Here is a 226082-nt window from a genome sequence, read left to right on the forward strand (position 1 = left end):
GACGCCCATTTGCTGACACTCTCGCCCCAGCGCTTCCCCCATCTGATGCACCAGCTCCACGTCCCAGCTACAGGCCAGACTGGAACCGTTTGGAAAGCAGGTCGCCGGTAGCGAAGTGCTGAATAGCGCCTCGCTACCCCCTTTCGCGACAGGCTCTTCCGCGCTGGCCTGGTCTGCGGTTTGGGTGATGACCGAGATAAAATCATCCATACTCCACTTTTCCCGGCCATCAATCTGCGCACTACTGTAGCGCACGCCGTAGGTGCCGTCGGTCATAATGATATCTTCGATACCGTGCTGCGGCAGCGAGGCGGTGCGCCACAGACCGCTGCCGGTCAACAGCGCTACTTTCTCTTCCGCGCTCATCGCGGCAAGGGTGGTGTTAAAATCGTTACTCATCTCTCTGACTCCCTGAGGTTAAAGCGCGTTCTGTTTACGCAGGCTGATCTTTTGCACAATATCGCGATAGCTTTTTTCATCCAGCGAATAGCAGGCGACAAAGAGGGCGCTGAGGGCAAACATCGCGCCGGGGAATAGCGTCATCAGTACGTTAATGCCGTTAATCGCGCTGGCGGTAATGTTGCCCGCGTCATAGTGGTAATAGTCCAGCATCCAGCCCGCGCAGCCGCCGCCGATGGCCATCGCTATTTTGGTAATGAAATTAAAGAAACCGTAAATTGCGCCTTCGGTGCGCACCCCATGGTGCCACTCGGCATATTCCACGGTATCGGCAATCATTGACCACATTGAAACGAAACCCATCCCCAGCGTAATACTGTACAGACACACGCCGGTCATGATCAGCCAGATATTGTCGCCGGCAATAAAATATTGCATCAGTACGCCCACAACGCCGATCGACAGCGCCACCAGCGTCATTTTCTTTTTACCTATCAACGCAATGATTTTTTCCGAAATAACGGTACCGACAATATAAGCCGCCGACTGAATCATAAAGAAGGTTGAGGTAAAACCTTCGCTACCAATTATATATTTGATAAAGTAAATAGCGATCGCCATCCACACGGTATAGGCAATATAAAAAAAGACGGTGAACATCGAGAGGTTAATTAGCGGCGCGTTGCCTGCCACCGCCTTCAACATTTCCCGCAGCGTCGGCGCCGGAGTCTCTTCCTCTTCTTCACCAACGCGCTCTTTGGTCATCCCGAAGCAGGCAAGGAACAAAAACGTCGCCAGCAGCGCAAAGCAAGAGACGGCGAAGACGTACCCCAGCTGTTTATCGCTAAACGGGGAAATCAGCCTGTCCGCGGTAGTGGACACAATGAGATAGCCAACAATCGCCAGGACAAACCGGTATACCGACAGCGATGAACGGGAGGCTTCATGCTGGGTTAAACGGTTGGTCAGCGCCGAATAAGGCGTATTTACCGCCGTATAGGCCAGGCAATAAATAGTATAGGAAATCAGTGCGAAGTAGAATTTGGCCTCACCGCCGAAAGGCACAAAGCAGAGCACCGTTAAGAAGCCGAGCGGAATTGAACCATACAACAACCAGGGTCGAAGCTTACCGTAGCGGCTGTGGGTTTTATCGATGGCAAAACCAATCAGAATATTAAATGCCGCATCAACCACGCGGGCAATAACAAAGATCAGGCTCGCCTGTACGGCGCTAATGCCGTAAATATTGGTATAGAAAAAAAGTAAAAACAGAGAAACGAAACCAAAGGATAAATTAGAGGCGAAATCGCCAAAACCGTACCCTATTTTTTCTTTAACGCCGATAACCACATAGCTTGCCGAAAGTTTTCCTGCTGTTTCCATTTTAGGCTACCTGTTAATATAATCAGTGGCCTCAGTATATGGCGTCGCCTGGCGCGCCGCTTTGCGTTATTTGTCCGGGCATTTCCTGTTTTTTGTCTTTATGCAGAAGTGTGAAAGGAGTCACAGGAGGGAGAATTCCGGCGGTGACCGCCGGAACTGGAATAATTAACCGTTACCGTTATTACGGCTGCTGGAACGACGGTTGTTATTATTATTGCTCACCTGGCTGTGGCGCTTAACCGCGCGGCGAATCTGATTGGCCTTCATACGACGGCGATCTTTTTCGACGGCGACCTTAGAGGTGGTTTCCGGCGTAAGCTCGACCAGCTCACGCAGGTAGTTAGTTTGCGCCAGGTCCAGCTCGGTGTAGCCGCCGCGCGGCAGGCCTTTCGGCAGTAGAATATCACCGTAGCGCACGCGGATCAGGCGGCTGACCTGTACGCCAACGGCTTCCCACAGGCGGCGAACTTCGCGGTTACGTCCTTCGGTGAGCGTGACGTTATACCACTGGTTAATCCCTTCGCCACCGGTAAACTTGATGGTTTTGAACGCTGCCGGGCCGTCTTCCAGCTGCACGCCGCGAGAAAGCTGGCGCAGCTTGTCATCATCTATCTGGCCAAACACGCGCACTGCGTATTCACGTTCCACTTCGCGGCTCGGGTGCATCAGGCGGTTCGCCAGTTCACCATCGGTGGTAAACAGCAGCAGGCCACAGGTATTCACGTCCAGACGACCAACGGCAATCCAGCGCGCGCCGCGCAGCTTTGGCAGACGATCGAACACCGTCGGACGTCCTTCCGGGTCGTTACGGGTGCAGAGCTCACCCTCCGGCTTGTAGTAGGCCAGCACGCGGCAAATCTGTTCCGCAGACTCTTTCACCGAGATCAGGTGACCGTCGATACGAATTTTTAAACCCGGGACAATTTCAACGCGATCGCCAAGGGTGGCGATTTTGCCATCGACGCTGACGCGGCCAGCTTCGATTTTGGCTTCGATTTCACGGCGGGAGCCGTGGCCAGCGCGGGCCAGCACTTTTTGTAATTTCTCGCTCATTGAGCTTCCTTAAGGTGTCGCCTTCCCAGGCGTCTGGTATACTTCGAAAAACAGGACGTGAGGCAAAATGAAACCTAACACCCTGTTCTGTAAAATTTTTTTGCATCAGCGCGTGCCGTTATCTATGTTGCAACAGCAGACATAACAGAGACACGCCTTCTCGCGTGGGCGAACATGGTACACGAACTTTAAGATGAATGCTTCTTTGCGTTACGAGCATAGCACAACTTACCGCGCACCTCCGTCCGGGCGCATGGCGCGCTGATGGAAGCCAGGTAGCACAATAGGGTCTTTTGCAGAGGATGAACCATGAAAAGGCGCGCGGCATTGCGCCGCGTTGAACGGCGGCAAATAAAAGCGGCGAGCGGGGATTCATTACATGACGATTCCTTCCATGGAAACAGGCGTCATTACAGGAACGGCGTCACGTCCCCGACACCTTCACGCACTACGACCGGCGCGTCTTCGGTAAGATCGATAACCGTGGTCGGCTGCTGGCCCAGATAGCCGCCGTGAATAATCAGGTCCACCTGCTTCTCCAGACGATCTTTGATCTCTTCCGGATCGGATTCGGTAAAGTCGCTACCTGGCAGCATCAAGGAAGTGGAAAGCATTGGCTCACCCAATGTTTCCAGCAGCATCTGCGCAATCGGGTTGGACGGCACGCGCATCCCGATAGTCTTACGCTTCTCCTGCAACAGGCGGCGCGGGACTTCTTTGGTGCCCTTGAGGATGAAGGTGTAGTTACCCGGCGTATTGTTTTTAATCAGACGAAAGGCCACGTTATCGACGAATGAATAGGTCGATAGCTCGGACAAATCGCGGCACATCAGAGTAAAGTTGTGACCGTTTGGCAAATTACGGATCCGGCAAATCCGTTCCATCGCGCCTTTATCTTCAATTTTACAGCCTAAGGCATAACCGGAGTCGGTCGGATAGACGATGACCCCGCCTTTACGCACAATGTCCACCGCCTGGTTAATTAACCGCGCCTGCGGGTTTTCCGGATGGATATAAAAAAACTGGCTCATATTTCCCTCTCAATTTTGTTCTACGGCCACTTCCCAACTGCGCCAGATCCCTTCTACGCCCGCGGGCAGCCAAAGTTTACGGCCCAGTTCGATCCACGGACAGGGCTGATGAAAATCAGACCCCTGCGAGGCATCCAGGCCATACTGCACGGCGTAAGCGGCAAGCTGAGCGCGCTCGTGCGGCGCCTGTTGACATTGCGCCACCTCCATCGCATCCCCGCCCTGTTCGCTAAAGTGGGCCAACAGACGTTTCAACCACTTGGCGGAAAGGTCATAGCGCCCGGGATGGGCAATGACCGCCTTACCGCCAGAATGATGAATGACATCAATCGCTTGTTTTATTGTACACCACTGAGGCGGAACGTAACCGGTTTTCCCGCGCGCCAGATACTTCTTAAAAACGTCAGCCATGTTGTTGGCATAGCCGGCCTCCACCAGAAAACGGGCAAAATGGCCGCGCGTCACTGCACCGCCGTCCGCCAGCTTCAGCGCCCCTTCCCAGGCCCCGGGGATCCGCGCTTTTTCCAGCCGCTCGGCAATCTGCTGGCCCCGCATCTGGCGACGCGCTTTCTGTTCATCAAGCAGCGCGGTCATCGCCGGATGGCCGATATCGATATTCAGCCCGACAATGTGAATTTCATGATTTTCCCACAATGTGGAAATTTCCACCCCGGTAATCAGCGCCAGCGGTAAGCCGGCGCGTTCAATTTCAGCCTGAGCCGCGGGAATTGCCGCCACGGTATCGTGGTCGGTAATCGCCAGGGTGCCGACGCGCATCTGGTGGGCGCGATGGACAAGTTCTTCTGGAGTCAGACGCCCGTCAGAGGCGATAGTATGGCTGTGCAGGTCGTAAATCACTGCGTAATTGGTGTTGCTCAAGATGACTCCTGCTGGACATGAACCTGTACCCGTCATACTTTAAGTCACAGGCAGATTGACTGTGATTCTGCAGCTTAAGTGATTCAGGATATCAATAAGCGCATCATCATACCGACTCAGAGAGAAAATCTGCAAACAGGGGTTGACTTTAATCTCCCGGACTAGTTAACTAGTACGCAAGTTCACATGAAGGGGTATTAACGATGAAAACGCAATTTATCACTCTGCACGGCTGGTGGCGCACCTCCTGTTATCGGGCGGCGTGATCGCGTTTTGCACTCAGCATACAGATACCCGGCCCGCCAATGAGCGGGCTTTTTATTGGACAAATTATTATAGCGAACAGGCGACAACAATAATGCAAACATCAAAACCGGCACTTGAGCTTCTCACCAGCGACGCCATCTATCGGGAAAACCCCACGGCATTGTTCCACCAGATCTGCGGCGCGCGTCCAGCCACCCTACTGCTGGAATCCGCTGATATCGACAGCAAGGATGATTTAAAGAGCCTGCTGCTGGTGGACAGCGCCCTGCGCATTACCGCACTTGGTGACACTGTCACTATTCACTCATTGTCCGCCAACGGTACGGCGCTGCTGGAACTGTTGGATAGCGCCCTGCCCGCTGGCATCAATAATCAGCGTCAGCCAAATAGCCGGGTATTAACCTTCCCGCCGGTCAGCGCGCTGTTAGATGAAGATGCCCGCTTATGTTCACTCTCGGTCTTCGATGCTTTTCGCCTGCTGCAGGAGCTGGTTACCGTTCCGCAGGACGAGCGCGAGGCCATGTTCTTCGGCGGCCTGTTCGCCTATGACCTGGTCGCCGGTTTTGAAGACCTGCCATCGCTGGAAAACGACACCGCCTGCCCGGATTACTGCTTCTATCTCGCGGAAACGCTGCTGGTTATCGACCATCAGACCAAAAACACCCGTATCCAGGCGAGCCTGTTTACGCCGTTGGAAAGCGAAAAGCAGCGTCTGCTTGAGCGGATCGCTCAGCTTCGTCAGCAGCTGAACGAGCCGCCGCTGCCGCTGCCGGTGACTACGGTTGCCGAGATGCGCTGCGACTGCGACCAGAGCGACGAAGAGTACGGCGCCGTGGTGCGTAAAATGCAGCGCGCCATCCGCGCGGGCGAGATTTTTCAGGTCGTGCCGTCGCGCCGCTTCTCGCTGCCCTGCCCGTCGCCGCTCGCCGCTTATGATGTGCTGAAAAAAAGCAATCCGAGCCCGTACATGTTCTTTATGCAGGACAACGATTTCACCCTGTTCGGCGCTTCTCCGGAGAGCTCTCTCAAGTATGACGCCACCAATCGCCAGATTGAAATCTACCCGATCGCCGGTACCCGCCCGCGCGGCCGTCGCGCCGACGGTTCGCTGGATCGCGATCTCGACAGCCGCATTGAGCTGGAGATGCGCACCGACCATAAAGAGCTCTCCGAGCATCTGATGCTGGTCGATCTTGCGCGTAACGACCTCGCGCGCATCTGTACGCCGGGTAGCCGCTACGTCGCCGACCTGACCAAAGTCGACCGCTACTCCTTTGTGATGCACCTCGTCTCCCGCGTGGTTGGCGAGCTGCGCCGCGATCTTGACGTTCTGCATGCCTACCGCGCCTGTATGAATATGGGCACCCTCAGCGGGGCGCCGAAAGTGCGCGCCATGCAGCTTATCGCCGCCGCTGAAGGCAAACGCCGCGGCAGCTACGGCGGCGCGGTGGGCTACTTTACCGCCCACGGCGACCTCGATACCTGCATCGTTATCCGTTCCGCCTACGTGCAGGATGGCGTCGCCACCGTCCAGGCCGGCGCCGGTATCGTGCTCGACTCCGTTCCCCAGTCAGAAGCGGATGAAACCCGTAATAAAGCTCGCGCGGTGCTGCGCGCTATCGCCCAGGCCCACCACGCGAAGGAGATTTTCTAATGGCCGACATTCTGCTGCTCGATAATATCGATTCTTTTACCTATAACCTGGCAGACCAGCTGCGTTCGAACGGCCATAACGTGGTGATTTACCGCAACTCCGTCCCGGCGCAGGCGCTGATTGAGCGCATCGGCACGATGAAAAACCCGGTACTGATGCTCTCTCCCGGTCCGGGGACGCCGAGCGAAGCCGGCTGTATGCCAGAGCTGCTAACCCGCATGCGCGGCAAGTTGCCGATTATCGGTATCTGCCTCGGCCACCAGGCGATTGTCGAAGCCTACGGCGGCTACGTCGGCCAGGCCGGCGAAATCCTCCACGGTAAGGCTTCCAGTATTGAACATGACGGACAGGCGATGTTTGCCGGTCTGAGCAACCCGCTGCCGGTGGCCCGCTATCACTCGCTGGTGGGCAGCAATATCCCGGCAGGACTCACCATCAACGCCCACTTCAACGGAATGGTGATGGCGGTGCGTCACGACGCGGATCGCGTCTGCGGCTTCCAGTTCCACCCTGAGTCAATTCTGACCACCCAGGGGGCACGCCTGCTGGAGCAAACCCTGGCCTGGGCGCTGCAGAAGCTGGAGCAGACCAACACCCTCCAGCCGATTCTGGAAAAACTGTACCAGGCCGAAACCCTGAGCCAGCAGGAGAGCCATCAGCTGTTCTCTGCCGTGGTGCGCGGTGAAGTCAAACCCGAGCAGTTGGCCGCCGCGCTGGTGAGCATGAAGGTGCGCGGTGAGCATCCGCAGGAAATCGCTGGCGCCGCCACCGCGCTGCTGGAAAACGCCGCGCCGTTCCCGCGCCCGGACTACCCTTTTGCCGACATCGTTGGTACCGGCGGCGACGGCAGCAACAGTATCAATATTTCGACCGCCAGCGCCTTCGTTGCCGCCGCCTGCGGCCTGAAGGTCGCGAAGCACGGCAACCGCAGCGTATCGAGTAAATCTGGATCGTCCGACCTGCTGGCGGCATTCGGTATCAACCTCGATATGAATGCCGATAAATCTCGCCAGGCGCTGGATGAACTGGGCGTTTGCTTCCTGTTCGCCCCGAAGTATCACACCGGTTTCCGTCACGCGATGCCGGTCCGTCAGCAGCTCAAAACCCGCACCCTGTTTAACGTGCTTGGGCCGTTGATCAACCCGGCCCACCCTCCTCTGGCGCTGATTGGCGTTTATAGCCCTGAACTGGTGCTGCCGATTGCGGAAACCCTGCGCGTGCTGGGCTACCAGCGCGCCGCGGTGGTGCATAGCGGCGGTATGGATGAAGTATCGCTGCACGCGCCGACGGTGGTCGCGGAACTGAACAATGGCGAAATCAAGAGCTACCAGCTGACCGCCGCCGACTTTGGCCTGACGCCTTACCATCAGGAGCAGCTGGCAGGCGGCACGCCGGAAGAAAACCGTGACATTCTTACGCGCTTGCTACAAGGTAAAGGCGAGACCGCTCACGAAGCCGCCGTTGCCGCCAACGTCGCCATGTTGATGCGTTTACATGGATACGAAGATCTGAAGGCCAACGCGCAGCAGGTCATCGATGTGCTGCACAGCGGAGCGGCCTATGACAGAGTGACCGCATTAGCGGCAAGAGGGTAAATAATGCAGACCGTTTTAGCAAAAATCGTGGCCGACAAAGCGATTTGGGTAGAAGCCCGCAAACAACAACAACCGTTAGCCAGTTTTCAAAATGAAGTGGTACCGACGCAGCGCAATTTTTATGACGCCCTCGCCGGAACCCGCACCGCGTTTATTCTCGAGTGCAAAAAAGCCTCGCCATCAAAGGGGCTGATTCGCGATGATTTTGACCCGGCGGCCATCGCCGGCGTCTACAAGCACTACGCCTCGGCTATCTCGGTGCTTTGCGATGAGAAATATTTCCAGGGCAGCTTCGACTTTCTGCCGATCGTCAGCAAGGTCGCGCCACAGCCGATTTTGTGTAAGGACTTCACCATCGATCCTTACCAGATTTACCTGGCGCGCTACTACCAGGCCGACGCCTGTCTGCTGATGCTTTCAGTGCTGGATGATGAGCAGTATCGCCAGCTCTCTGCCGTTGCGCATAGCCTGAACATGGGCGTGCTGACCGAAGTGAGCAATGAAGAGGAGCTGGAGCGCGCGATTGCGCTGAAGGCGAAAGTGGTGGGCATCAACAACCGCGATCTGCGCGATATGTCGATTGATCTCAACCGTACCCGCACCCTGGCGCCTAAGCTCGGTCATGAGGTCACGGTGATCAGCGAGTCCGGTATCCATACCTATGCAGAAGTGCGTGAACTAAGCCACTTCGCCAATGGTTTCCTGATTGGCTCAGCGCTGATGGAGCACGCCGACTTGAACGCCGCCGTGAAGCGCGTGCTGCTCGGCGAGAATAAGGTCTGCGGCCTGACCCGCCCCCAGGATGCTCAGGTGGCGTATGAATCCGGCGCGATCTACGGCGGCCTGATTTTTGTCCCGACGTCGCCGCGAGCGGTGAATGACGCTCAGGCGAAAGCCGTCATCGATAGCGCGCCACTGAGCTACGTCGGCGTGTTTCGCAATACCCCGGTGGCGGAAGTTGTCGCCCGCGTGGAAAATCTGAGCTTAGCCGCGGTACAGCTGCACGGCAGCGAAGACCAGGCCTATATTGATACCCTGCGCGCCGAACTTCCGGCAACGGTGCAAATCTGGAAGGCCCTCAGCGTCGGCGAAACCCTACCGCAGCGCAATCTGCATCACGTCGATAAATATATTTTCGACAATGGTCAAGGCGGCACCGGCCAGCGTTTCGACTGGTCGCTGCTGCAAGGTCAGGACCTGCGGAACGTTCTGCTGGCAGGCGGCCTCGGTGCCGATAACTGTGTGGAAGCCGCCAAAAGCGGCTGTGCCGGACTCGATTTTAATTCAGGCGTAGAGTCGCAGCCGGGTATTAAAGATGCCAGCAAACTGTCCTCTGTATTTCAAACGCTGCGCGCATATTAAGGAGCAATAATGAGTACTTTACTGAACCCCTACTTTGGCGAATTCGGCGGGATGTACGTTCCGCAGATCCTGATGCCCGCCCTGCGCCAGTTGGAAGAAGCGTTCGTCAGCGCGCAGAAAGACCCGGCATTCCAGGCTGAATTTACCGACCTGCTGAAAAACTACGCGGGTCGCCCGACGGCGCTGACCAAATGCCGGAACCTTACCGAAGGCACCCGCACCACGCTGTATCTCAAGCGTGAAGACCTGCTGCACGGCGGCGCGCATAAAACTAACCAGGTGCTCGGCCAGGCGCTGCTGGCGAAACGGATGGGTAAAACGGAAATTATCGCCGAAACCGGCGCCGGCCAGCACGGCGTTGCCTCTGCGCTCGCCAGCGCCCTGCTCGGCCTGAAGTGCCGTATCTATATGGGCGCTAAGGATATCGAACGCCAGTCGCCGAACGTTTTCCGCATGCGCCTGATGGGTGCTGAAGTGATCCCGGTACATAGCGGTTCTTCTACACTGAAAGACGCCTGCAATGAGGCCCTGCGCGACTGGTCCGGCAGCTACGAAAAAGCCCACTATATGCTCGGCACCGCCGCCGGTCCGCACCCGTTCCCGACCATCGTGCGTGAATTCCAGCGCATGATTGGCGAAGAGACCAAAGCGCAGATCCTCGAGAAAGAAGGTCGCCTGCCGGATGCGGTTATCGCCTGCGTCGGCGGCGGATCGAACGCCATCGGCATGTTCGCCGACTTTATCGACGAAACCGCTGTTGGCCTGATTGGCGTGGAGCCGGCAGGTCACGGTATTGAGTCCGGCGAGCACGGCGCGCCGCTGAAGCACGGTCGGGTGGGTATCTACTTCGGTATGAAATCGCCGATGATGCAAACAGAAGAGGGGCAGATTGAGGAGTCCTACTCCATCTCCGCCGGACTGGACTTCCCGTCAGTAGGGCCGCAGCATGCGTATCTGAACAGCATTGGCCGCGCCGATTACGTGTCAATTACCGATGACGAAGCGCTGGATGCCTTTAAAGAACTCTCCCGCCATGAGGGGATTATCCCGGCGCTGGAGTCCTCCCATGCCCTGGCGCACGCGCTGAAAATGATGCGTGAAAACCCGGAAAAAGAGCAGCTGCTGGTGGTTAACCTCTCCGGCCGCGGCGATAAAGACATCTTCACCGTACACGATATTTTAAAAGCGCGAGGGGAAATCTGATGGAACGTTATGAGACGCTGTTTGCACAACTGAAAGCTCGCCGGGAAGGCGCGTTTGTTCCCTTCGTCACCCTCGGCGATCCGAATCCGGAACAGTCGCTGAAAATTATCGATACGCTGATTGAAGCGGGCGCCGACGCGCTGGAGCTGGGCATTCCCTTCTCCGACCCGCTGGCTGACGGCCCGACGATTCAGGACGCCACCCTGCGCGCATTTGCCGCAGGCGTCACGCCCGCCCAGTGCTTTGAAATGCTGACAGCAATTCGTCAAAAGCATCCGACCATCCCGATCGGCCTGCTGATGTACGCCAACCTGGTCTTCAGTCCGGGCATTGATGAATTCTACGCCGCGTGCGAACGCGCAGGCGTCGATTCCGTACTGGTCGCCGATGTCCCCGTGGAAGAGTCCGCGCCGTTCCGCCAGGCCGCGTTGCGCCATAACATCGCGCCGATTTTCATCTGCCCGCCGAATGCCGATGACGATCTGCTGCGCCAGATCGCCTCTTACGGTCGCGGTTATACCTACCTGCTGTCGCGGGCGGGCGTGACCGGTGCGGAAAACCGCGCCGCGCTGCCGCTGCATCATCTGATTGAAAAGCTGGCCGAGTACCACGCCGCGCCGCCGCTGCAGGGTTTTGGCATCTCGGCGCCGGAGCAGGTGACCGCGGCGATTGACGCAGGCGCAGCCGGCGCGATTTCCGGCTCTGCCATCGTCAAAATCATCGAGCGGAACGTGAACGACCCGCAGGCTATGCTCGCCGAACTGAAAGCCTTTGCGCAAAGTCTGAAGGCCGCCACCAAAGCCGCGTAAGCTAGTCCGCCGTCCGGTCCCGCGCCGGGCGGCTATTTCTGCTGCAAGCTGCCGGCATAGACAAAATAGCGCCAGCACATCATCTTGCGTCCACCCCGCCAGCACCTCATTCATCAGCCGCGTTCTTGCTTGCGCAATGCGTGTAATCATCTCCTGGCCCGCTTCGCTGAGCGTCACTTCGCTAATCCGCCGGTCTTTCGCATTGGGCTGCTTTCGCGCCAGCCCCAGGGCTTCCAGCTTTTTCACCTGCCCTTTCCGCCGCCGATATTGCTCTGAGCGGTACTGCGCTCCGCGCCGCTGCAGCTGATGGGCAGCGATATTGGCAGCCTATCAATGTCCCAGCGGCTGACCGCTACGGGCGGGTTTACCATCGCCACCACTCCCCAGATCGCCACGGCGTGGCCTCAGGATAACCGCCAGAAACGCACCATTTTTATCGTCGATTAAAAAATGATTCCGCACAAAAGTTGGGGTTGATATATTAAATGAGAAATATTATCTTTCTCATTACCGAATGGTTGAGTAATCAACTCAGGTATTCGGTACGACATTGCTCACATTGCTTCCAGTATTTTTGCCCGCACTTGTGCGGGCTTTTTTTATGGCTGCCGACATACTCTGCGCACCAGTTGCCTTAGCCAGCGATGCGCTAATTCATGCTGCTGGCGAGGATGCCACATTTGTGACACCGTTATCTCCGGCACGCTCACCGGGAGAGGAAAACCGATCATCTCTTTTCCCGCCGCGCTCCGCAGACAGGAGGCCGGGACAACGGCGATAAGTTCAGAATCCCGGGCAACGGCCAGCGCGGCGGAAAAAGCAGGCACCACCGCGGCAATTCTGCGGCTCATTCCACATGCCGCCAGCGCTTCATCAACCGGCCCTCGGATCGCCCCGCGACGGGAGGCTATGACGTGCCCTACGGAAACAAATTGTTCTCGCGACAGATCGGCAAAGGCGGCTAACGGGTGTGTTTTGGCCAGTGCGGCGACAAAGCGATCGCGAAACAGCGCCTGCAGGCGGATCTCAGGCCCCATATTTTCAAGTACGCCAATTTCCAGGTCCACCATCCCCTCGCGTAGAAATCGGGCATTTTTCTCCGACTTCGCGGCAAACTCCAGCGTCACACCCGGCGCTTCTTGTGCGACAGCGTTCACCAGCGCCGGGCCAAAAACGTCTATAAATCCCTCATTGGTACGTAACGTAAATCGCTTCTCAAGGGTCAATAAACTCAGCGGCGCAGGCGAAGCATTGAGCACCGCGCGCATCTCAGTGACGACGTTTTTTGCCCGCGCCTGCAGACTTTCCGCATGGGGAGTCAGCACCATTTTTCGCCCGGCTCTGACCAGTAGCGGGTCGCCGGTTACCTGCCGTAAGCGCGCCAGCGTACGGCTCATCGCCGACGGGCTAAGCTCAAGCCGCTTTGCCGCCCCGGCAACGCTCTTCTCGCTCAACAGCACATCCAGCGCAGCCAGTAAATTAAAATCGGGATCGGTCATCTTTTCTCCATTCCAGGATATGGCGTCTGATGCACCTTATTATTGCAAATGCTGCGCCTTCCGCCTGCTACAGCACCAGCCTATATTTATCCCATCATTTATTTAAGCCGGAGGATACCAATGGCCGCTTCCACTAAAACAGTATTGATCGCGGGCGCTTCACGCGGGCTTGGGCACGCCATGGCTGAACAGTTTCTGCGGCATGGCTGGCAGGTCATCGGCACCGTGCGCGATCTGTCGCAAACCACGCCGCTGCACCATCTGGCTCGAGCATATCCTGGACGGGTTCGTATTGAGGCGCTGGATATTTGTGATAATGACGGGATCGCGGCGCTGCGCGAAGCGCTTAGCGATAGCGTACTGGATATGCTATTCGTCAACGCGGGCACCACCAACCGCGATCCGACACAAACTATCGGCGAAATCGCGACGGAAGAGTTTATTCATGTCATGTTGACCAACGCGCTCGCGCCAATGCGGGTAATAGAAAGTCTGCAAGATGTCGTGTTACCGCAGGGACTGATTGGCGTCATGTCCTCAGGGCAAGGCAGTTTGAGCAATAATACCGGCGGGCAGCGCGAGTTGTACCGCGGGAGTAAAGCCGCGCTGAATATGTTTATGCGCAGCTTTGCCGCTCGCCCTGCCTGCGTATCGCATCCGCTGGTGGTCATGGCGCCGGGCTGGATCCGCACGGCCCTCGGCGGCGAGAGCGCCCCGCTTACCATTGCAGAGACCATCCCCTCGCTGGTGAACGTCCTGCTGGAAAAACAAAATCGTCCCGGATTAGAGTATTTGGATTATCGAGGATGTCGGGTGCCGTGGTAATAGTTTTATGCGTATTAATGGCGTGCTGACGAGTTCAGGGCAGTCAATTTTCGTTTTTTACGCTATTACCCCCGATGACGGAGAATTTCCGCGTCCGTCTCGCTTGGTGTGGGCTGGTCATGCGTTTTTCTGGTCGCTCCTGAGCTAAAGCCCGGCAGGAGTGGTATTATTCATGGCAGAAAAAACAGGCACAACGTCAACCGGGGAGCGATTTATGCACGAAGAAGTACCTCTGAAATATTACGACATTGCGGATGAGTATTCGACCGAGTCCGCCGAGCCCGTGAGCGAGTCGGAACGCGATCCTCTGGCGCGCTATTTCCAGCTGTTGATTACTCGCCTGATGAATAACGAAGAAATCAGCGAGGAAGCGCAGGGAGAGATGGCCGTACAAGCGGGCATCGATCGCCAGCGCATTGATGACATCGCGGTATTTCTGAATAAATGGGGTAATGAGTAGTCGTTGCTGCGGCCGACCTGGGGATACTTAGGGAAATCCGCCACGCGTCAGAAAGCGTAATAAAGCTGGTCACGATGACCAGCTTTATCAGGGACTTTAGAACCGGTATCCGGCCGAGAACATAAACACCCACGGATCCAGACGGATACTGTCGTGCTGCTGCGCGCCCGCCAGCTTATAGTTGGCGGTGGTATCGATATCCATGTACCACACCGACATGTTAATCAGCCAGTCGCGGTTAATCAGATAGTCCATCCCCACCTGCCCTGCCGCTCCCCAGGAGTCTTTCAGGCTCAGGTCAGAGATACCGGTTTTTTTACCCGTATCGTTCACGCTTTCGTCGAAGAAGGTCGTGTAGTTGATACCCGCGCCAATGTAAGGACGCAGTTTGCTGCTCGAATCGCCAAAGTACCACTGCGCCATTAACGTCGGCGGTAAATGATGAACGGTTGCAATATTGCCGGTTGCCGCGGTCCCGACTTTATGCCGGAACGGCGTAGCGGCCAACAGTTCAACGCCTATGTTATCGGTTGCCATATAGGTGAATGTCAGACCCAGTTGCGTATTGTTGCTGACGTTAAAGCCCCCCAGGCTGCCTAACGTACCGCCCGCGCCTTCGGTCGGCCTGACCGTGGCCGAACCCGCGCGAATAAAAAATTCCCCGGCTTCATGCGCCCAGACGCTGCTGCCGGAAAGACTGCTCAGAATAACAACCGCCGCTGCTAACTTTTTCATACCCACTTCCTCGTTATGGTTATTCAGCGCAAGAATATACATACAAAGAGGTATGCTTGATCCAACATAGATCACATTAAGTGGGCAAATTTAACATTTATTGATCCAGATTAATTTTCACTTTCTCAATACAATCAGTGATAAGCGTGTGATATCAAGTTTCTTCATTTATGGTACTCCGAACAGCGCTTCGCTGATTTCCTCTTCTATTTACAAAGATATACTTAGCGCGCAGCAGCAGAGACTGCTACCCCGCCGCGATTTGCGGTACAATCGCCGGCTAGTTAACACCTGCAATACTCAAGGAGAATGCATGTCTATCACGGCGAAGTCCGTCTACCGTGACACCGGGAACTTTTTCCGCAATCAGTTCGTTACTATCCTGCTGATTGCGCTGCTATGCGCGTTCATTACGGTAGTACTTGGCCATGCCTTTTCACCCAGTGAAGAACAGCTGTCGATATTAAGCCAGGGCGATAGCCTGGCGGGTAGCGGCGGGCTGTTTGAACTGGTCCAGAGCATGACGCCTGAGCAGCAGCAAATCCTGCTGCGAGCCTCTGCGGCTTCCACTTTCTCCGGTCTTGTGGGCAACGCCATCCTTGCCGGCGGCGTTCTGCTCATGATTCAAATGATCTCCGCCGGTCAGCGGGTCAGCGCCCTGCGCGCGATCGGCGCTTCCGCGCCGGTGCTGCCAAAGCTGCTGCTGCTGATCCTGCTGACGACGTTTATCGTGCAGATGGGGATGATGCTGGTGGTGGTGCCTGGCGTCCTGCTGGCTATCGTGCTCTCTTTCGCACCGGTTATGCTGGTGCAGGATAAAATCGGCATCTTCAGCGCCATGCGTGGCAGTATGCGTCTGGCCTGGGCCAACGTGCGTCTGGTGGCGCCGGCGATTATCGGCTGGCTGCTGGCGAAAACGCTGCTGCTGCTGTTTGCATCCAGCTTCGCGGTCCTGACGCCGAACGTTGGCGCGGTGGTAATAAATACCCTCAGTAATCTGATCTCTGCATTGTTGCTGATCTATTTATTCCGCTTGTATATGCTTATTCGCAACTAACTTAATCCGGGGCGGGCTATTTCTGCCCCGATCTGAACGACGGAATCGATGTATGAAGCAGTTTCTGGATTTTTTACCGCTGGTAGTCTTCTTCGCATTCTACAAGCTATATGATATTTACGCCGCGACAACCGCGCTGATTATCGCCACCGCCATCGTGCTGATCTACAGCTGGGTACGCTATCGCAAAGTCGAAAAAATGGCGCTCATTACCTTCGTGCTGGTCGCCGTGTTCGGCGGATTGACTATCTTCTTCCATAACGACGAGTTTATTAAATGGAAGGTAACGGTTATCTACGTGCTGTTCGCCAGCGCGCTGCTGTTTAGCCAGTGGGTGATGAAGAAGCCGCTGATCCAGCGCATGCTGGGGAAAGAGCTGACGCTACCGCAGCAGGTGTGGTCGCGCCTCAATCTGGCCTGGGCGGTATTTTTTATTCTTTGCGGACTGGCCAATATCTACATCGCTTTCTGGCTGCCGCAGAATATCTGGGTCAACTTCAAGGTCTTCGGCCTGACCGCGCTGACGCTGGTCTTCACTCTGCTGAGCGGCGTTTATATCTATCGCCATATGCCACAGGATGACAACCACTAAGCTGCCATTCTCCCGGCACGCAGCTTTGCGTGCCGTCTCCCCCTTGATCCACTGTTATGCTCTCTGAACAGGATTAAAAAACCGTTTTCTTCATAATATCTACCGGATCACGGAAAGTTGCGGCAATTGTGAGGATTTTGTGGAGATTAACGCACTGTTATTGTAATGATAATTATTATCATTGATATTCTCGATCTCAATTTAACCCGATTTTATAGGGATATTTATCATGAGACCGCAGAAACAGCACATAACCACTCCTCTAGCACTGGCCATAGCAGGCTTGTTCAGTCCGGCTGGCTTTGCCGAAGAAGTGGAGCAGGATACCGAAACCATGGTGGTACGGGGAACCGCCGAAGAGGCGCTGAAGCAGCAGCCGGGCGTCTCGATCATCACCGCGGAAGATATTGCTAAAGCTCCCCCGGTTAACGATCTCTCAGAAATCATCCGTAAAATGCCCGGCGTAAACCTGACCGGCAACAGCGCCAGCGGCAGCCGCGGCAACAATCGTCAAATAGATATTCGCGGTATGGGGCCGGAAAACACGCTGATCCTTATTGATGGCGTGCCCGTCACCTCCCGCAATTCTGTGCGCTATAGCTGGCGCGGCGAACGAGATACCCGCGGCGACAGCAATTGGGTGCCGCCGGAAATGGTGGAACGCATTGAAGTTCTCCGCGGCCCTGCCGCAGCGCGCTACAGCTCAGGCGCCGCGGGCGGGGTGGTCAATATCATCACCAAACGCCCCACCAACGACTGGCACGGCTCGCTTTCGCTTTATACCAATCAGCCGGAAAATAACAAAGAAGGCTCCACTAACCGGGCTAATTTCAACCTTAACGGACCGCTGGCCGGGGACGCCCTGACCATGCGTTTATACGGCAACATTAACAAAACCGAACCCGACGCCTGGGATATTAACCGCGCGCAAAATGGATCTTATGCCGCGGGCCGTGAAGGTGTGCGCAACAAAGATATTAACGCCCTGCTGTCATGGAAAGTCACGCCGCAACAGATTATCGATTTTAGCTACGCTTATAGTCGGCAGGGCAATATCTATGCCGGCGATACCCAGTATAGCAACAGTAATATGAGCCCCAATGGCCTGGTAGATACCCTCTACGGTCAGGAAACAAACAGGATGTATCGACAGACCTGGGGGCTGACCTATAACGGGATATGGGACTGGGGCCAGTCAAAGGCGGGCGTCTACTACGAAAAAACCAACAATACTCGCCTGCAGGAGGGCACCACCGGCCGCGTTGAAGGGATGATCAACAGCGATGTCTATGACACCAGCCGCCTGGAGTCATGGCGCTCAACCGCAGAGGTGAATCTCCCCTTCACTGGCTCGCTGAACAGACCCTCACTCTGGGCATGGAGTGGAATCACGATGAGCTGAACGATCCGGCGTCGATGCAGGCCACCACCACCACGGATGCGCTCCCCGGGGTTTCCGGCGATCCTTCACAACGCAGCCCTAAAAACAGCGCCACCCTGACCGGTATCTATCTCGAAGACAATATTGAAGCGACGCCGGGCACCAATATTATCCCGGGTCTACGTTTCGACTATCATAACGACTTCGGCAGCAACTGGAGCCCGAGCCTGAACCTGTCGCAGGATCTGGGGGATATGTTTAAGGTCAAAGCAGGTATTGCCCGGGTATTTAAGGCGCCGAACCTGTATCAGTCCAGCGAGGGGTATCTGCTTTCTACGCGGGGCAACGGCTGCCCGATAAGTATTGCCGATGGCAACTGCTATCTTTTGGGAAACCCGGACCTCGATCCGGAAATCAGCATCAATAAGGAGATTGGCCTTGAGTTTAACCTGAACGGTTATAACGCCGGCGTCACCTGGTTCCGCAACGACTACAAAAACAAGATCGTCTCCGGCACCGAGATACTGGGTAATACCGCTACCGGGGCGAATATCCTGCAGTGGGAGAACGGCGGGAAAGCGGTCGTCGAAGGCCTTGAAGGCACGCTGCTGGTTCCGGTCATTGCCGATACGCTCAGCTGGCGCACCAATGCCACTTATATGATCAAATCGGAAAACAAAGATACCGGAAACCCGTTATCCGTTATTCCGAAATACACCATCAATACCCTACTTGACTGGCAGGTAACCAGCAAGTTTTCGGCGAACGTCAACTGGACCCTGTACGGTCGGCAGAAACCGCGCGAATACGCGGAAATTCGTAATGAAAATGGGGTGCTGGCCACCAATGAAGTCGGTTCCTATTCCGTGGTGGGTATCGGCGGCAACTATCAGCTAATGAAAGACCTGCGCCTGAACGCCGGGATTAGCAACCTGTTCGATAAGCAAATTTATCGTGAAAACGAAGGCGCTTCGACCTACAACGAACCGGGTCGCGCCTATTACGCTGGCGTCACGATCTCGTTCTGACCCCTCATGCCCGCTATCGCGGGCGTATTCCCTATTTTCTCAGCGTCCTTTTCATAGTAGCATCGCGCCTGATCATCTTTGACTAGTACAGAGTATAGAATGACAACAACAGATCTTGCGCCGAAGGGCGAATTGGTTTTACGCACCCTGGCGATGCCGGCGGACACCAACGCTAACGGCGATATTTTCGGCGGCTGGCTGATGTCGCAAATGGATATTGGCGGCGCCATTATGGCCAAAGAGATTGCCCACGGCCGCGTCGTGACCGTCCGCGTCGACGGCATGACCTTTTTACGCCCGGTGGCAGTTGGCGATGTCGTATGCTGCTACGCCAACTGCGTGAAGCGCGGCAATACATCGATAACCATTAATATGGAAGTGTGGGTCAAGAAAGTGTCGTCTGAGCCTATCGGCCAGCGCTATAAAGCGACCGAAGCGCTGTTTATCTACGTCGCGGTAGATAATCAGGGCAAGCCTCGCGCCCTGCCCGCCCTGTAATGCAGCCGGCCCGGCACAACCGGGCCGGTCGTTTACAGAAAACCGAGTAAAGAGAAGAAGAAGTAGCCCAGTACAATAATGACCACCGGCAAAACGTAAAGCGGAAAATACTGCACCAGGATGGTATGACGCGGCACCACCACACGTTCGGAGATTTGCTCGCGCGTCAGCCCTTCAGCCCCTTTTGCCTGCTCCAGAATCAGCTGATCCTCCACGCCTTCGCGCAGAAATTTAGCCTGGCGCCCCATCCGCGCCCCGGACGCCTGCAGCGCCATGCCGACAAACACCAGAATATAGATAATCCAGAAGCCAATGTTCATACCGTGCTTAAAGTCCGGCAGCGGCGAGTTGTACCAGAAGAAATTGAGGAACGGCGTATTAAAACGCATCATCTCAATCATTACATGGGCGAAGTCCATCATCACCGCGTCAATGCCCGGTTTTTTCTCACTGTGCTCGTACATAAACTTCAGCACGGAAATCAGCGTCGAGATAACCGCCGGGATAAATACCACCCACCCCAAAATACGTTTAAGTACTGCAATGCGTCCAGCTTGTTGATACGTCATGGGTTCCCCTTGTTAAGACGCCTATCCACTCTAAGTCTACCTTCGTCGGCGAATTTCGCCCAATAATGCGCGGTATGATATACCATGAGTGCCGATTCGTTATCTATTTACGCTACAAGGAGAGGGACTTATGTCAGCCAGGCGCCAGATTCACGCCGCGATTTTTGATATGGATGGGTTACTGATTGATTCCGAGCCGCTATGGGATAAAGCCGAACTGGAGGTGATAGCAAGCCTGGGGGTGGATATCAGCCGCCGCCATGAAATGCCAGATATTCTGGGCCTGCGCATCGATTTAGTCGTCGACCTGTGGTTTGCCCAGCAGCCGTGGAAAGGCCCGGATCGCGCGGAAGTCACCGCGCGGATAATCAATCGCGCCATCCAGCTGGTGGAAGAAGCGCGTCCGCTTCTCCCCGGCGCGCGCGAAGCGGTGGCATTGTGCAAAGCCCAGGGGCTAAAAATCGGCCTCGCGTCAGCATCGCCGCTGCGGATGCTGGAAAAAGTCCTCGCCATGTTTGAACTGCGCGACCAGTTTGACGCCCTCGCTTCCGCCGAAATGCTGCCGTTCAGCAAACCGCATCCGCAGGTGTATCTCAACTGCGCCGCCAGTCTTGGCGTCAGCCCAATGAACTGCGTGGCGCTGGAAGACTCGGTCAACGGCATGATTGCCAGCAAAGCAGCGCGGATGCGGTCTATCGTGGTACCGGAAGCAGAAAACAGCCGCGACCCGCGCTTCGTGCTGGCTGACGTGAAGCTTGCTACGCTTGAGTCCCTCACGCCGGGCGACCTGCTCGGCTAATCCTGTCTGTGATGATGGGATAGCGGTATCATCCTATCATCACAAAAATAAAACACCGTTTCATTTTTAATTGTTTTTTCCTCTTTCGCCCTCTATGCTTATCTCAACGGCGTTATTTGACGCATGAAATCAGCATACAGAGGTGCATATGGTACTGAACGCCTTTGACCTTGCGGGCAAGGTCGCCATCGTGACGGGTTGTGATACCGGGCTGGGCCAGGGAATGACTTTAGGCCTTGCCCAGGCCGGGTGCGATATCGTCGGCGTGAATCGCCGGATCCCCCATGAAACCGCAGAAAAGGTGCAGGCGCTGGGCCGCCGCTTTACCGCTATCCAGGCCGATCTAAGCCGGCAGGATGAGATTGAAGATATAGTGACTCAGGCTGTGGCCGCCATGGGCCGGGTAGATATTCTGGTCAACAATGCGGGAACCATCCGTCGCGCCGATGCGCTCTCCTTTAGCGAAAAGGACTGGGACGACGTGATGAATCTGAATCTGAAATCGGTGTTCTTTCTTTCCCAGGCGGTTGCCCGGCAGTTTATTCAGCAGGGTGATGGCGGAAAAATCGTGAACATTGCCTCCATGCTCTCTTTTCAGGGCGGTATTCGGGTGCCATCCTATACCGCATCAAAAAGCGGCGTACTGGGCATTACCCGCCTGATGGCCAATGAGTGGGCCGGGCATCACATCAACGTTAACGCGATTGCGCCGGGGTATATGGCGACCAATAATACCCAACAGCTGCGCGATGACGCCGAGCGTAGCAAAGCGATCCTCGACCGTATTCCGGCCGGGCGCTGGGGGATTGCGGATGACCTACAGGGGCCGGTCGTCTTCCTCGCCTCCAGGGCGGCGGATTACATCAGCGGCTATACCCTGGCGGTGGATGGCGGCTGGCTGGCGCGCTGATGGTTTTGTGACAAAGAGTTACACCGTCACCTCTTTCGCACACTGTATAAAAACCCTATACTGTATGAATTGACAGTTTAGGGTTTTTATCATGACGGCGGAAGGCCACCTTCTCTTTTCTATCGCCTGCGCGGTATTTGCGAAAAATGCGGAATTAACGCCCGTGCTGGCCCAGGGCGACTGGTGGCATATTATTCCTTCCGCCATCCTGACCTGTCTGCTGCCGGATATCGATCACCCAAAGTCATTTCTCGGCCAGCGCTTGAGCTGGATATCAAAACCGATAGCGCGCGCCTTCGGCCATCGCGGCTTCACCCATAGCCTGCTGGTGGTTTTTGGCGCGGTCGCGATTTTCTCATTGAAAGTGCCAGAAAGCTGGATAGTTCCGGCAGATGCGGTTCAGGGGCTGGTTCTGGGCTATCTCAGCCATATTCTCGCCGACATGCTCACCCCGGCGGGCGTTCCGCTGCTCTGGCCCTGCCGCTGGCGTTTTCGTCTGCCTCTCCTCGCGCCGCGCAAGGGCAATCAGCTGGAGCGTGCACTGTGCATGGCGCTGTTCATCTATGCCGTGTGGATGCCGCAAAACGTTGCCGAAAACAGCGCCGTTCGCTGGTCATCGGATATGATTAATTCGCTGCAAACCACCTTTAATCGCTTTATTAGCCACCAGACTGGACGATAAACCAGCGAATTATTCAATTGGTTATAATCAATTCCATTTGAATATAAGTAACGAATTACGCCTTCTGCTACCCTTGCCGTCATAAGAGTTGGTTATTGACCAACCCGGTGATAAAAGTTATCAGGAGAACGGGGATGAACTTTCCATTAATAGCGAACGTTATCGTGTTCGCGGTTTTACTGTTGGCGCTGGCCCAAACCCGGCATAAACAGTGGAGCCTCGCTAAAAAAGTGCTGGTCGGTCTGGTGATCGGCGTGGTCTTTGGCCTGGCGCTACAGCTGATCTATGGTTCCGACAGCCAGGTGCTGAAGGATTCTATCCAGTGGTTCAATATCGTCGGTAATGGCTATGTTCAACTGCTGCAAATGATCGTTATGCCGCTGGTTTTCGCCTCGATTCTGAGCGCGGTCGCCCGCCTGCATAATGCTTCGCAGCTGGGTAAAATCAGCTTCCTCAGCATCGGTACCCTGCTGTTCACCACGCTGATTGCGGCGCTGGTCGGGGTGCTGGTGACCAATATGTTTGGCCTCACCGCCGAAGGACTGGTTCAGGGCAGCGCGGAAACCGCCCGCCTCAACGCCATTCAGAGCAACTACGCCGGTAAAGTCGCGGACCTGAGCGTCCCGCAGCTGATCCTCTCTTTTGTGCCGAAAAACCCGTTTGCCGATCTGACCGGCGCGAACCCGACGTCGATTATCAGCGTCGTTATCTTCGCTGCGTTCCTCGGCGTCGCGGCGCTGAAACTGTTGAAAGATGACGTCGCGAAAGGCCAGCGCGTACTCACCGCCATCGACACGCTGCAGAGCTGGGTGATGAAGCTCGTACGCCTGGTGATGCAGTTAACGCCGTACGGCGTGCTGGCGCTGATGACCAAAGTGGTTGCGGGCTCTAACCTGCAGGACATCATCAAGCTCGGCAGCTTCGTTATCGCCTCTTATATTGGTCTGGGCATCATGTTCGTTGTGCACGGTCTGCTGCTGGCGGTGAACGGCGTGAGCCCGCTGAAGTACTTCCGTAAAGTCTGGCCGGTACTGACCTTCGCCTTTTCCAGCCGCTCCAGCGCCGCGTCGATTCCGCTGAATGTGGAAGCGCAAACGCGTCGTCTGGGCGTGCCGGAGTCTATCGCTAGCTTCTCCGCATCGTTCGGCGCCACCATCGGCCAGAACGGCTGTGCGGGTCTTTATCCGGCGATGCTGGCGGTAATGGTCGCACCGACAGTCGGTATTAACCCGCTCGATCCGCTGTGGATCGCAACGCTGGTGGGCATCGTGACCGTCAGCTCCGCCGGGGTCGCGGGCGTAGGCGGCGGCGCGACCTTTGCCGCCCTGATCGTCCTGCCGGCGATGGGCCTGCCGGTCACGCTGGTGGCGCTGCTGATCTCGGTGGAGCCGCTCATCGATATGGGCCGTACCGCGCTGAACGTGAGCGGTTCTATGACCGCCGGTACCCTGACCAGCCAGTGGCTGCGTCAAACCGATAAAACCATTCTCGATAGCGAAGAAGATGCGGAGCTGGCGCACCGCTAAGCTGATGCAATCTTCAGGTTATCAAAAAAAACCGCTGAAATATCAGCGGTTTTTTTATTTCCCCTGCAGCCTCAGGAGTCGATTTCCCCTTCCTGCCTCATCTGCGTCGCCCAGCGCTGCGCCGCTTCCGGCACGTTAAACGGCGGGGAACGGCGAAAATGTTCGTCTATCAGCACAAAGGCAACGTACTTACCTCGCAGAGCCCAGACGTCGCGAAAACCATCCATTTTGACGGCGTGTTCCGGCGGCGCAGGTTCCACTCGAGGCACGTAGCTAATGACCTGACGATTTTGTTGGCGAAGTGGTTTCATCACAAATAGATTCACTAAACACAGCGGGAAACGGAAACCCTTATCATAGCCGAAAGCGCCCCCTTTCGTCGCCCCCTGCTTGCGACCCTTTAGTAGCAAAACTCCTATAAAAATATGTTCTTGAAATGATGTTCTACAATTAGAAGGGTTTTGGTTTAGCAATGACCATTTTCAGCAATGAAAGCAGGAGCAAGCAATGTCTGATAAACACTCTAACCCACAACCCCATCAATCGCCGGTTCACGATGACCGGGAAGCAAAACCTGGTCTGGATGCCTTGGCTCCCGAAGACCAAAACTGGCGGCCCACGCCGCATCCGACAGCCCCTGGCGAAGAGCCGACCGCGCCGGGCAGTATGAAGGCCCCGGATACGCACAGCGAAAAGCTTGATGCCCTCGAAAAACATCGCAAAGGCGGTGAAGATTATGCGCTCACCACCAACCAGGGCGTTCGCATCGCTGACGATCAAAACTCCCTGCGCGTAGGTAAACGCGGCCCCACGCTGCTGGAAGATTTTATCCTACGTGAAAAAATCACCCACTTCGACCACGAGCGCATTCCGGAAAGGATCGTCCATGCCCGCGGCTCCGCTGCGCACGGCTATTTCCAGGCGTACAGCGATTTAAGCGACATAACCAAAGCCGATTTCCTCTCCAGCCCGGAGAAAAAAACGCCGGTCTTCGTCCGCTTTTCAACCGTACAGGGCGGCGCAGGCTCCGCCGATACGGTGCGCGACATCCGCGGTTTTGCCACCAAGTTTTATACCGACGAAGGGATTTTCGACCTGGTCGGCAACAACACGCCGATCTTTTTTATCCAGGACGCGATCAAGTTCCCTGATTTCGTCCACGCGGTCAAACCCGAGCCCCACTGGGCCGTCCCGCAGGGGCAAAGCGCGCACGACACGTTCTGGGATTATGTCTCGCTACAGCCGGAAACGCTGCATAACGTGATGTGGGCGATGTCCGACCGCGGACTGCCCCGCAGCTACCGCACGATGGAAGGGTTCGGCATCCACACCTTCCGCCTGATTAACGCGCAAGGTAAAGCCACCTTCGTACGTTTTCACTGGAAGCCGGTCGCGGGCAAAGCCTCCCTGGTATGGGACGAGTCGCAAAAGCTGACCGGTCGCGATCCCGATTTCCACCGCCGTGATTTATGGGAAGCGATTGAAGCCGGCGATTATCCTGAGTATGAGCTGGGCTTACAGCTGATCCCGGAAGAGGACGAGTTTGCTTTTGATTTCGATCTACTGGATCCCACCAAGCTGATTCCGGAAGCGCTGGTCCCGGTGCAGCGCGTCGGTAAGATGGTCCTCAATCGCAACCCGGACAACTTCTTTGCCGAAAATGAGCAGGTGGCCTTCCATCCAGGGCATATTGTTCCGGGGATAGACTTCAGCAACGATCCGCTACTGCAGGGCCGACTCTTCTCTTATACCGATACGCAGATTAGCCGCCTCGGCGGACCTAATTTCCATGAAATCCCGATCAATAAACCCACATGCCCGTACCATAATTTCCAGCGCGACGGGATGCACCGGGTGGATATTGATACCAACCCGGCAAACTACGAGCCCAACTCCATTAATGATAACTGGCCGCGGGAGACGCCGCCGGCCGCTAAACGCGGCGGCTTTGAATCCTATGCCGAGCGGGTTGACGGAGAAAAAATTCGCCAGCGCAGCCCCTCGTTTGGCGAGTACTACTCTCAGCCCCTGCTGTTCTGGCGTAGCCAGACGCCTATTGAGCAGCAGCACATTATCGACGGCTTTAGCTTCGAACTGAGCAAGGTCGTCAGGGAGTGGATCCGCGAGCGGGTGGTCGATCAGCTGGCGCATATCGACCTGCAGCTGGCTCAGGCGGTGGGTAAAAATCTGGGGATTGAGCTCACCGACGAGCAGCGCAGCATAACCCCGCCACCGGATGTTAACGGCCTGAAGAAAGATCCGACCTTAAGCCTGTACGCCATTCCCAGCGGCGACGTTAAAGGCCGGGTAGTGGCGGTACTGCTTAACGATCGGCCGGTCGCGAAAGAGCTGCTGGCGCTGCTGAAGACGCTGAAGGCGCACGGGGTACATGCCAAACTGCTCTATTCCCGAATGGGTAAAGTGAAGGCCGATGACGGTAGCGAGCTGCCGGTGGCCGGAACCTTTGCCGGGTCGCCCTCGTTAACCGTCGATGCGGTTATCGTTCCCGGCGGCGATCTGCAAAGCCTGAGCAACAACGGAGATTTCCACTATTACCTGCTGGAAGCTTACAAACACCTGAAGCCAATTCTTCTGGCAGGCGATGCCCGGCAGTGTAAAGCGCCGCTGCAGATCGCCAGCCAGGGTGAAGAAGGCGTTATTGAGACGGATTTCATTGATAGCCAGGCGATGGATGAGCTAATTACCCTGATGGCGGCACATCGGGTGTGGTCAAGAAGCGCCAAAATCGCCGCGATCCCGGCGTAAAAGAGAAGCCCGGCAGAAATGCCGGGCTTTTGACTTGCCTTTATACATCGCGATAGGTTCCGAGCCGGTAACCGCGCCCGGCGATCGCCGATTTCAGCGACTCGCTCGTCAGCACATCCAGCTCGGTCAGACGCGGATAGCAATAGGCGCTGCCCATAATCGTGTTATCCACGAACGCCGGGTGGCACATTACCTCCAGAGACGTCTCACCGCGGTGGATAGAGGCATCCAGGGTTTGCAGAAACAGTGCTTCCGAAACCCCTTCCCCGTAAAACTCACTGGCGAACCCTTCACTGCTGCGCGCCGCATCCTGCGCTAAACCTGACAGCGTCGCCAGCTGTCGGTCGATCCGCAGCGCCACCCCTTTCTCACGCGCAAAGGCCGCGACGATGGGGTAAATCTGCGCAATCATGTGCACATGGTGATGGCTGTCGATATGCGTCGGCTCATGGCCAAACAGCTCGACAAAGCGCCGGTACTGGCACTCCAGTTCGTGCGCGATTTCATCCAGCGGCAGGCTATCCTCTTCCGCCATCTGCCAAATCCACTTACCGAGACGGCCTTGGCGGGTTAATCCCGGCATCGCCGACAGCGGTTCGCCCAGCGTCAGGACAAAGTGCATCCCCACCGCCAGCTCAGGGATGCAGCGGCTAAGCTGGGCAGCATGGCCGATCGCCGCGCCGTTGACCAGCGCCGTCGTGGAGGTGACCAGACCGTTCTTGCAGGCTTCGATAATGCCGTAGTTTTGCCCTTTGCTGAGGCCAAAATCATCGGCATTGACGATTAACACGCGTTCCATGAGCCGCTCCCGTTACTGTTTCAGTTTTTCGATAGTCGCCGCAAAGTTTGGCAGCCACTGCTCGTGCGCAAGGATCATCTCACGCGCCAGCTTCTCGGCGTCACGATCGGAGTGGATCAGCGGGCTCAGGTTAAGCGCCAGCAGCACGTCATCCAGTTTACCGCTGATTGCCGCTTCGCTGGCCGCGACTTCAAAGCCTTTAATGGTGTAAATCAGTCCCAGCACTTTTTCGTCGAAATGCGTGATGCGCGGCGTCGGTTTGGCACCATCGCGACCCAGCGTACAGGTCATCTCGACCGCCCAGTCGGCCGGGATGTTATCCACGTGGCCATGGTGCGGCACGTTCACGTAATGCTCGGCCTGCTTATCATTGTAAATGGCGTTAATCACTTCACAGGCGGCGTCGGAATAATAGGCCCCGCCGCGCTGCTCCAGCTCTTTTGGTTTAACGTTCAGGTCCGGATCTTTGTACAGCTCAAACAGCTGTTTCTCAACCTTCTGCACCACCTGCGCGCGGGCGCCGCCTTTGTAGTACTCGCCCATTTCAATCGCCAGCATCTCTTTTGGCTTAAAGTAGTAGAGCAGATAAGAACAAGGGATCAGGCGCAGCGATCGGAGCAGCCCTTCGCTAAACGGCAAATCAAAGATATTTTTCACCGAGTTTGCGCTCAATCGACCCGACGCTACGCCGTCAAGCAGCTCGTCAAAGCGTGAAACGCCGTTGACCAGTACATCGCGAACAAACACCAGATGGTTCAGACCAAACAGATCGATATTAAGCTCATCGCTCGGAGTCAGCTTCAGCACGTCGGTGATAAACATCTTCATGCCGATAGGAATATTGCACACGCCGATAAAGCGCTTAAAGCCGGTATGACGATAAACCGCTTCGGTCACCATGCCCGCCGGGTTGGTAAAGTTAATCACCCAGGCGTTAGGACAGACTTCCTGCACATCTTTCACAATGTCAAAAATGACCGGAATGGTGCGCAGACCTTTAAACAACCCACCCGCGCCGTTGGTTTCCTGGCCTAAATAGCCGTGGCTCAGCGGAATACGCTCATCCTTTTCGCGCGCCTTAAGCTGGCCGACGCGCAGCTGGGTGGTGACGAAATCTGCGCCTTCCAGCGCCGCGCGGCGATCGAGGGTCTTGTAGACTTTCATCGGGACGCCGGCTTTTTCTACCATGCGCTGGCACAGCGCGTGGATAATATCGAGCTTTTCCTGCCCTTCCGCAACGTCCACCAGCCACAGTTCGCTGATCGGCAGTTCATGATAACGCTTCAGGAATCCTTCCAGTAATTCCGGGGTATAGCTGCTGCCGCCGCCAATAGTCACTACCTTCAATTTCTGGCTCATCTTTTTCTCCCTTGCGGATAGCGCGTATACGGCACCCGCTCTCCGTTTAAATACGGACAGTTAATTTGAATATTTAGACCGCGCGGACTAATCCGCGCCCGGTTAATTAATACTGGTGAGGTGTTTCCGATAGCTGCTGGGGGTAAAGGACGTCAGCTTCTTGAATGTTTTAATAAACAGACTTGGGCTACTATACCCCGACTCATAGGCGATATCGGTCACCGAGTAGTTGGTTATCTCCAACTGTTTTTTGGCGAAGTTGATGCGAATATCGTTAATCATCTGCATCGGCGTTTTGGCGTAATAACGCTGGGTTGCGCGGGTTAAGTATTCCTGAGTTTTCCCGGAAAGCTCGACCATATTTTCCAGCGCCCCCTCACCAAATTTAAGCTTATCGTGCATACCCTCGACGGTATTTTTCAACCACTGCGGAATAACATCTTCGGTAGGCTCTTCACGATAGTGCCGCAAACGATTCAGGGTGTAAAAAGACACCAGCTCGATAAATTCGTCGAATTCAGTTTCGCGAAAATTCAGTGATGCAATAACCGACTCAATATAACTGAGAAAAGTACTTTTAACGGCATAGACCTGTGAGGCGACCAGACCAAACGGCAGCAGCGGCAGATAGTGTTTCTCAAAGAAACTTTTGCTGATGCCAACGTTAAGAATGCGCGTCGCGCCAAATTCATAAAAACTCTGGTGATGCGACCCCATTGGGATGAAAACAAAATCCCCGCGCTCCAGCAGCACCCGCTTACCATTAATAACCTGATAATAGCGCCCGGTTAAAACGATGGTGTACTCGTAGTAATCATGCTGGTGAAGCCCGCTTACGCTCTCCGTTTTGTTATAGATGACCACATGAAAGTTCTTGCCGTTAAAGAGTTGTTGCTCCCGGGCGGTACTGATTTCAGTGGTCATCATCTTTGGCTGCCTCATCGTGTCGATGACCTATTGTACCTTCTCGTGCAGCTCAATCAATTCGGCAACCAGCTCACGAGCCAGCATTGAGGTCATCAGATGATCCTGCGCATGAACCAGCACCAGGCTCACCTTCATTTTGCCTTCTCCCTCATCGCTCTCAATCAGCTGCGTCTGCACAAGGTGCGCTTCGCTCAGCGCCATACGCGACTGTTCCATCATCGCTTTCGCCGCCGCGAAATCTCCCTGCTTAGCCTGCTTCAGCGCGGCATAAGCCAGGCTGCGCGCTTGACCGGAGTTGATAATCAGCCCCATCACCACCTCTTCGAGGTCGTTTACCGCGGTCTCTTCTGCTGCGATGTTATCCAGATCAAACATAATGACTCCCTTATTTCCAGGACGGTACGGGAAAACTCCCGTACCGCTCAATATTAGAATTTCAGTGCGTTAGCGATATCTTCTTCGCTCTCTTCCTGCTCAATGACGCCCTGCGCTTTGTTGGAAATCACCACAAACGGCAGGTAGACCAGGGTGGATACGGCAAGGTTGAACAGGGCCAGCAGCAGGGCCGCGACGCTACCGTTGGTGTTAAAGAAGGCGCCTAAACCGGTCGGCATGGTCCACGGCGCGATATTGGTAATCGGCGGGATGATGCCGAGGGTGTAAGCCGTCATGGTGATGGCCGCCAGCAGAGGCTGAATCAGAATGAACGGGATAAACATCACCGGGTTCATAATGATCGGCAGACCGAACAGGATTGGCTCGTTAATCTGGAAGATGCCTGACGGCAGCGCCAGTTTCGCCACCTGACGATGATCCTCACGACGTGAAGCGATAAAGATGGCGATGATTAAGCCCAGAGTCGCGCCGGTACCGCCAAGGAATATGTAGGAATCCAGCATCGGCTTGGCCCACATATGGAAGCTCTTACCCGCGGCCAGCGCGGCCTCTACAGAACCGTACTGCTGATAGGTTGCGATGTTTTCCAGCGCCCACGGCGTCATGATCCCGCTATCCAGCGCTGACAGCGCCAGTGACCCGTGTACGCCGAAGAACCACAGCAGCGAGGTGAAGATAACGTATGCCCAGCCTACGACGGCGCCCATTGAAGCCAGCGGCGTGGAGATCGTGTCCATGATGATCTGGTGGAAGTTAGTCCCCCAGTGGGTCAACGCCCAGGAGATAATCCCCATAATAGAGAGGATAATAAACGCCGGGATAACCGCCGAGAATGAACGGGAAACGGAGGCCGGTACGCTGGAAGGCAGCGTGATCACCCAATTGCGATGAACGATAAAGGTGAACATCTCGGCAACGACCAGACCGATGACAATACCAGAAATGATATTGGCGCCGCCTAACCAGTTTGCGCCCACGGCATAGGCTTCACCGACGCTATAAGGCGTAACGGTCATAAATGCCGCAACCGCCAGCAATCCGGCCGCCATTGGGTCAACTTTACGCTCTTCAGCTAAAGCCGAACCAATAAAGAAAGGCGCCATCAGCGACATAATGCCGAGCGTACCGTTATAAACGTTACCGCCGATAGCTTTAAAACCGTTCAGTGTTTCGATTGTCGAGGCATCCAGACGAATGCCCATTGAATAAAAGAATGAACCGTCGCCAAAGCTCAAAAATACGTTATTAATTAAAACAAACATCGCCCCTGCTAACGTCAATGGCATTAACTTAATAAAGCCGTTTTTAATTGCATTGACGTGGGGCTGCCTTCCTATTTTGACGGCAAAAGGAAGGAGTACCTTTTCAAGCGAGTCAATCACTTTACTCATAATAAATACCCTTTAAGGCCGCAATATAATCATTGCGGCAATGATAGATGAAATTACTCATTGACGGGAAAATAAACTCTGGGTATTTCGGACAGCAAGCAGCTAAAACACACCCTCACGAAATTTTAACCGCTGCCATCCGAAATATGTCGAGTTTTAAAATAAAAATTATTGTGCAGCCGCTTTCTTAATGGCCGCAACGGCCGCTTTCAGAACACCTAAACCATCGATCTTACCGTACAAAACGGAATCAATGACTTCTACGGGTTTATTGGGCAGTAAACGCTGAATATCCGGCAGCATATAGGAAATTTGTGGGCCTAATAATACGACATCGGCATCAGGACCTTTTTCACCGGCTAAGGTCTCCGGAAATGCTTCAATAATCACCGGCACTTCATACTTCTCGGCCTGGGCGCGCATTTTCGATACCAGCAGTGATGTCGACATCCCGGCAGAACAGAACAGGTAGATATGTTTCTTTTCCATGAACGCTTCCTCAATTTGTGTGACCCGGTCCTCTCCGCATCATCGATGCCTGAGAGGCGGTAAGAGATGTTTCTTTGAATTAGTATTGTTTATGCATTGAGTATACGGCATCGTTCACCGCCAGGATAATTCCTCCTTGAACAGAATTGTCTCTCATTGACCTCGCGTTTTGACTGCCTTCACATTTCCCTCAAATAATTCGCGCAATTAAATAAGCATCAGAGTTCACAAAAAAGCCCGACCAATGGTCGGGCTTACGTAGAAATCAGCGTTATGTCAGGGATACTACTTGCTGTTGCGCGGGTCGGTATCGTACTCGGCACAGGTCTGATAACCGGAATTTATCACGTGGCCAGTATCGTCCAGAGCGACAAAGTAGGTTTCAATTTTACCATCGCGTTGACCCAGGATGTATGTCTGGCAGGTACCGCGCGCGTGGATCATGGTAACTTCTGATGAAGGTTTACCGGCAATCTGCGCAACCTGGGCGCGACTCATACCTTTTTTAACGTCTTTGACCACCGGCTGAGTGAACTGATCTTTGGTACGGTCATAGGCCGTACAGCCTGCCAGCATGGTCAATACTGCTGCTGCGCCCAGAAATCCTGCAAAATGCTTGTTCATGTTCCATCCTCTTTTTTTTGGCGTGTTAATAAGCCTGGAATAAATATCTTTATTTTTCAAGCCGAAGGTGGAAATGAAACGAAATTAAGAGCTTTCCAATAATAAATCCCCTCTTGTTGAGGTTGCCTGCTTTTGCTTCACTCAAAATTGTGATCCTTGTCGTTTTACCGGCAAAGAGGTAGGTTAAACCCCTGCTGATTGGCAAACAGATTCACTTCCCGGAGGGCGCAATGACGCTACAACAAGAGATTATTCAGGCGCTGGGCGCAAAACCCCAGATCGATGTCGAAGCCGAGATACGCCGCAGCGTAGATTTTTTGAAATCCTACCTGCAAAAATACCCCTTTATCAAATCGCTAGTCCTCGGCATCAGCGGCGGCCAGGACTCTACGCTCACCGGTAAACTGTGTCAGTTGGCCATCAACGAACTGCGCGCCGAAACCGGCGACAGCAGCCTGCAGTTTATTGCCGTGCGCCTCCCGTACGGCGTGCAGGCGGATGAACAGGACTGCCAGGACGCTATCGCTTTTATTCAGCCGGACCGCGTATTAACGGTCAATATTAAGGGCGCCGTGCTGGCCAGCGAGCAGGCGCTGCGCGAGGCCGGGATCGAACTTAGCGACTTTGTTCGCGGTAACGAAAAAGCCCGCGAACGCATGAAGGCGCAGTACAGCATTGCCGGAATGACCCATGGCGTGGTGGTAGGCACCGACCATGCGGCGGAAGCGATCACCGGGTTCTTCACCAAATACGGTGATGGCGGTACCGATATTAACCCCATCTTTCGCCTCAACAAACGCCAGGGTAAACAGCTGTTGGCTCATTTAGGCTGTCCGGAGCATCTGTATAAAAAGCTGCCGACCGCCGATCTTGAGGACGACCGCCCCTCCCTGCCGGACGAAGTGGCGCTGGGCGTGACCTACGAAAATATTGATGATTATCTGGAAGGCAAAGCGCTGGATGAGAAAATTGCGAAAACGATTGAAGGCTGGTATTTGAAAACCGAGCATAAACGCAGACCGCCGATTACCGTCTTCGACGACTTCTGGAAAAAGTAATTCGCCTCTCCCCCTCCGCCCCGACCCGGTTCGGGGCGATTTTTTATCCTTTTCGCCTCTTCCTTCGACTGCTATACTGGATAAATAACCAGCACCAGGAGCAAAAGTGGCAAGAAGGCAATCCGCCCCGCGTCTCGAATTTGAAGCGGCGGCAATTTATGAGTATCCCGAACATCTGCGTCCGTGGCTTGAGGCTTTGCCCAGGCAGCCGGGGGTGTATTTGTTCCATGGCGAAAGCGATACCCTACCGCTCTATATAGGGAAAAGCGTGAATATCCGCAGCCGGGTGTTGTCGCATCTGCGCACGCCCGACGAAGCGGCGATGCTGCGCCAGTCCCGGCGTATTACCTGGCAGCGGACGGCTGGTGAACTCGGCGCGCTGTTATTAGAAGCGCAGCTGATTAAAGAACAGCAGCCGCTATTCAATAAACGACTGCGGCAAAACAGGCAGCTGTGCTCGTTACGCCTTGCTGACGACCGTCCTCAGGTGGTTTACGCCAGTGAGCTGGATTTCTCGCAGCAAAGCGATCTCTTTGGCCTGTTTGCAAATCGCCGCGCGGCGCTGCAGGCGTTGCAAAAAATCGCCGATGAGCATCGCCTTTGTTACGGATTAATGGGCCTTGAACCGCTCAACCGCGGGCGCGCCTGCTTCCGCTCCGCTCTGGGCCGCTGCGCGGGGGCCTGCTGCGGGAAAGAGAGCGTTGAAACGCACCATCAGCGGCTGCGTGAGAACATGCAAAAGATGCAGCTGGTGTGTTGGCCGTGGGCCGGAGCGATCGCACTGGAAGAGCGCAGCGAGGATATGACCCAATACCACATTATTCAAAACTGGCTGTGGCTCGGCGCGGTAGAGTCCCTGTCACAGGCATCATCGCTCACGCGCCTGTCGGCCAAATTTGACCATGACGGGTATAAAATATTGTGTAAGCCGCTGCTCAGCGGCCGCTATAAGCTCCATCCTCTGTGAGGTGAATGTCAGCCCCGATGCGCTATCGGGGCAATTACCAGCCACCACCGCCACCGCCGCCCGAGCCGCCTCCGGATGAACCGCCTCCGGAGGAACCGGAGCCACTGTAACCGGAACCTGATGATGAACCACGTCCTGAACCGCTATCCGGCGTCGACATAGAGGCGGTTCGGCAGGCTTCGCTGAAGTGGTGGACGCTTCCCCAGTCGGCGTCGGCAAACGCATGCGACATGGCGCCTGTACTACTCAGGTAGTGGGCAAAGGTATTTGCCCATGTTTTCCCTACGCCAAGCGCCAGAGCAACCGGCAGCAGCGCTTCAAAATGGGAAATCATCTGCTCAGGCGGATAGATAATTTGATAACGATGCTTTTCGGCGGTACCCAGATAGCGCATCAGTCCTTTCGCGATAGCCAGTTCATCAAGCCCGCGCTGCGTATAGCGCGGCGTTTTCCAGGCAACGAAAACGCACAGCGCGAACGCGGCCATAAGCGCGCCAATGTATCCTGACGGAAGCTGGGTGATGGGCAGTATACCAAAGAGAAAAATCCCGCCTCCCAGCGTCGCGAAGGGGCCGAAGATCGCCAAAAAAAAGAGCGGCACCGGCCCCCAGGCACGCCACATCTCCCGCGGGCGGCATATAAAACGCAGCAAACAGGTGAGCATCGCTCCGCCGAACAGCATAAAAACTGCGGCCGGTATCGTCAGCAGCGCGGCCTCCATATTAACCCAAAGGCCGCAGACCACCGGCACCAGCAGCGCGATATAGATACAGCGCCGCAGCGGCTGCCCCCATTTGCGAAATAATTTATCCCGCTGCGCTTCACAACGCTTTTCCTGCTCTTCACGCGCTGTCTGCATCGGTCGCTGATGGGCCTTGCTGAGATCGATATTTTTTTGTTTACCTTTAAAAAGCGTACTTAACAGCTGCCTGTCATCATAGTTTAATTGCCGGTTTCCCTCGACGGGCAAACGGGTCAGCCGCTGTTTTACGCCGGCGTTCGCAAGCCACGGGTTAGGGGTGTGTTGACTGTCCCCGCTGACCGCCATTCCGCGTTTAGCCACCAGCGCTAATAAATCGCTACTAAAAGCCACATCATCATATTTACGCCGGGTGATAAAACGCAGGTAGCCCGGAGACATGCCGGGGGGCGGCGAATAAAGCGCAACGACCGGCGGCATTTTTAGCCCGGCTTTGGTGACGTGTTTTCGCCACCACATCAGGTAATAAGCGGCCATCAGCAGCAGAGGTAGCCAGACTACGCCGGTTTTTAGGGTGGGGATAAGTAGATGCACCAGCGGCAAAGCCGCCTCCGGCGCCGGAGCGTCAGCAAGGATCGACCGAGGCCAGGTATAGACCACAGTCAGCCCCTCCCCCCGCGCCAGAGGCCGCAGGGTGCGGACACTACCGTCAGGAAGTATCTGCGCATTGTGTTCTTTCGCCCCTGCGACGCCGGTATAAACATCAAGCGATCGCAGTCTGGCGTCCTTAGCGTTAGCGTTGAGGTTTCCAGCGGCGTCCGGGAGGTCAAGATGAAAGCTGGCCTCGCTGATAGGCCACGCCCAGTCGTTGCCCGTCACGTTCCAGTAAAGCTCATCCCACTCGGGGAAGCGGCTGAAATGGTTGCTGATTTGATAGCGAATTTCGTAGTTATAGATCCCGGGTTTCAGGACCCGTTCACCGCTGCCAATGCGTACCGTCAGGTTTTTTTCTGCTTCATCAAGGCTAAACGGTTCAGGCACGCCATCGCGCGACACCGACTCGATCGCATAATACACGCGAAAGATCTTGCCGTCCTGACGGTTCCAGGTGAGGGGCAGCGTACGGAAAATCCCCCGCCGAATCTGCCTGCCCAGAGAAAGTACTTTGATATTTTCTCGCATCTCCATGCTACCGTCCGGGTTAAAGCGCGCCCGGGCATCGAAAGAGAGGATATGTTCATACGCTGGAATAGCGTCAGCAGGAAGCTGGGAGGCATCCTTGATGATGATCATATCGTCGGCGGCAAAAGCCGCGCTGATGTTCAGAAGCAGCAGCAGGACGAGGGGGCGCAACCCCCGAAAAAGTAAATTCGCCATTTAATCACGCCATCCGCGGTAACTTAGCTTCTTCCGGTGAGTCAAGTTCAAAGAATGCTTCTGCTTTAAAATTAAATAACCGCGCCAGCAGCAGGCTGGGGAAAGACTCGACCAGGATATTGAAATCGCGCACCGAGCCGTTGAAGTAGCGACGAGCCATCTGCAGCTGCTCTTCTATTTCGCTGAGCGATTGCTGTAAAGCAAGGTAGTTTTCGCTGGCTTTAAGTTCTGGATACGCTTCGCCGAGCGCGAAAACGCGCCCTAGCGTGCCAGAGTACTGGCGTTCGCTGTCGGCGATTTGTCGGGTGCTGCCGACCAGTTCGCCACGCTGGCGGGAGATCTCTTCCAGCAGTTCTTTTTCATGCTGCGCATAGCGTTTCACCAGGCTCAGCAGATTCGGCGCCAGGTCGTGGCGACGCTTAAGCTGTACGGCAATACCGCTCCAGGCTTCGTCTTTAAAACGTCGCAGGGAGATAAAGCGGTTATAGGTCATTACGACCCAAATGAGGACGACAACGAGTACGGCGAGGCCGATATACATTTCCATATGCGAGATCCATGAGCAGAGTAGGCTTTAGACCAGGACACCTGAGTCCTTGGCGATCGTTAAGGCACTCATACTGGCACATTCGTCCCTGCCGGGTAAATCAGGTTTCACGATGGACTTTTAGCAGATAAGAAAAAACCGCCGGCCCTGCCCAAAGCCTGTTGGCGTTATTGGGCAAGACCGGCGGTCTTAAGTCAGCGCGCTGAGTTATTCAGCTGGTGCAGGCATTTTACCTTCCGGCGCTTTACGATCTGTCAGATGCTTCTCAAAATTGGCATTGAACTGTTTTTTCTGTTCCGGCGTCAGGATGTTGTAAATCTTGTTCTGGGTTTCCAGACGCGCCAGCGCCATCTCTTTATGCTGGGCCTCCATCTTATCAATCTGCGCTTCCGCTTTTGCCTTATCGAAGGTATCGCTGGCTACCAGCTCATGCATCGCGCGGCGCTCATCCAGGGATGGACGTTTCATGTTGTCGCGCTGGTTCTTCATGATGTCGCGGATTTGCGTTCTCTGCGCATCGGTCAGGTTCAGACCTTTAAACATCATTTCGTGCGGGCCGCCAGGTCCGCGCTTATGATGCATCATCGGCGCGTTATCGGTTGGGGTAGCCGTAGTGTCAGCCGCGTGGGCCAGGTTAGCCGCGCCCAGAGCCAGAGTAGAGGCAACAAACAGTGCTGTAATCTTCTTCATCGTTCAATCCTTACTTTGCGTTATTCTTACGGCGCGTTGCCGTGTTGACGAGATTAACTTTACGACGTTTATCGTCAATTAATCAGAGCAAGCGTAAAACATTGAAAGTGTAAAAAACATTTTCTCGCCAATTATGGAGAAAATAAGGAAAATGAGGAGACAAGTGTCAGAAAAAATAAATAACAGGCTGTTTTACCGAGAAATTATGGAGATTATAAATCAGCAGAGATTAAAAACAAAGCATTTAACCAGGAATAATCTGCAATCAATGGACAGAGCACGAAAAAATAAGATGACAGTGGAAAAATAAAAACCGAAATAAACGCCGCCGCCCGGACGGGCGACGGATTCACTGGAAGCGCTGCAGCATCAGCCCGGCGCGCTGGCCCAAGGCGACGCTGGGATTGGGGAACAGAATGTACTCTTGCTCCCCTTCCACCACATAGCGAGTGTCGCCATCCTCAGCAAGCAGCGTCCCGGCGGCAAACGGCGTAAAGTTCAGCGTCTGCGCCGACATATGCAGCTGGAACCTGTCGCTGCTGCGGGTGATTTGCTGTACCACCCTGTAGCGCAGCGGCGTGTGCTCAGCTTCCAGCGTCACCTCCCCCGCCAGCAGCAGCGACAGCGCGCGTTGAGTCGCCGCGAACAAGCGCAGATCGTTTTCGCCAAAAGGTAGCGCCTTACCGAGCTCCAGCGTGCAGGAGCGCGCGCCGAAGCGTTCGCAGCTGAAATGGGTAAAGGTCCCGCCCGGCTGCTGATGAAACACCAGCGCCTCCAGCCCTGCCGCCCCCAGCCAGCGCAAAAACGCTTCATCCCATGGGGTATCCCGCGCCGGCAGGACACCAAAGCGGGTATGCAGCGAACCGCGTATGGCGGTATGTAAATCCAGGTGCCAGCGCTCGCCGGACGTCCCGGCATAAAATCGCGCCAGCGCATGCTCCAGCTGCCGGGCGCGAACGGTTTCATCGCTGGCGCTAAAAGCGCGCCATCGCTCGCCGAACATACGGTTGATATCGCTATGCAGATAGCGCTTGTTGGCCCTTAACGCCTGAGGGTTACCGAAGATAACCAGCAGCCGCCAGCGTAGCGGCATTTCCCCACGAAACAGCTGTCGCAGCAGGAGATCGGTGATTTCGACCGGCGCGGTTTCATTGCCGTGAAGTCCGGATGACAAAACCAGCGACCGATCGCAGGGCTCATGGGGAACGAGCTGCAGAATGCCGCAGTCAATCCAGTGCCAGCGAAACTGTGCGGTTTGGCCATGAAAATGGTGGGGCAAACGCCCCGCCAGAGTGAGTGCCAGAAAGTCGTCCACGACGCCTCCTTATTATTGCTGGAACGGATACACTGAGCCCAGGCACAAGATCTGCGTTAAATGGTCGAGCGCTTCGCGGCCTTCACGCAGAAGCTGCGGATCCGCGAGATCGGCCTGGGTCAGGCGATCGCGATAGTAGCGGTCTACCCAGTCATTCAGGGTGGCGAATAGCGCATCGTTCATCATCACCGCCGGATTCACCGCCTGTCGCTCGTCCTCAGTCAGCACTACCCGCAGCCGCAGGCAGGCCGGTCCGCCGCCGTTGGCCATGCTTTCGCGCAGATCGTAAACCTGCAGCTCATCGATCGGGTTATCGCCTTCCACCAGTCGGTTCAGGTAGCGCCAGACGCCCGGGTGTTCCTGCGCCTCCAGCGGCAGAATCAGCCGCATCCCACCCTCCCGTTTGCTCAACAGCTGACTGTTGAACAGATAGGTCGCCACCGCGTCTTCTACCGAAACCTGGCTTGCCGGTACGACGAGCGGCGTAAATCCGGGAACCTGCTGCGCCAGCTGCTGCAGGAGCTGCGGCTGGTCAACAAACGCCTGCTCGTGACAAAACAGCACCTGCTGATTGCTTACCGCAATCACATCGTTATGAAACACGCCTTTATCAATCACCGCCGGATTTTGTCGGGCGAAAATCACCTGCCGGGGATTGACCTGATTCAGGCGGGCAACGGCCTGGCTGGCCTCGAGCGTCTGCCGCGCCGGGTAGCGCAGCGGATTATCTTCGCCCCCCTGCTGGCGGCCGTAAATAAACAGCTGCACGCCGGGCGCGCCGTAGTCGCCGCCGAGGCGGTTATGGTTTGCCGCCCCTTCGTCGCCGAACAGCGATACCTGGGGCAACGCGCCGTGGACGGCAAACCGCTGCTCATCGGGGAAAATCGCCTTTAGCAGCGCTTCGGTGGTCGGCGCTTCGCTGGCGCGGTGGAATTTATCGTTCAGGTTTGCGACGGTCAGATGCACCCGGCCATCCAGCGAGTCGGCTGAGGGCGAGACCGTGGCGGCATTGGCGACCCACATCGATGACGCGGAGCTGACCGCCGACAGCAGTTCCGGCGCCTGGCGCGCCGCCTTTTCCAGTACCTGCTCATCGCTGCCGTCAAAACCAATCTGGCGCAACAGCGGAATGTTTGGCCGCTCCTGCGGCGGGATCAGCGCCTGCGGATAGCCCGCATCCGCCAGCGCTTTCATTTTCTTCAGCCCCTGCTTTGCCGCCAGCTGCGGGTTAGACACCCGATAGCGGTGTTTTGTCGAGGCTTCGTTGCCGAAGGATAAGCCCGCATAGTGGTGGGTCAGGCCCGGCAGCCCGTCAAAGTTCACTTCCCAGGCTTTCATTGGGATGTCTCCTGACGAAAATTCAGCCCCGGGCTGAGGGTAGCCGGTAGCGACAACTCCGGCGATTCCAGGCTGGCCATCGGCCAGGCGCAATAGTCCGCAGCGTACCAGGCCCCCGGACGATGGTTGCCGGAAGCGCCGGTACCGCCGAACGGCGCGGTGCTGGCGGCGCCGGTCAACGGTTTATTCCAGTTAACGATACCGGCCCGCGCCTCCAGCAGCAGCTGGTCGAATTTGTCGCGTTCGGCGGAGATCAGCCCGCAGGAAAGCCCGAAACGGGTCGCATTAGCGAGGGCAATCGCCTCATCAAAATGGTCATAGCGCCAGACGCAGAGCAGCGGGCCGAAGACCTCTTCGTCAGCCACCTGTGCAACTTCGCCCATGTCGATAATGCCCGGCGTCAGCAGCGAGGTTCCGGCCTGCAGCAGGCGCGGCTCCAGCAGGGTTTTGCCGCCGCTGGCCACGTGTGCCAGCCAGGCTTGATGCACCTTTTGCGCCGCCTGCGCTGAAATTAATCCGCCAAGAAACGGCTGGGGCTCGGCGTCCCACGCGGCGGGAATCAGCGTTTGTGACACCGTCACAAGACGTTTAAGAAACGCATCGCCCGCCTCGCCGCGCTTTACCAGTAGCCGACGCGCGCAGGTACAGCGCTGTCCGGCAGTAATAAAGGCCGATTGAATCGTCAGATGCACGGCGGCATCAATATCCTGAGGATCATCCACGATCAGCGGGTTGTTGCCGCCCATCTCGAGGGCAAGAATTTTTTCCGGCTGCCCGGCAAGCTGGCGATGAAGCTGAAAACCGGTAGCAGAGCTGCCGGTAAACAGCAGGCCGTCGATATCCGCCTGGCCGCTCAGCGCCTCGCCGGTTTCCCGTCCGCCCTGGAGCAGGTTAAGCACGCCCGGGGGCAGGCCGGCTTCGGCCCATAGCTTCACCACCGCCTCGCCGCTTTGCGGCGTCAGCTCGCTGGGTTTGAATACCACGGTATTCCCCGCCAGCAGCGCCGGAACGATATGACCGTTAGGCAGATGCCCGGGAAAATTGTAGGGGCCAAATACCGCCAGCACGCCGTGCGGACGGTGGCGTAGCGTCGCCTCGCCGTCCGCCATCGCGGTCTGCGCTTCTCCAGTACGGCTATGGTAAGCGTTCACCGAAATGGCGATTTTATTGATCATCGCGGCAATTTCCGTTGCCGCTTCCCAGCGCGGTTTGCCGGTCTCCCCGGCGATAACCGCGGTTAATTCGCTTTTGTTCGCTTCCAGTAGCGAAGCAAACTTTTCCGCGATCGCTTTCCGGGCGGCAAACGGCTGACGGGCCCAGGCGGGAAACGCCGCACGCGCCGCGCTGACCGCCAGCGCAACCTGCCCGGCATCGGCATCGTTGCCCTGCCACAGCAGCGCCTGGCTTACCGGGTTATGTTTACTACGGGCCGGGCCGCGACCGCTTTGCCAGTCGCCGTTAATCCATAAACTCATGATTTTTTCTCCTCGGGGCACAAACGAACCAAGCGAATCTGGTCGCCGGGGTGGCATTTCAGGGCATCCAGCTCGCGCGCGCTTAGCACCAGGCGGTCGCTCTCCGGGTCGGCGTAAACTAACATGGCGCGAAACTGCTGGTACTGCTCATTGGCCACCAGGCACGCTGGCCACTCGCCCGGCGCGGGCTGGCCTTCGGCGACGGTGACCAGCCGACTTTTGCGAATAGCCCTCACCCGGTCAATTTCGCATTCCAGCGTCGGGCCGCCGTCAAAAATATCGACGTAGTTGAGATAGCGGAACCCCTCTTTCTCCAGCACCGCGCGGGCCGGGGCGGTTTGCGGATGGACCTCACCGATGACCGCTCGCGCCTCGTCGCTTAAAAAGTCGATATACAGTGGATGCTTCGGCATCAGGGCGGCGATAAACGCTTTTTGCCCGGTACCACACAGATAGTCGGCGCGGGAGAACTCCATCGCGAAGAAGCGCTTTCCAAGACTCTCCCAGAACGGCGAGTAACCGTGTTCGTCGATGACGCCGCGCATTTCCGCCACGACCTTTTCGTTGAAACGTTCGCGAAAAGCGGCCATAAACAGAAAGCGTGATTTCGACAGCAGGTAGCCGTTGCCCTCTTTCCGCCATTTTGGATCCAGGAAGAGCGTGCATAGCTCGCTGCTGCCGGTATGATCGTTACTCAGGAACAGCGTCGGCAGGGCGTTGTAGACGTTAAGCTCTTTCGACGCGTGCACCTGGGTACCAACGCGATAGTTGTACCAGGGGTCGTTAAGCCCAACGGCCACCTCAATGGCGCAAATTCCCGCCACCGCGCCGCTGGCGCAGTCCTCAAGAACGAAGACATACCCCTGCTCGCTTTTGGGCAGCTCGCCGCGCCAGGTCATCTGCGAACGTTCAATGCGCGCGGCCAGCGTGGCTTCATCAGCCGGCAACGACGTCAGGCCGCCGCCGGTCTCTCCGGCCAGGGTCAGTAGCCCCGGCAGATCGCCTTTTTCTACCGGACGGATCACCATCATGATGAGACTCCCGCGAGAAAGCGTTTGCAGGCCAGCTCGAAACGATCCAGACCGCTGTTAACCTCGTCCTCGCTGATAATCAGCGCCGGAGCGAAGCGCACCACGTTGGCGCCGGCAATCAAAATCATCAGCCCCTCTTCCGCCGCCTGATTGCTGATAGCCTTCGCCTTGCCGGCATACTCGTCCTTCAGCACGCAGCCGATAAGCAGCCCCAGGCCGCGGATCTCTTTAAACAGGCCGTAACGCGCGTTGATCGCGTTGAGCCGTTCGCAGAACCACTGATGGCGCTGCTTAACACCATTGAGAACCTCGCGGGTGTTGACGATGGCAAACACTTCCCCCGCCACCGCGCAGGCCAACGGGTTACCGCCGTAGGTGGTGCCGTGGGTACCGACGGTCATCACGCTGGCGCAGCGCTCCGATGCCAGTAGCGCGCCAATCGGGAAACCGCCGCCCAGCGCCTTGGCGGTGGAAAGCAGGTCCGGCGTCACGCCGTAGTGCATATAGGCGTACAGCTCCCCGGTGCGGCCGACGCCGGTCTGGACTTCGTCGAAAATCAGCAGCGCGTTGTGCGCATCGCACAGTTCACGCAGGCCGCGCAGGAAGTCCGCATCCGCAGGCACGACGCCGCCTTCACCCTGCATCGGTTCAACGATCACCGCGCAGGTATTGTCGTCGATCAGCGCCTTTGCCGAATCGAGATCGTTATAGATAGCGTGCTGAATCTGCGGCGGCAGCGGCGCAAAATCCTGCGAATAGGCCGGCTGGCCGCCCGCGGAAACGGTAAACAGCGTGCGGCCGTGGAAGGCATTTTTGAACGCCACGATGCCGCTTTTCTCACTACCGAAACGATCATGGGCATATTTGCGCGCCACTTTTAGCGCCGCTTCGTTGGCTTCGGCCCCGGAGTTACAGAAAAAAATCCGGTCGGCAAAAGTGGAGTCAATCAGCTGTTTAGCCAGACGCAATACCGGTTCGTTGGTGTAACCGTTGCCGGTATGCCAGAACTTTTCCGCCTGCCCGGTCAGCGCTTTAACCAGCCGAGGATGAGCGTGGCCGAGGGCGTTCACCGCAATGCCGCCGGCAAAATCGATATACTCTTTTCCCTGCTGATCCCACAGGCGTGACCCCTCGCCGCGTACCGGAATAAAAGCCGCTGGCGCGTATACAGGCATCATCCATTCATCAAAGTTGCTACGCGTAATTGACTGAGACATATCGACCTCTTCCGGTAAATAAAAAGTTTAAATAATGTTAATGAATATGGTTAGTACGCTGTAAATGTAGATTGCACGGTTCGTGCCAGCCAGAGGTAAAAATGCATAAATCGAGGTCGATAACGAAATATCAATAAGTTACGAAAGACCGTTATTCACATAAAATGCATAAAAAGTGAATAAAAATGCTAAAAGAGGCTTTTGCAGTGGAATAAAAAGAAAGATTATGCAGGGGTAAGATATAATTCTGTAATTGTGATCCTTGACGAAATTTATCGGCAATAATCGCCCTTTTTTGGCGCAGCGCGTTCCAGAATGGTGCACAGTTTGTGCAAACAGGCTACCAACCGCTGCAATCGGCAGAATAAAGCGCCTTTGCGCAGCCAGCCCGGCGAATTTCTGCTACCATCCCTGCACTATTCACCTTGCACAGTGGCAGCGACTATGAAATTTGTCTCTTTTAATATCAACGGCCTGCGTGCCCGCCCGCATCAGCTGGCCGCCATCATCGATAAACACCAGCCCGATGTCATCGGCCTACAGGAAACCAAAGTCCACGACGACATGTTTCCCCTCGAAGAGGTGGCGAAGCTGGGCTACAACGTCTTTTATCACGGGCAGAAAGGCCACTACGGCGTCGCGCTGCTGACCAAAGAGACGCCGATCGCCGTGCGTCGCGGTTTCCCGAACGATGGTGAAGAGGCCCAGCGCCGCATCATCATGGCGGAAATCCCTTCCCCGTTTGGCAACCTGACGGTGATTAACGGCTATTTTCCGCAGGGCGAAAGCCGCGATCATGAAACCAAATTCCCGGCGAAAGCGGCGTTTTACCAGAACCTGCAAAACTACCTCGATACTGAACTGAATAAAGAGAATCCGGTGCTGATCATGGGCGACATGAATATCAGCCCCACCGACCTTGATATCGGCATCGGCGAAGAGAACCGTAAGCGTTGGCTGCGTACCGGCAAATGTTCATTCCTGCCGGAAGAGCGCGAATGGATGGAGCGCCTGCTGGGCTGGGGCCTGGTGGATACGTACCGCCATGCGAACCCGCAGGATAACGAGCACTTCTCGTGGTTCGACTATCGTTCTAAGGGCTTTGACGATAACCGCGGGCTGCGCATCGACCTGCTGCTGGCAAGCACCCCGCTGGCGCAGCGCTGTGTCGAAACCGGCATCGACTACGAAATTCGTGGAATGGAAAAACCCTCCGACCACGCGCCGGTATGGGCGACCTTTAAGGTCTAAACCGCCGCGTCATCAGGCTCACTGGCCCGCAGAGCCTGAGCCATATCAAAAAAGCCGCCGTCAGCGATTGTGAACGGCGGCAAACTATTATACTGTCGCGCGCACTTTTGACCGCCGCGCAATACAGGAGAACCCAATGCAAAAGAAGCCGTCATAAAGCAGAGTATAAGCTGCTTTTTGTTGTGGTCGTATTGAGCATTGTCGCCTGTATTATTCAGCAGTCGGGTTTTGCCGAGCTGGTTACCCATTTTGACCGTCTGCGCGAGGCCATCCGTCAGAGCGGCGCCTTCGGCTATACGCTCTATATTCTGCTGTTTATCGTCGCCACCCTGTTTTTAATACCGGGCTCTATTTTGGTGATTGCCGGCGGAGTCATTTTTGGTCCGCTCGCGGGGACCTTGCTATCGCTGCTGGCGGCGACGTTCGCCTCTTCCCTGTCGTTTCTGTTCGCCCGCTGGCTGGGCCGCGAGCTGCTGCTTAAATACATCGGGCAGACGACGATATTTCAGGCCATTGAAAAAGGCATCGCCCGTAGCGGCGCCGATTTTTTAATTCTGACCCGGCTCATCCCGCTGTTTCCCTATAATATCCAGAACTACGCCTATGGCCTGACGGCGATTCCGTTCTGGACGTTTACCTTTATTTCCGCCCTCACCACCTTGCCCGGCATATTTATCTATACGCTGATGGCCAGCGAGCTTATTCGCGAGGGTGTCACCCCCCTGTTTGTACTGAAACTGACGCTCGCGGGGCTGGCCTTATTTGCCCTGATTCAGGCGGCGAAAAGCTATGCCCGCTATCGGCGGATCGCTACGCCACGTTTACGGTCTAACGATGAAAAATAGCAACGCGCTCTCGCGGATAGCCATTGGCATTACGCTGCTTGCGTTTCTGCTGGCATGGTGGCTGATACCCGGCGTAGATGGGTTTATGCAGCGCAGCCTCGCGGCCTTTGCCACGCTCGATCAGCAGGCTGTTGAACGCTTTATCGACGCCTGGGGCCCGCAGGCGGCGCTGGTCTCCTTCGCGCTGATGATTCTGCAGGCGATTATCGCCCCGCTTCCCGCCTTTCTGATCACCTTTGCCAACGCCTCCCTGTTCGGGGCTTTCTGGGGCGGCGCGCTGTCGTGGGTAAGCGCTATGGCCGGGGCGGCGCTGTGCTTTTTTATCGCCAGAGCGCTTGGCCGAGAGGCGGTGGAAAAACTCACCGGCAAAAATGTATTACAGAGTATGGATGGCTTTTTTACCCGCTATGGCAAACACACCATATTAATCTGCCGTCTGCTGCCCTTCGTGCCATTCGATCCGGTGAGCTACGCCGCCGGGCTGACGTCAATGCGCTTTCGCCACTTTATGCTGGCCACCGGCCTCGGCCAGTTGCCCGCGACGATAGTTTATTCGTGGACCGGCAGCCTGCTGTCCGGCAGCACCTTCTGGCTGGTCACCGGTTTATCAATCCTGTTTGCGCTGGCCATTGTGGTGGTGGTCGCGAAAGCGCTCTATCTTGAACAACAAAAGAGGCGTTCACGATGAGCTTACCCCCTCTGAAGTCCATTCCGCTGATTCTTCGCCCGCAGGCCTGGCTGCATCGCCGCCACTACGGCGAGGTACTCAGCCCTATCCGCTGGTGGGGCCGTATTCCGCTGGTGTTTTACCTGGTGTCGATGTTCGTCGGCTATCTGGAGCGTAAGCGTTCGCCCCTCGATCCGGTGCTGCGCTCGCTGGTCAGCGCCCGCGTCGCGCAGCTGTGCCTGTGCGAGTTTTGCATTGATATCACCAATATGAAGCTGGCGGAACGCAGCGGCGGCAGCGATAAACTGCTGGCGGTCGCCGAATGGCGGGACAGCGCGCTATTCAGCGAGCGCGAGCGGCTGGCGCTGGAGTATGCCGAGGCGGCCAGCATGACGCCGCCGGTGGTCGACGATGCGCTGCGCGACAGGCTGGCAGGTCAGTTTGACGCCCGCACGCTCACCGAACTCACGGCGCTGATCGGTTTACAAAACCTGTCGGCGCGCTTTAATTCAGCCATGGCAATCCCCGCCCAAGGATTGTGCCGGATCCCAACCGATTCAAAACCATAAGGAGCGGTTATGCGCAGTATGTTGGTCTTCGCTTTACTGTTGCTCTCCCCGCTGGCCGCCAGCGCGGGATGGCAATCCACGCTACAAGAAGCCCGCGGCCAGACGGTGTGGTTTAATGCCTGGGGGGGCGATCCGGCGGTTAACCGCTATCTCGACTGGGTCAGCGGTGAGGTGAAGCGCGATTACGCTATCGACCTGCGCATCGTGCATATTGCCGATGCCGCCGATGCGGTCAAGCGCATCCAGAGCGAAGCCCGCGCCGGACGCAGTCAAGGTGGTTCCATCGATCTGCTGTGGGTAAATGGCGAGAACTTCCGCACCCTGAAAAACGCCAGTCTGCTGCAAACCCGGTGGGCGGAAACCCTGCCCAACTGGCGCTTCGTTGATACGCAAAAGCCGGTGCGCGAGGATTTCTCCCTGCCGACCGATGGGGCGGAGTCCCCGTGGGGCGGCGCGCAGCTCACCTTTATCGCTCGCCGTTCACAAACACCCAACGCGCCGCAAAATCCGCAGGCGCTGCTGGCTTTCGTCGCCGCGCATCCCGGCAGCGTCACCTATCCGCGTCCGCCGGATTTTACCGGTACCGCGTTTCTTGAACAGCTGCTGCTGACGCTGACCCCGCGGCCCGACGCGCTGCGCCAGCCGCCTGAGGAGGCCACCTTCGCCGCCGTGAGCGCGCCGCTGTGGCACTATCTTGACCAGCTTCACCCACTGCTATGGCGCCAGGGCCGTGACTTCCCGGCTTCGCCCGCCCGCATGGATGCCATGCTGAAGAGTGGGACCCTCAGGCTGTCCATCACCTTTAACCCGCTGCACGCGCAGCAAAAAGCGGCCAGCGGTGAGCTACCCGAAGACAGCTACGGCTTCGGCTTCAGCCAGGGGATGCTCGGTAATGTCCACTTTGTGGCGATCCCGGCCAATGCCCGGGCGACGGCGGGGGCGAAAGTGGTGGCGAATTTCCTGCTCTCGCCGCAGGCCCAGCTGCGCAAAGCCGACCCGGCGGTATGGGGCGACCCCAGCGTGCTGGATCCAGCGAAATTAAGCGACACTGAGCGGCAGGCCCTTAACGCCGTTGTGCCGCAGAATATGCCGCCGATGCTGGGTGAACCGCACGCGGCCTGGGTAGAAGCGCTGGAGCAGGAATGGCTGCGCCGCTACGGCACACACTAAGGCTGCTGATCTGGGCCGCCATCGCGCTGATCTATCTGCCGCTGCTGCCGGCCGCTGGGCTAATGGCGCTTCCGGCGCTTCGCCTCTCCCTCTGGCAGTCGCTGTTTGCCGACCCGCAGTTTGGTCAGGCGCTGGCGGCGACTCTCGTCTCAACCTTGCTGTCGGTGGGCGGCGCGCTAATTATCACGCTCACCGTCGCGGCCGCGCTCTGGCCGTCGGGCGGCTGGCGACGGCTGGCGGCCAGGCTTCCGTTGCTGCTGGCGGTGCCCCACGTGGCCTTCGCTACTGCCGCCCTGCTGCTGTTTGCCGAAGGCGGCTGGCTCTCTCGCCTTTTCCCGCTCCTTAACCCGCCGATCGACCGCTACGGCATCGGACTGGGCCTGACGATGGCGATTAAAGAGAGCACGTTCCTGCTGTGGGTGGTTTACGGTCTGCTGGGTGAAAAACGCCTCGCCGGACAGGCAACGGTATTAAAAAGCCTCGGCTACGGACGCTGGCAGTGCCTGAAGTGGTTGGTGTTACCCACCCTGCTTCCGGCGCTGTCGATAGTGCTGCTGGCGACTGCCGCCTGGAGCCTTTCGGCGGTCGACGTCGCGCTGGTGATCGGGCCGGGCAACCCGCCGACCCTGGCGGTGCTTGCCTGGCAATGGTTAAGCCAGGGCGATGAGCACCAGCAGGCGAAAGGCGCCCTCGCCAGTCTGATACTGCTGCTGACCCTCGCTATGATGACGCTGGGGGCATGGGGAGTCTGGGGTATCTGGCGACGACGGATCCCGCCGGTTAAGGGGATCCGTCGCCCGCAGCCGCGGGCGCTAGCCGGGAAAAGCTTCGCCCTTCTTCTACCGCTGTGTGGGGTGGCCTGCGCCCTGCTGCTTGCCGCGGCGGCGCAGACTAGCCTGCCGGTCCAAGATAGCGTCGGCAACAGCCTGTGGCTTGGGCTATGCTCAGCATCGATCGGCGTGGTCATCTGTCTGCTATGGCTGGCGCTGGGCCCCTCCCGCTTCGGCGAATGGATCTGGCTGCCGCTGATTTTACCGGCGCTGCCGCTGGTGGACGGTCAATATCAGCTGGCGCTGTATACGTGGCAGGACGGCGAATGGCTCACCGTTTTATGGGGGCATTTGCTGTGGGTCGTACCGTGGATGCTGTTTATTCTGCGTCCCGCGTGGCGCGCTCGCGATCCGCGCGCGGAGCTCGTCGCCCGTACCCTCGGCTGGCAACGAGGCCGCATCTTCTGGCTGGTCACGTTACCCGCTCTGACCCGTCCGCTGCTGACGGCGCTGGCGGTGGGCTTTTCGGTAAGCATCGCGCAATATCTGCCGACGTTATGGCTGGGAGGCGGACGGGTTGTGACCCTGACCAGCGAAGCGGTGGCGCTGAGCAGCGGCGGCGATACGTCCACCCTCGCCGCGCAGGCGCTGTGGCAGTTGCTGTTACCGGCGCTGTTTTTTGCCGCCACCGCGCTGCTGGCCTGGCTGATCGGCCGATATCGACAAGGATTACGCTAATGTTGATCGTCAAAAACCTTACTCTGCGCCTCAAAGAAGAGCCTCTGCTGCGCAACGTCGATTTTTCCGTTGCTCCCGGCGAGGTCCTGACCTTGATGGGGCCATCCGGTAGCGGCAAATCAACGCTCTTCTCCTGGATGATCGGCGCGTTGGAAGAGAGCTTCCACGCCGCGGGCGAACTGTGGCTGGATAATCAGCGCTGCGACAGTTTACCCACCGAGCGGCGCCGTATCGGCATTCTGTTCCAGGATGCGTTGCTGTTCGACCACTTCAGCGTCGGGCAAAATCTGCTGCTGGCGCTTGCCTCTGACGTTAGCGGCCCACAGCGCAAAGCCCGGGTCGAGCAGGCGCTGGAGCGCGCCGGTCTGGCGGGATTCTATACTCGCGATCCGGCGACGCTTTCCGGCGGCCAGCGGGCGCGGGTCAGCCTGCTGCGTGCCCTGCTGGCCAGGCCGCGGGCGCTGCTGCTGGATGAGCCATTTAATCGCCTCGACGTTGCGCTGCGCGCCGATTTTCGCCGCTGGGTGTTCAACGAACTCGCGCGGCAGGCGATCCCCGCGGTGCTGGTCACGCATGATGACCAGGATACGCCCTCCGGAGGGCGCTGCTTGCATATGGGGATCTGGCAATGAAAGCCTGCGCTATCGCAAAGAATTCTCCGCTTATAACGCGGAGAATTGCCGCTCAATTTTCTACTGTCGGGCATTTCGATGAAACGTGTTTCTCAACTGACCGCACTCGCCCTGCTGATGGGGCTTGCTGCCGCTTCCACCTCCGCCGCTGAAACTATGCCAACGCTAACGCTTTCCACGCTGCAACAGCACAATGGCGTCGCCATTGATACGCGTCTTAGCGCTTTCTATAACGGTTGGCCGCAAGGCGCCAATGGCCCTCAGGGCCATGAACCGCAGGCGCTCAACCTCGCCGCCGGCTGGCTTAGCGCAATGACCGACGAACAGCTGGGCGCCTGGGCTAAGCTGCACAATCTGCAGGCCTCAACGCCAATTGCGCTGTACGGCGATGCCGACGACAACGCGAAAGTCGCGGCGCGCCTTAAGGCCGCAGGTTTCACTCATCTCAGCTCGCTTGACGACGCCCTGAGCCAGGCAGAGCGCCTGCAGAAGCTGCCGCACTTTGAACAGCTGGTGTATCCGCAGTGGCTGCACGACCTCCAGCAGGATAAACCGGTCACCGCCGCGCCTGCCGGACACTGGAAGGTGTTCGAGGCCGCCTGGGGCGCGCCGAAGTTTTATCTGCTGAGCCATATTCCGGGCGCCGGGTATATCGATACCAACGAGGTGGAGAGCGAGCCGCTATGGAACAAAGTCTCCGACGCGCAGCTTAAAGCGATGCTGGCAAAACACGGTATTCGCCATGACACCACGGTGATTTTGTACGGTCGCGACGTGTATGCCGCCGCCCGCGTGGCGCAGATCATGCTTTACGCCGGAGTGAAGGATGTGCGCCTGCTCGACGGCGGCTGGAAAACCTGGTCCGACGCCGGGCTGCCGGTCGAGCGCGGAACCCCGCCGAAGCAGAAGCCCGAGCCGGAGTTCGGCGCGCCGATCCCAGGTCAGCCGCAGCTGATGCTCAATACCGAGCAGGCTCGCGCCCTGCTGCACCGTCAGGACGCCTCGCTGGTGAGCATTCGTTCCTGGCCGGAGTTTATCGGCACCACCAGCGGCTACAGCTATATCAAGCCGATGGGGGAAATTGCCGGCGCCCGCTGGGGCCATGCCGGAAGCGACTCCACCCATATGGAGGATTTCCATAATCCAGACGGCACCATGCGTAGCGCAGATGATATCGCCGCGATGTGGAAATCATGGAATATTCTGCCAAACCAGCAGGTCTCTTTTTACTGCGGTACCGGCTGGCGCGCCTCAGAAACCTTTATGTATGCCCGGGCGATGGGCTGGAACAACGTCTCGGTCTACGACGGCGGCTGGTACGAGTGGAGCAGCAACCCGGAAAACCCGGTCTCGCGCGGGGAACGCGGCCCGGAAAGCAGTATGTAATTCGCCTGTTGACCATATGAACCGCCGGGAAGCATTCGTCCCGGCGTATTTCCCGAAGACGGCGCTGGCGCACCGGACCGCTGACGACTGCGGCACCGTAGCCCGGCTAAGCGCAGCGCGAGCCGGGAAAAACCTGCCCATCAATCTCTGACCTGCTTCAGGGTCAGGTATCCGCTCCACACCCGCGTAAAGGTCGTCAGCCAGCACAGCGCGCCAAAAATCCACGCCAGCCACGCAAACCACGCCGGGAACAGGCAGCTCAGCACAAACAGCGCGATAGTTTCCGTCCCTTCCGTCAGCCCGCCAAGGTAATAAAACGATTTATGGGCATAGCCCGGATTATCGATCTGATGCTTAGCCGCCAGCGCGGCAAAGGCGAGAAAGCTGCTGCCGGTGCCGATAAACGCGAATAGTAGCCAGCCGCCCGCCAGCGCGTTGTGCGCCGGATCGGCAAGAATAAAGCCAAACGGCACCAGAGCGTAAAACAAGAAATCGAGCGAAATATCGAGAAAACCGCCAGCATCGGTCAATCCGCGTCGCCGGGCCAGCGCGCCGTCTAAGCCGTCCAGCAGGCGATTGAGCACGATCGCCGCCAGCGCCGCCGGATACCAGCCCAGGGCTAAAAACGGCAGCGCCAGCACGCCAATCGCAAAGCCAAATAGCGTCAGGCCATCGGGAGAGATAGCCGGACGATCCAACAAGCCGGCGGCAGCGTTAAGGACAGGTTTCAGGCGGGGATGCAAATGACGGTCAAGCACAAAGTCTCTCCAGCGGATTCAGGGTTGTTTGACGGGGACAAGGACGGTGATAATAGGCCATTATCCCGTACAGAACGATGATTCACATGCTAAAAACCCTTGATGTTGTTGCCGCCATTATCGAACGCGATGGGCAAATTCTGCTGGCGCAGCGGCCGCCCCACGCGGATCAACCGGGAATGTGGGAGTTGGCCGGAGGAAAAGTCGAACCCGGCGAAACCCAGGCCCAGGCGCTGGCGCGTGAGCTCCAGGAAGAGCTGGCGATCGACGCCTGGCCGGAATGCTATATCGCCAGCCATCAGCGCGAAGTTTCCGCCCGCCTGATTCATCTTCACGCCTGGTGGGTTCCACATTTTCACGGTGAACCCAGCGCCCGCTACCACAGCCAGCTGCGCTGGTGTTCACCGCAGGAGGCGTTAACCTTTCCTCTTGCGCCAGCCGATATTCCCCTGCTCGAAACCTTTATCGCCCAGCGCGCCGCTCTCCATTCCCGCTAATTTTGTCAGGTGGTTGTCATCGCTTTTGATTATGACCACCGCCTGATTATAAATTTTGCTTTCTGAACAATTTTTCCTTGCTTAACTAACGATTTCCGATGGTATAGTCGGAAAATCGGCTTTTTCAAGGGCCGAATCATAATAAATAGACGCAACCACAACCATAAGGGGAACTTATATCTATGGATCAGACGTGCACTCTGGAAGGTTTTCTCGCCCGCGTTCAACAGCGCGATCCAAATCAAACTGAATTTGCTCAGGCGGTCCGCGAGGTGATGACCACCCTGTGGCCATTCCTTGAGGAAAATCCGCGCTATCGTCAGATGAATTTGCTGGAACGTCTGGTTGAACCGGAGCGTGCTATCCAGTTCCGCGTCGTTTGGGTTGATGACCGCAATCAGGTTCAGGTTAACCGCGCCTGGCGCGTGCAGTTCAACTCCGCCATCGGCCCTTATAAGGGCGGCATGCGTTTCCACCCCTCCGTAAACCTGTCGATTCTGAAATTCCTCGGTTTTGAACAAACCTTCAAAAACGCTCTGACCACCCTGCCAATGGGCGGCGGTAAGGGCGGCAGCGACTTCGATCCCAAAGGCAAAAGCGATGGCGAAGTGATGCGTTTCTGTCAGGCGCTGATGACCGAACTCTATCGCCACCTCGGCCCGGATACCGACGTGCCGGCCGGTGATATCGGCGTGGGCGGTCGTGAAGTGGGCTTTATGGCCGGGATGATGCGTAAGCTCTCCAACAACAGCGCCTGCGTATTCACCGGTAAAGGTCTCTCCTTCGGCGGCAGCCTGATTCGTCCGGAAGCCACCGGTTATGGTCTGATTTACTTCACCGAAGCGATGCTTAAGCGCCACGGTTTGGGCTTTGAAGGGGCTCGCGTCGCGGTGTCCGGTTCGGGCAACGTGGCGCAGTACGCGATTGAAAAAGCCATGGAGCTCGGCGCACGGGTGATTACAGCTTCCGACTCCAACGGTACCGTGGTTGATGAATCTGGCTTCACCAAAGAAAAACTGGCGCGCCTGATCGACATTAAAGAGCGCTGCCACGGCCGCGTGGCGGATTACGCGCGCGAGTTCGGCCTGACCTACCTTGAAGGCAAACAGCCGTGGTCCGTGCCGGTGGATATCGCTCTGCCATGCGCCACGCAGAACGAGCTGGACGTCGACGCTGCCCGTCAGCTGATTGCCAACGGCGTGAAGGCCGTCGCGGAAGGCGCCAACATGCCAACCACTATTGCGGCGACCGATCTATTCCTCGAAGCGGGCGTGCTGTTCGCGCCGGGTAAAGCGGCGAACGCCGGCGGAGTAGCCACTTCAGGTCTGGAAATGGCGCAAAACGCCGCCCGCATGGGCTGGAAAGCGGAGAAAGTGGATGCCCGTCTGCACCATATCATGCTGGATATCCACCACGCCTGCGTTGAATACGGCGGTGAAGCGAAGCAGACCAACTACGTACGCGGCGCGAATATCGCCGGTTTCGTGAAGGTCGCCGACGCAATGCTGGCGCAGGGCGTTATTTAAGTCCACTCGCTGAATGAACCCGGTATATGGGTTCGGCGCATAATTGAAAAACCCCGGCTTCCCGGGGTTTTTTATTGCGGGCTTTCCGCTGCGGGGCCGGAGGCGGATTTTTTATCTTTCGCTTTGGCTCGGCCTTTCCCCTTACTAAAGCTTTTCTTGCCGTCGCCCGGCGCCACAATGCCGCGGAAGCGGCGTACCGGCGTGCTCCTGGCCTGGTCGATAAGCTGGAACAGGGTACCGACCAACGGCTGCATAAAGTCCTGATAGCGGCACTGCTTCTCGCTGATTTGCGTCAGAATCGACTCCCAGTGGGCGGTCATATCCGGACGCGTCGCCATTTCAGGCAGCGAATGGAACAGCGCCTTCCCGGCGTCGGTAGAGTGGATATAGCGCCCTTTTTTGGTTAAGAAGCCGCGCTTGAACAACAGTTCGATAATCCCGGCGCGGGTCGCCTCCGTACCGAGGCCGTCCGTTGCGCGCAGGATCTTCTTCAGGTCTTTATCCTGCACAAAGCGGGCAATACCAGTCATCGCCGATAGCAGCGTCGCATCGGTAAAATGACGCGGCGGCTGGGTCTGCCGCTCCACCACTTCGCCTTTTTCGCACAACAGTTCGTCATTCTTTGCCACCACCGGCAGCGGCATGCCGTCATTCTCTTCATCGCGCTCTTTATTGCCCAGCAGGGTTCGCCAGCCCGCTTCCGCCAGAAAACGCGCTTTGGCCACGAACTTGCCGTTGGCGATATCAAGATCGATCTGACATTTGCGGAACACCGCATCCGGGCAGAACTGCATCAGATACTGGCGGGCAATCAGGCCATAAACCTTCTCTTCGTTGTCGCTGAGCTTCACCTGTGAACTGCGGGCGGTCGGAATAATCGCGTGGTGGGCATCGACCTTTTTATCGTCCCAGCAGCGGTTGCGGATCTCCGGATCCACCACCGGCTGCGGCAGCAGATCCGCCGCGTGCACGCTGATGGCGTTCAGCACCGCATGGCGGCCGGCAAAATGCTCTTCCGGCAGGTAGCGGCTATCCGAACGCGGATAGGTAATCAGCTTATGGGTTTCATACAGCTTCTGGCAGATATCCAGCACGTTCTGCGCGCTAAAACCAAAGCGTTTCGCGGCTTCAATCTGCAGCGCCGAGAGGGAGAACGGCAGCGGCGCTGGCTCAGAGTCCCGCTTATCGTTATAAGCGGTGACCGTCGCCGGCTGGCCCTCAATGCGCTTGACGACGTGCTCGGCAAGCGAGCGATGCAGCAGTCGCCCCTCTTCATCCTGGTACGGCTCGCAGGCCTCGCTGGGCACCCAGGTGGCGACAAAACGCTCATCCTTGGGGGTAACGATATGCGCCTTTACGTCGAAGAAGTCTTTGGCGACGAAGTTTTCAATTTCTTCATCGCGGCGTACCACCAGGCCAAGCACCGGCGTTTGCACGCGCCCGACCGAGAGCACCCCCTGATAACCCGCGTTACGGCCAAGGATAGTGTAAGCGCGGGTCATATTGATCCCGTACAGCCAGTCGGCGCGGGCGCGGGCAAGCGCCGAGACGCACAGCGGAACAAATTCGCTGTTGGCGCGCAGGCGGTTAATCGCCCGCTCCACCGCCTGCGGGTTAAGATCGTTTATCAGACAGCGCTGCACCTGCTGACGCTTTTCCGGCGCCAGCTGCAGATAGTCAAGTACCTCATCCACCAGCAGTTGCCCCTCTCTGTCCGGGTCACCTGCATGAATGACTTCCTGCGCATCGCCGAGCAAACGCTTAATCACATTAAGCTGTTTGGTCACCGAGGGCTTAGGCTGGAGCTGCCACTTTTCCGGCACGATCGGCAGGTCGAGCAGGTTCCAGCGCGCATAGCGCGCATCATAGACGTCGGGCTGGGCCTGCTCCAGCAGGTGGCCAATGCACCAGGTGACCACCTGCCCGTTACCGCACTCAATATAGCCGTCGCCTTTGCGATGCGGTTTTGGCAACACCTCGGCGATGGCGCGGCCGAGACTCGGTTTTTCTGCAATAAACAGCCGCATGAAATCAACGGATCTCAATCATGGGGCGTCCGCCGCGGGCGGTAACCAGCTCGCCGATAGCGCTAAGCGTGATACCAAATTCAGCGGCGGCAGCCTGCACCTCAGCTTCGGCTTCCGGCGTTACCGCCAGCAGCAGACCGCCGGAGGTTTGCGGATCGCACAGCAGATCGCGCCACTCTGGCGGCATTTCGCCCATCAGATGACCGTAGCTGGCGAAGTTACGCCCGGTACCGCCCGGCACCGCCCCTGCCGCGATGTAGGCTTCGACGCCGGGTAATTTCGGGATATCGGCATAGGTAAGCTGCGCCTGTACGCCCGCGCCGCGGCACACTTCGCTGAGGTGGCCCAGCAGTCCGAAACCGGTGACGTCGGTCATCGCCTTCACGCCGTCAATGTTGGCGAACGCCGAGCCGACGAGGTTCATCTGGCACATGGTTTCCGTCGCCAGCCCCTGGTGCTCAGGCTTCAGCAGCGACTTTTTCTCCGCGGTGGTCAGCACGCCAATACCCAGCGGTTTAGTGAGATACAGCTTGCAGCCGGCCTGCGCGGTGCTGTTTTTCTTCACCCGCTCGGTCGGAACGACGCCGGTCACGGCAAGCCCGAAGATGGGTTCCGGAGCGTCAATGGAGTGACCGCCGGCAAGCGCGATCCCCGCCTGCTGGCAGGCAAAGCGCCCGCCCTCAACCACCTGACGGGCAATTTCCGGCGCCAGGGTATTGATGGGCCAGCCGAGAATAGCGATCGCCATAATCGGCTTACCGCCCATGGCGAAAATATCGCTGATGGCGTTGGTCGCCGCGATGCGCCCAAAGTCGAACGGGTTGTCGACGATCGGCATAAAAAAGTCGGTGGTGCTGACGATCGACGTACCGTTGCCGAGATCGTAGACGGCGGCATCGTCGCTGGTTTCGTTGCCCACCAGCAGATTCGGGTCGATAAATTTGGCCTGGTCGCTTTGCAGGATAGTTTCCAGCACCTTAGGGGAAATTTTACACCCGCAACCGGCTCCGTGGCTGTATTGCGTTAAACGAATGGCTTGCTCGCTCATGGACATCTCCTGTCATTGCAATCCCGCTATGGTAGCGCCCAAATGGCGGAGTGGTAAGTGCGACAGTCCGAAATCGCGTATGGTTGCTCATTAAGCAGACAAAAAACCGATTTTGCGATGCGGCCCCGCTTTTTCAACGTGATTTTACCCTTTACTAAAAAATGACAGAAATATGACAAGCATAAATTCTGTTTTCTCTGGACATATAACAACGTAAGGAAGTTTTCATGAAAAAGCGTGTTCTCGCCGTTTGCCTGGCCAGTCTCTTCTCCCTTAACGCTTTCGCCCTGGTTCCCGCCGGTAACGACGTCACCACCAAACCCGATCTCTACTACCTGACCAACGCCCAGGCCATCGACAGCCTGACGCTGCTGCCGCCGCCGCCGGAAGTGGGCAGTATCGCGTTTTTGAACGATCAGGCGATGTACGAGAAAGGCCGTCTGCTGCGCGGCACCGAGCGCGGTAAGCTGGCGGTTGAAGACGCCAACCTGAGCGGCGGCGGCGTCGCCAACGCCTTCTCCGGCGCCTTCGGCTCGCCCATTACCGCCAAAGATGCGCCCGAGCTGCACAAGCTGCTCACCAATATGATTGAAGATGCCGGCGACCTGGCGACGCGAGGAGCAAAGGAGAAGTACATGCGCATTCGCCCATTTGCGTTTTATGGCGTCGCCACCTGTAACACCAAGGAACAGGATACGCTGTCGAAAAACGGCTCCTACCCCTCCGGCCACACCTCTATCGGCTGGGCCACCGCTCTGGTGCTGGCTGAGATTAATCCCCAGCGGCAAAATGAAATCCTTAAGCGCGGATTTGAGCTCGGCGAGAGCCGTGTGATCTGCGGCTATCACTGGCAGAGCGACGTAGATGCGGCGCGTATCGTCGGTTCGGCGGTCGTCGCCACGCTGCATACCAATCCGGCCTTCCAGCAGCAGCTGCAGAAAGCGAAAGAGGAGTTCGCGAAAAGGCAGAAGTAAAGTCGTCGCCGTTAAAAACCCGTAAGCGGCGCCTGAAACGCCTGGACTACGGGTTCCCAGCCGTTCGCGGTTTGGTAGCCCGGACAGGTGCGCCAGCACCGCCTACGGGAAAGGCGTCAAGTCTGATACACCAGCGCTGCATCCACCCGGCTCTCGCTGCGCTTAGCCGGGCTCCCCCCCTAGGCGGCGGTGAGCCGGGACCGCCCGGCATGATGAGAACGGACTCAGAAGCGCGTCACGAACGGCGCGGTATCCGGCAAAGCGATGGTTGTTGACGCTTTGAGCTGCGGGGTCCCCAGATAGAGAAATCCCACTATTTTATCCTGTTCGCGGCAGGCAAATCCTTCGCGTACAACCGGGCTTTCGGTTAACGCGCCGCTGCGCCAGATGCCGTTAAACCCCTGCGCCACGGCAGCCATCTGCATGGCCATCACCGCGCAGCCCGCCGACATCTCCTGCTCCCATTTGGGTACTTTTGGATGATCTTCACAGCGCGCCACCACCGCAATGATCAGCGGCGCGCGAAACGGCGCGCTGCGGGCTTTTTCAATCGCTTTTTCATCTCCACCTGCCGCCACCGCGCCTTTTTCCAGCAGCTGGCTGAAGCGCTCGCGCCCTTCATCGGCAATAATGAAGAAGCGCCACGGCTGTAGCGTCCCGTGGTCCGGCGCGCGCAGGCCAGCGCGCAGGATGTTTTCCAGCTGTTCGCCCGCCGGAGCCGGGTCGGTCAGACGTGAAGCGCTGCGGCGATTAACCAGTAGTTCGAGAGCATCCATCTGTATAACTCCTGTGATGTGATTTTTCACAAAATTAACATGAGCAAGGATTTTGTTACAGCCCAACGGGTGATTCCTGCTGACAACCGACGGCACTCTCATTAGGATAGCCAGACGCGGCGGCCCCTGCGGCTCGCCCATTTTTGATTATGGTTAGGGAGAATACATGCGAACTCTTTGGCGACTGCTCGCCGGATTTTTTAAATGGACATGGCGCGTGCTCAATTTCATTCGCCAGCTCGCACTGAACGTGGTTTTCCTGGTGCTGGTGCTGGCCTGCGTCGGCATCTGGGCCCAGTTCAGCAGCACAACGGCAGAGCACACTACCCGCGGCGCGCTGCTGCTGGATATCACCGGCGTGGTGGTCGATAAACCCTCGGCCAGCAGCAAGCTTGGCGTGATTGGCCGCCAGCTGTTTGGCGCCAGCTCCGATCGCCTGCAGGAAAACTCGCTGTTCGATATTGTGCAGACGATTCGCCAGGCGAAAGACGACCGCAATATCACCGGTATCGTGCTGGATCTGAAGAACTTTGCCGGCGGCGATCAGCCATCAATGCAGTATATCGGTAAAGCGCTGCGCGAATTCCGCGATAGCGGCAAGCCGGTATATGCCATCGGCAGCAGCTACAGCCAGGGTCAGTACTATCTCGCCAGCTTCGCCAATAAGATCTGGCTTTCGCCGCAGGGCGAAGTAGACCTGCACGGCTTCGCGACCAACGGCCTGTACTATAAATCGCTGCTCGACAAGCTCAAAGTATCGACCCATGTGTTCCGCGTCGGCACCTATAAGTCAGCGGTAGAGCCGTTTATCCGCGACGATATGTCTCCGGCGGCGCGCGAAGCGGATAGCCGCTGGATCGGCGAGTTGTGGCAAAACTACCTCAACACCATTGCCGCCAACCGCCAGATCACCGCACAGCAGTTGTTCCCCGGCGCTCAGGGCGTGATTGACGGCCTGCGTAAAGTCGATGGCGACACGGCTAAATACGCGCTGGATAACAAGCTGGTTGACGAGCTGGGCACCTCAACCGAGGTCGAGAAAGCGCTGACTAAGCAGTTTGGCTGGAGTAAAGCGGATAACAACTACAGCGCGATCAGCTATTACGATTACAGCGTCAAAACGCCTGCCGACCAGGGCTCCGCGATTGCGGTTATCTTTGCTAACGGCGCGATTATGGATGGCGAAGAAACGCCGGGTAACGTCGGCGGCGACACCACCGCCGCGCAGATCCGCGACGCGCGCCTGGATCCGAAAGTGAAAGCGATCGTGCTGCGGGTTAACAGCCCTGGTGGCAGCGTCAGCGCCTCAGAAGTGATTCGCGAAGAGCTGGCGGCAGCGAAAGCAGCCGGAAAACCGGTTGTGGTATCGATGGGCGGCATGGCGGCCTCCGGCGGTTACTGGATCTCCACCCCGGCGGATTATATCGTCGCGAACCCCAGCACCCTTACCGGCTCTATCGGTATCTTTGGGGTGATTAATACCGTCGAAAATACCCTCGGCTCGATTGGCGTCCATACCGACGGCGTGGCAACCTCGCCGCTGGCCGATGTTTCCACCACCAAAGCGCTACCGCCGGAAGTGCAGCAACTGATGCAGCTCAGCATCGAAAACGGCTACAAGCGCTTTATCACCCTGGTGGCGAACGCGCGTAAGAGCACGCCGGAGAAAATCGACCAAATCGCTCAGGGCCACGTCTGGACCGGTGAAGATGCAAAAGCAAACGGTCTGGTCGACAGCCTTGGCGACTTTGACGACGCGGTGGCAAAAGCCGCCGAGCTGGCGAAGCTGAAACAGTGGCATATCAACTATTATCAGGAAGAGCCGACCTTCTTCTCGATGGTCGTCGATAGCCTGACGGGTTCCGTTCGCGCGGCGCTGCCGGCAGCGGTACAGGCGTATCTGCCCGCACCGGTCGCCGCGGCGGCCAATGCGGTGAAAGCCGAGGGCGATAAGCTGGCGGCATTCAACGATCCGCAGAACCGCTACGCCTTCTGCTTAACCTGCGCCAATATTCGTTAATCCTCTGCCGCCCCATTCCGTGGGGCGGCATTTACTTTATTTTTTCTTCCGCCCCTCTATACTGCGCCTGTCTACGTTTAACCTAAGCGATGCTATGCAGAAGAAATCTATTTACGTTGCCTATACCGGCGGTACCATTGGTATGCAGCGTTCTGAACACGGCTATATCCCCGTTTCCGGCCATTTACAGCGCCAGCTGGCGTTGATGCCCGAGTTTCACCGCCCGGAGATGCCGGACTTCACCATTCATGAATACGCCCCGTTAATGGACTCTTCCGATATGACGCCGGAAGACTGGCAGCATATCGCCGACGATATTCGCGACCATTATGACCAGTACGACGGTTTCGTGATCCTCCACGGCACGGATACCATGGCGTTTACCGCCTCGGCGCTCTCCTTCATGCTGGAAAATCTGGGGAAACCGGTTATTGTGACAGGGTCACAAATCCCGCTCGCCGAGCTGCGCTCTGATGGCCAAATCAATCTGCTCAACGCGCTGTACGTCGCCGCCAACTACCCGATTAACGAAGTGTCGCTGTTCTTTAATAACCGCCTCTACCGCGGTAACCGCACGACGAAGGCCCATGCCGATGGCTTTAACGCCTTCGCATCGCCAAACCTGGCGCCGCTGCTGGAAGCCGGTATCCATATTCGCCGGCTCGGCACGCCTCCCGCTCCGCACGGTAACGGCGAACTGGTAGTTCATCCCATTACGCCGCAGCCGATTGGCGTGGTGACAATTTATCCCGGCATTTCCGCCGACGTGGTGCGCAACTTCCTGCGCCAGCCGGTCAAAGCGCTGATCCTGCGCTCCTATGGCGTCGGCAACGCGCCGCAGAACGGCGAGTTTATTCAGGTCCTGACCGAGGCCAGCCAGCGCGGTATCGTGGTGGTTAATTTGACCCAGTGTATGTCCGGTAAGGTCAATATGGGCGGCTACGCCACCGGCAACGCGCTGGCGCAGGCTGGCGTGATTAGCGGTTTTGACATGACCGTTGAAGCCACGCTGACCAAGCTACACTATTTGCTGAGCCAGGATCTGGACGTGGCGTCTATCCGTGACGCCATGCAGGAGAATCTGCGTGGCGAACTGACACCCGATGAGTGAGGAGGAGCACATGACCCAACGCGCGCTGCTACTGGTCGATTTACAAAATGATTTTTGCGCCGGCGGCGCACTTGCCGTCCCGCAGGGCGACAGTACGGTGGACATCGCCAACCGGCTTATCGACTGGAGCCTGGAACGAGGCGAAACGGTGGTTGCCAGCCAGGACTGGCACCCGGCGAATCACGGCAGCTTTGCCAGCCAGCATCAGGTTGAGCCCTATACCCAAGGCGAGCTTGACGGCCTGAGGCAAACGTTCTGGCCGGATCACTGCGTGCAAAATAGCGAAGGCGCGGCGCTGCATCCGCTGCTCAAAAAGCAGGATATTGCCGCCGTATTCCACAAAGGCGAAAATCCGGCCATTGATAGCTACAGCGCCTTTTTCGACAACGGTCACCGGCAGAAAACCCGGCTCGATGCGTGGCTGCGCGAGCGTGAAATAAACGAGCTAACGGTGCTGGGGCTCGCCACCGACTACTGCGTCAAGTTTACCGTGCTCGACGCCCTGACGCTGGGTTATATCGTCAACGTCATAACCGACGGCTGCCGCGGGGTGAATATTCAGCCACAGGATAGCAATCTGGCGTTTATGGAGATGGCCGCCGCGGGGGCAACTCTCTATACCCTTGACGACTGGCTGGAAACCCACGCATAAAATATGCCGACGGGCATTGTCCTGTCGGCGCGTTATCTCAGGCCAGAGCGGAAATCTCTTCCAGCGACGCGTTGCGCGTTTCGATGCCAAAACAAAACAGAATCAGCGCGCAAAGCGCCGCATCACGCCTGGGATAATAAAGCCCCTACTCGGGTCATTGTTAGTCTCATTTTGCGTCATGTTCTGCATCCTGGCTTTTACTCCGAAGTGAACCTCATCGCACTACCGCTTCGCTAATGCAGCCGTGAACCGCTTCGCATTTTTGCACAGCGGAAGATGCTAGCCTGCACGAGCTGTTTTTTTCGCCACGCCATTTCCGTGGCGTGTTTGTTTTTCAATGTCACTTTTAAGTCAAGTCAAAGAGGATCCGCTATGAAACTTTTGCCTTTGCTGGCAGCTTTACCCCTGCTCTGCGCGAGCGTTGTTTCCGCTAACACGCTGATGTCCGTCGGTTACTTTAACGGCGGCGGCGACGTCACTGCCGGTCCCGGCGGCGATATTGATAAACTGGACGTACGCCAGATCACCCATCTCAACTACTCGTTTGGTCTGGTCTATAACGACGAGAAAGACGAAACCAACGCGGCCCTGAAAGACCCGGGCAAGCTGCATCAGATTTGGCTGTCGCCGAAAGTACAGGCGGATTTGCAGAAAATCCCCAGCTTGCGCCAGCAGAACCCAAGCCTGAAAGTGTTGCTTTCCGTCGGCGGCTGGGGGGCGCGCGGATTCTCCGGCGCAGCGGCAACGAAAGACACCCGGGCGGTGTTTATCCAGTCGGCGCTGGCGATCATTGAAAAATACGGCCTCGATGGCATCGACCTCGACTGGGAGTATCCGGTCAACGGCGCCTGGGGGCTGGTCGCCAGCCAACCGGCCGATCGCGATAATTTTACCGCCCTGCTGAAAGAACTGCGTGCGGCGGTAGGGAATAACAAACTGGTGACCATCGCCGTAGGCGCAAACGCGGAGAGCCCAAAAAGCTGGGTGGACGTCAAAGCTATTGCGCCATCGCTCGACTACATCAACCTGATGACCTATGACCTGGCCTACGGCACCCAATACTTCAATTCCAACCTGTATGATTCAACCCGCTGGCCGACGGTCGCTGAAGCAGATAAGTACAGCGCTGACTTTATAGTGAACAACTACCTTGCCGCTGGTCTAAAACCGAGTCAGATGAACCTGGGGATTGGTTTCTATGGACGGATACCAAAACGCGCCGTCGAACCGGGTATTGACTGGAGCCAGCCGGACGCGCAGAAAAACCCGGCCACCCGCCCCTACTTCGCGGCTCAACAGATTGAGCTGTTCGAATCGCTGGGCGTCGATCTGACCAAAGACACCTATGTGAAATATAACGATATCGTGGCGAAGTTAATCAACGATCCGCAGAAGCGCTTTACTCAGCATTGGGATGATGAAGCGAAGGTGCCGTGGCTATCGGTACAGTCCGCCGACGGTCAAGCCCTCTTTGCGCTTTCCTATGAAAACCCGCGCTCGGTAGCCATCAAGGCCGACTATATCAAGAGCAAGGGTCTGGCGGGCGCAATGTTCTGGGAGTACGGCGCGGATGACCAGAACCAGTTGGCGAAACAGCTGGCCGAGTCATTGGGGATCAAACGCTGAACTGCGCGGTGTCAGCGCGTGCACAATAGGTTATGATAACCGCATTCCGCTGCGCCAGCTCCGGCGCAGCTTTTCATTTGCAACAGAAGGCATGGGTATTATGGCTTATATCCCGAAAAACTACGCCCGTCTGGAAGTCGGTTACCGCGAAAAAGCGCTGAAGCTCTTCCCCTGGGTCTGCGGACGCTGCTCGCGTGAGTTTGTCTATTCAAACCTGCGTGAGCTGACGGTGCACCATATCGATCACGATCACTCCAATAACCCGGAAGATGGTAGTAACTGGGAGATGCTGTGCCTGTACTGTCACGATCATGAGCACTCAAAATATACCGAAGCCGATCTGTACGGTTCGACGGTGGTCGCTGGCGAAGATGCGCAGAAAAGCGTCGGCGAAGCGAAATATAACCCCTTCGCCGATCTTAAAGCGATGATGAATAAGAAGTAACGCGGTGACGCATCAAAGCCCGGCGCGCATCTGGCCGGGCTGACGCAGGCCTTTTCAGGCTCAGGATTTAAAGGTCGCGATAGGCTGCGGCGTAATGCCAAAGTCAACTTTCAGCTGCTGTTTACTTTTCATCACCATCTGCCCATTGGTATCAATGGTCATATGCTGTGCGTCAACGTTGTAGCGCGCCTGCCAAAGCATCACCAGCTGCAAGCAATTCTCTTTCTGTTCGTCAGTCAACGCCACGCCGTCCGGCCATTTACCCAACTCCACCGCTGTTGCCAGGCGCTGATAAACTTCCGGCGTCATACCGTCAATAATCCGATCGATTTCCATCTTCCGTTATCCCCGTTTGGAATAATTTGCTGAATCGTTTTTTCAACCCTTAATTTGCTCACCGTTTTCATCATTGGTGAAGCTTAACGAGGCCGAATTAACGCAAAAACGTTCTCCGGTGGGCTGAGGGCCATCCGGGAATACGTGCCCAAGGTGAGCATCGCAGTTTCCGCAGCGGATTTCCGTGCGCTGCATACCGTGGGAGTAATCATTTAGGTAGCGGATTGCGTCATCACTGACGGGCTCATAAAAGCTCGGCCAGCCGCAGCCGGAATCATACTTGGTTTGCGAGTGGAACAGCGCGGCATCGCACACCAGGCAGTGGTAGACGCCATCGCGTTTATTGTGCAGCAACCGCCCGGTGAACGGCGGTTCAGTACCGTGATTCTGCGTCACGTAAAACTGCATCTCGCTCAAATTTTTTTTGAGCTCGTCCGAAGAGGGTTTATTCGACATTGACTTGCTTCTCGCTGTGAAAGGACAACTTTTCACGTCAATTCTAACAAAATATTAACAATGAAGCGTGCACTTTTGTTCTAAACTTAGGCGACGCCAAAAGGCAGCCACACAATTGTGATGAACATCACATTTTTATCTTCAATGACCTTTAAAATTCCGGGCGCAGCCCCCATATGGAATTGGGCTCAAAGGGAAAGTGGGATAAATCGACCGCGCAAAGGCATGCTCTGGATTGATTTGTCGCAATGATTGACACGATTCCGCTTGACGCTGCGTAAGGTTTTTGTAATTTTACAGGCAACCTTTTATTCACTAACAAATAGCTGGTGGAATATATGACTATCAAAGTAGGTATCAACGGTTTTGGCCGTATCGGTCGCATTGTTTTCCGTGCTGCTCAGGAACGTTCTGACATCGAGATCGTTGCAATCAACGACCTGTTAGACGCTGACTACATGGCTTACATGCTGAAGTATGACTCCACTCACGGCCGTTTCAACGGTACCGTTGAAGTGAAAGACGGTCATCTGATCGTTAACGGTAAAAAAATCCGTGTTACCGCTGAGCGTGACCCGGCTAACCTGAAGTGGGACGAAGTGGGTGTTGACGTTGTTGCTGAAGCAACCGGTATCTTCCTGACCGACGAAACCGCTCGTAAACACATCACCGCTGGCGCGAAAAAAGTCGTACTGACTGGCCCGTCCAAAGACAACACCCCGATGTTTGTTAAAGGCGCTAACTTTGACAAATACGAAGGCCAGGACATCGTTTCCAACGCATCCTGCACCACCAACTGCCTGGCTCCGCTGGCAAAAGTTATCAACGACAACTTCGGCATCATCGAAGGTCTGATGACTACCGTTCACGCAACCACCGCGACTCAGAAAACCGTTGATGGCCCGTCTCACAAAGACTGGCGCGGCGGCCGCGGCGCAGCTCAGAACATCATCCCGTCCTCTACCGGCGCTGCTAAAGCTGTAGGTAAAGTCCTGCCAGAACTGAATGGCAAACTGACCGGTATGGCGTTCCGCGTTCCGACTCCGAACGTATCCGTTGTTGACCTGACCGTTCGTCTGGAAAAAGCTGCTTCTTATGAAGAAATTAAGAAAGCAATCAAAGCTGCTTCTGAAGGCGCAATGAAAGGCGTTCTGGGCTACACCGAAGACGACGTTGTATCCACCGATTTCAACGGTGAAATCTGCACTTCCGTATTCGACGCCAAAGCGGGTATCGCTCTGAACGACAACTTTGTGAAACTGGTTTCCTGGTACGATAACGAAACTGGTTACTCCAACAAGGTTCTGGACCTGATTGCTCACATCTCCAAATAAGTTGAGATGAGACAGTAATCTGTAAGAGCGACTTCGGTCGCTCTTTTTTTTGTCTGAAGATAAAGGATTGCGTAATGATTAATAAAATTTTTGCCCTCCCGGTTATCGAACAGCTTACCCCTGTACTTTCCCGCCGCCAGCTTGATGACCTCGAGCTGATCGTCGTTGACCATCCGCAGGTGAAAGCGTCCGTGGCTTTGCAGGGCGCTCACCTGCTCTCCTGGAAGCCCGCGGGTGAAGAAGAAGTCCTGTGGCTCAGCGGCAATACGCCGTTTAAAAACGGCGTTGCCCTGCGCGGCGGCGTGCCGATTTGCTGGCCGTGGTTTGGTCCTTCTGCTCAGCAGGGTCTGCCCTCCCACGGCTTCGCCCGCAATCTGCCCTGGGCTCTGAAAGGGCATGATGAAGATGAAAAAGGCGCGGTGCTGACCTTTGAATTGAAAAGCAGCGACGCTACCCGCCAGTACTGGCCGCACGAGTTCACCCTGCTGGCGCGTTTTAAGTTGGGCAAAACTTGCGAAATTGAGCTGGAAGCGCACGGCGAATTTGAAACCACGTCTGCCCTGCATACCTATTTCAACGTCGGCGACATTGCGGCAGTGAAGGTCAGCGGTCTGGGCGACCGTTATGTTGATAAAGTGAAAAACGCGGAAGAAGGCGTATTAAGCAACGGCACAGAGACTTTTCCCGATCGTACCGACCGCGTGTATCTGAATGCCGAAACCTGCAGTGTGATTCACGACGATGCGCTGAGCCGCAACATCGACGTGACCCATCATCACAACAGCAACGTAGTGGCCTGGAACCCGGGTCCGGCGCTTTCCGTCAGCATGGGCGACATGCCGGATGATGGCTACAAAACCTTCGTCTGCGTAGAAACCTGCTGCGTGACCGAAACCCAGAAGGCCAGCGAAGAGAAACCTTCGCGCCTGGCGCAAACCCTCCGCGTGGCGAAACGCTAACGCATAGCAGGATAGCGAGCGGGTTAACATCGTGCTGCCGGGCGGGGGCTAACGCCTTGCCCGGCATACGCGACTGATTGTGCTCGTATTTGGCCGAACGTAGAGTTGGGCTTTCCTTTACACCATATCCAGCGGCGTTTTTCTGGCCGGCGCCGGGTAAGCTTTATCCAGAAGCGCAAGCTCCTCGTCGTTCAGCACCATATCCAGCGCCGCGGCATTCTGCGCGACATGCTCAATGCTCGACGCTTTCGGGATCGCCAATACCTCCCGGTGGCTAATCACCCACGCCAGCAGAATCTGCGCCGCGGTCACGCCCCGCTGCTGCGCAATATTTTTCACAACGGTATGATTTAAAAGTCCATTGCGCAGGCGACCAGCCTGAGCCAGCGGGCAATACGCCATTACCGGCAGCCGCCGCTGCTGGCACCACGGCAGCAGGTCATACTCAATACCGCGGGAAGCCAGATGATAGAGCACCTGATTGGTCGCGCACCGTTCGCCGCCCTCCACCTGCCAGAGCTGATGCATATCATCGTTATCGAGATTCGACACGCCCCAGCGGCGAATTTTACCCTGCGCAACCAGCGCTTCCATGCCGGCAACCGTCTCCTCTAGCGAATAATCTCCGCGCCAGTGCAGCAGGTAAAGATCCAGATAGTCGGTATTGAGGCGGCGCAGGCTGGCCTCGCAGGCGCTGGCTATTTTGCGTCCACCAGCATTCCATGGGTAGACTTTAGACACCAGCACCACGCGATCGCGTTGCCCGCGAATCGCCTCGCCGACGACCTCTTCAGCGCCGCCGTCGGCGTACATTTCCGCCGTATCGATAACCGTCAGGCCAAGATCGATGCCCGCGCGCAGTGCAGCCACCTCCTGCGCGCGCAGCGCTGGGTTTTCACCCATATACCAGGTCCCCTGCCCAATAACGGGAACCGCCGGATGCTCGCCAAAATGAATGGTCCTTTCTGCCATCGCTACCTCCCGTAAATGATTGCACCACCATAATGCAAAACAGGGCGAAACGCCCTGTTTTGATGCACAAATTGCCCTGTAATAAAGCACTATCAGAAGGAGTAAGTGATCCCGGTAGAAATCAGGCCGCTCCAGGATTTGTCCACCATCGGGCTATCGGTGATTTCATCGGACAGACGGGTATAGCGCGCCACGCCGTATACGCTCCAGTCGCCAAGGAAACGATAGTTTGCCGACAGCTCGAGGTACGGGTTCCAGCTGCTGTCCGGATCGTAGCTGCGCATGCCGCTGCGATTCGACTCATGTTTCGAAACACCATAGTAGTACTCGTTCTGGTTGTCACTGTTCCACTCCACGCCAATACCCGGCGTAAGCGTCAGGTTGCCGTTGGTATAGCGATACAACCAGGCCAGATCCCATACGATACCGTTGCTGTTATCGAGGGTGTCCCCGGACAGCGCGGTGCGCAGGAAACCGTACTGCGTATAGTGTTCGTAGGAGAGCCCCGCCATCACCGTGGATTTACGTTTATCCAGACGACGCATCTGCTGGCTATCGCTGTCGCCAGGCTTAAAGTACATCGGCGACCAGTACGCGGTCACAGAGAGCTTGTCATTGGTATCATTCCACAGGTAGTAACCACCACCTAAGCCGCGAAACCAGAAGTTATCGCTCTCATAATTAATAACGGGCACCGGGTAAACATCAGCATCATATTGCTTGTAGGGATGTTCGACGACACCCACACCCGCCCCTAAAGTGAACTTCCCTTCAGCGTGTACGGCGGATGCTGAACTCGCAATCAACACACCAAGTGCCAGAAGTTTGATTTTAGTCACGATCCATATTCCTGTTGTCAAATAATCAGCGCAGGCAGTTTAACGTTGTATACGTCATGCCTCAAATTCTTTACCAGTCATTACACTGAACTCATCATTTTCTCATCGTCAGATGACTACAAGCTGACACCTGAATGACAGCGCCATGACGCCGCAGGACAAGAGGTGCAAAAAAGAGACCGTTTTCCGGATGAGTTATTGATATGTCATTGAAATTGATTTTCTACGCCATGCAAGTTTTCCAAATGCATCTACGCTTTAATTTAGAAGAAGTAAATGCGGGGCACGTTATACAGATACTTCGCCAACCTGGCATAAGGGTTGCTGGAGTATCAGAGAGCGCTATGCAGCTTACCTCTTCCGGGGGCTCCCACTATTCATATGAACGGCTCTCAACCTGTGCTAAAAACGAAAGGACGGCATGCCATGAATATATTCGATCACTATCGCCAGCGCTATGAAGCTGCCAAGGACGAAGAGTTCACACTGCAGGAGTTTCTTACCATCTGTCGGCAAGATCGCAGTGCTTATGCTAACGCAGCAGAAAGATTGCTGATGGCCATCGGTGAGCCGGTCATGGTCGATACGGCCCTGGAACCCAGGCTATCCCGTCTCTTTTCAAACCGGGTCGTGGCACGCTATCCGGCCTTTGAAGAGTTTTACGGGATGGAAGATGCCATTGAGCAAATTGTTTCTTATCTGAAGCACGCCGCTCAGGGGCTGGAAGAGAAGAAACAGATTCTGTACCTGCTGGGACCCGTGGGCGGCGGTAAATCATCGCTTGCCGAACGCCTGAAGTCCTTGATGCAGCGTGTCCCTATCTATGTGCTTAGCGCAAACGGAGAGCGCAGCCCGGTCAACGACCATCCGCTGTGTCTGTTCAACCCGCAGGAGGATGCGCAAATCCTCGAAAAAGAGTACGGCATTCCAAACCGCTATCTGGGGACGATTATGTCGCCGTGGGCGGCCAAGCGCCTGCATGAATTCGGCGGCGACATCACTAAGTTCCGCGTGGTGAAAGTGTGGCCGTCAATTCTGGCGCAGATCGCCATCGCCAAAACCGAGCCCGGCGACGAGAACAACCAGGACATCTCCGCGCTGGTCGGTAAAGTGGATATTCGTAAACTGGAGCACTACGCGCAGAATGACCCGGATGCCTACGGCTACTCCGGCGCTCTGTGCCGCGCCAACCAGGGGCTGATGGAATTCGTCGAGATGTTTAAAGCGCCTATCAAGGTGCTGCATCCGCTGCTGACCGCCACGCAGGAAGGCAACTATAACGGCACCGAAGGGATCTCCGCCCTGCCGTTCAACGGGATCATCCTCGCCCACTCCAACGAATCGGAATGGGTGACCTTCCGGAATAACAAAAACAATGAGGCCTTCCTCGACCGCGTGTATATCGTCAAGGTGCCTTACTGCCTGCGTATCTCAGAAGAGATCCGTATCTATGAAAAACTGCTTAATAACAGCGAACTGACCCATGCGCCTTGCGCGCCGGGAACGCTGGAAACGCTGTCGCGCTTCTCGATTCTGTCGCGCCTGAAAGAGCCGGAAAACTCGAGTATTTACTCAAAAATGCGCGTCTATGACGGCGAAAGCCTGAAAGACACCGACCCGAAAGCGAAGTCCTATCAGGAGTATCGCGATTATGCCGGCGTCGATGAAGGGATGAACGGCTTGTCGACCCGCTTCGCGTTCAAAATTCTGTCGCGGGTCTTTAACTTCGACCACGCCGAGGTGGCCGCCAACCCGGTGCATCTGTTCTACGTTCTGGAGCAGCAGATCGAGCGCGAACAGTTCCCGCAGGAACAGTCAGAACGTTATCTTGAATTCCTGAAAGGCTATCTGATCCCGAAATACGCCGAGTTTATCGGCAAAGAGATCCAGACCGCCTATCTTGAATCCTACTCTGAGTATGGGCAGAACATTTTCGACCGTTATGTCACCTACGCCGACTTCTGGATTCAGGATCAGGAATACCGCGACCCGGATACCGGCCAGCTGTTTGACCGCGAGTCGCTGAATGCGGAACTGGAAAAAATCGAGAAGCCCGCCGGGATCAGTAACCCGAAAGACTTCCGCAACGAGATAGTCAACTTCGTGCTGCGCGCCAGAGCGCACAACAGCGGGCGTAATCCAAACTGGACCAGCTACGAGAAGCTTCGCACGGTTATCGAGAAGAAAATGTTCTCCAATACCGAAGAGCTGTTGCCGGTGATTTCCTTCAACACCAAAACGTCAACCGATGAGCAGAAAAAACACGATGACTTTGTCGACCGCATGATGGAGAAAGGCTATACCCGTAAGCAGGTTCGTCTGCTGTGCGAATGGTATCTGCGGGTACGTAAATCATCCTGATAGACCGGCCCGGCAGCTAACCGCTGTCGGGTTAATAATAACTGCGAAGACCCAATGACATTCAGCGACGGGCTATTTTCCGCGCCTGAATGGCCGGGGCATAGTTGGCAAATGCAGTACAGGAGGGCATATGACCTGGTTCATAGACCGACGCCTGAACGGGAAAAATAAAAGCGCCGTCAATCGGCAGCGCTTTCTGCGCCGCTATAAAGCGCAGATAAAGCAGTCGATCTCCGAGGCCATCAACAAGCGCTCGGTGACCGATATTCAGAGCGGAGAGTCCGTCTCCATCCCAACGGACGATATTAACGAACCGATGTTTCATCAGGGACGCGGCGGCCTGCGCAATCGCGTACACCCCGGTAACGATCACTTTGTACAAAATGACCGTATCGAACGCCCTCAGGGCGGCGGTGGCGGTGGCGGCAGCGGTCAGGGGCAAGCCAGCGCCGACGGCGAAGGCCAGGACGAGTTTGTCTTTCAGATTTCGAAAGACGAATATCTCGATCTATTGTTCGAAGATCTCGCCTTGCCAAATTTGAAGAAAAATCAGCAGCGTCAGCTGACGGAGTATAAAACCCATCGCGCGGGCTATACCGCTAACGGCGTTCCCGCCAATATCAGCGTCGTTCGCTCGTTGCAGAACTCGCTGGCTCGGCGCACGGCGATGACCGCCGGTAAACGCCGGGAGCTGCACGCGCTGGAAGAAGACCTCGATACCATTAGCAAAAGCGAACCGGCGCAGCTGCTGGAAGAGGAGCGGCTGCGCAAAGAGATAGCCGAACTGCGGGCGAAAATCGACCGCGTCCCGTTTATTGATACTTTCGATCTACGTTACAAGAACTACGAAAAACGGCCAGAACCGTCCAGCCAGGCCGTCATGTTCTGCCTGATGGACGTCTCCGGCTCCATGGACCAGGCGACCAAGGACATGGCAAAACGCTTTTATATTCTGCTGTATCTGTTCCTCAGCCGGACCTATAAAAACGTCGATGTCGTTTATATCCGCCACCATACGCAGGCTAAAGAGGTCGATGAACACGAATTCTTTTATTCGCAGGAAACCGGCGGCACGATTGTCTCCAGCGCCCTGAAGCTGATGGATGAAGTGGTTAAAGAGCGCTATGACCCGGCGCAGTGGAATATCTACGCCGCACAGGCCTCGGATGGGGATAACTGGGCGGACGACTCACCGCTGTGTCACGAACTGCTGGCGAAGAAAATCCTGCCCGTGGTGCGCTACTATAGCTATATCGAGATAACCCGTCGGGCGCACCAGACGCTGTGGCGGGAGTACGAACACCTGCAGTCGACCTTCGAAAACTTTGCTATGCAGCATATTCGCGACCCGGAAGATATTTATCCGGTATTCCGCGAACTGTTTCACAAGCAGACCTCAAAAGCGGACGGTTAAACTTTTCCCGACAGCCAGCACAGACGCTGGCTGTTTTTTACCCCGCCTTACCCGGCCCGCCCCTGTTGCAGGGTGCCGGGATCAATCTCCGACATAATCAGGTCGGGTAAGCTCTCCAGCTGGTGCACCTTGCCGCACTTAACGATGATCTGCCGCGCCTTGTCGTATCCCGGCGCCCAGAGTCGATTATTCATCCGCACATCTTTATAGACCGCAATAAGCGGTTTTTTCCACGCTGCCGCCATATGGACCACCGAGGTATCCGGCGAGATAACTAAATCGGACTGGGCAATAAGCGCCATGCAGTGATGCAGCGTTTTAAACGGGTTCACGCAGACCTTTTCCGCAAGGGGAATGCGGATTTCATTGCGGTGATCGAGCAGGATGATGTTGACGTCGGGATAATCCTGACACAGCCTGGCGATAAGCGCTGCCAGCTGCGCCTGCGACATACTACGGTCCTGATGTCCGGCAAAAATATTAATCACCACGTTACGCCCGTTCAGCGCCGCCAGATATTCGCGAACCTGCTGATTAACATCCTGCGGGATATGCAGGTCATAAGAGTGGAGATATTTCTTATCCAGCTGCAGATAATCAGCGATGATCGAAAATGTCTTGCTGACGTGCCAGTTTTCACAGTCAAAATCAAAAGACCGGGTATAGTGATTGATGGAAGGCCATTTATTAAATCCCAGTACAACCCTGGGTTTTATCTGCCGTAAAAGCAGCATCCGGTGTACCGGAATATCAAACAGCGACGGGTCAATTACAACATCGTACTTATTATTCGCAAGCTCATTAATAACGGAGCGAGGAACATTATGGGTAAATTTGCGCAAATAATCCGCCGATTCAACATTATCAGCCTCATAGATATGGCGAATACGCGGGTTATGGCGCATGACCTGGCTATTCGATTTGGTCAACAGAAAGTCAACGGTCATTCCGGCCTCATGGAGGCATTTAACCAGCGCTGAGTCTACCACCACGTCGCCGATCGCCCCTTCATTACGCATTAGCAGTACCGTTTTGACAGAGGTTAAATCAGCTTCGCGGCGCACCCGACTATCCCAGAACGCTTTAGCGATATAGACTCGCAGGATATTGCGCATTTTCTTAAAAAAATAATTACGACGCCTGTTTAGCTCCCTTATTTTTTTAAACTTCCGGGGGGATGCCTGCACCGCTGAGTTTTCCATCATCATAACCTCATTACCGCTATCAAAAGTACCGCCTGTTACCCTGCTAAGGACTGGTGAAAATAAGAAAAGTTCGCTTGATAATTAACATTATTTCATTTTTAGCGGCGACAGGATAGCCGCAGGGGGATTATTGCAGCATATTTTATTGAGAACAAAATGAGTGAAAAATGGATTTAGTCGAATATTTACGATAGCAATATAACTTAGCACCCTTATATTTAATAGGCTATTTATCATCATAACCGTCCGGTCATGACGCATGACGATGCTGGACAGGCGACCAGTATGCTTATCATCGGTCATGGCGCCACCGGGCCACGCATGGTAGAATCATCTTAATTGTGCTGGCGAAATTATCATCATGAAATTACAGAATAAATTACTCCGTTATTTCATTTCTGCGGGGGTGGTTGTCCTGACATCTTCATTTCTGGTGTATGAATTAGTCGCCAGTCATCGGGATATGTCAGAATACATGCGATATATCGTCGAAAAGGGCGAATCCGCCTTTCTGTACGATAAATATCAAAACCAGCTCGTGATCTCCCAGTTCTCGCGAAAGCTGGATACGCAGCCGACTGCTGAAAAAGCCCAACGGGCCTGCGCCAGCGTCGAGAACAATGGTAAAGTCTTCGGCCTTAATATCGCCGGGCATACCTTCCCCGGACTTCACGGTACGCTCAGTACCACTCAGGCGTCATGCGGGCCGTGGATTAACGATCTGCCGGCGCTGCAAGCATTTGATGCTGCTATCGCCCAAAGTAATATGAACTCAGCGTTAAATGCGGCGACATTCAAATCTGACAAACGTTTCCGCTACTATCTTGATTTAGATAATAAGTATGCTTATTTCTATTCACCGATTGAGATAAATAGCAGCCCAGTCGCGAACTGGAATTTTCTTCACGACAGCAAGCTGGGCATCACTCAGAACAGCCTTAACGGTTTACTTCGCGGCCGCACGCTGATTTCCAGCATCTATGCTGACGCGTTAACCGGGCAGAATATTTTGTCATTTTTAACCCCGGTTTATCATCGGGATCGGCTGAAGGGCATCGTGATGGTGGATGTCACTCGCCATGATATTGAGAAACTTCTTTATACCGCCGACCGCCCTTTGGTCTGGCGCTATCTCGACATCACGTTAACGGACTCCGACTCAACATCTGAAATCCGCGTACACCGCAGCAATACGCATTTTTTCAGCTATGCCCACCATAGCCAGAAGGTGGCGGAAAACCTGCATATTGCGCTGTCGCTGGATATGACCTATTTTCTGCTTAGCTCCTGGAAGCTATTCCTGTTTTACCTGATATCTACCGGCGTTTTACTGCATCTGGTACGTATGCACTTTCGTCTGTATATCGACGTTTTCAAAGAAAACATTAGTGATTCTTTAACCGGTCTCTACAACCGAAAAATTCTCTCCTCGCTGCTGGAATCGCGTATGCAAAAGCTCACAGAGCAAGGGGTGAATATCGTGTTTATGGCGCTGGACTGCGACCGGCTAAAATACCTTAATGACACCTGGGGGCACGACGAAGGCGACCGCGCGATTGTGCTGCTCGCGCAGTCCATTTCCGCCGCCATCCGTAAAAGCGATTACGGCATCCGTCTGGGCGGCGATGAGTTCTTCCTGATCCTGATCGATTATGAGGAGCAAGAGGCGCAAAATATCCCTGCGCGTATTCGCCAGCACCTGAGGGCAATTGATATTAACCGGCGCGTTAATTTCTCATGGGGCGCCTGTAGCATGGCGCCGGGGGATAGTCTGGGCGACGTAATGAAAATCGCCGATGCCCGGCTGTACGAAAATAAAAAGCAAAAAAAACACGCTTACCCGGGGCGAGAGGATTAATCTTGAGGTTTTATTGTGAAGGAAAAAATCGACATGAACGCGCCAGTAAAAGTGAGTATTCATCAGCAGCTGTTGGCGCTGCTTAACCGCGACCATGCCCGCTACCGGGTCGTGGAACATGAAGCCGTCGGAAAGTGTGAAGCCGTGTCGAAGATCCGCGGCACCGCGCTGGGTCAGGGAGCCAAGGCGCTGGTATGTAAAGTGAAAGGGCATGGCGTTAATCAGCACGTTCTGGCTATCCTCGCCGCCGATCTGCAGGCGGACTTAGCCCGGCTCGCCGAATACATCGGCGGCAGTAAAGCCTCGCTGGCCAGCCCGGCGGAAGTTGACGCCCTGACCGCCTGCGCGTTTGGCGCCATTCCCCCCTTCACTTTCCATCCGGACCTGCGGCTGGTCGCCGATCCGCTGCTGTTTGCGCGTTTCCCGGAAATCGCCTTCAACGCCGGGCAGCTTGATAAGTCCATCATCCTTGATACCGCCGACTATCTGCGCATTGCCCGTCCGGAACTAACCGCGTTTCATCGCCAGGCCTGATTGTCCCCCTGCTACGATAAAGCCGGCGGTTGCAATCGCTCGTGCAGATGCCTCAAATCGCGAGTCTGCGATAAAAATCCTGTTTACTTACGCGATTATGCGTAGAGTAAACGGGCTTTTCTTTTTTTTATTTTTGGCAAGGACCTCTGCACATGCTCGACACCACCCTGTTAATACTGCTGGGCCTGGCGGCGCTCGGCTTTATTAGCCACAACACCACCGTTGCTATTTCAATCCTGGTTTTAATTATCGTTCGCGTCACCCCGCTCAACACCTTCTTTCCGTGGATTGAAAAACAGGGGCTGACCATCGGTATTATTATCCTCACCATCGGCGTGATGGCCCCCATTGCCAGCGGCACGCTGCCAGCCTCAACGCTGCTGCACTCCTTTGTAAACTGGAAGTCGCTGCTGGCGATTGGCGTGGGGGTATTTGTTTCCTGGCTTGGCGGGCGCGGCGTGGCGCTGATGGGCTCACAGCCGCAGCTGGTGGCCGGACTGCTGGTCGGCACCGTCCTCGGCGTCGCCCTCTTCCGCGGCGTTCCGGTTGGCCCGCTGATCGCCGCCGGGATCATTTCGCTGTTTATTGGGAAGTCGTAGCCAGGCTGGCAAGATAGCGGCCCGGGGTTTGCCCTAGGCCCTTTTTAAACATGGTAATAAAGGCGGTGGTAGAGTCATAGCCCAGGCTCTGCGCCGTCTGCTGTACCGTCTGCCCGCGGATCAGCATCTGCAGGGAGAGAATCAGCTGCAGCTGATGTCGCCAGCGGCGAAAGCTTAAGCCAGTCTCACGCACCACCAGCCGCGCCAGATTGCGTTCGCTCATGGCGAATTCCGCCGCCCACTGCGCCAGCGTTTGCCAGCGCGCCGGGTCGACGGCCATCGTGTCCACCATCTGACGAATTTTTGGATGCCCGGAGACCGGGAGCTGCAGGTGTTCCTGCGGCTGCTGGGGAAGCTCATCGAACAGCACCTGCACCAGGCGGTTCATTGCCGGTTTAGCGAGTTCGGCCCTGCCGCGCTCGGCCATCACGAGGATAAGCTCGCGCACCAGCGGCGAAATCTTTAGCGTGCAGCAGCAATCTGGCATCGGCGCCGCGTCGGGTTCAATAAACAAAAAGCAGACCTGCGCCTCCGGCGTCGCCCGATTGCTGTGCGGCACCTGTCCCGGCACCCACACCGCGTACTGTGGCGGCACCATCCACATCGCGTTATCCACTTCGCAGGTCAGCGCCCCGTGAAGCGCGAGGATAAGCTGCCCTTTGCGGTGCTGATGGCGCGGAATGTACTGTTCATCAGCGACAACCTGAATACGAAAAGCCGCCGCTGCTTCGTGGCCGCTGTCCGGGTCGTAGCCGTCAAGGCCCAGTCCGATCATAAGAATGTCCGATTTTAGCGATAATCTGTCATTTTAGCTTGATTTAAACAGAGGACAAACAGGCTATTGTAACCGCCTCGTATTCTAGTTTGAGATAGCCATGAATTCCGCTTCACTTTCTGCCGGTCGCCGTAATCTTGTATTGATTGCCGGTATTCTGCTTATCGCCACCACCTTACGCGTTACTTTTACCGGCGCCGCGCCACTGCTTGACGCCATTCGCAGCGAATATGGCCTCACCACCGCGCAAACCGGTCTGTTAACCACTCTGCCGCTGCTGGCCTTTGGCCTGGTCTCGCCGCTGGCGGCGGGGGTCGCCCGCCGCTTCGGCATTGAACGCAGCCTGCTGCTGGCGCTGATCCTGATTTGCCTCGGTATTGCTCTGCGATCTCTACCCATGGTCACGCTGCTGTTTATCGGCACCGCGATTATCGGTTGCGGCATCGCGCTGGGGAACGTTCTGCTACCAGGGCTCATTAAGCGTGACTTCCCGCAGCACGTCGCCAAAATGACCGGCGCTTACTCTCTCACCATGGGCGGGGCAGCGGCGCTGGGTTCGGCAATGGTCGTTCCCTTGGCTTTCGCCGGGCTGGGCTGGCGCGGCGCGCTGTTGATGCTGATGGTATTTCCGCTGCTGGCGCTGTTTATCTGGCTGCCGCAGTCGCGCAGGCAAGTCACCGCGCCGTTGACCGGGTCCGGCGCCATCCACAACCGCGGGATCTGGCGATCGGCGCTGGCCTGGCAGGTGACGCTGTTTCTCGGGATTAACTCGCTGGTCTACTACGTCATCATCGGCTGGCTGCCCGCCATTCTGCAAAGCATTGGCTACAGCGAAGCGCAGGCGGGCTCCCTGCACGGGCTGCTCCAGCTGGCAACCGCCGCGCCGGGGCTGGCGATCCCGTTAATACTTCATCGGCTGAAAGATCAGCGTGGTATTGCGGTACTGGTCGCCCTGATGTGCGCAGTCAGCGCGCTCGGGTTATGGTTTTTACCCGGCCAGGCGGTGCTGTGGACGCTAATCTTCGGCTTCGGGTCCGGCGCGACCATGATTCTCGGCTTGACCTTTATCGGTCTGCGGGCCAGCTCAGCGCACCAGGCTGCCGCGCTGTCCGGCATGGCGCAGACGGTGGGCTATTTGCTGGCCGCCTGCGGGCCGCCGGTGATGGGGAAAATTCATGATGCCAACGGCGACTGGCATATCCCGCTGATCGCCGTGGCGTTGATTTCAATTGCGATGGCGGTATTTGGCGCGCTGGCCGGTCGCGATCGAGAGATTAACCGCTAGCGATACCGATGTCCGGCGACTGCTGCCGGGCGTTCGCTCACTGACTTGCCGCACGTAAAAACGCGTGAACCAGTGGCGCAGGTCTGCCTTCCAGCGCGTTGCGCTCGTGCTGGAATAACGTGGCGACAAAGAACGGATGGGTCACCAGTTCCACCGCCCGAATCTCGCCGTCATCATCCCAGCCCGTGACCCGCAGGTCGCCCTGCTCCAGCTCGCGGGCAAAATCGTCGGCAATCCCGTAGCTACAGTGATAACTCTCTTCAATGGTGTCGCGGCCATAGGCGCGGGAGATAAGCGTATTGGCGCGCAGTTCAATATTGTCCGACTTTTCCACCAGCGAGCAGCTTAACGGCGCAATCACCATCCGCCCTTCGGTATCGGTTTCGGCATGCGCGGCATCCTGCCAGCCCATAACGTTGCGCGCATATTCAATAATCGCGTGCTGGAAGCCGCCGCAGGTGCCAAGGAACGGAATACCGTTTTCCCGGGCGTGGCGAATGGCGATAAAGGCGCCTTCGACGTTTTTATAGGGGCTGGCGGGAACCACCCAGATAGCATCGTAATCGGCAAGGTCATCAGCGGATTTTATCTCACTGGTGGACAGCCAGTCATAGCGCAGCGGCAGCTCCAGTACGGCAGCGGCATCATCAATCGCCAGCGGAATCGCTTTATGGGCAACGACGTCGGGGTTGTAATCACCAACCAGGGCAATACGCAGGGGGGAGTTCATAGCAGGATCCTTATGTCATAGCGATTATCAGGCAACACAAGGAGCCTCAGGTTAGCGATCTCCGCGGCAGAACACAATCCTTATTTTGTCTGCCCCTGAACGCGGGTAATTTACTCTGACTGGCGTTATGGTATAGGGCAAACAAATGGCTACGGATGCACGATGAAGGACAAAATTCTGGTTAGCGCCTGCCTGATGGGCTTTCAGGTTCGTTATAACGGCAGTCACAAAGCCCAACTGGCTAACGCGCTGTCTCGCTGGCAGAGCGAGGGGCGGCTGGTCACCCACTGCCCGGAGCTGGCTGCCGGATTGCCCATCCCCAGGCTACCGGCGGAGATTCTTGACGCGCAAGGAGCGGACGTTATGCGAAATCGTGGGCAAATTGTCGAAAGCGACGGCCAGGACGTCACCGCGCACTATCAGCTGGCTGCCTGGCTGGCGCTAAAAGCCGCGCAGGAGGAAGGCTGTACCGCGGCGTTGCTCACCGATGGCAGCCCAACCTGCGGCAGTCAGTTTATCTATGATGGTACCTTTAAGGGACAGCGCAAACCCGGAGCCGGCGTTGCCGCCGCCCTGCTTCGCGAATACGGGATAACGGTATTTTCCGAGCAGCAGCTACCGCAGCTGCTTGCCTGGATGAAACAAAGGGAGAGTGACGATGATTCAATGTAAACGGGTTTATGACCCGCAGGAAGAGAGCGACGGCTACCGGATACTGGTAGACCGCCTGTGGCCGCGCGGAATAAAAAAAGAGGCGCTCAATTACGCTGAGTGGTGCAAAACCCTGGCGCCATCGACAGATTTACGTAAGGCTTTTCACGGCGAGACGCTCGATTTTGCCCACTTTAGCCAGCGCTATCGCCAGGAGCTTGAGGCCCATCGTGATGAAGGCGAGCGCCTGGCCGCGCTGGCCCACCGGCAGACGCTGACGCTGCTCTACGCGGCGAAAAACACCCGGCAGAACCATGCCCAGGTGCTTGCTGACTGGCTGAAAGCGCTATGACTTAGCCGGATGATCTCGGCGCCAGAGCTCCCATTCGTCTATCGTTTCCCCGCCGGGAAGTTTGCACTCGGTGCGCACGCCCTGCGGGCTTTGAATGGGAACCTGTTTCCCGCCCAGTTGCTGACAGTAAACCGAAGCCGGGTTAGCCATCCCTACCGGATGTGCTGGTTGTGTCGGCTGAGTCTGCGCGCATCCGGCAAGCGCCAGTGGCAGCATCAGTATCATCCCCTTCATTTCTGCTCCTTAATTGATGAAAACGTTTTTTCGTCCCGAATCTCCACTGTTTCTCCATTTTAGCTGCACTTTTGCATCGTAGAGTAGCCCTGTTCTCGAACTGACCAGAGAACAGATCATTCCATAATCAATGAGTTTTCCCCGTCGCCCCCGACGGGGCTTTTTTCCCGCCGCGGATGCAGGTATTCTCCTAACAGATGTGTTAAATTTTGTGTATCTCTGTTAATTCTGCGCTGATTGTTGTTTAGCATAGCTTGCTGGTAGTTACGATTAGCGTTCGGGAGCCGTATTCCTCATGTCCGATTTTATTCTCGCTCGCGTGACGCAAACGCTCGCCAATGAACACTCCCTCGAAACTTTGGTGCGACAGCTGCTTGAGATGCTGGAGCTTGTTACCCGAATGGAATCCACCTACCTGACGCGTATTGACTTCGACGCGCAGCGACAGCTGATTATGTATGCGCATAACAGCAGCGAAATGCAGATCCCCGAAGGGTTCTCCGTCCCATGGAACGACTCGCTATGTAAACGTGCGCTCGACGAGCGTTGCCTTTTCAGTAACGATGTCGCCGAACGCTGGCGTTCGTGTATCGCCGCGCAGGATTTGGGCATCGCCACCTTTTTCAGCATTCCTGTGCGTCTGACCGACGGCTCATTATTCGGCACGCTGTGCGCCACTAGCCGGGTAAGACAGCCCTATAACCTTGAGGGTGAGCAGGTTATGAATTTATTCGGCAACCTCATCGCCCACTACGTGGAAAAAGAGTCGCTGGTGCAGCAGCTTCGTTCCGCCAACGTCGCGCTTGAAATGCACTCGTACACCGATGAGCTCACCGGTTTACCGAATCGCCGCTCGCTGTTTAAGTATCTTGCCGCGCAGTTTCCACGGGCCCGCGAACAGGGGCGCAGCATGCTGCTGATTTTTATCGATCTCGACGATTTTAAAGCAATCAACGATCGATTCGGCCATCCGTGCGGCGATAGCTTTCTGATTCAGGTTGGCGAACGTCTCGCGGCTCACGTGCGCAGCGGCGACATTGTCGGCCGTCTCGGCGGCGATGAATTTTTAATTGTCGGGCCGGGCTGTGAATTAGCCGACCAGCAGGAGTATATCCCCGCGTTACGTCAAGCGCTGACGGGGATCTATTTCCTTGGCGAGCACCGAATTAACTACCCGGGCGCGAGCTTTGGCGTTATTGAGGCCGACCCGCAGCAGATTGACGTAGAACAGGCGCTACGCGCCGCCGACGACGCGATGTATCTGGATAAGCAGTCTCGTCGTCAGGGAAGATTTTTTCATATTGACTAATCTACGGTGAAATCCCGTATGATATTCGCCACGAATCGCACTTACAGGGGCTCAATCATGAGACTGGGTATTCTTTTTCCGGTGGCTATTTTTATCGTCGCCGTTGTTTTTCTGGGCTGGTTTTTTGTCGGCGGCTATGCGGCGCCAGGCGGAGCCTAATGAAAAAAAGCACCATTATTATGCTTATTGTCGCCATCGTCGCCCTGGCGGGAACGCAATTGGGCTGGTGGTAAATCCAGGAATATTCGCGCGACTCTTCGGCAAGGATTGCAGAGTTATCTCATCTACTCAATAACTTAAAAGAATACACTCACATCATCAGCCGATACCGCATGGCCGTTTCTGCGGACGGATTTAACTGGAGAAGTGAGAAATGAAAAAACCGATCGTGTTGCCGTTGATTCTCGCGCTTTGCACGTTGTTATCGGGATGTATTGTCGACCCAAGCTATCACCACCATCGCCACCATCATCATGACGACAGAGACTGGCGATAAAGCGGAAAACATCATAAGGCGAACTTCGGTTCGCCTTATTGCATGGGATCAGTCGCGACGGTCGGAACCTAAAAAGAGGAAGCCCAGCGGGATGGAGAACAGCAAGGTAAATACAATGCTATAAACCGTAACCATCGCCCCCTGCAGGAAGAACATTGACGTCGTCCACTCTGAGTACGGCATATTGTATTCGCTCACCACGCCGCCGAAGGTCGCACGCCCAACCACGATAAGCGCAATGGCGAATATCGCCGCTATCGACAAAAAGAACTTCTTGCTGTTTTTATTGCTGGTGAGTTTCTGCAGAATCATCCGGGTTCCCTTTTTTCTGAGCGATAATCGGCTGTATATGTAACACCAATGCAATCAAAATTGAAGGAGTTTTGTTACAAGGCAGAGTCAATCGCTATCGGGCCGGTCGCGCGTCCCGGCCGCAACGATTACGACTGCAGCGTCGCCAGACGGGCGGCAAAACCGACAAACACAAGGCCAATCAGACTGTTGCCGATTTTCGCCAGTTTCTTTTTCGTCTTCACGTAACGGGTGACGAACGAGCCGGAGAGGATCAGAAAGCTCATATAGATGAAGCTAATAATCTCCAGGGTCAACGCCAGGATAAAGAACGCCAACCCGGGCGTTTTGGCGCTGACGTCAATAAACTGCACGAAGAATGAGACATAAAAAAGAATGGCCTTTGGATTCGTCAGGCTGAGCGTCAGCGAACGTTTAAGAATCGCGCTCCCCGGCTCGGAATCAGAAGACGAATGACCATCACGCTGGGTTAATACCGCGTAGAGCATCTTACCGCCCATCCACAGGAGATAAATCGCCCCCAGGTATCGAACGATATTGAACAGTACAGGCGTGGTCTTGATAAGCGTCGCAACCCCGGCAAAAGCCAGGAACATCAGCACCGCATCACCGATAAATACGCCAGCGGCCGCCAGATACCCTTTCCTGACGCCGTGGGCGACGCCGGTCTTGAGGACAAAAAAGGTATTCGGGCCGGGAACCAGGATGATAAAGATAGCCCCAACCAGGTAGGTCAGGTAATTCAGTACACCAAACTCAGCGAACACAACGCACTCCTTCGCTTACAACAAAATATGATCCCGCGCACGTTAACGCAACCGGGACCATTTTGAAAGCGCCGCGAGTGCGGATGCCTTAATAGAGTGAAGTTTCACCCAGCGGACGGGTTTTAAAGCGGCGGTGAACCCACAGATACTGCTCCGGCGCGCGCAGGATTTCTTTCTCAATAACCTTGTTGATATAGCTCGCCGCATCCTGTTTATCTTCACCAGGATAGTCGCTCATTACGTCGCTGATATGCAAGCTATAACCCCGACGGTCCGCTTTACGCACCATGCTGATGGTGAGCATTCTCGCTCCCGACAAACGAGAGAGCACGTAGGTGCCGTTGGTCGTTGCGGCCTGCTGTACCGAGAAGAACGGGGCAAATACGCTCCCCTTCGGACCATAGTCCTGATCCGGCGCAAACCACACCGCTTCACCCGACTTTAGGGCATGCACCAGACCGGATAAATTACGACGATCGATCATCGCCTTGTTCGAGCGCAAGCGACCGCGCGTCTGCACCCACTCCATTAACGGGCTATTGTGCGGACGGTAGGTCGCCATCATCGGACGACACAACCCCATTGTACGGCCGCCCAGCTCAAGAGACATAAAGTGGACGCCGACAACCATCACGCCTTTTTGTTCGCTCAGGGCATTGTTGAGATTAACCATGCCTTCGACGTCAAACCATTTCTTGACGCGTTCGTCGCTCCAGAACCATGCCATACCCGTTTCAATCAGGCCCATCCCTAGTGACATGAAGTTCTGTTCGATAAGCTTTTCGCGCGCCGCGGGCGACATGGTGGGAAAGCAAAGTTCGAGATTACGTCTGGCGATATGCTCACGGCGTTTGAGGAAGCGCCGGGATGCGCGACCGGCGCTGGTACCGATAAGGTGCAATACGGGATAAGGAAGCTGGACGATGAGCCAGAGCACGCCCAGGCCAAACCAGGTCCCCCAATTACGGGGATGAAGAAGTTTTTTATTAAAAGCGCAAGACATGTTTTTTCCTGTAAACATTAGAACATGAGGTAACGCTTAAGGAAAAAACGAGTCCCTTCATCTGTCATTAGGCGGTACGTGTAGCAGTTCAGACAATAATAATCCGGGTAAATTCACTCCGGCAAGTAAAAAAAGAGGCCAGCAGAAAAAAACACAATACCAGCACACCTGTAACAAAATGTAAATAAAAAAGTGAATAATAAACCTCAAATATCCACCACGGGAATGATTAACGCGCTAATCATTCAACATAAAGTATGTACACTTTCAAACCAGCGCGCTGCGCTGGTAAGCCACAGGTCACAGCTGAAGCCGCGTCGGGGGTATGCCAGGGGGCAAATGAGACCAGGATATTCTCTGCTCTCGGTTATCCTTTTCACAACGTTTGCCGATACGTGTTTCTTTAAATTCATAGTCTCACTGACATGAAAAAGAAATATTTAACATGAGTATCAGGCAAAAGATTAAAATAAGAATCAGCTTATTTTACTTTCCTGACAATAATTAATATTTATCGACAATTATCCATATCGCCGCAGGTTATTTCAGACTTTTTACCTACCTTGCTTTAACAAAACAGCAGGCAATAAAGTTAAGGTGCCCTTTACGACGTTAAAAAAGCGTAACCTGGATAAAAATCTCGGACGACTCTCACGCTTGAACACGCCATTGCGGATAATTTTTAACGCCTGGTGAGAACCTGGATCTTTCTCTCCACTGCTGATTGCCGTTCTCAGCACTGGCAGGGGGTTAGTTCTGCTGGTGAAATTAATACGCGAGCTGCAGGGGTTACCATGCTGCACGATCTCAACCAGGCCAGCCGCTACTGCGATCATCTGGTGGTGCTTGAAGGGGGTCAGGTGCGGGCTCAAGGTTCAGCGGAAACGGTTTTGGCGCCGGAGATGCTGCGGAAGATCTTTCACCTGGAGGCGGAAATTCATCCGGAGCCGGTGTCGCAGCGCCCGATGTACATGGTGAAACAACCCGGGTAAGGCGCCCTGCGCCCTACCCGAAGTTAATCAGTAGGTGTGGAAGTACTGTTGGATCACCTGCGGATTTTTCGTTTGCGTCAGCGCTGTCATCAGCAGGATGCGCGCTTTTGCCGGGTTGAGCGAATCGGATACCAGTCCCGGCTGACCATCATCAACCGGCACGACGCCGCTACCGGTGCGCGAGGCGCGAACCACCACGATACCGGCTTTTTCCGCCTTTTCGATCCCCGCCGCGCTGCGTACGGAGACCGATCCCGCGCCGGTGCCCGCATAAATAATGCCGTCAGCATGGTGCGCAATCGCCGCGTCATACATATATTCAGGGTCATCCTGATAGCCATAAATAATGACCACCTTCGGCAGCGCGCTAAGCTGGCGGACGTCAAAAACCGAGCGCACGGTATGAATTTTATCCACGCGCGTTTCGAACTGCGGTCTGCCGATCACGATAACGCCCAGATAGCCCTCTTCCGGCGCCTTGAAGGTATCCAGCGTTGTGGCATTGGTCTTCGTGACGAAGCGCGCGGCGCCAATGCGGTCATTGAGGACCACCATCACGCCGCGGCCTTTCGCTTGCGGATCGGCCGCCACGGTCACCGCTTCAAGCAGGTTCATCGGGCCGTCTGCGCTGATGGCCGTGGCCGGACGCATCGCCGCCGTGAAGACCACCGGCTTATTGCTTTTTACCGTCAGGTTGAGGAAGTAAGGCGTCTCGTCCAGAGTATCGGTACCGTGGGTAATCACCACGCCATCGACATCATCGCGGGCCAGCAGCTCATTGACGCGTTTTGACAGTTTGAGAATAATGTCGCTGGTCATATTTTCGCTGCCAATATTGGCAACCTGTTCACCGTCAACGCGGGCGACTTTGCTCATCTCAGGCACAGCATTAATCAGCGTCTGAACGCCAATCGCGCCGGCTTTGTACCCGGTAGTCTGGGTATTGCTGGCTGCCGAACCGGCAATCGTTCCTCCGGTCGCCAGGATAACGATATGCGGCAGACGCGTATCACTAAATGCAAAAGCGCTTATCGTCAGTAACGTCATTGCCAGTAATACTCTAAAATTCATCATGACTCATCCCAAAATAAATATTAAATAAATTCGCGCAGAGAGAATGCAAACGGCTTGCCAGGATTTAATATATTTTACCTTGTAAAAGTGATTAACTATCAGACAAAAAAGGATTTTTACTTCGTCCGGAGCGCTACTTTGGTGCAGGAACGCGCTAAAAACGGGCATGACATAAAAGCGAAATCAGGATTAACTAATTCAATCTATTTTGCCGTGTCGGCATCGCTATCAACGAAATAGACCAACACGATGCGGGTAATGCGATGGAGAAAACGATGCGTATCGCCTTAAAATCAGCATTGATGCTTACCTCCCGCGTCATACAAGTGATTAATCCAGAATTACACCTGCATATGCAACGCACGGCGCTGATTGCGCTGGAGCTTGCGCAGGCATCGGGTCTATCTCGCCAGCAGCAGCAAACTATCTTTTGCGCCGCGCTGCTGCACGACATCGGCGTTCTGGGCGATAAAAGGGCGTTTTCATCGCTGAACGCCATCGATAACCTCAATGACCCACATCAGCACCGGGGAGCCGAAATGCTGGCCGGGTTAGCCACTCTGGCCCCCATCCTGCCGATTATCCGCGAGCACCATTTTAGCCCAAACCACAGGGGCAGCCTCGAACAGCATGTTGTCTATTTTGCCGACGTTTTTGAACGCCAGCTCCCTGGCGATAAGAGCGCGGCCACTTATCAAACCGATATGAGTATTGATAACTTCCGCGCGCTTTACCAGGCGATCGACCCGCCGCTGTGTCAGACCTTGTGCCAGCTCGCAGAAAAAGAGCATTTTTGGCTGCATCTTAATCCCGGACATATTCAGCGAATGCTGGAAATCATCGGCCCCATCAACGATGTATATATCGATATCAACGGTCTGAAAGATATCTGTCTACTTATTGCTAAAATTGTCGATACTTACAGCAGCTTTACCGCCAGCCATAGTCTGAAGGTTGGTCAAATTTCGCGCGCCCTCGCCGTTTATGTGAATCTGCCGGATCTGGAGTGCAGGAAGATTGAGATTGCCGGTTATTTGCACGATATCGGCAAAGTATACATTCCGCTGTCAATCCTCGAGAAACAGGGTGAGCTGAACGACGAAGAGTTGCTTCAGGTTCGCGAGCATAGCTATATGACCGGTGAAATTCTTAGCACCTTCAGCGAACTCGGTGAGATAATTAACTGGGCCGCGAACCATCATGAAAAACTGGATGGCAGCGGTTATCCGCTTCATCTTAATGAGGATTACCTGCAGCTACCGGATCGAATTATCGCCATCGCGGATATATTTACCGCGCTGACCGAAGACCGCCCCTATCGCCCCGGAATGCGCCGTCAGCAAGCGTTACAGCTGATAGAGAGTGATGTTATAAATGGCGCATTGGATAAAGATGTGTATCGTCTTTTGCATCAGCATGCCGAAGCGCTGCACGCTATTATTACTCACACGCTGCCCCCTTAATCACCGGTTTTTTCTGGTGAAGCTGGTGCGCAACGATAAAAACAAAATAATTCATCTGCACGCAAGGAATATTCGGTGAGAATCGCCACCATGACCAACTGGGCCTACGGGATCACCGTCGCCCTGACCCTCGCCTCAGGCATCGCAATGCTGATGGCTTCAAGTGCGGATAATGCCGAACGCCGCGCCGTCGAACAACGCCAGGTGTTTGACCAGCTAAGCGAAGAAGTGGAAAGCGGCGCCTGGGAGCTTTCCGATCTCGCGCGACTTTACATTATCAAAAAAAATCAGGATGTCCTCCAGGAGTACCGGCAGCAAGCTCAGACCATCACCGCCATTGAACACCGGCTGGTAAAGCTGAAAGACAATGGCGCAACCGCGGAAGAGCTGACGCTACTGCGCGAGGGTTTACAGATGGCCGATGAACTCCAGGACGAGCAGCGGATGGCGCTGGCGCACGTTGCCAGAGGCGAGGAAAAAGAGGCGGTCAACCTGCTTTACGGCACCGCCTATGAAGAGGAGCTCGAGCGGGTCCAGACGCAGCTTGACCACTTTCGCCTGATGCTCGAAGGGCGGGTGAATAAAACCATTGCCGAGGCGACGGAGAAATCGCGGATCTGGCGTACGCTCTCTGAGGTCATGGTTGGGCTCACGGCGCTGATGTTCCTGTTTGTGCTGGGCTTTATTCTTAAGCGACGGGTGCTCTATCCCGTCGTCCGTCTGAGCGATGTCGTGCAGCGGCTGGCCTCGCAGGATTACGCGGTTGAAACGCCGCAGTTTACCCAGATTGATGAAATTGGCGATATGGCCCAGGCCATTCGCATCTTTCGCGAGAACGGGCTGGCGCGCCAGCGGCTGGAACAAGAGCGCGATGCCGACTGGGCGGTCCGCGAGCTGCTGGCGCGAATGACCCAGCGTTTACAGGGCTGCGAATCCTTCGAGGATGTGATCAAGGTTGCGGAGCTGTTCGCGCCGAACATCGCCCCTGAGATCCCCGGGCGACTGTATATTCTGGACACCGATCCCTGGCAGATGCGCTGCGTGGCCCAGTGGCTTTCTCCGCCGCTTGAAGCGGACGTCTTTCATCCGGATAACTGCTGGGCAGTGCGGCGCGGACTGAGCCATCCGCCGGTCAACGGTGAGCCGGATATCGCCTGTTATCACCTGTCGGAATCGCAGGCTAATCAGTCGCTATGCGTGCCACTGATTGCGCAGGGTGAAGCGATTGGTCTGCTCTCCTTCAGCAACGTCACTGCCGCGACCGCCCCTTCCCGCGCCTATCTTGAACTGATGGCCGAAGCGCTGGGTCTGGCGCTGGCGAATCAACGTTTGCGCAGCGCGCTGCTGGAAAAGGCGCTGTTTGATTCATTAACCGGCCTGCGTAACCGCCACCACCTGGATGACGCACTGCATACCCAAATGAATCTGGCGGTTCGCAACGGCACGCCGCTGAGCTGCCTGATGATCGATATCGATCACTTTAAGGCGATTAATGATAATTACGGTCACGAGGCGGGCGACCTGGTGATCAAAAGCGTCTCCGCGATCATTCAACGCGCGGTGCGCGATATCGGCATGGCCTTCCGCTATGGCGGCGAAGAGTTCCTGGTGCTGCTGGGTGGAACCGATGAACAGTCCGCGATGGTCTGCGCGAACGATATCTATAACAGCGTCCGCCTGCTGACCCTACGATACGGCCTTGCTGAGATTGGCCAGATCGATGTCTCCATCGGCATCGCCAGCTACCCACAACATACGCAAAGCGATAGCCTGCTGCGCGCGGCCGATGCAGCGCTCTACCGGGCTAAGGAGCTGGGGCGTTCAAGAATTGTGAGCTTTGGGATGTTGAAAACGGAGTGAGTGGCGTTCTTAGCCCCTTCTCCTCCCGCTAATGCTGCACAGAGACGCTGTCGAATAGCGCTTACATCGCATTTAATAGCGTCTCTTCCATTAGCTGCCCCAGCAGCGCCCGCGCTCCATGAATGGCGTCGTTTCCCGGCCCCTGCTCCAGGGTAATCCCCAGATTCCCCGGCGATGGCAGCATACTTCCCGCCACACGCAAGTTGCCAGGCATTCCGATACGGGTACGCACGGTAATGCCAAGCCCCGCCTGCAAGGCTGCCCAAATACCGCTCAGGCTGTGGCTGACAAACACCACTTGCCAGGCGATGTTGGCACGGTCGAGACAATCAATGGCACGGGAACGCATCAGGCACGGGCTTTCCAGCATTACCAGCGGTAACGGCTTGCCCTGCGCCAGCAGCGTGCCGATATCCAGTTTCGGGTGTCTTATCCACTCCAGCGGACACTGAGCAATCAGCCTGCCGTCACGTTGTGCACTCTCCGGCTGCCAGAGCAACGCCATATCAAGCGCGTTGTTATTGAGCGCCTCGAGCAGCGCCCGGTTGCGATCAACGCGGGCTATCATCCGCATCCCCGGGTGGTGGCGCTTGAACTCGCCAAGTATTCCGGGCATAAGCGATTCGCCGAAATCTTCCTGCATACCAATACGTATTTCACCCTGTAATCGTTCGCCAGTCAGGGCTCGCAGTGCTTCATCGTTTAGCACCAGCAGACGACGGGCATACCCCATGATTATCTCGCCATGATGGGTCAGCTCCAGGTGGCGACCTTTCTTTACCACCAGTTCGGTACCGCACTGTTGCTCCAGTTTTTTAGCTGTGCACTGACCGCCGAGGTTGAACGGCAGAGGCGATTTGCCGCCTGCGCAAAGTTGCCGCACTCAATGCCAGTGACAAAACTGCGCAGTGCGTCAAGGTCGAGCGTAAGAGGAAGCTTATTCATTATCGTCCTGAAATACGGGATGGATAGTCGCGAATAATTCAATTTTCAGGATCGAAATATCGCGCCAGAATGACTTCACTGTCAATACGGAGAGAGAGAGCGATGACAAAACCCCTTGAGCGTGAAACCCTGGCCCGCGTCGCACCAAAGCTGGCTGAATTGAGCCGGGATGTACTTTTTAATGATATCTGGAAACGAGAACCACTTTCCCCACGCGAGCGCAGCTTAGTGACGCTGGGAGCCCTGACCGCACTTGGCCGCGTTCAGCAGTTACCCTGGCATATCCGCTTCGCCCAGCAAAATGGCCTGACCCGTGAAGAAATCGTTGAGGTTTTCACTCATCTGGCATTCTACGCTGGCTGGCCTGCAGCGGTTTCCGCCTTTGAATGCCTGGAAGAGGATTAACGAGATGCCTTTTACTCGTATCACACTGAATCAGGGTTATAGCGACGCGCAGATAACGCAGATTTCCGACATTCTGCAACAAAGCCTTGAGAAAGAATTTGCCGTTCCGCCTCATGATCGCTTTCAGGTTTTCGAAAGGCTACCTGCGAACCTGCATGTGTTCGACCGCCATTATAAAAGCGGTGGCCGCAGCGACAATTTCATTCAGTTCCATATCACGGCAGGTAAACCTCGCGCATTCGAGCAGAAGAAAAACCTCTGCCGCACGCTAAATGAGCAGCTGCATACAGCGCTGGGTATTCGCCCGGATGATGTCATGGTGATCATTCAGTTCAATACCGCCGATGAGTGGAGTTTCAGCAATGGACTGATGCTCTCTGAAGAGGGGTTATGATTGTAACGCGCCAGGGATATCCGTCGCTGGCAATTTTTGCGCGCCGTAAACGAGCAGCGTCAGGATGTTGACGAGCAGAAGCCATATGGCACAGGAATGCGGGGTAAACAGGCTTCCAACCGCCGCGATGACCAGGAGCAAATAACAGAAGGGATTGAGATTCATATCGGCTTCGAACATTCAGCGTTAATGTACTCTGAGAGAGTCCGCTTATAGGACCGTATTGCCTCTGTAGGTGGTTTTTCAAGAATGAGTAATAATACAGTCGGTTTTCATAAATAGTAAAACAAAGGAGTGTTATGAGTCGTATTCAGAGAGAAACGTCCTGCCCAGCCCAGCGATTAAATTCAGGTCTTGACGCTGAGCTATCTGGATATAAATGGGCACGTAATAATGTAGGCCAATCAGGTGTGGCTATTTATCGATTATATGGTAAATCTAACGCGCCAGAACGGTTTCTTAAGCATGGTAAAAGATACTGTAGCCGATGATATGACATATGATCCCTGTAAGACATTGCCCTTTTAACAGCGATTGCCTATTTCGGCTCGTATTGGCACAAAAACGGATGAGCAACGGGTTGGTTGATGCCAGTGATTTTGATGATCAACGCAACGGCTGGTCTGTTGAACAAGTCTGGAAAGAAATGCATAGCCTTTTACCCTTTTCACCCGATCCCGTTGTGACAGATGGTGACTTTTCACTTGATAACCTTATTGTTGGTGAAGGTGAAGTGATAGGCTGTATTGATATTGGACGAGTGGGAATCGCTGAACGCTACCAGGATCTTGCTATCCTCTGGAACTGTCCTGGTGAGTTTTCACCTTCATTACAGAAAAGGTTTTTTTAAACATATGGTATTGCTCAACCCGATAAGAAAAAATTGCAGTTTCATTTGATGCTCGATGAGTTTTTTTAACGTGAGGAGGAGTGAATCATCTCGCGAATGCGGGGTAAAATAATTTCGCTCATAACAGTGTGCACGTTCTCGCAGACCTGCCATGAGCGATATTGCTCAAGTAACTGAATAGTTACTTTGACTGTTCTGAGCTCTCTGCAATGCGACGCAGATATTCATTATTTTTGAAAGCGACCATGATGAGTTCGAACATTACCCGGCAACCAATCAGACTAAAAATTGTACCGAAAAAACCTGTGATGAATTGCCCGCTAAACATCGAAAAAACGCCACCAACGAGTATAAGCACCATAAGTAGCCAGTATAAAAAAACCAACACTCTAGGTGTAATCAGATGGTCAAAACCCAATAAATCTTTCACTTTAACTCCTGTAATAAGTTGAAATACATCCAAAATCAAATTAAATATACGTGACATATTTCAAAATGTAAATGTTTTAAATCAAGGATGTTCCTCGAGGAAAAAGAAGATCAGTTCATATTGATAAACGGGTATCTCGTCTTGTTAGATCCCTTTGGTTTAAAAATCAAAGTCTCGGGTGTTTCCCCGTGGATGCTGTTAGTCGGTTTTTGGATAAGAATTTTGGGGAAGATACTGGGGAAGAAACACTGACGCCAATAAAAAACGGGAGCCCGTGGGCTCCCGCTCTTACTTAACCCAAATTCTGCATTACATGTTCGCGATAATCGCGTCGCCTAACTCTGAACATTTCAGCAGCTTAGCGCCTTCCATCAAACGTTCAAAGTCATAGGTCACGGTCTTGGCGGCGATAGCGCCTTCGGTGCCTTTAACGATCAGGTCTGCGGCTTCGAACCACTGCATGTGGCGCAGCAGTAGTTAACTAATAACATTATTACTTATTGATTTAAAAAGAAAAATAGGTATTTTTGATACGTGGTTGATGTTTTTAGTCTAAGCCCTAACCTATTGAAATTCATTAGTATATTTTCAGTTTCGATAACCGGCTTTGAGTCTTTCTGCTCATCTGGATAGTGAATTATTAGCCAATAATACTCACTCCCTGTGAGTCGGGTTAAATATTTCCGGTGTTATAACTCATGATTTGAAAAGAAAATAAAAAAGCCTCGGAATCCGAGGCTTGCATTGGAACCAGCAGCGCCATTATATTATTTAATTACTACCTACCATGTAATGATTGCTCTTTTCCAAACCATCTTCCCTTTTTTTTCTTCTTTTATATGCAGAATCCTTTTCATAATAAAATATAAAATAAGAGAAAACGCTATGATAGCAATATATGTCCCGATGCCGAAAGACACCAGAAACACAACCAAGATCCCAAAGAGCGCTACCAGTAAAGATGTGCAGATAGATATCAAATTAATTGTCTTGCGTGCGTCTCTTGATACATAACCTTTAATCTTAAATGCATGGCAACTGTGGCAGTGGTCCTCATTAATTAAAATTGCACCACAAAATGGACATTTATCATCTTTTGTTGTCATTTATTTTAAATCTCAACATAATAGTAATCACTCATCCACAACCTTCCCTGGCAAGCGCAATCAACAACAGCATGTACTTTGTTTTTTTGTTCTATTGTCTCAACTCCCTCAACAATCACGAAATTGCAGTATGATTTTACTTTATTTATTATTTTAAAGAATTCGCTCTCACTCTGTATTTCCCAGAAATAATCTTTATCAATTTTTATACATTCAAAATTAAACATATCAATAATTGTTAAACTTGTTAAGCCCCTCCCAAAATCATCCAGCCAAACTGGACACAATTTTGAAAGACACTTTAAGTCAACCATACAGCATTTAGTATTGAATTCATGAAAATGCTCGTTAATCTCAAATGCAATGTTTTTTTGGTTTTTTAAGTAATCACTAATATATTTATCGTTCAAAATACAATCGCTAATAAGACTGTCAACATTTAACGAAACTGGCTTGAACTTCAATTTTGATGTATCAAGCCTTTCAATTGTTAATATTTGTTTCTTAAACACATCGATTTTTTCTTTATCGCTTAATGAAGTGAAACAAAAACCACTTTCATTAGCAAGGTAATCATTGCAGTCCTTTTTTTTAACATTTTTCGTGAGAATTTCCCAGGAATGAATAGAACCATCTTTTTTAAAAGATGGCTCTAAAACAAATCTACAGGAATCTATTTCCACACTGTTCTTTATCATTAAAAAAACACCGGAACTAGGAATAATCCTAATCGTGTCATAATTAGAAATGAAAGAGAAATAGTTTAAAATGATCGATAACGATTGAACAATAGTCGAAACCTATCATATTTCATAAATTGATCGATTATTCAAATCAAATGACTCGAAAGGAAAAAACAAGAAACACGATCCCATCATTAACTACAATAAAATCATAAACTTATTTATATCGCTGATTTAGTGGCAGGTATCAAACGTTAGTTGAGAGGGGGAATGAGGTTCTGAATTAATTTTTCCGTATTGGCAATGCCGATCATAAACTATCTTTAAAATTTATAAGTATAAAATCATGAGAAAAGAAATCATATCATCTTTAATTATTCGGCATGCAATATCCATTTTTCCCGTTACGTTTAACTTCATATAGCATTTCATCAGCCTCTTTTATCCACTCGATGATGGATTCTTTATTTTCTGCACAAGAAATACCGATACTGACAGTACAGTAAATTTCGTTGTGAGAAGGTAATGAAAGATCTTTAATTTTTTTCTGAATTATATGAACCATAGCTATAACAAGCTTGCTATTACTATTGTTAACAATAATAGCCAACTCATCGCCACCAAATCTTGCTGGTACGTCGTTCTCGCCAGCGCACTCTCGTAATATTGTTGATATACGAGATAACACCGCATCACCTACTTCATGGCCATAGGTATCATTAATTTGTTTAAAATTATCAACATCAATGAGCATAAGATAAGAATGAATTCTCTTTTTACGCGTCGCACGAAAAGCACTTTCCATTTTCTGCTCAAAAAAACGGCGATTTGGCAGATCTAAGCCAGGATCCATCAGAGCCTGTTTTTCGAGTAACTCCCTTCTTTTCCTCAACTTTATAGATAAGTGCCTTGAAACAATACTCAGTACTATGGGATAACAGGTCGCCAGGGGTAAAGAAAGCAATACCGTTCGGGTACTGAATTCTATAGTATATCTGAAATCATTTGCTAACCAAACTGTCAGGAAACTAATCATCATCCACATTAATGCTGGTTTTAAAATTTTCCATCCACCAGCAGCATAGCGATCAGCTATTTGAACTGAGATTATGAATAATGATGGAATTGGACTAACTTGCATTACGGCTATCCAGATTCCAGCCCAGAATGAATCAAGTAACATATTCTTCTTTTCAGTACTCAGCATATCCTTCGACATCATGCTTGCAAGATAAGCAACCGATGGCCAGATGAGTGCATTCAGAATTAACAAGGCTTTTGTTATTTCTTGATGTGACTGTTCCTGGAGGACTGAATATATAGGAAGAAAGCAAAGAACGACACCAATCTGACGTAAAAAATATACTCGCTTAATGAACGATGAATTTCTATCAGATATGTATTTTTCATCCGGGAAATTTGTTAACATAGAAAGCCTATTATAAATTACTAAGAGCCGCCATCACTTTAACCCACTAAATTACAAGATAAAACCGCCCTGCATTACAAAGTTATAACACGGATGTGAAAATTACAAGATTGCACTTCAATTAATGATAAACGTATCAATAATAACATTTGGCATCCATTTTTTTGAATCTATCCGCACAATTTATATCTGATACTTAGTAATACCTTAGGGTTATACTCTTAAAAATGAATTCCCAGTGGAATTTAGCACTACTGCATTATTAATTTTGGTAGGTTATTAAAAAATAACACAACATCTGACCAGTAAAACTTTACTTGAACTTACTTATCGTTTACTGCAAATTATTCTGTGATGTACACAGCAATTAATGTCGTTTCAGTTGCCCCTGGCAAGTGCCTCCGGGGATTTTTTATGCTCCTCAACTTTCTAGTGCGTCAACTCGTCAAATCAAATCCGGCACAACTATTACCAAATCGGCGATGATCGCCGTGTAATCCACATTCATCACCCTGAGTTTTTCGCCATCAATCTCCTGCTCGATGCCGAGAAAAGTATACAGTTCGTCAGCTTTTTCAGCCTGCTGAGCGATAAAACCGCGCCTCCGGCGCGTTTCGCCTTTCATATTGAACTCGCATACCCCGAGCGCATTAATGCGCCTGGAGGCCCCTTCCCGTGGTTCCGTGAATGCATCTTTCAGCCGTACATCTGAGCCAGTGGTCAGGACGTCACCCTTACCGGTGGAGATCGTGCCGCCAGCGCGAAAGATCCATGCGTCCGTCCACCCGAAGCCATCTGCGTAAAGCACAAGCCGGTGCTCAGTCCCGACCTGCTCACCGAACAGTCGCAAAAACTCAATCGCTCTTTCACGCGCGCCGGGTTCTTCAGCGATCATTTGCTGCAGCAGCTGTACCGCGAGCGTAGGCTCCTTTCGCCCGACGATGGAAATTCCTCTGGAGACACGGCGAGAGAGTTTTATAAAATTTTCGCAGATGCAACAGGACAGCATTAGACGAGCTAACGCCGAGCATATCGGCCAGCTCAGGAAAAGCAATATCAACTAACACCTGGCTTGAGCGCTACTGGAAAATTCAGCAGGAAAGATTAAGGTCCTGAGATATAAAAGAAAACACTATCAAGCAAAAAGCAAAACCAGTATCTCTACTTAAGGAACGAGTAGGAATGAAATTAATCTCCGCAGTCAATGTTCGAGATATTGCGCAAATTCTTGATGAATATTTAGCGGAGGGACAGCCTAGAATGGCGCAGGTCATTCGCTCTGTCCTAATAGATGTTTTTAAAGAAGCTCAGCATGCGGAAGAAGTACCTCCTGGTTATAACCCTGCACTAGCAACTAAACAACCTCGTAGAAAGATCACTCGCCAGCGCCTTATTCTTGAGGAATGGCAAAAGATTTTTGATATAGCCTTTGAAAACCACAAATACATGGGGAACGCCATGCTTTTAGCCATAGTAACAGGCCAGAGACCAGATGATATATCCCGTATGAAATTCTCGGACATCTGGGACGAGCATCTACACGTTGAGCAAGAGAAAACCGGAAGCAAAATCGCTATTCCATTAGCTCTGCGTTGCAACGCAATCAACTGGAGCCTCCGAGATGTATCAGCCGTTGCCGGGATTATGCAGTAAGCCCTTATTTGGTTCATTTCTTTAGAACCACCTCACAGGCTGAGCGAGGAGCACAGGTGAAACCCAGAACACTGACCATGAATTTCAGCAAGGCAAGAGACAATGCAGATATTGACTGGGGGCAAGGTACACCGGCAACGTTCCATGAACAAAGATCGCTTTCCGAGCGGTTATATAAAGCTCAGGGTATAAACACGAAAGATTTACTTGGACACAAAACTCAACAACAAACGGATAGGTACCATGATGATCGAGGTAAGGGGTGGACAAAGGTGGCCTTATGAGGTTTTTCGGGAGGGGTTTTGATAACTTGTTTTGATAAAATTTTGATAACCGTTCGAAAACTAATAATAAAAACGGGAACCACTAGGTTCCCGTTCTGACATAATCTGGGGGCCAGATTACATGTTCGCGATAATCGCGTCGCCAAACTCTGAACATTTCAGCAGCTTAGCGCCTTCCATCAGACGTTCAAAGTCATAGGTCACGGTCTTGGCGGCGATAGCGCCTTCGGTGCCTTTAACGATCAGGTCTGCGGCTTCGAACCACTGCATGTGGCGCAGCATCATTTCAGCGGACAGGATGATGGAACCCGGGTTCACTTTGTCCTGGCCAGCATATTTCGGCGCAGTACCGTGCGTCGCTTCGAACAGCGCGCACTCGTCACCGATGTTCGCGCCCGGAGCGATACCGATACCGCCAACCTGCGCCGCCAGGGCGTCAGAGATATAGTCACCGTTCAGGTTCATACAGGCGATAACGTCGTATTCCGCCGGACGTAGCAGGATCTGCTGCAGGAAGGCGTCAGCGATCACGTCTTTAACGACGATCTCTTTCCCGGTGTTCGGGTTTTTGATCTTCAGCCACGGGCCGCCGTCAATCAGCTCACCGCCGAACTCTTCGCGTGCCAGCTGGTAACCCCAGTCTTTGAACGCGCCTTCGGTGAATTTCATGATGTTGCCTTTGTGCACCAGGGTCAGTGAATCGCGATCGTTGGTGATAGCGTATTCGATGGCGGCGCGAACCAGGCGTTTAGTGCCTTCTTCAGAGCACGGCTTGATGCCGATACCGCAATGTTCCGGGAAGCGAATTTTCTTCACGCCCATTTCATCGCGCAGGAATTTAATTACTTTATCCGCTTCGGCAGAATCGGCTTTCCACTCGATACCGGCGTAGATGTCTTCGGAGTTTTCGCGGAAGATAACCATGTCGGTCAGTTCAGGATGTTTAACCGGGCTCGGAGTACCCTGATAATAACGAACCGGGCGCAGGCAAACGTAGAGGTCCAGTTCCTGACGCAGGGCAACGTTCAGAGAACGGATGCCGCCGCCGACTGGCGTGGTCAGAGGGCCTTTGATAGCAACACGATATTCACGAATCAGATCAAGAGTTTCGGCAGGCAGCCAGACATCCTGGCCATAAACCTGGGTCGATTTTTCGCCGGTGTAAACTTCCATCCAGGAAATTTTACGCTCACCCTTATAGGCTTTCTCAACGGCAGCATCAACCACTTTCAGCATCGCCGGGGTCACGTCAACACCGATACCATCGCCTTCGATGAACGGGATAATCGGGTTATTAGGGACGTTCAGCTTGCCGTTTTGCAGGGTGATTTTTTGACCTTCCGCCGGAACTACTACTTTGCTTTCCATTAACCTCTCCTTCGAGCGCTTCTGGTTCTGCTCTTCCCTCTTCACGCTAGCCGGGCGTTGGCTTTATTCGCCCACTCCCGTCATCGGAATATCCCGCTAACCGGAGATTTCGCGTCCGTGTCGCCTTCCTGTAATGCGAATCGGTTTGAGCAACCTTTTTGTTAATAAGTTGTAATGAGCATGTCAATACTACCTGAATGTTTGCGTCCATGAAAGGCATTCGTAATTAGGCTATAATGCGGCAATTGATTGAGTCTGAAAATACCATGCAAAAAACTTCATTTAGAAAACATCGCGTTGAGCGATTCAGCACGCAACAAGTCACCAGACAACGCAAAGAACGCCAGCCAAAAACTGTGATCTTGTTCAATAAACCATACGATGTATTGCCGCAATTTACCGATGAAGCCGGGCGCAGCACGCTAAAAGATTTTATTCCGGTTGCCGGCGTCTACGCTGCCGGTCGGCTCGACCGCGATAGCGAAGGGCTGCTGGTGCTGACTAACGACGGCGCGCTGCAGGCGGCGCTCACCCAGCCGGGCAAGCGCACCGGAAAGATTTATTATGTTCAGGTGGAAGGTGAACCGACGGAGGACGCATTGGCCGCCCTCCGCGACGGCGTCACGCTTAATGACGGCCCCACCCTGCCTGCGGGGATCGAGCGGGTGGCGGAGCCTGAGTGGCTATGGCCGCGGAATCCGCCCATCCGCGAGCGCAAATCCATCCCCACCAGTTGGCTGAAAATCACCCTCTATGAGGGACGCAACCGCCAGGTGCGGCGGATGACCGCCCACGTCGGCTTTCCAACGCTGCGTCTGATTCGCTACGCGATGGGCGGCTATACGCTGGATGGCCTGGCCAACGGCGAATGGCGCAAAACCGACTCACCGCATACATAAGGAAAATCAATGTTTAAGCCGCACGTCACCGTCGCCTGCGTGGTTCACGCGAAAGGCAAATTCCTCGTTGTTGAAGAAACGATTAACGGAAAAGCGCTGTGGAACCAGCCTGCGGGCCACCTCGAGGCCGATGAAACACTGATTCAGGCCGCAGAGCGCGAGCTCTGGGAAGAGACCGGCATTCGCGCGACGCCGCAGCACTTTCTTCGCCTGCATCAGTGGATAGCCCCGGATCGCACCCCATTTTTGCGCTTCCTCTTTACTATCGAGCTTAACGATACGTGCGCCACCGAGCCCCATGATATCGATCGCTGCCTGTGGCTTAGCGCTGAGGAAATTCTTAACGCGACAAACCTGCGTTCTCAACTGGTTGCTGAGAGCATTCGCAGCTATCAGCAGGATCCACGCTACCCGCTGTCGCTCATCGGCGAATTTAACTGGCCGTTTACAGGGGGTGCCTCAACCGAGGACGCGTGCTAGAATACGCCGCCTCGAAGTTCAATGTAGTGAGTATTCCAATGTCAGAAAGCCAGAAAAAAGTGATCGTCGGCATGTCCGGCGGGGTTGATTCCTCAGTTTCCGCCTACCTGCTGCTCCAGCAAGGGTATAAGGTGGAAGGCCTGTTCATGAAGAACTGGGAAGAAGACGACGGCGAGGAATACTGCACCGCAGCGGCGGATCTTGCCGACGCCCAAGCCGTTTGCGATAAGCTGGGAATTGAACTTCACACCGTCAATTTTGCCGCAGAATACTGGGACAACGTATTCGAGCTGTTCCTGGAAGAATATAAAGCCGGGCGCACGCCGAACCCGGATATTCTGTGTAACAAAGAAATTAAATTTAAAGCTTTCCTCGAATTTGCCGCAGAAGACCTCGGCGCCGACTACATCGCTACCGGACACTACGTGCGCCGCGCCGACGTTAACGGCAAGAGCCAGCTGCTGCGCGGCCTCGACGGTAACAAAGACCAGAGCTACTTCCTTTATACCCTAAGCCACGAACAGATCGCGCAAAGCCTGTTCCCGGTGGGGGAGCTGGAAAAGCCGCAGGTGCGTAAAATCGCCGAAGCGCTGGATCTCATTACCGCGAAGAAGAAAGACTCGACCGGTATCTGTTTTATCGGCGAACGCAAATTCCGTGAGTTCCTTGGCCGCTACCTGCCCGCTCAGCCGGGAAAAATTATCAGCGTTGACGGCGACGAAGTTGGCGAGCATCAGGGCCTGATGTACCACACCCTTGGGCAGCGTAAAGGCCTCGGTATCGGCGGCATCAAAGACGGCGGCGAAGACCCGTGGTACGTGGTCGATAAAGACGTCGAAAACAATATTCTGGTTGTCGCCCAGGGCCACGACCACCCGCGTCTGATGTCCGTTGGGCTGATTGCCCAACAGCTGCACTGGGTCGACCGCGAGCCGGTTACGGGCACGCTGCGCTGCACGGTGAAAACCCGCTACCGTCAGACCGATATCCCTTGCAGCGTTAAAGCGCTGGATGACGACCGCATTGAAGTCATCTTTGATGAGCCGGTTGCCGCCGTGACGCCGGGCCAGTCTGCGGTCTTCTACAGCGGCGAAGTATGCCTCGGCGGCGGGATTATCGAACAGCGCTTGCCGCTGCCGGCTTGACAGACATTTTAGCCGCTGAATGCGCCGCTCGGGCATTCGACGGTTTATAAGGAGAATGTGTGGCGAAGAATTATTATGACATTACGCTGGCGCTGGCCGGCGTTTGCCAGGCCGCGCGTCTGGTTCAGGAACTGGCGCACCAGGGGCACTGCGATAGTGATGCTCTGCATGTGTCGCTGAACAGCATCATCGACCTCGATCCGGATTCAACGCTGGCGGTGTTCGGTGGTAGCGAAGCCAATCTTCGCCTCGGGCTGGAGACCCTTATTGGCGTGCTGAATACCAGCAGCCGCCAGGGGCTGAACGCCGAACTTACCCGCTATACTTTAAGCCTGATGGTGCTGGAGCGTAAGCTTGCCGCCAGCAAGGGGGCCATGGATACCCTCGGCAACCGTATCGGTGGCCTGCGCCGTCAGCTTGAACATTTCGATCTGCAATCCGAGACGCTGCTCAGCGCGATGGCCGGCATCTATGTTGATGTCATTAGCCCGCTGGGCCCGCGGATTCAGGTGACCGGCTCTCCCGCCGTGCTGCAAAGCCCTCAGGTTCAGGCGAAGGTTCGCTCTGCCCTGCTGGCCGGTATTCGCTCCGCGGTGCTCTGGCACCAGGTCGGCGGCGGGCGTCTGCAGCTGATGTTTTCTCGTAATCGTCTGGTTAACCAGGCAAAACAAATTCTTGCTCATTTAACCCCGGAGTTGTGATCTATGGAATTATCCTCACTGACCGCCGTTTCCCCAGTCGACGGCCGCTACGGCGACAAAGTCAGCGCGCTGCGCGGTATCTTCAGCGAATTCGGTTTGCTGAAATTCCGCGTTCAGGTAGAAGTGCGTTGGTTGCAAAAACTGGCCGCGCACGCAGCGATCAAGGAAGTTCCTGCTTTTGCTGCCGACGCAAACGGTTACCTTGATAAAATCGTCGCTGATTTCAGCGTAGAAGATGCAGAGCGCATCAAAACCATCGAGCGCACCACCAACCACGACGTCAAAGCGGTTGAGTATTTCCTCAAGGAAAAAGTCGCCGATGTCGCTGAACTGCACGCGGTCTCCGAGTTTATCCACTTTGCCTGCACCTCCGAGGACATCAACAATCTGTCCCACGCGCTGATGCTGAAAACCGCTCGCGACGAAGTGATCCTGCCCTACTGGCGCAAGCTGATCGACGCGGTGAAAGACCTGGCGGTACAGTACCGCGATATCCCGCTGCTTTCCCGTACTCACGGCCAGCCGGCTACGCCGTCCACCATGGGGAAAGAGATGGCGAACGTCGCTTACCGTATGGAGCGCCAGTATCGTCAGCTGAATCAGATTGAAATCCTTGGCAAAATCAACGGCGCGGTGGGTAACTATAACGCCCACATCGCCGCCTACCCGGAAGTCGACTGGCACCAGTTCAGCGAAGAGTTTGTCACCTCGCTGGGTATCCAGTGGAACCCGTACACCACCCAGATTGAACCGCACGACTATATCGCCGAACTGTTCGACTGCGTCGCCCGCTTCAACACTATCCTGATTGATTTCGATCGTGACGTCTGGGGCTATATCGCGCTCAACCATTTCAAGCAGAAGACGATTGCCGGCGAAATCGGCTCTTCCACCATGCCGCATAAAGTGAACCCGATCGACTTCGAGAACTCCGAAGGCAACCTCGGTCTGGCCAACGCGGTGATGCAGCATCTGGCGAGCAAACTGCCGGTTTCCCGCTGGCAGCGTGACCTGACCGACTCCACCGTCCTGCGTAACCTCGGCGTCGGCATCGGCTATGCGCTGATCGCGTATCAATCCACCCTGAAAGGCGTGAGCAAGCTGGAGCTGAATCAGGACCGTCTGCTGGATGAACTGGACCACAACTGGGAAGTACTGGCCGAGCCGATTCAGACCGTCATGCGCCGCTACGGCATCGAGAAGCCGTACGAGAAGCTGAAGGAGCTGACCCGCGGCAAGCGCGTGGACGCCGAAGGCATGCAGCAGTTCATCGACAGCCTGGCGCTGCCGGAAGCAGAAAAAGTTCGCCTGAAAGCGATGACGCCGGCCAACTATATCGGCCGCGCGACCACCATGGTTGACGAACTGAAGTAAACCTTTCAACCCTCTTTCCGCTCAGGAAAGAGGGTTTCCCTGCCCCCGCGTTCGTTAAATCCAGACGTCGTTCACCGCGGTCCGCTCTCCACCCTCATGCCCGGTATTCAGGACGCCGCGCGGCTCGATCAGCATAAGTTTGGTTTCGGTTTCCGCCGAGGTTTTATGCTCAACGCCCCGAGGCACCACGATCATCTCGCCGGCCTGAAGCAGCAGATGCTTATCGCGAAAATCCAGACGCAGCACACCCTCCACTACGATCAGGGTTTCATCGGTTTCCGGATGGCTATGCCAGATAAAGTCGCCGAGGATCCTGACCACCTTGAACTGATAATTATTCATTTCGGCCACCACCTTCGGCTGCCACTGCTCGATGAAAAGGGTGAATTTCTGCACGATATTAATCGATTGATACATCAGCTGACTCCTTGTGATAAAGGCTGTCAGCATAGATCCCCCCTCTCCGCAGAGATTGAACGATTGTGCAACTTGCGGCGGGTCAGGGGCGGACAAACTTCAGCCAGCGGCCCGGAGAGAGACCAAAACGGCTGATGAACTGGCGCGTCATATGGCTTTGATCGGCAAAGCCTGCGTGGGCTGCGATATCCGCCAGGTTATCCCCTGCCAGCATCCGCTGGCGGCAAAAATCGAGGCGCCGCATCATCACATAACGCCAGGGGCTGGCGCCAAACAGCGCTCTGAAATCGCGGCTCAGGCTCCAGCGGTCTCTGCCGCTGACATTCGCCAGGGTGTCGAGGGTGATGTTCTGGGCAAAACAGGCGTGGATATATTCCCGGGCCCTTTCCGCGGCAGGATAATCGAAGGCACGGCGTCGAAAGCGCTGGCCGCCGACGGCGGCCAGGGTCTGCGCCAGATCGTACAGCGCGTCCTCCTCCTCCAGAGGCGCGAAGTGGGCACTGACGTCCTTCAGCAACGGCAGCGCGGCGCGCAGCAAGCGCGGATCGCTGGAAATTCCTCCAGGGATAAAGGGCAACGGCCTGCCGCCAAGGATCTTTTGAATCAGCGCGGGCTCAATGTATACCATCCGGTAGCGAAACCCCTCCTCGGTCCCTGCCTCGCCGTCATGGACCTCATCGGGATGCAAAACCATCGTCCCACCGGGGAGGCTGTGCTGGAGGCCGCCGCGATAGTGAAAACGTTGTACGCCGGAGAGCGTCTGGCCAATGGCATAAGTATCATGCCGGTGAGGCTCATAACCGTGTCCGCCGAAGAAGGCTTCGATACGCTCAATATGCGCGGGCGACTGGGCCAGCCGGACCCAGTCCGCACATTTCTGTTGTGGCATATGATTTACGCTCCCGCGCGTCATTAAAAACAACGGCTGCTATATTACACAAAAAATTAACATCACCCACTCGCTCTCCGCTAAACTTCTCCACCATCATGGCTCGACATCACGCCCCGAGTCATCAACCAGAACAACAGCGCCAGCAGACTGACCGATGCCCCCAGCAGGCAAACGCCCTGCCATCCCGCGCGCGCGTATACCGCGGTCGTACTTACCGCCCCCAAACCGCTGCCAAGCGCATAAAACAGCATATACAGACCGACCAGCCTGCTGTGCGCTTCGGGACGGGTACGGAAAATCATGCTTTGATTGGTGACATGCAGCGCCTGACCGCTGAGATCCAGCAGCACAATGCCAGCCAACAGCGCCGCTGGCGACCATGCCATCAGCGATAAAGGCCACCAGGCCACCAGCAACATGACCAGGGCCGCGGCGCTGGTGCGCTGCCCGTATCCACAATCGGCCCATTTACCGGCTCGTCCGGCCGCCAGGGCGCCGATGGCCCCCACCAGGCCCAGGGCGCCGATCTCAGTATGCGAAAAACCGAAGGGCGGAGCGCTCAATGGCAAAACCAGCGCGCTCCAGAAGATATTGAAGGCGGCAAACATCAGTAGCGCCAACACGCCGCGCACCTGAAGCACTTTTTCCTGACACAGCAGAGTCAGCATCGATGCCAACAGGCGCGGGTAGCTCAAGGAGGTCGACGCTACCGCTAATACCGGGAGCCGACGCCACAACGGAAGTGCAATGCCCAGCATCAGTAAAGCGGCAAAGATGTATACCCCGCGCCAGCCGAAGAGATCGCTCACGCCCCCTGAAAATACCCGCGCCAGCAGCAGCCCGATAAAGACTCCGCTCTGCGCGGCGCCCACCACGCGTCCCTGTTCATGGGGCGAAGCGGCGCTGGCAGCATAGGCGATCAACCCCTGGGTCATCGCGGTACCCAGCAGGCCAACCGCAAGCATCCCGCCCAACAGCATCACGGTAGTGGATGCCATACTTACCGCCGTCAGCGCAGCGATCAGCAGAAGCACCTGCGTCGCCATCAGGCGGCGGCGATTGACTCTGTCGCCCAGCGGTACCAGCAAGAGCAGCGCCATCGCGCAGCCGAGCTGGGTCGCCGCGATCACCCCGCCAATCGCGGCGTCGCTGATGGGAAAATCTCGCGCCAGCGCGTCGAGCAGCGGTTGTGCGTAATAAACGTTTGCCACGCTCAGCCCGCTGGCGAGAGCAAACAGCCAGACCAGGCTACGCGGCATAACCGTTTCCGGGTCCATTAGCGATGGGGATAACGTTGACGATTTCATAATTCCAGCCTTAACAATCTAGTTTCAAAATAAAACCAGTTGTAGGCTAGAACAGGGAGTTTTAAAATGCAACTAGTTTACCCGACCGTTTGGAGAGCCCATGCCAGCGCGTAAAAAAATTACCAACCAAACCTGCCCCGTCGCCCGAAGCTTGGATATTATCGGCGATCGCTGGTCCTTGTTGATTGTGCGCGACGCCTTCGATGGCCTGCGGCGCTTTAGCGATTTCCAGCGAAGCCTCGGTATGGCGCGTAATATTCTCTCTGACCGTCTGCACAAACTGGTAAACTCGGGTATCCTCACGACGCAATCCGCATCGGACGGCACGGCTTATCAGGAATATGTTCTGACGGCAAAGGGGGAGCGTTTGTTCCCTGTGGTGGTTGCGCTACGCCAGTGGGGAGAGCAGCATCTGTTTGCCCCTGACGAACCCCATTCCGTCCTGATCGATAAACGTACGCTGCGCCCGGTTCCCATGATGTCGCCCGCGACCAAGGACGGACTCGTTCTGACGTCTTACGAGACTGAGGTACAAAAAATCAAATAAAATTCTTTATTTAACAGCTGTTTATGTTAAAGGTGTATAATAAGCGCTAAACTATTCAAATCATAAATAAAATGGAGAACGGGCATGCGCGTACTCGTGGTTGAGGATAACGCTCTCCTGCGCCATCACTTGAAAGTTCAGCTGCAGGAGCTGGGACATCAGGTCGATGCGGCGGAAGACGCAAAGGAAGCGGATTACTATCTGGGTGAACACGTTCCGGACATCGCCATCGTCGACCTTGGCCTGCCGGATGAAGATGGTCTTTCGCTGATTCGTCGCTGGCGCAGCCACGACGTGTCGGTGCCGGTGCTGGTGCTGACCGCGCGCGAGGGCTGGCAGGATAAAGTCGAGGTTCTGAGCGCTGGCGCGGATGATTACGTCACTAAGCCGTTCCATATCGAAGAGGTCGCAGCCCGCATGCAGGCGCTGCTGCGGCGTAACAGCGGCCTGGCATCACAGGTCATCTCCATACCCCCTTTCCAGGTAGATCTGTCGCGTCGCGAGCTGTCGGTCAACGACCAACCCATCAAGCTGACGGCATTTGAATACACCATTATGGAAACCCTGATCCGCAACCGGGGCAAAGTGGTCAGCAAAGATTCGCTGATGCTGCAGCTCTATCCCGACGCCGAGCTGCGCGAAAGCCATACTATCGACGTGCTGATGGGACGACTGCGCAAAAAAATACAGGCTGAATATCCGCAGGATGTGATTACCACCGTGCGCGGCCAGGGCTATCTGTTCGAACTGCGCGGATGAAGGGGCTACTGCGGCATATTTTGCCGCTGTCGTTGCGCGTCCGCTTTCTGCTGGCAACGGCAGCCGTGGTGCTGGTGCTATCGCTTTCCTATGGCATGGTCGCGCTGGTGGGATATAGCGTAAGCTTCGATAAAACCACCTTCCGCCTGCTGCGCGGCGAGAGCAACCTGTTCTATATGCTGGCAAAATGGGAAAACAACACCATCGAAGTTGATATTCCCGAAAACCTCAATATGCAGAGCCCCACGGTAACGCTGATTTACGACGCTCACGGCCAGCTGTTGTGGGCGCAGCGCGATGTACCGTGGCTGGTCAAGCGCATTCAACCTGACTGGCTCAAAAATAACGGCTTTCATGAGATTGAGGCCGATGTAGACAGCAGCAGTATGCTGCAGCACAACAACCATGAGATTCAGCAGCAGCTGGACGCCATCCGGGAAGAGGACGACAGCTCCGAGATGACCCACTCGGTGGCGATCAACATCTATCCGGCCACCAGCACCATGCCGCAGCTCAGTATCGTGGTTGTCGACACCATTCCGGTGGAGCTGAAGCGCTCCTATATGGTGTGGAGCTGGTTTATTTACGTCCTGGCGGCCAACCTGCTGCTGGTGATCCCGCTATTGTGGGTCGCGGCGTGGTGGAGCCTGCGCCCTATCGAATCGCTGGCCAAAGAGGTACGCGAACTGGAGGAGCATCACCGCGAGATGCTCAACCCGAACACCACCCGGGAGCTTACGCGGCTGGTCAGCAATCTCAACCGCCTGCTAAAAAGCGAACGCGAACGCTATGATAAATACCGCACGACGCTGACCGACCTCACTCACAGCCTAAAAACCCCTCTCGCGGTGATGCAGAGCACCCTGCGTTCTATGCGCGGCGAGAAACTGAGCGTCAACGAAGCAGAACCGGTGATGCTGGAGCAGATTAGCCGCATCTCACAGCAGATTGGCTACTATCTGCACCGCGCCAGCATGCGCAGCGGTGGTTCGCTGCTCAGCCGCGAACTGCACCCCATCGCTCCGCTGCTCGATAGCCTGACCTCGGCGCTGAACAAAGTCTATCAGCGCAAAGGCGTGAACATTACCCTGGATATCTCGCCGGAGATTAGCTTTGTCGGCGAAAAGAACGATTTTATGGAAGTCATGGGCAACGTCCTCGACAACGCTTGCAAATATTGCCTGGAGTTTGTGGAAGTCTCCGTTCGTCAGACCAACGACAACCATCTGCATATTCTGGTTGAAGATGATGGCCCGGGGATCCCTGCAACGATGCGCAGCGCGGTGTTCGATCGCGGCCAGCGCGCCGATACGCTGCGTCCCGGACAGGGCGTGGGCCTCTCGGTTGCCCGCGATATCGTTGCCCAGTACGACGGACGTATCCTGGCCGAGGACAGCCTTCTCGGCGGTGCCTGCATGGAAGTGATTTTTGGCCGTCAGACCCTCGAAGATAAAGAGAGCTAAACCAATCAGTTTTTTAACGGCGCCTGCATCATGCTGGTGCCGCATCCGTTATAATCCCTATCAGACACCTGCTGTGGAATATAAATATGGATTATCAATTAACGCTTAACTGGCCCGACTTTATCGAACGCTACTGGCAAAAACGCCCGGTAGTGCTGAAACGGGGCTTTGCTAATTTCGTCGATCCGTTAAGCCCGGACGAGCTGGCCGGACTGGCGATGGAGAGCGAAGTCGACAGCCGCCTGGTCAGTCATCAGGACGGTAAATGGCAGGTTAGCCACGGCCCCTTTGAGAGTTACGATCACCTGAGCGAGAATAACTGGTCGCTGCTGGTACAAGCGGTTAATAACTGGCACCAGCCAACGGCGGCGCTGATGCATCCATTCCGCGCCCTACCTGACTGGCGCATCGACGATCTCATGATCTCGTTTTCCGTCCCCGGCGGCGGCGTCGGTCCGCATCTCGACCAGTACGATGTGTTCATCATTCAGGGGACCGGCCGCCGCCGCTGGCGCGTGGGCGAAAAAGTGCCGATGAAACAGCACTGTCCGCATCCGGACCTGCTCCAGGTCGATCCGTTTGAAGCCATTATTGATGAAGAGATGGAGCCGGGCGATATCCTGTATATTCCGCCGGGATTCCCGCATGAAGGCTACTCGCTGGAAAATTCGCTTAATTATTCGGTCGGCTATCGCGCGCCAAACGCCCGTGAGCTCTTCAGCGGCTTTGCCGATTACGTTTTGCAGCGTGAACTGGGCAGCCAGCGCTACGCCGATCCGGACGTACCGTCTCGCGACCATCCTGCCGACATTTTGCCGGTTGAACTGGATCGTTTGCGCGAGATGATGCTGGGGCTGATTAACCAGCCGGAGCACTTTAAGCAGTGGTTTGGCGAGTTTATCACCCAGTCCCGTCACGAACTGGACGTCGCGCCGCCGGAGCCGCCGTATCAGCCGGATGAAATTTACGATGCGCTGCAGCAGGGGGACAAGCTGTCGCGGCTCGGCGGCCTGCGCGTGCTGCGGATTGATGGCGAGGTATTCGTCAACGGCGAGAAAATCAACTCTCCGCACCGCCCGGCGCTGGATGCTCTGGCGACTCACCTGACGCTAAACGCAGAGCATCTTGGCGATGCGCTGGAAGATCCCTCCTTCCTCGCCCTGCTGGCCGCGCTGGTCAACAGCGGCTACTGGTTCTTTGAGGACTGAGTCATCTGTTTCGCCCGGTGGCGGCTGACGCCTTACCGGGCCTACAGGATGGTATTCTGCATTTGCCTACCGTACCGTCAGTTTCACCAGCTCACCGGGCCCGTAGCTCTAGAACCTTTACGCGCCGCGTTTCGCCGTCAGCTCAGCAATGCGTACAATCACCTGCACCGCCTTCTCCATGCCTTCAAGCGTCACAAACTCATGCTTACCGTGGTAGTTATAGCCACCGGTAAACAAATTCGGGCATGGCAGGCCCATAAAGGAGAGCTGCGCGCCGTCGGTACCGCCGCGAATCGGCTTCAACTGCGGTTCAATATCGCAATCCACCATCGCCTGGCGGGCGATATCGACGACGTGCGGGTGCGCCATCACCTTCTCATGCATATTGTAATAGCTGTCCTCAATCACCAGCTCGATATAGCAATCCGGATGAAGCCCTTTGCCGACCTTTTTGGCAATCTCCATCATCTTGCGCTTGCGAGCCTCAAACTGCTTCCGGTCGAAATCGCGGATGATGTAGTGCATATCTGCCCGATCGACGGTGCCTTTAATGCTAGCCAGATGGTAGAAACCCTCGTAGCCTTCGGTGGTCTCGGGCGCTTCGTCCGCAGGCACCTCGGCATGAATGCGCGTCGCTAGCGATAGGGCATTCACCATCACCCCTTTCGCCGTGCCGGGATGAACGTTATTACCCACGATCTTAATCGTCACCGAGGCGGCGTTAAAGTTCTCGAACTCCAGTTCACCCACCCCGCCGCCGTCGACGGTGTAAGCCCAGCGCGCATCGAATGCCGAGACATCAAAATGCTTCGCTCCTTTACCCACCTCTTCATCCGGCGTAAAGGCGACGCGGATATCGCCGTGTGGAATATTCTTCGCCTTTAGCATCGCCAGCGCGGTCATGATTTCCGCGATGCCCGCTTTATCATCCGCGCCGAGCAGCGTTTTGCCATCGGTGGTGATCAGCGTCTGCCCGAGCAGCTGGTGCAGCACCGGGAACATCACCGGGGAGAGAACCTCGTCTCCAATACCGAGAGCGATATCACCGCCGCGGTAGTTTTCGACGATCTGCGGATTGACGTTCTTACCGCTGAAGTCAGGTGACGTATCGACATGGGAAATAAAACCAACGGCCGGAATATCACCCTCAACGTTAGCCGGCAGGGTGCCCATGACTGTCCCTTTCTCACTCAGCGTCACGTTTACCAGTCCCATTTCTTGCAGCTGCGCCTGAAGCAGACGTAACAGCTTCCACTGACCTTCCGTGCTCGGTACCTGACGCACGCCAGGCTTCGACTGTGTGTCTAAAGAAACGTACTGCAAAAAACGCTCAAGCAATTTATCCATGTAGCCACCCTCTTCTTTTGTGACAACATTATTGATAAGCCGGAAAAGACAAATATTGCGTCAGGTCATTTTTAGCCCGGCAAATGAGAATTTAATACATTTCGCACGATAATGTTGTAAAGGTAGCTCATCATGGCGCATCAATCATTGGCGATTACAATCGTTTGCCGTAGAATGCTCGGCCTTATTATTTTATGTGTCAAACCAAAGGTGGTTAACCACAAACCCCGCATCGGTAAGCTTTCCGCTGCGTCTACATGGGACAGAGTCAAAAATTGAATACACAACCGCGTTCGCGTTCTCCGCTGGTTCAGCTAGCGGGAATTCGCAAAAGCTTTGATGGTAAAACGGTAATATCCGACCTCAATCTGACCATCAACAACGGTGAGTTTCTCACCCTGCTTGGCCCCTCTGGCTGCGGTAAAACAACCGTTCTTCGTCTTATCGCTGGCCTGGAAAGCGTCGATAGCGGCCGAATCCATCTCGAAGATCACGATATCACCCATATCCCGGCGGAAAACCGCCACGTTAACACCGTCTTTCAAAGCTATGCGCTGTTTCCGCACATGACGGTGTTTGAAAATGTCGCCTTTGGCCTGCGTATGCAGAAAACCCCGGCCGCGGAAATTACCCCCCGCGTCCACGACGCCCTGCGTATGGTGCAGCTTGAAACATTTGCCCAGCGTAAACCGCATCAGCTCTCCGGCGGCCAGCAGCAGCGCGTCGCCATCGCCCGCGCGGTAGTCAACAAACCGCGCCTGCTGCTGCTTGATGAATCCCTCTCCGCGCTTGATTATAAACTACGCAAGCAGATGCAGAATGAGCTGAAGGCGCTGCAGCGTAAGCTCGGCATCACCTTCGTCTTTGTGACCCACGATCAGGAAGAGGCGCTGACCATGTCCGACCGCATCGTGGTCATGCGCGAGGGTAAAATTGAGCAGGACGGCACGCCGCGGGAAATCTACGAAGAGCCGAAAAACCTGTTTGTCGCCAGCTTTATCGGCGAAATCAACATCTTCAATGCCACGGTTATCGAACGGATCGACGAGCAGCGGGTGCGCGCCAGCGTCGAAGGCCGCGAATGCAATATCTACGTCAGCTTCGCCGTTGAAAAAGGCCAACGGCTTAACGTTCTGCTGCGTCCGGAAGACCTGCGCGTGGATGAGATCCACCACAGTAATGACGCCGATGGCCTGATAGGCTATATCCGCGAACGCAACTATAAGGGCATGACGCTGGAATCGGTGGTTGAACTGGAAAACGGCAAAATGGTGATGGTCAGCGAATTTTTTAATGAAGACGATCCTGATTTTGACCACTCTCTCGATCAGAAAATGGCCATTAACTGGGTAGAAAGCTGGGAGGTTGTGCTGGCCGATGAAGAACACCAGTAAATTCCAGAATGTGGTGATCGCCACCATCGTGGGCTGGCTTGTGTTGTTCGTCTTTTTGCCCAACCTGATGATCATCGCTACCAGCTTCCTGACCCGCGACGATACCAACTTCGTCAAGCTGGTCTTTACGCTGGATAACTACGCGCGCCTGCTCGACCCGCTTTACTACGACGTGCTGCTGCATTCGTTGAATATGGCGCTGCTGGCGACGCTGGCCTGCCTTGCGCTCGGCTACCCTTTCGCCTGGTTCCTGGCGAGACTGCCGGAGAAGGTGCGCCCGCTGATGCTGTTTCTGCTGATCGTACCGTTCTGGACCAACTCGCTGATTCGTATCTACGGGCTGAAGATTTTCCTCAGTACCAAAGGCTATCTCAACGAATTTTTGCTGTGGCTGGGGGTCATTGATACGCCGCTGCGCATCATGTACACCCCCTCGGCGGTAATTATCGGCCTGGTCTATATTCTGCTGCCGTTTATGGTGATGCCGCTCTACTCCAGCATCGAGAAGCTCGACCGCCCGCTGCTGGAAGCGGCGAGAGATCTTGGCGCCAGTAAGCTGCAAACCTTTATCCGCATCATCATTCCGATGACCATGCCGGGCATTATCGCCGGCTGCCTACTGGTGATGCTTCCGGCGATGGGGCTGTTTTACGTTTCCGACCTGATGGGTGGCGCGAAGAACCTGCTGATCGGCAACGTGATTAAGAGCCAGTTCCTCAACATTCGCGACTGGCCGTTCGGCGCGGCAACCAGCATCACGCTGACGCTGGTGATGGGCCTGATGCTGCTGATTTACTGGCGCGCGGCGCGCTTATTGAATAAAAAGGTGGAGCTGGAATGATTGGTCGACTGCTGCGCGGCGGCTTTATGACCGCCATTTACGCGTATCTCTACATCCCCATTATTATTCTGATCGTTAATTCGTTTAACAGTTCGCGCTTTGGCATCAACTGGCAGGGCTTCACCACCAACTGGTATAGCCTGCTGATGAATAACGATAGCCTGCTGCAGGCGGCGCAGCACTCGCTGACCATGGCGGTGCTGTCGGCCACCTTCGCCACCCTTATCGGCTCGCTGACCGCCGTAGCGCTCTACCGCTATCGCTTTCGCGGCAAGCCGTTCGTCAGCGGGATGCTGTTCGTGGTGATGATGTCGCCGGATATCGTGATGGCGATTTCGCTGCTGGTGCTGTTTATGCTGATCGGCATTCAACTGGGATTCTGGTCGCTGCTGTTTTCGCATATCACTTTCTGCCTCCCCTTCGTGGTGGTCACGGTGTTTTCGCGCCTGAAAGGCTTCGATGTGCGCATGCTGGAGGCCGCAAAAGATCTTGGCGCCAGCGAATTGACCATTCTGCGAAAAATCATTTTACCGCTGGCGCTGCCCGCGGTCGCGGCGGGGTGGCTGCTGAGCTTTACCCTGTCGATGGATGATGTGGTGGTTTCTTCGTTCGTCACCGGGCCGGGTTATGAGATCCTGCCGCTGAAGATTTATTCGATGGTTAAAGTTGGGGTATCGCCAGAGGTTAACGCGCTGGCGACCATTCTGTTAGTTCTGTCGCTGGTGATGGTTATTGCCAGCCAGTTAATTGCACGTGATAAAACTCAGGGGACGTTAAAATGAAAAAATGGTCACGCCACCTGCTCGCTGCGGGCGCTCTGGCAGTCGGGATGAGCGCCGCGCATGCGGACGATAGCAAAACGCTCTATTTCTACAACTGGACCGAGTATGTCCCGCCGGGGCTGCTGGAGCAGTTCACCAAAGAGACCGGCATCAAGGTTATCTATTCGACCTACGAATCGAATGAAACCATGTACGCCAAGCTCAAAACCTATAAGGACGGCGCCTACGACCTGGTGGTGCCATCCACCTACTTCGTTGACAAAATGCGCAAAGAGGGCATGCTGCAGAAGATCGATAAGAGCAAGCTGAGCAACTTCGGCAATCTCGATCCTGAAATGCTCAATAAACCCTTCGATCCGAACAACGACTACTCTATTCCGTACATCTGGGGCGCGACGGCTATTGGCATCAACAGCGACGAGATCGATCCCAAAACCGTCACCAGCTGGGCGGATCTGTGGAAACCAGAGTATAAGAGCAGCCTGCTGCTCACCGACGACGCGCGCGAAGTGTTCCAGGTAGCGCTGCGTAAGCTGGGTTACTCCGGCAATACCACCGACCCCAAAGAGATCGAGGCGGCCTATAACGAGCTGAAAAAGCTAATGCCAAACGTGGCGGCGTTCAACTCGGATAACCCGGCGAACCCGTATATGGAAGGCGAAGTGAACCTCGGCATGGTATGGAACGGCTCCGCGTGGGTCGCGCGTCAGGCCGGTACGCCGCTGGAAGTGGTGTGGCCGAAAGAAGGCGGTATCTTCTGGATGGATAGCCTGTCGATTCCGGCAAACGCCAAAAACGTCGATGGCGCGCTGAAGCTGATCAACTTCCTGCTGCGCCCGGAAATCGCCAAACAGGTAGCGGAAACCATCGGCTACCCGACGCCAAACCTGGCCGCGCGTAAGATGCTGAGCCCGGAAGTCGCCGACGATAAATCGCTCTACCCGGACGCAGCAACGATTCAGAAAGGCGAATGGCAGAACGATGTCGGCAGCGCCAGCACCCTATATGAAGAGTATTATCAGAAACTGAAAGCGGGTCGTTAATCGCGCCAGCATGCCGGGCATCGGTTAAGTTGAATACCCAAAATAATTCGATTTGCATCACGGCGGCAACTAAACGCATCCCCGGGAGCGTACAAACAGTACGTGACCGGGGTAAGTGCAGGTAGCCAACAAAGATGCAGCTTGAAGTATGATGGGTATTAATGTGTTACAAGGATAAGTACACATGAAACAAGATGGTAAAGTCCTTTATTATATCTTCCTCAGCATTGGCATCGTGATGATGCTCATCTCCGCCGCTATTTTTTATTATCAATATCGCTCTACCAGCAACGTTATCCATACCACCGGTATTATCGTTGATACCGAATTGCGCAGAAGTAACCCCAACGCCAAAGGGACAAAACGCAACAAAGCCACCTGGCGTCCCGTTGTCGCCTTCCGCCCGACGCCGGATTACACGCTCATTTTTAAATCAAAGTTCGGAAATTCCCTTTATGAAAACAGTGAAGGAGAAACCGTCGACGTTATTTACCCTCCTGGACAACCGCATCAGGCCAGAATCCATAGCCCATGGATGAATTTTTTTAAATGGGGTTTTTTAGGTCTTATTGGCATCATTTTTACTGCGGGTAGCCAGCTTATTCGCCCTTCCTCTAAAAAGAAACGGAGGGTAGTCCAGTGAGGAAGTTAATTACCCTATTGTTCTGTCTTTCGATATTTCATCCTGGTTTCGCAGCGTCAACGCCTGACATCGAAGGATACTTTACGGATACTACCAATACGGTCTCCAGTAAGAGCGACATTATCCAGCGCGCTGAGCGTTTCAAAAAGCAAGCAGGGATCGCGCCGTTTATTCTGTTAACCACGCAAGAAACCCTTTTGCAGGCGAAAAAAACACAACTACTGCAATCGGCAAAACGACTGGCTGACGAAAATCAGGGCTTCCTGCTGCTGATTATCACTACCGACAGCCGCCAGATTGAACTGATTGGCGACCCGAAAGCACAGTCACGCCTACGGGACAGTCACGCGGCCTTAATCATTGAGAATCACACCCTCGCCTACTGGCAGAATGGTCTGTGGTTCCAGGGGCTCAATACCGCGCTGGACGTACTACAGGCGGCGCTATTACAGCAGCCCACTCCACCGCTCACCTGGTATGCTTCGTCGGATGCGCCCTACAAAGACGATTTGCCCGGCCATCCGCTCGGTTTTCTCTTCTGGGTGCTGGCGTTTATGGCCTTCACATGGTGTTTCCGCTTCACCACCCGCTGGCGCTATGCGCTGAAGTTCACGCTGGCAATGACGGTAGCTAACCTCTTTTATCAGGCGGTATGCCTGTACTTCAGCAGCGGCGGCTTTTACCTGTATAAAATCGTCCCCCTGTGGGCGATAATGATAGGCTTCAGTACGTTTGTAGCCACCTGGCTGTGGACGCGTAAACGACGCTGAATTTAGCTTTTCGCCATTCTGAATGAGAGTGAAATGCGGCGGGCGGCTTTTTACTACCCGCCAGAGTCCTACTCTTTCCGCTTTCCCTTACGCTTATTTGCGGCGTCATCCACCTTGCCGGTGACATAGTTCAGCGGCTTCCACAATGCTGCTATCGTAATAAGCGTACCGAACGTGGCAACATCGCCCTGTGCGCTCTGGCCGACCAACAGTAGATAGAGCAGATGAAACAGACATGAAGCGGCGGATCCGAGACCGAGAAAAAAACAAATAATAAACAGGATATTTCGATTATCGGAAAGACGGGGCAGGCAATACTGACTCCAAAGGCCAACCCCCAATGCGGCCAAAAATATCGCGGCTGATATTACTAATGGGCTATCCATAGCCCCTCCTGTTTTCCGTAACGTTGTAGTGATGAGGTTGCGTTTATCCTGCCAGCTGTTTAAGCAGCTTTTCCACAAAGCGCGGCACCACTTCACTAGCCAGGCCATAGTGTTTTTCGGCAAATTCACTGCCCACCTGGCTTGGCTCGAGGTTGAGCTCAACCGTATGGGCGCCCTGCAGCCGCGCTTCGTGGACAAAGCCGGCCGCCGGATAAACGTGCCCGGAAGTGCCGATGGCGACAAAGATATCGCACTCGGCCAGCGCCAGGTAGATCTCATCCATATCCAGCGGCATCTCGCCGAACCACACCACGTGCGGGCGCAGCGGCGCGGGGAACTGGCAGCAATGGCATTTGTCTTCAGCGGTTACATCGCCGGTCCACTCCAGCACCTGCCCGCTCCACGAGCAGCGCACCTTCAGCAATTCGCCGTGCATATGTATCACCCGACGGTTGCCCGCACGTTCATGCAGATTATCGATATTCTGGGTCACCAGCAGGAAATGGTCGCCCAGCGCCTCTTCCAGCCGCGCCAGCGCCTGATGCGCGGCATTGGGCTCGATATCCGGGCCTTGCAGCTGGCGGCGGCGGTCATTATAAAACGCCTGCACCAGCGCCGGGTCGCGGGCGAAGCCTTCCGGCGTCGCCACATCCTCAACCCGATGCTCTTCCCACAGACCATCAGCGGCGCGGAAGGTTTTAATTCCCGACTCCGCCGAGATGCCCGCGCCGGTTAATACCACAACTCTTGGTTTTTCCATCGCTTCAGGGGTCTCCTTATCTTCGCCGAAGAAAATCCGCTGGCGCAGACGGTCTCGTAACCGGCGCTTGTTGCGGCGAAATCGGCTTAATCGATGTAAGCGGCGCGACTGCATAGCTACCTCTGTCGTTATTGAGTCAGATGAAGGAAGGCCGCACCGCGCATACCTCCGGCATCGCCATGACGCGCGCGCTCAATACGCGGCACGCTGGCAACGGGAAGCAGATGTCGCGGCAGGCGCTGCGCCAGCCCTTCGGTTATTGCAGTAAAGTTAGACAATCCTCCGCCAAGCACCAGCAGATCCGGATCGACAATGGTTAAAATATTGCCCAGACACACCGCCAGCAGATCGAGATAGCGCTCGACGTGCTCGCGCGCCTTCGCGTCGCCCTGCTGCCAGAGCGCGACGATCTCCGGCGAGGTTAAAGATTGTTGGTAAAAATGTTCGTACAGCCAGGCAAAACCGCGGCCGGAAAGGTAGTTTTCAATGCAGCCCAGCTGGCCGCAGCCGCAGCGCGTAAGCGGAAAATCACGGCCGACGACTTCCAGCGCATCCACCGGCAAGCGGATATGGCCGAATTCGCCGGTAATATAGCGATGCCCGGTAATCGATTTTCCATTGAGCACCAGCCCCCCGCCAACGCCAGTGCCGAGGATCATCCCCATCACCAGCGGATAGTGGGTAAATTCGTCATCCCACGCTTCAGAAAGGGCAAAACAGTTGGCGTCGTTATCAAGGCGCACGTCGCGCGCCAGACGATCGCTCAGATCGGCCCGCAGGCGCCTGCCGCTGGCGGCGGGCACGTTGGCGGCGTAGAGCGTGCCGTCCTCGGTTTCCGGCATTCCCGGAATACCGATGCCCACCGAGCCCTGGCAGCCGAAGCGCTGGTCGGCTTCGTGCACCAGCTCCTCTACGGCCTGCAAAAATGCTTCGTAGCTCTCTTTCGGCGTGGCGACGCGTTTTTCCCACTGCAGCCGCCGCGCTTTATCAAATACGCCCAGCGCTATCTTGCTGCCGCCAATGTCAAATCCATAGTACATTTCAGCAATTCCTCTTTACTGGTCTGCAAAGCCGACCATGACGATAAATTACTGGCCACTCAGCACCCTCGCCGGGTCAATGCGGCTGGCGCGGCGGGCGGGATACCAGCTGGCCAGCAAACTCAGCAACAGTGCCGTCACCAGCACGTAAACGACGTCCAGCCAGTGCAGTTCAGACGGCAGGAAGTCAATAAAATAGATGTCGCCGGAGAGGAATTTATGCCCGATCAGGTTCTCAATACCGTTAATGATTGCGGTCAACTTGAAGGCACAGATAACGCCAATCGCCACCCCAATCAGGCTCCCTACCGAACCGGCAAGTAAACCATACCATACGAAAATCGCGCGGATCAGCCCGTCTTTAGCGCCAAGCGTGCGCAGCACCGCAATATCGCCGCTTTTATCTTTCACCGCCATCACCAGGGTCGAGACGATGTTAAAGCAGGCCACGCCAATCACCAGCACCATTGCGAGATACATAATGGCGCGGATCATCTGAATATCGCGGTACATATAGCCGTAAGTGCCTATCCAGCTCTTGATATAAACGTAGCTGTTGGTTACTTCGCCCGCATCGCGCACCAGGGTGTTCGCGTGGAACACATCGGTGACTTTAATAGCGATACCGGTCACGCTGCTGCCCATTTCAAGATACTGCTGCGCATCCTGCATGGGGATCATGGCAAAACTATGATCGAGCTGGCCGCTGAGCTGCAAAATACCGGTAACGTGGAGCCTGACGCGCTTTGGCTGCAGCAGCTGGTGGTCGGCATCCGAGTTGGGAATCATAATTGACACCCAGTCGCCCTGCTTAACGTGCAGCGCATCGGCGACGCCTTTACCGAGGATCACCTGCTGCTCTCCGGCTTTAAAGTTCGCCCACGCGTTGTTCTGCACAAAGTTGGGTAGCGAACTGAGACGGCTCTCCTGCTGCGGATCGACGCCCTTTACCTGGATGGCGCGCATGTTGCTGCCGCTCTCCACCAGTCCGGTGAAGTTAATGTACGGCGCTGCGGCAACGATGCCTTTGACCTTTTCAACCTTCGCCAGCGCTTCGTTCCAGTTGTTCCACGGCTGGTTCACCGGCTCAATTTCACCGTGCGGCACCACCGCCAGAATGCGGTTGTTGAGCTCGCGCTCGAAGCCGTTCATGGCGCTCAGGCCAACGATCAGCACCGCCACGCCTAGCGCAATGCCGATGGTCGAGATAACTGAAATCAGCGAAACCATCCCTCCGCGCCGCCGTCCGCGGCTAAAGCGCAGGGCAATTAATAACGATAACGGAGAAGCCATTACTCAGCCCCCATCAGGGAGAGTTCGGCGGTCAGGCGCCCGTCGCGCATCTCCAGCTGGCGGCTCATCCGTTTTGCCAGCTGCAGGTCGTGGGTCACCACCAGGAAGGCGGTACGCTGCGCCACGTTTAGTTCGCCAAGCAGCTGAAAAATGCTGTCGGCGTTGCGGGCATCAAGGTTACCGGTAGGTTCATCCGCCAGCACCAGCCGAGGTTTATTAACCAGCGCGCGGGCAATCGCTACGCGCTGACGCTCGCCGCCGGAGAGCTCCGACGGGCGGTGGTCGCTGCGGTGCTCAAGCCCGACGGCGCGCAGCATCGCTTTTGCCTGACGCTCAATATCCGCCGCCTTCTGTTTACCGATTAACAGCGGCATCGCCACGTTTTCCAGCGCGGTGAAATCCGGCAGCAGGTGGTGAAACTGATAAATAAAGCCCAGCTCGCGGTTGCGCAGATCGGCGCGCGCGGCGGCTGAGAGTCGGCTCATCGACTGACCGGAAAAGATAACGTCGCCGGAGGTCGGCGTATCCAGCCCGCCAAGCAGATGCAGCAGCGTACTTTTGCCGGAACCGGAGGTGCCGACAATCGCCATCATCTCGCCCTCTTCAATGCTGAAGCTGACATTATGCAACACGTCGGTTTGCACGCTGCCTTCCTGGTAGCGTTTGCACAGGTTGTCGCATTGCAGCAGGATCTTATTCATAACGTAAAGCCTCAGCGGGTTGAGTGGCGGCAGCGCGCCATGAAGGATACAACGTAGAGAGTAATGCCAGCGCCATTGCTACAAGGGCAATCACGATCACCTGTAGCGGCTCGATGGCTACCGGCAGCGCGGCGCCGTCGAGGAACGCGCCGATAATCGGCATCAAATTATTTAACTGGCTGGCAAGCAACGCGCCCAGTCCGGCGCCAAGCAGCGCGCCGACGATCCCGGCGCTCGCGCCCTGGACCATAAAGACCAGCATGATCTGCCGCGGCGTCAGGCCGAGGGTCTGGAGAATCGCCACTTCGCCCTGCTTTTCCATGACCATCATGCCCAGCGAGGTAATGATGTTAAAAGCGGCGACGGCGACGATCAGGCTCAACAGCAGGCCCATCATATTTTTTTCCATCCGCACGGCCTGGAACAGCTCGCCTTTACGTTCGCGCCAGTCCTGCCATTTGGTCCCTTCCGGCAGCGTCTGCTGGCTGAGGGTATCCACATGTAAAGGCTGATTCAACCACAGCCGCCAGCCGGTAATATTACCCTGCGGATAGCGCATCAGGCGCGAAGCGTCGTCGATGTTGGTCAACATCTGATAGCCATCGACTTCGCTGTTGGCGGCAAAGGTGCCAATCACGTTAAACAGCCGCTGGCTGGGAACCCGCCCCATCGGGGTGAACTGGCTAGCGGAGGGCACCATCACGCGGATCTGGTCGCCGCGATTAACGCCCAGCTGCCCTGCCAGCTGCTCGCCCAGGATAACGTTATACTTTCCGGCTTGCAGATCGCTCTGCTTGACATTAACCAGGTAGGGCGTCAGGGGATCTTTTTGCGCCGGGTCGATGCCGAGCATTACGCCAACTGCTACGCTGCGGGCGCTTTGCAGCACCACATCGCCGGTGGTCAGCGGCGCCACGCGGGTAACGCCCTGTAATCTGGCCGCGCTTTCCGGCAGCTGTTGCGGGTTTATGGACCCCTGTTTGGCGCTAAGAATGGCCTGCGGCATCAGCCCCAGGATGTTATTTTGCAGCTCGCGCTCAAAGCCGTTCATCACCGACAGAACGGTAACCAGCGCCATGACGCCAAGCGTAATGCCAATGGTCGAGAGCCAGGAGACGAAACGACCGAAGCGGTCGGCTGCGCGCCCACGCATATAGCGAAGGCCGATAAAGAGTGCGGCAGGTTGATACATGTCATCCATCTGATTGCTGATAGCCGATGCCCGAGTATATAAGCGATTATGAGCAGCGTAAATGACTGATACCTGTAGATTTTATTGGCAATAATAACAAAAATTCAATATAAACAACAAGATAGATAAGCAAGCCGTTATTTAACTTTACGCTTATCGGAGTTCGTTACATTTCTGGCCAAAACATGACCTTTGCGATACGGGTTGGCGAATCCGGGTCGATCGCGGATAATCTCACTATTGAATATCAGCGAGTTGCCCTCCATATCGGCAGAGCGAATACCCAAGAGATCATGATACCGTCTATGCCTGAACAATACCGATACTCTCTGCCGGTTAAAGCCGGCGATCAGCGCCAGCTTGGCGAACTTACCGGCGCGGCCTGCGCCACTCTGGTGGCGGAGATGGCTGAGCGCCACGGCGGCCCGGTGGTACTGATTGCCCCCGATATGCAAAACGCCCTGCGTCTGAATGATGAAATCAGGCAGTTTACCGATAGCATGGTGGCGGGCCTGGCGGACTGGGAAACGCTCCCCTACGATAGCTTCTCCCCGCACCAGGACATTATCTCTTCGCGCCTCGCCACCCTCTACCAGCTCCCGACGATGGAACGCGGCGTACTGATTGTCCCGGTCAGTACTCTGATGCAGCGTGTCTGTCCGCATAGTTTCCTCCACGGCCACGCGCTGGTGATGAAAAAAGGCCAGCGCCTGTCGCGGGATGCGCTGCGCGCCCAACTGGATAGCGCCGGCTATCGTCACGTCGACCAGGTGATGGAGCACGGCGAGTACGCCACGCGCGGCGCATTGCTTGACCTGTTCCCCATGGGCAGCGAGCAGCCCTACCGTCTCGATTTTTTTGATGATGAGATAGACAGCCTGCGTCTGTTCGACGTCGACAGCCAGCGTACGCTGGAAGAAGTCGCCAGCATTAACCTGCTTCCGGCGCACGAATTCCCGACGGATCAGGCCGCTATCGAGCTTTTCCGCAGCCAATGGCGCGACCGCTTTGAGGTCAAGCGCGACGCCGAGCATATTTATCAGCAGGTCAGTAAAGGCACGCTACCTGCAGGGATCGAATACTGGCAGCCGCTGTTCTTTAACGAGCCCCTGCCGCCCCTGTTCAGCTATTTCCCGGCGAAAACGCTGATTGTTAATACCGGCGATCTGGAAGCCAGCGCTGAACGTTTTCAGAATGAAACGCGCGCCCGCTTTGAAAACCGCGGCGTCGATCCGATGCGCCCGCTTTTGCCACCGGAGCAGCTGTGGCTACGTAGCGATGAACTGTTTAGCGAGTTGAAAAAATGGCCGCGCGTCCAGCTCAAAACCGAGCGTCTGGCAGAAAAAGCCGCCAATACCAACCTCGGCTATCAGAAACTACCCGAGCTGGCGATCCAGGCGCAGAACAAAGCGCCGCTGGATAATCTGCGTCGATTCCTCGAATCCTTTAGCGGGCCGGTGATTTTCTCGGTTGAGAGCGAGGGACGCCGCGAAGCACTCGGTGAAATGCTGGCCCGCATCAAGATCGCGCCAAAGCATATTTTGCGTCTTGAAGAGGCAACGGGTAACGGCCGCTATCTGATGATCGGCGCCGCCGAGCATGGCTTTATTGATAGCCAGCGCAACCTGGCGCTGATTTGCGAAAGCGATCTGCTGGGCGAGCGCGTCGCCCGCCGTCGTCAGGATTCACGCCGCACCATCAATCCGGACACCTTAATCCGTAACCTGGCGGAACTGCATATCGGCCAGCCAGTGGTGCATCTTGAGCATGGGGTTGGGCGCTACGCCGGCATGACAACGCTTGAGGCGGGTGGGATTAACGGCGAATACCTGATGCTGACCTACGCGAACGACGCCAAACTGTACGTGCCGGTATCGTCGCTGCATCTGATTAGCCGCTACGCCGGCGGCGCGGAAGAGAATGCGCCGCTGCATAAGCTGGGCGGCGATGCGTGGGCGCGAGCGCGGCAAAAAGCCGCCGAGAAGGTGCGCGACGTAGCCGCCGAGCTGCTGGATATCTACGCCCAGCGCGCGGCGAAAGCGGGCTACGCATTTAAACATGATAAAGAGCAGTATCAGCTGTTCTGCGACGGCTTCCCGTTCGAAACCACGCCCGATCAGGCGCAGGCCATCAACGCCGTCCTGAGCGATATGTGCCAGCCGCTGGCGATGGATCGCCTGGTGTGCGGCGACGTTGGCTTCGGCAAGACGGAAGTGGCGATGCGCGCCGCGTTTCTGGCGGTGGAAAACCATAAACAGGTCGCGGTGCTGGTGCCTACCACCCTCCTCGCCCAGCAGCACTTCGATAACTTCCGCGATCGCTTCGCCAACTGGCCGGTGCGCATTGAGATGCTCTCGCGCTTTCGGAGCGCTAAAGAGCAGGCGCAGATCCTTGAGCAGGTCGCGGAGGGGAAAATCGATATTCTTATCGGCACCCATAAGCTGCTACAGCCGGACGTTAAGCTGCGCGATCTCGGCCTGCTGATTGTTGATGAAGAGCACCGCTTTGGCGTACGCCACAAAGAGCGCATTAAGGCGATGCGCGCCGATGTCGATATCCTGACCCTGACCGCAACGCCGATTCCGCGAACGCTGAATATGGCGATGAGCGGTATGCGCGACCTCTCGATCATCGCCACCCCTCCCGCCCGCCGTCTGGCGGTTAAAACCTTCGTTCGCGAATATGACGCGCTGGTGGTACGCGAGGCGATCCTGCGTGAAGTGCTGCGCGGCGGCCAGGTCTACTATCTCTATAATGACGTCGAAAATATCCAAAAAGCGGCGGAAAGACTCTCGGAGCTGGTGCCGGAAGCGCGTATCGCTATTGGCCACGGGCAAATGCGCGAACGCGAGCTAGAACGGGTGATGAACGATTTCCACCACCAGCGTTTTAACGTGCTGGTATGTACCACCATTATCGAGACCGGGATCGACATTCCGACGGCGAACACCATTATTATCGAGCGCGCCGATCACTTCGGGCTGGCTCAGCTGCACCAGCTGCGCGGCCGCGTCGGGCGTTCACACCATCAAGCCTACGCCTGGCTGCTGACGCCGCATCCGAAAGCGATGACCACCGATGCGCAAAAACGCCTTGAGGCTATCGCCTCGCTGGAAGATCTCGGCGCCGGATTCGCGCTGGCCACCCACGACCTCGAAATTCGCGGCGCGGGCGAGCTGCTGGGCGAAGATCAGAGCGGCTCAATGGAAACCATCGGCTTCTCTCTCTACATGGAGCTGCTGGAAAATGCCGTTGACGCGCTGAAAGCGGGACGCGAGCCCTCGCTGGAGGATCTCACCAGCCAGCAGACCGAAGTTGAGCTACGGATGCCGTCGCTGCTGCCGGACGACTTCATCCCCGACGTCAATACGCGCCTGTCGTTCTACAAACGCGTTGCCAGCGCGAAGAACGAGAATGAGCTGGAGGAGATCAAAGTCGAGCTTATCGATCGCTTTGGTCTGCTGCCGGATCCGGCAAGAAACCTGCTCGACATCGCCCGACTGCGCCAGCAGGCGCAGAAGCTGGGGATCCGTAAGCTGGAGAGCAACGAAAAAGGCGGCACCATTGAGTTTAACGAGAAGAATAACGTTAACCCGGTGTGGCTGATTGGCCTGTTGCAGAAGCAGCCCCAGCACTATCGCCTGGACGGCCCGACGCGTCTGAAGTTTATGCAGGATCTCGCCGAGCGTAAAACGCGGATGGAGTGGGTACGCCAGTTTATGCGCCTGCTGGAAGAGAACGCCACCGCCTGATAGCATTCGGGATACGGTCCGTGCGCCGTATCCCGCCCCTCCCTGCCTGTGCGGCAAAATTTACAAACATTTTGCAATCCCTCTGAACTTCCAGACACTCGCTTAGCCATAATCTCAGGGACTTTTCGTATAAAAATAACCACTTACTTATTATGGAAATTAGGGTGATGAAAAGCTTTTCGCGAATTTCTCTCTGGCTGGGGATGATAGCTATCGCCGCCGCGCTGGCGCTGCCCGTTCGCGCCAATACCTGGCCCCTGCCGCCGCCGGGCAGCCGTCTGGTCGGGCAAAACCAGTTCCACGTGGTCGAGAATAACGGCGGCTCGCTCGAAGCGATCGCTAAAAAATATAACGTCGGTTTTCTGGCCCTGCTCCAGGCGAACCCTGGCGTGGACCCTTATGTTCCGCGAGCCGGTAGCGTGCTGACGATTCCACTGCAAACTCTGCTGCCTGACGCGCCGCGCGAAGGGTTAGTCCTTAACCTCGCCGAACTTCGCCTCTATTACTATCCGCCCGGCAAAAACGAAGTGACCGTGTACCCTATCGGCATCGGTCAACTCGGTGGTGATACCATCACGCCGACAATGGTCACCACCGTCTCCGACAAACGCGCCAACCCGACCTGGACGCCAACGGCCAATATTCGCGCCCGCTATAAAGCCATGGGCATCGATTTACCCGCCGTGATGCCCGCCGGCCCGGATAACCCGATGGGGCACCACGCCATTCGCCTGGCGGCATACGGCGGCGTGTATCTGCTGCACGGTACCAATGCCGATTTCGGCATTGGCATGCGCGTCAGCTCCGGCTGTATTCGCCTGCGTGATGACGACATCAAAGCGTTGTACAACGAAATAACGCCGGGAACCAAGGTGACGATTATTAATACGCCAATCAAGGTTTCCGTTGAGCCGAACGGCACTCGCCTTGTGGAGGTGCATCAGCCGCTGTCGAAGCATATCGATGACGATCCGCAGACGCTACCGATCGTCCTTAATGACAGCATGCAGACGTTCAAGCAGGCGCAGCTGACCGATACCGAGGTTATGGAACGCGCGATGACGCTGCGTTCGGGCATGCCGATTGACGTCACCCGCCACCATCGCGTCACGGAGCAGTCACTATAGTTTCCTGAATCGTTGACGAAAAAAAACCGCCTTCAGTTCACACTGAGGCGGTTTTTTTATGGCAATAATCAAACAGAGTACTGCTTTTCTGCGGGTTGCGGCGCCATATAAGGGGTGGGCTCCGCTTCGCGTCAGAGACAACGCTTTCTTACTTCACGCGGACTGCTGAAGGGGGTCAGATCCGCGCGTGGTCAGTGGCATAACTGGGGTGGCGCGACAATTATTTGTAGATAACCGCAGTCCCGTGAAGGGTGTTAGGTCCGGTTACGGACGTAATACGGTAAGAGGTTGCGCCCATCTCTTCCGCCTTTTGCGCCAGCTGATCTTCCAGCGAACCGAGGTTGGTCCCGGCTGAGGCGGAAACGGTACCGATTTTATGCTGACCCGCCGGTGTTGACTGGACTTCGACAGCGGCAAAGCTGGCGAATGAGAGTGAGCTAAGTACCGCGGCGATAGCAAGCGTTTTAACGTTTTTCATGATTGTTATACCTATGCAGATGAATGTTATTGTAGGGGCGAACGAATTTAATTAACGATCGATAGGTAAATGATAGTGTGATCCATATCACACGTCAAACGATTTTTATAACGACCGTTTAACTATTTATAAACAGCATTAAATTCATACATATATGAATTATTTATTTTTAGACCGACATCGCTGGCAGCACGTAAGGTTTATTTTTATAATGGCCTTTCAACAAACCAACACAGGTACAGCGGCACCATGACAACTGACGTTCAAAGTTGCACGAAAAAAAGCCGTGGCCGACCTAAAGTGTTCGACAGGGAAGCGGCGCTGGATAAGGCCATGACACTCTTCTGGCAGCACGGCTATGAAGCCACCTCTCTCGCCGATTTAGTGGAAGCGACGGGCGCCAAAGCTCCTACGCTCTACGCGGAATTTGTGAATAAAGAGGGGTTGTTTCGCGCGGTGCTGGATCGCTACATCTCCCGCTTTGCCGCCAAACACGAAGCGCTTCTTTTTGACGAAGAGAAAAGCGTCGACACGGCGTTACGCGATTACTTCACCGCCGTCGCGACCTGCTTCACCAGTAAAGAGACGCCGGCAGGCTGTTTTATGATCAATACCTCCGCGGCGCTGGCGGCGGCGTCAACCGACATCGCCAATACCGTTAAGTCGCGGCACGCGATGCAGGAACAGACCCTTACGCAATTTCTGCAGCAGCGACAGCTGCGCGGCGAACTCCCGGCAGACGGCGACGTGCGTCAGTTGGCCCAGTTCCTCAACTGCATATTACAAGGCATGTCTATAAGCGCCCGTGAAGGCGCTGACTTCACTAAAATCATGCAAATCGCCGAGACCACGCTGCGTCTGTGGCCCCGGGTTCTTCAGCGCTAAGACCTCGCTTACCGGTGGGCTCCCACCGGTTCCCTCCCCCTTAATCCCTACATAAAGCAATGTTTTCAGTCATTTATTTTGTTCATTTCGCGAGAATGATATTGATAACAATAATCAATACGGGCAAAATTCGGTCTTAAACGTTTCTGTATATTTCACCGTGTAACAACCGGTACGCCCGTACCGAATAACGAAAACAACGATATCGTAAGCCCTTAATAATTCGAGTGGCAGAACAAGGAACTTGTGCCTTGAACTGCGCTAGCGCTGGCCCCATAGGGGCGAGGCCGCAGGCCGAGTAACGCGCCTGCAGCTTGAAGAATGACGGGTATAAACTCATAAAAGGAATGAGCATGAACAAGCGTCTCTGGGTGCTTAACCCACTGCTGCTGGCAACCGCCCTGCCCGCCTGGGCCGCTGATGACAGCATGATCGTCAGCGCTAACCGAACGCACCGTACCGTCGCTGAAATGGCCCAGACCACCTGGGTTATCGAAGGCCAGGAAATTGAACAGCAGGTTCAGGGCGGTAAAGAATTCAAAGACGTGCTGGCACAGCTGATCCCGGGCATCGACGTCAGCAGCCAGGGACGTACCAACTACGGCATGAATATGCGCGGCCGTGCGATCGTCGTCCTGATTGACGGCGTTCGCCTTAACTCCTCCCGTACCGACAGCCGCCAGCTAGACTCTATCGATCCGTTTAACATTGAACACATCGAGGTGATTTCCGGCGCAACATCCCTGTACGGCGGCGGCAGTACCGGCGGCCTGATTAATATCGTCACCAAAAAGGGCCAACAGGAGCGCCAGGTCGATCTGGAGCTGGGGGGTAAATCCGGTTTTGCCAACAGCAACGACCATGATGAACGCGTGGCTGCCGCGGTAAGCGGCGGCACTGACCACGCATCAGGTCGTTTATCGGTCGCTTATCAGCGTTTTGGCGGCTGGTATGACGGTAACCACGATGCGCTGCTCCTTGATAATACCCAGACCGGGCTTCAGCATTCCGATCGTCTGGATGTGATGGGAACGGGAACCATTGAGATTGACGAGAACCGCCAGCTGCAGCTGGTTACGCAGTACTATAAAAGCCAGGGCGACGATTACGGCCTGTACCTGGGGAAAAATATGTCGGCGGTGACCGGCGATGGCAAAGCTTTTACCACCGACGGTCTGAATTCCGACCGCGTCCCCGGCACCGAACGCCACCTGATTAGCCTGCAGTACTCCGATGCCGATTTCCTCGGTCAGAACCTGGTCAGTCAGGTCTATTATCGCGATGAATCCCTGACCTTTTATCCTTTCCCAACGCTTAGCAAAGGCCAGGTCAGCAGCTTCTCGTCTTCAAAGCAGGATACCGATCAGTATGGCGCGAAGATCACCCTGAATAGCCAACCGCTGGACGGCTGGGACCTGACCTGGGGAGTCGACGCCGACCATGAAACCTTCAACGCCAATCAGATGTTCTTCGATTTGGGCCAGTCGATGTCTTCCGGCGGCCTGAACAATCAGGCCATCTTCACCACTGGCCGTTACCCGGGCTACAGCATCACCAACCTGGCGCCGTTCCTGCAGTCCAGCTATGACCTGAACGATATCTTCACTATCAGCGGCGGCGTGCGTTATCAGTGGACAGAAAACCGGGTCGATGATTTTGTCGGCTATGCCCAGCAGCAGGATGTCGCCAGCGGCAAGGTTAGCTCGGCGGATGCCATTCCGGGCGGAAAAACCGATTACGATAACTTCCTCTTTAACGCCGGGATTGTGGCGCATCTCACCGACCGTCAGCAGACCTGGTTTAACTTCTCCCAGGGCGTTGAGCTGCCGGATCCGGGCAAATACTACGGCATCGGTAAATACGGCGCGGCGGTCAACGGCCATCTTCCGCTGCTCTCAAGCGTGAACGTAGGCGATTCGCCGCTGCAGGGGATTAAAGTTAACTCCTACGAACTGGGCTGGCGCTACACCGGCGATAATTTGCGCACCCAGCTGGCGGCTTACTATTCGACCTCCGATAAGACGATTGTCGTTAACCGTACCGATATGACCATCGATGTGCAGTCCGATAAGCGCCGTATTTATGGCGTAGAGGGCGCGGTGGATTACTACTTCCCGAACAGCGACTGGAGCGCAGGGGCTAACTTTAACGTGCTGAAATCCCAAGTGAAGAGTGACGGTAGCTGGCAGAAGTGGGACGTCACTCTCGCCTCGCCGTCAAAAGCCACCGCCTGGGTTGGCTGGGCGCCGGAGCCGTGGTCGCTGCGGGTACAGAGCCAGCAGGTGTTTGATATAAGCGATGCCAGCGGCAATAAGCTCGATGGTTACAATACCGTGGACTTTATCGGTAGCTACGCGCTCCCTGTCGGCAAGCTGACCTTCAGCATCGAGAACCTGCTTAATGAAGATTATGTCACCGTCTGGGGCCAGCGCGCGCCGCTGCTCTACAGCCCGACCTACGGCAGCAGTTCTTTATACGAGTATAAAGGGCGCGGCCGTACCTTCGGTCTGAACTACGCGCTGAGCTTCTGATAAAAAAAGCCCCTCGGCCTGAGTGCCTGAGGGGCTAATAAAGATAAACATCTTTTTTACGCTTTGTTAGTCAGAATCAGTTGACCATTGCTGTCCAGCGGGATTTGCGTGCCTGGATCGCGATCCATCCGGATTTTGCCCTGCTGGTCGCCGATTTTGTAAGTGACGTCATAACCGAGCATTTTTTCCGATTTGTCATACACCGTTTTGCAGCGCTGCTGCGTGGTGGTGTAGGTGTCCCCTTCCTGCATTGAGCCCTGAATTTGGTTACCGGCATAGCCGCCGCCCAGCGCGCCCACTACGGTGGCAACGTCACGGCCGCGCCCACCGCCGAACTGATGACCAATAACCCCACCGGCCACCGCGCCTAAGACGGAACCGGCGATGCGGTTTTCATCCTGCACCGGTCGACGATGGGTCACGGTAACGTTACGGCACTCCTGACGCGGGGTTTTGACGCTCTCTTTTATCGGCGTACTGGACACTACCTGTGCATACTGCGGGCCGCGGTCTAACACGTTAAGACCAGCAACAGCTGCGACGCCCAGCGCGGCAGCCACGCCAATTCCTATACCCGCCAACATTGATTTATTCACGGGACTTCCTCCTTCGTTGCTATTGCCTTTAATTTTGCAACCCAGCCATCAGGCTTGCAAATAAGAAAGCGGATGAAAAGTGCGTGAACGTACGGCAAATCAATGGGATTCGGAGGAATCCGAGAGGGTTTTCCGGGAAGGACAGGAGGATATTCTGCCGATTGATCTCATCATTCGTCAGGAAAACGGGCGGTCAAAACCTTCCGGCTTTGCCGCCCATAGACATTAATGCAGCTTCAGACGCGGACGAATAATGCGGTTGATACGTCCTACCAGCATCATCAGGCCGGTTTTAAAGTAACCGTGCAGCGCAATCTGGTGCATGCGATACAGAGAGATATAGACGAAACGCGCAATACGCCCTTCGATCATCATTGAACCACGCATCAGATTGCCCATCAGGCTGCCAACGGTGGAGTAGTTAGAGAGCGACACCAGCGAGCCGTGATCTTTATAGGTATAAGCTTTCAGCGGCTTACCTTTCATCTGCGCCAGAATATTGTGCAGAGCGCAGGTCGCCATCTGGTGCGCAGCCTGAGCGCGCGGCGGGACAAAACCGCCTTCCGGACGGGCGCAGGAGGCGCAGTCGCCGATAGCGTAGATATCCGCGTCGCGAGTCGTTTGCAGGGTCGGCTCAACCACCAGCTGGTTAATACGGTTGGTTTCCAGACCGCCGATCTCTTTCATAAAGTCCGGCGCTTTAATCCCCGCCGCCCACACCATCAGGTCAGCGTGGATAAATTCGCCTTCCTTCGTATGCAGGCCGTTAGCATCAGCGCTGGTGACCATGGTTTTGGTCAGTACGCGAACGCCAAGCTTGGTCAGCTCGCTGTGCGCGGCGCCGGAAATGCGCGGCGGCAGCGCGGGCAGAATGCGCTCGCCGGCTTCAACCAGCGTGACGTTCAGGGCTTCATTGGTCAGTCCTTTATAGCCGTAGCTGTGCAGCTGCTTCACCGCGTTATGCAGCTCGGCCGACAGCTCGACGCCGGTCGCGCCGCCGCCGACGATGGCGATATTCACCTTGCCGTTCGCCCCGAGATTCGCCGAATACTTGAGGAACAGATCCAGCATTTCCTGATGGAAACGACGCGCCTGATGCGGATTATCGAGGAAGATACAGTTCTCTTTCACGCCTGGCGTGTTGAAGTCGTTCGAGGTACTTCCCAACGCCATCACCAGCGTGTCGTAAGGTAGCTTACGCTCGGGCACCAGCAGCTCGCCCTTCTCGTTATGCAGCTCGGCGAGAGTGATAGTTTTGGTTTCGCGGTTAATATCCACCACCGACCCCAGCTGGAACTGGAAGTCGTGGTTACGGGCGTGAGCAAGATAGCTTAACGCGTCTACACCTTCATCAAGTGAACCGGTCGCCACTTCATGCAGCAGCGGTTTCCACAGGTGGCTGTGATTACGATCAACCAGCGTAATTTTGGCCTTTTTATTACGGCCCAGCTTTTTCCCTAACTGGGTAGCCAGCTCCAGCCCACCGGCACCACCACCCACAATCACTATTTTTTTCAATGGTGTAGTCACGCGACCCCCTAAAATTATTAACCAATTGTTAATTAAAAGTTATACATATAACCTTTAATTAACAACAGGTTACGGCAGTGAAACCATTCAGCGGGATCGAGAATAACATGAACGGTGCATTGGTCATACCAAAATTGATATGCGTCAAGTTTTACTGCATATTTTTTGAGCGTCAAATCGCAAAATGGATAAAAAAAGCCCGCGATGTTGGCACATCGCGGGCCGGGAGGAGATCAGCCGAGGGTTTTAAAGGCCTTTATTCGCTGCAGATGCGGGGAGATATTTTTAAATTTGTGGGTCTGCTCTTCATCCCAGATTATCTCATAGTATTGGTGCAGCAGGTCCGCCGAACGCTGGCTATTCAGCGCTTCGTCCTGGCGCGACAGCATCACCAGGCAACGGTCGCGGTTTTTTTCGCGGAAATTGTTAACGCACTTGGTAGCGATATCCGCATACTCTTCCGGCCGATCAATCTTCCCTTCCATGTTTTCATTGGGAAACAGATTCGGGTTGAAAATGGCCTGACGGATATCGCAAAGAAAGCCAATTCGCTCCGCCCAGAAGCCGCCAAGACCCACGCCGCAAATCAGCGGCCGATCGTCGGCACTCAGCTGCAGCATCTTATCGACCTCTTTTAATAAATGCTGCATATCATGTTTGGGATGCCGCGTGCTGTAGCTAATCAACCGAACATCGGGGTCAATAAACTGAAGCTGAAGCACCTTCTCATGGTTACCGGGGCTGTTTGAGTCAAAACCATGTAAATAGATAATCATCGCATCCTCACCAGACAACAACGCCTTTCAGGTTTATTACGCGGATTTCGCCTCTTGCCAGCGCGCGTGAAGCTGCTCAAGCTGCGCGCTGATCGTCTTCCAGCGGGCGGAATCCCTTAACGCCTGACGGCTAAAGGAACCTTTATGATACAATTTCGTAACACGCTCTGCTTTGATCGGCGACAGGTTATCCAGCACGCTGACCGCACCCTTACGATTATTGCAGACAAGGATCATATCGCAACCCGCATCCAGCGATGCCTGGCCGCGCTCGGCATAGCTGCCCATAATCGCCGCCCCTTCCATTGAGAGATCGTCAGAGAAGATGACCCCATCGAAGCCCAGCTCGCCGCGCAGGACCGTTTTTAGCCAATGCGCGGAGCCGCTGGCCGGACGCGGGTCAACGTCGCTGTAGATGACGTGGGCGGGCATGATGGCATCCAGCCGCTGCTCGCCGATCAGCGTACGGAAAATAGACATATCTCTGGCGCGGATTTCCGCTTGCGCGCGCGGATCGCGCGGCGTCTCTTTATGGGAATCGGCCGTCACCGCCCCGTGTCCCGGAAAGTGCTTACCGGTAGTTTTCATACCCGCGGCGTGCATGCCGTCAATAAAATGACGAGCTATCGCCAGGGCTTTGTCAGGATCGTCGTGATAAGAACGCTCGCCAATAGCGGCGCTGATATGCCCAACGTCCAGCACCGGCGCAAAGCTGATATCAATATCCATGGCGATCATTTCGCTGGCCATCAGCCAGCCGGCCTCTGCGGCTAGCTTACCGCCCTCCTCCATGCCGAGCAGCGCGGCGAAGGACTGCGCTGCGGGAAGACGGGTAAAGCCTTCACGAAAACGCTGCACGCGCCCGCCTTCCTGGTCTACCGCCACCACCAGATGGTTGCGCGAAGCCTCGCGGATCTGGCGAACCAACTCGCGCAGCTGCGCGGGATCGTGATAGTTGCGGGTAAACAGTATCAGCCCGCCAACCAAAGGATGCGCCAGAATCTCACGCTCTTCCGCATCCAGTTCAAAACCTTCGACATCCAACATTACCGGACCCACACCCACCTCTCTTATCCTTTTACTTTTTGTCTAACTGGCGCCATACCTCATCCGCCAGCGCAATAAACTGCCGGTCGCCGGTTTGCTGCCAACGCCGCTCGTACCAGCCCGCCATCAGTAGCTGCACCCACGGACGCCAGCGCTGAATTTGCCGCCAGAGCTGATGCTCATCAATGCTCGCCAGTCTCGCGTATTCTGCAGCTAGCCGACGTTGCGCGACGGGATCGATCCACACTGCCGCCAGCTCCAGCGCGATATCGCCATCGCCCGCATACTCCCAGTCAATCAGCCGCAGTCCCGACTCGCCGTGAACGATGTTGCCCGCATGGACATCCATATGTAACGGGGCGAGGCGCAGCGGCTGAGGCTCGCCGCGGCGCAGCAGGCGTTTATGCCAGCGCAGCCAACTCGGCGTACGCCGCGCGGGGCTGCACTGTTGCCAGTACAACTCAAGCAGCGGCCGCAGCGCGATACGCCAGCCAAAGCACGGCTGCCGGTGCAGATGATACAGTAACCCTGCGAGCGCCGGACACTCCGGTAATGCGTTAACCACGTCGCCTGAGCAATATTCCACCACCATCCAGGCGGGAGAATAAAAGACCGGCGCAGGCGCTAACGAATCGGGAAGGCGTGACAGGACGTGATATTGACGGCGAAAGTCGCTGGCCGGCGCACGCGGATCGTGCGGCTGGCGCAGCACCCGCTTTTGCCGACCATCGCTGAGAATGCAGCTGCTGCCGCTCAGCCCGTTTTGGGTCTGCGCGGCGGCAGGCGTATAGCGCGGGAAAAAGCGCGACAGCACTTCGTCGCGCGTGAGCTTATTGTTGCTGAACAGCACCTTTACCTGACCAGATAATTTCGCCGGTCTGTACCAGCATTAGCTGCATTTTCAGCTCAGGGGAATTGACGTTACCGGTCGCGTTGGAATAGAGCACGTACTGTGCGCCAACGGTACGCGCAATGCCCATCGCTTTGCTGCGGCTGCCTAGGCTATCCTGCGGCGACAGGCCAAGCTGCTGTTTGGCTACGCCCAGCTGCTGCTGCGAGACAAGGGTGAATTTCCCATTGCCTTCCAGCGCGTTGCGCAGCGCCGTGGTGGCCTCACCGGCATTCAGGGTGCCGTTGGTACGGTTATTGACGCTGTCGACCAGCAAAATGCTCCCCGCATTCACGCCGCTGGCCTGCAGCATCTGCCCGATCATCGGCTGCACCGCGGAACTCCAGTCAAAGTGACGTACGCGCGGCGCTGGCTGGGCTGGCTGCTCGCCGTGTTCAATCGGCCCCGGCTGCGTAGGGATCGCGGGAATAGTCGGCACAGTCGGCTGCGGCTGAACTGGCTGCTGCGGCTTCGGCTGCGCTTCCTCAACGGGAGCGGGTTCCTGACGTTGCCCCACACATCCGGCAAGGAATATCGCCAGTGCGGTAACTAATGCATAGCGACATAATTTAATCATTACGATTACCTCTTACAGATAAAGATAAAGTCGGGCTTTGTGCGCCCCCAGAATATTGGCGCTGCCATACAGCGTGACGGAAGAGTGTGCCGGAACCGTTATACTGCGCGCCGGATCCAGCGGATGCATTTCCAGCCCCCTGGCGTCATACCAGAAAAAGCGATAATGCACGGTCACCGGCACCTGGCGTTCATTGAATAATCTTGTGGTCGCCGTCGCCTGAATCTCGGATGCGGTCACCGTCGGTACTTCAGCGCTAATTCCCGCTGCCAGTACGTTTGATTCCATCACCAGACTTTGCCGATCGCTGACCGGAATTTCCGGATGCGAACCGCACCCGGCCAGTAACGTCACGGCCAGAAGTGCGCCGAAATGGGCTGCGCGCATGGATGTTAACCTTTATGAGCCAGCATCGGGCCTAATGGACGGCCGCCCAGCAGGTGCATATGGATATGGTACACCTCCTGGCCCCCGTGGCGATTGCAGTTGACGATCAGGCGATAGCCATCGTCGGCAAGCCCCTCGTCGCGGGCGATTTTCGCCGCAACGGTCATCATACGTCCCAGGGCAAGCTCGTGCTCTGTGGTCACATCGTTGACGGTGGGAATCAGGATATTGGGAACGATTAGGATATGGGTTGGTGCCTGCGGAGAGATGTCGCGAAAAGCGGTAACCAGCTCATCCTGATATACCACATCCGACGGGATCTCCCGGCGAATGATTTTGCTGAAAATCGTTTCTTCTGCCATGACTGATTCCTTAATAATTTTTATACCGTGCTCTGGCCTGCCTCTGCAGGTAAACGCGGATGCACAGGATTCCCCTAAGAGTATGAGCGAGTTACTCCCCCTCTTTCAACCTGAATGCGTTTTTTCTTGCGCGACAAAGCGCTTAGCTGCTGATGGATTAAGCGTTTCTCAGCGGCATGCGGTGCAGCACCCGCGAAAGCAGCCTGCGGACCGCTATTTTTACCCTTGTTTACACATTAAATATTAATGCGTATATTTCTCATTTGCATTCATAACGCAAACAGTGCATTGACAATCGACCGTGGCCATAGCGCCGCAGCGAATAACGACTATCACATGATCAAGGGCTTATGATGTCTCTCTCCACCAATCCCCGGGATAGGCGAACCGCGCCGTCCCTGCTTGCTGTGGGCATAACGCTGGCGCTGTTTCCAAACCTTAGCCAGGCAGCCGGCGCCTCCGAAGACACTATCATTGTAGAAGGTTCCTCAGATAGCGCCTCGGATACACAAGAACAGGACTACAGCGTCAGAACTACCTCAGCCGGGACCAAAATGGAGATGACCCAGCGCGATATTCCGCAGTCGGTCAGCATCATCACCGGGCAGCGGATGCGGGATCAACAGCTACAAACCCTGGGCGATGTGATGGAACATACCCTGGGGATCAGCGGCAGCCAGGCGGATTCCGACCGCACCAGCTACTACTCCCGCGGTTTTGAGATAGACAACTATATGGTCGATGGCATTCCAACCTGGTTTGAATCCCGCTGGAATCTGGGCGACGCGCTTTCCGATATGGCTCTCTTCGAACGGGTTGAGGTCGTGCGCGGCGCTAACGGCCTGCTGACCGGCACCGGCAATCCTGCCGCGTCGATCAATATGATCCGCAAGCACGCGACCAGCCGGGAGTTCAAGGGAGAGGTCACGGCGGAGTACGGCAGTTGGAATAAGCAGCGCTACGTTGCTGATATGCAGAGCCCGCTAATGGACGATGGCAGCGTAAGGGCGCGCATTATCGCGGGTTATCAAAACAATGACTCATGGCTGGATCGCTACAACAGCGAAAAAACGTTCTTCTCCGGCATTATTGATGCCGATCTCGGTACATCGACCACTTTATCCGCTGGCTACGAGTATCAGCGTATCGACGTGAATAGCCCGACATGGGGCGGCCTGCCGCGCTGGAATACCGATGGCAGCAACAACCGCTATGACCGCGCCCGCAGTACCGCCCCGGATTGGGCCTATAACGATAAAGAGATCAACAAAGTCTTCATCACGCTGAAACAGCGCTTTGCCGAGACCTGGCAGGCGACGATGAATGCCACCCATTCCGAGGTCAAATTCGATAGCAAAATGATGTACGTGGACGCGTACGTCAATAAAGCGACCGGAATGCTGGTGGGCCCTTATAGCAGCTACGGTCCGGGCTATGATTACGTCGGCGGTACCGGCTGGAACAGCGGCAAGCGTAAGGTCGACGCCGTTGACCTGTACGCCGACGGCGGCTACGACCTGTTTGGTCGCCAGCACAACCTGATGGTCGGCGCCAGCTACAGCAAGCAAAATAACCGCTATTTCAGCGCCTGGGCCAACGTGTTCCCCGATGAGATTGGCAGCTTCAATAACTTTAATAGCAGTAATTTCCCGGAGACCAACTGGGACCCGCAGAGCCTGGCGCAGGACGATACCACGAGAATGAAATCGGTATATGCCGCGACGCGTTTTTCCCTGCTTGACCCGCTGCATCTCATCGTTGGCATCCGCTATAACAACTGGAGTATCGCGACGTTGACTTACAACATGGAGAAAAACCATACCACGCCCTACGCCGGGCTGGTTTATGACATCAACGACAACTGGTCGGCCTACACCAGTTATACCTCCGTGTTCCAGCCGCAGAACAAGCGCGACAGTTCGGGTAAATACCTGACCCCAATTACCGGAAACAACTATGAAGTGGGCCTGAAGTCCGACTGGATGGACAGCCGTTTAACGACCACTCTCGCCCTCTTCCGCATTGAGCAGGATAATCTTGGCCAGGCGACCGGCGGGCAAATCCCGGGCAGCAACGGCGAAGCCGCCTATAAAACCGTCGATGGTACCGTGAGCAAAGGGGTAGAGTTTGAAATCAACGGCGCGCTCACCGATAACTGGCAGATGACCTTCGGGGCGACGCGTTTTGTCGCTGAAGACAATGAAGGCAATGCGGTGAACCCTAACCTACCGCGTACCAGCGTCAAGCTGTTTACCCGCTACCGTCTGCCGGTAATGCCTGAGCTGATCATCGGCGGCGGCGTAAACTGGCAGAACCGGGTATATAAAGATACCGCTACGCCGTACGGGACATTCCGTGCGGAACAGGGCAGCTACGCGCTGGTGGATGTGTTCACGCGTTATCAGGTCACTAAAAACTTTGCTGTGCAGGGGAACGTCAACAACCTGTTAGACAAAACCTACGACACCAATATAGATGGTTCAATCGTCTACGGTGAACCACGCAACTTCAGCATAACGGCCAGCTATCAATTCTGATAAGCAGTCAGCGTCACGGGAGCCGCCGGGTTCCCTTTTTTGTGCCGGCTGCCCATTAAAAAAGGCAGCCAGTTGGCTGCCTTAGTCTCCCCTAATCACAACTTAGTTGCTGCGGATGTATTCATCCATTTCAGTTTTCAGGTTATCGGATTTGGTACCGAAAATAGCCTGAACGCCTGAACCTGCAACAACCACGCCTGCGGCACCCAGTTTTTTCAGGCCAGCCTGATCAACTTTCGCCACATCCGCTACGCTCACGCGCAGACGGGTGATACATGCGTCAAGGTTAGTAATGTTCTCTTTACCGCCGAAAGCGGCAATCAGTGCCGGAGCCATTTCGCTGGTGGCGCCAGCTTTGCTGTCTTCGGTTGCATCTTCACGACCCGGGGTTTTCAGATCCAGCGCTTTGATCAGCACGCGGAACACCACGTAGTAAACGATCGCATAGCAGATGCCGACTATCGGGAACAGCCACAGTTTGCTGCTGTTGCCGGACAGTACGATGAAGTCGATCAGACCATGAGAGAACGAAGTACCGTCACGCATACCCAGCAGGATACAGATCGGGAAGGCCAAGCCTGCCAGAATCGCATGGATAACGTACAGGATCGGCGCAACGAACATAAAGGAGAACTCGATCGGCTCGGTGATACCGGTCAGGAACGAGGTCAGCGCTGCGGAGATCATGATACCGCCCACTTTTGCGCGGTTTTCTGGTTTAGCAGAGTGCCAGATAGCGATAGCAGCGGCCGGCAGACCGTACATTTTGAACAGGAAGCCGCCGGACAGTTTGCCCGCGGTCGGGTCACCTGCCATGTAGCGCGGAATATCGCCGTGGAAGACCTGACCGGCTGCGTTGGTGTATTCACCAATCTGCATCTGGAAAGGAACGTTCCAGATGTGGTGCAGACCAAACGGCACCAGGCAGCGTTCAATGAAGCCGTAGATACCGAACGCCACAACCGGGTTCTGGTAAGCAGCCCACTGGGAGAAAGTCTGGATTGCGGTACCGATCGGCGGCCAGATAAAGGACAGGATCACACCAGTGAAGATCGCTGCCAGACCGGAGATAATTGGCACAAAACGCTTGCCCGCAAAGAAGCCCAGATACTCAGGCAATTTGATGCGGTAGAAGCGGTTGAACATGTACGCTGCGATGGCACCGGAGATAATACCGCCGAGTACGCCAGTATCCGCCAGGTGTTTAGCCGCAATCTCTTCAGCAGGTAAATGCAGGACCAGAGGTGCAACCACGGACATGGTTTTCACCATGATGCCGTAAGCGACGACCGATGCCAGAGCGGATACGCCGTCGTTGTTAGTGAAGCCAAGTGCGACACCGATAGCAAAGATCAGCGGCATGTTAGCGAAGACCGAACCGCCCGCTTCCGCCATGACGTGGGAAACTACGGCTGGCAGCCAGCTGAAGTTTGCGGAACCGACGCCCAGCAGGATACCTGCGATAGGCAGTACGGATACCGGCAGCATCAGCGATTTACCGACCTTCTGCAGGTTAGCAAATGCATTCTTAAACATAATTGAGAGTGCTCCTGAGTATTTGGTGCTTTTTTACGTTTTCACGCATTGGCCCGGGGGGAGAACCGCGCCGTGGACAGGACATCTAAGCGCCCTTTATTTATTACACAGAGTAAAATAATTACCGGGATGATTGTTTGACGGCTATCACGTTTCAATCAGACATCCATTAAAAACTTACATTGGTTTACATAAATCGTGTCTGAATGTTGCCAAAAAACCTTCACCGCCCCATTTGTGGCGGTGAACTTTACTCGCTTTGGCTATTAATTACGAGCCTTAAAATAATAAGCAATATCAGAGAGGTTGCAGCCGGGAGGGGTCGATATGAAAAAGCGTAGCGAAATTTTCAGTGGTCTGTTGCGCCAGCTGCTCTAGCGACACGCCCTTAAGCACCGCCATATACTCGGCGACGTCCCTGACCAGGGCCGGCTGGTTCTCTTTACCGCGATGCGGTACCGGCGCCAGATACGGTGAATCGGTCTCCACCAGCAGGCGATCGAGAGGGACATAGCGCGCAGCATCGCGAAGCTGCTCCGCATTACGGAATGTCACAATGCCGGAAAACGAGATATAGAACCCCATATCCAAAAGCTTACCCGCGGTCTCCCTATCCTCAGTGAAACAGTGTAGTACGCCACCGCAATCCGTCACTTTTTCTTCGCGTAAAATTTCCAGCGTATCGGCGCGGGCATCGCGGGTGTGAACGATAACCGGCTTATTCAGCTCCCGGCCTATACGGATATGATCGCGAAAAGACGCCTGCTGACGGGCTTTCGTTTCCGGCGTGTAGAAATAATCGAGCCCGGTTTCGCCCATCGCGACCACGCCGTCCTCTGCGGCGAGTTTGCGCAGCTCTTCAACGTCATACTCTTCATCCTGGTTTAACGGATGCACGCCGCAGGAGAAAACGACGTCGTGACGCTGGCCTACCAGTTCGCGCATACCGCGGTATCCCGGCAGCGTCGTGGCAACCGCCAGGCAAAATTTCACATCGCGCGCGGCGGCCTTTGCCAGCACATCGTCCACATCTTTATGCAGCGCTTGATAATCCAGGCCATCGAGATGGCAATGGGAGTCGACTAAAAACATGATGTCTCTCTCAGAGATGGGATACGGGAAGGACCGCCCCGGGTTGCAGGTAATGTTCCCAGCGCAGAAGGCGCTCGGTTAGCAGCAGTTCGCGATTAATGCCGACCACGTTTAGCAACTGCTCGCGGCAGGCGCTGACGTCACGCGCGATCGCCTGCAGGCGCGCCGCCGGCAGCGCCGCGGCCAGCTGATTCACCAGAGGCCAGACATCAGGATTGCTGATAAGCGTAATCCCCTGCTGCCTTTTTTGCGCGTCGACCAGCAGCGATGCCAGCCAGTGCAGGCGAATCGCGGCCTGCTCATGGTTCAAAATCGGCAACAGCGTCAGCCAGTCGCCGTGGGTTAAAATATTTCCGAGGATCTGGCAAAGCTGCTGGCGTGGTGCCCAGTGTGCATCCTGAAGCAGATCCAGCGCCGCCGCTGGCGCGTTGGCGCTCAGACGCAGCGCTGCGAGAAGCGCGTCTTGTGACATTGTCACTTCACGCTCTAACCACGCCAGTGCGTAGCGTTCTGAAGGCGGAGCGAGGTGATATAACCGACAGCGGCTGCGCAGCGTCGCCAGCAGGCGAGCAGGTTCCTGACAGGCAAGGAAGAACCAGGTATTCTCCGGCGGCTCCTCCAGCGTTTTCAACAGCGCGTTTGCCGCCGCATCCGTCAGTATGGCGGCATCGCCGATCCACACCACCTTCGCGCCGCCCAGTCGGGCATGTTCATAGAGCTTTTCGCTCACTTCGCGCACGGCATCGATCCCGAGCGAGCTCTTCCCCTTTTCTGGGGTCAACGCATAATAATCAGGATGGGTGCCGGCCTGCATCAGCTGGCAGCTATGGCAATGACCGCAGCTTTTATGCCCTTCCGGCTGGCGGCACATCAGAAAGCGACAAAGCGCATAAATCAGCGCATCGCTCCCCATGCCCGGCAGCGCCTGAACCATTAGCGCATGGTGGCCGCGCCCCGCCTGATAGCTGGCAACCAGCTGTTCAAAGGGCGGGCGTAACCACGGATACCATTTCATGCGCCTTGCTCCGCGACCCATTGATTCACTACCGCACGAATGTCGCGCTCCACGGCCTCTAGCGGCTGGGTAGCGTCAACGGTGCGTATAGTGGCATCCTGCGCCGCCAGTTCAAGGTAGCGGGCACGAGTACGATTAAAGAAATCCAGTGACTCCTGCTCGATTCGGTCAAGTTCGCCGCGGGCGCGGGCGCGCTTAAGACCGACTTCCGGAGTCACGTCAAGGTAAAGCGTAAGATGGGGACGAAAGTCCCCCAGTACCGCGTCACGCAGGGTCGCCAGCATCGTTTGATCAATTCCGCGACCGCCCCCCTGATAGGCCTGGGTTGAGAGATCGTGACGATCGCCAATGACCCACTGACCGCGGGCCAGAGCGGGTTTGATAACCGTCTCCACCAACTGCACGCGCGCCGCGTAAAACATCAGCACTTCCGCTTTATCATTAATCACTTCATCGCCGGTGGACTGAATATCCAGCACCAGGCTGCGCAGCTTCTCGGCCAGAATGGTGCCGCCCGGTTCGCGGGTAAACACCATATCGCTTACGCCCAGCTGTTTTAGCGTCTCTACCACACAATTACGCGCGGTGGTTTTCCCTGCGCCCTCCAGGCCCTCGATGACGATATAGTTACTGCGCATTTTTTTCCTTAAGTACTTTCAAATAGTCCTGAACCGAGCGGTTATGACTGGCCAGGTTAGTGTTAAACGTATGCCCGCCCTTACCGTCCGCGACAAAATAAAGGTACGGCGTTTTCGCCGGATGCGCGGCGGCGTTTAGCGAGGCCTCACCCGGTGCGGCGATAGGTCCCGGCGGCATGCCGTTTATGACGTAGGTATTGTAAGCGGTCGGAGTTTCCAGGTCTTTACGTGTCAACTTGCCATTATAACTCTCACCCATCCCGTAAATCACGGTCGGATCGGTTTGCAGACGCATACCGATACGTAAACGGTTGATAAATACCGATGCGACACGGTCGCGCTCGTCCGCTATCGCCGTCTCTTTTTCGATAATCGAGGCCATTGTCAGCAGCTGGTTCTTATCGTGATACGGCAGATTCTCCATCCGCCCTTCCCAGGCTTTATCGACCGCGGCAACCATCTTCTGATGCGCTCGCTTAAGGATGGCCACATCGCTGGTATTGGCGGTATACATCCAGGTATCCGGCCAGAACCAGCCTTCAACCCAATCAGGATGCTCAAGATCAAGAGCCTTCGCGACGGTTTCATAGCTGTCATCCGCCAACGTATGCTTGACGTAAGGCGCATCGCGCAGCTGGCGCAGGTAATCGCTCACCCGCATCCCTTCAACGAAGCGCAGCGGAAACTGCGCCTCTTTGCCGCTGGCCAGCAGCTGCAGCATCTGGCGGACCGTCATATCAGGCGTGAAGCGATAGGTCCCGGCTTTAAAATGGGAGAGCTCAGGCTCGATGCGCAGCAGCCACTGGAAAACCCGCGGTCGGTTAATGACTTTATCGCTATACAGCTGTTGCCCAAGCGCCAGGCGCCCCGTTCCGGTGGCAAGAGTGAAGATAGTCTCTTCTTTTATCAGCAACTTGCTATCCGCCAGCTGGCGAACTTTCCACATACCGATGCCCGCGGCGATGCCCAGCACCACCACCATCAGCAGGATGAAACGTAACATTTTCTTCATGACTAATCAGACAGCTCACACAAAGGGGCTAAAAAATGGTAAAGCTCGCGGGTGGACCAACATTTATCATTCCAGCGGCGAACAGGCACCAGCGGCATTAATGCGTTACAGACCACGACCTCATCGGCTTCGCGTAACGCCTCGGGGCGCATGGTGGCTTCGACAACGCGAAACGGCGATGGTGCCAGCTTAGCGAGAATGTACTGGCGCATAATACCGTTAACCCCCGCCTGATCGAGGCGCGGGGTAAAGACGTCGGATCCTTTACGCCAGAATACGTTCGCGGCACAGCATTCCGTAAGCCACCCGTCGCTGTCAAGGACCAGTGCCTCATCGGCGTCCGTCTGCTCAAGATGAGAACGAATCAGCACCTGCTCCAGCCGGTTAAGGTGCTTGAGTCCGGCGAGTGAAGGGTTCCGTCCAAGCCTGACAGGACTCAGCGACAGGGAAATCCCCTCCTCGCGCCAGCGCAGATAGTGGGCCGGCCAGGGCGACACGCTGAGAATTCTTGTGGGATTGACACAGCCCGCGGCGCTATAGCCGCGGCCGCCCGCTCCGCGGGTGATGATGACCTTCAGCACGCCATCCTGATGAGGCTGCGCCAGACGCGCCATCTCCTGCGCTAATAGCGCCCAGTCGCCATAGGGGATAAAGAGCTTTTCACAGGTCGTCTGCAGGCGATCCAGATGGGCTGAGAGCAGTTGAACCTGGCCTCTGAGGATGCGCGCAGTGGTAAAGCAGCCATCGCCAAACTGCACGCCGCGATCGTTCACCGCGAGCGTTTCGCTTTCAGCGCCATTGATTAAAAACATAAAAGACTCCTTATCGCTGGCCGGTTAGTTTCGCAGGAGGAGAGACATTGAACAAGCGGAGAAAACCGAATAAAAAAGGCCCGACAAGCGGGCCAATTTTCGATGGGCATTGACGTAAACTGGGATGTTACGTCAGGCGCGCATCACACCTTTTTAAAGATTAGCGAGCCGTTAGTGCCGCCGAAGCCGAAGGAGTTACACAGGGTATACTCCAGACCGCTTACCTGACGCGCTTCGTGCGGGACGAAGTCCAGATCGCAACCTTCATCCGGGTTATCCAGGTTGATGGTTGGCGGAACAGCGCCATCGCGCAGCGCGAGGATGGAGTAGATAGACTCTACTGCGCCCGCTGCACCGAGCAGGTGACCGGTCATTGACTTAGTCGAGCTCACCATTACGCGGCTGGCAGCGTCACCGAAGACAGATTTCACCGCCTGCGCTTCTGCTTTATCGCCTGCCGGCGTAGAGGTACCGTGGGCGTTGACGTAGCCAATCTGGCTAGCTTCAATACCCGCGTCGCGAATAGCGTTAACCATCGCCAGCGCTGCTCCAGCGCCATCTTCCGGCGGTGAAGTCATATGGTATGCATCGCTGCTCATACCAAAGCCGACGATTTCAGCATAGATTTTCGCACCGCGTTTCTTCGCGTGCTCGTACTCTTCCAGCACGACCATGCCGGCGCCGTCGCCCAGCACGAAACCATCACGCTCTTTATCCCACGGACGGCTTGCCGCCTGCGGGTTGTCATTACGGGTGGACAGCGCGCGCGCTGCGCCAAAGCCGCCTACGCCCAGCGGGGTACTGGCTTTTTCCGCACCACCGGCGACCATTGCATCAGCATCGCCATAGGCGATAACGCGCGCGGCGTGACCAATGTTGTGTACGCCAGAAGTGCATGCGGTTGCGATGGAAATGCTTGGTCCACGCAGACCAAACATGATGGTCAGATGCCCGGCCACCATGTTAACGATTGTGGAAGGAACAAAGAACGGGCTGATCTTACGCGGTCCGCCTTTTACCAGCGAACTGTGGTTTTCTTCGATCAGACCAAGCCCGCCAATACCGGAACCAATAGCGGCACCGATGCGGGTAGCATTCTCTTCCGTCACTTCAAGGCCAGAATCCTGCATGGCCTGAATGCCAGCGACAATTCCATATTGAATGAAGGCATCCATCTTGCGCTGCTCTTTGCGCGAGATGAAGTCATCACAGTTAAAATCCTTTACTAAGCCAGCAAATTTCGTTGCATAGGCGCTAGTATCGAAATGGTCGATCAGGCTGATGCCACTCTGACCGGCAAGGAGAGCTTTCCAGGTAGACTCTACGGTATTGCCGACAGGAGACAACATGCCCAGTCCGGTCACAACTACACGACGCTTAGACACGGTTGTCCTCCAGGGAGGGAAAATAGATTCTTGTGGGACAAAATTTAGATAAAACTCAGGCGGTCGAATGACCGCCTGGAGATGTTCACTTACGCCTGGTGGCCGTTGATGTAATCAATGGCAGCCTGAACAGTAGTGATTTTCTCAGCTTCTTCGTCCGGAATCTCAGTATCAAACTCTTCTTCCAGAGCCATTACCAGCTCAACGGTGTCAAGAGAATCAGCGCCCAGGTCTTCAACGAAGGAAGCATTGTTGGTAACTTCTTCCTGCTTAACGCCCAGCTGTTCGCCGATAATTTTCTTAACGCGTTCTTCGATAGTGCTCATACTCTTAAATTTCCTATCAAAACTCGCTTTCGCGATGGTTTTCGTAGTGTATAAAATGTTGAAAAATTTGCAACTAAATCCCGGCAGGTCTTACCACGATTTTACGCTATTTTGCGGCTGTTTGCCCTCATAACGCAAATCATTTTGTACAAAACATTACAGTGAACCGCACAGACTGCGCGGTTCCTGAGCGTTTTGCGCAAATCTCGGTCAGACCATATACATTCCGCCGTTGACGTGCAGAGTTTCACCGGTGATGTAACTCGCTTCGTCAGAGGCTAAAAATGCCACCGCACTGGCGATTTCATTTGGAGAGCCGAGGCGCCCCGCAGGAACTGCCGCCAGAGTACCCGCACGCTGCTCATCGGTCAGCGCACGCGTCATGTCCGTTTCAATAAAGCCCGGAGCAACAACGTTTACAGTAATACCGCGGGACGCAACTTCGCGAGCCAGTGATTTACTGAAGCCAATCAGACCCGCTTTCGCCGCAGCGTAGTTGGCCTGACCCGCATTTCCCATGGTACCAACCACAGAACCGATAGTGATAATACGTCCATGACGCTTTTTCATCATAGCGCGCATTACCGCTTTTGACAGACGGAAAACAGATGACAGGTTGGTTTCGATAATATCGTTCCACTCATCATCTTTCATGCGCATTAACAGGTTATCACGAGTGATCCCGGCATTGTTCACCAGGATATCAACTTCACCAAATTCTGCGCGAATATTTCCCAGAACAGATTCAATAGATGCAGGATCGGTCACATTCAGCAGCAAACCTTTACCATTAGCACCTAAATAATCGCTGATCGCCTGCGCGCCGCTTTCGCTGGTCGCCGTACCGATAACTTTCGCGCCGCGGGCAACAAGCGTTTCAGCGATTGCGCGGCCAATCCCGCGACTTGCACCGGTAACCAGCGCGATTTTTCCTTCAAAACTCATGGTTTTCCTCTTTTATTGCTCAAGCGCCGCAGACATGGCCGCCGGCTCGTTAAGCGCGGAAGCGGTCAGGGTGTCAACAATACGTTTAGTCAGGCCAGTGAGGACTTTACCTGGGCCAACTTCATACAAATGCTCTACGCCCTGTGAAGCCATAAACTCAACGGTTTTGGTCCACTGAACCGGGCTATACAGCTGGCGGATCAGGGCATCACGAATAGCTTCAGGCGCCGTTTCACTTTGCACGTCGACGTTATTCACAACCGGAATCGCCGGCGCGTTAAAGGTGATTTTCTGCAGCTCAACGGCCAGTTTTTCCGCCGCAGGCTTCATCAGCGCGCAGTGGGAAGGTACGCTGACCGGCAGCGGCAGCGCGCGTTTAGCGCCCGCAGCCTTACAGGCAGCACCAGCGCGCTCTACGGCCTCTTTGTTACCGGCAATAACAACCTGCCCTGGCGAGTTAAAGTTCACCGGAGAAACAACCTGACCTTCGGCAGACTCTTCGCAGGCTTTCGCAATCGCCGCGTCGTCAAGCCCGATGATCGCGGACATCGCGCCGGTACCTTCCGGTACCGCTTCCTGCATAAACTTGCCGCGCATCTCAACCAGGCGTACGGCATCGGCAAAATCGATAACACCTGCGCATACCAGCGCAGAATATTCGCCGAGGCTGTGGCCCGCCAGCAGAACGGGGGTTTTACCGCCCTGCTGCTGCCAGACGCGATACAACGCAACGGAAGCGGTCAACAACGCTGGCTGAGTCTGCCAGGTTTTATTCAATTCTTCCGCCGGGCCCTGCTGCGCAAGCGCCCACAGATCGTAACCCAACGCCGCAGAGGCTTCACGGAATGTCTCTTCAATTACCGGGTAAGCGGCCGCCATATCTGACAGCATCCCGACACTCTGAGAGCCCTGTCCCGGGAACACAAAAGCAAATTGCGTCATGTTTAAATCCTTATCCTAAAAACGAACCAGCGCGGAACCCCAGGTGAACCCACCACCAAAGGCTTCCAGCAGAATAAGCTGACCACGTTGAATGCGGCCATCGCGAACGGCTTCATCCAGCGCACAAGGGACGGAAGCCGCCGAAGTATTGCCGTGTCGGTCGAGCGTGACGACGACATTGTCCATCGACATTCCCAGCTTCTTCGCCGTGGCGCTGATAATGCGCAGGTTGGCCTGATGCGGCACCAGCCAGTCAAGCGCCGAACGCTCGAGATTATTCGCGGCTAAAGTCTCGTCCACGATATGCGCCAGTTCGGTCACCGCAACCTTAAAGACTTCATTACCCGCCATCGTCAGATAGATCGGGTTTTCCGGTTCAACGCGATCGGCGTTCGGCAGCGTCAGCAGTTCGCCGTAGCTCCCATCCGCATGCAGATGCGTGGAGATAATGCCCGGCTCTTCAGAAGCGCCCAGCACGACGGCGCCAGCGCCATCGCCAAAAATAATAATGGTTCCGCGATCGGCAGGATCGCAGGTGCGCGCCAGCACGTCAGCGCCAATCACCAGAGCGTAATCAACCGCGCCGTTTTTCACGTATTGATCGGCAACGCTGAGCGCGTAGGTGAAACCCGCGCAGGCCGCAGCGACGTCAAACGCCGGGCAGCCTTTGATACCCAGCATTGATTGAATCTGGCAAGCCGAGCTAGGAAAAGCATGGGTACCGGAGGTGGTCGCAACAATAATCAGACCAATTTGCTCCGGCTTGACGCCTGCCATATCCAGCGCATTCTTAGCGGCTTCAAGGCCCATCGTAGCAACTGTTTCATTCGGTGCGGCAATACGACGCTCGCGGATACCGGTACGAGTAACAATCCACTCGTCAGACGTATCAACCATATTTTCCAGTTCAGCGTTCGTACGCACGTGCTCAGGCAGATAGCTGCCGGTACCAATAATCTTCGTATACATGTACGCTCAGTCACTCTTGGGTAATATACCGGGTTAACTCAAACTGTGAGGCGTCAGTCGTTTCCGGTCATCCGGGTTTGAGGCCTGGAACTTCCGCTTCTGCCGCCTTCAGGCAATTCGAAACCTGCAGGGTATAAAGATTCCAGGCGAGCGGCAATTCGCTGAGGAACCTGCCGCTGCACAGCCTGCACTGCCTGCTCTATCGCGACGCAAAAAGCGCGCTGATTGGCAGCCCCATGACTTTTAATCACGGAACCGCGTAATCCTAACAGACAGGCACCATTATACTGGTCGGGGTTGAGGTGACTGAATCGCCTCGACAGGCTTTTTTGTAACCAACGCTTTAATAAAAGCAGCCACCACGACCTTTTTTTCCCCTCTCCCTGTGATTTCAACAGTGAAAGGAACATTCTGACAACACCTTCCATCGTTTTTAATGTGACGTTGCCCGTGAATCCATCACAAACTAAAACATCCGTTTTGCCCGTCAACAATTCGTTGGCTTCCAGATACCCAATATAGTTGAGGGTTGGCAGGGGTTTCAAAACCGCCGCCGCGTCACGAATGCTGCTGAGACCTTTCATCTCTTCTTCGCCGATATTCAGAAGCGCAACGCGGGGATTCTTAATACCGATAACTTCTTCGGCAAGAACCGCCCCCATGACGGCAAACTGCACCAGCATCGTGCTATCGCAATCGACGTTAGCGCCTAAATCCAGCACCACCGTTTTGCCCTTAAGCTGATGCGGTAACATGGTAACCAGCGCAGGGCGCTCAATTCCCTCAATAGGCTTGAGCAGCAGCTTCGCCAACCCCATCAGCGCTCCGGTGTTACCCGCGCTGACGCAGGCCTGGGCCCGTCCTTCTTTTACTAACTCGAGCGCAATGCGCATTGAGCTACCGCGACTGGCGCGAATGGCCTGCGCGGGTCTAGCATCACTGGCAATAACCGACTGCGCAGGGATAACCTGCAGACGTGAACGTTGTTCAAAATCAGCTTTGGCAAGTAATGGCGCGATAGCGTCGGGATCGCCGACTAAAAGAAGTGTGAGTTGTGAATTAGAGTTCAGTGCCTGCAATGCTGCAGGCACTGTCACGGAAGGGCCAAAATCCCCGCCCATGACATCTAACGCCAGGGTTAGACGTGTCAAGGTATCGTCGCTGCCCGGTTCGGTTATTCCCCAGTTACCCGGGGAAATCCTCACTAAGCTTCATCACGCTTTTACTCTTCGTCTTTCACGCTGCAAGTGCGTTGACTGCGCTCGTTCACACCTGTCACATAGTGAGCTATGCTCCCGGTGCTTCTCTCGCTTGCGTCTTCTTGCAACGCGAAATCCATGGAGTAATGCGTGATTACTTAGCGATAACCTTGCGACCGCGGTAAAAACCGTCGGCAGTGATGTGGTGACGCAGGTGTTTTTCACCAGAAGCTTTGTCTACAGACAGGCTGGTGACTGCGGTCAGCGCGTCATGGGAACGACGCATGCCACGTTTGGAACGGGTTGGTTTATTCTGTTGTACGGCCATGGACCTTACTCCTCAATTACTTATGCTTTAAGCTGGCTAATACGGCAAATGGATTTGGTTTTTGTGCCTCTTCAGGCAGTTCACCAAAGACCATGTCCGCGTCGGACACTTCACAGTGTTCAGAATCATGCACCGGAACTACGGGCAAGGCGAGGATGATTTCATCTTCAACCAGCGCCAGCAGATCGATTTCACCGAATTCGTTAACCTCAATCGGCTCATACGCTTCCGGCAGTGCCTCGGCCTGTTCGTCATTTCTGACGGGGCTGAAACAATACGTTGTGTGGACATGATGGGGGAACGGTTTCCCGCAACGCTGACATTCGAGGGTCACCGACACCGTCGCATCGCCGTTTAACACGGCAAGACGTTGGTTATCGATAGCGAACGACATGCTGCATTCCACATCGCTGTCCACGCTGACAACAGAATCAGCGACACGCACAGCCTGATCACGGGTATAGATACCTTGGTAATCTAAGCGTTTTTGAGCCGTGCGAACCGGATCGAGAGTCAGGGGTAATTTTACCTTTTGCATAGGGCGCGCATATTAACTTTGTAACGTCATAGAGTCAAAGAAAAAGGCAGCCTCAGGTTGCCTTTTGCCATTTATTCGCACACATTGCGGCGCATAGTTTAAAATGATGCTCTGCGAAGCGCTATATGTGGATGAAAAAATATGTCTGAACTAATCCTCGCGTCAACCTCGCCCTGGCGGCGAATGCTGCTGGAAAAACTGTCGGTGCCTTTTGAATGCGCGGCGCCGGAAGTTGATGAGACACCGCTGCCCGGCGAGCCCGCCCGCCAGCTGGTGCTGCGTCTGGCGCAGGCAAAGGCGCAGGCCCTTGCCGCGCGCTACCCACACCACCTCATTATAGGCTCCGATCAGGTTTGCGTCCTGGACGGTGAGATCACCGGTAAACCGCACACGGAAGAAAACGCCCATCGCCAGTTGAGAAAGGCCAGTGGCACCATCGTCACGTTCTATACCGGCCTGGCGCTGTACAATTCCGCCAACGGTCACCTGCAAACCGAATGCGAACCTTTTGACGTTCATTTCCGTCGTTTAAGCGATCAGGAAATTGAGAGCTATATCCGCAAGGAAAACCCGCTGCAGTGCGCCGGAAGTTTTAAAAGCGAAGGGTTGGGCATTACGCTGTTCGACCGCCTCGAGGGGCGCGATCCCAACGCGCTGGTCGGTTTGCCGCTCATTGCCCTCTGCCAGATGCTGCGCCGGGAGGAGTGTAACCCTCTGCTCACCTGACCGCGATTCCATGCGGCCTCTTTATGAGGCCGTCAGCCGCCTTTAAACAACGTTTTAGCCGCTGACCGGCGGCGCGGAATCCGTTTTACCCCAACTTAATTAATGCATCGCCTGTCACAGTTTATTTTTCCAGCGCCATTACAATCCAATTAAATAATGAAACGATGTTTTATTTTTAAATGGAGACATTATGCCTACCCGCGCTACGCTCTTGTCCCTCGCCCTGCTGGCCGCCGCCAGCGCCAATGCCAATGACTGGCAGCGCCAGGGCATCGTAGAGGACAATCTTCCCGCCTCTTGGCAGCAGCTGAAAGCGCAGATGACCTACCCGGACTCGTGGCTTTCTGGCAACTATCGTAATTTTAATCAATGGCGTCAGCAGGCTCGTACGCTGCTTCGGCAGTCTCTGCTGACCCCGGCGTCGACAATCCCCTACGCGCCGCAAACGCTCATGAGAGAAAACCGGGGAACCTATATCGCCGAGAAGCTGGCCTTCAACGTAACCGACGAAAACAGGATTGCCGCGCTGATGTTGACGCCAAAATCACCCGGCCCTCACCCGGCTATTGTCCTGTTACACGATCATGGCTCAAAGTTTGATATTGGTAAGGAGAAGCTGATCCGACCCTGGCGTGACGCCGCGCGGCTAGCCAGCGCTCAGGCGTGGGCGGATAAATTTTTCAACGGTCGGTTCATCGGTGATGAACTGGCGCAGCGTGGTTACGTCGTGATAGCCATCGATAGCCCAGGCTGGGGAGATCGAGGGCCTATGGTCTACGAGCAGCAGCAGGCCCTGGCCAGTAACTACTTTAACCTTGGGCGTTCGCTGGCAGGTGAAGTCGCCTATGAAGATCTGCGTACCGTTGATTTCCTCAGCACTTTAAAAACGGTTGATAGTCAACGCATTGGGGTACTGGGTTTCTCAATGGGCGGTTTCCGCGCCTGGCAACTGGCCGCCCTGTCTGACAAAGTGGCCGCGACTGCCGTTATCTCCTGGTTTGGTACCTGGCGCGGCCTGATGCAGCCGGGCAACAACGTCCTGCGCGGGCAATCGGCCTTTTATATGCTTCATCCAGGCTTATCCGGCCGTCTCGACATTCCCGATATTGCCAGCATCGCCGCGCCAAAACCGATGCTCATTTATAGCGGCGGCAAGGATAAGCTGTTCCCGGCAGAAGCCGTTAACGATGCCTTCGCAAAAATGCATAAAGTGTGGGAGTCGCAAAACGCGCAGGATAAGCTGGAAACGAAGACGTGGCCGGAACTGGGCCAAGTCTTTTATAAAGAACAGCAGGATGAGGTTTTCCCCTGGCTTGCCAGGTGGCTCAAGCCCTGAGCCTGGTGGCGGTTATTTGGCGCTACGCAAAACTTGCAGGCAGCGCTTAAGCTGATTATCCAGAGGCGCTTCAACACGCATTATCTCGCCGCTCCCCGGATGGGTAAACTTCAGCGCCGCCGCATGGAGAAACAGTCGGTTAAGGCCGGTGCCTGCCAGCTGCTTATCAAATTCACGGTCGCCGTAGCGATCGTCGAAAGCGATGGGATGGCCGGCATATTGCGTATGCACGCGGATTTGATGCGTACGACCGGTTACCGGGCTGCAGCGCACCAGGGTCGCATGGGTAAAACGCTCTTCGACTTTAAAACGCGTCTCAGAAGGTTTCCCCTCTTGGTTAACCCGCACAATACGCTCACCGCTCTGCAGAATATTTTTCAGCAGCGGGGCCTGCACCACTTTAGTATGCGATTGCCACTGCCCGCGCACCAGCGCCAGATAATCCTTCTGCATGCCTTTGTCGCGCAGCTGCTCATGCAGGGAACGCAGCGCTGAACGCTTTTTGGCGACCAGCAGAACGCCAGAGGTGTCGCGATCCAGGCGATGCACCAGCTCCAGGAAACGCGCTTCCGGGCGCAGCGCGCGCAAACCTTCGATCACGCCAAAGCTCAGCCCGCTACCGCCATGGACCGCAGTGCCTGAAGGCTTGTTAAGCACCAGAATATGATCGTCTTCATATAAAATCACATCGGCCAGCGCGGCCACTTTTTGCAGGTGCGGAGAGACCGCCTCTTCTTCTTTCTCAGATACGCGGACCGGCGGGATGCGCACTTCATCGCTGGCTTCCAGCTTATATTCCGGCTTCACGCGCTTTTTGTTAACCCGCACCTCGCCTTTACGCAAGATGCGATAAATCATGCTCTTCGGTACGCCCTTCAGTTGCGTACGCAAAAAGTTGTCGATACGTTGCCCGGCTTCATCATCAGCAATGGCAACCATTTTTACGCTTGGGATCTCAGTTTTCATGGTGCGCGATTTTAAATAGCCCGACGCATTAGCGCCACTCATTTTTATATGCTTATATTTATCATCATCCGGATTTCACCGTATGCTTCATCATCGTTTTGTTTGTTATTAGAACAATCTGTATACGCAGGTGAAAAAACTGTGAGTAACCGGGTGATAAAAGGTGAAAGTCAACTTGCTATAACAAGCTTAGCAATGGAATAATGATGCAGTATTCCGTGCTGAAACTTGTTAGAACAAGAAATTAGCGGAATGACCAATTTTGTCTGACCGATCATCAACGCAGCAATGGCGTAAGACGTATTGATCTTTCAGACAGTTAGCGGGCTGCGGGTTGCAGTCCTTACCGGTACAGGCTCTATGGATTTCACGTCGCAGGAAGGCGTTCACACTGGGATATCCCGGCGCTCATCTGGATCCAATGATTAAGATGAGCAGGTTAAGCCGCCACGCCGGCTACGTGAAAAACGATGGGTATAAATGGAATCTTCTCTGGTGATACATCCCAGGCAGTTCCCCTGATAATTGCGCTGTGTTTCCGTTTGAAATACAGGCGACCGACACTCTGCGCCTCTTAAGCGCGCGACAACCGTGAGGTTGGCGACGTGAAACAGACACGAGGCCATCGGTTTCCCCCGGTAAGGCGTTACTCTGCCCGTAGCTTAGTCGTCAATGTAAGAATAATGAGTAAGTTACGATGAAAAGAATGTTAATCAACGCAACTCAGCAGGAAGAGTTGCGCGTCGCCCTTGTTGATGGGCAGCGCCTGTACGACCTGGATATCGAAAGCCCCGGGCACGAACAGAAAAAAGCGAACATCTACAAAGGCAAAATCACTCGTATAGAACCTAGCCTCGAAGCCGCGTTTGTTGATTATGGTGCCGAGCGTCATGGTTTCCTCCCTCTTAAAGAAATCGCCCGCGAATACTTCCCTGCCAACTACAATTCTCATGGTCGTCCGAACATCAAGGACGTGCTGCGTGAAGGTCAGGAAGTTATTGTCCAGATTGATAAAGAAGAGCGTGGCAATAAAGGCGCCGCGCTGACGACCTTTATTAGCCTGGCGGGCAGCTATCTGGTGCTGATGCCAAATAACCCACGCGCTGGCGGTATTTCACGCCGCATTGAGGGTGACGATCGCACCGAACTTAAAGAAGCGCTGGCCAGCCTTGAGCTACCGGACGGCATGGGACTTATCGTTCGCACCGCAGGCGTCGGCAAGTCCGCCGAAGCGCTGCAGTGGGACTTAAGCTTCCGCCTGAAGCACTGGGAAGCCATCCAGAAAGCCGCAGAAAATCGCCCAGCTCCATTCCTGATCCATCAGGAAAGCAACGTGATTGTGCGCGCTTTCCGCGACTATCTGCGCCAGGATATCGGCGAAATTCTGATTGATAACCCGAAAGTGCTTGAGCTGGCTCGCCAGCACATCGCGGCGCTGGGTCGTCCGGATTTCAGCAGCAAAATTAAACTGTACACTGGGGAAATCCCGCTGTTCAGCCACTATCAGATCGAATCGCAGATTGAATCCGCTTTCCAGCGTGAAGTGCGTCTGCCTTCCGGTGGTTCTATCGTTATCGACAGTACCGAAGCGCTGACCGCTATTGATATCAACTCCGCACGCGCCACCCGCGGCGGCGATATCGAAGAAACAGCGTTTAACACCAACCTTGAAGCGGCAGATGAAATCGCTCGTCAGCTGCGTCTGCGCGACCTTGGCGGCCTGATCGTTATCGACTTCATTGATATGACCCCGGTTCGCCATCAACGTGCGGTGGAAAACCGCCTGCGCGAAGCTGTCCGTCAGGACCGAGCGCGGATCCAGATCAGCCATATTTCACGCTTTGGACTGCTGGAGATGTCGCGCCAGCGCCTCAGCCCATCGCTCGGCGAGTCCAGCCATCACGTCTGCCCGCGCTGTAGCGGAACGGGTACCGTGCGCGATAACGAATCGCTGTCGCTTTCCATTCTGCGTTTGATCGAAGAAGAAGCGCTGAAAGAGAACACCAAAGAAGTTCACGCTATCGTGCCGGTGCCGATTGCTTCTTACCTGCTGAACGAAAAACGTGCTGCGGTAAGCGCGATTGAAACCCGTCAGGCCGATGTGCGCGTCATTATCGTGCCAAACGACCAGATGGAAACGCCGCACTACTCCGTTCTGCGCGTGCGTAAAGGCGAAGAAACCTCCACGCTGAGCTATCTGCTGCCGAAACTGCACGAAGAAGAGATGGCCATGCCTTCTGATGAAGAGCCGGCTGAGCGTAAACTCCCGGAACAACCAGCGCTGGCCGCTTTTGTCATGCCAGAAGCCCCTCCGGCTCCGGCACAGGAAGAGCCGGCCAGGGCAGCGGCTACCGTTACGCCTGCCGCATCCGCACCGAAGGCCGCAAAACCGGCCCAGCCGGGTCTGGTTGCCCGCTTCTTCAGCGCGCTGAAAAATATGTTCTCCGGTGCGGAAGAGACTAAACCGGCAGAAGTTCAGGTTGAGAAAAAAGCGGAAGAGAAATCCGAACGTCAGCAGGAGCGTCGTAAACCGCGTTCTAACAACCGCCGCGATCGCAATGACCGTCGTGACAACCGGGATAATCGCGATAGCCGCGATAATCGTGCCGAGAATAGCGAAGGCCGGGAATCTCGCGAAGAAAACCGCCGTAACCGTCGTGAGAAGCAGCAGAACGCCGAGCCGCGCGAAATTCGCCAGACCACGGTAGAAGATAGCGAAAAAGGCAAAGCTCGCGACGAGCAGCAGCCGCGTCGCGAACGTAATCGTCGTCGTAACGATGATAAACGTCAGGTTCAGCAGGAAGCCAAAACGCAAACCCGCGAAGAGCCAATCGTACAGGATAGCGAGCAGGAAGAACGCGTGCAGACTATGCCGCGTCGTAAACCGCGCCAGCTGGCGCAGAAGGTTCGTTTCGAATCTGCTGCCGCTGAGCAGGTTGTCGAGCCGGTAGCCGCAGCGCAGGTAACAGAAGCGCCTGTTGTCCAGCCGGAAAACGCTGCTCCACGTACTGAACTGGCAAAAGTCGATCTGCCGGCGGTTGTTGAGACAGCTGCGGAACATGACGACAACGGTGAAGCTCGCGAATCTAACGGCATGCCGCGCCGTTCGCGCCGCTCGCCTCGTCACCTGCGCGTAAGCGGCCAGCGCCGTCGTCGTTACCGTGATGAGCGTTATCCGACACAATCCCCGATGCCGCTGACCGTTGCCTGCGCATCACCGGAAATGGCGTCTGGTAAAGTGTGGATCCGCTATCCGGTGGTTCGCCCGCAGGACCAGCAGCAGGAAGACGCTCCGGTTCAGGAGTTCTCCGTCGCTGCGGCTGAGCCGATCATCACGCCAGCGGCTGCCGCCGAGCCGGTTGTTTCTGAAGTGATTGCGCCGGCAGCAGCCGAAGATAACGCAGCCATCTCCGAACCTGTGGCGGTGATTAACGAACCGGAAGTTTCGGTCGTTGAAACTACCCATCCGGAAGTTATCGCCACCCCGGTTGATGAACAGCCGCAGCTGATTGCGAAAGCCGATGAAGCCGTAGTTGAAGACGTTGTCGCAGAAGCCGTCGAAGTTGATGCGAAAGACGCCGTCGAGCCGGAAGCAACGGCCCCTGTGTCTGAACCAGTTGTAGCCGAAGAAGCGCCTGAGGTTGTTGAAGAAACGCCTGAGGTTGTTGAAGAAGCGCCTGTCGTTTCTGCGCCAGCGCCAGTAGCGGAGCCGGTGGTTGAGACTAAGCCAGCAGTCGAAGCCGCGCCGGTTGTTAAGGTCGCCAATCGTCACGCGACGGCGCCGATGACGCGTGCGCCTGCACCGGACTACGTGCCTGAAGCGCCGCGTCAAAGCGATTGGGTTCGCCCGAACTTTGATTTTGACGGTAAAGGCTCTGCTGGCGGCCATAGCGCCACGCATAAAGCCACAGCCGGACCTACCCGTCCGCAGTCCGTAGAGTAACCTCTACAAGACCGGCCCTGGTGGCCGGTCTTTTTTATTCCCCTTCCGGCCGCTGCATCCCCGCCACCTGAGGCATAACCTCGCGCATCAGATCGAGAAACTTACGCAACCGCGTCGGATAGTAGCGCGCCCAGGGATAGACGAGGTGTACCGGCAACGGCGATGCTTGCCACTGCGGGAACAGCTCTACCAGCCGCCCGGCGGCGATATCTTCCACGACCGCCCAGCTCGACACGATCGCCGCGCCTAGCCCCGCCAGCGCGGTATTACGAGCAACATGCACGCTATCGGTACTCAGGCACGGCGCGATACCGAAGGTGACAATTTGCTCATCCATCTGAGACCGCAGCGTCACCTCATGCTGATAGAACGTGCTGATGGCTATCCACGGTAGCATCGACATCTCCTGCGGCGCGTTTAACGGCGGCGAGTTCGCCAGCAGCGCCGGCGAAGCGACTACGCTACGCGGAACCTCGGCCAGCAATACCGATACCGTAGCCGGATCCACCTCCGCTCCCACGCGAATCGCGCAGTCGATACCATCGCTCAGGAAATCAACCGTCTTATCGTTCAACATCCATTCCACCGACAATTGGGGATAGCGCTGCAAAAAATCCACCAGCGGCCCCAGCAGCTGCTGCTGACCGAACGCATGCGGCGCCCGCACTCGTAATATTCCCACGGGCCGATCATCGGTAATCCGCAGGTCGTCCTCGAGTGCCAGCCAGGCATCGACGACCTGTCGGGCGTGCTGATAGCAGCGTTCACCATCATCGGTCAGCTTCATCGCGTGGGTGGTACGCAGAATCAGCTTTGCGCCAAGCAGCGCCTCCAGTGACTGAAGCCGTCTGCTTACCGTCGCCTGGGTCGTATTCATCTGTGCCGCCGCAGCGGAGAGAGAACCGGCCTCGACAATACGAATAAACGTACGCATCAGTTCGATCCGATCTATACGCTCTTGCTTCTTCATTTTTATTTTGCCTATACGTTTAACGTATAACCGTTTTACCACCGGGCTATCTACCGCGCCAGCGCGATTAGGGGAAAAATAGCGCCATCGCTTCTAAGAGGAATCCATCATGACACCAGTTCCACTCACCTCCCGCGCCGCCGGGTGGGTTATTTTCATCCTTGCGCTGGGCGCGGGCTTCAGCGTCGCCTCAATCTATTACGCGCAACCACTGTTACCCCTGATGGGAGCTAACCTGCATTTGAGCGTTGAGGGTATGGGCCTGGTTCCGACTTTGACCCAGGCCGGCTACGCACTGGGCATACTGTTTCTTCTCCCGCTTGGTGACCGTCACAACCGCAGGAAATTGATCCTGATGAAAAGCGCCGCGCTGGCCGTCCTTCTGCTGCTTTGCAGCCTCACCGGTCAGCTGACCTCCCTGCTGATTGTCAGCCTGCTTATCGGTATGGCCGCGACCATGGCCCAGGATATTGTACCGGCAGCCGCGATTCTGGCTCCCGCGGGTAAGCAAGGGAAAATGGTAGGGACGGTGATGACCGGACTGCTGCTGGGGATCCTGCTGTCGCGTACCGTCAGCGGACTGGTGGGCGCCCTCTTCGGCTGGAGGGTGATGTATCAGGCGGCGGCGGTCAGCATCGCGCTGATTGGGCTGGTGATGTGGCGCGTCCTGCCGCGCTTTGAGATTCACTCAACCCTGAGCTATCCGCAGCTGATGAAATCGATGGCCCATCTGTGGAAACGCTATCCGGCCCTGCGTCGCGCCGCATTCGCTCAGGGATTCCTCTCTATCGCCTTCAGCGCCTTCTGGTCAACGCTCGCGGTCATGCTACTGGCGCACTACCAGATGGGCAGCGCGGTAGCCGGCGGTTTTGGTATCGCAGGTGCCGCCGGGGCGCTCGCCGCGCCGCTGGCCGGTGGCCTGGCCGATAAGTTCGGCGCGGAAAAAGTCACGCAAATGGGGGCCGCGCTGGTTACCGTTTCGTTTGCCCTGATGTTTCTGCTGCCTGCACTACCGCCGCATGGCCAGCTGATCCTGATTGCCATTTCGGCCGTCGGTTTCGACCTTGGACTGCAATCCAGCCTCGTGGCTCACCAGAATCTGGTGTACGGTCTGGAACCTCAGGCGCGCGGTCGACTCAATGCGCTGCTGTTCACCGGCGTCTTTATTGGCATGTCGCTGGGTTCAGTACTGGGAAGCAAACTGTATGTGATGGCCGGCTGGAGCGGTGTGGTGACGCTGGCCGTCATTACCGGCGCAATTGCCCTTGGGATCCGCCTACTGGAAAGCGCCAGGGTCGTATCCGCGCAGCGAACCCTCAGATAAAAAAAGCCGCTCTGCAGAAACTGCAGAGCGGCTTTTACTGCGTTCAGTCAGTTCAGGCCGTACGGCGAGCAAACTCTTTCACGCGAAATCCCAGCAGCAGCAGCGTCGCGAAATAGGCGATAACGCCCGCGATTACGACCACCATTAAACGCAGCAGACGGAACGGCATCGTCCCCTGCGACCACTCTGGCATCAGGTACATCACGCCCAGCAGCGCCGCTGACATGATAATCACCGCAATAACCAGGCGCAGCAGAAACAGGAACCAACCCGGCTGAGGCGTAAAAATTTTCTGTTTCCGCAGCTGCCAGTAGAGCAGCGCGGCGTTAAGACAGGCCGCCAGGCCAATCGACAACGACAGGCCAGCATGCTTCAGGGGGCCAATAAAGGCGAGGTTCATCACCTGCGTCATGAGCAGCGTGACGATAGCAATTTTCACCGGCGTTTTAATGTCCTGGCGCGAATAGAATCCGGGAGCCAGCACTTTCACCACAATAAGCCCCATCAGCCCGACAGAATACGCCACCAGCGCACGCTGGGTCATCGCGGCATCAAAAGCGGTAAATTTCCCGTACTGGAATAGCGCGACCGTCAGCGGCTTGGCCAGGATCCCTAACGCCACCGCGCTCGGTAGCGCAAGCAGGAAGCACAGGCGCAATCCCCAGTCCATCAAACGGCAGTATTCATCGTGATTGCCGCTGGCGAAGCTTTTTGACAGCGACGGCAGCAGAATGGTCCCCAGCGCCACGCCCAGCACGCCGGACGGAAACTCCATCAGACGATCGGCGTAGTACATCCACGACACGGAGCCGGATACGAGGAATGAGGCAAAGATCGTGTTAATAATCAGTGATATCTGGCTGACTGAGACGCCGAGGATCGCCGGCCCCATCTGTTTCACCACCCGCACCGCGCCAGCATCTTTAAGGTTGACCCGCGGCAGCACCAGCATGCCGATTTTTTTCAGATGCGGCAGCTGCCAGGCAAGCTGCAAAATACCGCCAACCGTTACCGCCCACGCCATTGCCAGCATCGGCGGATTAAAATAGGGGGCCGCAAACAGCGCAAAGCCAATCATGCTGACGTTAAGGAAGGTTGGGGCAAAAGCGGGAACCGAAAAGCGGTTCCAGGTATTCAGGATAGCGCCAACCAGTGACGCCAGGGAGATCAGCAGAATATAGGGAAAAGTGATGCGCAAGAGCTGAGTGGTCAGGGCGAACTTTTCGGGCGTATCGGCAAACCCCGGCGCGGTGACGGTAATCACCCACGGCGCCGCCAGCATACCGGCGACGGTGACCAGCGCCAGAACCAGCGTCAGCAATCCCGATACATAGGCGACGAAAACGCGGGTCGCATCCTCGCCCTGTTTGCTTTTATATTCAGCAAGAATCGGCACAAAAGCCTGAGAAAATGCGCCCTCAGCAAAAATACGTCGTAAAAGGTTCGGGAGTTTGAAAGCAACGAAGAAGGCGTCGGTGGCCATCCCCGCGCCAAAAATACGTGCGACAATCGCATCGCGCGCAAAGCCCAGCACGCGCGAAAACATGGTCATCGAACTGACGGCCGCCAGTGATTTTAAAAGATTCATTAACGTGTTATTCCACAACCCTGGAGTAAAACGCCCGCAAATGCGGGCGCGGGAAAGTGGCGATAGTCTACCGGGTTCATACTGAATTACTACTGCCAGTTGTTACAACGGATTATTCGCTCATCGCTTCGCGCCAGAGCTTATCCACCACCCGCTGAGCCAGCAGCGCCTGCTCCCCGGACGTTTCAGGAACCGTCTGATTTTGCACGCATTCGATAAAATGCCGCGCGCAGCCGGTGAAGCCTCGCTGCTCAAGTGTTGTCTGCCAGCCGGGAATTGGGCGCTGTATCACTCCGCGTCCCCGCTCCTCCTGCCACTCCCGCATATCGCGGACTTCATATAATCCGCCGTCGGTTACCGCCTGAACCCACTCCCGCTGGCTTCCGGCGCGGCGGTGCATACTGGTTGTGATCTGTATCATCCCGGACGTGAAATGATGCTCGGCATACAGCATCTCGCCTTGAGCCGTGGTATGCAGCGCTCCGCCGCTTAAACGCGCCTTATCGCCCGCCAGCCATAAGGCCGTATCAACCACGTGCAGATAGTCATCCAGCAGCGTGAAGCGCAGATCGTGGCCGACGCTGTCGCTGCGATGTTTGTCCATCCGCAGCGACGCTGCGTTTCCGAGCTGCGCCTTCAGCTCGCGATAGAGCGGAGCAAAACGGCGATTAAACCCGACCATGAGCGTGAGATGACGGCGGGCGGCCAGCTCAACCAGTGTCTCCGCATCGCTAAGCTTATCCGCAAGCGGTTTATCAACGCAGACATGAACGCCGGCATTGAGCAACCGACAAACCACTTCATAATGTGAAGCCGTGGAAGTATGCACGAACACGGCGTCACACTGAGCCGCCAGCTGTTCCAGAGAATCCGCATAGGGGATCCGCCAGGTTTCGCAGATACGCTGCGCTTTCTCTTTGCCCGGCGACCACGCTGCCTGTAGCGTCCAGCCATCGGCGGCCCCCAGCACCGGTAGCCACGCCTTTTGCGCAATACCGCCCAGGCCAACCACTCCTATACGTAGTTTTGCCGACATGCTTAATCTCCCAAGTGAGCCAGCAGTGAATCCAGTCGCGCTTTCAGCTCGGCGACTTCCGCTTCCAGCGCCTCTACGCGCATCTGCAGATCGTCGCCAGCGGGCGACACGGCCTCAACGACGGTAATCAGTGAATCCATATCATCGCAAAACAGATGCATATAGCGGCTTTCACGCTTGCCGGGCTCCCGCGGCAGACGCGCGACATAGGGGCCATCTTCCCGCGTCGCCAGATTTTCGAGGACGCTTTCAACCTCCGCCATATCGCTGAATTCATGCATCCGCTGCGCGCGACCGCGAAGTTCACCAGGCGTCTGCGCCCCGCGCAGCAGCAAGGTGGTAATAATAGCGACTTCCGCCGGGGATAATTTCAGATCGCCAAATTCAGAGTTGCAGAAACGCTGCTCATATTTGGTCACCCGATTGCCGAAACCGCTGACCGTTCGCAAATAATGGCGCTTCACTAAGGTATCGAGCAGATCCTGGACATCGCTTTCGCTGAGCGACATCACCGGTTCACGGTTCGTTTTTTGGTTACAGGCGGTGACCACCGCGTTGACCGATAGAGGGTACTGCTCCGGCGTGGTGACCTGCTTTTCCAGCAGGCAGCCAATGACCCGCGCTTCATGCAAGGTTAACTGATATTTCATGATGTCTCCTTAGCGACCCGGGGTCCAGTCCGGTGTCGTCAACGCCGTCAGTACGTGATCGCGCCACTGCCCATCAATAAGCAGGTAATCTTTGGCGTAACCCTCTTTTTCAAAGCCCAGACGCGCCAGCAAATCGCCGCTGCGCTGATTATGCGGCATGTAGTTTGCCATTATGCGATGGATATGCTGCGTGCGCTGCATATAGCGAATCGCCGAGGTCAGCGCTTCATACATTAGCCCTTGCCCCTGCCATTTCTCACCGATGGAGTAGCCGAGGTAGCAGGCATGAAACGAACCGCGCACCACGTTCGAAAAATTCGCCACGCCGATGATCTCTTTTTCCTCCGGGTCAAGCAGGGCAAAATAGAACGCCGAGCCCTGCTTATGGAACTCAGAAATCATCGATAAACGCGCCTGCCAGCCGGAAGGATAACAGTGGCTGTCGTCGCGCACCGGCTCCCAGGGTTTTAAGAACCCTTTATTTTCCGCGTAATAATCGGCCAGACGCCAGGCGTCACGATCGTGCACCAGCCGTACCACCAGCCGGTCCGTCGTCAAACGCACCTTCGGTACGTTACTGCGATAGCCAAACATTCCCCTCTCCTGTTCCCCAGACGCAATACTTGCTGACTTTACTATACCTGTCCTGCGCGGTTGAGTGAAAACAGCAACATACCATTTTCTGCACCACCTCTGCTTTTCGATGAATAGGCTCTATCGTTCTTGCATTTTGATAAAAAAATATTGTCGCAAGTTAGCTGGGAAAATAGCCGTTATCCCCGCAGAATATCAACGCTTATCCTTATTTTTCCCGGGAGGGGAAATGTCCCGCGTATCGCAGGCAAGGAGCCTGGGTAAATATTTCCTGTTAGTTGATAACATGCTGGTTGTACTCGGCTTTTTCGTCGTATTCCCGCTTATCTCCATTCGCTTTGTCGACCAGATGGGGTGGGCTGCGCTGATGGTCGGGATTGCGCTCGGCCTGCGTCAGCTGGTGCAGCAAGGTTTAGGGATATTTGGCGGCGCCATTGCCGACCGTTTTGGCGCCAAACCGATGATCGTCACTGGTATGCTGATGCGCGCGGCCGGTTTCGCGGCAATGGCCGTCGCCCATGAACCCTGGGTGCTGTGGCTCTCCTGCATTCTCTCAGGTCTCGGCGGCACGCTGTTCGATCCCCCGCGGGCGGCGCTGGTGGTCAAGCTGGTACGCCCGCACCAGCGCGGACGTTTCTTTTCTATCCTGATGATGCAGGATAGCGCAGGGGCGGTGATCGGCGCGCTGCTGGGAAGCTGGCTGCTGCAATATGATTTTCGTCTGGTGTGCAGCGCCGGGGCGGCCCTGTTTATCGCCTGCGCGGCATTCAACGCCTGGTATCTCCCGGCCTGGAAGCTGTCGACGGTCAAAACGCCGGTTCGTGAAGGGCTGGGACGCGTGCTGCGCGACAAACGCTTTGTCACCTACGTATTGACGCTTACCGGATATTACATGCTGGCGGTGCAGGTGATGCTAATGCTGCCGATCATGGTTAACGATATTGCGGGTTCTCCAGCGGCGGTAAAATGGATGTACGCCATTGAAGCGACCATTTCGCTGACGCTGCTGTACCCGATTGCCCGCTGGAGCGAAAAGCGTTTCCGCCTCGAGCATCGCCTGATGGCCGGCCTGCTGATCATGACGCTCGCGATGATGCCGATTGGCCTGAGCAGCAATCTGCAGCAGCTGTTTACGCTGATCTGCGTATTTTATATGGGTTCAATTATCGCTGAACCCGCGCGCGAGACGCTGGGCGCTTCGCTGGCTGATGCCAGAGCGCGCGGCAGCTATATGGGCTTTAGCCGTTTAGGATTAGCCTTCGGCGGCGCTTTCGGTTACGCAGGCGGCGGATGGCTGTTCGACGCCGGGAAGGCCGCAGGTCGGCCGGAGCTGCCATGGCTGATGCTGGGCGTTATCGGCCTCGCGACGTTTATCGCTCTGTGGTGGCAGTTCAGCCCGAAACGTTCGGCCTCCGGAATGCTGGAGCCGCGTACCTGATTTGCCGGGCCTTCGTTTCTCCTCCATACTGAATTGAGGATGTTCAGCCACTATGGAGGAGAAACGTGAAGTTATATATCTACGATCACTGCCCGTTCTGCCTTAAAGCCCGCATGATTTTCGGCCTGAAAAATATCCCTGTCGAACTGATCGCGCTCCTGAACGATGATGAAGTAACCCCAACCCGAATGATCGGCCAGAAGATGGCGCCAATCCTGCAGAAAGACGATAGCCGTTACATGCCGGAAAGTATGGATATCGTGCACTACGTCGATAAGCTGGACGGAAAACCGCTGCTTACCGGCGCACGTAATCCGGCGATTGAAACCTGGCTCAGGAAGGTCAACGACTACGCTAACCGCTTGTTAATCCCTCGCTTTGCTAAATCCGCTTTTGATGAATTCGCAACGCCAGAGGCGCGTGCTTATTTCGTGAAAAAGAAAGAGGCGGCTATCGGCAGCTTTGCCGACCATCTCGCCCATTCCCCCGGTCTGGTCAAGAACATCAGCGATGATCTGCGGGCGCTGGATAAATCGATCGTCCAGCCTAACGCCGTTAACGGTGAACTCTCTGAAGATGATATTCATCTCTTCCCTCTACTGAGAAATCTGACGCTAGTTGCCGGCGTGAACTGGCCGAGCCGTGTGGCCGCCTATCGTGACAACATGGCCAAACAGACGCAGATCAACCTGCTTTCCTCAATGGCTATTTAACCTCAAGGCAGTGGATGGGTTTGCCCTTCGCTGCCATACGCCTCTTTTTCAGTCTTTTCCGCTAGCACCTCCTGCGCTGGCGAGCCATGCTGCTTTGTGTCAGGATGAACCCATGGCATGACATTAAGGAATCCAATGAAAAAGATGTTTATCGCGGCCGTGCTTATCGTTAGCGGCCTGCTCAGCGCCTGTAACCAGCTCACGCAGTATTCCGTGAGCGAGCAGGAAATCAATCAGGCGCTGCAGAAACGTAACCACTTCGCTAAGGATATTGGCCTGCCAGGCGTAGCGGATGCCCATATTGAACTGCAAAATCTTACCAGCGCTATTGGCCGTGAAGAACCGAACAAAGTGACGTTAAGCGGCGTGGCTAATTTAGATCTGAATTCACTCTTCGGGAACCAGAAAGCGACCATCGATCTGAAGCTCAAAGCGCTGCCGGCGTTTAACAAAGAAAAGGGAGCCATTTTCCTGCAGGAGATGGAGGTGGTCGATGCCAAAGTTCAGCCGGAAAAACTCCAGTCTGTGGTACAGACGCTGATCCCTTACCTGAATCAGTCCCTGCGTAGCTACTTCAATCAGCAGCCTGCCTACGTCCTGCGCGAAGATGCCAGCACCGGTGAGGCGCTGGCGAAAAAGTATGCTAAAGGTATTGAGGTGAAGCCCGGCGAGATTATTATCCCATTCACAAACTAATATCTCGGGCGCTGAAGCGCCCGATTTTTTACGGAAGTTGATGCAAAGGAAAACGTTTACGCTTATCCTTAGTGCCCGGCAAAAACAGCCCTGATGACTGAACCTATTAGCCGGAGCCTTCCATGACAGCACAATCCCAGGTATTGAAAATCCGCCGCCCTGACGACTGGCATATCCATCTGCGCGATGACGATATGTTAAAAACCGTCGTGCCTTTTACCAGTGAATTTTATGGCCGGGCGATCGTGATGCCGAACCTGGTACCGCCAGTCACTACCGTCGAAGCCGCCCTCGCCTATCGCCAGCGTATCGTTGATGCGATCCCTGCGGGTCATGATTTTACGCCGCTGATGACCTGCTATCTGACGGATACGCTCGACCCGGCGGAGCTGGAGCGCGGATTTAACGAAGGCGTATTCACCGCTGCCAAACTCTACCCGGCCAATGCCACAACCAACTCGAGCCACGGCGTCACCAGCACGGATGCCATCATGCCGGTGCTTGAGCGCATGGAAAAACTGGGTATGCCCCTACTGGTTCATGGTGAAGTCACTCATCCTGATATCGATATTTTTGACCGGGAAGCGCGATTTATCGAAACGGTCATGGAGCCGCTGCGCCAGCGCCTGCCCGGTCTGAAGGTGGTCTTCGAACACATCACAACCAAAGATGCCGCCGAATACGTGCGCGACGGTAACGATTTGCTGGCAGCCACCATCACCCCGCAGCACCTGATGTTCAACCGCAATCATATGCTGGTTGGCGGCGTGCGGCCCCACCTTTACTGTTTGCCGATACTGAAACGCAATATTCACCAGCAGGCGCTGCGCGAACTGGTGGCCAGTGGTTTTGACCGCGCTTTCCTCGGCACCGATTCCGCACCCCATGCCCGTCATCGTAAGGAAGCCAGCTGCGGATGCGCAGGCTGTTTTAACGCGCCGACCGCGCTGGGCAGCTACGCAACGGTGTTTGAGGAGATGAATGCTCTACAGCACTTTGAAGCCTTCTGCTCGCTCAACGGCCCACGCTTCTATGGCCTGCCGATCAATGAGGGCTATGTTGAGCTGGTGCGCGAAGAGAGCCAGGTGGTCGAGAGTATCGCCCTGCCCGGCGACGCGCTGGTGCCGTTCCTTGCAGGGGAAACCGTGCGCTGGACGATGAAAAAATAAATAGTACGCCCCCTGTTGAAAATGCTCACCAAAGACTGTATAAATAAACAGTACATTATCCAGGGGGCAATTATGCGTATTGAAGTCTCTATCGCCAAATCAACAGCCTTACCCAACGGCGCCTTAGATGCGCTGAACAATGAACTCTCTCGTCGTATTGAACAGCAGTTTCCCTCTACATCAAGCCAGGTAACGGTTCGATACGCGGCTAATAACAATCTGTCGGTTATCGGCGGCCTGAAAGAAGACAAAGACCGGATTAGCGAAATCCTGCAAGAAACCTGGGAAAGCGCTGACGACTGGTTTGTCCGCGACTAGTCAATTAAATTTGCTCCCTCATTGTGCTTTTTTTGCCGGGTCGCCCCGGCTTTTTTATTTTTTCACACTCAGATTTTCCCCTATTGCTTTTGCTTAGCACCTTCAAAAATAACAAATAACCCACCCTTTTCTGCCTAAAAAAGCAGCATATTCGCGCGTATGTATCTCTATTTCATTTAATTTCTCGAGTTTATGCTTGACTACTGATATAATTAACTTGCTTCAAAAAACATGCATTAAACCTCGAGAACTGTTGTCTTTTAACATATGAATAAGGGGTTATGATGGAAAAGAATAATGAAGTCATCCAGACCCATCCCCTCGTCGGATGGGACATCAGCACCGTTGATAGTTACGATGCGCTGATGTTGCGCCTGCACTACCAAAACCCCGCTCAAGAAAGTAGTAAAGACGCAGAAATTGGCCAGACGCTATGGCTAACGACGGACGTCGCACGTCAGTTTATTTCTATTCTGGAAGCAGGTATTGCGAAGATTGAATCTGGCGAATACCAGGAAAATGAGTATCGAAGGCATTAATATTTAGCGCTAATGTCTGAATATTCACCTAACAGGCACCTCCGGGTGCCTGAATTATTTTCGGGCTTGTATAACAGCAGGTTGTTATTTACCCTGCTAACAAAGCAATAACCTGGAACCCACCATGCAATACGATCTTATCATTATCGGTAGCGGCTCGGTCGGCGCTGCCGCAGGCTTTTATGCGCGGCAGGCAGGGCTTAACGTGCTGATGATCGATGCTCATCAGCCGCCGCATCAGGAAGGCAGCCATCATGGCAGCACTCGCCTGATTCGTCACGCCTACGGTGAAGGCAAAAGATATGTTCCCCTGGTACTGCGCGCGCAACAGCTGTGGGATGAGTTTGCCGCCGCCAGCGGTGAAGCCGTCTTTGAACGTACCGGGGTGATTAACCTCGGGCCTGCCGATTCCGACTTTCTGCGCAATGTTGCCAGCAGCGCGCACGAGTTGCGGCTGAATATTGAAGAGATGGATGCGCAGACGGTAATGACTCGCTGGCCGGAAATTCGTGTACCTGATGATTATCGGGCGATATTTGAACCCGCATCCGGCATACTGCGCAGCGAGCTGGCCGTTGAAACCTGGATCCGTCTGGCGCGCGAAGCGGGCGCCGCCCAGCTGTTCAACTGTCCGGTGTCAGCCATTCACCACCAGCCGGACGGCGTCACCGTCGAGACGCTGGATGGCGAGTACAGCGGTAAAAAACTCCTGATCAGCGCCGGAACCTGGGTCACACGCCTGTTGCCAGAACTTCCGGTCCAGCCGATACGGAAGATTTTTGCCTGGTTTCAGGCTGATGGCCGCTACAGCAGCAAAAATAACTTCCCGGCGTTTACCGGTGAGTTACCGAATGGCGATCAGTTTTACGGTTTTCCCGCCGAAGATAATGAATTGAAAATCGGTAAGCACAACGGCGGGCAGCTCATTTCCACGCCGGAAGAGCGCAAACCGTTCGGTGCGGTAGCCACGGACGGCGCCGAGTCTTTCAGCTTCCTGCGTAACATATTGCCCGGTATTGGCGGCTGTCTGCACGGCGCATCCTGCACCTATGATAACACAGCGGACGAAGACTTTATTATTGATACACTACCCGGCCAGCCGGATACGCTGCTGATTACCGGCCTGAGCGGTCACGGCTTTAAATTTGCACCGGTTTTAGGCGAACTGGCCACACGGTTCGCGCTTGACGAACCCTTTGGATTTGATCTATCTGCGTTTTCACTGGCGCGGTTTAAGAAATAATCGCCCGCCGTATGACCAGACAACCACGCTAAAGAAACGGCCTCACTTGAGGCCGTGAATAATGAGAGAGATGATGCGTCGCCTGTTCGAATTACTGGTTAACAACGTCCGTGAACATTTTATGATTTATCTGGCGCTGTGGCTTCTGCTGGCGTTTATCGATCTTATCTGGCTATGGTTTTTCTGAAGGCACAGGATCCGGGATGCCCAGCTTCGTATTCAGACGACCGCGAGATTTATTAAAGATCTTATTGCCATTCTCGCGGCCGGCGCGCAGTTTTCTCTGCTCCTCTTCCGGCAGCTTATGCTCTTCCATGCAGGCTTCGCTACAGCAACCGGCAAATTTCTCCGCACAGGAAGGACACTGAATAAACAGCAGGTGGCAACCATCGTTCAGGCAGTTGGTATGGCTATCGCAGGGCGCGCCGCACTGATGGCAATGGGCGATAACATCATCTGAGATACGCTCTCCCATACGCTCATCGAATACAAAGTTCTTACCGACAAAGCGAACCGGCAGCCCCTGTTCGCGCGCGCGTCGCGCGTACTCGATAATCCCGCCCTCAATATGCGAGACTTTAGTGAATCCATTATGTTTCATCCACGCGCTGGCTTTCTCGCAACGGATACCGCCGGTACAGTACATGACGATATTTTTATCTTTATGTTCCTGCATCATCTCAACGGCCTTCGGCAGCTGGTCGCGAAACGTATCCGCCGGGATCTCCAGCGCGTTCTCGAAATGGCCGACCTCATATTCGTAATGGTTACGCATATCAATAAAGACCGCATCCGGGTCGTCCAGCATCGCGTTGACCTCCGCAGCCTTTAAATAATCACCCACGTCCGATGCATCAAACGTCGGATCATCAATCCCATCCGCGACGATCCGATCGCGTACCTTGAGACGCAGAACCCAGAAGGATTTACCGTCATCATCAAGAGCGATATTCAGGCGCAGACCATTCAGGGCGGGATCGAAAGCGTATAAAAATTCGCGCAGCGCATCGACCCGGCTCTGCGGAACGCTAATTTGCGCGTTAATACCTTCGTGAGCCAGATAAATTCGGCCAAAGACATTCAGCTTAGTCAACGCAATCCACAGCGCATCGCGCGTGGCTTTTGGGTCGATAATAGTGAAATATTTATAAAACGAGATCGTCGTGCGCGGCTCGGTCTCAGCCAACATTTGCGCCTTTAACGTCTCATTTGAAATGCGGTTATGTAACACTGGCATGGTGTACCTGCTCGGCATAGTCAATGAGTAAAATAAACGGCGGGCATCATATAGCAAACAGGCTTAATTTACATCCCCACATTTTGCGCTACATTTTTCTCACCCAAATTTGCTCGCATTAACATTAAATGCCATCAACAGCCGGTATTTTGGCTGAAGCATAAAAAAATGCGATAATAGAACACGTTGCTTAATTGAACAGGTATGAGATGAGCCATTTACCTAAATTTTCCGCAGCGTTGCTGCACCCGCGTTATTGGTTGCTTTGGTTCGGAATCGGTCTGCTCTGGTTAGTTGTACAGCTTCCCTATCCGGTGATATATCGGTTAGGAACCGGTCTTGGCCACCTAGCAAGACGGCTGATGAAGCGACGGGCAAAAATAGCTTATCGTAATCTGGAACTCTGTTTTCCCGATAAGAGTGAGCAAGAGCGTCACCGGATGGTGGTGGCAAACTTTGAATCCGTCGGCATGGGGTTGATGGAAACCGGCATGGCCTGGTTCTGGCCAACAAAGCGTATCGCGCGCTGGACTGACTCGATTGGCGTCGAGCATATCCGGGACGTACAGACGCAAAAGCGCGGCATTTTGCTGATTGGCATTCATTTCCTGACGCTGGAGATGGGCGCGCGCATGTTCGGTATCAATGAGCCTGGCATTGGCGTCTATCGCCCAAACGATAACCCGGTTATCGATTGGCTGCAGACCTGGGGACGCTTGCGCTCCAACAAAGACATGATCGATCGTAAGGATCTCAAAGGCATGATCCGCGCGCTGAAAAAGGGCGAGGTGATCTGGTACGCGCCGGACCATGACTATGGCCCCTCCGCCAGCGTATTTGTACCGTTTTTCGCCGTTGACCAGGCCGCGACGACCTCGGGCACCTGGATGCTGGCAAAGATGTCTAAAGCCTGCGTTGTGCCGTTCGTGCCGCGCCGTAAACCCAACGGTAAAGGCTATGAGCTGATTATCCTGCCGCCGGAGTGCGATCCGCCGCTGGACGATGCGGAGACTACCGCCGTCTGGATGAACAAAGTGGTAGAGAAGTGCATATTGATGGCGCCGGAACAGTATATGTGGATGCATCGCCGCTTTAAAACGCGTCCTGAAGGCGTTCCTTCTCGTTACTAACGCACTCTCCGCGCTCAGTCGCGCGACGATCCCGCATTCGAATACGGATGCGGGGTCAATTCCCTCTCTTTAGCTTTAAAAGCTCCCCTGCATTGCGGCAATCATTTCTCAGGCGCATAATTAGCGTGCTCATATTTTCAATTATTTGACCTGCGCTGCAGGCCAGTGGAATCCTATGCCGTCTGCTGATACCCCCATCAACTGGAAACGCAATCTTACCGTCACCTGGCTCGGCTGTTTTTTAACCGGCGCCGCTTTTAGCCTGGTGATGCCGTTTCTCCCCCTTTACGTCGAACAACTGGGCGTAACCGGTCATAGCGCCCTCAATATGTGGTCAGGTCTGGTTTTTAGCGTCACTTTTTTATTTTCAGCCGTCGCCTCCCCCTTCTGGGGCGGCCTTGCCGATCGTAAAGGGCGTAAAATCATGCTGCTGCGCTCAGCCCTCGGTATGGCAATCGTCATGCTGCTGATGGGCCTGGCGCAGAATATCTGGCAATTTCTGATCCTGCGCGCGCTGTTAGGCCTGCTCGGGGGATTTATTCCCAACGCCAATGCCCTGATAGCGACGCAGATCCCCCGCCATAAGAGCGGCTGGGCGCTGGGGACGTTGTCTACAGGGGCCGTCAGCGGCGCGCTGCTAGGGCCGCTGGCTGGCGGCTTCCTTGCCGATCACTGGGGATTGCGTACCGTCTTCTTTATGACCGCAAGCGTCCTGTTTATTTGTTTCTTATTTACCCTTTTTCTCATCCGCGAGAATTTTGTCGCGGTCAGTAAAACAGAGATGCTCAGCGCGAAAGACGTTTTCTCGTCGCTTAAAAATCCGAAGCTGGTGCTGAGCCTGTTTGTCACTTCGTTGATTATCCAGGTTGCAACCGGCTCGATTGCTCCGATTCTGACGCTATACGTGCGAGATCTTGCAGGCAATGTGAGTGATATTGCGTTCATCAGCGGCATGATTGCTTCAGTCCCAGGTATTGCCGCTCTGCTTAGCGCGCCTCGTCTCGGGAAACTCGGAGACCGCATCGGCCCGGAAAAGATCCTGATCGTCGCGCTGGTGATCTCCGTCTTGCTTCTGATACCGATGTCGTTCGTTCAGACGCCGCTGCAGCTGGGGATCCTGCGCTTCCTGTTAGGCGCTGCCGACGGCGCGCTACTGCCCGCCGTACAAACCCTGTTGGTGTATAACTCCACCAGCCAAATCTCGGGCAGAATCTTCAGCTATAACCAGTCGTTCCGCGATATCGGCAACGTTACGGGACCGCTTATCGGCGCGTCAGTTTCCGCCAACTACGGCTTCCGGGCGGTCTTTTTAGTCACCGCCGGTGTGGTCTTGTTCAACGCGGTCTACTCGACCCTGACTCTCGGCCGCTCTCGCCGCCCTCGGGCAACCAACAATCCGGGTTCCGGCACGCATTCGGTAAATTAATGCCCCATCCTTGACGCATCGCCAACCGCATTCTATAGATTGAATCGTGTTCATTTCTATTCATCTTAGGAGGTTAGCCATGCCAAAGGATTCGATGTTCTATGCCACGCTTGAAGAAGCAATCGATGCAGCCCGCGAGGAGTTTCTGGCTAATAATCCCGATAGCGACGAAGAGAACGCCAGCATCGAGCAATTAAATATTCAGAAATACGTACTCCAGGACGGCGACATTGCCTGGCAGGCAGAATTTTTTGCCGACGAGGATGAACAGGGTGAATGCCTGCCTGTTCTTAGCGGTCAGGCAGCGCAAAGCGTCTTTGACGGCGATTATGATGAGATTGAGCTTCGCCAGGAGTGGCTGGAAGAAAACACGCTGCACGAATGGGATGAAGGCGAATTTCAGCTTGAACCCTCTCTCGATACCGAAGAGGGCCAGGCCGCAGCCGATGAATGGGATGAACGCTAATTAGTTATAGGGGCCATGACTGGCGTCAAGCGGCAGCAGTAGCGTATCAAATACCAGTGAAAAGGGCAGATCGAGAATGGTGATATAGCGCCATGAGGAATCGCGGACATCCCACTGAACGCCGGGATAGTACTGGTTTCCATGCCCCTGCCCAGGCACTGTGCGACTGATAATACTACCGCAGCCGCTGATAAGCAGCGTCATTGCGATAACCAGTAAAACTCTCATCAACAACCTCGATTCTCAGATAAAAAAATACCGGCACCATTGCCGGTATTTTCCTTTACCTACGGCTTACTTCGTTTTTAACGCCAGCGGGTTCAGCGTCAGCTGCTGATAGGCACCCACCCACGAAGAGTATTTCTCCGGCGCGGCCCACACGCGATAGTGCATGCGAGACATCGTGACCGGATCGCTTAGCAATACCAGACGACGGTCGCGGTTGAGCTTATCCGGCGTCTCGTTGAGCGCCTGTTCAACATGGCGCTCGCGAGCAATATCCAGAATATGCCCGTGGCGGTGACGCGCGGTAGCCATCGCCGTTGCCAGCGCGTTAAATGATGGGTTAAATACCGCATGCATAAAACCATCTTCCAGAGAACGCTGACGGTTAAGCGTCAGGTAAGCATCGGTATCTTTAAGCACCTGCGGCGGCGAATACTCTTCCGGAATCAGGAACAGCTTCCAGCGCTTGGTGCGCAGGCCAATGGTAGCGCGGCTGGAAATGGCCGACACGAACGGCGACAGAATCAGCGAGACCACGATCGGCGCCAGCCAGAACAGGAAACGCAGATCCAGCCACGCCATACCCACCGCCCAAACCAGCCCCAACAGCATCTGCGAGCCGTGACGCATAAACGCTTCGCCCCACGGAGTCGAGTCGTCATCACGCTGCGGCGAGTTCCACACCACTTCCCAGCCGAGGAACGCGCTGACCACAAACACGGTGTGGAACAGCATGCGTACCGGCGCCAGCAGCACCGAAAAGAGCACCTCCAGCAGCAGAGAAAGGGTCACACGGATAAAGCCGCCGTACTCTTTCGGCCCTTTACACCACACCAGAATAATACTCAGCAGCTTCGGCAGGAACAGCAGCACCATGGTTGAAGCAAACAGGGCGATAGCCAGCTCCGGGCGCCACTGCGGCCAGACCGGGAACAGCTGACGCGGTTGCAAAAAGTACTGCGGCTCGGTCAACGCATGCACAACCTGCAGCGCAGTAGAGAGCGCAAGGAACATGAACCACAGCGGCGCCGACAGGTATGACATCACGCCGGTCAGGAATACCGCTCGGTGAACCGGGTGCATCCCTTTGACCAGGAACAGGCGGAAGTTCATCAGGTTACCCTGACACCAGCGGCGATCGCGCTTCAGCTCGTCAAGCAGGTTCGGCGGAAGCTCTTCATAAGAGCCTGGAAGATCGTAAGCAATCCATACCCCCCATCCGGCGCGACGCATCAATGCCGCTTCCACGAAGTCATGCGACAGAATGGAACCTGCGAAGTTACCCTCCCCCGGCAGCGGCGCGAGAGCACAGTGCTCAATAAACGGTTTCACCCGGATAATGGCGTTGTGTCCCCAGTAGTGCGACTCGCCCAGTTGCCAGAAATGCAGACCGGCGGTAAACAGCGGGCCGTAGACGCGGGTGGCAAACTGCTGACAGCGCGCATAAAGCGTATCCATGCCCGACGCGCGCGGCGATGACTGGATGATGCCGGCATTCGGGTTCGCTTCCATCAGGCGCACCAGGCCACTCAGGCACTCACCGCTCATCACGGAGTCGGCATCCAGCACCACCATATAGCTATACTGGCTCCCCCAACGACGACAGAAGTCATCAATGTTACCGCTTTTGCGCTTCACGCGGCGGCGGCGGCGGCGATAGAAGATCTGCCCTTCGCCCTGAACTTCAGCAATGAGCTCCATCCACGCTTTTTGCTCCGCCACACAGATGTCCGGGTTGTAGCTATCGCTCAGGATATAGACATCAAAGTGCTCGGCGTTGCCGCTGGCCTTTACCGACTCCCAGGTCGCACGCAGGCCCGCGAACACGCGGTCAACGTCTTCGTTGCAGATCGGCATAATCAGCGCCGTGCGATGCTCCGGGTTCAACGGCTCATTCCCAACGGTCGAGGCTGAGATACTGTACTTGTCGCGCCCGATCAGCAGCTGCAGGAAGCCCATCAGCGCGGTCCAGAATCCAGCGGAAACCCAGCAAAAAAGCACGGCGAACAGAATCAGGATCCCCGACTGCAACACATATGGCAGCAGCTGCATAAAGGAAACCCATAGATTCTGCCCCACCATATCGGCCGGGTTAATCAGCGCCCAGCCCTGGTAGGGCAAAATGGTTTTCATGTACCAGGTCGCCACAACGGTCTGCGCCAGCGTCAGCAGCAGAAGAATATAGCGCCGGATAGAGCCGACGGTACGCCATTTCTGCTCGCTCTCCTGCTCTTCTTTGCTCAGGCGAGAAAGATAGCGCGGAGTCACGTCGCGTCCGCGCAGCCGATCCCAGAAACGGCCGACCGGGTTGGTACGCCAGGGGTCCGGAAACATAGAGGAACGTTTTGCTTTCGGCATGGCGTTCAACTGAGTGCGCCCTTCGTCATCCTTAACCAGCTGGTTACCGGCCAGCGAATCAGGCCAGCTATGCTCCAGCCGCGATTTTACCGACCCCAGCGGGGCGTCATCTTCGCGTTTAAAAACGTGATGTTCAGCGTCCAGTGCTTCATGTACGGCCTGCAGACTTACGTCAGGTAACGCGCGTTTTTCTGCATCCGACAGCGGCAATGCGTCGATGTACTTCGTTATCTTATTCATTGGCAGGCAGCTGATAGCTCCAGGTTTCGCTCAGCGTCTGGTCGGTATTGACCAGCGCAGCGCGCATATCCGTGGTTTTCTTAGGATCTTTCACTTTGACGCGCAGGATCATACGCCAACCCTTAGTTACCGGGTTGTAGCGCACGGTATTTTCGACGATTTCAGCGTTATCACCGATGCTTGCCTGCGCGGTTACCGGGGTATCTGCGGGCAGCTTTTTCATCTCGGCGCCGGTGAAATCAACAATGAAGGCAATGGTGCCATCAGGCTGGCGGATCAGGTTCGATTGCTTGACATCGCCGGTAGAGCGGCGGGTCTGCATCACGTAGGCGTTATCCGGCGCATGCAGCTTGTCTTCGTCGCGGCTGAAAGTGATGGTGTATTTGAAGTTCATCTCTTTGCCGGGTTCCGGCAGTTGATCCGGCGTCCAGTAGGTCACGATGTTATCGTTGGTTTCATCGTTGGTCGGGATTTCGACCAGTTCGATTTTCCCTTTACCCCAATCACCTTTCGGCGTAATCCACGCGCTTGGGCGCAGATCGTAGCGGTCGTCAAGATCTTCAAAACGCGAGAACTGGCGGCCGCGCTGTAGCAGGCCAAACCCCTGCGGGTTCTCCATTGCGTAGCTGCTGACGGCGAGGTGCTTCGGATTATTCAGCGGACGCCAGATCCATTCGCCATTGCCGGCAAGGATCGAAAGCCCATTTGAATCATGCAGCGACGGACGATAGTTGGTAGTCGGAGACGGCTGATGCGGCCCGAACAGGAACATACTGGTCAGCGGAGCCACGCCCAGCTTACCGACTTTGTCACGCAGATAGACCTTAGACTGCACGTCCACCACGGTATCGCGACCGGGCATGATCACAAAACGATAGGCGCCGGTTGCGCGCGGGGAATCAAGCAGCGCATAAATCGTCAGACGTTTATCGGTGGCTTTAGGACGCTCAATCCAGAATTCACGAAAACGCGGGAACTCTTCTCCAGACGGCAGCGCGGTATCGATCGCAAGCCCACGGGCAGAAAGACCGTATACCTGACCCTGGCCGAGCACGCGGAAGTAGCTGGCTCCGAGCATGCTGACGATCTCATCGTTCTTGTCTTTGCTGTTGATCGGATACAGCACCTTGAAGCCCGCAAAGCCGAGGTCTTTAACCGTGTCTTTATCGTGCTGCACGTTGCCAAAATTAAAATAGTCCGGGCTGTATTTAATTTTGCGCACGCTGGTTGCCGTCACTTCATTAATGGTGACCGGCGTATCGAAATACATTCCCTGGTGATAAAACTCGAGTTTGAACGGGCTTTTCAGATTATTCCAATAAGCTTTATCGTGATTAAACTGAATTTGCTGATAGTCCGCATATTTCATGTCGCGGAAGGCAGAGGGCAGGTTACTTTTAGGCGCTTCAAAGCCTTTGCTGGCTAACGTTTGTGCCTCTTTTGCGACGTCATCAATGCTGAAAGCCCATGCAGATGAAGTACACAGGGACAACATTACGGCTGCGCTTAACCAACGCATTTTCATCATCTGTGGTTTATGTTTCATATAAGTAAGCACTTCCCCCTTTGTGTGCTTAAATCGATCCGATCTATTTTAATGGAAACTCAGGCATTCCGACAACATAATCCCTGCATTGTTCGGCATGGCGGCACAGGGAATACACAGTTCACTGCCCCGATTGCACTTTGCGTGCTTATCCTGGAGACAGTTAACCAGAGTTCATGTAGGGTTGCAGTGAATTTAAACGTTATCACGTTGAGTGATAAGACGAATTGTCTGAGAATGTAGTGATATTGTATGAATAATACTCCGGTACAGCGTGAATATTTTTTCGATAGCATCCGCGCATGGCTGATGCTATTGGGTATCCCTTTTCACATTTCGCTCATTTACTCCAGTCACAGCTGGCATGTTAACAGCGCCGAGCCTTCATGGTGGCTGACGTTGTTTAACGACTTCATTCATGCCTTTCGCATGCAGGTCTTCTTTGTGATTTCCGGCTATTTTTCCTACATGCTTTTTCTGCGCTATCCGCTGAAGAAATGGTGGAAAGTCCGCGTTGAGCGCGTCGGCATCCCCATGTTAACCGCGATCCCCCTCCTGACCCTACCGCAGTTTATTATGCTGCAGTACGTCAACGGTAAGGCGGATAACTGGCACACGCTTTCCGGCTATGACAAATTCAACACCCTCGCCTGGGAGCTGATTTCCCACTTATGGTTTTTGTTAGTGCTGGTGGTTCTGACGTCGCTGGGCGTAGTGATGTTTAAATGGCTGACGCGCCCGCGTTCTGCCGCGGCACCAACCTTTGGTGACACCGTCACATTAGGCCAACTGTCGATGATTTTTCTCGCGCTGGGCGTGCTGTATGCGGTCATTCGCCGCACCATTTTTATCCTCTACCCGCCCATTCTTAGCAATGGCCTGTTCAACTTCATCGTGATGCAGACGCTATTCTATCTGCCTTTCTTTATCCTCGGCGCCCAGACGTTTATTAACGCGCGCCTGAAGACGATGTTTACAACCCCATCGCCATGGTGCTTTGCGGCGGCTTTACTCGGGTTTATCGCCTATCGGCTGAATCAGCAGTACGGCTCTGGCGACGGCTGGATGTATGAGACGGAGTACGTGATTACCATGGTGCTGGGGCTATGGATGGTCAACGTGGTCTTTTCGCTTGGCCACCGCTTGTTGAATTTCCAGTCAGCGCGGGTGACCTATTTCGTTAATGCATCGCTATTTATCTACCTGGTGCACCACCCGCTGACCCTTCTCTACGGGGCGTGGATAGCGCCGGTCATTAAATCGAATACCCTTGGGTTTATGACCGGGCTGGTTTTTGTGGTCGGGATTGCTCTGGTGCTATATGAAATCCATCTGCGGATACCGCTGTTGCGCTTCCTTTTCTCCGGAAAATTCCAGCAAAAGACGGCTAAGCCGCAAATATCCGCCAGTTGAAACAGCAAGCTGCTGTGTGGAAGCACATAGCAGCGCTATTTTTGTGCAAACAGCAGTTGAAAAACATCGCGGTACAGGTTTTCCATTGCTGCTTTATCTACCGTCGGGGTCGTCGCAAAGTCGCAACGATAGGCAGCCCCTTCGGTTAATATCGCGATAAATTCGCAGGCGACGCTAATTTGCGCCTCGGTCATCTCAGGGTGATAGTGCCGGGTTAGCCGCCCGCCCTCCTCTTTCAGGCGGCGATCGGCCTGGTTCATGATTTCGCGCAGGCGTGGATTTCGGGACGCCTCGGCGTTAATTTCCATCAGCAGATAATTATCGTTTTTCGTAGACCCGGTCACGAGTGTTGCGCCGGCTAATACTGAAGCCATGCGGGCTAAATCATGATTCCCGGCAACGATTTCGCCCACTCTGGCATTCACGATCTCACTGACGATGACTTCAACGATCTCTTCTTTGCTGGCGAAAATGCGATATAGCTGACCTACGCTAAGGCCAGCCTGATGCGCAATATCCGCTACGGAGGCGCCGTGCAGGCCCTTTTCCGCAAAGCATTTCTGTGCCGCGGCTACGATTTCCATCCGCCGAAGCCGTTGCTTTTGTAGAACCTTCCCTTCAGCCACCGATACCTCTCCCGTTATGATAATTCCAGGCCTGCGCAGGAAACTATCATATCTTATTCTGATGGCCGAGTTGCGCGCGACTTGCCTCAAGTAATCGCGTATAAATGCCGGCGGTTTCGGCATCAAAGCATACGAAACACACGCGTTCCAGCGGGTTATAGCGAGTGAGGAAAGCATTCACCGTCCGTACGGCTATCTCCGCGGCGGCCTCTTTAGGGTAACCATAAACGCCGGTGCTGATAGCAGGAAATGCAATAGAACGATAATTGTTTGCCGAAGCCAGCAGCAGGCTATTTTTATAGGCGTCAGCCAGTAACTCCGCCTCCTGCCTGTCACCGCCGTGCCAGATGGGTCCAACGGCGTGAATAACCGCGCTGGCGGGCAAATTTCCTGCCGCCGTAATCACCGCATGACCTGGCGGACACTCTCCCTGCTGTTGCCGCACCACTTTACAGGCAGCAAGCAGTTCTGGCCCTGCCGCGCGGTGAATCGCGCCGTCCACGCCACCACCGCCAAGCAGCGACGGGTTTGCCGCATTGACGATAACGTCCACCGCGAGCTTTGTAATATCGCCGAGAACAACCTCAGGTTGAACAGCCATTTCTCCTCCTGTCGGCATAGGTCTTCAAATGAATACACGAGGATAATATGGCACGATAGCCCCCGGGACGAAAGCCTGGGGGCAGAGGGTTACCGATAATCAACATCCAGAATAGCGAGGGTCCGTTGCGGATTAATATATCTTAATTGCGCAGAGCGAATATTTTCGTTGTGTATATTCCCTTTCTCAAGCTGTTGAGCAGAAATTTTAATCGCATCCGCCCTCGGGCAATCCATAATAATCTGGTCTTTTATCGTATTGAGCTGGCAGGGTGCTTCCACCACCCGCCCGTAAAAATGGATGACGCCAGCCACGGTCTGTTCTGCGAGCACAGGGTTAACAAAAGAAGGTAAAATAAACAGCGCGGCAAGTGGTGCATATATGATTGTTTTCATTATAAAACTCCTCTGCATATCGGTATAGCTACTGAAAAGCACCAGCCATCCATGAGTGCATCGAGTTATATTTTTTTACTTCAAGTTAATTATATTAACAATTTGAAAACAAAAAATATCATTTATTTAAATATGCTAACAAAATCGATTCACTGACTGTCGGTACAGTTAAAGTCTCAGATATATAAGGAAAAATAGAATACAGGGAATATTAATGATGGGGTAAACAGGCAGCAAAAAAGCAAAAGAGCCCGGCGGGCCCTTTTGTGATGGAGACGGGGATAAATTAAAAGCGATTAGCTGCTTTGGTTAGCAAGAGATTTATTTTTCTCAGCCCGGGTCGCCAGCCACAGGCCGCTATTTTTCATGGCGTAGCCAAATACCAGACCCAGCGCGAGTGAAGGCACAACCAAACGCCAGTCGCCGCTGCCGGCAAACGTCGCGCACGCGCCGATAAAAGTTCCCGGCACAAAAGAGAGCATCAGCTGACGCGCCTGAATGCACATCAAAAACGCCACGATGCCGGTCATAATATAGCTGACAATTTCCAGCTGCGGCGCCAGCGCGCTGCCGTGAATAATTACCAGCGCCCACACAACGCCGCTCATGACCGTACAGGTTGAAATAAACAGCCCTTTTAACCCACCTTGCGGACAGGCAAAGTAAGCCGTACAGCCAAGGAACCCCGCCCAGCTCAGCAGACCCAGTGCGACAGCCACCCATCCCCAGATACCGGAGAGAATGCCTGTCGTTAATGCGATTGCGAAGAGTATGTTCATGGCGCGTATCATAGCAGAAACGCACCCGTCAAATGCGACTCAGAGCACACTAAATGAAATCAAAAATATTTCATTGCATTTAAAGTGTGATTTTAATCACAAATTATTGTTCGTTTTCTTCCTGCAGCTCATCCCACATGGCGGAGACCGCTTCGCGAGTCAGCGGGGCCATCGTGCGCCAGAACGGCGTGGTGGCATGCGCTTCAACTTTGCCCAGGAACTCACCGCACCAGGGCAGGATATATTCCGCGAACAGGGTTTCCAGAACTTCGCTTTCATCTTCCGCCGCGTGATCTTCCAGCCAGGAAGCGGCCAGCAGTAAGGAGCCGAAATGATCCGCCGCCCCCTCCCCCGTAGGTACGCCATGCGCGGCGAGGAAACCACGGACTTCAGCTTCCGTCGCGCCGTCTACCCATGCGCTACGGTAAGGCGCCACGCGGCACTCTTCACCGACAAACAGCACGTTGTATTCGGCGGCCAGCGACTGCATATCACAGCTTTTTTGCAGGCGCTCCAGCAGTTCATCCTGTTCCAGCGGCCAGCTCGCCGCCAGCTTCCCTTCGCGGATAAGGGTAAAGAGCGGAACCAGCAGCGGGTCCTGCGGCTGACGATAATAGAGAGAGCCCAGCACGCGGCAGAGGATTGAAAACTCGTTCATTCATTTATTCCAGTTATTCAAATTAAAGTTCAGCCAGCTCAGGAATCGCAGGCATGCCGCGCGATTCAAGAAAATTAAGCAGACGCCGGGGCGTTACGTTAAGAATTCGGTCTTCCGGAAAACCGACGGCATCAAGAATTTTTCGGCATTCGCTAAATTCACCGAGCGTAAATGCCGTATGGGAATCCGAGCCCAGCGCCACCCAGCCACCGGCATCGCGTACGGCCGCCGCAACGGCACGGCAGTTATCTTCGCTGCCGATACGCGACGAGACAAAAGAGGAGTTATTGATTTCCAACGCCACATGGTGCTTCGCCGCGGCGGCGGCAATGGCAGGGATATCCACGGGAAATTTAGGGTTACCCGGATGGCTGATGATATGCACCGCGCCGCTCGCTATCGTGGCGATCATCGCTTCGGTATGCGTCGCTTTATCCTGAGGAGGGAATACCGGCTCATGAAAGCCAGCGATAATCAGGTCCAGCGAGTTCAGCATCGGGCCGGTACAGTCGATTTCGCCCTGGGTATTTTTGATATTGGCTTCGATACCTCGCAGGATGCCAACGCCATCCACCAGCCGCGGCCAGATACGCATATTAATAAAATGCCAGTAGTGCGGCGCATCGGCCATATCGGGCCCGTGGTCGGTAATGGCAAAGAGTTTGATCCCCTTGCGCTTTGCTTGCGCGATATAATCGTGCAGGGTGCTGTAAGCGTGGGTGCTGGCGACGGTATGCATGTGCAGGTCAACAGGATACATCACAATCTCCTTCTCTGTTTGTGGCAAGAATAGCAGGAATCTGCGCCCATGATCAGCAAAAACCCCGCTCAGGCGGGGCTATCGCTTAGTATCCCAGTTGGCGATCGACCTGCCCGCTGACCGTTTCGCCCCGTTCTAACTGACCGATGGTTTTAGCGATATACGCGATGGCTTCCAGAGGCCGGGTGACGGCAGCAATATGCGGCGTCATCGCCACTCGCGGGTGCCGCCAAAGCGGGCTCCCTTCCGGCAGCGGTTCGCGGCTAAACACATCCAGCATCGCCCCTTTTAACTTGCCGCTATCCAGCGCGGCCAGCAGATCCTCTTCCACCACATGAACCCCGCGAGCGAGATTCAGCACATAGCTGTTATCCGGCAGCTGCGCCAGGCGCGCGCTATTAATAATGCCAACGGTTTCCGCCGTGTTGGGCAGCAGGTTAATCAGCACTCGTGTACCGCTCAGGAAGTCTTCCAGCTCGGCTTCCCCCGCAAAGCTCGTTACCTGAGGCCAGGATTTGCGGCTACGGCTCCAGACGCGTAGCGGAAAACCCCAGCGTTGCAGGCTTTCTGCCACTTTCGCGCCCAGTACCCCCGCCCCCATAATGCCGATGGCGAAGTCCTCACGCTGATACTCCTCCAGCGGCTGCCATCGCGCCTCCTGCTTTAAGGCCTGATAGTCATCAAAACGACGGAACCAGTGCAGCACCTGGCTCACCGCATACTCTTGCATCTGCAGACCCATGCCGGTGTCTTCCAGACGGAACAGCGGCGTCGACAGCGGCAGCATTTCCGGGTTTTCCCGCAGTTTGCTTAGAATTGAATCAACGCCGGCGCCAAGGGCAAAGACGGCTTTAAGTTTGCGGCCTTGCAGCATTTCAACCGGCGGATGCCAGACCAGCGCATAGTCAGCGGGTTGATTATCACCGGATTTCCATTCGCGGACTCGCGAGCCGGGGAGCTGTTTTTCCAGCTCCGCAATCCAGAAAGGAGTGTCGAACGTCGGGTGGTAAAAGATGATATCCATAAGGGCTCCTGACTGCTGACGCTATCGGCAGGTTAAGCTAGCGTCGCGTTTTACTCATTGTTTTCTATTGGTTTGCCAGCATAGCAAATTTCGTCAGGCGAGCGTGTGAAAAAGGGAATGGCGACAAAAAAATCGATTCTCGCGCATTTAGAGAGCAAGTTGCTTGAAGTTTGGCTAAACGGTCGATTTTTTTAAAAAGTTGATTGACGGGAGATACGTATTTCCCTAAATTAGCGCCCGTTCCCGGCAACAACGGGAAAGACAATATGGTGAGGTGTCCGAGTGGCTGAAGGAGCACGCCTGGAAAGTGTGTATACGGCAACGTATCGGGGGTTCGAATCCCCCCCTCACCGCCATATTTGAAGAAGAGCTCGTACGCAAGTACGGGCTTTTTTTTCGCCTGTTGCACCCCGCAGGGGGGATGAGAAGCCCCGACCGGGGTTCGACAACTGGCGCCAGCCAGTTGGACAGATGACGAGCCTGCGAGGAATCTGCCCCCCTCACCGCCATCTTCGAAGAAGAGCTCGTACGCAAGTACGGGCTTTTTTTTCGCCTGTTGCACTCCGCCCGGTAGCCCGGACAGGCGCATCGCGCCGCCTCCGGGAACAGTCGCCATCCCGCGGCTTCAGACTCTCTCCGATAGCGCAGCGCCGCCGGGATAGCGGCAAATGCTAATCCTCCTCCATCCGCTGATACTCTTCGCTCAGGAAATCAACCAGCGCCCTGACCGAGGGCAGCAGCCCGCGGCGCGAGGCAAACACCGCATGGATCACCTCCCTGCGCGGTTGCCACTCATCAAGGACAACCACCAGCTCTCCGGCGGCCAACTGATCGCGCACCATTAATAAAGGAAGCTGTACCACCCCAACGCCGGCAATGGCCGCTTCACGAAGCGCCAGCATATCCGTGGTCACCAATCGGGGAGTGAAATAGATCTCCGCCCTTGCGCCCTCTGGACCGGTCAACTGCCACTTATGCTGATGTTTACCTGCGCCCAGGCTCAACCCCGGCCAATCGCTTAATTCTGATGGAACCCGCGGCTGCGCTTGCCGCTCAACCAACCCGGGACTGGCGACCAGACGGTGCCCGCGATCGGCCAGGACACGCATCACCAGGTCGCTGTCTTCTATCGGTCTTGGGCGCACGCGAATCGCCACGTCGACGCCCTCGCCAACGACATCCACTCGCCGATTGGTGGCTTCCAGTTGAAGATTGACGCCCGGGTAGCGCACCATAAACCGTGCCAGCATCGGCCCAATGTGCGCATGCAATAACGTTACCGGACAGGTCAGCTTCACGCTGCCGCGCGGTTCGGAACGCAGGGTTTCCACCGCCTGTTCTGCCGCTTCCGCCTCGATCAGCATCGCCTTGCAGTGTTGATAAAAAGTAAGCCCAACTTCCGTTACCGCAAACTGGCGGGTTGTACGTTGAATCAAACGTACGCCAAGGCGTTCTTCTAACTGGGCGATTCGACGGCTCAATTTTGATTTGGGTTGATCGATCGCCCTTCCCGCCGCAGCAAATCCACCGTGATCGACCACCTGCACAAACCAGGCTAAATCATTAAGATCCTGCATCCTTCCTCCATCGTTCCATTTTTAGAACAGTATAGGTCGTTTTTGCTATCTAGCGGACTATTAGTGGCGAATATATGCTTATTCACATCAGAAACAGACATTCAGGAGACTGCCATGAAACAAATTACAGGTATCTACACTGCGCCTTCACAGCACTGGGTAGGCGACGGTTTCCCGGTTCGCTCAATGTTCTCTTATCAGACACACGGCGAACAGCTAAGCCCCTTCCTGCTGCTTGACTATGCAGGATCGCATCACTTCCCGGCGGGAACGGAGAAACGCGGCGTCGGCGAACATCCGCATCGCGGATTTGAAACCGTCACCGTGGTCTATTCCGGCGAAGTTGAACATCGTGACTCAACCGGTAGAGGCGGCGTTATTGGGCCGGGTGATGTGCAGTGGATGACCGCGGGCGCCGGGATCCTGCACGAAGAGTTCCACTCGGCGGCGTTCACCCGTACCGGCGGCGAGCTGAAGATGATCCAGCTCTGGGTCAACCTTCCGGCTAAAGACAAAATGACGCATCCGGGATACCAGAGCATTACGGCTGATGTGATTCCTGACGTTGAACTGCCGAACAATGCCGGCCGCATGCGGGTTATTGCCGGGCGCTACGAGGATACGGTTGGCCCCGCCCACACGTTTTCTCCGCTGAACGTATGGGATCTTCAGCTTAACCAGAGTCAGGAGATCACCCTGCATCAGCCTGCTGGCTGGAGTACGGCGCTGGTCGTCCTGGAAGGTGAGATTGTCGTGAACGGCGAGGGCAACGCCCACGAGGGACAGCTGGTTGTGCTCAGCCAGAAAGGAGAAGCGCTCCACCTCGCGGCCAGTACCAACGCAAAAGTACTGCTGATGGCCGGCGAGCCGCTGCAGGAGCCGATCGTGGGCTACGGCCCGTTTGTGATGAATACCAAAGCGCAAATCGCAGAAGCGGTTCGTGATTTTAATAGCGGCCGCTTCGGCCAAATCTGATACTGAATGAGGTGAAGAATATGTCTACCCCAGCTAACTTTAATGGTTCTCGTCCGGTTATTGATGTCAATGATACCACCATGCTGCTGATCGACCACCAGAGCGGTCTGTTCCAGACCGTGGGCGATATGCCGATGCCGGAGCTACGGGCGCGCGCCGCCGCGCTGGCGAAGATGGCCTCGTTAGCCGGCATTCCAGTGATCACCACGGCGTCAGTGCCGCAGGGCCCGAATGGCCCGCTGATCCCTGAGATCCATGAAAATGCGCCGCATGCGCAATATATTGCGCGTAAAGGAGAGATTAACGCGTGGGATAACCCGGAATTTGTTGCCGCGGTAAAAGCGACCGGGCGTAAAACGCTGATTATCGCCGGTACCATTACCAGCGTCTGCATGGCGTTCCCGTCCATTGCCGCCGTCGCCGATGGCTATAAGGTTTTTGCCGTCATTGATGCTTCCGGTACCTATAGCAAGATGGCGCAGGAAATCACACTCGCCCGCGTCGTCCAGGCTGGCGTCGTGCCAATGGATACCGCGGCGGTTGCTTCTGAACTGCAGCGCACCTGGAATCGACCGGATGCCGCTGAGTGGGCCGAGGTGTATACCAAGGTCTTCCCGGCATACCAGCTGCTGATCGAGAGCTACGCCAAAGCTCAGGACGTGGTCAAGAACAACGAACAGCTTGATTCACAGCGTTAAAATGCCTGCCTCGCCGCACTACGGCGGGGCAGTGTTCATTGCTTAACCGAACGATAGCAAAAGAATAAATACTGCTTGACCGTTTTAGCGCAACTCCCTATAGTAGCGCCCCGTTGCCCACCCAAGGTGAGCAGCAAAACAATATGGTGAGGTGTCCGAGTGGCTGAAGGAGCACGCCTGGAAAGTGTGTATACGGCAACGTATCGGGGGTTCGAATCCCCCCCTCACCGCCATATTCAAAGAAGAGCTCGTACGCAAGTACGGGCTTTTTTTTTCGCCTGTTGCACTTCCCCGGGGGGGATGAGAAGCCCCGACCGGGGTTCGACAACTGGCGACAGCCAGTTGGACAGATGACGAGCCTGCGAGGAATCTGCCCCGACAAAATTGCCGGGAGCAATTTTGAACAGCGCCTGCGCTGACCCCGAAGGGGCGAGGCCCAGGGATGGGCCGAGTAACGGCGAGCGCAGCGAGTCAATCCCCCCCTCACCGCCATATTCAAAGAAGAGCTCGTACGCAAGTACGGGCTTTTTTTCGCCTGTTGCACTCCCCCGGGGGGGATGAGAAGCCCCGACCGGGGTTCGACAACTGGCGACAGCCAGTTGGACAGATGACGAGCCTGCGAGGAATCTGCCCCGACAAAATTGCCGGGAGCAATTTTGAACAGCGCCTGCGCTGGCCCCGCAGGGGCGAGGCCCAGGGATGGGCCGAGTAACGGCGAGCGCGGCGAGTCAATCCCCCCTCACCGCCATCTTCGAAGAAGAGCTCGTACGCAAGTACGGGCTTTTTTTCGCCTGTTGCACTCCACCGGGAGCAACCTGTTTTATCAAGCGGCGTGACGCCTTTTCCAGTATCTCCCCATCTCCAGCAACATGCTAAAGGACGCCGGAAGCACGGTTAACGTGACGAGCGTGGCGACGATGAGCCCGCCAATGATGGCATACGCCATCGGCCCCCAGAAGACCTGGTGAGAGATGGGGATCATGCCCAGGATCGCGGCGCAGGCGGTCAGAAATATTGGCCTGGCCCGGTGCTCTGCGGCGGCAATAATGGCGGCCTCGCTTTCCATACCCTGAGCCAGATTATTATCGACCTCACTGATAAGTATCACGGCATTGCGGATAATCATCCCCGCCAGCGCGATCGCGCCGAGCAGAGCCACAAATCCCATTGGCGTATCGCTCGGCAGCATGGCCATGACGATCCCCGGTAAGCCGAACGGGGCCATTAACAGAGCCAGCAGCATACGAGAATAGCGCCGTAGCTGGAGCATCAGCAGTAACAGCATCACCCCGAGGGTGACGGGTAAAATATCAAAAACCGAGCTATTGCCTTTTTCGGACTCCGCGACCACCCCACCTTCTACAATGCTGTAACCGATGGGTAGACCCGCGCGCAGTTTATCCACCGTCGGGCGCAAACCGTCCGATACGCCTTCTGCCCGCATCCCCGGCGCGAGGTCGGTTTGTACGGTGATGAACGGCAACCTTTGCCGACGCCAGAGTACCGGATCGTCCACTCCCCAGTCCGGCGTGGCTACCGCGCCAAGGGGAATTTTTTGTCCATCGCGCCCCTCCACCGTCAGCGATGACAGGGTAGCAAGATTCAACCGCTCGCTATCATTCGCCCGCAGCACCACGTCAATCAGCCGATCGTCATCCCTTATCGACGTCACCGTCGTGCCGGACCAGACAGTATTAAGCGTCTGCGCCAGACTCTGCGACGACACCCCCGCCGCCCGCGCAGCAGTCTGGTTCACCTGCAGAACGAGGGTTCTCTCCGGCTCGCCCGCGGTCTGATTCACCTCCCGGGTTAACGGCGAGCGCCCTATCGCCTCGGCCAGACGCCCGGCATACTCTCTGACCTTGAGATAATCCGGACCGCTGATCCGGTATTTGATCGGCCAGCCCACCGGCGGCCCCAGCTCCAGCGGCGAAACGCGCGAAGTCAGATCGCTGAATTGCGTCGCCAGCAGCGTATTTAACTGTTCCCGCAGGCGGTCCCGGGCGGCCAGATCCTTCGCCACCACCACCAACTGCGCCGTATTTTCATTATCCAGCAGAACATCCATCGGTAAGTAAAAGCGTATAGCGCCCGAACCCACATAGGTCGAGTAATGATCAATATTGCGATTCCCGGCAAGCGCCCGTTCCAGCCTTTCCGTTTGTTTCTCCGTGGCAGACTGCGAAGCATTGGCCGGCAGCGTCAGGCTGACCAGCAGCTCCGGACGATCGGATGAAGGGAAAAACTCCCCCTGCATAAACGTTGTGCCATACACCGATACCCCTAGCGCGGCCAGCGCAATTCCCAGGGTGGCGAGCCGGTGGCGCAGCGCCGTTCGCAGAAGTCGTCCATATCCCCGCGCCATTCGGCCCGGGCCCGCGGCATGATGTTTAAACTTTTCCGGCAGCAGCCATGCTCCGGTCAAAGGAGAGAACAGAATCGCCACGATCCATGAACTCAGCAGCGCCATCAGTACCACGGCAAACAGCGAAAAGCAGTATTCGCCAGCGCTGGATGAGGCAAAACCGACGGGAATAAACCCGGCAATCATAACCAGCGTACCGGTCAGCATTGGAAATGCCGTGGTTTTGAAAGCATAGGTCGCCGCCAGCCGTCGCGTATCCCCGGCCTCCAGCCGGGATACCATGGTTTCCACGGCGATCATGGCATCATCCACCAGCAGCCCAAGCGCAATAATCAGGGCCCCGAGAGAGATTCGCTGCAGGCCGATGCCTGCCAGCATCATTCCGGCAAAGGTCATCGCCAGCACCAGCGGGATCGCCGCGGCCACCACCAGCCCGGCCCTTAATCCCAGGGAGACAAAAGAAACCGCCAGCACAATCAGCACGGCTTCCACCAGCACCCGGACAAACCCGCTTACCGCGCCGCTGACCACCGCCGACTGGTCAGCCACTTTCACCATCTCGATACCGTGCGGCAGCCCGGCGCCGATGGCGCTCATTCTGTTGTTCAACGTCGCGCCAAAGCGCAGCATATTTCCCGTTGGCGCCATGGAAATCGCCAGTCCAATGGCAGGACGCCCGTTAACGCGAAACGCCGCAGAAGGCGGTTCGGCCGCTCTTCTCTCGATGGTGGCAATGTCGGTCAGGGGAAGATAGCGATGGTTAATGCGCAGGGTGACGGCGCGTAAGCTCTCTTCGCTCCTGAGCGCCCCGCTGACTTTTATCGTCATCTTCTCCTGCCCGGTGCGCAGAACGCCGGCCGGAACTACCGCATTCTGGGCCCGCAGAGCATCCGTAACCTGCTGAATGCTGAGCCCCATACCGGCCAGTCGGGCGGGTGAAAAAGCGATCGCAATCTGCTCCTGCTGTTCGCCAAGCAGAACCGTTTTGCCGATATCCGGCACGGACATCAGTTCACGGCGGATCGTCTCCACCTGCTGGCGCACCTCCTGGAGGGTATATCCGTCAGGAACAAAGCCATAAATCGTGCCGTACGTGTCGTCAAACTCATCGTTCACGCTCGGCCCCTGCGCGCCTTCGGGCAGCGATGGCGCGATATCCTGCATTTTTTTGCGGATCTGATACCAGATCGCCGGGACTTTTTGCGCTGGCGTGTCATCGCGGAGATTAATATAGATAACCGTTTGTCCGGCCCGGGTTTCACTTTCGATATAATCGAGCCAGGGCGTTTCCTGCAATTTTTTTTCCAGCACATCCGTCACCAGATGGGTCGTATCCGTTACCGATGCGCCCGGCCACTGTGCGGATACCACCGCCGTTTTGATAGTGAACGCCGGATCTTCATTACGCGGCAGCAGCGTATAGCTGAGCGAACCGATAACTATAATCAGCAGCATAAAAAAGCTGACCATTTGCGGATTTTCCAGCGCCCAGGCGGAGAGGTTAAAGGTATATTTTGACGACGCTATTTTCACGGCTGCTTCTCTCCGGCGACGACTTTTTCCCCCGGACGAAGTTTACTCACGCCAGCGGTAATAACCCGGTCGCCGGGCATAAGGCCTGAGGCGATGATAACGAAAGAAGCCGTGTAGCTAGCGGGAACGACAACGCGCAGCTGCGCCTGCATCTGCGGGGAAATCACAAAGACGGCCGGTTTTTCTCCGCAACGGCTCAGCGCCGAAGCCGGTACCGCGTAACCCGCCGAGCCTGATGCCGGTAGCCTTACCGTGACGCTGGAGCCCAGCGCCATCGCAGCGGGCGGTTTCTTGAGAGTAGCCCTGACGCGCCATGTCCGGGTCTGGGGATCGGCCTGTGGGCTAATATCACGCAAAATGGCGAAGGCGTTCACTCCGGCATCGCTGAGCAAAGCAACCTGAAATTCCTCCGCCTTTTGCGCCTCAATCTTAGCGGGATCCGGGATATCAAACACCACGTCGCGCGCCTGCCCGGCCGCCAGCGTCACCACCGTCTCACCGGCGTTGACGACCTGACCGGGAGAGGCGCTGACCGCCGTAATGATCCCCTCGCCCGGAGAGGTCAGCCGAGTCCAGCCAAGGCTTTCCCTGGCGTTGCGCAAAGCGGCCTCGCTGCTCTTCACCCGGGCGCTGGCGACCAGCCAGTCCGCCCGCGCGCTGTCGAGCTGGGAGCGGGCGATTGCCCCTGTCGCGATGAGTTTTTGCATCCGGCTAACGTTCAGCGCGGCTACCCGGGCGGTCGCTCTGGCGCTCTCTTCGTCAGCCGTCGCGCTATCCAGCTGGTTTTGTGCGCTGGTATCGTCAAGCGTGGCCAGCAGCTGCCCGTAATTGACCCGATCGCCAATTTCCACCGCGCGCGTCATCATCCTGCCCGCCGTGCGGAAGCTCAGGGCCGTCTCATCGTGCGCATGGATCTCGCCGGTTCTTTCCAGAGAGGGAAGCGTTGCCGGGGAGCCGATGACCACGTAGCGCACCGGGCGGGCGGGAGCCGGCTTATCGCCGCTTTTATCGCCACAGCCCACCAGCGGTACGATCATCAGGGCCAGTACGATCGGCGGCAACAGCGCAAACCAGGGTAGCGACCGCTCGGCGCCGAGCAAAGCGTACACGCACTGACGAAGGGAAAGAACTAACTCATATAACATAACGCCACTCCGTTCGGGAAATGGCGCCATTACATGACACATTAATCGAGAATGGCTCGACGTTCTGTCAAGGGATTATCAAGACGGGCTCTTTTCTTCCACGCCGGGATCGTACGGCAGATGAACACGAATCAGCAGACCGCCGCTCGCCGGTAACGACGCGCTAATGCGCCCCCCGTGCGCCGCGCAGATAGCGCGCGCAATGGATAATCCCAGGCCGCTGCCGCCGGAGTGTCTGGCGCGGGACGCCTCCTCGCGGGTGAAGCGCTGGAACATTTCCGGTAAAAAATGCCGCGCCACGCCGGGCCCGTCATCAACAAAATCGATGAGGTAAGCCCCCTCTTCGCGGCGCAGTTTAATGGCGAGATGGCCCCCCTTGCGCCCATAGCGAACGGCATTTTCCATCACGATGGTAAAGACCTGCCCCATGCGGAAGGCGTCGCCGCGAAAGGGGCATGACGGCGAAGGCTGAATGGCGATCGTGACGCGCTGAGCGTCCGCCTGCGGCGTTAACCATGCGGCTCGCTCCTGAAGGAGCTCATCCAGAGAGAATGGCTGGTCATCCAATACCAGATTGCCGGCATCCGCGAGGGAAAGGAGATGCAGCTCATCCGTCAGCCGATTCAGATGCTGGAGCTGTTTCATCACCATCTCCAGCTGCTGCGGCTGGGTATCAAAAACGCCATCCAGCATGCCCTGCAGACGGCCAATCGCCGCCGTCAGCGGGGAGCGAAGCTCATGCGCCATCGCCACATGCGAGGCGCGGAGTTCTTTATCGTAGCGGGCCAGCTGGCCGGTCATTTTGTTAAAGTCGGCGGCAAAGCGGATCATTTCCGCCGGCGCGTCCTCAATCAGCTCCGCCTGGCGGCCAAATTGCCCTCCGGTCACATCCTTCGCCGCATCACGAAGACGGCTGAACTGCAGCGATAGCGGACGGGCGTAGCGCAGCCCCATAACAACAATGAAGGGGATCATGACCAGCACCAACACCGCTACGGTCACCCAGTCCGCCGAGGCGATAGAGGGAGTGGAATAACTCAATCCCCACCAGGTATCGACAATCTGATGAAAACGCGCCGGATTGGCCTCAGGATTGCGGCTGAGCGCGACAAACTCCTCGCGCAAGGCGGGCGGCATTTTGTACATGATCCAGTAGTTCTGCACGGCAAAGCGCAGCCACATACAGGTGGCGATAACAATCACGCTGCCGATAGCCAGCGCCAGAATACGCCCGCAAATCCAGCGCCAGAGAGAAGAGTGTCGGGTCTTGATCATGGTTGTCTGAACCTGTAACCCACGCCGCGAACGTTGACCAACGCGCCGGATACTCCCGCGGCCTCCAGTTTTTTACGCAGGTTATAAATATGCGTATCCACCACGCGCTCCAGCGCTTCGCTCTCGGGAAGGCAGCGCTCCAGCAGATATTGTCGCGAAAAGGGGCGAACGGGGGCGCGCATCAGCGTGGCCAGAAGCGAAAACTCGGTCGGAGTCAGGTCGAGAATAGACGCAGGTTCCCCCGAGCGACTGACGGTCGCGACAATGGCCGCGACATCGACCTCCAGCCCCTGCCAACGCAGAATGTCTTCCCGGGCGTCGTCTTTGCGACTACGCCGGAGCACGGCCTGAACGCGCGCCACCACTTCGCCAGGGTGGTAGGGCTTGACCACATAATCGTCGGCGCCGTAGCGCAGCGCGCCAATACGATCGGGCATGTCTCCCATTGCGGTCACCATAATCACCGGCACATCGCTTTTTCGCCGCAAGCTGGCCAACACCTCGGTTCCGTTTAGCCCGGGCAGCATCACATCCAGCAAGATCAGGTCAGGCTTCCAGCGCTGCGCCATATCCAGCCCGGAGAGTCCGTCCATGGTCACCGCCACGTCATAGTTTTCCCGGCGTAAATAGGCCTCAAGCACGCCGGCCGCGTCGGCGTCATCTTCAATTATCAGCACTCTTCTGGACAACATCTGTTCACCTTGACCGTTTCTTAACACTATCCCGACCGTTTATTGATTTAGCAAAACCATACTGCAGCGGCATTCTGCGGCGTCCCCGATCGGACGGCGCCCGTTTCCATATGGAGAACAGTATGATAGCCAGAAAAATTTCGCCGTATATGGTCGTGCCGTTTTTAATGGTGATAACGCCCGGCGCGCGCGCCGATGAAGCCGCCGCGCCTTCCGATGGGCTGACTATCGGGGTGGGGGGAAAGTACGCGCCTCGTTACAGCGGTTCTGACAAGCAGATTTGGCAGGTGGTTCCCGTAATACAGGGTCGGAAAGGCGCTTTCTTTATTGATAGCCAAAAAGGCATAGGCTACGACCTGTCAGGCGACAGCGGCCTCTACTTCGAGCACACGCTCGGTTACGACCTCGGGCGAGCGGAAAAAAACTCGAGCTGGCGCGATGGGGCTAATACGCTGAAGGGGATGGGTAATATTAAAGCCAACATGAATACCGCCTTTGCCGTCGGCTGGTCGGTCACGCCGTGGCTCACCGTTGAAGGCAAGGCTACACTTCCGCTCACCGACGCCCAGGGCGTGCATTATCAAACTTCCGCCACCCTCCTGCTGGTTCAAAACACGCAAGATATCGTTGCTTTAAAGTCCGCCGCGCTGTTTGGCGACAGCCGGTACGTCAATACGTTTTACGGCGTTGACCACCAGCAGAGCCTCCGTTCCGGCTATCGCCCCTATCGCTCAGCCGGCGGATTTTACGGCATCGATAACGCGCTGACCTGGAGCCATCAATATGACGAGCATTGGGGCTCCATTCTCAGCGCCGGCTATAGCTGGCTCGGGGAACACGCCGCTGACAGCCCGCTCGTCTCCCGGCGCAATGAAGGTTCCGTAACGGCGGCAATCACCTGGACATTTTGAGCTATAGGTCAGCAACAATTATCCGCTCTATAGCAGTAAACCGCCGTTATTTTCGTTTGTAGCGCGCCTGGATAACGTGATGAAAAAAGCCAGAAACCCCATCCACGCTAATGATAAACTTCTGCAGCGTTACCTTTAAATGTTAAGGAAGGAATATGAGCACCATTGCCGTTGTTGTTCTGACTTACGTTAAACCGCTTGAGGAAGTTGACGCCCAGCTTGCTGCACACGTGGAGTGGCTGAAGCAAGGGTACGCTGACGGAATATTTCTCGCTTCGGGGCGTAAAATCCCCAGGTCCGGCGGCGTGATTCTGGCTAAAGGCGATGATCTGGATGCGCTGCAAAACTGGCTGAGCCAGGATCCGTTTCAGCAATCGGGCGTAGCGAAAGTCGAGATCGTTCCTTTTGAAGCAACGATGGCCAGCCCCTCGCTGCAGGCTCTTCTGTAGTGCGCTAAAAACAAAGCCCGGTCGCCCGGGCTTTGCAGACTCAAAAGGACTCAGTAATAGGCTTTCAGCGCGCGCTGGCAAAGCGTTGAGCGCACGCAATCGTCGGTCGTAAAACGCACAATACCGACCATCTCATCCTCCTCAAAACGCGCCAGCGCATCGCTCAGGCCCGAGCGGACTCCAGAAGGCAGGTCGCACTGGGTAATATCGCCGTTGACGATAACCGTCACGTTCTCCCCGAGGCGGGTCAAAAACATCTTCATTTGCGCAGCGGTCACGTTCTGGGCCTCGTCCAGAATCACTACCGCATTTTCAAATGTACGTCCGCGCATGTAGGCGAACGGCGCGATTTCCACCTTGCCGATTTCCGGGCGCAGGCAGTACTGCATAAAGGAAGCCCCTAGCCTTCTCACCAGCACGTCATAAACCGGGCGGAAATAGGGAGCGAACTTCTCGGCGATATCTCCCGGTAAGAAGCCGAGATCTTCGTCGGCCTGCAGAACGGGACGGGTAACAATAATTCTGTCCACATCCTTATGGATCAGGGCTTCAGCTGCTTTTGCCGCGCTAATCCAGGTCTTACCGCACCCGGCCTCGCCCGTGGCGAAGATCAGCTGTTTATTGTCGATGGCATTCAAATAATGCGCCTGAGCCTCATTCCGTGCTTCGATTGGCGATGCATCGCGGCTGTCCCGCGCCATGCCAATGGCTTCTACGCCACTCATTTGCACAAGCGATGTGACCGATTCTTCTTCGCGCTGCTTATGGCTTCGCGAATCCTGTCTCAGCACACGTTTGGCCTCACGACGAGCTCTGGTCACTGCTTTTTGTCTTCCCATGGATAGCACCTTGCGTTGTTGGTTTACATCACACGCGCCACGATCGACGCGATTATGCGCACTAACGATTGAGGTTTGGCTTCCTTGTAAGCCATTGCTTGCCTGACGAATTGGCAGAGGGTCACGGCTACGCGCACCGGTAACCTTGCCTGGGTTCGGGTTTTCTTTGCGAGAGGAGGAGGATTTTGCGGTGTGAAAATCGCGGCCGGAAGTTGGGCTCCCGTGCTGATGAGTACGGTCTGGGGTTTGACGTTTTCCGTTACAGCAATCGGGCATTCGCGATCTCCATAATGAAACGAGACTACTGCCGAGAACTACCGCGCCTGTAATAAGTACATCAGAAATAATTCTAAGCGCAACTTATTTTTCACATACAGACAACAAATAATTCTCATCACAGCTGAGGAGAGTTTCCGACTATAAGATTACAGAAAAATGAAACAAGGCAGGAAATACAAAAAATGAATGGAAAAACAGCAGAAAACGCCCTGCCCTTGCGGGCAGGTACGTCAGGCTTCGAGCAACGATTGCCCAAGATAATGCCGATCGTTGATAACCCCCGGCAGAACAAAGAAATAGCCGCCGCCAATGGGCTTCACGTACTCCTCCAGCGCTTCTCCGTTCAGGCGCTTTTGCACCGTCAGGAAGCCTTTTTCCAGATCGTGCTGATAGCAGACAAACAGCAGCCCCATATCCAACTGCCCGGAATTGGTCACCCCCAGCGAATAGCTGTAGCCCCGGCGCATCATCAGGCTGGATTGCGTTTCCGGGGTGCGCGGATTGGCCAAACGAATATGGCTATCGAGCGCAATGGTATCGCCGTCAGGGTCTTTGCTGTAATCCGGCACGTCGTGCTCGTGCTGCATCCCAAGCGGCGCGCCGCTCAGCTTATCGCGGCCAAAAATGGTCTGCTGCTCTTTCAGCGGCGTACGATCCCAGAACTCAACGTGGAACTGAATAATCCGCGCCGCCTGATAGCTGCCGCCCGTCGCCCACGCGGGCTCTCCCTGGTCGGCGGTAACCCACACCACCTTATCCATTAGCGCCTTATCGGTGCTAATCGGATTCGCGGTGCCATCTTTGAAGCCCAGCAGATTCACCGGCGTCTCTTTACCCTTGCTGCGCGCGGCGCTGTCGGAGATGAATCCTTCCCGCTTCCAGCGCACGCTGAGCAGATCCGGGGTGTGCTTAATCACGTCCCGCAGGGCGTGAATCACCGTATCCTGGGTATTGGCGCAAATTTGCAGCAGCAGATCGCCGTGGCACAGCGCCGCATCCAGCGAATCGTTCGGAAAACGCGTCATCTTCTGCAGCGCCTTCGGCGCCTGATTAGCCAGGCCGAAACGCTCGTCAAACAGCGAATGCCCCACCGAGACGGTGATCGTCAGGTTATCCGGCGCGATCCACGGCCCGAGAATGCCTGAGTCCATCGGCGGCAGCCGCGGGTTCGGCGTATCCGGCGCAGGGCCGCCTTTGGTCAGAAAGGCGATACGCCCGGTCAGCAGGCGAAACAGCCGCTCAAGGTCCGCTTTATCGCTGGCGAGCACGTCAAAAGCGACCAGCATCATCGACGCCTGCTGCGGCGTCAGCACGCCGGCCTGATGCGGACCATAAAACGGCTGCGCTTCCATACGCGCGTTTGGTGACAGCGTGCCCGGAGAGCTATTGTCTTTTGCCGCGTGCGCCACCGGACAGCCGCCGGTTATCGCCAGCGCGCCGCCAAGCGCGCCGATCCCTTTTAATAACCGCCGCCGGGACGGTTCATTAACATCATATTTTTGCTCAGCCATCGACTTAGTCCAGACCCAGGATCCCGCGCAGCTGGGCCAAATCTTCCGCCAGCGTGGTGATCGGGCCTTTCAGCGCGTTACGATCGGCATCCGTCAGCTTGTCATAGGTCTCGAAGCCGTCTTTGGTGCGGTATTTGCTGAGAATGGTATCCACTTTTTTGAAGTTGGCGTCCACCTTCGCCAGCAGCGCGCTGTTCTCTTTCTGCAGCTGCGGACGCAGCAGGTCGACGATTTTCTGCGCGCCGTCAATGTTGGCCTGGAAATCCCACAGGTCAGTATGGCTGTAGCGATCTTCTTCGCCGCTGATTTTGCTGGCGGCCACTTCTTCAATCAGACCGGCAGCGCCGCCGACCACTTTTGACGGCGGGAACGCCAGTTCGCTAATGCGTTTTTGCAGATCGAGAACGTCGGCGTTCAATTGATCGGCATAGTTATCCATTCCCTTGACGCTATTATCGCCAAACAGCGCTTTTTCCAGCCGGTGGAAACCGGTGAATTTCGGATCTTCGGCTTTTTTCTCGTAGTCATCCTCGCGGGCGTCGATGCTACCATCAAGATCGGAGAACAGCTCGGCGATCGGTTCGATACGCTCATAGTGCTGGCGCGTCGGCGCGTACAGCGCTTTCGCCTTCTCGATATCGCCCGCTTTCACCGCATCGGTAAAGGCTTTGGTGCCGCTAACCAGCTCCGCGGTCTCGGCGGTAACGTAGGCTTTATAGGCGGTAATAGCCTCACCCAGGCTGAGCAGCGCATCGGCTTTGGCGGCATCTTTGGTCGCCTCGCCGGTCACCGTCAGTTTGCCTTTCGGGTTGGTCAGCAGACCACAGGTCATATCATATTCGCCCGGTTGCAGGTTGGCCGTCAGCTTTTGCGTAAAACCGGGAGCGATATTCTCCCGCTCCTCCACCACCATCACCCCTTTCAGAATTTCCCACTCCAGCGCTTTCTGGCTGTGGTTCTGAATGATGAACTGGGTTTTACCCGCCTTCACGGTGACGTTCATCGGCTCGCATTGTTTGTCGGTGACGGTCACTTTGACCTGCGGAATATCGGCCGCCTGGGCGTAAAAAGCCGAGCTGAACAGCGCAGCGAGCGTAAGCTGCAGCGCATTACGACGAAAATGATTCATCATGACCATCCCTTTCGATAAGTATGTTGTCACTATTGCAATCCGCGATGCCCGACTACGCTGCCCGGGATGCGGTGGTTTTTTTACCCGGCGGCGAGACGTACAGCGCCAGCGCCGGGATCAAATAGATAAAGTAGACCGCCACTTCGCTGACGGTCGGCGTTTCCTGATAGCCAAAGATCCCCTCCAGCAGCGTGCCGAATAGCGTGTGCGTCGAAATGACGTTGCTCAGGTCGAAGGCGACCTCCTGGAAGTGGTTCCACAATCCGGCCTCATGGAAGGCGCGGATAGCTCCCGCGGCGAGGCCAGCGGCCACCAGCAAAATAAACAGGCTGGTCCATTTGAAGAAGACGCCGAGATTCATGCGGATACCGCCCCAGTAGATCAGGAACCCTAAAACGATGGCCGTCGCCAGACCGAGCATCGCCCCAATGGGCGGCCAGATCCCGACATCCTGCTGGAAGGCGGCGAGCAGGAAAAAGACCGATTCCAGGCCTTCACGCGCGACGGCGAAAAAGACCATCATCACCAGCGCCCAGCCGTGATTATTCCCGCGCTGGAGGGCATTATCGACCGCCTGCTCAAGCTGCTGTTTGACGTTGCGCGACACTTTACGCATCCAGAACACCATCCACGTCAGAATGCACACCGCCACCACCGCCACGATGCCCTCAAACAGCTCCTGCTCGCGCTGCGGAAACTCGCCGGTGGTTTCGTTGATAAAGATTCCCAGGCCCAGGCACAGCGCCGCCGCAAGCAGCACCCCAATCCACATTACGCCAATCCAGCTGCCGCGCTGGGTGCGTTTCAGATAGCTGGCAATCAGGCTGACAATCAGCGCAGCTTCCAGGCCTTCACGTAACATGATGAGAAATGGGACAAACATGCCAACACCCTTAAATGTGAACCGCAGTCAACTGATGCAAAGATAGGTAAATATTTCTGATAGTGATTATCATTACAATAATCAGAAACACAAGTGAAATGTGGAGTGAATGATGACGATTTGTAAATTAGTCGCGAACAAATAATGACTTGCGCGATTATCTCGCAGCCCTGGCCCCACGGGTCAGGCGGACGGGATTTTTAGCGCCAGATATTTACCCGGCAGCCCAGCTGTGGCTAAATGGCGGCCTTATTGACCTGCGAAATAAACGACATGACTCAATTCTTGCACTTCCTGCTGGCGCTGGTGGTTATCCTCGCCCTTGCCTGGCTTGCCAGCTATGACCGTAAAAAAATCCGCATTCGCTATATTATCCAGTTAATTGTTATTGAAGTTGCCCTGGCTTTCTTTTTTCTCCACGCCGAAAGCGGCCTGTGGCTAGTGAAAAATATCGCTTCCTTTTTTGAGTCCCTACTCGGTTTTGCCGCCGAAGGTACCAATTTTGTATTTGGCGGCATGAGTGAAAAAGGACTGGCGTTTATTTTCCTTGGCGTGTTGTGCCCCATCGTCTTTATCTCCGCGCTCATCGGTATTCTTCAGCACTGGCGTATTCTGCCGATTTTCATTCGCCTGATTGGCACCCTGCTGTCAAAGGTTAACGGAATGGGTAAGCTGGAGTCCTTCAACGCGGTCAGTTCGCTGATCCTCGGTCAATCAGAGAACTTTATTGCCTATAAAGGCGTGCTCGGCGACCTCTCTTCACGCCGCCTGTTCACCATGTCGGCCACCGCGATGTCGACGGTTTCGCTCTCCATCGTCGGCGCTTATATGAGTATGCTCGACGCGAAATACGTCGTCGCCGCGCTGATCCTGAATATGTTCAGCACCTTTATTGTGCTGTCGATCATTAACCCGACGCGTCCGGGCAGCGAGGAGGAGATCAAGCTTGAAAAACTGCATGAGTCGCAGAGTTTCTTTGAAATGCTCGGTGAATATATTCTGGCCGGTTTTAAAGTCGCGATGATTATTCTGGCGATGCTGATTGGTTTTATCGCCTTAATTAGCGCGATTAATGCCCTATTCGCCACGATATTTGGCCTGAGCTTCCAGCAGATCCTTGGCTACGTCTTTTATCCGCTGGCGTGGCTGATTGGTATTCCGCTTAGCGATGCGCTGAATGCCGGGAGTATTATGGCGACGAAACTGGTGGCCAATGAATTTGTCGCCATGATTGAGCTGCAAAAAATAGCCGCCAGCATGACGCCGCGCGGGCTGGGAATTTTATCTGTGTTTCTGGTTTCCTTCGCCAACTTTGCCTCTATCGGCATTATCGCCGGGGCAATTAAAGGCCTGAACGAGCAGCAGGGGAATATCGTTTCCCGCTTCGGTCTGCGCCTGGTGTATGGCGCAACGCTGGTCAGCCTGCTCTCCGCCAGCTTTGCGGGACTGGTACTGTAACCGAAGCGCGTTTGGCCTGTTATCCCGGGGGCGGCGCAGAGCGCCTTACCCGGGAATGTCATCGGATTCAAGTTAAAAATGTACGCACACCGGCTGGTCAACGCGCATCACCGACTCCTGCGCAAAGCGTGATTTATAGGTAGTGCGCAGCGCCTCAATCCCCTCTTCGCTCTTCGCATCTTTACCGTGAATCAGCATCAGCGCCTTGCTCTGCTCGCGCGCCACGGTACCGTCATTGCCCAGCCACTGCCCGCGCGCGTCAAAGACCGTCAGACCATCGCGAAAGCGCGGCGTCACGTCGCGGTCAACGAACTGCTGCCACTCCTGAGCGGTGATATCCTTCCCGGCCGGACGGCTTAAGCCGAAATAAAGCGTGGTTTGCACCATCGCGTTATCCGCCGGGCAGGCGTTTGCATCGACCGCCGGGGTGGTCTTCGCGGCAGGCGCTACGCAGCCGCTCAATAATCCTGCCAGCACCAGCGCCACTGTCCCCTGTCTGAAACTCATTTCGCTACCCTCATTGTTATTTGTGCTGAGATATCAGCGTATTTTCAAACGATTAGCAAGAGGCATAAATAACAAAGCCCGCAGAGCGCGGGCTTGATGGGGTTGCAGGGGCTTACTCGGCGGTCGCGCGCACCGGCGGCGCGGAGTGATAATGGGCGTCCGCTTCGGCAAAGCGTCGCTGCATCTCGGCGGAAGGCGCTTTACCCAGCAGGCTGAAGACCACAATCCCCAGGCTACCAAAGATAAAGCCAGGGATGATTTCATACAGGCCCAGCCAGCCGAACTGCTTCCAGACGATGACCGTGACCGCGCCGATGATCATCCCGGCCAGCGCGCCGTTACGGGTCATTCGTGACCACATCACCGAGAACAGCACTACCGGGCCAAACGCCGCGCCAAAGCCTGCCCACGCGTAGCTTACCAGGCCCAGTACGCGGTTCTCCGGGTTGGCCGCCAGGGCGATCGCAATTAACGCGACGACCAGCACCATAAAGCGTCCTACCCATACCAGCTCTTTCTGACCGGCATTTTTACGCAAAAACGCTTTATACAGATCTTCGGTAATCGCGCTGGAGCACACCAGCAGCTGGCAGCTCAGGGTCGACATCACCGCCGCCAGGATCGCCGACAGCAGGATCCCGGCAATCCATGGATTGAAGAGAATTTGCGCCAGTTCGATAAAGACGCGTTCGGCGTTCTGATTAACCGCACCGGCAAGGGCCGGGTTGTTATTGAAGTACGCAATACCAAAAAAGCCGACGGAACAGGCACCTGCCAGGCAGAGGATCATCCAGGTCATGCTGATGCGACGAGCGTGAACGATGCTGTGATGCGAATCCGCCGCCATAAAGCGCGCCAGAATATGCGGCTGACCAAAATAGCCCAGCCCCCAGCCCATCAGCGAAATAATCGCCACGAAGTTCAGGCCCTTGAGCATATCAACGTTCTCGATGCTCTTTTGCTTAATCACCTCCAGGGAATCGCCAAAACCGCCGACGGAAATCACCACCATCACCGGCGTCAGGATCAGGGCGAATATCATCAGGCTGGCCTGAACGGTATCGGTCCAGCTCACCGCGAGGAAGCCGCCGACAAAGGTATAAATAATGGTTGCCGCCGCGCCAGCCCACAGCGCGGTTTCGTAGCTCATGCCAAAGGTGCTTTCAAACAGACGCGCGCCGGCCACAATACCGGAAGCGCAATAGATGGTGAAAAATAACAAAATCACCAGCGCCGAGATAATTCGCAGCACGCGGCTTTGATCTTCAAAGCGGCCGGTAAAATAATCCGGCAGCGTCAGGGCGTTATTATTCGCCTCGGTATGCACCCGCAAACGCCCCGCCACCAGCTTCCAGTTAATCCATGCGCCTAACGTCAGGCCAATGGCAATCCAGCTTTCGGAAATACCGGAAATAAATATCGCCCCCGGCAGCCCCATCAGCAGCCAGCCGCTCATATCTGAGGCCCCGGCGGAGAGCGCGGTGACGAATGGGCCAAGGCTGCGGCCGCCGAGAATATAATCATCAAAGTTCTTTGTCGAACGCCATGCAATAAAACCGATGAGTACCATGCCAAAAATATAAACAATAAAAGTCACCAACATGGGTGTGCTAATAGCCATGTAAAAATCTCCAGAATTTTTGTCGACAGCGTCCAAATTTGTCGTTTTATCCACTACCGGAACGGGGCAATGGCCTATTGGTTGTATTGGGCGACCGTATCCTGACGGAAGCTTTGTTTTTTCACAAACGATTTAACACAGCATTTACACGAAATGCTTCCAGGACCAAACTTCATTTTGTTATAGGTTGCACTCTCTCACGTTTTTAACGGTTGCACCACGCAAAAGTGTTAACTGACGCATAGAAATACCTTATTAGACAGGGGATAAATACCTGCTATTTTCGTCATTATTTTTAACATTACCGGCGTTTTACTACCTGCCACACATTTATCAATTAACAAGGTTGCACAAAGTTGCAACATGGTAGATATTTCTACGCAACCTCATCTTGGCACGAAGACGTTCTATTACAGGAGTTCCTGACATGGGCACCACCACCATGGGTGTAAAACTTGACGACGCGACGCGCGAACGCATTAAATCCGCGGCGAGCCGTATTGACCGCACGCCGCACTGGCTGATTAAACAGGCCATTTTCAACTATCTGGAAAAGCTGGAAAATGACGAGACGCTGCCGGAGCTGCCGGCGCTGCTGTCAGGCGCGGCCAACGAAAGCAATGAGGCCGGTAACCCGGCTGACGAACCTTATCAGCCCTTCCTCGATTTCGCCGAGCAGATCCTGCCGCAGTCCGTTTCCCGCGCGTCGATCACCGCCGCCTGGCGCTGGGCCGAAACCGACGCCGTACCGATGCTGCTGGAGCAGGCTCGCCTGCCGCAGACTCTCGGCGAACAGGCGCACAAGCTCGCGTATCAGCTGGCGGAAAAGCTGCGCAATCAGAAAACCGCCAGCGGCCGCGCCGGAATGGTTCAGAGCCTACTGCAGGAGTTCTCGCTCTCCTCGCAGGAAGGCGTGGCCCTAATGTGCCTGGCGGAAGCCCTACTGCGCATTCCGGACAAAGCCACCCGCGATGCCCTCATCCGCGACAAAATCAGCAACGGCAACTGGCAGTCGCATATCGGCCGCAGCCCGTCGCTGTTCGTCAACGCCGCCACGTGGGGACTGCTGTTTACCGGCAGGCTGGTCTCGACCCATAACGAAACCAGCCTGTCGCGCTCGCTGAACCGCATTATCGGCAAGAGCGGCGAACCGCTAATCCGCAAAGGCGTCGATATGGCGATGCGTCTGATGGGCGAGCAGTTCGTTACCGGCGAAACCATCGCCGAAGCGCTGGCCAACGCCCGCAAGCTGGAAGACAAAGGCTTCCGCTACTCCTACGATATGCTGGGCGAAGCGGCGCTGACCGCCGACGATGCCCAGGCCTATATGGTCTCCTACCAGCAGGCGATCCACGCCATCGGCAAAGCCTCCAACGGACGGGGCATTTATGAAGGACCGGGCATTTCGATTAAGCTCTCCGCGCTGCACCCGCGCTACAGCCGCGCCCAGTACGACCGGGCGATGGAAGAGCTGTACCCGCGCCTGAAGTCGCTGACCCTGCTGGCGCGCCAGTACGATATCGGCATCAACATTGACGCCGAAGAGGCCGATCGGCTGGAGATCTCTCTCGATCTGCTGGAAAAACTCTGCTTTGAGCCGGAGCTGGCGGGCTGGAACGGGATTGGCTTTGTGATCCAGGCCTACCAGAAACGCTGCCCGTTCGTGATTGACTACCTGATCGACCTCGCCACCCGCAGCCGTCGTCGCCTGATGATTCGTCTGGTAAAAGGCGCCTACTGGGACAGCGAAATCAAACGCGCGCAGATGGACGGCCTTGAAGGCTATCCGGTCTATACCCGCAAGGTCTACACCGACGTCTCCTATCTGGCCTGCGCGAAAAAGCTGCTGGCGGTGCCGAACCTGATCTACCCGCAGTTCGCAACCCATAACGCCCACACCCTGGCGGCGATTTATCAGTTGGCCGGGCAGAACTACTACCCTGGACAGTACGAATTCCAGTGCCTGCACGGCATGGGCGAGCCGCTGTACGAGCAGGTCACCGGTAAGGTCGCCGATGGCAAACTGAACCGCCCGTGCCGTATTTACGCGCCGGTTGGCACCCACGAAACGCTGCTGGCGTATCTGGTGCGCCGTCTGCTGGAAAACGGCGCCAACACCTCATTTGTTAACCGTATCGCCGACAGCACCCTGCCGCTGGATGAGCTGGTTGCCGACCCGGTCGCCGCGGTGGAAAAACTGGCCCAGCAGGAAGGTCAGGTGGGTCTGCCACACCCGAAAATCCCGCTGCCGCGCGATCTTTACGGTCAAGGGCGCAGCAATTCCGCCGGCCTGGATCTCGCCAACGAGCATCGTCTGGCCTCACTCTCCTCCTCGTTATTAAACAGCGCGCTGCATAAATGGCAGGCGCTGCCGATGCTGGAGCACCCGGTGGCCGAAGGCGAAATGCAGGCGGTCGTGAACCCGGCGGAGCCAAAAGATATCGTCGGCTACGTGCGCGAAGCCACCGATGACGAAGTCCAGCAGGCGCTGACCAGCGCGGTTAACAACGCGCCAATCTGGTTCGCCACCCCGCCGCAGGAGCGCGCGGCGATCCTCGAACGCGCCGCGGTGCTGATGGAAGGCCAGATGCCGACTCTGATGGGCATCCTGGTACGCGAAGCGGGGAAAACCTTCAGCAACGCGATTGCCGAAGTGCGCGAAGCGGTGGACTTTCTCCACTACTACGCCGGTCAGGTGCGTAACGATTTTGACAACGAAACTCATCGCCCGCTGGGCCCGGTCGTCTGTATCAGTCCGTGGAACTTCCCGCTGGCGATCTTTAGCGGACAAATTGCCGCCGCGCTGGCGGCCGGCAATACCGTGCTGGCAAAACCCGCCGAGCAGACGCCGCTCATCGCCGCTCAGGGCGTGGCTATCCTGCTGGAAGCGGGCGTGCCGCCGGGCGTTATTCAACTGCTGCCGGGCCGCGGGGAAACCGTCGGCGCCGCGCTAACTTCCGACGAGCGCGTACGCGGCGTGATGTTCACCGGCTCTACCGAAGTCGCCGCCCTATTGCAGCGCAACATCGCCAGCCGGCTTGACGCTCAGGGCCGCCCGACGCCGCTGATCGCCGAAACCGGCGGCATGAACGCGATGATCGTCGACTCTTCAGCATTAACCGAGCAGGTGGTGATTGACGTACTCGCCTCGGCGTTCGACAGCGCGGGACAGCGCTGCTCCGCCCTGCGCGTACTCTGCCTGCAGGATGATATCGCCGACCATACGCTGACCATGCTGCGCGGCGCGATGGCCGAGTGCCGGATGGGTAACCCGGGCCGTCTGACTACCGATATCGGGCCAGTGATTGACGCCGAAGCCAAAGAGAATATCGAGCGCCACATCCAGACGCTGCGCGCCAAAGGGCGCAAAGTCTTCCAGGCGGTGCGCGAAAACGGCGAAGATTCCCGCGAATGGACCAGCGGCACTTTCGTTCCGCCGACGCTTATCGAGCTCGACAGCTTCGACGAGCTGAAAAAAGAGGTCTTCGGTCCGGTGCTGCACGTGGTGCGCTATAACCGCAACGAGCTGGACGGGCTGGTCGAGCAGATCAACGCCTCCGGCTACGGCCTGACCCTCGGCGTGCATACCCGTATTGACGAAACCATCGCTCAGGTCACCGGCAGCGCCAACGTCGGCAACCTGTACGTCAACCGCAATATGGTCGGCGCCGTGGTCGGCGTGCAGCCGTTCGGCGGCGAGGGCCTGTCGGGTACCGGTCCAAAAGCCGGCGGTCCGCTGTATCTGTACCGACTGCTCTCCAGCCGCCCGCAGAACGCCGTCGGGATCACCCTCGCCCGCCAGGACGCGGAGTACCCGCTGGACGCGCAGCTGAAGACGCTGCTGGAAAAACCGCTGGTCGCTTTACAGCAGTGGGCGGCGGATCGCCCGGAACTGCAGGCTCTGTGCCAGCAGTTCAGCGAGCAGGCGCAGGCCGGAACCCAGCGTCTGCTGCCGGGGCCAACCGGCGAGCGCAACACCCTGACCTTTATGCCGCGCGACCGGGTGCTGTGCGTGGCCGATAATGAGCAGGATGCGCTCACCCAGCTGGCGGGCGTGACCGCCGTTGGCTGCGAAGTGCTGTGGCCGGACGCCCCTCTGCAGCGCGAGCTGGCGAAAAAGCTGCCGCGAGAGGTCAGCGAGCGGATCCACTTCGCCAAAGCAGAAACCCTGACGACCGAGCCTTTCGATGCGGTTATCTACCACGGCGATTCCGATCAGCTGCGGGAGCTGTGCGAACAGGTAGCGGCGCGCGATGGCGCGATCGTTTCGGTGCAGGGCTTCGCCCGCGGCGAGAGCAATCTGCTGCTGGAGCGCCTCTATATTGAACGTTCGCTCAGCGTCAATACCGCCGCGGCCGGCGGCAACGCCAGCCTGATGACGATTGGCTAAGCCTGCTTCCCGGGTTGCGGCTGATGCCTTACCCGGGCTACCCCAACGCAGGCCGCGCGTACCTGTAGCCCGGGCAAAGCGCTTTGCGCCGGGCCCGGGAAAGCAGACGGCACGATGTCAGCTAATGACACCAGACGCAGGCTGTGGTTAATTAAGGCTCCCGGACGGGAGCTTTTTTTATGGGAGTTGACCAATGAAACGCACTTTACTCGCTTTTGCCGCGCTGCTGGCAAGCACCCATGCGCTGGCGGACGAATGCAGCAACGCCAGCAATCAAACGGAAATGAACCAGTGCACCGCCGCGCAGTACCAGGCTGACGACAAAAAATTAAATGAAACGTATCAGGAAGCGCTGAAGCGCGCCTCCGGCAAGCAGCAGGAATTGCTGAAAAAAGCGCAGCTGTCGTGGATTGCGCTACGCGACGCCGACTGTCAGTTCCTCGCCTCCGGCGCTGAGGGCGGCAGCGTACAGCCGATGCTGATCAACCAGTGCATGTCCGATAAAACCGTCGAGCGCGAGTCGTTCCTCGCCTCGCTGCTGCAGTGCGAGGATGGCGATCAGAGCTGCCCGCTGCCGCCCGCCAATTAACGCACGCGGATCCCTTCAATAATCATCCGCTGGACATTATCGACGGTTTGCTGAAAAAACGTCTCATCGCGCAGCGTCGCGCCGGTTACCGCCTCAACCTGAGTGGCGAAATCGGCGTAATGCTGTGTGGTCGCCCAGATCATAAAGATCAGATGCTGCGGGTCAACCGGCGCCAGCCGGCCGCTCTCGACCCAGCCGGAAATAATCGCCGACTTTTCATCCACCAGCGCTTTCAGATCGCCGGTCAGTTCACCCATCAGCAGCGGCGCGCCCTGCAGCATCTCCAGGCAGAACAGCCTTGACGCTTGCGGGTGATCGCGGGACACCTCCAGCTTGAGGCGAATATATTCGCCGATAGCCACCAGCGGGCTGATATCTTCGCGAAAGGCCTTCAGCGGCGCCAGCCAGATAGCCAGAATCTGCTGCAGCACGGCAATATACAGCGCCTCTTTCGACGGGTAGTAGTAGAGCAGGTTCGTTTTCGATACCCCGGCCAGCTCGGCGACCTGCTCAAGCCGCGTACCGTGGATACCAAACTGCGAGAACGCATCGAGCGCGGCGGCCAGGATCGCCTCTTTTTTCGCGCTCACCGCCAGTGAACGTTTGCCGATCTTTTTCACGCTGCCCTGTGCCATTCGTCATCTCCTTCTTTTCACGCCATCAGCATAGCAAATGCCCAGCGCCGACACGACTCTCTGCACCCTGATTGCGCACGACTGCGGTTTTTTCGTGCACCGATTTTGACCATTCAGTCCACTTTTATTGCTGCTATTTTCGGCAACCATCCAGTAACACATTAATAACATTAGCCTTTGTAAAACTGGCATCGCCTTTGCTTTATTTTTCAGGCGAGGTGATTGAGGGAGATGCAGGATGCAGCGCCGCGCGCCTTCTTGTTCAACGACATGCAGAGAGGTAGGTATGAAAATTGGTGTTTTCGTTCCGATTGGTAATAACGGCTGGCTGATTTCCACCCATGCTCCCCAGTACATGCCGACGTTTGAGCTGAATAAGGCCATCGTGCAAAAAGCCGAACACTACGGCTTCGATTTCGCGCTGTCGATGATTAAACTGCGCGGCTTCGGCGGTAAGACCGAATTCTGGGATCATAATCTGGAGTCCTTCACCCTGATGGCCGGGCTGGCTGCCGTCACTTCGCGCATTCAGATCTACGCTACCGCCGCCACGCTGACGCTGCCACCGGCGATCGTCGCCCGCATGGCCTCGACCATCGACTCCATTTCCGGCGGCCGCTTTGGCGTCAATCTGGTGACCGGTTGGCAAAAACCCGAATACGAGCAGATGGGTATGTGGCCGGGCGACGACTACTTCGCCAGCCGCTACGACTATCTCACCGAATATGTCCAGGTGTTGCGCGATCTGTGGGGGACCGGGCGTAGCGACTTTAAAGGCGACTACTTCACCATGAACGACTGTCGCGTCAGCCCGCAGCCGTCGCAGCCGATGAAAGTGATCTGCGCCGGGCAAAGCGACGCCGGTATGGCGTTCTCCGCCCAGCACGCGGACTACAACTTCTGCTTCGGTAAAGGGGTCAACACCCCAGCCGCCTTCGCCCCCACCGCCGCGCGCATGATGCAGGCGGCGGAAAAAACCGGCCGCGACGTCGGCTCCTACGTCCTGTTTATGGTGATCGCCGACGAGACCGACGAGGCGGCCCGCGCCAAATGGGATCATTACAAAGCCGGCGCCGATGACGAGGCGCTGGCGTGGCTTACCGAACAGAGCCAGAAAGACACCCGTTCCGGCAGCGACACCAACGTGCGCCAGATGGCCGACCCCACCTCGGCGGTCAATATCAACATGGGTACCCTTGTCGGCTCTTACGCCAGCGTCGCCCGCATGCTCGACGAAGTGGCGGCAGTTCCCGGCACCGACGGCGTGCTGCTGACGTTTGATGATTTCCTGATCGGAATTGAAGCTTTTGGTCAGCGCATTCAGCCGCTGATGCGCTGCCGCGACCATATCGCCACCATGACTCAAGAGGTTGCCTGATGATTACCCTACCCGCTCGCCCGGAATCCCTGACCTTCGCGCCGCAGCAGAGCGCGCTGATCGTCGTCGATATGCAGAACGCCTACGCCAGCCAGGGCGGCTATCTCGACCTCGCCGGATTTGACGTTTCCGCCACCCGACCGGTTATCGACAATATCAACCTCGCCGTGGCCGCCGCGCGTGCCGCCGGGATGCTGATTATCTGGTTCCAGAACGGTTGGGACGACCAGTACGTAGAAGCAGGCGGCCCCGGCTCGCCGAATTTTCATAAATCCAACGCGCTGAAAACCATGCGTAAGAACCCGGAGCTGCAGGGTAAGCTGCTGGCAAAAGGCGGCTGGGACTACCAGCTGGTCGATCAGCTGAAACCGCTGCCCGGCGATATCGTGCTGCCGAAACCGCGCTACAGCGGCTTCTTTAACACCGCGCTCGACAGTATCCTGCGCAGCCGCGGCATCCGCCATCTGGTGTTTACTGGTATTGCCACCAACGTATGCGTGGAATCAACCCTGCGCGACGGCTTCTTCCTCGAATATTTCGGCATCGTGCTGGAGGACGCCACCCATCAGGCCGGTCCAGCGTTCGCCCAGCAGGCCGCGCTGTTCAATATTGAAACCTTCTTTGGCTGGGTCAGCGATGTCGCCAGCTTCTGTACCGCCCTTGAGCCCGCCGCGCCGCGCGCCTTTTCCGAGGAGAAACGTTATGCCTAAACAGGTGATTATTCCGCCAGGCACCACCACGCCTATCGCCCCATTTGTCCCGGGCACGCTGGCCGACGGCGTGGTTTACGTCTCTGGCACCCTGCCGTTCGATAAGCAAAACAACGTGGTGTATATCGGCGACCCAAAGGCGCAAACCCGCCACGTGTTGGAAACCATCAAGAGCGTTATCGAGACGGCGGGGGGCAGTATGGCGGATGTGACGTTCAACAGCATTTTTATCACCGACTGGAAAAACTACGCCGCGATTAATGAGGTCTACGCGGAGTTCTTCCCCGGCGACAAACCGGCGCGTTTCTGCATTCAGTGCGGGCTGGTGAAGCCCGATGCGCTGGTGGAGATAGCGACCGTCGCGCATATCGGGAAACCGGCATGATGAAGCTGAACATCTCCCCGGCGCCTTATCCGGGCGCGCCGGTGGTGGTTCTGAGCGCCGGGCTCGGCGGTGCGGGCGGCTACTGGCTACCGCAGCGGGCGGCGCTCGAACCGCACTATCAGCTGGTGAGCTATGACCATAACGGCACCGGCGAAAACGGCGGCCCGCTGCCGACAGGCTACAGCATGGCGGCCATGGCGCAGGAGCTTAACGCGGCGCTGCAGGCGGCGGGAATCGAACGTTTTGCGCTGGTCGGCCACGCCCTGGGCGCGCTAATTGGCCTACAGCTGGCGCTGGACTATCCCGCAGCGATAAGCGCCCTGGTACTGGTAAATGGCTGGCTGACGCTCTCCCCGCATACCCGCCGCTGCTTCCTGGTACGCGAACGCCTGCTGCACGCGGGCGGCGCGCAGGCATGGGTGGAGGCGCAGCCGCTGTTCCTCTACCCGGCGGAGTGGATGGCCTCGCGCCTGCCGCGGCTGGAGGCCGAAGACGCGCTCGCCATCAGCCATTTCCAGGGCAAAGAGAATCTATTGAAGAGGCTGAACGCCCTCAAGCAGGCCGACTTTTCGCGCCGGGCGGCAGCGATAACCTGTCCGACGCTGATTATCAGCGCCGCTGACGATCTGCTGGTCCCGGCCTCCTGCTCCCGGGTGCTTCAGGCGGCAATCCCCGGCAGCCAGCTGGCGGAAATGGCCTGGGGCGGCCACGCCTGCAACGTCACCGATACCGCCACCTTTAACCCTATTTTATGCGACGGGCTGGCCGCGATGCTGCCCGTCCCCCAGGAGAACCTATGAGCGAAGCCATTAGCCCGGCCGCCTGCGCCGCGCTGTTTACCGAGGCCCGAACCCACAACGGCTGGCTGGATAAGCCGGTCAGCGACGAGCAACTGCGTGAAGTCTACGACTTGCTGAAAATGGGGCCGACCTCCGCCAACTGCTCCCCGGCGCGCATCGTCTTCGTGCGCACGGTGGAAGGCAAAGCGAAGCTGCGCCCGGCCCTGTCGAGCGGCAATGTCGAGAAAACCATGCAGGCGCCGGTCACCGCTATCATCGCCTGGGACCGCGCATTTTACGATCGGCTGCCGGAGCTGTTCCCCCACGGCGACGCCCGCAGCTGGTTTACCTCCAGCCCGCAGATGGCGGAGGAAACCGCCTTTCGCAATAGCTCACTGCAGGCGGCATACCTGATTTTCGCCTGCCGCGCACTGGGCCTGGACACCGGCCCGATGTCGGGCTTTGACCGCGACAAAGTCGATGCGGCGTTTTTTGCCGACGGCGCCTGGAAGAGCAACCTGCTGATCAATATCGGCTACGGCGATCCCGGCAAGCTGTATGGCCGCCTGCCGCGTCTGCCGTTTGATGATGCCTGCCAGCTGGCATAAGGAGCCCGTATGTCTCTTGCCGATAAACAAAGCTTTCGCGACGCCATGGCCCACGTCGGGGCGGCGGTGAACATTATCACCACTGATGGTCCGGCTGGCCGCGCCGGCTTTACCGCCAGCGCAGTCTGCAGCGTCACCGACGCGCCGCCCACGCTGCTGGTCTGCCTGAATCGCTCCGCCTCGGTGTGGCCGATCTTCAGCCAGCACCAGGCACTGTGCGTCAACACCCTGGCGGCTGGCCAGGAAGAACTCTCGAACGTTTTCGGCGGTAAAACGCCGATGGCGGAGCGCTTCGCCGCCGCCGACTGGCAAACCGGCGCGACCGGCTGCCCGCGTCTGGAAGCGGCGCTGGTCAGCTTCGACTGCCGCATCAGCCAGATCGTCAGCGTCGGGACTCATGACATTCTGTTTTGCGAAGTGGCGGCGATTGTACGCCATCCAAACCCGCGCGGACTGATGTGGTTCGACCGCGGCTACCACACGCTGATGCGTCCAGCCTGTTAACCCTAAACCCAGGATCTCATCATGGCTCTCTTCGATTTTCCTCGCTGGCAGTTAACCTCCCCCTCCGCCGCCTCCGGCGTCGTCGCTCCCGATGAACGGCTGTCGGTCGGACAAACCATGGTGATGGGCGTGCAGCACGCGGTGGCGATGTTTGGCGCAACCGTTCTGATGCCAATCCTGATGGGGCTGGATCCCAATCTGTCGATCCTGATGTCCGGCGTCGGCACCCTGCTGTTCTTTTTGGTTACCGGCGGGCGCGTGCCGAGCTACCTGGGCTCCAGCGCCGCCTTCGTCGGCGTGGTGATCGCCGTCACCGGCTTCAACGGCCAGGGGCTTAACCCGCACCTCAGCGTCGCGCTGGGCGGGATTATTCTCTGCGGACTGGTTTATACCCTGATTGGCCTGGTGGTGATGAAAATCGGCACCCGCTGGATCGAGCGGCTGATGCCGCCGGTAGTCACCGGCGCGGTAGTCATGGCGATCGGTCTTAACCTCGCGCCAATCGCGGTGCGCAGCGTATCAGCGACGCCATTTGACGGCTGGATGGCGGTGCTGACGGTGCTGTGCATCGGTCTGGTGGCGGTGTTTACCCGCGGAATGCTGCAGCGGCTGCTGATCCTCGTCGGGTTGATTATCGCCTGCGCGCTCTACGCGCTGTTGACCAACGGCCTCGGGCTGGGCAAGCCCCTGGATTTTAGCTTGCTTGCGCAGGCAGCGTGGTTTGGCTTGCCGCAGATAACCGCCCCGACCTTTAACGGCCAGGCGATGATGCTGATCGCCCCCGTAGCGGTGATTCTGGTGGCGGAAAATCTCGGTCACCTGAAGGCGGTGGCCGGGATGACCGGACGCAATATGGACCCGTATATGGGGCGGGCGTTCGTCGGCGACGGACTGGCAACGATGCTTTCCGGCTCGGTTGGCGGCAGCGGGGTGACCACCTACGCGGAGAATATCGGCGTAATGGCGGTCACCAAAGTGTACTCAACGCTGGTGTTCGTCGCGGCGGCGCTGATTGCGATGCTGCTTGGATTTTCACCGAAATTCGGCGCGCTGATCCATACCATTCCGGGACCGGTGATCGGCGGCGCATCGATTGTGGTGTTTGGCCTGATTGCCGTCGCGGGCGCGCGAATTTGGGTGCAGAACCGCGTGGATTTGAGTCAGAACGCGAATCTGATTATGGTGGCGGTGACGCTGGTGCTGGGGGCGGGCGATTTCGCGCTTTCTCTCGGCGGCTTCACCCTCGGCGGGATCGGTACGGCCACCTTCGGCGCGATCCTGCTGCACGCTCTGCTTAACCGCCGTCCGCGTGAGGCCGGGCAAACCAACGTCACCCCGGTATGAAAGCGTGCGACGCCTGAAGACCCGTTAACGGAAGCGGCGCTTAACGCGCCTTGCCCCGGATACCGGTCCGCAGGCAACGGTAAACCCGTAGCCCGGTTAAGGCGTTTACGCCGTGAGCCGGGCGTTCCTCCCGCTCAACGGCAGCTGCGAAGAGAAAAAAAACCGCCGACGTGACGTCGGCGGCGAGGGTGATGGGGTCGGGCCCGGGAGATTAACCCCCATCAGCAAACAATCAGGGGACGCTAGCTTTCGCGGCTACCATGACTGTTTTTACCCCCTTTCTTACCCGCTTCGGATGCGCGTTGAGGATCGTTTTTAAAGTTCCCCCCGCTGTGCTGGCCACCTTTACGACCTGCTTCTGATGCTCTTTCACGGTCTTCGGCAAAGTTGCCGGCACCGCCACGATGGTTTGCCATTACTGACCTCCATTTAGGTTAGACATCATGCTGCATTAGGTGAAACACGAGGCTCAGGCCTCCGCGATACGGGTTGCGTATCACGTGCTTTTAAGGTTAGCGAAGGAAAACCGCGTCGGAGGGATATCGTCACATTCTGAAATAGATTTTGTATAAGAACTGCTGCTATTACGCCGGGCGCGCGCTAAGCGGCTCTTATGACAGCCTAAAATGGCGCCACTAAAGATGTATCTTTTTGCAACAGCCCTCGTTTTTTGCAATTTTGTTATAAATCAAATAAATGATTGTTGCATTTGCACTCTTCGCCACAAGTCTTATCTTTAAAGATAGCCAGTCAACTGGCTGGCACATAACGCAACCGAGGAGTGATGCAAATGGCTAAGATTCTGGTGCTTTATTATTCTATGTACGGACACATCGAGACCATGGCGCATGCCGTCGCCGAAGGGGCAAACAAGGTAGATGGCGTTGAAGTGGTCGTGAAGCGCGTACCGGAAACCATGCAGGCAGAGGTGTTTGCCAAAGCAGGCGGGAAAACGCAAAACGCGCCCGTCGCCACGCCGCAGGAGCTGGCGGAGTACGACGCCATCATCTTTGGTACCCCTACCCGTTTCGGCAATATGTCCGGACAAATGCGCACCTTCCTCGATCAGACCGGCGGCCTGTGGGCATCCGGCGCGCTGTACGGCAAGCTGGCCAGCGTGTTCAGCTCAACCGGCACCGGCGGCGGCCAGGAACAAACCATTACCTCAACCTGGACCACCCTTGCGCACCACGGGATGATTATTGTGCCGATCGGCTACGGCGCCCAGGAGCTATTTGATGTCTCGCAGGTTCGCGGCGGTACGCCTTACGGCGCCACCACCATCGCCGGCGGCGACGGCTCGCGTCAGCCGAGCGAAGAGGAGCTGGCGATTGCCCGTTATCAGGGAGAGCACGTTGCGGGCCTGGCAGTAAAACTACACGGTTAATCTTCAGCAGGAGGAAAGCATGCCGAATCAAGAAGCAAAGGCCCATCGCGTCGGTGAGTGGGCAAGTCTGCGCAATACGTCTCCTGAAATTGCCGAGGCGATTTTTGAATTAGCCCATTACGATGAAAAGCTGGCGGAGAAAATCTGGGAGGAAGGCAGCGATGAAGTCCTGCCCCTCGCCTTCGCTAAAACGGACAAAGACTCCCTGTTCTGGGGCGAACAAACTATCGAACGCAAGAACGTGTAGCCCGAACAGGTACACAGTACCGCCTCCGGGAGTTCTTGCATGAGCTTCCCGGAGGCGACGCGTTGCGCCTGTCCGGGCTACAAGACCAGGCTAAACATCGGCAGTAAGACCCGGATTGCTCCGGGTTTTTTATGCTCTGTTATTTTGTCGCCTCGGCCATCACCTTTTTAAAGGTGTCCATCGGGCAGAAGCCGTTATCATCGACCGGACAGCCGTTCAGCGCCAGCGTCACCCGCTGCGGCGGCGACTGCAGGGTTAACGCATCGGCATTGCGCAACTGCTCGGTGCTTTGATAGACGTACTCAATCTTCATCAAATCACGATTGCCGCCGTTATCATGCCAGCGCTGGAACACCAGCTTGCCGCCGATAGGCGTGCGCTCGTACTGGTTATGCAGCTGATAGGGTTTAAAATCCAGCGCCGTCAGCAGCGAAGCGATGTTGGAGTCGTGTCCCACCAGCAGCGTCACTTTCGCCGCCTTCGCCGCATCGCCCACCAGCGCGTTATCAATATATTTCACCAGCGGCTTAGCCACGTTGCGCGCCACTTCAGGGGAAGTAAACAGGCTATCCTGATAGCCGTTTTTCAGCTTCGACAGCACCTGCCACTGCTTATCGGTTTTGATTTCGCCCCAGGCGACCTGGTCTTTCGGGAACCCCTCGTAATACTGCAGCGTAAAGGCGTCAACCAGCGAGTTACCGACCTTAAGCGGCCCGGAAACGCCCGGTTCCTGCTGATATTTGGCGCTAAAGGTATCTTTCCCTTCGCTCAGGGAGCACTGCTGTTTCTCTTTGCAGGACGGAGAATTGCGGTAGTCGGTTATCGCCTCCAGCAGCTTATAACTTTCGCCCAGCTGCATCCCCTGCCGCTCTTTCTCCATTGCCTGCACCGCCTTTTCGCTGAAAGCGGCGGAATCGTCGACGATCACCGGATTAAACGTTGGGTCCATGGTGCCCATTTTTTCCTGATGGTGCACCGTCACCCCGCAGCCGGGAAACGCGCCGGTAATAAAGAACTGCGCGGTCGCGACGGTACGCTGCAGGCTATTGGCATAGGCGTAGACCGCGTTCTCCGGCGGACATTCGCCGCTGGTCACTAGCCCCTGCTGCGCCAGCCATTCACGCATATAGTGCCCCATATAGACTTCCAGTACTCCGCCCTTGGTCGTCAGCTGACCGCCGGGAACATCCCACTCCGGCCAGGATTTCGGCGTGGATTGCTCCAGCACGCTGCCGTTGTTCGCCAGCGGCGCGCGCAGGTTATGGCGGCTCATGATCAGTACCTGCTGAAGCTGATACCCTTCCGGTGCGGCCTGCTCCTGCGCCTGGACGCCAGCGGACAGTAAGACAACGCCGGCCACGGCGGCGGCGAGTAGACTTTTTCTCATCCCTTAACCCTCAGTCAGTGATTATCATCGCCTTAATTGTGACAAATTTATGACATTTTTCCGGGCAATGGCTCGCAAAGTGCGGAAAGAATTACGCTTTCCGCCATGACGCAGGAAGAGTGAAATCAGAGGGATGGCGTTACTCCGGCAGCGGCACCGCAGCAAGGGTACAGATAGCTTCATGCTTGCCGCCGCGATGGTCGACGATCAGCACTTTATCGCCGGCTTTTTTACCTTCGCAGGGTTTTAAAACCTGATCGACAATACGTTCGCGAATTGACGGGTTCCCGGGATCGGCCAGGCTATTGAATGACGTCAGAACCAGCAGTGGCCCAACAACAGCGATGATTTGCTTATTAACCATTTGTTACTCTCACCCCTTATTTAGCGGGCCAAGGGTAGCAGCCCGTCGCGCGCTCGTCTGTAAATTCGCTTAACCGAGTGTTACTCGTTCATTTTTTCACCATCACCGCGCTTTACTCTTCACATTTATTCATGTAAATAATAATTTCAGTGCATTGCTGGCAGTCTATTCTCGTCTGATTCATCGGGTCATCTTTAAGAAATATCCCGATGCTATTATCCCGATATCACGGTATTTTTTCTTCATGTTAAACATAACATTAGGTTAATCTATGTCAGGTATCCTGCTCTTTATCGTCGCGGTGGTTTTGCTGGGAGTAGCCATCTACAGCCTGGTCTCCTATGTCAAGGATCGGCGCTCCGCACAGCTGCCAACCCATAAGAAAAAGAAATAATTCATCCTCACTATTCTTACCTTCTGCCCCTGCTATTTCTCCCCGACTGCCTGATTTCAAACGAGAATGAAAAAAAGAAGGCAGGCTCGCCGGCCTGCCTTTATGTGTGAGTTAAAAATCGTTACGATTCCCAGGCCTGTTCCGCTTTGGCCCCGTCAAACTGCGGCGGCGGCTTACGGAAGCGGCGGGTCAGATAAGTCAGATACAGCAAACCCAGCCCCGCCCATATCAGACCGAGCGTCAGCGAGGTCGCCTCCAGGTTAATCCACAGAACGCCCACCGTCAGCGCGCCGACCATCGGCAGCAGCAGGTAGTGAAAGCGATCTTTCCAGGTTTTGTTAAAGCCCTTACGCCGCCAGAAGTGATTAAACACCGACAGGTTAACGAAGGTGAACGCCACCAGCGCGCCAAAGTTAATTAGCGCCGTGGCGGTAACCAGGTCGAAGAACAGCGCCGACAGCGCGACGATGCCCACCATGATCACATTCAGCGCCGGAGTCCGCCATTTTGGATGGACATAGCCGAAAATGCGCTCCGGGAAAACGTTATCACGGCCCATAACGTACAGCAGGCGCGAAACGCTGGCGTGTGAGGCCAGGCCTGACGCCAGGGTATTCACAAAGGTGGTGCACAGGAAAATCGACTGGAACAGCTTGCCGCCGACGTAGAGGGCGATCTCCGGCAGCGCCGCGTCCGGGTCTTTAAAACGGCTAATATCGGGGAAAAAGAGCTGCATAAAGAACGAGGCGGCAATAAAAATCACCCCGCCGTAGACCGCGGTCAGGAAGATGGCTTTCGGGATCACCCGCGCGGCGTCCGGCGTCTCTTCGGAAAGGGTCGTCACCGCATCAAAGCCGAGGAACGAAAAGCAGACTATCGTCGCCCCGGTAATAATCGGGATCAGGTGCGCATTCTGGCTAATAAACGGCTGGAGCGACCAGACGGTACCGACGCCCTCCCCCTTATGCAGCCCCTGCACCACCAGCACGATAAAGACCACCATGATTGAGATCTGCACCAGCACGAACAGGGTATTGAAGTTCGCCACCAAATTGACGCTTTTCAGGTTCGCTGCGGTCAGAATGGCCACAAACGTCACCACCCATACCCAGGGCGGCACGTCCGGAAACAGCGCGGAAAGATAAATTTTGGCCAGCAGAACGTTGATCATCGGCAGGAACAGATAATCCAGCAGCGAAGACCAGCCCACCATAAACCCGACGTGCGGGCTGATCGACTTTTGCGCGTAGGTATACGCCGATCCCGCCTGCGGAAACTGGCGTACCAGCTTACCGTAGCTAATGGCGGTAAACAGCACGCCGGCCAGCGCCAGCAGATAGGAGGCCGGAACGTGGCCGTTGCTAATGCCGGAAACGATGCCGAAGGTATCAAAAACCGTCATCGGGGTCAGATAGGCGAGGCCCATCATCACCACCTGCCACAGCTTGAGAGACTTGCGCAGCCGTGGTTTGCCCGCGTCAGAGGCGTTATCGAGAGAGGTGTTAATAGCCATGGCCATTTCCCCCGCTGCACATC

The 226082-nt window shown here is 55.7% G+C and carries 215 protein-coding genes, 2 tRNA genes, 12 pseudogenes and 1 other annotated feature (2 of these 230 cut by a window edge); of the genes and pseudogenes, 111 read left to right on the forward strand and 118 right to left on the reverse strand.

Features of this window, described 5'->3' with window-relative positions:
• From K7H21_RS16175 to rnm, 5 genes are all read right to left on the reverse strand, one after another.
• Nucleotides 1-399: the 5' portion of a beta-glucosidase family protein gene (locus K7H21_RS16175; RefSeq protein WP_004121262.1), read on the reverse strand. 1959 nt of this gene lie to the left of the window's left edge; only the first 399 of its 2358 coding nucleotides appear in the window; the start codon lies at nt 397-399; its stop codon lies beyond the left edge, outside the window.
• Between the two features lie 18 nt (nt 400-417).
• Nucleotides 418-1782 (reverse strand): MFS transporter, encoded by a 1365-nt coding sequence (locus tag K7H21_RS16180; protein ID WP_142445370.1) that lies wholly within the window; start codon nt 1780-1782, stop codon nt 418-420.
• A 165-nt stretch (nt 1783-1947) separates the two neighbouring features.
• Nucleotides 1948-2835, reverse strand: a complete 888-nt coding sequence (rluB, locus tag K7H21_RS16185) for a 23S rRNA pseudouridine(2605) synthase RluB (RefSeq protein WP_004121268.1) — start codon at nt 2833-2835, stop codon at nt 1948-1950.
• A gap of 410 nt (nt 2836-3245) precedes the next feature.
• Nucleotides 3246-3866 (reverse strand): L-threonylcarbamoyladenylate synthase, encoded by a 621-nt coding sequence (locus K7H21_RS16190; RefSeq protein ID WP_004121270.1) that lies wholly within the window; start codon nt 3864-3866, stop codon nt 3246-3248.
• A gap of 9 nt (nt 3867-3875) precedes the next feature.
• Nucleotides 3876-4745 carry an RNase RNM gene (gene rnm, locus K7H21_RS16195; protein ID WP_004121271.1) on the reverse strand — a complete coding sequence of 290 codons (870 nt, stop codon included), beginning with the start codon at nt 4743-4745 and terminating at the stop codon, nt 3876-3878.
• 227 nt (nt 4746-4972) lie between these two features.
• Nucleotides 4973-5068: a sequence feature (Trp leader region), on the forward strand.
• Between the two features lie 35 nt (nt 5069-5103).
• On the opposite strand from rnm, the gene K7H21_RS16200 reads away from it, so the two are divergent.
• From K7H21_RS16200 to trpA, 5 genes are read left to right on the forward strand one after another with little or no spacing between them, the layout of a single operon-like run.
• Nucleotides 5104-6666 (forward strand): anthranilate synthase component 1, encoded by a 1563-nt coding sequence (locus tag K7H21_RS16200; protein WP_004121274.1) that lies wholly within the window; start codon nt 5104-5106, stop codon nt 6664-6666.
• Nucleotides 6666-8261 (forward strand): bifunctional anthranilate synthase glutamate amidotransferase component TrpG/anthranilate phosphoribosyltransferase TrpD, encoded by a 1596-nt coding sequence (gene trpD, locus K7H21_RS16205; protein WP_223035220.1) that lies wholly within the window; start codon nt 6666-6668, stop codon nt 8259-8261. The genes K7H21_RS16200 and trpD overlap by 1 nt, the downstream gene beginning before the upstream one ends.
• Nucleotides 8262-8264: 3 nt before the next feature.
• The gene (gene trpCF / locus K7H21_RS16210; RefSeq protein ID WP_004121279.1) at nt 8265-9623 is read left to right on the forward strand and encodes a bifunctional indole-3-glycerol-phosphate synthase TrpC/phosphoribosylanthranilate isomerase TrpF; all 1359 of its coding nucleotides are present in this window, start codon (nt 8265-8267) and stop codon (nt 9621-9623) included.
• A gap of 9 nt (nt 9624-9632) precedes the next feature.
• Complete coding sequence (gene trpB, locus K7H21_RS16215; RefSeq protein WP_004121281.1) at nt 9633-10826, forward strand: tryptophan synthase subunit beta; 1194 nt, start codon at nt 9633-9635, stop codon at nt 10824-10826.
• Nucleotides 10826-11635, forward strand: coding sequence for a tryptophan synthase subunit alpha (trpA, locus tag K7H21_RS16220; RefSeq protein WP_004121283.1), 810 nt, complete (start codon nt 10826-10828; stop codon nt 11633-11635). Before trpB ends, trpA begins: the two co-directional genes overlap by 1 nt.
• Before the next feature lie 42 nt (nt 11636-11677).
• On the opposite strand, the pseudogene K7H21_RS29035 reads toward trpA, so the two are convergent.
• Nucleotides 11678-11887: pseudogene (locus K7H21_RS29035) on the reverse strand (MarR family winged helix-turn-helix transcriptional regulator); the annotation flags it as partial.
• A 24-nt stretch (nt 11888-11911) separates the two neighbouring features.
• Between K7H21_RS29035 and K7H21_RS16225 the strand changes: the two are divergent.
• A pseudogene (locus K7H21_RS16225) lies at nt 11912-12082 on the forward strand (quinone oxidoreductase family protein); the annotation flags it as partial.
• A gap of 152 nt (nt 12083-12234) precedes the next feature.
• Here the strand turns inward: K7H21_RS16225 and K7H21_RS16230 are convergent.
• Entirely contained in the window at nt 12235-13134 is a 900-nt protein-coding gene (locus tag K7H21_RS16230; RefSeq protein ID WP_154902490.1) for a LysR family transcriptional regulator, read from the reverse strand.
• A 120-nt stretch (nt 13135-13254) separates the two neighbouring features.
• Between K7H21_RS16230 and K7H21_RS16235 the strand changes: the two genes are divergently transcribed.
• Nucleotides 13255-13959: an SDR family NAD(P)-dependent oxidoreductase gene (locus K7H21_RS16235; RefSeq protein ID WP_004121287.1), complete on the forward strand. Its 705-nt coding sequence runs from the start codon at nt 13255-13257 to the stop codon at nt 13957-13959.
• Between the two features lie 214 nt (nt 13960-14173).
• Complete coding sequence (locus K7H21_RS16240; protein ID WP_004121288.1) at nt 14174-14419, forward strand: YmjA family protein; 246 nt, start codon at nt 14174-14176, stop codon at nt 14417-14419.
• A 96-nt stretch (nt 14420-14515) separates the two neighbouring features.
• Here K7H21_RS16240 and ompW read toward each other — a convergent pair whose 3' ends face one another.
• Nucleotides 14516-15154 (reverse strand): outer membrane protein OmpW, encoded by a 639-nt coding sequence (gene ompW / locus K7H21_RS16245; RefSeq protein WP_004121296.1) that lies wholly within the window; start codon nt 15152-15154, stop codon nt 14516-14518.
• 313 nt (nt 15155-15467) lie between these two features.
• Between ompW and K7H21_RS16250 the strand changes: the two genes are divergently transcribed.
• The 4 genes and pseudogenes from K7H21_RS16250 to yciA all read left to right on the forward strand — a co-directional run bounded on the left by K7H21_RS16250 (nt 15468) and on the right by yciA (nt 19710).
• Nucleotides 15468-16211, forward strand: coding sequence for a YciC family protein (locus K7H21_RS16250; RefSeq protein ID WP_004121298.1), 744 nt, complete (start codon nt 15468-15470; stop codon nt 16209-16211).
• 52 nt (nt 16212-16263) lie between these two features.
• The gene (locus K7H21_RS16255) at nt 16264-16803 is read left to right on the forward strand and encodes a septation protein A (RefSeq protein WP_004101360.1); all 540 of its coding nucleotides are present in this window, start codon (nt 16264-16266) and stop codon (nt 16801-16803) included.
• Nucleotides 16804-17032: 229 nt separating this feature from the next.
• A pseudogene (locus K7H21_RS16260) lies at nt 17033-19212 on the forward strand (TonB-dependent siderophore receptor).
• Nucleotides 19213-19311: 99 nt separating this feature from the next.
• Nucleotides 19312-19710 carry an acyl-CoA thioester hydrolase YciA gene (gene yciA / locus K7H21_RS16265; protein ID WP_004121302.1) on the forward strand — a complete coding sequence of 133 codons (399 nt, stop codon included), beginning with the start codon at nt 19312-19314 and terminating at the stop codon, nt 19708-19710.
• Nucleotides 19711-19742: 32 nt separating this feature from the next.
• Here yciA and K7H21_RS16270 read toward each other — a convergent pair whose 3' ends face one another.
• Complete coding sequence (locus tag K7H21_RS16270; protein WP_004121305.1) at nt 19743-20279, reverse strand: YniB family protein; 537 nt, start codon at nt 20277-20279, stop codon at nt 19743-19745.
• Nucleotides 20280-20409: 130 nt separating this feature from the next.
• Between K7H21_RS16270 and hxpB the strand changes: the two genes are divergently transcribed.
• The 4 genes from hxpB to K7H21_RS16290 all read left to right on the forward strand — a co-directional run bounded on the left by hxpB (nt 20410) and on the right by K7H21_RS16290 (nt 24196).
• On the forward strand, nt 20410-21078 hold the full coding sequence (gene hxpB / locus K7H21_RS16275; RefSeq protein WP_004121307.1) for a hexitol phosphatase HxpB: 669 nt from the start codon (nt 20410-20412) through the stop codon (nt 21076-21078).
• A gap of 148 nt (nt 21079-21226) precedes the next feature.
• Nucleotides 21227-21988, forward strand: coding sequence for a 2-dehydro-3-deoxy-D-gluconate 5-dehydrogenase KduD (gene kduD, locus K7H21_RS16280; protein ID WP_223035221.1), 762 nt, complete (start codon nt 21227-21229; stop codon nt 21986-21988).
• 91 nt (nt 21989-22079) lie between these two features.
• Complete coding sequence (locus K7H21_RS16285; RefSeq protein WP_004121316.1) at nt 22080-22670, forward strand: metal-dependent hydrolase; 591 nt, start codon at nt 22080-22082, stop codon at nt 22668-22670.
• A gap of 134 nt (nt 22671-22804) precedes the next feature.
• Nucleotides 22805-24196: an L-cystine transporter gene (locus K7H21_RS16290; protein WP_223035222.1), complete on the forward strand. Its 1392-nt coding sequence runs from the start codon at nt 22805-22807 to the stop codon at nt 24194-24196.
• 71 nt (nt 24197-24267) lie between these two features.
• Here the strand turns inward: K7H21_RS16290 and cedA are convergent, their stop codons facing one another.
• Nucleotides 24268-24507, reverse strand: a complete 240-nt coding sequence (gene cedA, locus K7H21_RS16295; RefSeq protein ID WP_032742131.1) for a cell division activator CedA — start codon at nt 24505-24507, stop codon at nt 24268-24270.
• A gap of 196 nt (nt 24508-24703) precedes the next feature.
• On the opposite strand from cedA, the gene katE reads away from it, so the two are divergent.
• The gene (gene katE, locus K7H21_RS16300) at nt 24704-26962 is read left to right on the forward strand and encodes a catalase HPII (RefSeq protein WP_142468652.1); all 2259 of its coding nucleotides are present in this window, start codon (nt 24704-24706) and stop codon (nt 26960-26962) included.
• Nucleotides 26963-27002: 40 nt separating this feature from the next.
• Here the strand turns inward: katE and chbG are convergent, their stop codons facing one another.
• The 7 genes from chbG to osmE form a co-directional block, all read right to left on the reverse strand.
• Nucleotides 27003-27761, reverse strand: a complete 759-nt coding sequence (chbG, locus tag K7H21_RS16305) for a chitin disaccharide deacetylase (RefSeq protein WP_004121329.1) — start codon at nt 27759-27761, stop codon at nt 27003-27005.
• 12 nt (nt 27762-27773) lie between these two features.
• Nucleotides 27774-29120, reverse strand: a complete 1347-nt coding sequence (locus tag K7H21_RS16310) for a 6-phospho-beta-glucosidase (protein WP_004121333.1) — start codon at nt 29118-29120, stop codon at nt 27774-27776.
• A 102-nt stretch (nt 29121-29222) separates the two neighbouring features.
• Nucleotides 29223-30047 (reverse strand): transcriptional regulator ChbR, encoded by an 825-nt coding sequence (chbR, locus tag K7H21_RS16315; RefSeq protein WP_004121335.1) that lies wholly within the window; start codon nt 30045-30047, stop codon nt 29223-29225.
• A 27-nt stretch (nt 30048-30074) separates the two neighbouring features.
• Complete coding sequence (gene chbA, locus K7H21_RS16320) at nt 30075-30422, reverse strand: PTS N,N'-diacetylchitobiose transporter subunit IIA (protein WP_004121338.1); 348 nt, start codon at nt 30420-30422, stop codon at nt 30075-30077.
• 53 nt (nt 30423-30475) lie between these two features.
• Nucleotides 30476-31834 (reverse strand): PTS N,N'-diacetylchitobiose transporter subunit IIC, encoded by a 1359-nt coding sequence (gene chbC / locus K7H21_RS16325; RefSeq protein ID WP_004121341.1) that lies wholly within the window; start codon nt 31832-31834, stop codon nt 30476-30478.
• Nucleotides 31835-32002: 168 nt separating this feature from the next.
• Nucleotides 32003-32323 (reverse strand): PTS N,N'-diacetylchitobiose transporter subunit IIB, encoded by a 321-nt coding sequence (gene chbB / locus K7H21_RS16330; RefSeq protein WP_004101340.1) that lies wholly within the window; start codon nt 32321-32323, stop codon nt 32003-32005.
• 285 nt (nt 32324-32608) lie between these two features.
• Entirely contained in the window at nt 32609-32947 is a 339-nt protein-coding gene (osmE, locus tag K7H21_RS16335; RefSeq protein ID WP_004121344.1) for an osmotically-inducible lipoprotein OsmE, read from the reverse strand.
• A gap of 230 nt (nt 32948-33177) precedes the next feature.
• On the opposite strand from osmE, the gene nadE reads away from it, so the two are divergent.
• Nucleotides 33178-34005, forward strand: coding sequence for an ammonia-dependent NAD(+) synthetase (nadE, locus tag K7H21_RS16340; RefSeq protein ID WP_004121346.1), 828 nt, complete (start codon nt 33178-33180; stop codon nt 34003-34005).
• 106 nt (nt 34006-34111) lie between these two features.
• A complete protein-coding gene (gene cho / locus K7H21_RS16345; RefSeq protein ID WP_004121349.1) occupies nt 34112-34972 on the forward strand; it encodes an excinuclease Cho in 861 nt (286 codons plus the stop codon).
• A 34-nt stretch (nt 34973-35006) separates the two neighbouring features.
• Here cho and K7H21_RS16350 read toward each other — a convergent pair whose 3' ends face one another.
• From K7H21_RS16350 to astC, 8 genes are all read right to left on the reverse strand, one after another.
• Nucleotides 35007-37049, reverse strand: a complete 2043-nt coding sequence (locus tag K7H21_RS16350) for a DUF2207 domain-containing protein (protein WP_142445375.1) — start codon at nt 37047-37049, stop codon at nt 35007-35009.
• A gap of 4 nt (nt 37050-37053) precedes the next feature.
• Nucleotides 37054-37596 carry a LemA family protein gene (locus K7H21_RS16355; protein ID WP_004121356.1) on the reverse strand — a complete coding sequence of 181 codons (543 nt, stop codon included), beginning with the start codon at nt 37594-37596 and terminating at the stop codon, nt 37054-37056.
• Nucleotides 37597-37803: 207 nt separating this feature from the next.
• Nucleotides 37804-38286 carry an ATP-independent periplasmic protein-refolding chaperone Spy gene (gene spy, locus K7H21_RS16360; protein ID WP_049112255.1) on the reverse strand — a complete coding sequence of 161 codons (483 nt, stop codon included), beginning with the start codon at nt 38284-38286 and terminating at the stop codon, nt 37804-37806.
• 349 nt (nt 38287-38635) lie between these two features.
• A complete protein-coding gene (gene astE / locus K7H21_RS16365) occupies nt 38636-39601 on the reverse strand; it encodes a succinylglutamate desuccinylase (protein ID WP_049112254.1) in 966 nt (321 codons plus the stop codon).
• Nucleotides 39602-39613: 12 nt separating this feature from the next.
• Complete coding sequence (gene astB / locus K7H21_RS16370) at nt 39614-40939, reverse strand: N-succinylarginine dihydrolase (protein ID WP_004121363.1); 1326 nt, start codon at nt 40937-40939, stop codon at nt 39614-39616.
• On the reverse strand, nt 40936-42414 hold the full coding sequence (astD, locus tag K7H21_RS16375; RefSeq protein ID WP_004121366.1) for a succinylglutamate-semialdehyde dehydrogenase: 1479 nt from the start codon (nt 42412-42414) through the stop codon (nt 40936-40938). Before astD ends, astB begins: the two co-directional genes overlap by 4 nt.
• The gene (gene astA, locus K7H21_RS16380; RefSeq protein WP_004121368.1) at nt 42411-43445 is read right to left on the reverse strand and encodes an arginine N-succinyltransferase; all 1035 of its coding nucleotides are present in this window, start codon (nt 43443-43445) and stop codon (nt 42411-42413) included. Before astA ends, astD begins: the two co-directional genes overlap by 4 nt.
• A complete protein-coding gene (gene astC, locus K7H21_RS16385; RefSeq protein WP_142445378.1) occupies nt 43442-44662 on the reverse strand; it encodes a succinylornithine/acetylornithine transaminase in 1221 nt (406 codons plus the stop codon). Before astC ends, astA begins: the two co-directional genes overlap by 4 nt.
• A 444-nt stretch (nt 44663-45106) precedes the next feature.
• Between astC and xthA the strand changes: the two genes are divergently transcribed.
• The 8 genes from xthA (at nt 45107) to K7H21_RS16425 (ending at nt 52690) form a co-directional block, all read left to right on the forward strand.
• Nucleotides 45107-45913 carry an exodeoxyribonuclease III gene (gene xthA / locus K7H21_RS16390; RefSeq protein ID WP_123828207.1) on the forward strand — a complete coding sequence of 269 codons (807 nt, stop codon included), beginning with the start codon at nt 45107-45109 and terminating at the stop codon, nt 45911-45913.
• 182 nt (nt 45914-46095) lie between these two features.
• Nucleotides 46096-46758, forward strand: coding sequence for a TVP38/TMEM64 family protein (locus tag K7H21_RS16395; protein ID WP_142445379.1), 663 nt, complete (start codon nt 46096-46098; stop codon nt 46756-46758).
• Nucleotides 46748-47446, forward strand: coding sequence for a TVP38/TMEM64 family protein (locus K7H21_RS16400; protein ID WP_142445380.1), 699 nt, complete (start codon nt 46748-46750; stop codon nt 47444-47446). The genes K7H21_RS16395 and K7H21_RS16400 overlap by 11 nt, the downstream gene beginning before the upstream one ends.
• Nucleotides 47443-47994, forward strand: a complete 552-nt coding sequence (locus K7H21_RS16405) for a carboxymuconolactone decarboxylase family protein (protein WP_142445381.1) — start codon at nt 47443-47445, stop codon at nt 47992-47994. Before K7H21_RS16400 ends, K7H21_RS16405 begins: the two co-directional genes overlap by 4 nt.
• A gap of 9 nt (nt 47995-48003) precedes the next feature.
• Entirely contained in the window at nt 48004-49164 is a 1161-nt protein-coding gene (locus K7H21_RS16410) for an ABC transporter substrate-binding protein (protein WP_142473421.1), read from the forward strand.
• Nucleotides 49137-50672, forward strand: coding sequence for an ABC transporter permease subunit (locus tag K7H21_RS16415; protein ID WP_223035223.1), 1536 nt, complete (start codon nt 49137-49139; stop codon nt 50670-50672). The genes K7H21_RS16410 and K7H21_RS16415 overlap by 28 nt, the downstream gene beginning before the upstream one ends.
• Nucleotides 50672-51304 (forward strand): ATP-binding cassette domain-containing protein, encoded by a 633-nt coding sequence (locus tag K7H21_RS16420; RefSeq protein ID WP_112166368.1) that lies wholly within the window; start codon nt 50672-50674, stop codon nt 51302-51304. Before K7H21_RS16415 ends, K7H21_RS16420 begins: the two co-directional genes overlap by 1 nt.
• A 78-nt stretch (nt 51305-51382) precedes the next feature.
• Nucleotides 51383-52690, forward strand: a complete 1308-nt coding sequence (locus K7H21_RS16425; protein ID WP_223035224.1) for a rhodanese-like domain-containing protein — start codon at nt 51383-51385, stop codon at nt 52688-52690.
• A 140-nt stretch (nt 52691-52830) separates the two neighbouring features.
• Here K7H21_RS16425 and K7H21_RS16430 read toward each other — a convergent pair whose 3' ends face one another.
• Nucleotides 52831-53448: a CDP-alcohol phosphatidyltransferase family protein gene (locus K7H21_RS16430; RefSeq protein ID WP_004121392.1), complete on the reverse strand. Its 618-nt coding sequence runs from the start codon at nt 53446-53448 to the stop codon at nt 52831-52833.
• A gap of 86 nt (nt 53449-53534) precedes the next feature.
• Between K7H21_RS16430 and K7H21_RS16435 the strand changes: the two genes are divergently transcribed.
• Together K7H21_RS16435 and gdhA are read left to right on the forward strand one after the other, a co-directional pair.
• The gene (locus K7H21_RS16435) at nt 53535-53945 is read left to right on the forward strand and encodes a pyrimidine (deoxy)nucleoside triphosphate diphosphatase (protein WP_032742132.1); all 411 of its coding nucleotides are present in this window, start codon (nt 53535-53537) and stop codon (nt 53943-53945) included.
• Nucleotides 53946-54127: 182 nt separating this feature from the next.
• Complete coding sequence (gene gdhA / locus K7H21_RS16440; RefSeq protein ID WP_004121398.1) at nt 54128-55471, forward strand: NADP-specific glutamate dehydrogenase; 1344 nt, start codon at nt 54128-54130, stop codon at nt 55469-55471.
• Between the two features lie 71 nt (nt 55472-55542).
• On the opposite strand, the gene K7H21_RS16445 is transcribed toward gdhA, so the two are convergent.
• Together K7H21_RS16445 and selD are read right to left on the reverse strand one after the other, a co-directional pair.
• Nucleotides 55543-57498 carry a DNA topoisomerase III gene (locus K7H21_RS16445; protein WP_123828213.1) on the reverse strand — a complete coding sequence of 652 codons (1956 nt, stop codon included), beginning with the start codon at nt 57496-57498 and terminating at the stop codon, nt 55543-55545.
• Between the two features lie 4 nt (nt 57499-57502).
• Nucleotides 57503-58546: a selenide, water dikinase SelD gene (selD, locus tag K7H21_RS16450; protein WP_004121404.1), complete on the reverse strand. Its 1044-nt coding sequence runs from the start codon at nt 58544-58546 to the stop codon at nt 57503-57505.
• 227 nt (nt 58547-58773) lie between these two features.
• Between selD and phoC the strand changes: the two genes are divergently transcribed.
• Nucleotides 58774-59520, forward strand: a complete 747-nt coding sequence (gene phoC / locus K7H21_RS16455) for an acid phosphatase PhoC (protein WP_004121407.1) — start codon at nt 58774-58776, stop codon at nt 59518-59520.
• Nucleotides 59521-59744: 224 nt separating this feature from the next.
• On the opposite strand, the gene K7H21_RS16460 is transcribed toward phoC, so the two are convergent.
• On the reverse strand, nt 59745-60296 hold the full coding sequence (locus tag K7H21_RS16460) for an NAD(P)H nitroreductase (protein ID WP_004121410.1): 552 nt from the start codon (nt 60294-60296) through the stop codon (nt 59745-59747).
• A gap of 166 nt (nt 60297-60462) precedes the next feature.
• Between K7H21_RS16460 and sppA the strand changes: the two genes are divergently transcribed.
• The 3 genes from sppA (at nt 60463) to pncA (ending at nt 64079) form a co-directional block, all read left to right on the forward strand.
• A complete protein-coding gene (gene sppA / locus K7H21_RS16465; protein WP_049115619.1) occupies nt 60463-62316 on the forward strand; it encodes a signal peptide peptidase SppA in 1854 nt (617 codons plus the stop codon).
• A gap of 94 nt (nt 62317-62410) precedes the next feature.
• Nucleotides 62411-63427, forward strand: coding sequence for an asparaginase (gene ansA / locus K7H21_RS16470; protein ID WP_004121426.1), 1017 nt, complete (start codon nt 62411-62413; stop codon nt 63425-63427).
• A gap of 10 nt (nt 63428-63437) precedes the next feature.
• Complete coding sequence (gene pncA / locus K7H21_RS16475; RefSeq protein WP_223035225.1) at nt 63438-64079, forward strand: bifunctional nicotinamidase/pyrazinamidase; 642 nt, start codon at nt 63438-63440, stop codon at nt 64077-64079.
• 37 nt (nt 64080-64116) lie between these two features.
• Here pncA and K7H21_RS29040 read toward each other — a convergent pair.
• A pseudogene (locus tag K7H21_RS29040) lies at nt 64117-64194 on the reverse strand (hypothetical protein); the annotation flags it as partial.
• Nucleotides 64195-64451: 257 nt separating this feature from the next.
• On the opposite strand from K7H21_RS29040, the gene chiD reads away from it, so the two are divergent.
• Together chiD and yajD are read left to right on the forward strand one after the other, a co-directional pair.
• On the forward strand, nt 64452-65705 hold the full coding sequence (chiD, locus tag K7H21_RS16480; RefSeq protein ID WP_004121456.1) for a chitinase ChiD: 1254 nt from the start codon (nt 64452-64454) through the stop codon (nt 65703-65705).
• 100 nt (nt 65706-65805) lie between these two features.
• Nucleotides 65806-66150, forward strand: a complete 345-nt coding sequence (gene yajD / locus K7H21_RS16485) for an HNH nuclease YajD (protein WP_004138290.1) — start codon at nt 65806-65808, stop codon at nt 66148-66150.
• A gap of 60 nt (nt 66151-66210) precedes the next feature.
• On the opposite strand, the gene K7H21_RS16490 is transcribed toward yajD, so the two are convergent.
• Nucleotides 66211-66486: a YeaC family protein gene (locus K7H21_RS16490; RefSeq protein WP_004138292.1), complete on the reverse strand. Its 276-nt coding sequence runs from the start codon at nt 66484-66486 to the stop codon at nt 66211-66213.
• A 42-nt stretch (nt 66487-66528) separates the two neighbouring features.
• Nucleotides 66529-66942, reverse strand: coding sequence for a peptide-methionine (R)-S-oxide reductase MsrB (gene msrB / locus K7H21_RS16495; protein ID WP_004121465.1), 414 nt, complete (start codon nt 66940-66942; stop codon nt 66529-66531).
• 338 nt (nt 66943-67280) lie between these two features.
• Between msrB and gapA the strand changes: the two genes are divergently transcribed.
• Together gapA and K7H21_RS16505 are read left to right on the forward strand one after the other, a co-directional pair.
• The gene (gapA, locus tag K7H21_RS16500) at nt 67281-68276 is read left to right on the forward strand and encodes a glyceraldehyde-3-phosphate dehydrogenase (RefSeq protein ID WP_004138295.1); all 996 of its coding nucleotides are present in this window, start codon (nt 67281-67283) and stop codon (nt 68274-68276) included.
• A gap of 74 nt (nt 68277-68350) precedes the next feature.
• Nucleotides 68351-69235 (forward strand): D-hexose-6-phosphate mutarotase, encoded by an 885-nt coding sequence (locus tag K7H21_RS16505; protein WP_004121471.1) that lies wholly within the window; start codon nt 68351-68353, stop codon nt 69233-69235.
• Between the two features lie 117 nt (nt 69236-69352).
• On the opposite strand, the gene K7H21_RS16510 is transcribed toward K7H21_RS16505, so the two are convergent.
• Together K7H21_RS16510 and K7H21_RS16515 are read right to left on the reverse strand one after the other, a co-directional pair.
• The gene (locus tag K7H21_RS16510) at nt 69353-70207 is read right to left on the reverse strand and encodes an aldo/keto reductase (protein ID WP_004121474.1); all 855 of its coding nucleotides are present in this window, start codon (nt 70205-70207) and stop codon (nt 69353-69355) included.
• 92 nt (nt 70208-70299) lie between these two features.
• Entirely contained in the window at nt 70300-71046 is a 747-nt protein-coding gene (locus K7H21_RS16515; protein WP_004121476.1) for a MipA/OmpV family protein, read from the reverse strand.
• A 426-nt stretch (nt 71047-71472) separates the two neighbouring features.
• Between K7H21_RS16515 and yeaG the strand changes: the two genes are divergently transcribed.
• Both yeaG and K7H21_RS16525 read left to right on the forward strand, forming a co-directional pair.
• Complete coding sequence (gene yeaG, locus K7H21_RS16520) at nt 71473-73407, forward strand: protein kinase YeaG (RefSeq protein ID WP_004121478.1); 1935 nt, start codon at nt 71473-71475, stop codon at nt 73405-73407.
• 130 nt (nt 73408-73537) lie between these two features.
• Nucleotides 73538-74821 carry a YeaH/YhbH family protein gene (locus tag K7H21_RS16525; RefSeq protein WP_004138302.1) on the forward strand — a complete coding sequence of 428 codons (1284 nt, stop codon included), beginning with the start codon at nt 73538-73540 and terminating at the stop codon, nt 74819-74821.
• Between the two features lie 47 nt (nt 74822-74868).
• Here the strand turns inward: K7H21_RS16525 and K7H21_RS16530 are convergent, their stop codons facing one another.
• Complete coding sequence (locus K7H21_RS16530) at nt 74869-76026, reverse strand: glycosyltransferase family 9 protein (protein WP_049115621.1); 1158 nt, start codon at nt 76024-76026, stop codon at nt 74869-74871.
• A gap of 361 nt (nt 76027-76387) precedes the next feature.
• On the opposite strand from K7H21_RS16530, the gene dgcJ reads away from it, so the two are divergent.
• From dgcJ to K7H21_RS16545, 3 genes are all read left to right on the forward strand, one after another.
• Nucleotides 76388-77884 carry a diguanylate cyclase DgcJ gene (gene dgcJ, locus K7H21_RS16535; RefSeq protein WP_004131607.1) on the forward strand — a complete coding sequence of 499 codons (1497 nt, stop codon included), beginning with the start codon at nt 76388-76390 and terminating at the stop codon, nt 77882-77884.
• Nucleotides 77885-77917: 33 nt separating this feature from the next.
• Nucleotides 77918-78418, forward strand: a complete 501-nt coding sequence (locus tag K7H21_RS16540; RefSeq protein WP_004131605.1) for a YbaK/prolyl-tRNA synthetase associated domain-containing protein — start codon at nt 77918-77920, stop codon at nt 78416-78418.
• A 152-nt stretch (nt 78419-78570) separates the two neighbouring features.
• Nucleotides 78571-79017 (forward strand): DUF441 domain-containing protein, encoded by a 447-nt coding sequence (locus K7H21_RS16545; protein ID WP_004131602.1) that lies wholly within the window; start codon nt 78571-78573, stop codon nt 79015-79017.
• Here K7H21_RS16545 and K7H21_RS16550 read toward each other — a convergent pair.
• Entirely contained in the window at nt 79001-79792 is a 792-nt protein-coding gene (locus K7H21_RS16550; protein WP_004131600.1) for an AraC family transcriptional regulator, read from the reverse strand. The two genes, K7H21_RS16545 and K7H21_RS16550, sit on opposite strands and share 17 nt — an antisense overlap.
• A gap of 100 nt (nt 79793-79892) precedes the next feature.
• Between K7H21_RS16550 and K7H21_RS16555 the strand changes: the two genes are divergently transcribed.
• On the forward strand, nt 79893-81077 hold the full coding sequence (locus tag K7H21_RS16555) for a CynX/NimT family MFS transporter (RefSeq protein WP_004131598.1): 1185 nt from the start codon (nt 79893-79895) through the stop codon (nt 81075-81077).
• A gap of 37 nt (nt 81078-81114) precedes the next feature.
• Here K7H21_RS16555 and K7H21_RS16560 read toward each other — a convergent pair whose 3' ends face one another.
• Entirely contained in the window at nt 81115-81807 is a 693-nt protein-coding gene (locus tag K7H21_RS16560; RefSeq protein WP_139529516.1) for a CTP synthase C-terminal region-related (seleno)protein, read from the reverse strand.
• A 162-nt stretch (nt 81808-81969) separates the two neighbouring features.
• On the opposite strand from K7H21_RS16560, the gene K7H21_RS16565 reads away from it, so the two are divergent.
• The gene (locus K7H21_RS16565; protein WP_223035226.1) at nt 81970-82479 is read left to right on the forward strand and encodes a 2-thiouracil desulfurase family protein; all 510 of its coding nucleotides are present in this window, start codon (nt 81970-81972) and stop codon (nt 82477-82479) included.
• Nucleotides 82466-82810 (forward strand): DUF488 domain-containing protein, encoded by a 345-nt coding sequence (locus tag K7H21_RS16570; protein WP_004131592.1) that lies wholly within the window; start codon nt 82466-82468, stop codon nt 82808-82810. The genes K7H21_RS16565 and K7H21_RS16570 overlap by 14 nt, the downstream gene beginning before the upstream one ends.
• Here K7H21_RS16570 and K7H21_RS16575 read toward each other — a convergent pair.
• Nucleotides 82805-83044 carry a putative hemolysin gene (locus K7H21_RS16575; RefSeq protein WP_004131590.1) on the reverse strand — a complete coding sequence of 80 codons (240 nt, stop codon included), beginning with the start codon at nt 83042-83044 and terminating at the stop codon, nt 82805-82807. The genes K7H21_RS16570 and K7H21_RS16575 overlap by 6 nt on opposite strands.
• A 295-nt stretch (nt 83045-83339) precedes the next feature.
• Between K7H21_RS16575 and K7H21_RS16580 the strand changes: the two genes are divergently transcribed.
• The 4 genes from K7H21_RS16580 (at nt 83340) to K7H21_RS16595 (ending at nt 84849) form a co-directional block, all read left to right on the forward strand.
• Nucleotides 83340-84353 carry a GGDEF domain-containing protein gene (locus K7H21_RS16580; RefSeq protein ID WP_223035227.1) on the forward strand — a complete coding sequence of 338 codons (1014 nt, stop codon included), beginning with the start codon at nt 83340-83342 and terminating at the stop codon, nt 84351-84353.
• A 57-nt stretch (nt 84354-84410) separates the two neighbouring features.
• Nucleotides 84411-84512: a YoaK family small membrane protein gene (locus tag K7H21_RS16585; protein ID WP_004101234.1), complete on the forward strand. Its 102-nt coding sequence runs from the start codon at nt 84411-84413 to the stop codon at nt 84510-84512.
• 20 nt (nt 84513-84532) lie between these two features.
• Nucleotides 84533-84586, forward strand: a complete 54-nt coding sequence (locus K7H21_RS29380; protein WP_367400250.1) for a hypothetical protein — start codon at nt 84533-84535, stop codon at nt 84584-84586.
• Nucleotides 84587-84726: 140 nt separating this feature from the next.
• Nucleotides 84727-84849: a hypothetical protein gene (locus tag K7H21_RS16595; RefSeq protein WP_223035228.1), complete on the forward strand. Its 123-nt coding sequence runs from the start codon at nt 84727-84729 to the stop codon at nt 84847-84849.
• Nucleotides 84850-84897: 48 nt separating this feature from the next.
• Here the strand turns inward: K7H21_RS16595 and K7H21_RS16600 are convergent, their stop codons facing one another.
• From K7H21_RS16600 to lpxP, 3 genes are all read right to left on the reverse strand, one after another.
• The gene (locus K7H21_RS16600; RefSeq protein WP_004131510.1) at nt 84898-85161 is read right to left on the reverse strand and encodes a DUF2534 family protein; all 264 of its coding nucleotides are present in this window, start codon (nt 85159-85161) and stop codon (nt 84898-84900) included.
• A gap of 128 nt (nt 85162-85289) precedes the next feature.
• Entirely contained in the window at nt 85290-85928 is a 639-nt protein-coding gene (gene leuE, locus K7H21_RS16605) for a leucine efflux protein LeuE (RefSeq protein ID WP_004131509.1), read from the reverse strand.
• An 88-nt stretch (nt 85929-86016) separates the two neighbouring features.
• Nucleotides 86017-86931, reverse strand: a complete 915-nt coding sequence (gene lpxP / locus K7H21_RS16610; RefSeq protein ID WP_004131508.1) for a kdo(2)-lipid IV(A) palmitoleoyltransferase — start codon at nt 86929-86931, stop codon at nt 86017-86019.
• A 788-nt stretch (nt 86932-87719) separates the two neighbouring features.
• Between lpxP and K7H21_RS16615 the strand changes: the two are divergent.
• Nucleotides 87720-87923 (forward strand): annotated as a pseudogene (locus K7H21_RS16615) (ferric citrate ABC transporter ATP-binding protein FecE); the annotation flags it as partial.
• 27 nt (nt 87924-87950) lie between these two features.
• Here K7H21_RS16615 and fraE read toward each other — a convergent pair.
• Nucleotides 87951-88994 carry a fructose-asparagine asparaginase gene (gene fraE / locus K7H21_RS16620; protein WP_223035901.1) on the reverse strand — a complete coding sequence of 348 codons (1044 nt, stop codon included), beginning with the start codon at nt 88992-88994 and terminating at the stop codon, nt 87951-87953.
• 278 nt (nt 88995-89272) lie between these two features.
• On the opposite strand from fraE, the gene K7H21_RS16625 reads away from it, so the two are divergent.
• Both K7H21_RS16625 and K7H21_RS16630 read left to right on the forward strand, forming a co-directional pair.
• Entirely contained in the window at nt 89273-90460 is a 1188-nt protein-coding gene (locus K7H21_RS16625) for an HD-GYP domain-containing protein (protein WP_223035229.1), read from the forward strand.
• Between the two features lie 75 nt (nt 90461-90535).
• Entirely contained in the window at nt 90536-92320 is a 1785-nt protein-coding gene (locus tag K7H21_RS16630; RefSeq protein ID WP_223035230.1) for a diguanylate cyclase, read from the forward strand.
• A gap of 61 nt (nt 92321-92381) precedes the next feature.
• Here K7H21_RS16630 and K7H21_RS16635 read toward each other — a convergent pair.
• Nucleotides 92382-93265 (reverse strand): annotated as a pseudogene (locus K7H21_RS16635) (LysR substrate-binding domain-containing protein).
• A gap of 102 nt (nt 93266-93367) precedes the next feature.
• Here K7H21_RS16635 and K7H21_RS16640 point away from each other — a divergent pair.
• Together K7H21_RS16640 and K7H21_RS16645 are read left to right on the forward strand one after the other, a co-directional pair.
• Nucleotides 93368-93670: a carboxymuconolactone decarboxylase family protein gene (locus tag K7H21_RS16640; RefSeq protein ID WP_049115602.1), complete on the forward strand. Its 303-nt coding sequence runs from the start codon at nt 93368-93370 to the stop codon at nt 93668-93670.
• Nucleotides 93671-93674: 4 nt separating this feature from the next.
• Nucleotides 93675-94064, forward strand: coding sequence for a tautomerase family protein (locus K7H21_RS16645; RefSeq protein WP_004131488.1), 390 nt, complete (start codon nt 93675-93677; stop codon nt 94062-94064).
• A 24-nt stretch (nt 94065-94088) separates the two neighbouring features.
• On the opposite strand, the pseudogene K7H21_RS16650 reads toward K7H21_RS16645, so the two are convergent.
• A pseudogene (locus K7H21_RS16650) lies at nt 94089-94229 on the reverse strand (DUF1294 domain-containing protein); the annotation flags it as partial.
• 134 nt (nt 94230-94363) lie between these two features.
• Between K7H21_RS16650 and K7H21_RS16655 the strand changes: the two are divergent.
• Nucleotides 94364-94983, forward strand: a pseudogene (locus tag K7H21_RS16655) (phosphotransferase).
• Between the two features lie 112 nt (nt 94984-95095).
• Here the strand turns inward: K7H21_RS16655 and K7H21_RS16660 are convergent.
• The 5 genes and pseudogenes from K7H21_RS16660 to K7H21_RS16680 form a co-directional block, all read right to left on the reverse strand.
• Nucleotides 95096-95344 carry a DUF4282 domain-containing protein gene (locus K7H21_RS16660; protein WP_004131487.1) on the reverse strand — a complete coding sequence of 83 codons (249 nt, stop codon included), beginning with the start codon at nt 95342-95344 and terminating at the stop codon, nt 95096-95098.
• A 309-nt stretch (nt 95345-95653) separates the two neighbouring features.
• Nucleotides 95654-95821, reverse strand: a pseudogene (locus K7H21_RS16665) (NADP-dependent isocitrate dehydrogenase); the annotation flags it as partial.
• 634 nt (nt 95822-96455) lie between these two features.
• Nucleotides 96456-97148: an EAL domain-containing protein gene (locus K7H21_RS16670; RefSeq protein WP_142445393.1), complete on the reverse strand. Its 693-nt coding sequence runs from the start codon at nt 97146-97148 to the stop codon at nt 96456-96458.
• A 355-nt stretch (nt 97149-97503) separates the two neighbouring features.
• Nucleotides 97504-98562: a sensor domain-containing diguanylate cyclase gene (locus K7H21_RS16675; protein WP_223035231.1), complete on the reverse strand. Its 1059-nt coding sequence runs from the start codon at nt 98560-98562 to the stop codon at nt 97504-97506.
• A 445-nt stretch (nt 98563-99007) separates the two neighbouring features.
• Nucleotides 99008-99397, reverse strand: a pseudogene (locus tag K7H21_RS16680) (tail fiber domain-containing protein); the annotation flags it as partial.
• A gap of 200 nt (nt 99398-99597) precedes the next feature.
• Between K7H21_RS16680 and K7H21_RS16690 the strand changes: the two are divergent.
• Nucleotides 99598-100499 (forward strand): annotated as a pseudogene (locus K7H21_RS16690) (tyrosine-type recombinase/integrase); the annotation flags it as partial.
• A gap of 117 nt (nt 100500-100616) precedes the next feature.
• Here K7H21_RS16690 and icd read toward each other — a convergent pair.
• On the reverse strand, nt 100617-101867 hold the full coding sequence (gene icd / locus K7H21_RS16695) for an NADP-dependent isocitrate dehydrogenase (protein ID WP_004131480.1): 1251 nt from the start codon (nt 101865-101867) through the stop codon (nt 100617-100619).
• A gap of 236 nt (nt 101868-102103) precedes the next feature.
• Here icd and rluE point away from each other — a divergent pair, with 236 nt between their 5' ends.
• Genes rluE through purB form a run of 5 tightly spaced genes read left to right on the forward strand, consistent with a single transcriptional unit; the run spans nt 102104 to nt 106466 of the window.
• Nucleotides 102104-102766, forward strand: coding sequence for a 23S rRNA pseudouridine(2457) synthase RluE (gene rluE, locus K7H21_RS16700; protein ID WP_004131478.1), 663 nt, complete (start codon nt 102104-102106; stop codon nt 102764-102766).
• Between the two features lie 9 nt (nt 102767-102775).
• Complete coding sequence (locus K7H21_RS16705) at nt 102776-103246, forward strand: NUDIX domain-containing protein (protein ID WP_223035232.1); 471 nt, start codon at nt 102776-102778, stop codon at nt 103244-103246.
• 38 nt (nt 103247-103284) lie between these two features.
• On the forward strand, nt 103285-104391 hold the full coding sequence (gene mnmA / locus K7H21_RS16710) for a tRNA 2-thiouridine(34) synthase MnmA (protein ID WP_004131473.1): 1107 nt from the start codon (nt 103285-103287) through the stop codon (nt 104389-104391).
• Nucleotides 104392-104450: 59 nt separating this feature from the next.
• Nucleotides 104451-105092, forward strand: coding sequence for a high frequency lysogenization protein HflD (gene hflD / locus K7H21_RS16715; RefSeq protein ID WP_004131471.1), 642 nt, complete (start codon nt 104451-104453; stop codon nt 105090-105092).
• Between the two features lie 3 nt (nt 105093-105095).
• Nucleotides 105096-106466 (forward strand): adenylosuccinate lyase, encoded by a 1371-nt coding sequence (gene purB / locus K7H21_RS16720; protein WP_004131470.1) that lies wholly within the window; start codon nt 105096-105098, stop codon nt 106464-106466.
• Nucleotides 106467-106520: 54 nt separating this feature from the next.
• Here purB and K7H21_RS16725 read toward each other — a convergent pair whose 3' ends face one another.
• The 3 genes from K7H21_RS16725 to K7H21_RS16735 all read right to left on the reverse strand — a co-directional run bounded on the left by K7H21_RS16725 (nt 106521) and on the right by K7H21_RS16735 (nt 109082).
• Nucleotides 106521-106883, reverse strand: a complete 363-nt coding sequence (locus K7H21_RS16725) for a cupin domain-containing protein (protein ID WP_223035233.1) — start codon at nt 106881-106883, stop codon at nt 106521-106523.
• An 82-nt stretch (nt 106884-106965) separates the two neighbouring features.
• Entirely contained in the window at nt 106966-107772 is an 807-nt protein-coding gene (locus tag K7H21_RS16730; RefSeq protein WP_004131468.1) for an AraC family transcriptional regulator, read from the reverse strand.
• An 80-nt stretch (nt 107773-107852) separates the two neighbouring features.
• Nucleotides 107853-109082, reverse strand: a complete 1230-nt coding sequence (locus K7H21_RS16735) for an MFS transporter (RefSeq protein WP_223035234.1) — start codon at nt 109080-109082, stop codon at nt 107853-107855.
• Nucleotides 109083-109182: 100 nt separating this feature from the next.
• Here K7H21_RS16735 and K7H21_RS16740 point away from each other — a divergent pair, with 100 nt between their 5' ends.
• The 4 genes from K7H21_RS16740 (at nt 109183) to K7H21_RS16755 (ending at nt 113059) form a co-directional block, all read left to right on the forward strand.
• Complete coding sequence (locus tag K7H21_RS16740) at nt 109183-109629, forward strand: winged helix-turn-helix transcriptional regulator (RefSeq protein ID WP_223035235.1); 447 nt, start codon at nt 109183-109185, stop codon at nt 109627-109629.
• An 84-nt stretch (nt 109630-109713) separates the two neighbouring features.
• The gene (gene phoP, locus K7H21_RS16745; RefSeq protein ID WP_004101181.1) at nt 109714-110388 is read left to right on the forward strand and encodes a two-component system response regulator PhoP; all 675 of its coding nucleotides are present in this window, start codon (nt 109714-109716) and stop codon (nt 110386-110388) included.
• Nucleotides 110385-111851 (forward strand): two-component system sensor histidine kinase PhoQ, encoded by a 1467-nt coding sequence (gene phoQ / locus K7H21_RS16750; RefSeq protein WP_004131465.1) that lies wholly within the window; start codon nt 110385-110387, stop codon nt 111849-111851. The genes phoP and phoQ overlap by 4 nt, the downstream gene beginning before the upstream one ends.
• An 86-nt stretch (nt 111852-111937) precedes the next feature.
• Nucleotides 111938-113059 carry a ribosomal protein uL16 3-hydroxylase gene (locus tag K7H21_RS16755; RefSeq protein WP_004131462.1) on the forward strand — a complete coding sequence of 374 codons (1122 nt, stop codon included), beginning with the start codon at nt 111938-111940 and terminating at the stop codon, nt 113057-113059.
• A 117-nt stretch (nt 113060-113176) separates the two neighbouring features.
• On the opposite strand, the gene pepT is transcribed toward K7H21_RS16755, so the two are convergent.
• Nucleotides 113177-114406 carry a peptidase T gene (gene pepT / locus K7H21_RS16760; RefSeq protein WP_087829290.1) on the reverse strand — a complete coding sequence of 410 codons (1230 nt, stop codon included), beginning with the start codon at nt 114404-114406 and terminating at the stop codon, nt 113177-113179.
• A 257-nt stretch (nt 114407-114663) separates the two neighbouring features.
• Here pepT and potA point away from each other — a divergent pair, with 257 nt between their 5' ends.
• The 6 genes from potA (at nt 114664) to K7H21_RS16790 (ending at nt 119879) form a co-directional block, all read left to right on the forward strand.
• Entirely contained in the window at nt 114664-115800 is a 1137-nt protein-coding gene (potA, locus tag K7H21_RS16765; protein WP_004131458.1) for a spermidine/putrescine ABC transporter ATP-binding protein PotA, read from the forward strand.
• On the forward strand, nt 115784-116641 hold the full coding sequence (gene potB / locus K7H21_RS16770; RefSeq protein WP_223035236.1) for a spermidine/putrescine ABC transporter permease PotB: 858 nt from the start codon (nt 115784-115786) through the stop codon (nt 116639-116641). Before potA ends, potB begins: the two co-directional genes overlap by 17 nt.
• Complete coding sequence (gene potC / locus K7H21_RS16775; RefSeq protein ID WP_004138360.1) at nt 116638-117423, forward strand: spermidine/putrescine ABC transporter permease PotC; 786 nt, start codon at nt 116638-116640, stop codon at nt 117421-117423. The genes potB and potC overlap by 4 nt, the downstream gene beginning before the upstream one ends.
• Nucleotides 117420-118466: a spermidine/putrescine ABC transporter substrate-binding protein PotD gene (gene potD, locus K7H21_RS16780; RefSeq protein ID WP_004131452.1), complete on the forward strand. Its 1047-nt coding sequence runs from the start codon at nt 117420-117422 to the stop codon at nt 118464-118466. The genes potC and potD overlap by 4 nt, the downstream gene beginning before the upstream one ends.
• A 184-nt stretch (nt 118467-118650) precedes the next feature.
• Entirely contained in the window at nt 118651-119109 is a 459-nt protein-coding gene (locus K7H21_RS16785; RefSeq protein ID WP_049112933.1) for a DUF3592 domain-containing protein, read from the forward strand.
• Nucleotides 119106-119879 carry a TPM domain-containing protein gene (locus K7H21_RS16790; protein WP_142481071.1) on the forward strand — a complete coding sequence of 258 codons (774 nt, stop codon included), beginning with the start codon at nt 119106-119108 and terminating at the stop codon, nt 119877-119879. The genes K7H21_RS16785 and K7H21_RS16790 overlap by 4 nt, the downstream gene beginning before the upstream one ends.
• 68 nt (nt 119880-119947) lie before the next feature.
• Here the strand turns inward: K7H21_RS16790 and K7H21_RS16795 are convergent, their stop codons facing one another.
• From K7H21_RS16795 to K7H21_RS29045, 7 genes and pseudogenes are all read right to left on the reverse strand, one after another.
• Complete coding sequence (locus K7H21_RS16795) at nt 119948-120265, reverse strand: hypothetical protein (protein WP_195321832.1); 318 nt, start codon at nt 120263-120265, stop codon at nt 119948-119950.
• 43 nt (nt 120266-120308) lie between these two features.
• Nucleotides 120309-121139 (reverse strand): Sir2 family NAD+-dependent deacetylase, encoded by an 831-nt coding sequence (cobB, locus tag K7H21_RS16800; RefSeq protein WP_004131435.1) that lies wholly within the window; start codon nt 121137-121139, stop codon nt 120309-120311.
• Nucleotides 121140-121153: 14 nt separating this feature from the next.
• Nucleotides 121154-122065, reverse strand: a complete 912-nt coding sequence (gene nagK, locus K7H21_RS16805; RefSeq protein WP_004131434.1) for an N-acetylglucosamine kinase — start codon at nt 122063-122065, stop codon at nt 121154-121156.
• A gap of 48 nt (nt 122066-122113) precedes the next feature.
• Nucleotides 122114-123358 (reverse strand): lipoprotein-releasing ABC transporter permease subunit LolE, encoded by a 1245-nt coding sequence (gene lolE, locus K7H21_RS16810; RefSeq protein WP_004131432.1) that lies wholly within the window; start codon nt 123356-123358, stop codon nt 122114-122116.
• Nucleotides 123358-124059 (reverse strand): lipoprotein-releasing ABC transporter ATP-binding protein LolD, encoded by a 702-nt coding sequence (gene lolD / locus K7H21_RS16815; RefSeq protein ID WP_004131431.1) that lies wholly within the window; start codon nt 124057-124059, stop codon nt 123358-123360. The genes lolE and lolD overlap by 1 nt, the downstream gene beginning before the upstream one ends.
• Nucleotides 124052-125251 carry a lipoprotein-releasing ABC transporter permease subunit LolC gene (lolC, locus tag K7H21_RS16820; protein ID WP_223035237.1) on the reverse strand — a complete coding sequence of 400 codons (1200 nt, stop codon included), beginning with the start codon at nt 125249-125251 and terminating at the stop codon, nt 124052-124054. The genes lolD and lolC overlap by 8 nt, the downstream gene beginning before the upstream one ends.
• A 200-nt stretch (nt 125252-125451) precedes the next feature.
• Nucleotides 125452-125517, reverse strand: a pseudogene (locus K7H21_RS29045) (hypothetical protein); the annotation flags it as partial.
• A 39-nt stretch (nt 125518-125556) separates the two neighbouring features.
• On the opposite strand from K7H21_RS29045, the gene mfd reads away from it, so the two are divergent.
• Nucleotides 125557-129003, forward strand: a complete 3447-nt coding sequence (gene mfd / locus K7H21_RS16825; protein WP_032742307.1) for a transcription-repair coupling factor — start codon at nt 125557-125559, stop codon at nt 129001-129003.
• A gap of 167 nt (nt 129004-129170) precedes the next feature.
• Complete coding sequence (gene ldtC / locus K7H21_RS16830) at nt 129171-130130, forward strand: L,D-transpeptidase LdtC (RefSeq protein WP_004131428.1); 960 nt, start codon at nt 129171-129173, stop codon at nt 130128-130130.
• 220 nt (nt 130131-130350) lie between these two features.
• On the opposite strand, the gene bhsA is transcribed toward ldtC, so the two are convergent.
• Nucleotides 130351-130608 carry a multiple stress resistance protein BhsA gene (bhsA, locus tag K7H21_RS16835; protein ID WP_004131427.1) on the reverse strand — a complete coding sequence of 86 codons (258 nt, stop codon included), beginning with the start codon at nt 130606-130608 and terminating at the stop codon, nt 130351-130353.
• 249 nt (nt 130609-130857) lie between these two features.
• Between bhsA and K7H21_RS16840 the strand changes: the two genes are divergently transcribed.
• Nucleotides 130858-131493, forward strand: coding sequence for a TetR/AcrR family transcriptional regulator (locus K7H21_RS16840; RefSeq protein WP_004131426.1), 636 nt, complete (start codon nt 130858-130860; stop codon nt 131491-131493).
• Between the two features lie 353 nt (nt 131494-131846).
• On the forward strand, nt 131847-134024 hold the full coding sequence (locus K7H21_RS16845) for a TonB-dependent siderophore receptor (protein ID WP_004131425.1): 2178 nt from the start codon (nt 131847-131849) through the stop codon (nt 134022-134024).
• Nucleotides 134025-134080: 56 nt separating this feature from the next.
• Here K7H21_RS16845 and K7H21_RS16850 read toward each other — a convergent pair whose 3' ends face one another.
• From K7H21_RS16850 to hinT, 8 genes are all read right to left on the reverse strand, one after another.
• Complete coding sequence (locus K7H21_RS16850) at nt 134081-134620, reverse strand: glycine zipper 2TM domain-containing protein (protein ID WP_004131424.1); 540 nt, start codon at nt 134618-134620, stop codon at nt 134081-134083.
• Nucleotides 134621-134845: 225 nt separating this feature from the next.
• Nucleotides 134846-136150 (reverse strand): NAD(P)/FAD-dependent oxidoreductase, encoded by a 1305-nt coding sequence (locus tag K7H21_RS16855; RefSeq protein WP_004131421.1) that lies wholly within the window; start codon nt 136148-136150, stop codon nt 134846-134848.
• A 233-nt stretch (nt 136151-136383) separates the two neighbouring features.
• Nucleotides 136384-136926 carry an alpha/beta hydrolase YcfP gene (ycfP, locus tag K7H21_RS16860; RefSeq protein ID WP_049112608.1) on the reverse strand — a complete coding sequence of 181 codons (543 nt, stop codon included), beginning with the start codon at nt 136924-136926 and terminating at the stop codon, nt 136384-136386.
• A gap of 36 nt (nt 136927-136962) precedes the next feature.
• Nucleotides 136963-137973 (reverse strand): beta-N-acetylhexosaminidase, encoded by a 1011-nt coding sequence (nagZ, locus tag K7H21_RS16865; protein WP_170100739.1) that lies wholly within the window; start codon nt 137971-137973, stop codon nt 136963-136965.
• Nucleotides 137974-138004: 31 nt separating this feature from the next.
• A complete protein-coding gene (gene thiK / locus K7H21_RS16870) occupies nt 138005-138823 on the reverse strand; it encodes a thiamine kinase (RefSeq protein WP_223035238.1) in 819 nt (272 codons plus the stop codon).
• Nucleotides 138804-139439, reverse strand: a complete 636-nt coding sequence (lpoB, locus tag K7H21_RS16875) for a penicillin-binding protein activator LpoB (RefSeq protein WP_004131417.1) — start codon at nt 139437-139439, stop codon at nt 138804-138806. The genes thiK and lpoB overlap by 20 nt, the downstream gene beginning before the upstream one ends.
• A 12-nt stretch (nt 139440-139451) precedes the next feature.
• Nucleotides 139452-139826 carry a YcfL family putative periplasmic lipoprotein gene (locus K7H21_RS16880; protein ID WP_004131416.1) on the reverse strand — a complete coding sequence of 125 codons (375 nt, stop codon included), beginning with the start codon at nt 139824-139826 and terminating at the stop codon, nt 139452-139454.
• A 5-nt stretch (nt 139827-139831) separates the two neighbouring features.
• On the reverse strand, nt 139832-140188 hold the full coding sequence (hinT, locus tag K7H21_RS16885) for a purine nucleoside phosphoramidase (RefSeq protein ID WP_004131415.1): 357 nt from the start codon (nt 140186-140188) through the stop codon (nt 139832-139834).
• 353 nt (nt 140189-140541) lie between these two features.
• Here hinT and fhuE point away from each other — a divergent pair, with 353 nt between their 5' ends.
• The gene (gene fhuE, locus K7H21_RS16890; protein ID WP_432649042.1) at nt 140542-142725 is read left to right on the forward strand and encodes a ferric-rhodotorulic acid/ferric-coprogen receptor FhuE; all 2184 of its coding nucleotides are present in this window, start codon (nt 140542-140544) and stop codon (nt 142723-142725) included.
• Between the two features lie 102 nt (nt 142726-142827).
• Here fhuE and ptsG read toward each other — a convergent pair whose 3' ends face one another.
• From ptsG to yceD, 14 genes are all read right to left on the reverse strand, one after another.
• Nucleotides 142828-144261, reverse strand: coding sequence for a PTS glucose transporter subunit IIBC (gene ptsG, locus K7H21_RS16895; RefSeq protein ID WP_004131412.1), 1434 nt, complete (start codon nt 144259-144261; stop codon nt 142828-142830).
• A gap of 297 nt (nt 144262-144558) precedes the next feature.
• The gene (locus tag K7H21_RS16900; protein ID WP_004131411.1) at nt 144559-145353 is read right to left on the reverse strand and encodes a metal-dependent hydrolase; all 795 of its coding nucleotides are present in this window, start codon (nt 145351-145353) and stop codon (nt 144559-144561) included.
• Between the two features lie 10 nt (nt 145354-145363).
• Nucleotides 145364-146368 (reverse strand): DNA polymerase III subunit delta', encoded by a 1005-nt coding sequence (gene holB / locus K7H21_RS16905; RefSeq protein ID WP_004131410.1) that lies wholly within the window; start codon nt 146366-146368, stop codon nt 145364-145366.
• Entirely contained in the window at nt 146365-147006 is a 642-nt protein-coding gene (gene tmk, locus K7H21_RS16910) for a dTMP kinase (RefSeq protein WP_004131408.1), read from the reverse strand. The genes holB and tmk overlap by 4 nt, the downstream gene beginning before the upstream one ends.
• Nucleotides 146996-148018 (reverse strand): cell division protein YceG, encoded by a 1023-nt coding sequence (gene yceG, locus K7H21_RS16915; RefSeq protein ID WP_004131406.1) that lies wholly within the window; start codon nt 148016-148018, stop codon nt 146996-146998. Before yceG ends, tmk begins: the two co-directional genes overlap by 11 nt.
• A 2-nt stretch (nt 148019-148020) precedes the next feature.
• Nucleotides 148021-148830 carry an aminodeoxychorismate lyase gene (gene pabC, locus K7H21_RS16920; protein ID WP_004131404.1) on the reverse strand — a complete coding sequence of 270 codons (810 nt, stop codon included), beginning with the start codon at nt 148828-148830 and terminating at the stop codon, nt 148021-148023.
• Between the two features lie 143 nt (nt 148831-148973).
• Nucleotides 148974-150215, reverse strand: coding sequence for a beta-ketoacyl-ACP synthase II (fabF, locus tag K7H21_RS16925; RefSeq protein ID WP_004131402.1), 1242 nt, complete (start codon nt 150213-150215; stop codon nt 148974-148976).
• 89 nt (nt 150216-150304) lie between these two features.
• The gene (gene acpP, locus K7H21_RS16930; RefSeq protein ID WP_000103754.1) at nt 150305-150541 is read right to left on the reverse strand and encodes an acyl carrier protein; all 237 of its coding nucleotides are present in this window, start codon (nt 150539-150541) and stop codon (nt 150305-150307) included.
• Nucleotides 150542-150751: 210 nt separating this feature from the next.
• Nucleotides 150752-151486 carry a 3-oxoacyl-ACP reductase FabG gene (gene fabG, locus K7H21_RS16935; RefSeq protein ID WP_004131399.1) on the reverse strand — a complete coding sequence of 245 codons (735 nt, stop codon included), beginning with the start codon at nt 151484-151486 and terminating at the stop codon, nt 150752-150754.
• A 12-nt stretch (nt 151487-151498) separates the two neighbouring features.
• Complete coding sequence (fabD, locus tag K7H21_RS16940) at nt 151499-152428, reverse strand: ACP S-malonyltransferase (RefSeq protein WP_049112598.1); 930 nt, start codon at nt 152426-152428, stop codon at nt 151499-151501.
• A 15-nt stretch (nt 152429-152443) separates the two neighbouring features.
• Entirely contained in the window at nt 152444-153397 is a 954-nt protein-coding gene (locus tag K7H21_RS16945; protein ID WP_004131395.1) for a beta-ketoacyl-ACP synthase III, read from the reverse strand.
• A gap of 53 nt (nt 153398-153450) precedes the next feature.
• Nucleotides 153451-154548: a phosphate acyltransferase PlsX gene (gene plsX / locus K7H21_RS16950; RefSeq protein WP_223035240.1), complete on the reverse strand. Its 1098-nt coding sequence runs from the start codon at nt 154546-154548 to the stop codon at nt 153451-153453.
• A gap of 202 nt (nt 154549-154750) precedes the next feature.
• Nucleotides 154751-154924, reverse strand: coding sequence for a 50S ribosomal protein L32 (gene rpmF / locus K7H21_RS16955; RefSeq protein WP_004101077.1), 174 nt, complete (start codon nt 154922-154924; stop codon nt 154751-154753).
• A gap of 16 nt (nt 154925-154940) precedes the next feature.
• Nucleotides 154941-155462, reverse strand: coding sequence for a 23S rRNA accumulation protein YceD (yceD, locus tag K7H21_RS16960; RefSeq protein ID WP_004131393.1), 522 nt, complete (start codon nt 155460-155462; stop codon nt 154941-154943).
• A 141-nt stretch (nt 155463-155603) separates the two neighbouring features.
• Here yceD and K7H21_RS16965 point away from each other — a divergent pair, with 141 nt between their 5' ends.
• Entirely contained in the window at nt 155604-156188 is a 585-nt protein-coding gene (locus tag K7H21_RS16965; RefSeq protein ID WP_004131392.1) for a Maf family protein, read from the forward strand.
• A gap of 190 nt (nt 156189-156378) precedes the next feature.
• Entirely contained in the window at nt 156379-157524 is a 1146-nt protein-coding gene (locus K7H21_RS16970; RefSeq protein WP_223035241.1) for a dienelactone hydrolase family protein, read from the forward strand.
• A 12-nt stretch (nt 157525-157536) separates the two neighbouring features.
• Here K7H21_RS16970 and rluC read toward each other — a convergent pair whose 3' ends face one another.
• Nucleotides 157537-158490, reverse strand: coding sequence for a 23S rRNA pseudouridine(955/2504/2580) synthase RluC (gene rluC, locus K7H21_RS16975; RefSeq protein WP_223035902.1), 954 nt, complete (start codon nt 158488-158490; stop codon nt 157537-157539).
• A gap of 697 nt (nt 158491-159187) precedes the next feature.
• Between rluC and rne the strand changes: the two genes are divergently transcribed.
• A complete protein-coding gene (rne, locus tag K7H21_RS16980; RefSeq protein WP_172879555.1) occupies nt 159188-162433 on the forward strand; it encodes a ribonuclease E in 3246 nt (1081 codons plus the stop codon).
• A gap of 34 nt (nt 162434-162467) precedes the next feature.
• On the opposite strand, the gene K7H21_RS16985 is transcribed toward rne, so the two are convergent.
• Entirely contained in the window at nt 162468-163403 is a 936-nt protein-coding gene (locus tag K7H21_RS16985) for a LysR family transcriptional regulator (protein WP_112166324.1), read from the reverse strand.
• Between the two features lie 109 nt (nt 163404-163512).
• Between K7H21_RS16985 and K7H21_RS16990 the strand changes: the two genes are divergently transcribed.
• Nucleotides 163513-164727, forward strand: a complete 1215-nt coding sequence (locus tag K7H21_RS16990; protein ID WP_223035242.1) for an MFS transporter — start codon at nt 163513-163515, stop codon at nt 164725-164727.
• A gap of 52 nt (nt 164728-164779) precedes the next feature.
• Here K7H21_RS16990 and murJ read toward each other — a convergent pair whose 3' ends face one another.
• From murJ to rimJ, 4 genes are all read right to left on the reverse strand, one after another.
• Nucleotides 164780-166315: a murein biosynthesis integral membrane protein MurJ gene (gene murJ / locus K7H21_RS16995; RefSeq protein WP_004131383.1), complete on the reverse strand. Its 1536-nt coding sequence runs from the start codon at nt 166313-166315 to the stop codon at nt 164780-164782.
• A 112-nt stretch (nt 166316-166427) separates the two neighbouring features.
• Nucleotides 166428-167351: a Gfo/Idh/MocA family protein gene (locus K7H21_RS17000; RefSeq protein ID WP_004131382.1), complete on the reverse strand. Its 924-nt coding sequence runs from the start codon at nt 167349-167351 to the stop codon at nt 166428-166430.
• 2 nt (nt 167352-167353) lie between these two features.
• Nucleotides 167354-168001 carry a YceH family protein gene (locus K7H21_RS17005; RefSeq protein WP_004131380.1) on the reverse strand — a complete coding sequence of 216 codons (648 nt, stop codon included), beginning with the start codon at nt 167999-168001 and terminating at the stop codon, nt 167354-167356.
• A gap of 9 nt (nt 168002-168010) precedes the next feature.
• On the reverse strand, nt 168011-168595 hold the full coding sequence (gene rimJ / locus K7H21_RS17010) for a ribosomal protein S5-alanine N-acetyltransferase (protein WP_004131378.1): 585 nt from the start codon (nt 168593-168595) through the stop codon (nt 168011-168013).
• A 229-nt stretch (nt 168596-168824) separates the two neighbouring features.
• Between rimJ and mdtH the strand changes: the two genes are divergently transcribed.
• From mdtH to K7H21_RS17050, 8 genes are all read left to right on the forward strand, one after another.
• A complete protein-coding gene (gene mdtH, locus K7H21_RS17015; protein WP_223035243.1) occupies nt 168825-170033 on the forward strand; it encodes a multidrug efflux MFS transporter MdtH in 1209 nt (402 codons plus the stop codon).
• A 65-nt stretch (nt 170034-170098) separates the two neighbouring features.
• Nucleotides 170099-170746, forward strand: coding sequence for a glutaredoxin 2 (gene grxB / locus K7H21_RS17020; protein WP_049112584.1), 648 nt, complete (start codon nt 170099-170101; stop codon nt 170744-170746).
• 135 nt (nt 170747-170881) lie between these two features.
• Nucleotides 170882-171442 (forward strand): lipoprotein, encoded by a 561-nt coding sequence (locus tag K7H21_RS17025; protein ID WP_004131365.1) that lies wholly within the window; start codon nt 170882-170884, stop codon nt 171440-171442.
• A 122-nt stretch (nt 171443-171564) separates the two neighbouring features.
• Nucleotides 171565-172611, forward strand: coding sequence for a dihydroorotase (pyrC, locus tag K7H21_RS17030; RefSeq protein ID WP_112166316.1), 1047 nt, complete (start codon nt 171565-171567; stop codon nt 172609-172611).
• 72 nt (nt 172612-172683) lie between these two features.
• Nucleotides 172684-172929 (forward strand): DNA damage-inducible protein I, encoded by a 246-nt coding sequence (gene dinI / locus K7H21_RS17035; protein WP_004101040.1) that lies wholly within the window; start codon nt 172684-172686, stop codon nt 172927-172929.
• Between the two features lie 284 nt (nt 172930-173213).
• The gene (bssS, locus tag K7H21_RS17040) at nt 173214-173468 is read left to right on the forward strand and encodes a biofilm formation regulator BssS (RefSeq protein ID WP_004131358.1); all 255 of its coding nucleotides are present in this window, start codon (nt 173214-173216) and stop codon (nt 173466-173468) included.
• 124 nt (nt 173469-173592) lie between these two features.
• Nucleotides 173593-174711, forward strand: a complete 1119-nt coding sequence (gene solA, locus K7H21_RS17045) for an N-methyl-L-tryptophan oxidase (protein ID WP_223035244.1) — start codon at nt 173593-173595, stop codon at nt 174709-174711.
• 73 nt (nt 174712-174784) lie between these two features.
• Entirely contained in the window at nt 174785-174898 is a 114-nt protein-coding gene (locus K7H21_RS17050; protein ID WP_004101037.1) for a YceO family protein, read from the forward strand.
• On the opposite strand, the gene trhO is transcribed toward K7H21_RS17050, so the two are convergent.
• Nucleotides 174884-175948, reverse strand: coding sequence for an oxygen-dependent tRNA uridine(34) hydroxylase TrhO (trhO, locus tag K7H21_RS17055; protein WP_049112581.1), 1065 nt, complete (start codon nt 175946-175948; stop codon nt 174884-174886). The genes K7H21_RS17050 and trhO overlap by 15 nt on opposite strands.
• Before the next feature lie 209 nt (nt 175949-176157).
• On the opposite strand from trhO, the gene K7H21_RS17060 reads away from it, so the two are divergent.
• From K7H21_RS17060 to K7H21_RS17070, 3 genes are all read left to right on the forward strand, one after another.
• Entirely contained in the window at nt 176158-177078 is a 921-nt protein-coding gene (locus tag K7H21_RS17060) for a Kdo(2)-lipid IV(A) acyltransferase (RefSeq protein ID WP_112166314.1), read from the forward strand.
• 175 nt (nt 177079-177253) lie between these two features.
• On the forward strand, nt 177254-178504 hold the full coding sequence (gene mdtG / locus K7H21_RS17065) for a multidrug efflux MFS transporter MdtG (protein WP_004131349.1): 1251 nt from the start codon (nt 177254-177256) through the stop codon (nt 178502-178504).
• A gap of 79 nt (nt 178505-178583) precedes the next feature.
• Nucleotides 178584-178970, forward strand: coding sequence for a MysB family protein (locus K7H21_RS17070; protein ID WP_004131347.1), 387 nt, complete (start codon nt 178584-178586; stop codon nt 178968-178970).
• Here K7H21_RS17070 and K7H21_RS17075 read toward each other — a convergent pair whose 3' ends face one another.
• The 3 genes from K7H21_RS17075 to mdoG all read right to left on the reverse strand — a co-directional run bounded on the left by K7H21_RS17075 (nt 178971) and on the right by mdoG (nt 183339).
• Complete coding sequence (locus K7H21_RS17075; RefSeq protein ID WP_004131344.1) at nt 178971-179198, reverse strand: YceK/YidQ family lipoprotein; 228 nt, start codon at nt 179196-179198, stop codon at nt 178971-178973.
• A 66-nt stretch (nt 179199-179264) separates the two neighbouring features.
• Nucleotides 179265-181793, reverse strand: a complete 2529-nt coding sequence (mdoH, locus tag K7H21_RS17080; protein ID WP_004131342.1) for a glucans biosynthesis glucosyltransferase MdoH — start codon at nt 181791-181793, stop codon at nt 179265-179267.
• Nucleotides 181786-183339: a glucans biosynthesis protein MdoG gene (gene mdoG, locus K7H21_RS17085; RefSeq protein WP_004131340.1), complete on the reverse strand. Its 1554-nt coding sequence runs from the start codon at nt 183337-183339 to the stop codon at nt 181786-181788. Before mdoG ends, mdoH begins: the two co-directional genes overlap by 8 nt.
• A gap of 252 nt (nt 183340-183591) precedes the next feature.
• On the opposite strand from mdoG, the gene mdoC reads away from it, so the two are divergent.
• Nucleotides 183592-184752, forward strand: a complete 1161-nt coding sequence (gene mdoC, locus K7H21_RS17090; protein WP_004131338.1) for a glucans biosynthesis protein MdoC — start codon at nt 183592-183594, stop codon at nt 184750-184752.
• Nucleotides 184753-184787: 35 nt separating this feature from the next.
• Here the strand turns inward: mdoC and K7H21_RS17095 are convergent, their stop codons facing one another.
• From K7H21_RS17095 to ghrA, 7 genes are all read right to left on the reverse strand, one after another.
• Nucleotides 184788-185378 carry a TetR/AcrR family transcriptional regulator gene (locus K7H21_RS17095; protein WP_004131336.1) on the reverse strand — a complete coding sequence of 197 codons (591 nt, stop codon included), beginning with the start codon at nt 185376-185378 and terminating at the stop codon, nt 184788-184790.
• Nucleotides 185379-185424: 46 nt separating this feature from the next.
• Nucleotides 185425-185979, reverse strand: coding sequence for an O-acetyl-ADP-ribose deacetylase (gene ymdB, locus K7H21_RS17100; protein WP_049112578.1), 555 nt, complete (start codon nt 185977-185979; stop codon nt 185425-185427).
• Nucleotides 185980-186068: 89 nt separating this feature from the next.
• The gene (locus K7H21_RS17105; RefSeq protein ID WP_004131333.1) at nt 186069-186374 is read right to left on the reverse strand and encodes a type 1 fimbrial protein; all 306 of its coding nucleotides are present in this window, start codon (nt 186372-186374) and stop codon (nt 186069-186071) included.
• Nucleotides 186375-186670: 296 nt separating this feature from the next.
• Entirely contained in the window at nt 186671-187153 is a 483-nt protein-coding gene (locus K7H21_RS17110; protein WP_087829316.1) for a DUF1097 domain-containing protein, read from the reverse strand.
• Nucleotides 187154-187256: 103 nt separating this feature from the next.
• On the reverse strand, nt 187257-187811 hold the full coding sequence (locus tag K7H21_RS17115) for a TorD/DmsD family molecular chaperone (RefSeq protein ID WP_004131331.1): 555 nt from the start codon (nt 187809-187811) through the stop codon (nt 187257-187259).
• Between the two features lie 22 nt (nt 187812-187833).
• Entirely contained in the window at nt 187834-188571 is a 738-nt protein-coding gene (locus K7H21_RS17120) for a phosphatase (protein ID WP_004131330.1), read from the reverse strand.
• Nucleotides 188572-188656: 85 nt separating this feature from the next.
• Nucleotides 188657-189595, reverse strand: coding sequence for a glyoxylate/hydroxypyruvate reductase GhrA (gene ghrA / locus K7H21_RS17125; protein WP_049113418.1), 939 nt, complete (start codon nt 189593-189595; stop codon nt 188657-188659).
• A 268-nt stretch (nt 189596-189863) separates the two neighbouring features.
• Here ghrA and K7H21_RS17130 point away from each other — a divergent pair.
• Nucleotides 189864-189951: transfer RNA gene (locus K7H21_RS17130), tRNA-Ser, on the forward strand.
• Between the two features lie 315 nt (nt 189952-190266).
• On the opposite strand, the gene K7H21_RS17135 is transcribed toward K7H21_RS17130, so the two are convergent.
• Nucleotides 190267-191172: a LysR family transcriptional regulator gene (locus tag K7H21_RS17135; RefSeq protein ID WP_142468714.1), complete on the reverse strand. Its 906-nt coding sequence runs from the start codon at nt 191170-191172 to the stop codon at nt 190267-190269.
• Between the two features lie 114 nt (nt 191173-191286).
• On the opposite strand from K7H21_RS17135, the gene K7H21_RS17140 reads away from it, so the two are divergent.
• The 3 genes from K7H21_RS17140 (at nt 191287) to K7H21_RS17150 (ending at nt 193078) form a co-directional block, all read left to right on the forward strand.
• Nucleotides 191287-192147, forward strand: coding sequence for a pirin family protein (locus K7H21_RS17140; RefSeq protein WP_223035245.1), 861 nt, complete (start codon nt 191287-191289; stop codon nt 192145-192147).
• A gap of 20 nt (nt 192148-192167) precedes the next feature.
• Nucleotides 192168-192845, forward strand: coding sequence for an isochorismatase family protein (locus K7H21_RS17145; RefSeq protein WP_004131326.1), 678 nt, complete (start codon nt 192168-192170; stop codon nt 192843-192845).
• Between the two features lie 145 nt (nt 192846-192990).
• Nucleotides 192991-193078 (forward strand) — tRNA-Ser (locus K7H21_RS17150).
• Nucleotides 193079-193668: 590 nt separating this feature from the next.
• Here K7H21_RS17150 and K7H21_RS17155 read toward each other — a convergent pair.
• The 4 genes from K7H21_RS17155 to K7H21_RS17170 form a co-directional block, all read right to left on the reverse strand.
• The gene (locus K7H21_RS17155; protein WP_049112834.1) at nt 193669-196743 is read right to left on the reverse strand and encodes an efflux RND transporter permease subunit; all 3075 of its coding nucleotides are present in this window, start codon (nt 196741-196743) and stop codon (nt 193669-193671) included.
• Nucleotides 196740-197888, reverse strand: coding sequence for an efflux RND transporter periplasmic adaptor subunit (locus K7H21_RS17160; RefSeq protein WP_223035246.1), 1149 nt, complete (start codon nt 197886-197888; stop codon nt 196740-196742). Before K7H21_RS17160 ends, K7H21_RS17155 begins: the two co-directional genes overlap by 4 nt.
• Before the next feature lie 78 nt (nt 197889-197966).
• Nucleotides 197967-199163: a sensor histidine kinase gene (locus K7H21_RS17165; protein WP_112166305.1), complete on the reverse strand. Its 1197-nt coding sequence runs from the start codon at nt 199161-199163 to the stop codon at nt 197967-197969.
• Nucleotides 199160-199855 carry a response regulator gene (locus K7H21_RS17170; RefSeq protein WP_004131317.1) on the reverse strand — a complete coding sequence of 232 codons (696 nt, stop codon included), beginning with the start codon at nt 199853-199855 and terminating at the stop codon, nt 199160-199162. The genes K7H21_RS17165 and K7H21_RS17170 overlap by 4 nt, the downstream gene beginning before the upstream one ends.
• Before the next feature lie 122 nt (nt 199856-199977).
• On the opposite strand from K7H21_RS17170, the gene K7H21_RS17175 reads away from it, so the two are divergent.
• Together K7H21_RS17175 and K7H21_RS17180 are read left to right on the forward strand one after the other, a co-directional pair.
• Entirely contained in the window at nt 199978-200766 is a 789-nt protein-coding gene (locus K7H21_RS17175) for a MipA/OmpV family protein (protein WP_223035247.1), read from the forward strand.
• A 155-nt stretch (nt 200767-200921) separates the two neighbouring features.
• On the forward strand, nt 200922-201215 hold the full coding sequence (locus K7H21_RS17180; protein ID WP_004131314.1) for a YciI family protein: 294 nt from the start codon (nt 200922-200924) through the stop codon (nt 201213-201215).
• Nucleotides 201216-201265: 50 nt separating this feature from the next.
• Here the strand turns inward: K7H21_RS17180 and phoH are convergent, their stop codons facing one another.
• From phoH to efeU, 4 genes are all read right to left on the reverse strand, one after another.
• Nucleotides 201266-202054 carry a phosphate starvation-inducible protein PhoH gene (phoH, locus tag K7H21_RS17185; protein WP_032742089.1) on the reverse strand — a complete coding sequence of 263 codons (789 nt, stop codon included), beginning with the start codon at nt 202052-202054 and terminating at the stop codon, nt 201266-201268.
• 509 nt (nt 202055-202563) lie between these two features.
• Entirely contained in the window at nt 202564-203844 is a 1281-nt protein-coding gene (gene efeB / locus K7H21_RS17190; RefSeq protein WP_142446122.1) for an iron uptake transporter deferrochelatase/peroxidase subunit, read from the reverse strand.
• Between the two features lie 4 nt (nt 203845-203848).
• On the reverse strand, nt 203849-204976 hold the full coding sequence (gene efeO, locus K7H21_RS17195; protein ID WP_004131308.1) for an iron uptake system protein EfeO: 1128 nt from the start codon (nt 204974-204976) through the stop codon (nt 203849-203851).
• Nucleotides 204977-205028: 52 nt separating this feature from the next.
• Nucleotides 205029-205859 (reverse strand): iron uptake transporter permease EfeU, encoded by an 831-nt coding sequence (efeU, locus tag K7H21_RS17200; RefSeq protein WP_004131307.1) that lies wholly within the window; start codon nt 205857-205859, stop codon nt 205029-205031.
• Between the two features lie 273 nt (nt 205860-206132).
• Here efeU and K7H21_RS17205 point away from each other — a divergent pair, with 273 nt between their 5' ends.
• Nucleotides 206133-207317, forward strand: a complete 1185-nt coding sequence (locus tag K7H21_RS17205) for a NupC/NupG family nucleoside CNT transporter (RefSeq protein WP_024359575.1) — start codon at nt 206133-206135, stop codon at nt 207315-207317.
• A gap of 72 nt (nt 207318-207389) precedes the next feature.
• Here the strand turns inward: K7H21_RS17205 and K7H21_RS17210 are convergent, their stop codons facing one another.
• The gene (locus K7H21_RS17210; protein ID WP_223035248.1) at nt 207390-207824 is read right to left on the reverse strand and encodes a DUF3574 domain-containing protein; all 435 of its coding nucleotides are present in this window, start codon (nt 207822-207824) and stop codon (nt 207390-207392) included.
• A gap of 112 nt (nt 207825-207936) precedes the next feature.
• Entirely contained in the window at nt 207937-209445 is a 1509-nt protein-coding gene (putP, locus tag K7H21_RS17215) for a sodium/proline symporter PutP (RefSeq protein ID WP_049114834.1), read from the reverse strand.
• 427 nt (nt 209446-209872) lie between these two features.
• On the opposite strand from putP, the gene putA reads away from it, so the two are divergent.
• Both putA and K7H21_RS17225 read left to right on the forward strand, forming a co-directional pair.
• Complete coding sequence (putA, locus tag K7H21_RS17220) at nt 209873-213835, forward strand: trifunctional transcriptional regulator/proline dehydrogenase/L-glutamate gamma-semialdehyde dehydrogenase (protein ID WP_223035249.1); 3963 nt, start codon at nt 209873-209875, stop codon at nt 213833-213835.
• A gap of 193 nt (nt 213836-214028) precedes the next feature.
• Complete coding sequence (locus K7H21_RS17225) at nt 214029-214424, forward strand: lysozyme inhibitor LprI family protein (protein WP_004131302.1); 396 nt, start codon at nt 214029-214031, stop codon at nt 214422-214424.
• On the opposite strand, the gene rutR is transcribed toward K7H21_RS17225, so the two are convergent.
• A complete protein-coding gene (gene rutR / locus K7H21_RS17230) occupies nt 214421-215059 on the reverse strand; it encodes an HTH-type transcriptional regulator RutR (protein WP_004131301.1) in 639 nt (212 codons plus the stop codon). The genes K7H21_RS17225 and rutR overlap by 4 nt on opposite strands.
• 286 nt (nt 215060-215345) lie before the next feature.
• Between rutR and rutA the strand changes: the two genes are divergently transcribed.
• The 7 genes from rutA to rutG are packed head-to-tail and all read left to right on the forward strand — an operon-like array spanning nt 215346 to nt 220767.
• Nucleotides 215346-216437, forward strand: coding sequence for a pyrimidine utilization protein A (gene rutA / locus K7H21_RS17235; RefSeq protein ID WP_087829303.1), 1092 nt, complete (start codon nt 215346-215348; stop codon nt 216435-216437).
• Nucleotides 216437-217147: a pyrimidine utilization protein B gene (gene rutB, locus K7H21_RS17240; protein WP_004131298.1), complete on the forward strand. Its 711-nt coding sequence runs from the start codon at nt 216437-216439 to the stop codon at nt 217145-217147. Before rutA ends, rutB begins: the two co-directional genes overlap by 1 nt.
• Entirely contained in the window at nt 217140-217532 is a 393-nt protein-coding gene (rutC, locus tag K7H21_RS17245; protein WP_004131297.1) for a pyrimidine utilization protein C, read from the forward strand. Before rutB ends, rutC begins: the two co-directional genes overlap by 8 nt.
• Complete coding sequence (gene rutD, locus K7H21_RS17250) at nt 217529-218332, forward strand: pyrimidine utilization protein D (protein WP_049113022.1); 804 nt, start codon at nt 217529-217531, stop codon at nt 218330-218332. Before rutC ends, rutD begins: the two co-directional genes overlap by 4 nt.
• Nucleotides 218329-218919: a malonic semialdehyde reductase gene (locus K7H21_RS17255; RefSeq protein WP_142469657.1), complete on the forward strand. Its 591-nt coding sequence runs from the start codon at nt 218329-218331 to the stop codon at nt 218917-218919. Before rutD ends, K7H21_RS17255 begins: the two co-directional genes overlap by 4 nt.
• A 9-nt stretch (nt 218920-218928) precedes the next feature.
• Nucleotides 218929-219423 (forward strand): NADH-dependent FMN reductase RutF, encoded by a 495-nt coding sequence (rutF, locus tag K7H21_RS17260; RefSeq protein ID WP_223035250.1) that lies wholly within the window; start codon nt 218929-218931, stop codon nt 219421-219423.
• 21 nt (nt 219424-219444) lie between these two features.
• Nucleotides 219445-220767, forward strand: coding sequence for a pyrimidine utilization transport protein G (rutG, locus tag K7H21_RS17265; protein ID WP_223035251.1), 1323 nt, complete (start codon nt 219445-219447; stop codon nt 220765-220767).
• 242 nt (nt 220768-221009) lie between these two features.
• Here the strand turns inward: rutG and K7H21_RS17270 are convergent, their stop codons facing one another.
• On the reverse strand, nt 221010-221183 hold the full coding sequence (locus K7H21_RS17270) for a con-10 family general stress protein (RefSeq protein ID WP_004131287.1): 174 nt from the start codon (nt 221181-221183) through the stop codon (nt 221010-221012).
• A 374-nt stretch (nt 221184-221557) separates the two neighbouring features.
• Here K7H21_RS17270 and wrbA point away from each other — a divergent pair, with 374 nt between their 5' ends.
• Together wrbA and K7H21_RS17280 are read left to right on the forward strand one after the other, a co-directional pair.
• Entirely contained in the window at nt 221558-222154 is a 597-nt protein-coding gene (gene wrbA / locus K7H21_RS17275; RefSeq protein WP_004131278.1) for an NAD(P)H:quinone oxidoreductase, read from the forward strand.
• A 19-nt stretch (nt 222155-222173) separates the two neighbouring features.
• Entirely contained in the window at nt 222174-222401 is a 228-nt protein-coding gene (locus K7H21_RS17280) for a YccJ family protein (RefSeq protein ID WP_004131277.1), read from the forward strand.
• A gap of 139 nt (nt 222402-222540) precedes the next feature.
• Here the strand turns inward: K7H21_RS17280 and agp are convergent, their stop codons facing one another.
• Together agp and K7H21_RS17290 are read right to left on the reverse strand one after the other, a co-directional pair.
• Nucleotides 222541-223788, reverse strand: a complete 1248-nt coding sequence (gene agp, locus K7H21_RS17285; RefSeq protein ID WP_004131275.1) for a bifunctional glucose-1-phosphatase/inositol phosphatase — start codon at nt 223786-223788, stop codon at nt 222541-222543.
• A gap of 139 nt (nt 223789-223927) precedes the next feature.
• On the reverse strand, nt 223928-224152 hold the full coding sequence (locus K7H21_RS17290; protein WP_049115196.1) for a hypothetical protein: 225 nt from the start codon (nt 224150-224152) through the stop codon (nt 223928-223930).
• A 271-nt stretch (nt 224153-224423) separates the two neighbouring features.
• Here K7H21_RS17290 and K7H21_RS17295 point away from each other — a divergent pair, with 271 nt between their 5' ends.
• Complete coding sequence (locus K7H21_RS17295; RefSeq protein WP_004131271.1) at nt 224424-224546, forward strand: small membrane protein; 123 nt, start codon at nt 224424-224426, stop codon at nt 224544-224546.
• Between the two features lie 121 nt (nt 224547-224667).
• Here the strand turns inward: K7H21_RS17295 and K7H21_RS17300 are convergent, their stop codons facing one another.
• Nucleotides 224668-226059, reverse strand: coding sequence for an APC family permease (locus K7H21_RS17300; protein WP_223035252.1), 1392 nt, complete (start codon nt 226057-226059; stop codon nt 224668-224670).
• Nucleotides 226049-226082: the 3' portion of a YmjE family protein gene (locus K7H21_RS29385; RefSeq protein ID WP_462442477.1), read on the reverse strand. 155 nt of this gene lie beyond the right edge of the window; only the last 34 of its 189 coding nucleotides appear in the window; its start codon lies beyond the right edge, outside the window; its stop codon occupies nt 226049-226051. Before K7H21_RS29385 ends, K7H21_RS17300 begins: the two co-directional genes overlap by 11 nt.

Source organism: Klebsiella sp. CTHL.F3a (assembly GCF_019890895.1).
GTDB classification, from domain to species: Bacteria; Pseudomonadota; Gammaproteobacteria; order Enterobacterales; family Enterobacteriaceae; genus Klebsiella; species Klebsiella grimontii.

What these genes read in the sequence shown, in the direction of transcription:
- K7H21_RS16180 (WP_142445370.1), bottom strand. Translation starts at nt 1,782, where the DNA reads ATGGAAACAGCAGGAAAACTTTCGGCAAGCTATGTGGTTATCGGCGTT.
- rluB (WP_004121268.1), bottom strand. Translation starts at nt 2,835, where the DNA reads ATGAGCGAGAAATTACAAAAAGTGCTGGCCCGCGCTGGCCACGGCTCC.
- K7H21_RS16190 (WP_004121270.1), bottom strand. Translation starts at nt 3,866, where the DNA reads ATGAGCCAGTTTTTTTATATCCATCCGGAAAACCCGCAGGCGCGGTTA.
- K7H21_RS16200 (WP_004121274.1), top strand. Translation starts at nt 5,104, where the DNA reads ATGCAAACATCAAAACCGGCACTTGAGCTTCTCACCAGCGACGCCATC.
- trpD (WP_223035220.1), top strand. Translation starts at nt 6,666, where the DNA reads ATGGCCGACATTCTGCTGCTCGATAATATCGATTCTTTTACCTATAAC.
- trpCF (WP_004121279.1), top strand. Translation starts at nt 8,265, where the DNA reads ATGCAGACCGTTTTAGCAAAAATCGTGGCCGACAAAGCGATTTGGGTA.
- trpB (WP_004121281.1), top strand. Translation starts at nt 9,633, where the DNA reads ATGAGTACTTTACTGAACCCCTACTTTGGCGAATTCGGCGGGATGTAC.
- trpA (WP_004121283.1), top strand. Translation starts at nt 10,826, where the DNA reads ATGGAACGTTATGAGACGCTGTTTGCACAACTGAAAGCTCGCCGGGAA.
- K7H21_RS16230 (WP_154902490.1), bottom strand. Translation starts at nt 13,134, where the DNA reads ATGACCGATCCCGATTTTAATTTACTGGCTGCGCTGGATGTGCTGTTG.
- K7H21_RS16235 (WP_004121287.1), top strand. Translation starts at nt 13,255, where the DNA reads ATGGCCGCTTCCACTAAAACAGTATTGATCGCGGGCGCTTCACGCGGG.
- K7H21_RS16240 (WP_004121288.1), top strand. Translation starts at nt 14,174, where the DNA reads ATGCACGAAGAAGTACCTCTGAAATATTACGACATTGCGGATGAGTAT.
- ompW (WP_004121296.1), bottom strand. Translation starts at nt 15,154, where the DNA reads ATGAAAAAGTTAGCAGCGGCGGTTGTTATTCTGAGCAGTCTTTCCGGC.
- K7H21_RS16250 (WP_004121298.1), top strand. Translation starts at nt 15,468, where the DNA reads ATGTCTATCACGGCGAAGTCCGTCTACCGTGACACCGGGAACTTTTTC.
- K7H21_RS16255 (WP_004101360.1), top strand. Translation starts at nt 16,264, where the DNA reads ATGAAGCAGTTTCTGGATTTTTTACCGCTGGTAGTCTTCTTCGCATTC.
- yciA (WP_004121302.1), top strand. Translation starts at nt 19,312, where the DNA reads ATGACAACAACAGATCTTGCGCCGAAGGGCGAATTGGTTTTACGCACC.
- K7H21_RS16270 (WP_004121305.1), bottom strand. Translation starts at nt 20,279, where the DNA reads ATGACGTATCAACAAGCTGGACGCATTGCAGTACTTAAACGTATTTTG.
- hxpB (WP_004121307.1), top strand. Translation starts at nt 20,410, where the DNA reads ATGTCAGCCAGGCGCCAGATTCACGCCGCGATTTTTGATATGGATGGG.
- kduD (WP_223035221.1), top strand. Translation starts at nt 21,227, where the DNA reads ATGGTACTGAACGCCTTTGACCTTGCGGGCAAGGTCGCCATCGTGACG.
- K7H21_RS16285 (WP_004121316.1), top strand. Translation starts at nt 22,080, where the DNA reads ATGACGGCGGAAGGCCACCTTCTCTTTTCTATCGCCTGCGCGGTATTT.
- K7H21_RS16290 (WP_223035222.1), top strand. Translation starts at nt 22,805, where the DNA reads ATGAACTTTCCATTAATAGCGAACGTTATCGTGTTCGCGGTTTTACTG.
- cedA (WP_032742131.1), bottom strand. Translation starts at nt 24,507, where the DNA reads ATGAAACCACTTCGCCAACAAAATCGTCAGGTCATTAGCTACGTGCCT.
- katE (WP_142468652.1), top strand. Translation starts at nt 24,704, where the DNA reads ATGTCTGATAAACACTCTAACCCACAACCCCATCAATCGCCGGTTCAC.
- chbG (WP_004121329.1), bottom strand. Translation starts at nt 27,761, where the DNA reads ATGGAACGCGTGTTAATCGTCAATGCCGATGATTTTGGCCTCAGCAAA.
- K7H21_RS16310 (WP_004121333.1), bottom strand. Translation starts at nt 29,120, where the DNA reads ATGAGCCAGAAATTGAAGGTAGTGACTATTGGCGGCGGCAGCAGCTAT.
- chbR (WP_004121335.1), bottom strand. Translation starts at nt 30,047, where the DNA reads ATGATGACCACTGAAATCAGTACCGCCCGGGAGCAACAACTCTTTAAC.
- chbA (WP_004121338.1), bottom strand. Translation starts at nt 30,422, where the DNA reads ATGTTTGATCTGGATAACATCGCAGCAGAAGAGACCGCGGTAAACGAC.
- chbC (WP_004121341.1), bottom strand. Translation starts at nt 31,834, where the DNA reads ATGAGTAAAGTGATTGACTCGCTTGAAAAGGTACTCCTTCCTTTTGCC.
- chbB (WP_004101340.1), bottom strand. Translation starts at nt 32,323, where the DNA reads ATGGAAAAGAAACATATCTACCTGTTCTGTTCTGCCGGGATGTCGACA.
- osmE (WP_004121344.1), bottom strand. Translation starts at nt 32,947, where the DNA reads ATGAACAAGCATTTTGCAGGATTTCTGGGCGCAGCAGCAGTATTGACC.
- nadE (WP_004121346.1), top strand. Translation starts at nt 33,178, where the DNA reads ATGACGCTACAACAAGAGATTATTCAGGCGCTGGGCGCAAAACCCCAG.
- K7H21_RS16350 (WP_142445375.1), bottom strand. Translation starts at nt 37,049, where the DNA reads ATGGCGAATTTACTTTTTCGGGGGTTGCGCCCCCTCGTCCTGCTGCTG.
- K7H21_RS16355 (WP_004121356.1), bottom strand. Translation starts at nt 37,596, where the DNA reads ATGGAAATGTATATCGGCCTCGCCGTACTCGTTGTCGTCCTCATTTGG.
- spy (WP_049112255.1), bottom strand. Translation starts at nt 38,286, where the DNA reads ATGAAGAAGATTACAGCACTGTTTGTTGCCTCTACTCTGGCTCTGGGC.
- astB (WP_004121363.1), bottom strand. Translation starts at nt 40,939, where the DNA reads ATGAAAGCCTGGGAAGTGAACTTTGACGGGCTGCCGGGCCTGACCCAC.
- astD (WP_004121366.1), bottom strand. Translation starts at nt 42,414, where the DNA reads ATGAGTTTATGGATTAACGGCGACTGGCAAAGCGGTCGCGGCCCGGCC.
- astA (WP_004121368.1), bottom strand. Translation starts at nt 43,445, where the DNA reads ATGATGGTGATCCGTCCGGTAGAAAAAGGCGATCTGCCGGGGCTACTG.
- astC (WP_142445378.1), bottom strand. Translation starts at nt 44,662, where the DNA reads ATGTCTCAGTCAATTACGCGTAGCAACTTTGATGAATGGATGATGCCT.
- xthA (WP_123828207.1), top strand. Translation starts at nt 45,107, where the DNA reads ATGAAATTTGTCTCTTTTAATATCAACGGCCTGCGTGCCCGCCCGCAT.
- K7H21_RS16400 (WP_142445380.1), top strand. Translation starts at nt 46,748, where the DNA reads ATGAAAAATAGCAACGCGCTCTCGCGGATAGCCATTGGCATTACGCTG.
- K7H21_RS16405 (WP_142445381.1), top strand. Translation starts at nt 47,443, where the DNA reads ATGAGCTTACCCCCTCTGAAGTCCATTCCGCTGATTCTTCGCCCGCAG.
- K7H21_RS16410 (WP_142473421.1), top strand. Translation starts at nt 48,004, where the DNA reads ATGCGCAGTATGTTGGTCTTCGCTTTACTGTTGCTCTCCCCGCTGGCC.
- K7H21_RS16415 (WP_223035223.1), top strand. Translation starts at nt 49,137, where the DNA reads ATGGCTGCGCCGCTACGGCACACACTAAGGCTGCTGATCTGGGCCGCC.
- K7H21_RS16420 (WP_112166368.1), top strand. Translation starts at nt 50,672, where the DNA reads ATGTTGATCGTCAAAAACCTTACTCTGCGCCTCAAAGAAGAGCCTCTG.
- K7H21_RS16425 (WP_223035224.1), top strand. Translation starts at nt 51,383, where the DNA reads ATGAAACGTGTTTCTCAACTGACCGCACTCGCCCTGCTGATGGGGCTT.
- K7H21_RS16435 (WP_032742132.1), top strand. Translation starts at nt 53,535, where the DNA reads ATGCTAAAAACCCTTGATGTTGTTGCCGCCATTATCGAACGCGATGGG.
- gdhA (WP_004121398.1), top strand. Translation starts at nt 54,128, where the DNA reads ATGGATCAGACGTGCACTCTGGAAGGTTTTCTCGCCCGCGTTCAACAG.
- K7H21_RS16445 (WP_123828213.1), bottom strand. Translation starts at nt 57,498, where the DNA reads ATGCGGCTGTTTATTGCAGAAAAACCGAGTCTCGGCCGCGCCATCGCC.
- selD (WP_004121404.1), bottom strand. Translation starts at nt 58,546, where the DNA reads ATGAGCGAGCAAGCCATTCGTTTAACGCAATACAGCCACGGAGCCGGT.
- phoC (WP_004121407.1), top strand. Translation starts at nt 58,774, where the DNA reads ATGAAAAAGCGTGTTCTCGCCGTTTGCCTGGCCAGTCTCTTCTCCCTT.
- K7H21_RS16460 (WP_004121410.1), bottom strand. Translation starts at nt 60,296, where the DNA reads ATGGATGCTCTCGAACTACTGGTTAATCGCCGCAGCGCTTCACGTCTG.
- sppA (WP_049115619.1), top strand. Translation starts at nt 60,463, where the DNA reads ATGCGAACTCTTTGGCGACTGCTCGCCGGATTTTTTAAATGGACATGG.
- ansA (WP_004121426.1), top strand. Translation starts at nt 62,411, where the DNA reads ATGCAGAAGAAATCTATTTACGTTGCCTATACCGGCGGTACCATTGGT.
- pncA (WP_223035225.1), top strand. Translation starts at nt 63,438, where the DNA reads ATGACCCAACGCGCGCTGCTACTGGTCGATTTACAAAATGATTTTTGC.
- chiD (WP_004121456.1), top strand. Translation starts at nt 64,452, where the DNA reads ATGAAACTTTTGCCTTTGCTGGCAGCTTTACCCCTGCTCTGCGCGAGC.
- yajD (WP_004138290.1), top strand. Translation starts at nt 65,806, where the DNA reads ATGGCTTATATCCCGAAAAACTACGCCCGTCTGGAAGTCGGTTACCGC.
- K7H21_RS16490 (WP_004138292.1), bottom strand. Translation starts at nt 66,486, where the DNA reads ATGGAAATCGATCGGATTATTGACGGTATGACGCCGGAAGTTTATCAG.
- msrB (WP_004121465.1), bottom strand. Translation starts at nt 66,942, where the DNA reads ATGTCGAATAAACCCTCTTCGGACGAGCTCAAAAAAAATTTGAGCGAG.
- gapA (WP_004138295.1), top strand. Translation starts at nt 67,281, where the DNA reads ATGACTATCAAAGTAGGTATCAACGGTTTTGGCCGTATCGGTCGCATT.
- K7H21_RS16505 (WP_004121471.1), top strand. Translation starts at nt 68,351, where the DNA reads ATGATTAATAAAATTTTTGCCCTCCCGGTTATCGAACAGCTTACCCCT.
- K7H21_RS16510 (WP_004121474.1), bottom strand. Translation starts at nt 70,207, where the DNA reads ATGGCAGAAAGGACCATTCATTTTGGCGAGCATCCGGCGGTTCCCGTT.
- yeaG (WP_004121478.1), top strand. Translation starts at nt 71,473, where the DNA reads ATGAATATATTCGATCACTATCGCCAGCGCTATGAAGCTGCCAAGGAC.
- K7H21_RS16525 (WP_004138302.1), top strand. Translation starts at nt 73,538, where the DNA reads ATGACCTGGTTCATAGACCGACGCCTGAACGGGAAAAATAAAAGCGCC.
- K7H21_RS16530 (WP_049115621.1), bottom strand. Translation starts at nt 76,026, where the DNA reads ATGATGGAAAACTCAGCGGTGCAGGCATCCCCCCGGAAGTTTAAAAAA.
- dgcJ (WP_004131607.1), top strand. Translation starts at nt 76,388, where the DNA reads ATGAAATTACAGAATAAATTACTCCGTTATTTCATTTCTGCGGGGGTG.
- K7H21_RS16540 (WP_004131605.1), top strand. Translation starts at nt 77,918, where the DNA reads ATGAACGCGCCAGTAAAAGTGAGTATTCATCAGCAGCTGTTGGCGCTG.
- K7H21_RS16545 (WP_004131602.1), top strand. Translation starts at nt 78,571, where the DNA reads ATGCTCGACACCACCCTGTTAATACTGCTGGGCCTGGCGGCGCTCGGC.
- K7H21_RS16550 (WP_004131600.1), bottom strand. Translation starts at nt 79,792, where the DNA reads ATGATCGGACTGGGCCTTGACGGCTACGACCCGGACAGCGGCCACGAA.
- K7H21_RS16555 (WP_004131598.1), top strand. Translation starts at nt 79,893, where the DNA reads ATGAATTCCGCTTCACTTTCTGCCGGTCGCCGTAATCTTGTATTGATT.
- K7H21_RS16560 (WP_139529516.1), bottom strand. Translation starts at nt 81,807, where the DNA reads ATGAACTCCCCCCTGCGTATTGCCCTGGTTGGTGATTACAACCCCGAC.
- K7H21_RS16565 (WP_223035226.1), top strand. Translation starts at nt 81,970, where the DNA reads ATGAAGGACAAAATTCTGGTTAGCGCCTGCCTGATGGGCTTTCAGGTT.
- K7H21_RS16570 (WP_004131592.1), top strand. Translation starts at nt 82,466, where the DNA reads ATGATTCAATGTAAACGGGTTTATGACCCGCAGGAAGAGAGCGACGGC.
- K7H21_RS16575 (WP_004131590.1), bottom strand. Translation starts at nt 83,044, where the DNA reads ATGAAGGGGATGATACTGATGCTGCCACTGGCGCTTGCCGGATGCGCG.
- K7H21_RS16580 (WP_223035227.1), top strand. Translation starts at nt 83,340, where the DNA reads ATGTCCGATTTTATTCTCGCTCGCGTGACGCAAACGCTCGCCAATGAA.
- K7H21_RS16585 (WP_004101234.1), top strand. Translation starts at nt 84,411, where the DNA reads ATGAGACTGGGTATTCTTTTTCCGGTGGCTATTTTTATCGTCGCCGTT.
- K7H21_RS16595 (WP_223035228.1), top strand. Translation starts at nt 84,727, where the DNA reads ATGAAAAAACCGATCGTGTTGCCGTTGATTCTCGCGCTTTGCACGTTG.
- K7H21_RS16600 (WP_004131510.1), bottom strand. Translation starts at nt 85,161, where the DNA reads ATGATTCTGCAGAAACTCACCAGCAATAAAAACAGCAAGAAGTTCTTT.
- lpxP (WP_004131508.1), bottom strand. Translation starts at nt 86,931, where the DNA reads ATGTCTTGCGCTTTTAATAAAAAACTTCTTCATCCCCGTAATTGGGGG.
- fraE (WP_223035901.1), bottom strand. Translation starts at nt 88,994, where the DNA reads ATGAATTTTAGAGTATTACTGGCAATGACGTTACTGACGATAAGCGCT.
- K7H21_RS16625 (WP_223035229.1), top strand. Translation starts at nt 89,273, where the DNA reads ATGCGTATCGCCTTAAAATCAGCATTGATGCTTACCTCCCGCGTCATA.
- K7H21_RS16640 (WP_049115602.1), top strand. Translation starts at nt 93,368, where the DNA reads ATGACAAAACCCCTTGAGCGTGAAACCCTGGCCCGCGTCGCACCAAAG.
- K7H21_RS16645 (WP_004131488.1), top strand. Translation starts at nt 93,675, where the DNA reads ATGCCTTTTACTCGTATCACACTGAATCAGGGTTATAGCGACGCGCAG.
- K7H21_RS16670 (WP_142445393.1), bottom strand. Translation starts at nt 97,148, where the DNA reads ATGATAAAGAACAGTGTGGAAATAGATTCCTGTAGATTTGTTTTAGAG.
- K7H21_RS16675 (WP_223035231.1), bottom strand. Translation starts at nt 98,562, where the DNA reads ATGTTAACAAATTTCCCGGATGAAAAATACATATCTGATAGAAATTCA.
- icd (WP_004131480.1), bottom strand. Translation starts at nt 101,867, where the DNA reads ATGGAAAGCAAAGTAGTAGTTCCGGCGGAAGGTCAAAAAATCACCCTG.
- rluE (WP_004131478.1), top strand. Translation starts at nt 102,104, where the DNA reads ATGCGGCAATTGATTGAGTCTGAAAATACCATGCAAAAAACTTCATTT.
- K7H21_RS16705 (WP_223035232.1), top strand. Translation starts at nt 102,776, where the DNA reads ATGTTTAAGCCGCACGTCACCGTCGCCTGCGTGGTTCACGCGAAAGGC.
- mnmA (WP_004131473.1), top strand. Translation starts at nt 103,285, where the DNA reads ATGTCAGAAAGCCAGAAAAAAGTGATCGTCGGCATGTCCGGCGGGGTT.
- purB (WP_004131470.1), top strand. Translation starts at nt 105,096, where the DNA reads ATGGAATTATCCTCACTGACCGCCGTTTCCCCAGTCGACGGCCGCTAC.
- K7H21_RS16725 (WP_223035233.1), bottom strand. Translation starts at nt 106,883, where the DNA reads ATGTATCAATCGATTAATATCGTGCAGAAATTCACCCTTTTCATCGAG.
- K7H21_RS16730 (WP_004131468.1), bottom strand. Translation starts at nt 107,772, where the DNA reads ATGCCACAACAGAAATGTGCGGACTGGGTCCGGCTGGCCCAGTCGCCC.
- K7H21_RS16735 (WP_223035234.1), bottom strand. Translation starts at nt 109,082, where the DNA reads ATGAAATCGTCAACGTTATCCCCATCGCTAATGGACCCGGAAACGGTT.
- K7H21_RS16740 (WP_223035235.1), top strand. Translation starts at nt 109,183, where the DNA reads ATGCCAGCGCGTAAAAAAATTACCAACCAAACCTGCCCCGTCGCCCGA.
- phoP (WP_004101181.1), top strand. Translation starts at nt 109,714, where the DNA reads ATGCGCGTACTCGTGGTTGAGGATAACGCTCTCCTGCGCCATCACTTG.
- phoQ (WP_004131465.1), top strand. Translation starts at nt 110,385, where the DNA reads ATGAAGGGGCTACTGCGGCATATTTTGCCGCTGTCGTTGCGCGTCCGC.
- K7H21_RS16755 (WP_004131462.1), top strand. Translation starts at nt 111,938, where the DNA reads ATGGATTATCAATTAACGCTTAACTGGCCCGACTTTATCGAACGCTAC.
- pepT (WP_087829290.1), bottom strand. Translation starts at nt 114,406, where the DNA reads ATGGATAAATTGCTTGAGCGTTTTTTGCAGTACGTTTCTTTAGACACA.
- potA (WP_004131458.1), top strand. Translation starts at nt 114,664, where the DNA reads ATGGGACAGAGTCAAAAATTGAATACACAACCGCGTTCGCGTTCTCCG.
- potB (WP_223035236.1), top strand. Translation starts at nt 115,784, where the DNA reads ATGAAGAACACCAGTAAATTCCAGAATGTGGTGATCGCCACCATCGTG.
- potC (WP_004138360.1), top strand. Translation starts at nt 116,638, where the DNA reads ATGATTGGTCGACTGCTGCGCGGCGGCTTTATGACCGCCATTTACGCG.
- potD (WP_004131452.1), top strand. Translation starts at nt 117,420, where the DNA reads ATGAAAAAATGGTCACGCCACCTGCTCGCTGCGGGCGCTCTGGCAGTC.
- K7H21_RS16785 (WP_049112933.1), top strand. Translation starts at nt 118,651, where the DNA reads ATGAAACAAGATGGTAAAGTCCTTTATTATATCTTCCTCAGCATTGGC.
- K7H21_RS16795 (WP_195321832.1), bottom strand. Translation starts at nt 120,265, where the DNA reads ATGGATAGCCCATTAGTAATATCAGCCGCGATATTTTTGGCCGCATTG.
- cobB (WP_004131435.1), bottom strand. Translation starts at nt 121,139, where the DNA reads ATGCAGTCGCGCCGCTTACATCGATTAAGCCGATTTCGCCGCAACAAG.
- nagK (WP_004131434.1), bottom strand. Translation starts at nt 122,065, where the DNA reads ATGTACTATGGATTTGACATTGGCGGCAGCAAGATAGCGCTGGGCGTA.
- lolE (WP_004131432.1), bottom strand. Translation starts at nt 123,358, where the DNA reads ATGGCTTCTCCGTTATCGTTATTAATTGCCCTGCGCTTTAGCCGCGGA.
- lolD (WP_004131431.1), bottom strand. Translation starts at nt 124,059, where the DNA reads ATGAATAAGATCCTGCTGCAATGCGACAACCTGTGCAAACGCTACCAG.
- lolC (WP_223035237.1), bottom strand. Translation starts at nt 125,251, where the DNA reads ATGTATCAACCTGCCGCACTCTTTATCGGCCTTCGCTATATGCGTGGG.
- mfd (WP_032742307.1), top strand. Translation starts at nt 125,557, where the DNA reads ATGCCTGAACAATACCGATACTCTCTGCCGGTTAAAGCCGGCGATCAG.
- ldtC (WP_004131428.1), top strand. Translation starts at nt 129,171, where the DNA reads ATGAAAAGCTTTTCGCGAATTTCTCTCTGGCTGGGGATGATAGCTATC.
- bhsA (WP_004131427.1), bottom strand. Translation starts at nt 130,608, where the DNA reads ATGAAAAACGTTAAAACGCTTGCTATCGCCGCGGTACTTAGCTCACTC.
- K7H21_RS16840 (WP_004131426.1), top strand. Translation starts at nt 130,858, where the DNA reads ATGACAACTGACGTTCAAAGTTGCACGAAAAAAAGCCGTGGCCGACCT.
- K7H21_RS16845 (WP_004131425.1), top strand. Translation starts at nt 131,847, where the DNA reads ATGAACAAGCGTCTCTGGGTGCTTAACCCACTGCTGCTGGCAACCGCC.
- ycfP (WP_049112608.1), bottom strand. Translation starts at nt 136,926, where the DNA reads ATGATTATCTATTTACATGGTTTTGACTCAAACAGCCCCGGTAACCAT.
- nagZ (WP_170100739.1), bottom strand. Translation starts at nt 137,973, where the DNA reads ATGTTGGATGTCGAAGGTTTTGAACTGGATGCGGAAGAGCGTGAGATT.
- lpoB (WP_004131417.1), bottom strand. Translation starts at nt 139,439, where the DNA reads ATGATTAAATTATGTCGCTATGCATTAGTTACCGCACTGGCGATATTC.
- K7H21_RS16880 (WP_004131416.1), bottom strand. Translation starts at nt 139,826, where the DNA reads ATGCGCGCAGCCCATTTCGGCGCACTTCTGGCCGTGACGTTACTGGCC.
- hinT (WP_004131415.1), bottom strand. Translation starts at nt 140,188, where the DNA reads ATGGCAGAAGAAACGATTTTCAGCAAAATCATTCGCCGGGAGATCCCG.
- fhuE (WP_432649042.1), top strand. Translation starts at nt 140,542, where the DNA reads ATGTCTCTCTCCACCAATCCCCGGGATAGGCGAACCGCGCCGTCCCTG.
- ptsG (WP_004131412.1), bottom strand. Translation starts at nt 144,261, where the DNA reads ATGTTTAAGAATGCATTTGCTAACCTGCAGAAGGTCGGTAAATCGCTG.
- K7H21_RS16900 (WP_004131411.1), bottom strand. Translation starts at nt 145,353, where the DNA reads ATGTTTTTAGTCGACTCCCATTGCCATCTCGATGGCCTGGATTATCAA.
- holB (WP_004131410.1), bottom strand. Translation starts at nt 146,368, where the DNA reads ATGAAATGGTATCCGTGGTTACGCCCGCCCTTTGAACAGCTGGTTGCC.
- tmk (WP_004131408.1), bottom strand. Translation starts at nt 147,006, where the DNA reads ATGCGCAGTAACTATATCGTCATCGAGGGCCTGGAGGGCGCAGGGAAA.
- yceG (WP_004131406.1), bottom strand. Translation starts at nt 148,018, where the DNA reads ATGAAGAAAATGTTACGTTTCATCCTGCTGATGGTGGTGGTGCTGGGC.
- pabC (WP_004131404.1), bottom strand. Translation starts at nt 148,830, where the DNA reads ATGTTTTTAATCAATGGCGCTGAAAGCGAAACGCTCGCGGTGAACGAT.
- acpP (WP_000103754.1), bottom strand. Translation starts at nt 150,541, where the DNA reads ATGAGCACTATCGAAGAACGCGTTAAGAAAATTATCGGCGAACAGCTG.
- fabG (WP_004131399.1), bottom strand. Translation starts at nt 151,486, where the DNA reads ATGAGTTTTGAAGGAAAAATCGCGCTGGTTACCGGTGCAAGTCGCGGG.
- fabD (WP_049112598.1), bottom strand. Translation starts at nt 152,428, where the DNA reads ATGACGCAATTTGCTTTTGTGTTCCCGGGACAGGGCTCTCAGAGTGTC.
- K7H21_RS16945 (WP_004131395.1), bottom strand. Translation starts at nt 153,397, where the DNA reads ATGTATACGAAGATTATTGGTACCGGCAGCTATCTGCCTGAGCACGTG.
- rpmF (WP_004101077.1), bottom strand. Translation starts at nt 154,924, where the DNA reads ATGGCCGTACAACAGAATAAACCAACCCGTTCCAAACGTGGCATGCGT.
- yceD (WP_004131393.1), bottom strand. Translation starts at nt 155,462, where the DNA reads ATGCAAAAGGTAAAATTACCCCTGACTCTCGATCCGGTTCGCACGGCT.
- K7H21_RS16965 (WP_004131392.1), top strand. Translation starts at nt 155,604, where the DNA reads ATGTCTGAACTAATCCTCGCGTCAACCTCGCCCTGGCGGCGAATGCTG.
- K7H21_RS16970 (WP_223035241.1), top strand. Translation starts at nt 156,379, where the DNA reads ATGCCTACCCGCGCTACGCTCTTGTCCCTCGCCCTGCTGGCCGCCGCC.
- rluC (WP_223035902.1), bottom strand. Translation starts at nt 158,490, where the DNA reads ATGAAAACTGAGATCCCAAGCGTAAAAATGGTTGCCATTGCTGATGAT.
- rne (WP_172879555.1), top strand. Translation starts at nt 159,188, where the DNA reads ATGAAAAGAATGTTAATCAACGCAACTCAGCAGGAAGAGTTGCGCGTC.
- K7H21_RS16985 (WP_112166324.1), bottom strand. Translation starts at nt 163,403, where the DNA reads ATGAAGAAGCAAGAGCGTATAGATCGGATCGAACTGATGCGTACGTTT.
- K7H21_RS16990 (WP_223035242.1), top strand. Translation starts at nt 163,513, where the DNA reads ATGACACCAGTTCCACTCACCTCCCGCGCCGCCGGGTGGGTTATTTTC.
- murJ (WP_004131383.1), bottom strand. Translation starts at nt 166,315, where the DNA reads ATGAATCTTTTAAAATCACTGGCGGCCGTCAGTTCGATGACCATGTTT.
- K7H21_RS17000 (WP_004131382.1), bottom strand. Translation starts at nt 167,351, where the DNA reads ATGTCGGCAAAACTACGTATAGGAGTGGTTGGCCTGGGCGGTATTGCG.
- K7H21_RS17005 (WP_004131380.1), bottom strand. Translation starts at nt 168,001, where the DNA reads ATGAAATATCAGTTAACCTTGCATGAAGCGCGGGTCATTGGCTGCCTG.
- rimJ (WP_004131378.1), bottom strand. Translation starts at nt 168,595, where the DNA reads ATGTTTGGCTATCGCAGTAACGTACCGAAGGTGCGTTTGACGACGGAC.
- mdtH (WP_223035243.1), top strand. Translation starts at nt 168,825, where the DNA reads ATGTCCCGCGTATCGCAGGCAAGGAGCCTGGGTAAATATTTCCTGTTA.
- K7H21_RS17025 (WP_004131365.1), top strand. Translation starts at nt 170,882, where the DNA reads ATGAAAAAGATGTTTATCGCGGCCGTGCTTATCGTTAGCGGCCTGCTC.
- pyrC (WP_112166316.1), top strand. Translation starts at nt 171,565, where the DNA reads ATGACAGCACAATCCCAGGTATTGAAAATCCGCCGCCCTGACGACTGG.
- dinI (WP_004101040.1), top strand. Translation starts at nt 172,684, where the DNA reads ATGCGTATTGAAGTCTCTATCGCCAAATCAACAGCCTTACCCAACGGC.
- bssS (WP_004131358.1), top strand. Translation starts at nt 173,214, where the DNA reads ATGGAAAAGAATAATGAAGTCATCCAGACCCATCCCCTCGTCGGATGG.
- solA (WP_223035244.1), top strand. Translation starts at nt 173,593, where the DNA reads ATGCAATACGATCTTATCATTATCGGTAGCGGCTCGGTCGGCGCTGCC.
- K7H21_RS17050 (WP_004101037.1), top strand. Translation starts at nt 174,785, where the DNA reads ATGCGTCGCCTGTTCGAATTACTGGTTAACAACGTCCGTGAACATTTT.
- trhO (WP_049112581.1), bottom strand. Translation starts at nt 175,948, where the DNA reads ATGCCAGTGTTACATAACCGCATTTCAAATGAGACGTTAAAGGCGCAA.
- K7H21_RS17060 (WP_112166314.1), top strand. Translation starts at nt 176,158, where the DNA reads ATGAGCCATTTACCTAAATTTTCCGCAGCGTTGCTGCACCCGCGTTAT.
- mdtG (WP_004131349.1), top strand. Translation starts at nt 177,254, where the DNA reads ATGCCGTCTGCTGATACCCCCATCAACTGGAAACGCAATCTTACCGTC.
- K7H21_RS17070 (WP_004131347.1), top strand. Translation starts at nt 178,584, where the DNA reads ATGCCAAAGGATTCGATGTTCTATGCCACGCTTGAAGAAGCAATCGAT.
- K7H21_RS17075 (WP_004131344.1), bottom strand. Translation starts at nt 179,198, where the DNA reads ATGAGAGTTTTACTGGTTATCGCAATGACGCTGCTTATCAGCGGCTGC.
- mdoH (WP_004131342.1), bottom strand. Translation starts at nt 181,793, where the DNA reads ATGAATAAGATAACGAAGTACATCGACGCATTGCCGCTGTCGGATGCA.
- mdoG (WP_004131340.1), bottom strand. Translation starts at nt 183,339, where the DNA reads ATGAAACATAAACCACAGATGATGAAAATGCGTTGGTTAAGCGCAGCC.
- mdoC (WP_004131338.1), top strand. Translation starts at nt 183,592, where the DNA reads ATGAATAATACTCCGGTACAGCGTGAATATTTTTTCGATAGCATCCGC.
- ymdB (WP_049112578.1), bottom strand. Translation starts at nt 185,979, where the DNA reads ATGGCTGTTCAACCTGAGGTTGTTCTCGGCGATATTACAAAGCTCGCG.
- K7H21_RS17105 (WP_004131333.1), bottom strand. Translation starts at nt 186,374, where the DNA reads ATGAAAACAATCATATATGCACCACTTGCCGCGCTGTTTATTTTACCT.
- K7H21_RS17110 (WP_087829316.1), bottom strand. Translation starts at nt 187,153, where the DNA reads ATGAACATACTCTTCGCAATCGCATTAACGACAGGCATTCTCTCCGGT.
- K7H21_RS17115 (WP_004131331.1), bottom strand. Translation starts at nt 187,811, where the DNA reads ATGAACGAGTTTTCAATCCTCTGCCGCGTGCTGGGCTCTCTCTATTAT.
- K7H21_RS17120 (WP_004131330.1), bottom strand. Translation starts at nt 188,571, where the DNA reads ATGTATCCTGTTGACCTGCACATGCATACCGTCGCCAGCACCCACGCT.
- ghrA (WP_049113418.1), bottom strand. Translation starts at nt 189,595, where the DNA reads ATGGATATCATCTTTTACCACCCGACGTTCGACACTCCTTTCTGGATT.
- K7H21_RS17135 (WP_142468714.1), bottom strand. Translation starts at nt 191,172, where the DNA reads ATGCAGGATCTTAATGATTTAGCCTGGTTTGTGCAGGTGGTCGATCAC.
- K7H21_RS17140 (WP_223035245.1), top strand. Translation starts at nt 191,287, where the DNA reads ATGAAACAAATTACAGGTATCTACACTGCGCCTTCACAGCACTGGGTA.
- K7H21_RS17145 (WP_004131326.1), top strand. Translation starts at nt 192,168, where the DNA reads ATGTCTACCCCAGCTAACTTTAATGGTTCTCGTCCGGTTATTGATGTC.
- K7H21_RS17160 (WP_223035246.1), bottom strand. Translation starts at nt 197,888, where the DNA reads ATGTTATATGAGTTAGTTCTTTCCCTTCGTCAGTGCGTGTACGCTTTG.
- K7H21_RS17165 (WP_112166305.1), bottom strand. Translation starts at nt 199,163, where the DNA reads ATGATCAAGACCCGACACTCTTCTCTCTGGCGCTGGATTTGCGGGCGT.
- K7H21_RS17170 (WP_004131317.1), bottom strand. Translation starts at nt 199,855, where the DNA reads ATGTTGTCCAGAAGAGTGCTGATAATTGAAGATGACGCCGACGCGGCC.
- K7H21_RS17175 (WP_223035247.1), top strand. Translation starts at nt 199,978, where the DNA reads ATGATAGCCAGAAAAATTTCGCCGTATATGGTCGTGCCGTTTTTAATG.
- K7H21_RS17180 (WP_004131314.1), top strand. Translation starts at nt 200,922, where the DNA reads ATGAGCACCATTGCCGTTGTTGTTCTGACTTACGTTAAACCGCTTGAG.
- phoH (WP_032742089.1), bottom strand. Translation starts at nt 202,054, where the DNA reads ATGGGAAGACAAAAAGCAGTGACCAGAGCTCGTCGTGAGGCCAAACGT.
- efeB (WP_142446122.1), bottom strand. Translation starts at nt 203,844, where the DNA reads ATGGCTGAGCAAAAATATGATGTTAATGAACCGTCCCGGCGGCGGTTA.
- efeO (WP_004131308.1), bottom strand. Translation starts at nt 204,976, where the DNA reads ATGATGAATCATTTTCGTCGTAATGCGCTGCAGCTTACGCTCGCTGCG.
- efeU (WP_004131307.1), bottom strand. Translation starts at nt 205,859, where the DNA reads ATGTTTGTCCCATTTCTCATCATGTTACGTGAAGGCCTGGAAGCTGCG.
- K7H21_RS17205 (WP_024359575.1), top strand. Translation starts at nt 206,133, where the DNA reads ATGACTCAATTCTTGCACTTCCTGCTGGCGCTGGTGGTTATCCTCGCC.
- K7H21_RS17210 (WP_223035248.1), bottom strand. Translation starts at nt 207,824, where the DNA reads ATGAGTTTCAGACAGGGGACAGTGGCGCTGGTGCTGGCAGGATTATTG.
- putP (WP_049114834.1), bottom strand. Translation starts at nt 209,445, where the DNA reads ATGGCTATTAGCACACCCATGTTGGTGACTTTTATTGTTTATATTTTT.
- putA (WP_223035249.1), top strand. Translation starts at nt 209,873, where the DNA reads ATGGGCACCACCACCATGGGTGTAAAACTTGACGACGCGACGCGCGAA.
- K7H21_RS17225 (WP_004131302.1), top strand. Translation starts at nt 214,029, where the DNA reads ATGAAACGCACTTTACTCGCTTTTGCCGCGCTGCTGGCAAGCACCCAT.
- rutR (WP_004131301.1), bottom strand. Translation starts at nt 215,059, where the DNA reads ATGGCACAGGGCAGCGTGAAAAAGATCGGCAAACGTTCACTGGCGGTG.
- rutA (WP_087829303.1), top strand. Translation starts at nt 215,346, where the DNA reads ATGAAAATTGGTGTTTTCGTTCCGATTGGTAATAACGGCTGGCTGATT.
- rutB (WP_004131298.1), top strand. Translation starts at nt 216,437, where the DNA reads ATGATTACCCTACCCGCTCGCCCGGAATCCCTGACCTTCGCGCCGCAG.
- rutC (WP_004131297.1), top strand. Translation starts at nt 217,140, where the DNA reads ATGCCTAAACAGGTGATTATTCCGCCAGGCACCACCACGCCTATCGCC.
- rutD (WP_049113022.1), top strand. Translation starts at nt 217,529, where the DNA reads ATGATGAAGCTGAACATCTCCCCGGCGCCTTATCCGGGCGCGCCGGTG.
- K7H21_RS17255 (WP_142469657.1), top strand. Translation starts at nt 218,329, where the DNA reads ATGAGCGAAGCCATTAGCCCGGCCGCCTGCGCCGCGCTGTTTACCGAG.
- rutF (WP_223035250.1), top strand. Translation starts at nt 218,929, where the DNA reads ATGTCTCTTGCCGATAAACAAAGCTTTCGCGACGCCATGGCCCACGTC.
- rutG (WP_223035251.1), top strand. Translation starts at nt 219,445, where the DNA reads ATGGCTCTCTTCGATTTTCCTCGCTGGCAGTTAACCTCCCCCTCCGCC.
- K7H21_RS17270 (WP_004131287.1), bottom strand. Translation starts at nt 221,183, where the DNA reads ATGGCAAACCATCGTGGCGGTGCCGGCAACTTTGCCGAAGACCGTGAA.
- wrbA (WP_004131278.1), top strand. Translation starts at nt 221,558, where the DNA reads ATGGCTAAGATTCTGGTGCTTTATTATTCTATGTACGGACACATCGAG.
- K7H21_RS17280 (WP_004131277.1), top strand. Translation starts at nt 222,174, where the DNA reads ATGCCGAATCAAGAAGCAAAGGCCCATCGCGTCGGTGAGTGGGCAAGT.
- agp (WP_004131275.1), bottom strand. Translation starts at nt 223,788, where the DNA reads ATGAGAAAAAGTCTACTCGCCGCCGCCGTGGCCGGCGTTGTCTTACTG.
- K7H21_RS17290 (WP_049115196.1), bottom strand. Translation starts at nt 224,152, where the DNA reads ATGGTTAATAAGCAAATCATCGCTGTTGTTGGGCCACTGCTGGTTCTG.
- K7H21_RS17295 (WP_004131271.1), top strand. Translation starts at nt 224,424, where the DNA reads ATGTCAGGTATCCTGCTCTTTATCGTCGCGGTGGTTTTGCTGGGAGTA.
- K7H21_RS17300 (WP_223035252.1), bottom strand. Translation starts at nt 226,059, where the DNA reads ATGGCTATTAACACCTCTCTCGATAACGCCTCTGACGCGGGCAAACCA.